Source organism: Sodalis sp. RH20 (assembly GCF_047324205.1).
GTDB lineage: Bacteria > Pseudomonadota > Gammaproteobacteria > Enterobacterales > Enterobacteriaceae > Acerihabitans.
Window position 1 is genome coordinate 3,168,874 of the sequence record NZ_CP178733.1, and the last position, 230,686, is coordinate 3,399,559.

Consider the following 230,686-nt stretch of genomic DNA (forward strand, 5'->3'; position numbering starts at 1 on the left):
CCACCGGCGGCAAAGGCGGCGGCGGCGCCACCCTGACGCGGTATGCGGAGCGGCTGCTGCAGCTTTACGACCTGTTGGGGCAAATCCAGCAAAAGGCCTTTGACGTGCTGCAGGACGACCCGTTACCGCTTGATAGCCTGTTGGCGGCCATTTCGCGCTTTTCGCTGCAGACCAGCGCCCGCAACCAATTTTTCGGCACCGTGCTCACGCGCAGCCATCAGCAGGTGCAGCAACACGTCGATATCCTGCTGGCGGATGGGCGCACACGGCTGGCGGTGGCCCTGACGCAGCAAAGCGCCGACCGGTTGCAGCTGGCGCCGGGGAAGGAAGTGCTGCTGCTTATCAAAGCGCCCTGGGTGTCGGTGCGCGCGGGCCATGTCGCCGTCCCCGGCGCCGATAATGTCCTGCACGGCACCCTGGCCCATCTGGAAGAAGGCGAGGAGAACGACGAGGCGCTGCTGAAGCTTGCCGGCGGGGAAATCGTCTGCGCCACCTTGCCAAAAAATGCGGCGGCCGAACAACATTTGTCGGCGGGACTGCCAATCACAGCATATTTTAACGCCGACCAGGTCATCATCGCCACGCTGTGCTGAAAGCGCGCCTGTGCATTGACTTTAGGCGGTAAAAAAAAGATGCTGACGACATAAGTTGCATAAAAAGGAACAATCAATGTCGTCATTGCATATTTCGCAAGGGTCGTTTCGTCTTAGCGATACACGCCGGTTAACTATCGGAGAATTGACGCTGCGCAGCGCAGAGCGCTGGGCCTTTGTCGGCGCCAACGGCAGCGGCAAGTCCGCCCTGGCCCGCGCCCTGGCCGGTGATTTGGCGGTGTTGTCCGGCCTGAGGCAAAGCGATTATCAACGCATCTCCCGGCTTTCACTGGAGCAGTTGCAAAAACTGGTCGAGCAGGAATGGCAACGCAACAATACCGATCTGCTGAGCGATGGCGAGGAGGACACCGGGCGTACCACCGCAGAAATCATTCAGCAGGATATCAGTGACGCGGCGTTATGCCATGAACTGGCCGGGCGGTTTGGCATAACGCATTTGCTATCGCGCCGCTTTAAATACCTGTCGACGGGTGAAACGCGTAAAACCCTGCTGTGCCAGGCGCTGATGGCCCGGCCGGACCTGTTGATCCTGGATGAGCCCTTCGACGGATTGGATGTCGCCTCCCGGGCGCAGCTCGGCGATATGCTGCGCGTCCTGGCGGACAGGTCCATGACCCTGGTGCTGGTGCTTAACCGGTTTGACGATATCCCCGACTATATCGATAACGTCGGCATCCTGGTGGATTGCGCCTTAACCTGTACCGGCGATCGCGCCACGCTTTTGGCCGAGGCGCTGGTGGCGCAGCTGGCGCACGCGGAATCCCTTTCCGGCATGCGCCTGCCGGAAACCGAAGCGCCCAGGCTAAACGTCGCCCTGCCCGCCGACCGGCCGCTGATCACCCTGCGCAACGGCGTGGTCTCCTACCAGGATCGGCCGATCCTGCATCATCTTGACTGGGAGGTATTGCCCGGCCAGCACTGGCAAATTGTCGGGCCGAACGGCGCCGGCAAATCAACCCTGCTCAGCCTGGTAACCGGCGATCATCCCCAGGGTTACAGCAATGACCTGACGCTGTTCGGCCGCCGCCGCGGCAGCGGCGAAACGATTTGGGATATTAAACGGCATATCGGCTATGTCAGCAGCAGCCTGCATCTGGATTACCGGGTCAGCGCCAGCGCGCGCAGCGTGATTTTATCCGGCTTTTTTGATTCCATCGGCGTCTACCAGGCGGTGTCCGACCGCCAGCAGCAGTTGACCGGCCAATGGCTGCGACTGCTGGGGCTGGAGGCGACGGCGGATGCGCCGTTTCACGGCTTATCCTGGGGACAGCAGCGCCTGACGCTTATCGCCCGCGCCCTGGTCAAGCACCCCGCCCTGCTGATTCTTGACGAGCCGCTGCAAGGGCTGGACCCCCTTAACCGGCAGCTGGTGCGCCGTTGGATCGACGTGCTGATCGGCGAAGGCGAAACGCAGCTGCTGTTTGTTTCCCATCACGCGGAAGATGCCCCGCACTGTATTACGCACCGGCTGACGTTCGTCCCCCAGGATGATGCCTATCGCTATCAGATCGATGACCTGCGCCGTTAGCGCTCCGGCGCGACGTTAACCCCGCATCGCCGCCCTGCCTGGCGGCGATGCGGATGATAGGCCGGTGGGAACGCTCTCCCCTTTTCCGGCCGGCCTTCCTCATTCCTACGTGATTATCCTGGCCAACCTCTGATTTTGCCTGAGGCATGGCGCGCGAAAATGCGCTAATATTGAGTGTAATCGATTTCATTTTTTATCGGTACGATCACCTTTTTTCGGTTTTAGCCATGCTAATTTACCGCGATGAAAGGTTACAGGAGTCATAAATGTCTATATTAGTCACGGGTGGTAGCGGTTACATTGGTAGTCATACCTGCCTGCAGTTGAGCGCTGCCGGTTTCAGCCCGGTCATTTTGGATAACCTGAGCAATAGCAAACGCAGCGTGCTTGAAACAATGGCGCGCCTCGGCAAGATAACACCCGCGTTTTACCACGGCGATGTCCGAGATAAGGCGTTATTGGCACGCATTTTTGCCGAGCATGCCATCGATGCCGTGATTCATTTCGCCGGTTTGAAAGCGGTGGGCGAATCGGTGCAAAAACCCATCGACTACTATGATAACAATGTCTGCGGCACCCTGACGCTGGTGGCCGCCATGCGCGAGGCGGGCGTCAGGAACCTGATCTTCAGCTCTTCGGCCACCGTATACGGCGATCAGCCCGTGGTCCCCTATGACGAAAGCCTTCCCACCGGCCAGCCTTCCAGCCCCTATGGCCGCAGCAAGCTGATGGTCGAGCAGATCCTGGCGGACGCGCAGCGCGCGCAGCCGGAGTGGAGCATGACATTATTACGCTATTTCAATCCGGCCGGCGCCCATCCCTCCGGCGATATGGGCGAAGACCCGCAGGGCATTCCCAACAACCTGATGCCGTTTATCGCCCAGGTTGCGGTGGGGCGCCGTCCATCACTGGCCATCTTCGGTAATGATTTCCCCACCCATGACGGCACCGGCGTACGCGACTATATTCATGTCATGGATCTGGCGGACGGCCATGTCGCGGCGCTGAAGGCGCTGCGGGATAAACCCGGCACCCATATTTATAATCTTGGCGCCGGCGTCGGGTACAGCGTGCTGGACGTGGTGAAAGCCTTTAGCAACGCCTGCGGCAAACCGGTGCCATATCATTTCGCGCCGCGCCGCGAAGGCGATCTGGCCGCCTATTGGGCCGCGCCGGATAAAGCCGCGCGTGATTTGCACTGGCGGGTCAGCCGCTCGCTGGAAGAGATGGCCGCCGATACCTGGCGCTGGCAGTCGCGCCACCCGAACGGTTATCCGGATTGAGTTTCAGGAGAAAGTATGCAACATTTTAACCCCGTCGATCATCCCCATCGGCGGTACAATCCGCTCAGCGGACAATGGGTTCTGGTCTCGCCGCACCGCGCCAAGCGCCCGTGGCAGGGCCAGCAGGAAACGCCGTCGGTGCAAACGTTGCCCCGGCACGACCCCGACTGTTTTCTCTGTCCGGGCAATACCCGCGTATCGGGCGATAAAAACCCCGACTACACCACCACCTACGTATTTACCAATGATTTTGCCGCGCTGATGACGGATACCCCGGACGCCCCGGCCGGCGATAATCCCCTGATGCGCTGTGAAAGCGCGCGCGGCACCAGTCGCGTTATCTGTTTTTCCCCCGATCACAGCAAAACCCTGCCGGAGTTATCTTTGCCGGCGCTGGAAGCCGTGATCAAGACCTGGCAGGAACAAAGCGCCGATCTGGGACAGCGCTATCCCTGGGTGCAGGTATTTGAAAATAAAGGCGCGGCCATGGGATGCTCTAACCCCCATCCGCACGGCCAGATCTGGGCCAACAGCTTTTTGCCCAACGAGGCCGAGCGCGAAGACCGGCTGCAGCGCGACTACTTCTTGCAGCAGCATTCCCCGCTGCTGATGGATTACCTGAAGCTGGAACTGGCGGACGGCGCGCGCACGGTGGTGGAAACCGAACACTGGCTGGCGGTGGTGCCCTACTGGGCGGCCTGGCCGTTTGAAACCCTGCTGCTGCCCAAGGCCCATGTGTTGCGTCTGGACGACCTGGACCCCGCGCAAAGCGCCGATCTGGCCGTGGCCATTAAAAAGCTGACCAGCCGTTACGATAATTTGTTCAACTGCTCCTTTCCTTATTCGATGGGCTGGCACGGCGCGCCCTATCTTGAGCAGGACAATAGCCACTGGCAGCTGCACGCACACTTTTATCCGCCGCTGTTACGTTCGGCAACGGTGCGGAAATTTATGGTTGGTTATGAAATGCTGGCGGAAACCCAGCGTGACCTGACCGCTGAACAAGCCAGCGATCGCCTGCGCGCGGTCAGCGATATTCATTTTCGGGAATCCGGAGTAGCACAATGACCTTAAAAAACACCACCGAAGCTGTTTTCCGCCAGACCTACGGCTATGACGCCACTCTCACGGTACAGGCTCCCGGGCGCGTTAATCTGATTGGCGAACACACCGACTATAATGACGGTTTTGTACTGCCGTGCGCCATTGACTACGCCACGGTTGTAAGCGCGGCAAAACGTGATGATCGTCAAATCCGGGTTATTGCCGTGGATTGTGACGGCGAGCAAGACATTTTTTCCCTGGATGAGCCAATTTTGTCTCATCCGACCCAGCAATGGTCCAATTATGTGCGCGGCGTGATCAAACATTTACAGCAACGCGACCCGCACTTCGGCGGCGCCGATCTGGTGCTGAGCGGCAACGTCCCGCAGGGCGCGGGCTTAAGCTCGTCGGCCTCGCTGGAAGTGGCGGTGGGCAAGGCGATACAAACGCTTTATCACCTGGCGCTGGATAACGTCGCCCTGGCGCTGAACGGCCAGGAAGCGGAGAACCAGTTTGTCGGCTGTAACTGCGGCATTATGGATCAGCTGATCTCCGCGCTGGGCAAGGATAACCACGCGCTGCTGATCGATTGCCGCACTCTGGGCACGCGCGCGGTGCCGATGCCGGATAACGTGGCGGTGGTGATTATCAATTCCAACGTCAAACGCGGTCTGGTGGACAGTGAATACAATGCCCGCCGCGAACAATGCGAAACCGGCGCGCGTTTTTTTACCGCCGATAAGCTGCGCGATGTGGAATTAAGCCAGTTCGCCGCCGTTGAGCATGAATTGGATCCGGTTGTCGCTAAGCGCGTGCGCCATGTCCTGACGGAAAACGCGCGCACGCTGGCGGCGGCGGATGCCCTGGCCGCGGGCGATTTGACCCTGATGGGCACCCTGATGGCGCAGTCCCATGCCTCGATGCGCGACGACTTTGAGATTACCGTGCCGCCCATCGATACCCTGGTGGACATCGTGAAGCGGGAAATCGGCGATCGGGGCGGCGTGCGCATGACCGGCGGTGGTTTTGGCGGATGCGTGGTGGCGCTGATGCCGACGGACCTCGTTGACGCGGTGCGCCAGGCGGTCGCCAGCCAGTATCAGCAAAAAACCGGCCTGAAAGAGGCGTTTTATGTATGTCACGCGAGTGAAGGAACAGCCATATGCTAAAAGAGTATGAATCAGGTATCGCCCCTGACGGCCAGCCATTCCAATGCGTCACCCTGGGAACCGAACAGGGGATGCAGATTACGCTGATGGATTGGGGCGCCACCTGGCTTTCGTGCCAGCTGCCGCTGAAATCCGGCAATAAGCGCGAGGTGCTCCTGGGCTGTCCGTCGCCGGAGGAATATACCCGCCAGACGGCCTACCTGGGTGCCACCGTCGGCCGCTATGCCAACCGTATCGCCAATGCCACCCTGACCCGTAGCGGCGGCACCTGGCCGCTCAGCGCCAATCAGGGCGCCCATCAGCTGCACGGCGGTCCGCAGGGATTCCACGCCCGCCGCTGGTTATGCGTCGAACATACCCAGACCTCAGTGCTGTTCCGGCTGCAATCCGCCGACGGCGATCAGGGGTTTCCGGGTAATCTGGTCGCCGAAGTGCGCTATACCGTTAACGACGACGGCCAGGTGGCCATTGACTATCGGGCGACGGTGGATAAAGCGTGCCCGGTAAACCTGACCAACCATGCTTATTTCCATCTGGACGGCGCCAATAGCGATGTGCGCCAGCAAAAACTGCAGATTTACGCCACGCAATACCTGCCGGTGGACAGCGAAGGCATTCCCTGCGCGCCGTTAACCGATGTGGAAAATACCGGCATGGATTTTCGCCAGCCCAAGACCATCGCCAGGGATTTCCTGCGCGATCGCGATCAGCAGCGCATGAAAGGCTATGATCACGCCTATCTGCTCTACCCCGCCTGCACTGACGGCGAGACGCCGGCCGCCCAGTTGTGGTCGGCGGATAATCAGGTCTTGCTGAAAGTGTATACCACCGCGCCGGCGCTACAGCTTTATACCGGCAATTTCCTGGCCGGCACGCCGGCGCGCCAGGGCGGCGATTATCAGAACTACAGCGGCGTGGCGCTGGAAAGCGAATTCCTGCCGGACAGCCCTAACCATCCGGAATGGCCACAGCCGGATTGTTGGCTAAAACCCGGTGAAACTTATCATTCATCAACCCGTTATCAGTTTGTCGCGCTCTGACTGCTATCGCTGAACCATTTATTTCGCTATGTTTGACCTTATGCGGTTGCCGCCCCACCCGGCCAGGCAATATAATGCTAATAGTATTCATAAAAATCTTTAGACTTTAAGGAGTCAAGCGATGGCTGTAACGAAACTGGTTCTGGTACGACACGGTGAAAGCCAGTGGAACAATGAAAATCGTTTCACCGGCTGGACGGACGTCGATCTGTCCGACAAAGGCCGTACTGAAGCGAAACAAGCGGGTAAGCAGCTGAAGGAAGAAGGTTTTATCTTCGATTTTGCTTATACTTCCGTCTTAAAGCGCGCCATCCATACTTTGTGGAACATCCTGGACGAACTGGATCAGGCCTGGCTGCCGGTGGAAAAATCCTGGCGCCTGAATGAACGCCATTACGGCGCGTTGCAGGGCCTGAACAAATCGGAAACCGCTGAAAAATACGGCGACGAACAGGTAAAGCAATGGCGTCGTGGTTTTGCCGTCACACCGCCGGAATTGAGCCGCGATGACGAACGTTTCCCCGGCCACGATCCCCGCTACGCAAAACTGACCGCGGAAGAGCTGCCGACCACTGAAAGCCTGGCGCTGACCATTGAGCGCGTCACCCCCTACTGGAACGATACAATTTTACCGCGCATGAAAAAAGGCGAGCGCGTTATTATCGCCGCGCACGGCAACTCAATCCGCGCCTTGGTGAAATTTCTGGATAATATGAGCGAAGAAGAGATTCTTGAGCTGAATATCCCGACCGGCGTACCGCTGGTGTATGAATTCGACGAAAACATGAAACCTGTGAAGCATTACTATCTGGGCAACGCCGCGGAAATCGCCGCCAAGGCCGCCGCGGTAGCCAACCAGGGTAAAGCGAAATAACCCTGTAAATCCTCCCGGCGCCCGCGCCGGGAGAATAAACGCCGCAAATCCGCGTTATTTGCCGGATAAGCATCATCCGGCAATATCCTTTCAAGCAGCAGGGTTAACGTCCCGGCCCGCCGCCAGACGCCGTGCCCGTACCGCCTGGGCCAATTGGTTTAACATCGCTTCGGTATCCGGCCAGCCTATGCAGGCATCGGTAATGCTTTTGCCATAAACCAGGGGTTCACCGCTCTCAAGGCTCTGGTTACCCTCCACCAGGTGGCTTTCCACCATGACGCCGATAATGCCCTTTTCGCCCGCCGTCAGCTGCGTGCAGACATCCTGCGCGACCTCCATTTGTTTTTTGTACTGCTTGCTGCTGTTAGCGTGGCTGCAATCTATCATCACCTGGGCGGGCAGGTTGGCCTTGGCCAGCCCCACTTTTACCGCGTTAACATGGTGAGCGCTGTAATTGGGCTCCCTGCCGCCGCGCAGAATAATATGGCAGTCGCTATTGCCGCTGGTGTTGACGATGGCGGAATGGCCCCACTTGGTCACCGACAAAAAACAATGGGCGGCGCCGGCGGCATTGATAGCGTCAATGGCGACCTTGATGGTGCCGTCGGTGCCGTTTTTAAAACCCACCGGACAGGAGAGGCCTGAGGCCAGCTCGCGATGCACCTGTGACTCGGTGGTGCGCGCGCCGATGGCGCCCCAGCTCATCAGGTCCGCGACATACTGCGGGGTGATCATATCCAGGAACTCGCCGGCCGCCGGCAGGCCGGTATCGTTAATATCCAGCAGGAGTTTACGGGCAATGCGCAGGCCCTGGTTAATCTGGAAGCTGTTATCCATTAACGGGTCATTGATAAGCCCTTTCCAGCCTACGGTGGTGCGCGGCTTCTCAAAATATACCCGCATCACTATTTCCAGATCGCCGCTCAGCTGCTGGCGCAAAGCAAGCAAACGCGCGGCATATTCTGTGGCCGCCGCGGTATCATGAATCGAGCAGGGGCCGATAACCACCAGCAGGCGGTCGTCGTTGCCCTTGAGGATCTTGTGAATTGCGGCGCGGGCGCTTGATACCGTCCTGGCGGCGCGCTCGGTGGCGGGGAATTTTTCCAGCAGCGCCACCGGCGGCAGTAACTCTTTAATATCTTTAATTCTTAGATCGTCGTTAAGGTAATTCATAGGGGGTCCGTTTTCTCTCCACGCGGCTGCGCTTATTCATAACATCTTGAATTTTTGCCGTTTAATCTCACTGGCGGGATTGATACTGTACACATGCTTTCAAGCCTTTCGCCAGTAAATTGCCTTGAAATTTGATAACTCCCGATTCTTGGCTATCCTTAAATAGTGATAAGCCAACGATAACGGGAACTTAAAAGCCCCGCTCTTTCGGCTTACCATTTCCTTGCGAGGCCATTGGGTGCGCCTCGGTGAGGTTTTGCGCCCGCTAAACATGTCAAAATGCGGGTTTGATAATCACCCCTGGCACGAAAGAGGGAAAATAATATGCAAACCACTACCACGAAGAAAATGGCAATGTTGTTTATTACCGCTGTAATGACCCTGGGCAGCGGTGCGGCCATGGCTGCAGATTCTACAGCAGCCGGCAGCACCAATTCCAATAATGGCCAGCAAAACCAATCTGGCGGTGCCGGTTCTAAAGAGAATACCGCGCCAAATGGCGTCAGCAACGACAAAATCAATACCGGCGGCACCGATACCTCCAAGACCGGCAGCACCGACGCCACCTCTGATTTAAACGCCTCCGAGGTACACAAAAATACCATGTGTAAAGACGGCCGTTGCCCGGACACCAATTCCAAAGTTGAAACCGGCCAAAGCGGCACTACCGAGGCCACTAAAACCGACGGCACCACCAATTAAAAACTGAACCGGCAGGCTTCCCCCTGCTTTATTATTCAGCTTTTTCAAGAGAAATCAGGTTACAGCCTGGTTTCTTTTTTTATGTATTATGGCTGCTGAGCGGCATTATCCAGCGCGTTTGTTATAAAGAATAGCATCAAGGCGCCAAACCGGCGCAACGTTCCGCCGCCCGCGGCATTTATTATTACCGCCGCCGTTACCATAATAACCTGAGAAATCCCTACGGCAACCCTTCGTTTCTCGGCTACTATCTTGGTAGACAGGTTGCGCTTTTACAGGAAAATGCATGGCATCGACACATAACCCTTCGCCATCCCATGCCCAGGAGCATGGGACGCAGGCGAACAACAATAATAAACGCCTGATGGCGGCCTTTGCCGTAACGGCTGTTTTTATGGCCGTGGAAGTGGCGGGCGGGCTGCTGTCGGGATCGCTGGCGCTGCTGGCCGATGCGGGGCATATGCTGACCGACGCCGCCGCGTTGTTGATGGCCTTGCTGGCGGTACGGTTCGCCCAACGTAAACCCAGCAGCAGCCATACCTTCGGCTACCTGAGATTGACCACCCTGGCGGCCTTCGTGAACGCGCTGGCCCTGCTGTTGATTACCGCGCTGATTGTCTGGGAGGCGATACGGCGTTTTTACCAACCCCATCCGGTGGCCGGCTGGACCATGATGATTATCGCCGTTGCCGGCCTGTTGGCCAACCTACTGTCTTTCGTGCTGCTGCATGGGGGAGAAGGTGAAAAAAACATCAACCTGCGCGCCGCCGCGCTGCATGTGCTGGGGGATTTATTGGGATCGGTCGGGGCGATTATCGCGGCGGTGGTGATATTGATGACCGGCTGGATGCCCATCGATCCGATCTTATCCATCCTGGTCTCGTGCCTGGTGCTGCGCAGCGGTTGGCGGCTGATGCGCGAAAGCCTCCATGAGCTGCTCGAGGGCACGCCCAGCCGCATAGATATCGAGAAACTGAAACGGGATCTGTCGCTGAATATTCCCGAGGTGCGCAATATCCATCATGTCCATATCTGGCAAGTGGGCGAAAAACCGGTGATGACCCTGCATGCGCAGGTGATTCCGCCCTATGATCATGATGCGCTGCTGCATCAAATCCAGCATTTTCTGCTGGACCATTATCACATCAGCCATGCCACCGTGCAGATGGAATACCGCAACTGCCCCGAGGACGATTGCGGTATCAACGACGGCGGCGGGCTGGCCCATGCCCACCATCATCATTAAGCGTTGCCGGTAACCCGTACCTTAAGCTCGGCGGCAAAAGCCAGCATGCGGTTTAACGGCACCAGCGCCTTGACACGCAATTCATCCGGCACATGGACCTCATGGGCAGCCCCGCCCTGTTCAAGGCCGTCAGCGACGGCTTTCAGGCCGTTCATGGCCATCCAGGGGCAATGGGCGCAGCTGCGGCAGGTGGCGCCATCACCGGCGGTGGGCGCCTCAAGCAGGGTTTTATCCGGACAGGCCTGCTGCATTTTATAAAATATGCCGCGATCGGTCGCGACGATCATTTGCTGCTGCGGCAGGGTTTTTGCCGCCTGGATCAGCTGGCTGGTCGACCCGACCGCATCGGCCATGGCGACAATGGCCTGGGGCGATTCAGGGTGTACCAGCACCGCCGCGTCCGGATAAAGCCGTTTCATATTGAGCAATGCCTGGGTCTTGAACTCGTCATGGACGATGCAGGCGCTCTGCCAGCATAAAATATCCGCGCCGGTCTGGCTTTGTACATACCTTCCGAGATGCCGGTCCGGCGCCCAGATGATTTTTTCCCCCAGGCTATCAAGATGCTCGATAAGATCAACGGCGATGCTGGAGGTGACAACCCAGTCGGCGCGCGCTTTAACCGCCGCCGAGGTATTGGCGTAGACCACCACGGTGCGGTCCGGATGGGCGGCGCAAAACGCGCTGAACTCCTCCACAGGGCATCCCAGGTCCAGCGAACATTCGGCCTTCAGGGTCGGCATCAGCACCGTTTTCTCGGGGCTGAGGATTTTCGCCGTTTCCCCCATAAACCGCACGCCGGCCACCAGGAGCGTGGTGGCGGGATGCGTGCTGCCAAACCGCGCCATTTCAAGCGAATCGGCTACGCAGCCGCCGGTCGCCTCCGCCAGCGCCTGGATTTCCGGGTCGGTATAATAATGGGCGACCATAACGGCGTTGCGCTGTTTCAGCAAGCGCGCGATCTTGGCGTAATAGAATTCTTTTTCATCCGCGTTCAGGGCGCGCGGTTTGGGTGGGAAAGGATAGATGGCCGCATTGACATCCAACACTTCGCTCATTGCTTATATCCTGCTGTGTTCCCGCGCATGGGCTGGGCGCCGTTAAAGGCGTTTGCACAGTCTATGCAGCGCGTGTGTTTTATATACTAAACAAAATAATCAATTTTTAACCAAATGTCCTGTTAATTTTGTATTTTTTTGTGTTTTTGTTTAGTTAATATGACTTTGGTATGCAGGCAGGCGCTGAAGGCAAAACATTAATGGATTTTACGGCGCCGCACCAGTCGATATGTGCGATACAGGGCGCAATGTCGCAAAATTCTTGTGAATAACGCTGTCTCGCTGCGCTCGGTTCGAACCTGCGCAGGTTCTCATCCGCACGACGAGTGCGCTATGTAAATACGGATAATGGCGACAAGCTTGGGGAATTTTATAATAATGGTGGGTCGTGCAGGATGACTCGGCCGTTGGCCTCGCCCTGCGGGTCGTTGCCGTACCGGCAACGCTGTCTCGCTGCGCTCGGCTCGAACCTGCGCAGGTTCTCATCCGCACGACGAGTGCGCTATGTAAATACGGATAATGGCGACAAGCTTGGGGAACTTTATAACAATGGTGGGTCGTGCAGGATGACTCGGCCTTTGGCCTCGCCCTGCGGGTCGTTGCCGTACCGGCAACGCTGTCTCGCTGCGCTCGGCTCGAACCTGCGCAGGTTCTCATCCGCACGACGAGTGCGCTATGTAAATACGTATAGTGGAGGCAAACCTGGGGAATTTTATAACAATGGTGGGTCGTGCAGGATGACTCGGCCGTTGGCCTCGCCCTGCGGGTCGTTGCCGTACCGGCAACGCTGTCTCGCTGCGCTCGGCTCGAACCTGCGCAGGTTCTCATCCGCACGACGAATGCGCTATGTAAATACGGATAATGGCGACAAGCTTGGGGAACTTTATAATAATGGTGGGTCGTGCAGGATTCGAACCTGCGACCAATTGATTAAAAGTCAACTGCTCTACCAACTGAGCTAACGACCCCTTGGCGGGATTTACTGTGTGGCGACCGGATAGTGGTGGGTCGTGCAGGATGACTCGGCCTTGGCCTCGCCCTCCGGGTCGTTGCCGTACCGGCAACGCTGTCTCGCTGCGCTCGGCTCGAACCTGCGCAGGCTCGAATCTGGCACAACTCCTGCGCTATACCACACTAGCGACGGTGTTCATAAAGCTTGATATCTGCAAAATTGGTGGGTCGTGCAGGATTCGAACCTGCGACCAATTGATTAAAAGTCAACTGCTCTACCAACTGAGCTAACGACCCTGATATCCGTTATTTTGCTGGCGCCCGGGATGTCACGCTTTCCCGTGGCAACGGCGGCATATATTACTTTCTAAAATTTTCTGCGCAACCTAAATTTGCACAATAGCGTTCAACTGCTTGATCTTCGAGCATCCAGGCCTGAATCCGGCGGGTAATACCCGCAAGAGGCCTGAATGGTTCAAAGACTGGACAGGCGTTTTTGCGCTTGTTTGGCAGAATCCGTGTTGGGATAAAGTTTGATAACCTGCTGGTAAACGGCCTTGGCTTTGTCGGTCTGGCCTTTTTCCTGCATGATTACCCCAACTTTAAACAGGGCTTCGGAGCTTTTGGGTGATTTGGGGTAATTTTTAACGACCAGGGCAAAATAATACGCCGCATCGTCCTTTTTACCTTTGTTGTAATTCAACTGACCCAACCAGTAGTTGGCATTGGGCTGGTAGGTTGAATCCGGATAACGTTTAACAAAATTCTGGAATGCCGTGATGCCCTGATCGTACTGTTTTTTCTCCAGTACCAAAGCCACCGCCGCGTTGTAATCGGTATTGGCGTCACCGGTGCTGCCGCCGGCCGAAGAGGCCGCAGGAGCCGCCGCATCGGCGCTGGCGCCAGTGGACGGGGTTGCCGCGCCGCTGTTGTCCGCACCGCTGTCAGGCGTGGCCGCAGCCGCATCCTGGCCGCCTTTGCTGCTCAGGCTGTCCATTTGCTGATAGATTTGTTTCTGGCGCTCCACCACTTGCGAAAGCTGGTACTGGCTTTCCTGGATTTGACCCCGCAAGGAATCGATATCGCGCTGAGTGTCGGAGAGTTGTTGCTGAAGTTGAGTTAATAGCTGACCGTGAGCGTTGGAAATACGCTCAAGTTGAGTGACCCGATCTTCCACCGAGCCGGAGCCGACATTACTGATTGGCGCTTGGGCGGTAGCGGCCCAAGGGGCCGCTACGCCAACCAGCAACGACAGACTTAACAGGTAATGTCTGAAGTTACCGCTCATGCAATTCTCTTAGTATACCAGTACGGCACGACGGTTTTTGGCATAAGCCGATTCGTCATGTCCCAGCACAGCCGGCTTCTCTTTACCGTAAGATACGATAGAGATCTGGTCGACAGAGACGCCTTTACCCTGAAGATACATCTTCACGGCATTGGCGCGACGTTCGCCCAGGGCGATGTTATATTCCGGCGTACCGCGTTCATCCGCATGACCTTCTACGGTCACTTTATAGGATGGGTTGCTGCGCAGGAAGTTAGCATGTGCGTCCAGCATCTGGGCGAAATCAGAACGGATATCGTACTTATCAAGATCGAAGTAAACGATATTGTTCCGTTGCAGTTCTTGCATCTGCAGACGCGCTTGTTCTTCGGAAGAAGAATTGGCACCGCTCGCATTGTCCATACCAGTGCCAGCGCCCATGGCAGAATCTGCGCCATTGTTAGCGCTTTTGTGGGAACTACACGCGGCGATAGCCAGTACAGGCACGGCCAGCATCAGCCCTTTTAGCACTTTGTTCAGTTGCATCTCATTTTCCTTTTATAGTTTGCCATACATATTTACACATGCATCACAGATTCGGAGACCAGGCAGGAAATTTGACCTGTCCATCAGTCGCCGGAAGACGCGCTTTGAAACGCCCATCAATCGAAACCAGCTGTAGCACGGAACCCATCCCTTGTGTAGAGCTGTAGATAACCATGGTGCCATTGGGTGCGAGGCTAGGTGTTTCATCCAGGAACGTGGCCGTTAAAACTTGCACGGCTCCCGTCGCCAGATCTTGTTTAGCGATATGCTGAGCGCCGCCGTTGCTGCTGACCATGACCAGGAACTTACCGTCCGCGCTCACGTCGGCGTCCTGGTTCTGGGAACCTTCCCAGGTCAGGCGCTGCGGGCTACCGCCGTTGATACCCACTTTATACACTTGCGGACGGCCGCCCTGGTCCGAGGTATACGCCAGGGTCTGGTTATCCGGGAACCAGGTCGGCTCCGTGTTGTTGCTGCGACCGTCGGTCACTTGCGTTATCTGGCCGGAGCCTAAATTCATCACATAAATATTTAAACTACCGGATTTCGACAGGGCGAAAGCCAGCTTGGAGCCGTCCGGCGAAAAAGCCGGCGCGCCGTTATGCTGCGGGAAGCTGGCAATCTGCCTTACCGTTTGTTTATAGACATCCTGCACCACCAGCGCCGAGCGTCCGCTTTCAAACGTCACATAGGCCACCTTGCTGCCGTCAGGCGACCAAGCCGGCGACATCAGCGGCTGGGGAGACCGGTGGACCACAAACTGGTTGAACCCGTCATAGTCGGCTATGCGCAGCTCATAAGGATACTGCCCGCCGTTGGTTTGCACCACATAAGCGATACGGGTGCGAAACGCGCCCTTGATCCCGGTCAATTTTTCAAAAACGCCGTCGCTGGCGGCATGGGCACCGTAACGCAGATCGGATTTTTTCACTTTAAACTGGTTTTGCTCCAATACCGCGCCGGGGTTGCCGGAGGTATCAACCAGTTGGTAGGAGATGACAAAATTACCGTCGGCGCTGGGTTGGATCTGCCCCACGACAACCGCGTCGATACCCAGGGCGGTCCATGCCGCCGGTGTGACTTCGGCGGCCGTACCGGGCTGCTGCGGCATACGCGCCACATCGATCGGGTTAAATTTACCGCTGTTGCGCAAATCCGCGCCGACAATGCCGCCGATGTCCTCGGGCGCGGCGCCCGGTCCCGCCCATTTAAACGGAATCACGCCAATCGGCCGCGCCGAGTCAACCCCTTGCGTGATCTCAATTCGCACTTCCGCATGCAGCACGGATGCCCATAAAATCATTAAACCTAGCGCTACTCGAAATGCCTGCTTCATTTCATCTCCCATACCGAGGCGATACGCCACGATAAATTAGCAGAATTTTAACTAAACCACGTAAACAAAACCATATACATCAGGTAGACAACATAGTCTAAATCTTAAACCATCACCGGTATATTTTGACTTCTTTACCCATTATTGCGGTTTAAAATCAATTGGCGCATTTTTGAATACTTCATAAACGGCCTGGCTTGGCGGTTTCGGTATTTTAGCCAGTTTCGCCGCCGAGACAGCCGCCTGGCATAAGGCCGGGTCGCCCCCTTCGGAAGAGACCGAGATGACCATGCCATCAGGAGCCAGCTTCAGGCGCAACACACATGTCTTGCCGGCGAATGAAGGATCGCTGTAAAACTTCGCTTCGATGGCCGCTTTAACCTGACCGGCGTAACTATTTATTTCCGCGCCCGACGCCCCGCTCTCCTTGCTCGCGCCCGTGCCTTTCGGCTTACTGCCCCCGGTTGGCCCGCCGCCGGCTTTGGGCGCGTTTTTCGAATCGGTCAAACCACCCAGTAAATCATCGACTTCATTAGACTCTTTTGCAGCGGCGGCGGCGGCGGCTTTTTTCGCATCCCCGGCCGCTTTTTTAGCGGCGGCGGCGGCGGCCTTGGCTTCAGCCGCGGCGGCGGCTTTATCCTTGGCGGCCTGTTCGGCCTTGGCCGCCGCGGCGGCGTCCGCTTTTTCCTTGGCCGCTTCGGCTTTGGCGGCGGCCGCTTTGGCCGCGTCGGCCTTGGCGGTGGCCGCCGCTTTTTCGGCGGCGGCGGCTTTGGCGGCTTCCGCCTTGGCGGCCGCCGCTTCCGCGGCCGCTTCTTTTTTCGCGTCTTCTACGGCTTTCGCCTTGGCGGCCTGCTCGGCCTTGGCCTGCGCTGCCGCGTCAGCCTGCTTTTTCGCCGCCGCAGCAGCCGCCGCGGCCTGTTTACTGGCCTCGGCTTCCGCCTGTTTTTTCGCTTCGGCGGCGGCTTTGGCCTGCTGCGCCGCCTCGGCCTTGGCCTGGGCTGCCGCGGCTTCCGCCTGTTTCTGCTGTTCGTTGGCCTGCTGGGTGGCGGCTTCCGCCTGCTGCTTTTGTTCCGCCGCCTGTTTAGCGGCTTCCGCGGCCTGTTTTTGCTGCTCCGCCTGCTGTTCTTTCTGCTGCTGCGCCGCTTCCTGCGCCGCCAGCCGATCTTTTTCCAATTCTTTCAGGCGCTGCTGCTCGGCGGCCTGCTTTTGCTGCAGCTCTTCCGCCTGCTGTTGCGCCTGTTTTTCCCGCAGCTGCGACGCGCGCTGAGCGTCCGTCTGCTGCTGCTGTTGACGGTTATACTGCTGCACCACGGCACCGGGATCGACCATAACCGCGTCGATGGACGAGCCGCCTCCGCCGCCGCCACTGGATTCGAGAGTCTGCGTGTAGGAACTCCAGACCAGTAACCCGATCAGGAGAATATGCAGAACAATCGAAATAATAATGGCGCGTTTGAGCTTATCGTTCTGTTCGGTTGCCTTTACCACAATCGATTCCCACAAACAGATTTGCCAGTTAAATCGCGCATGATCAGCATGCCGTTAAATGGGCTGGGTCATCAGGCCCACCGACTTCACGCCGGCCTGATGCAGCAAATTCAGCGCCTTGATAATCTCATCATAAGGCACGTCTTTCGCGCCGCCGATAAGGAATACCGCTTTGGGATTGGCCGTAATGCGCGAGCGCGCCTCGGCCACCACCTGCTCCGGCGGCAACTGTTCCATACGGTTGTGATCCACCACTAGGCTGTACTGGCCAACGCCCGATACTTCGACGATCACCGGCGGATTATCATCGCTGCTGACCGCTTTTGAATCCGTCGCGTCGGGCAAATCCACCTCGACGCTCTGGGTGATAATGGGCGCCGTCGCCATGAAAATCAACACCAGCACCAGCAGCACGTCAAGCAGTGGAACAATGTTAATTTCCGACTTAATTTGATTCCGACCACGTCTGCGGGCCATGTTCTCCCCTCCTTCTACTTAGCGCTATCGCTGCTGGCGAAGGCCTGGCGATGCAGGATGGCGATGAACTCTTCGGTAAAGTTGTCGTAGTTCTGGTCCAGCTTGTTCACGCGCTGGCTAAGGCGGTTATAGGCCATCACCGCCGGAATAGCGGCGAACAGGCCGATGGCCGTGGCGATCAGCGCTTCGGCGATACCGGGAGCAACCATTTGCAGGGTGGCCTGCTTAACCGCGCCCAGGCCGATAAAGGCATGCATGATGCCCCAGACGGTGCCGAACAAGCCGATATACGGGCTGATGGAGCCCACGGTGCCGAGGAAAGGAATATGGGTTTCCAGCGCTTCCAGCTCGCGGTTCATGGAAATCCGCATGGCGCGCGAGGCGCCTTCCACCACCGCTTCAGGCGCATGGCTGTTGGCGCGGTGCAAACGGGCGAATTCTTTAAAGCCGGAATAAAAAATCTGCTCGGATCCCGTCAGCACGTCGCGGCGGGTCTGGCTTTCCTGATATAAGCGGGACAATTCAATACCGGACCAGAATTTGTCCTCAAAGGCTTCCGCCTCGCGGGTAGCCGTGTTTAAAATACGGGTGCGCTGGATGATGATCGCCCAGGATGCAATGGAAAAGCACATTAAAATCAACATGATCAGTTTAACCAGAAAGCTTGCTTTCAGGAACAGATCAAAAATGTTCATGTCAGTCACTGCTTGAACTCCGCGACAATAGACTTAGGAAGCGCGACAGGCTTCATTTGGTGTAGATCAATACAGGCTATCAAAACATCCGCCTGGCTGAGAAGTTGCCCTTCAGCGTTCAGGATGCGTTGCGCAAAAGTCAGAGAGGCACCGCGCATTGAGACGATTTCACTTTCCACTTGCAGCAAATCGTCCAGACGCGCTGAGGCGAGATAGTCCACCGTGATGCGCCTTACCACAAACGCGATATTCTCGCTGAGGAAGGCATGCTGATGGAAATTATGCTGGCGCAGCATTTCGGTACGGGCCCTTTCGTAAAAAACCACGTAGCGTGCGTGATAAACCACACCCCCGGCGTCCGTATCTTCATAATAGACGCGTACCGGCCATCGGAATAACGTATTACTCACTGTACATCCCAGCAACGCAAAACAACGGTGCTTACTATACGCAAGAGCAACCCCGTTTGGAATGGATTACCTCGGATGAATGAAAATAATTATGGATAAAGCGGGCACCGGCGCCGCGTGGGGCGGGCAATGTAAAGAATATAGCGCAAGTGCTGACAAAAAGACCCGGCATTATACCCGTTGTGTTAATGAAATGCGGGAATAGTGAAATAACCTATTGCGGCGACGGGCTTTATTCGCAAAGGCTTTGCGGTGAAATGCGGTCGCTGAAACAACGCTAAAAAACAGCGTTGTTTCGATTGGCTGTTTAGAGAAATAAATAACCCAGCGCGATGGCCAGCACCACTATCGCCGCCAGCGGCAAAAACGCCAGCCGCCATCCCCATCGGCGCGCGCGAAAACCCACGCCGTGGATAACGCCTGCGCATACCGCCCAGACAATCAACAGATTATGCCAGGCGGTGAGCGAACTGGTGGTGGAGGCAAAACGCGCCGGCATCCAGAAGACGCAGCCGGCAAGCGCCAGCGCCATGATAAGCGACAGCAGCCGCAACGGGCTGCTGTCGGTCAGGCGGTAGAGGAAATCGGTAACGGACCTGATCACTTCAGGTCGTTCTCTACCCGCTCACCGTCGGACCCGACGACGCCCGGCTGGCTATCTTCATGATGCTCCAGCGCGAGGGCCGTAATAATACCGAAGGCGCAGGCAAGCAGCGTTCCTAATATCCAGGCAAAATACCACATTTTTCAGCTCCTTCCTCAGTACAGCGTATGCGCGTTTTGTTCGATATGCTCTTTGGTAATGCGGCCATACATCTTGTAATAACACCAGATGGTATACAGCAGCACAATCGGCACAAAGATAACGGCGACGATGGTCATGACCTTCAGCGTTAGCAGGCTCGAGGTGGCGTCCCATACCGTCAGGCTGGCTTCCGGCATGGTGCTCGACGGCATAATAAACGGAAACAGGGTAACCCCCGCCGTCAGGATGATGCACGCCACGGTCAGCGATGAGAAAATAAACGCCCATGCGCCTTTGCCGAGCCGGGAACACAGCAAGGTCAGCAGCGGCAATATTACGCCCAGCGCGGGAATCGCCCAGAGTAGCGGGAAGCTGTGATAATTCGCCAGCCACGCGCCGGCTTGGTGCGCGACGGTTTTATTCAGCGGATTGGACACGGCGTTGGTATCGATGACCGAAGTGATGGTAAAACCGTCGATGCCGTTAACCAGCCACACGCCGCCCAGCAGGAATGCCACCATGGATACCAGGCTGCTGATTTGCGCGACGGTACGCACCCGCACCAGCAGATCGCCGCTGACGCGCATTTGCAGATAGGTCGCCCCCATGCCGATAAACATCGCCAGGCTGACAATGCCCGCCAGCAAACCGAAGGGGTTCAGCAATTGAAAGAAATTGCCGGTATAAAACAGGCGCAGGTATTCATCCACGTGGAAAGGTACGCCCTGCAGCAGGTTGCCGAAGGCGACGCCGATCACCACCGGCGGCACGAAACTGCCGATAAAGATGCCCCAGTCCCACATGCCGCGCCAGCGCGGATCTTCTATCTTGGAACGGTAATCAAAACCCACCGGGCGGAAAAACAGCGAAGCCAGCACCAGGATCATGGCGATATAAAAGCCGGAAAACGCCGCGGCGTACACCATCGGCCAGGCGGCGAACAGCGCCCCCCCGGCGGTGACCAGCCAGACCTGGTTGCCTTCCCAGTGCGGGGCGATGGTATTGATCATCACCCGGCGTTCGTTATCCGTTCGGCCAAGGAGGGGCATCAGCATGCCGACGCCCATATCGAAACCGTCGGTTACGGCAAAGCCTATCAGCAGGACACCGATGAGCGCCCACCAGATTAAGCGTAATACTTCATAGTCAAACATGGCGTAGGCTCCTGTTAATAGACTTTCTGCGTGGCGAGCGTCGGCTGCTCGAAATGATAGCGGCCGGTATGCAGGCTGCTAGGCCCCAGGCGCGCATATTTGAACATCAAATACATTTCGGCCACCAGGAACAGGGTATAGAGTCCGCAGATAAGCCCCATGGAGAACAGGATATCGCCGGCGGTCAGGCTGGAATTGGCCACCGCGGTCGGCAGTATTTCGCCGATAGCCCAGGGCTGGCGGCCGTACTCCGCGACAAACCAGCCGGCTTCGATGGCGATCCAGGGAATGGGAATGCCGTACAGCGCGGCGCGGTGCAGCCACGGCCGTTGACCGATACGGTTACGCACCACGCTCCAAAAGGACATGGTGATGATAAGAAGCATCAGCACGCCGCCCAGCACCATGATGCGGAAGGAGAAGTACAGCGGCGCCACGCGCGGGATAGAGTCGTTGGTGGCGCTCTGGATCTGCTCTTCGGTCGCGTTGGGGATGTCATCCGTATAGCGTTTCAGCAGCAGGCCATAGCCCAGATCCTGTTTTATCGCGTTGAACTGGGCGCGCGCCGCCGGATCGGCATGGCCGCCGCGCAGCTGCTGCAACAGCTCATAGGCTTTCATGCCGTTGCGGATACGGATCTGATGCTGCACCATCAGATCCTTGATGCCGGTCACCTGGCGATCCGTCGAACGGGTCGCGATAATGCCCAGGGCAAAAGGGATCTGGATGGAGAAGTTATTGCGCTGGATGGACTGATCGGGAATGCCAAACAGGGTAAACGCGGCCGGTGCCGGCTGTGTTTCCCATTCCGCCTCGATGGCCGCCAGTTTGGTTTTTTGCACGTCGCCCATTTCATAGCCGGATTCATCACCCAGCACGATAACCGACAACACCGCCGCCATGCCGAACGCCGCCGCGATGGCGTAAGACCGTTTGGCGAAGGCGATATCCCGGCCTTTAAGCAGGTAATAGGAACTGATGCCAAGGACAAACATGGCGCCGGTACAGTAGCCCGCGGCCACGGTATGCACGAATTTTACCTGCGCCACCGGATTGAGCACCAGATCGGCGAAGCTGACCATTTCCATACGCATGGTTTCATAGTTGAAATCCGACGCGATAGGGTTTTGCATCCAGCCGTTGGCCACCAGTATCCACAGTGCGGACAGGTTGGAACCTAACGCCACCATCCAGGTAACCGTCAGATGCTGCGTTTTGCTCAGGCGATCCCAGCCGAAGAAGAACAGGCCGACAAAGGTGGACTCCAGGAAGAAGGCCATTAATCCTTCGATGGCCAGCGGAGCACCAAAAATGTCGCCGACGTAGTGGGAAAAATACGACCAGTTGGTTCCGAACTGGAACTCCATGGTCAGCCCGGTGGCTACCCCCAAGGCAAAGTTGATACCAAACAACTTGCCCCAGAATTTAGTCATATCTTTATAGATTTTTTTGCCGGACAGGACGTACACCGTTTCCATGATGGCTAATAAAAACGCCAGCCCCAGGGTGAGTGGGACAAACAGGAAATGGTACATCGCCGTTAGGGCAAACTGTAACCGTGACAGTTCGACGACATCAAACATGTTGACTCCTTGCTCCTCGCAGGATGGTTCCCACGTGCGGTAATCTGGCGCCCTGGCGAAACAAAGCGACGCAACAACCCGCGGTGAATAATAAAGAGTTTATAATTGTTCCCGACAATCGGTTCGGCCGGCCAAAAAACAACGCCCAGGCGTCTAAGCGGTAAACCGACGACGGATTTTAATGAAACGCACTAACCGGATTTAAACCAACCATATAGTACCCCTCTACTTACTCAGGATAAATACCTTTTTTCGTGATGCAGGTTAGGAAATCACCTCTCGATCAAATCCGGCCTTACCCGACATCGGCAGTAAAATTGCGCCAGCGCAAGTTATCCTGATTTGAACATAAAACGCCATCAAAAATCATTGATTTATCGCAATTTTTCACCACGTATGTTAAATATTGTTATTTATTTATTCTATAAAAGCGTTAATGTTAAAAAACTGTAATTAATAAGATCGCGAAATTAAGTTAAAAGAAAATAAAACCCAAGGGATATTTTTTATTTGTTACGTTAGCATTATTGGATGGCCTAATCATGCAATAGAAGCGCGCTATGATAATGATGAATTTAATTTGCAATAAATGTGATGAGGCGACGAATAAAAAAAGGAAGTGACAGATGCTTCGGGCGAGGGCGCCAATACGATGATACGGCTAATGCATCATGCTGCACGGCGGGCGGCGGGAAACGGCGAGGAGGTTGTGCACCTCGATCCGGCGATCGGGCATAAAAGCCGCCTACAATGTACGCAGCGCCTGCATAAACCGCCTTATTTTACAGTCGGTATCGGCAAACCCCCGTTGCAGGTTCTGCTCAATGCACAGACCCGAAAAAAATACCGACACCATTTCCGCCAGGATCTCCGCATCGGTGCGCGTCTCCTCCGCCCTGATATTCTCCACCAGCAGCGGGCGTATCGTTTCACGCAGTTGCGTAATGATGTCGATGGCGCCGGCCGGCAACAGCGCGAATTCACGCATGGAGTTAACCGCCAGACAACCTTGCGGGCAAACGCTATCCTGAGGCTCCGGGGAGCCGCAGGACAATCGCAAAAACGCCTCGATATTGCTCCAGCCCTGGGGGCGGGCGCTTAAGGCCGCATGCACGGCGCGCCGATCGATATAGTGGCGCAGACACGCCAGGAACAGGTCGTCCTTATCCCTGAACTCGGCGTAAAGGCCGGATTTATTCACCCCGCTCGCCTTTTCGAGATGCGCCAGGGTGGTACCGGCGAAGCCGTGCCGCCAGAAGACGGGGATCACCTTCTCCAGCACACCCTCACGACTGAATTTTTTTTGTCTGCCCATGGCGCCCATTATGCCTAACTGAACCGACCAGTTCAATTAGTTCCATAGCGCGCCAGGCCCGCCAACGCCGAGCCTAAAGCAGACGTGTTCAAGGGAGAGCGTGCCAATGGGGTCGAATCGGGCGTGGTGTTTCCGCCCGACCGAGCGCCCCATGGCACGGTATGCCCGCCAACATCGATCTCAATGCGGCGTGTTAAAGGGAGAGCGTGCCAATGGGGTCGAATCGGGCGTGGTGTTTCCGCCCGACCGAGCGCCCCATGGCACGGTATGCCCGCCAACATCGATCTCAACGCGGCGTGTTAAAGGGAGAGCGTGCCAATGGGGTCGAATCGGGCGTGCTTTTCCCGCCCGACCGAGCGCCCCATGGCACGGTATGCCCGCCAACATCGATCTCAATGCGGCGTGTTAAAGGGAGAGCGTGCCAATGGGGTCGAATCGGGCGTGGTGTTTCCGCCCGACCGGGCGCCCCATGGCATGCCAGGCCCGCCAACACCGATCCCAAACAAACGTGTCAACGGGCGTGGCGCACTTATGACAGCAGGGTTTTCAGCGCGGTACCAATCTCCGCCAGGCTGCGCACGGTTTTTACCCCGGCCGCTTCCAGCGCGGCGAATTTCTCGTCCGCCGTGCCCTTGCCGCCGGCGATAATCGCCCCGGCATGCCCCATACGCTTGCCTTTGGGCGCGGTAACGCCCGCAATATACCCCACCACCGGTTTAGTGACATGATCCTTGATATAGGCGGCGGCTTCTTCTTCCGCGCTGCCGCCGATTTCCCCGATCATCACAATCGCCTCGGTCTGCGGATCCTGTTCGAACAATTTCAGGATATCGATAAAGCTCGAGCCGGGGATCGGATCGCCGCCGATACCCACGCAGCTGGACTGCCCCAGCCCGGTATCGGTGGTCTGTTTCACCGCTTCATACGTCAGGGTGCCGGAACGCGACACAATACCGACCCGGCCCGGTTTATGGATATGGCCGGGCATAATACCAATCTTGCATGCGCCGGGGGTGATAACACCCGGGCAGTTCGGCCCAATCATCCGTGAGCCGCTCTGTTCCAGCTTGGCTTTCACCACCAGCATATCCAGGGTCGGAATACCCTCGGTAATGCAGATAATCAGCTCAATGCCGGCGTCCACCGCCTCGAGAATGGAATCTTTACAAAACGGCGCGGGCACATAGATAACCGAGGCGGTAGCGCCGGTTTTTTCCACGGCCTCACGCACGGTATTGAACACCGGCAGGCCCAAATGCTCCGTGCCGCCCTTGCCCGGCGTGACGCCGCCAACCATCTTGGTGCCGTAGGCCAGCGCCTGCTCGGAGTGAAACGTGCCCTGGCTGCCGGTAAATCCCTGGCAGATAACCTTGGTATTTTTATCGATTAAAATGGACATTATTTTCCCTCCACCGCGGCAACCGCTTGTTGTGCCGCGTCGGTCAGACTGGTGGCGGCAATGATATTCAGGCCGCTCTCGGCCAGGATTTTAGCACCCAGCTCGGCGTTGTTGCCTTCCAGACGCACCACCACCGGCACGTTGACGCCCACATCCGCCACCGCGCCGATAATGCCTTCGGCAATCAGATCGCAGCGCACGATGCCGCCGAAAATATTCACCAGCACCGCTTTGACGTTTTCATCCGACAAAATGATCTTAAAAGCCTCGGTAACGCGTTCCTTGGTGGCGCCGCCGCCTACATCCAGGAAGTTGGCCGGCGAACCGCCGTGCAGTTTAACAATATCCATGGTGCCCATGGCCAGGCCGGCCCCGTTCACCATACAGCCGATATTGCCGTCGAGCGCCACGTAGTTCAGTTCCCACTGCGCCGCCTGGGCCTCGCGGGCGTCTTCCTGGCTCTTATCGCGCATTTCCCGCAGCTCCGGCTGGCGGAACAGGGCATTGCCGTCGGCGCTCAGCTTGCCGTCCAGGCAGACCAGATTGCCTTCCTTGGTGATAACCAGCGGATTAATTTCCACCAGCGCCAGGTCCCGCTCCAGGAACAGCGCGGCCAGGCCCATGAAGATTTTGGTGAACTGCCCGACCTGCTTGCCCGACAAGCCCAGCTTAAACGCCAGCTCGCGGCCCTGGAACGGCTGGGGGCCGGTCAGGGGATCGAGGGAAACCTTATGAATCAGGTGCGGCGTCTCTTCCGCGACTTTTTCAATTTCCACGCCGCCTTCGGTGGAGGCCATAAAGACCACGCGCCGGGAACCGCGATCAACCACCGCGCCCAGGTAAAGTTCCTTATCGATATCGGTTGCCGCTTCCACCAGGATTTGGTGGACCGGCTGGCCCAGGGCGTCCGTTTGATAGGTCACCAGGCGTTTGCCCAGCCAGTGTTCGGCAAAAGCGCGGATTTCTTCCTTGCTGTTAACGACCTTGACGCCGCCGGACTTGCCGCGGCCGCCGGCGTGAACCTGGCATTTTACCACCCAGGGACCGGCGCCGATCTTGGAGGCGGATTCTTCCGCTTCCCGTGGCGTGGTGCACGCAAAACCCGTGGGGGCAGGCAGACCATACCGAGCAAACAGCTGTTTTGCCTGATATTCATGTAAGTTCATGATGTTGTTTCCATCTTCGTCTGGGAGTGTCGGCGGCGGCGCACTTCAGCCGCCCTCGAGTGGTGCTTTCCGTAGGCGCCTTGGCGCTACGTCCCGCAGGCAACCTGCCGGCCGCGGCCCGGGGTTTCCCGGCCCGCGGACGACGATTGCTATACATCAAGCAATAAGCGCGTCGGGTCTTCCAGCATCTCTTTGACCGTGACCAGGAAACTTACCGATTCCTTGCCGTCGATCAGACGGTGATCGTAGGACAGCGCCAGGTACATCATCGGCAGGATAACCACCTGGCCGCCCACCGCCATCGGCCGATCCTTGATGGCATGCATGCCGAGGATGGCGCTTTGCGGCGGGTTGATAATGGGCGTGGACATCAGCGAACCGAATACGCCGCCGTTGGTAATGGTAAAGTTGCCGCCGGTCAGCTCTTCCACTTTCAGCTTGCCGTCGCGCCCCTTAACCGCCAGTTCCTTTATGGCTTTTTCAATATCGCCCATGCCCAGCGCGTCCACGTCGCGCAATACCGGCGTGACCAGCCCGCGCGGAGTGGATACCGCGATGCTGACGTCAAAGTAGTTATGGTAGACCACGTCTTCGCCGTCGATGGACGCGTTAACTTCCGGGAAGCGCTTCAGGGCTTCCACCACCGCTTTAATATAGAAGGACATAAACCCGAGGCGGATGCCGTGGCGTTTTTCAAAGCCATCGCCGTACTGCTTGCGCAGATCCATAATCGGCTTCATGTTGACCTCATTAAAGGTAGTCAACATGGCGGTGCTGTTTTTGGCTTCCAGCAGCCGCTCGGCGACCCGTTTGCGCAAACGGGTCATCGGCACGCGTTTTTCGCTGCGGTTGCCCAATCCGGCAACCGCAGGCTCCGGTGCCGGCGCCTTGGCAACCGGCGCCGCGGCGGGAGCCGGTTCGGCTTTTTTGGCGACCAGGTGTTTGTCCACATCCTCGCGGGTGATGCGCCCGCCGACGCCGCTGCCTTTAATCTCTTCGGCTTTCAAATCATGTTCGGCGATCAGGCGGCGAATGGCCGGACTCAGCGCTTCGTTATTTTCTTCCTCCAGGCCGGCGGTGTAGCGCTGCGCCGGGGTGGATTCCTTGCTCTGCGCTTTTTCCGAGGTTTCCTGGCCGGAACTGTCGCCGGGACGCAGGCGTCCGAGCACCTGGCGGGAGGTGACGGTAGCGCCTTCATCCTCGAGCAGGGCATCCAGCACGCCCGCCTCGGGCGCGGGAACTTCCAGCACCACTTTGTCGGTTTCGATTTCCACCAGCACTTCGTCACGCTGGACGCTATCGCCGGGCTTTTTATGCCAGGTGGCGACGGTTGCATCGGCAACCGATTCAGGAAGATCGGGAACCAGAATATCTACGCTACTCATTATCTATCCTTATATTTAATTAACGTTCAGCGCGTCATTGACCAGATTTTTTTGTTGTGTCTGGTGCACGGACAAATACCCAACCGCCGGCGAGGCGGAAGCCGGGCGTCCCGCGTAACGTAGCGATGCACCCGGAGTAATCACCTCAAGGAAATGATGGTGGCTGCAATACCAGGCGCCCTGATTAAGCGGCTCTTCCTGGCACCAAATAAAGTCCTGGACATGGGCAAAAGGTTGCAGCGCATCCCGCACCGCCTGGTGCGGGAACGGGTATAGCTGCTCGATACGCACGATGGCCACATCCTGCTGCCCGTTCTTGCGCCGTTGCTCCAATAAATCATAATAAACTTTACCAGAACAGAGCACGACGCGCTTGACGCCCTGGGGAACCAGGTCGTCGATTTCGCCGATGGCGGGCAGGAAGCTGCCGTACGCCATATCCTCCAGCGAGGAGATGGCCAGAGGATGACGCAGCAGCGACTTCGGCGACATCACAATCAGCGGCCGACGCATATTACGCAGGGCCTGGCGCCGTAGCATATGATAAATCTGCGCCGGCGTGGAGGGGACGCAGACCTGCATATTCTGTTCGGCGCACAGCTGCAGATAGCGCTCCAGGCGGGCCGAGGAGTGCTCCGGCCCCTGCCCTTCATAGCCATGGGGCAGCAGCATCACCAGCCCGCACATCCGTCCCCATTTCTGCTCGCCGGAGCTGATGAATTGATCGATCACCACCTGGGCGCCGTTGGCGAAATCGCCGAACTGCGCTTCCCAGATCACCAGGGTGCGCGGCTCGGCGGTGGCATAACCGTACTCAAACGCCAGCACCGCTTCCTCCGACAGCACGGAGTCCCATACCCGGAAGGTGCCCTGGCCATTGTGCACATGCGCCAAAGGCGTATAGGTGGAGCCGTTTTTCTGGTTATGCACCACCGCGTGGCGATGGAAGAAGGTGCCGCGCGCGGTATCCTCGCCGGACAGGCGGATCGGCACGCCCTCATCGACCAAAGTGGCGTAAGCCAGGGTTTCGGCGCCGCCCCAGTCGAAAGGCTTGCTGCCGGCGGCCATCAGGGCGCGATCGCTATAGATTTTGGCCACCCGCGGCTGCATTTCCACGCCTTCCGGCACTTCACTGATTCGGCGGGCCAGCTCCTGCAGGCGTTTGGGCTCGACTTCGCTGGGATAGGCTTCGTCCCAGTCGTGATTGAGGAAGCGCTGCCAGGTAAAGGAGTGCATATTCATCGGCCGCCACTCTTTTACCACGCACTCGCCGCGGTCGAGCGCGTCGCGATAGAGATTCACCATCTCGGTCGCATCTTCCAGCGTGGCGACATGATCGCGTTCCAGGCGATCGGCATAAATCTTACGCGGCGTCGGGTGTTTCTTGATCTTATGGTACATCAGCGGCTGCGTGGCGCTGGGCTCGTCCGCCTCGTTATGGCCGTGGCGGCGATAGCACACCAGATCAATCATCACGTCGCGCTGAAAGGTATTGCGGAAATCCAGCGCCACGCGGGTCACAAACGCCACCGCTTCGGGATCGTCGGCGTTGACGTGGAAAATCGGCGCCTGGACCATCTTGGCGATATCGGTGCAATACTGGGTGGAACGGGCATCATGGGGATTGGACGTCGTGAAGCCGACCTGGTTGTTGACCACGATACGCACCGTGCCGCCAACGTCATAGCCACGCGCCTTGGACATGTTCAGGGTTTCCTGCACCACGCCCTGCCCGCTGATGGCCGCATCCCCGTGCAGGGTTATCGGCAGCACCATCTTGCTGCTTTGCTCGCCGAGCCGGTCGATACGCGCGCGCACCGAACCGCCCACCACCGGGCTGACGATTTCCAGATGCGACGGGTTGAATGCCAGGGCCAGATGGACGATGCCGCCCTCGGTCTCCATGTCGGAAGAAAACCCCTGGTGATATTTAACGTCGCCGGTGCCCAAATGCTCTTTATGCTTGCCGGCGAATTCGTCGAACAGGTCCTGCGGCTTTTTGCCGAGCACGTTGATCAGCACATTCAGCCGGCCGCGATGGGCCATGCCCAGCACCACTTCCCGGGTGCCGTTCTTGCCGGCATAACGGATCATTTCCTTCAGCATCGGGATCAGCGCGTCGCCGCCCTCAAGGGAAAAACGTTTGGCGCCGGGGAATTTGGCGCCCAGATAGCGCTCGATGCCTTCGGCCGCCGTCAGCTCGCTCAGGAACCGTTTCTTTTCGTCGCGATCGAAACTCGGCTGCCCCACCACCGATTCGATATGCTGTTGGATCCAGCGTTTCTCCTCGGTATTGGTAATATGCATATATTCGGCGCCGATGGAACCGCAATAGGTGCGTTTCAGCGCGTCATACAGGTCGGCCAGCTTCATGGTTTCCTTGCCGATGGCAAAGGAACCGACGTTGAAGGTTTCCTGGAAATCGGCTTCCGTCAGATTATGGAAAGCCGGATTTAAATCAGGCACCGTTTCCTGCTTCCATAATCCCAGCGGATCAAGGTTGGCATGCTGGTGGCCGCGGAAACGGAACGCATTGATAAGCTGCAGGACTTTAACCTGTTTGGAGTCATTGTCCGGGTCGTTGACCGAAGACGCATAACGGGTTGCGTCCTTAGCCAGGCGCCGGAAATAATCCCGGGTTTTGGAGTGAAGCTGATCGGGGCTGACGCCGGCGGTGGGCAGCTGTTTAAAAATCGAACTCCAGCTGTCGTCCACGGAGTCAGGATCCGTTAAAAAATCTTCATAGAGCTGCTCTATGTAGGACTGGTTCGCCCCCGCCAGGTAGGAGGAATCCAGCCAGGCCTTCATTGCGCCGTTCTGCATTATGATCCCTTAAGCTTGTTAGCTTCAGTTTTCGCCGTGGTTAACATGTAACGTATTTGCCTTTACTATCAGGCGCTATGCTGTACCAGCAAGCTCTTGATATGCCCGATGGCTTTGGTCGGGTTCAGTCCTTTGGGACATACGCTGACACAATTCATGATGCTGTGGCAGCGGAATACGCTGAAAGCATCGTTCAATTCATCCAGCCGCGCCGCCCTTTCGGTGTCGCGACTGTCAATCAGGAAACGGTAGGACGCCAGCAGGCCGGCCGGACCGATAAATTTATCCGGGTTCCACCAGTAGGAGGGACAAGAGGTCGAGCAACAGGCACAAAGAATACATTCGTATAATCCGTCCAGTTTTTCGCGCTCCTGCGGCGTTTGTAAATGCTCCCGGGCCGGTGGATTCCTGCCGTTATTCAACAGGTAAGGTTTAATCTTCTCATACTGGGCATAGAACTGGCCCATGTCCACCACCAAATCACGCACCACCGGCAACCCGGGCAGCGGACGGATGATCACTTTTTTATCGCCTTTGCGCAGGGCGGACAGCGGGGTGATGCAGGCCAGGCCGTTCTTGCCGTTCATGTTCACGCCGTCGGAGCCGCAGACGCCTTCGCGGCAGGAACGGCGAAACGCCAGGGTCGGATCCTGTTCCTTCAGCTGGATGAGCGCATCCAGCACCATCATGTCGTGGCCTTCGTCCACATCCAGCTGGTAGTCCTGCATGCGCGGCTTGTCGTCGACATCAGGATTATAGCGATAAACCGAAATTTCAACTTTCATTACGTAAGCCCTCTGCCTTTAGTAGGTACGCACTTTCGGCGGGAACGCCGGGCGTAATGTCGGCTGCATATTCACCTCGCGGCGGGTCATGGTGTCGCTTTCCGGCAAATACAGGCTGTGGCACAGCCAATGCTCGTCATCCCGATCCGGGAAATCGAAGCGGCTGTGGGCGCCACGGCTTTCCGTGCGGTAATTGGCGGCCACCGCCGTGGAATACGCGGTTTCCATCAGGTTGTCCAGCTCAAGGCATTCCACGCGTTGGGTATTGAATTCGGTGGAGGTATCGTCCAGGCGCGCGTCATTAAGCCGCTCGCGGATGGTTTTCAGCTCGGCCAGGCCCTTGGCCATGGCATCGCCTTCGCGGAACACCGAGAAATTATTCTGCATGCAGGCCTGCAGCGCCTTGCGGATATCCACCGGGTTCTCGCCGGTGCGATTGTTGTTCCAGCGGTTGTAGCGCGCAAGAGACGCGTCGATATCGTCGTCGCTGGCATCGCGAAACGCCCCCTGCTCCGCCAGGGATTCCTGCAGATGCATGCCCGCCGAACGGCCGAACACCACCAGATCCAGCAGGGAATTGCCGCCCAGGCGATTGGCGCCGTGTACCGATACGCAGGCAATTTCACCCACCGCGAACAGGCCGGGGATCACCACGTCGTTGCCCTGGGCGTCCACCGTTACCGCCTGTCCGGTGACTTTGGTGGGAATGCCGCCCATCATATAGTGGCAGGTGGGGATAACCGGGATCGGTTCTTTGATAGGATCGACGTGGGCAAAGGTACGGGATAACTCCAGAATACCCGGCAGGCGCGACTCCAGGACGTCCTTGCCCAGATGATCGAGCTTGAGCTTGACGTGCGGCCCCAGCGGGCCGTCACAGCCGCGTCCCTCGCGGATCTCGATCATAATGGAACGGGCGACCACGTCGCGGCCGGCCAAATCCTTGGCGTTCGGCGCATAACGTTCCATAAAGCGTTCGCCGTCCTTGTTGAGCAGGTAACCGCCCTCGCCCCGGCAGCCTTCGGTGACCAGTACCCCGGCGCCGGCGATGCCGGTGGGATGGAACTGCCACATTTCCATATCCTGCACCGGCACGCCGGCGCGAAGCGCCATGCCGATACCGTCGCCGGTATTGATATGGGCGTTGGTGGTGGATTGATAGATGCGTCCGGCGCCGCCGGTGGCCAGAATGGTGGCCTTGGCCTTGAAGTAGACCACTTCGCCGGTTTCAATGCACAGCGCGGTGCAGCCGACGAAGGCGCCGTCCTGGTTTTTCACCAGATCGAGCGCATACCATTCGGAAAAAATGGTGGTATGGTTTTTCAGGTTCTGCTGGTACAAGGTGTGCAGCAGCGCGTGGCCGGTGCGATCGGCGGCGGCGGCGGTACGCGCCGCTTGCCCGCCGCCATAGTTGAGCGACTGGCCGCCGAAGGGGCGCTGGTAGATGCGGCCGTCGTCCAGACGGGAAAACGGCAGCCCCATATGCTCCAGTTCCAGCACCGCTTCCGGGCCGGTCTTGCACATATATTCTATGGCATCCTGGTCGCCGATATAGTCGGAGCCCTTGACGGTATCATACATATGCCATTGCCAGTCGTCCTCATGGGTATTGCCGAGGGCGACGGTAATGCCGCCCTGGGCCGACACCGTATGGGAACGGGTGGGAAACACTTTGGAAACCAGGGCGCAGGAGAGGCCCATTTGGGAAATCTGCAGCGCGGCGCGCATGCCGGCTCCGCCGGCCCCGACGACTACAGCGTCAAATTCTCTTACTGGCAAACTCATTTACGCACCCCACACCACGACGGTTCCATAAAGTAAATACACCAACAATACGATCACAATCGCCAGTTGCAGCAACAGGCGCAGCGCCAATACTTTGATGTAATCCGTTAATACCTGCCACATGCCGATCCAGGTATGCACCAGGACGGAGAACAGGGTCAGCAGGGTAAAGACTTTCGTCATGGGTAAGGCGAAAAAACCGCGCCAGACATCGTAGGTCAGGCTGTCGGCGAAAACGACGAACCCAAGCAGGTAGATGATGTACAGGCAAATTACGATGGCGGAAGCGCGAACCAATAACCACTCATGAACTCCGTTACGTCCCAGTGCCGAAGCATTGCTTACCATACGAGTACTCCCGCCAGTATTGACAGCACAATTGTGATCACAAATGTAACATTTGCCGTTAATTTACCCATGGCAAATGTTTCGTCCAGATAGCCGAAATCCATCAGCATGTGGCGAATTCCGCCGATGACGTGATACGCCAGCGCGGTTAAAATGCCCCAAATAATGAATTTGACGAAGAAGCTATCCATGATGGCGGCGGCCTGGGCGAAACCTTCGGCGGAGGAAAGCGACAATCCGAGGATCCAGAGCAGAATGCCGACGGCCACAAACGTGATGACGCCACTGGCACGGTGGAGAATAGAAGCTATCGCAGTAACAGGAAACTGGATCGTTTGCAGATCCAGGTTGACAGGCCTTTGTTTTTTCACGGTTTTGCCCACACAGCTATTATTATTTTTCCTTCCTCCGGTCCTGGGTGGATTCAGACAGCGTTAAGGCTAACCATGACACGTCATGTGCTCAATAAACAAATCCCTTGTGCTTAAATGACGCGTTAAATAACGCTGGGTGCTCCTACAACAGGGACTTCCGGAGACCTTTGTGAAGTATATGGCTTTCACATAATGATTACAATTACCCTACAATTTGTTTGGTAACATTTAGGCTGTTTAGTGACCTGGGTCACGAATTTTACAATTACCTTAAATCTATATAACTGCATTGACAAAAAAGCAACAATTCAATTACAAATGGCGCGGCGGATATGCTATAACCGATGCAAGTAATGGCCGAGACGCTTTCGCCGCGACAAAGATTATGCAACAGTGTGAAGCGAGTCTTAAACTTCGCGGTTAAGACTTCCGTTAAACTAGCTAAAATTAATATCAGTAAATCTTCAACAACCGGGAACCGCCGTTCTTTCATCCTGAACGGGAATAACTTGCATCATCCTCACGCTCTGTGCCCTGCATTGCATTAAGTCGGAGCGACGGACTGACAATAAAAGCGCAAGGCCCCGCGGGCATGCCGGTATTCCACGGTGGGAGATTTATCATAAAAGCGCTAAGGAGATTGTAATGGCAGACAATAAAGCGACGCTGAACCTACCCGGTGAAGCGCCAATCGAACTGGACGTATTGACCGGAACCCTGGGTGCCAAAGAAATAGATATCCGCACCCTGGGCGGCAAAGGTTATTTTACCTTTGATCCCGGCTTTACCTCCACCGCATCCTGTGAATCTAAAATTACCTATATTGACGGTGACGAAGGCGTTTTATTGCATCGTGGCTATCCTATTGATCAACTGGCACTACACTCCAATTTTCTTGAAGTCTGCTACATCCTGCTGAACGGCGAAGCGCCGACCCGGGAGCAGTATGACGAATTCCGCGATATCGTCACCCGCCACACCATGGTGCATGAGCAGATTACCCGTCTGTTCAACGGTTTTCGCCGCGACTCGCATCCGATGGCGGTATTATGCGGCGTGACCGGCGCGCTGGCGGCTTTTTATCATGATTCGCTGGACGTTAATGTCGAGCGCCACCGCGAAATAGCGGCGTTCCGTTTATTGTCCAAGATGCCCACGGTTGCCGCGATGTGTTACAAATATTCCATCGGCCAGCCGTTTGTGTATCCGCGCAATGATCTTTCCTATGCCGGTAATTTCCTGCATATGATGTTCTCCACGCCGTGCGAGGAGTATGTGGTTAATCCCGTCCTGGAACGCGCGATGGACCGTATTTTGATCCTGCACGCGGATCACGAGCAAAACGCCTCCACCTCCACCGTGCGTACCGCCGGTTCGTCGGGCGCCAATCCGTTCGCCTGTATCGCCGCGGGTATCGCGTCGTTATGGGGCCCGGCTCATGGCGGCGCCAACGAGGCGACGCTGCGGATGCTGGAAGAGATTTCAAGCGTCGAGCATATTCCGGCGTTTATTGAACGCGCCAAGGATAAAAACGACTCTTTCCGTCTGATGGGCTTCGGTCACCGGGTTTACAAGAACTACGATCCGCGCGCCACCGTGATGCGCGAGACCTGTCATGAAGTGCTTAAGGAACTGAAGCTGTCTGACGATTTGCTGGCGGTGGCCATGGAGCTGGAGCATATTGCCCTGCATGATCCGTACTTTATCGAGAAGAAGCTGTATCCGAACGTGGACTTCTATTCGGGTATTATCCTGAAGGCTATGGGCATTCCGTCGACCATGTTTACCGTGATTTTCGCCATGGCGCGTACCGTGGGCTGGATTGCCCATTGGAAGGAAATGCATGACGACGGCGTTAAGATTGCGCGTCCGCGTCAGCTGTATACCGGGTATGATAAACGCGAATTTACATCGCAGATCAAATAAGTCTGGCGAGCCATGGGCGCTGGATCGGGCGGGAACACTACGCCCGGTTCGGTCCCACTGGCACGGTCTCCCTTGAACACGTCTGCTTTAAGCCCGGTGTTGGCGGGCCTACCGCGCCATGGGGCGCTCGGTCGGGCGGGAAAACCACGCCCGATTCGGCCCCATTGGCACGCTCTCCCTTTAACACGTCTGCATTGAGTCCGGTGTTGGCGGGCCTACCGCGCCATGGGGCGCTCGGTCGGGCGGGAAAACCACGCCCGAGTCGACCCCATTGGCACGCTCTCCCTTTAACACGCCTTGTGCAAGAACGGTGTTAGCGGGCCTACCGCGCCATGGGGCGCTCGGTCGGGCGGGTAAAGCACGCCCGATTCGACCCCATTGCCACGGTCTCCCTTGAACACGTCTGCTTTGAGCCCGGTGTTGGCGGGCCTACAATGCCATGGGGCGCTCGGTTTGGCGGAAGCACCACGCCCGATTCGACCCCATTGGCACGGTCTCCCTTGAACACGTCTGCTTTGAGCCCGGTGTTGGCGGGCCTACCGCGCCATGGGGCGCTCGGTCGGGCGGGAAAACCACGCCCGATTCGGCCCCATTGGCACGCTCTCCCTTTAACACGTCTGCATTGAGTCCGGTGTTGGCGGGCCTACCGCGCCATGGGGCTCGGTTTGGCGGGAAAACCACGCCCGATTCGGCCCCATTGACGCGGTCTCCCTTGAACACGTCTGCATTGAGTCCAGCGTTAGCGGGCCTACCGCGCCATGGGGCGCTCGGTCGGGCGGGAAAACCACGCCCGATTCGATCCCATTGGCACGGTCTCCCTTGAACACGTCTGCTTTGAGCCCGGTGTTGGCGGGCATACCGCGCCATGGGGCTCGGTTTGGCGGGAAAACCACGCCCGATTCGACCCCATTGGCACGCTCTCCCTTGAACACGTCTGCTTTGAGCTCGGTGTTGGCGGGCATACCGCGCCATGGGGCGCTCGGTCGGGCGGGAATACCACGCCCGATTCGACCCCATTGGCACGCTCTCCCTTTAACACGTCTGCATTGAGTCCAGCGTTAGCGGACCTGGCATGTCAGACGCCGCTTACGCGGCGTTTTTTTATGGTTTAGCTGAGCGCGCCGCCGCTAATCTTCGCATCTTGCTCGGTTTGCAGCGCGGTGCGGATGGCAATGTCCAATCCCATCGTTATGATATCCGCCGCCATGCTGGGCGCATCGGCCAGCGCCGCCGCCTGCTGCGGCAGGTAGGGCGTATGGATAAATCCTCCCCTGGCGCCATAGTCCAGTTGGGCCAGGCGATGCAGCAGGCCGTACATCACATGGTTGCAAACATAGGTGCCGGCGCTTTGCGATACCTCGGCCGGGACGCCCGCATCACGCATGGCCTGGACCATGGCTTTGATGGGTACGGTGGCGAAATAGGCCGCCGGTCCGCCGTTAATGATCGGCTCGTCGATGGGCTGCTGTCCGAGGTTATCGGCAATGCGCGCATCATCGATATTAATCGCCACACGCTCCACCGACAGGCGCGCCCTGCCGCCCGCCTGCCCCACCGCCAGGATAAGCGCGGGCCGGTGGCGATCAATAAGGTCGTTAAGCATTTGCACCGAGCGGCCATAGACACAGGGCAGTTGACAGGCGATGACGGTGGCGTCGCCAAGGCGACGTTGATGGAATTGTTTTACCACTTCCCATGAGGGATTGATCTGTTCGCCCCCAAAAGGCTCAAAACCGGTCAGCAGGACGGTTTTCATACTCCACTCCCTCGTATTGTCGACGACTATCAGCACCGCTATTTTCAACAAAGTGTTTTTTTATCGCGGTTTATCTTGTCATCTTTTCAGGGCCGGCGCTTAGCCCGTTACATCATAAAATAGAGCAGGAAAATATTGACCGCCAGTAGCGTTAAACCGGTGGGTATTTGTGCTCTGATCACCGCATAGCGGTCGGGTAATTCCAGCAGCGCCGCCGGCACCAGGTTGAAATTGGCCGCCATAGGCGTCATCAGAGACCCGCAGTAGCCGGAAAACATGCCGACCGCCGCCATCACCGCCGGGTTGCCGCCGTGCTCAAGCACCAGGATCGGGATACCGATGCCGGCGGCCACGATGGGAAACGCCGCGAAGGCATTGCCCATGATCATGGTCAGCGCCGCCATGCCCACCGCAAATACCGCCACCGCGATAAAACGGTTATTTACCGCCAGATAGGTTTCGGTGAGGTGCGCAATCGCGCTGCCGACGCCGGCGCTGGTGAACAGCAGCCCGAGGGTGGCGAGGATCTGCGGCAGGATAAAGGCCCAGCCGATGGAATCAAGCAGACGCCTGGCCTCCTGTACCGACTGGAGCGGCCGGTCGTGGGTATACCTCAGGGCAAGAAGCAGGCCGATGATACAGCCGCAGGTCATGGAAAACAGCGTCACCAGGGTGGCGTTATTGCCGGTGCCGAACAGCCCGTGCTGCAGCGCGGGAAGGTTATTGAACAACAGTACGCCAGCCACCGTCACCACCGGGATAACCAGCGCTGGAATAAACAGGCGATTGCCCAGGCGGCGGGCGCTTTCTTCACGCTCTTGCGCGCTGCGCCGATGATAGCCGCCCAGCCGTACCCCGCCGAAACCGGCAATCAGCGCCATCAGGATCACCAGCACGCCGACGCCGATATGCAGCGCGCGCTGCGCATCGGCTCCCGGCCCAAGAAACCGCGCCGTCAGCGCATAGCTCCAGTCGCCAACCAGGAACACCAGCCCGTAAAGCCCCCAGAAAACGCCCGTCAGCCAGCGCCGGGGGTTGGCTTTGTCGCGCAGCGACATCACCGAGACAATCAGCAGCACTACGCCCGCCAGCCAATAGAGATAGTTTTGTTGAAACGTCATTTTTCGCTCCCCGCCGACTGTAATGCGGCCTGGTTGAGCGCCGTGAGCTGTGCCGCCAGGCGCTGGTCCATGCGCCTGAGGCGAAACGCGTGGATCAGGAAGGCGAAGATGGCGGTGGGAATGCCATACAGGGCGATATGCAAGGGTTCGGTCTGGATGCCGGCCGATTCCAGCATAAAATTGTGCATGAAAATAATGGCGCCGAAGGCGACAAAAATATCCTCGCCAAAAAATAACCCGACGTTATCGGTGGCGGCCGCCATGGCGCGCAGGCGGTAGCGTACGTCCTGCGGCAAATCGCCATAGCGGTTTTCGCAGGCGCCTTCGGCCATCGGCGCCAGCAGCGGGCGCACCATTTGCGGATGACCGCCCAGGCTGGTCAGGCCCATGGCCGCCGTCAGTTCGCGCGCCAGTAAATACACGATCAGCAGCCGCCCGGCGGTGGCGCGCTTGATTTTGGCGATCCAGTGCTGCGCATGCTCCTTTAAGCCATGGCGCTCCAGCAAACCGATTACCGCCAGGGGGATCAATAAAATAAACGCCAGGTTACGGGTGGCTAAAAATCCCGAACCGAGTTTTTCCAGGATGGCGGTGATGGGCATATGCGCCGCAAGGCCGGTGATGACGCCGGCGATAATGACCACCAGCACAGCGTTCACGCGCAGCAAAAATCCTATGATAATCGCCAGGATGCCCAATAAAGGCCAAAGGTTTACCGCCTGTTGCATGATGAGATCCTCGAAGACGAATAAAAAGAATGAGTGGCACAACGGGCCCATGGGCGTCAGATTACCAATAAATCAGCGGCGCGGGAGATAGGGAATACCTATAGAAGACAAGAGGGTAATAACGCGGCGCCGCTGATCCGGCGGCCATGCCTGGTCAGCGGGGCAAGCGCGCGGTCATGACGCGGCGATGGGGATGCCCTGGTCGAGAAAACAGGCGTGTATGCGCCGGGCAAACGCCAGCGCGTGGGGGCCGTCGCCATGCAGGCAGACGGTATCCGCCCGCAGCCTGATCCACTCGCCCGCAGGCGTGCGGACCCGGTTCTGGCGTACCATCTCCAGCGTACGCGCCAGGGCCTGGTCCGCGTCGGTAATCAGCGCGTCCGGCTCGCCGCGGGGCACCAGGCTGCCATCCCGGCGGTAATGGCGATCGGCGAAGACCTCGTGCCTGACGGTAAGCCCCAGGCGCTCGCCGGCCTTGATCAGTTCGCTCCCCGCCAGGCCCACCAGGCGCAGGGACGGGTCGACGTCTTTGACCGCGCGGGCGATGGCCTGCGCCAGGGCCGGATCGCGCGCGGCCTGGTTATAGAGCATGCCATGCGGTTTGACATGGACCATACGCCCTCCCTGCGCACGGGTGATAGCCGCAAGCGCGCCCAGTTGATACACCACCTGGGCATAAACGGTTTCCGCCGGCAGCGCCATCGCGCTGCGGCCGAAGTTTTCGCGATCCGCAAAGCTTGGGTGGGCGCCGATGGCGACGCCATAGCGCAGCGCCCAGGTTACCGACTGGCGCATGGTGTCCGCATCGCCGGCATGAAATCCACAGGCAATATTGGCCGAGCTTATCAGCTGCAGCAACGCTTCATCGTGCGCGCCGCCTTCACCCAAATCGGCGTTGAGATCCATTAGTTCACCTTTGCGTGTGTTCCGGCCGGCGGCGTAGACGGTACCTCCTGCTGCCGGGTAAGTTCAAGCTGCCAGGCGATCTGCTCCAGGTAACGCTGCTGATCGAGCCAGGCCCCCTGGGCCTCTTCCAGCGTACACTGGATAAAATGGATCGGCTCGCCCAGGCGGATCTGCGCCAGATGGAACAGATCGGCGGCAATAACGCAGGCAATACGGGGGTAGCCGCCGGTCGTCTGGGCGTCAGCCATCAGCACGATAGGCTGGCCGCCGTGCGGTACCTGCACTACTCCCGGCAGCAAACCATGCGAAAACAGCTCGCGATCGGTATTGCGGATAAGCGTCGGGCCCTGCAGGCGATACCCCATGCGATTGCTTTGGGGGCTGAGCTGCCAGCTGGAACGCCAGAAGGCATCCTGGGAATCAGCGCTGAATTCACGGTATTCAGGGCCGGGCAACGCGCGCACCCGGTTGCCGAACAGCAGTTGCCTGATACCCATTTGCCGGGTCGGCTGATATCGCGGCTGGCCGGCGCGCAGTACATCGCCGTCGCCAATCATCCGGCCCTGGTGGCCGCCAAATCCCGCTTTCAAATCGGTGCTGCGTGAGTTAAGCACCACCGGCACGTCGAAGCCGCCGGACACCGCCAGATAGCTGCGCATGCCGTGTTTCGGCGTTCCCAGCTTCAATGTCTGGCCAGGTTGGACCTGGAAGCGCCAGCCGGTCCAGACCGGTTGGCCATCCAATTGCGCATGGCAATCCGCGCCGGTCAGGGCCACCCAGCCCGCGGCGGTAATATCGGCGCTGAATTGGCCAAGGGTAATTTCCAGCACGGCGGCTTGCGCGTCATTGCCCACCAGCAGATTGGCCATTTGCATGGCCGGCAGATCAAGCACCCCGCCCTGGCTGATGCCAAGGTTACGGTAGCCGGTGCGCCCCCCGTCCTGGACGGCGGTCATCATGCCGGCGTGTATAACCTTCAACATACGCCCTCCTTTTGCGGCACGAAGCGCACATTATCACCGGGCAGCAGCAGCGTCGGCGATGTGTTCAGCGGGTCAAACAGCTTAAGCGGCGTGCGGCCGATAATTTGCCAGCCGCCGGGTGTGGCCAGCGGATAAACCCCGGTCTGTTTACCACCGATGCCGACCGACCCCGCCGGTACGGACAAGCGCGGCTCGGCGCGGCGAGGGACGGCCAGGATCTCCGGCAATTCGCCCAGATAGGGAAATCCCGGCTGGAAACCCAGAAAATAGACGATATACGCCGCACCCGCATGGCGCTCCACCACCTGCCGCGGCGACAGGCCGGTTTGCTCAGCCACCCAGGCTAAATCCGGGCCGCTTTCGCCACCGTAAACCACCGGAATCTCCACCTCGCGCGCTTCGGGGGTGATGGCATCGCTCTCTTCCCACCACATTTGCAAACGCTCGATGGCATCCAGCGCCGACTGCTGGGGATGGGTCAGCAGCACGGTGAGATTATTCATGCCGGGAATGGCCTCGCGCACCTCGTCATGGTGCGCCAGACGTGCGGCCAGCCCCCAGATCCGCCGCTGGCTCGCCAGGGTAACCGGGGGTTCCAGCTCAAGCACCACGGCGCGCTCACCTAATAAATAACATCTAGCCCGTTGCAACCAGACCTCCTGAAGACCTGTTTCGGCGCCGGCTACGGTTTCGCTATGTACTTTTTAAGAAAATTATAAGCCGGTTAACCAAAGGTTTATTTGCAGGTACTGTAAAGCGTTTCCGGGCAAAATGTAATAGCCGCCGGTCAAGCCGGATTGGGAATATCGATAAACGTCACGTCAAAACCATGCGTTCGCGCCAGCCAGTCGCCCAGCGCCTTGATGCCGCCCCGTTCGGTGGCGTGATGGCCGGCGGCAAAAAAATGCAGGCCCATTTCCCGGGCGGTATGGATGGTTTGCTCCGACACTTCGCCGGTTATAAACGCATCCATCCCCGCGCGCGCCGCCTGTTCGATAAACCCCTGCCCGCCGCCGGTACACCAGGCCAGGCGCGCGATCAGCGCCGGCGCGTTATCGCCGCAGTGCAATACCTCGCGCTCAAGGCGCATTTCCAACCGGCGAAGGAGCTCCTGCGCGCTGACGGCGGGATTCAACTCACCCCACGGCACCAGCGGCTCCAGCTGTCCCTTGACGCTGATATCCAGCAAGGCGGCCAGTTGGGCGTTGTTGCCCAGCTCAGGATGGGCGTCCAGGGGCAGATGCCAGGCAAACAGATTGATATCGTGCGCCAGCAGGGTTTTCAGGCGCCGGCGTTTCATGCCGGTAACGACCGGCGGCTCATTCTTCCAGAAATAACCGTGATGCACCAGGATCGCATCGGCATGATGTTCCACCGCCGCGTCCAGCAGCGCCTGGCAGGCGGTAACGCCGGTGACGATACGTTGCACCTCGGCGCGTCCCTCTACCTGCAGGCCGTTGGGCGCATAGTCCTGAAAGGAAACGCTGTTGAGATGCCGATGGATAAGTTGTTCCAATTCATTGTTACGCATACTGAGAATACCTTCTGTCGCAAGAACCCCGACGTTTACCCCGTCCCGGAGCTCAGCCCCAGGTTTTTGGCGGCTTGATACGCCGCCAGGGTGGTTTGGCGTGCGCTGCCATGATCAACTATCGGCCGGGGATAATCCAGTCCGGCGTGGCCGGCCCCGGGCCAACGGTGAGGTTCATGCACATAGCTGTCCGGCACCGCCGCCAGCTCCGGCAGCCAGCGGCGGATAAACACGCCCTGTTCATCGAAGCGGCGTCCCTGGGTGGTGGGATTGAATATACGAAAATACGGCGCGGCGTCGGTGCCGGTGGAGGCGGCCCATTGCCAGCCGCCGTTATTGGCGGCAAGGTCACCGTCAATCAGCCGGGAGATAAAATACCGCTCGCCTTCGCGCCAGTCGATAAGCAGATCTTTTACCAGGAAGCTGGCGGTAATCATGCGCAGCCGGTTATGCATCCATCCGGTTTGGTTCATCTGGCGCATGGCGGCATCGACGATGGGGTAGCCGGTATTGCCCTGCTGCCAGGCGGCAAGCAGGACGTCATCCCGGTGCCACGCCACATGGCGGGTCCAGCCGATAAACGGCTGGTGCTTGCATAGGGCGGGATATGCCACGATCAGGTGACGATAAAAATCACGCCAGATCAGCTCATTGAGCCAGGTAAACGCGCCGCTGTCGGCATGTTCCAGCACCAGGGGATAAGCGCTGCGCAGGCGATTATAGCACTGGCGCGGGGAGAGTACGCCCAGCGCCAGATAGGCGGACAGCCTGCTGGTGGCGTCCTGGGAGGGAATATCGCGCATCTTGCGGTAGTCCTGCATTTGCTGATGGCAAAAGGTACGCAGCCGCGACAGCGCGACATCCTCGCCCGCGGGATACGCCTCCCCCGGCGCCTGCCGGGGATAATCAAACGGGGCCAGGCCGTCCGCCGACTCAGGCGCCGCGTTTATCCGGCGCGACGGCGCGGGCAGGCATTGCGGATCGGCCTCGGCCAGCTTGCGCAGAAAGGCGTTGCGAAACGGGGTAAACACTTTATACATGCCGCTGTCGCCGGTGCGCACGCTGCCGGGCGGCAGCAGCGTGCCGTCATCAAACCCCTGGCATATCACCCGGCCGTCCAGGGCCTGCTCCAGCGCCCGATCGCGCCGCTGCTCGTTAAATTCGTACTGGTAGTTGTAGAACAGCGCGCCGGCCTGTTGCCGCCGGCAGAAATCCGTGAGCCATGCCACCGAGGCATTAAAATCGGGACATTGATGGTAATGCAAAGCAATGCCGCGCGCCGTCAAGCCATGGCGCAGCGCCGCCAGATTATCCAGCAGGAAAGCCGCCTGGCGCGGCGCCATGCCGTGCAGGCGCCATTGCTCCGGCGTGGCGATATAGACCGCCAGCACCCTGGCGTCAGGATCACGGCAGGCGGCATAGAGCGCCGGGTTATCGTGGAGGCGTAAATCCGCGCGCAGCCAGACGAGATGTGTTTTCATGGGCTCTTCCTTGATAACGGTAAAGGGCGGTCAATGCCCGTAACGTAGCCGCAGGGCTTCCGGATAGGGTTCAAAATAGCGTTGCTGCGCCAGCCAGGCGTCAGGATATTCGGCCATATAATGCTTAAGCAGCGTAATCGGCGCCAGCAGGGGCTGCATGCCCTGCCGGTAGCTGTCGATGAGCGACGTCAGTTCCTGGCGCTGTTTTTGCGTCAGGTAACGATGGAAGTAGCCCTGCGCATGCATCAGGACATTGGTATGGTTCGGCCGTGTGGCGTTGTTCGACAGCAGCGCCATCAGTCGGTTACGGTATTCCAGGGCAAAACTTTCAAGCGTAGCAAAGCGATCCATGGCCGCGACAAACGGCCCTATCTGCCGGTATTGCGGCTGGGAATGAGCCAGCAGCAGCAATTTATAACGGCTGTGGAACGCCATGAGCCCGCCGCGCGTCAAGGGCTGTTGCAGCAGTTGATTAAACTCGTACAGCGTATAGACCCTGGCGACGAAATTCTCGCGCAGCTGCGCGTCGTGCAGCCGGCCGTCTTCCTCCACCGGCAGCCAAGGCAATTGCCGCATCAGCTCCCCGGTATACAGGCCGACGCCGTTTTTGCGCGCGCCGGCGCGATCGTAGACCCTGACCCGTTCCATTCCGCAACTGGGCGATTTGGCGCAGACGATGTATCCGCATAGATCGCCCAGCGTTTGCACCTGCTGCTCGGAAAACGACTGCATCGGCTGCGTCAGATCGTCGTCGTTTTGGTTTTTGCCGGTGCGCATGGCGATGCGGCCTTGCTCGTCCCTGACCAAGCGCAGCGCCGGCCGGGGGGTGGGCAAACCGATGGCCATTTCGGGGCAGATGGGCGCAAAACGCACGTAGGGAGCCAGTTCGTCCATGGCAAACGCGAAGCGGCGGTGTCCGCCGTCAAAACGGACTTTTTCTCCCATCAGGCAGGCGCTGATGCCGACGGGGATTTTATTGCCCATGCATGACTCCCACATATGATCGATCGTTAAGCAAAGCGTAGACGATTATCCTCCGGCCCGCGGCGGGTTTGCGACAAAAGTCCCGCAGGTTAAAGCGCGGGCCGCCGATGCCGGCGTAGCACGAAGAGTGCGCTTTTTTAGCCCATAAAGCGTCTTGTTTAGCGTAATTTTACGCGCCGCGCCGCACTCTTTGCGCGGTTGCGGCAATGTCCCCCGGCCGGCGCGGGATCGCATAGAGATAAAGATTCACCGCGCAGGGATATGCGCGGATAATACCCAGGCGAGCAGGCGCTTTTTTTATGTTACCCTGCCGCTGGACGCGCCCGCCCGCTATGACGCCACAGGAGGAAACGTGAGCACCCTGACTGCCAATATCCTGATAATCGAAGATGAGGACGCCATCCGCCGTTTTGTCCGCCAGGCGCTGGAACGCGAAGGCTACCGGGTATTTGAGGCGGCCACCATGGAGCGCGGCTTGCTCGAGGCGGCCAGCCGCAAACCGGATCTCATCATGCTCGATTTGGGGCTGCCGGACGGCAACGGCGTGGATTTTATCCGCGATTTACGCCTGTGGAGTTCAATCAGCGTCGTGGTGCTGTCGGCCAGAAGCGACGAACAGGATAAAATCGATGCTCTGGACGCCGGCGCGGAGGATTACCTGACCAAGCCCTTCGGCATCGGGGAACTGCTGGCGCGCGTACGCGTCGCGCTCCGGCGTCCGCTGCGCGGCGATGAAAAGCCCGCGACGGTGAATTTTGCGGCGGTGAGCGTGGATCTGGCCAACCGCCAGGTGACACGTGACGGCGAGCTGTTGCATTTAACGCCCATCGAATTCCGCCTGCTGGCCGTCCTGATTGCCCATCAGGGCAAGGTCCTCACCCAACGTTATCTGCTGGGAGAGGTCTGGGGGCCCAACGCGGTGGAACACAGCCATTATCTGCGCATTTACATGGGCCATCTGCGGCAAAAGCTGGAGCGGGATCCGGCCCAGCCCAACCACCTGCTGACCGAGACCGGCATCGGCTACCGTTTTATGCCCTAGGCGGCTGTATCAGCCTGGCGTTAACCCGCCGCGCCCGGTCCCTTCTTCAACAACTGCATAAAATCGCGAAACGGTTCACGCAGCGGCGCAAACAAGGGATGTTTGCGATGTTCCATCATCACCTCCGAGAACAGCTTGAGGCCGATGGCGAAAGACGCGGTTTTCTCAGGTCCGAAGGCCAAATCCTCCCGCCCCTGTAAGCGCGTCGCGATGCCCAGGATTTCATCGTGGTTTTCAACCTCGAACGACAGCGCGGGCATATCCAGCGGCTGGCCGTGTTTATCGGCGATGGGCGCCACGGTAATTTTGTATTTATATCCCGCCATGATTTTCCTCCGCCGGCGCCGCCAGCACCTGCGCTATAGTATTAACCGCCTCCAGCAAGGCGGTGTTTATCCGCTCGACCTGCGCCGGCGTCAGGTCGGCGCGCAGCATATTGCCGCGTAACAATCCCTTTAATTGCCGCATGCTGTCGGTTATGCCCGGGATCAGGCTGCCTTCCCCGCGTTTGCCTGCCTGGGCGAGCCGCTCGAACAGGGCGGTAATCGCCGCCTGATGCCCGGCCAGCTCTTCCTCGCCCGCCGGGGTAATCTGGTAGTTCTTACGGCTCTGGCCTTCGGCGGTGACCGACATCAGGAAGTCCTGATCCACCAGCAGGCTCAGGGTCGGGTAAATTACGCCTGGACTGGGAATGTACAACCCGGAAGAAGCCAGCTCGATTTCCTTGATCAGCTCATAGCCGTAGCTGGGTTTGCGGGCCACCAGCGCCAGCAGGATCATGCGCAGATCGCCATGGCCGAACAGACGCTGCGTCCTGTGTTCGCCGTCATGGTGCCCGTGGCGCTCATGGTGTCCCCTGCCGCCATGCATACCGCCACGGTCGTGCAAGGCATAATGATGATGATAAAGCATGGTTCTCTCCCGGTTATTTAGATATATCTAAATTAACGTATAACAAAAAAAAAGCAATAAAAGATATATCTAAATGAGGATTTTTTTATCTGCGCGCCAGTATCACCGGCTGCCTGGCGGCGCTGAAAGGCAAAAAAAGGCGCTGATAAATCAGCGCCTTGGATAATGAAAGCTCCCCCGTAACGGCGGGTATGGCGGCGGCGCGAGATGCGTCGACCGCCGGGCGGGCCTTATTGTGCCCCGGCCAGTACTTCGCCGACGATTTCCACCGCCTCGCGTTCGATTTGTTCCCGGTGCTTAGGCCCCAGGAAGCTTTCGCAATAAATTTTGTAGGCCTCCTCGGTGCCGGACGGCCGCGCGGCGAACCAGCCGTTTTTGGTCATCACCTTCAGGCCGCCGATGGACGCGCCGTTGCCGGGCGCCTCGGTCAAGCGCGCGGTGATGGGGTCGCCGGCCAGGGTGCTGGCAGAGACCATTTCAGGCGACAGCTTGGCCAAAACGGCCTTCTGCGCGTGGGTGGCCGACGCCTGGATGCGGTTATAGCTGGGCGCGCCGAAACGTTGCGCCAGTTCATCATAGTGCTGCTGGGGATTTTTACCGGTGACCGCGGTAATTTCCGCCGCCAGCAGGCACATAATGATACCGTCTTTATCCGTGGACCAGGGCTTGCCGTCAAAACGCAGGAACGAGGCGCCGGCGCTCTCTTCGCCGCCAAAACCCAGGGTGCCGTCGAACAGGCCGTCGACAAACCATTTAAACCCGACGGGCACTTCCACCAGACGGCGGCCCAGATCGGCCACCACCCGGTCAATCATTTCACTGGAGACCAGGGTTTTGCCCACCGCCACGTCGGCGCCCCACTGCGGACGGTGCTGGAACAGGTAGTTGATCGCCACCGCCAGGAAATGATTGGGGTTCATAAGACCCGCCGGGGTAACGATGCCGTGCCGATCGTAATCCGGATCGTTGGCCAGGGCCAGGTCGAACTTATCACGCAGCGACAGCAGGCCGGTCATGGCCCATTGCGACGAACAGTCCATGCGGATAATGCCGTCGTGGTCGAGATACATAAAGCGGAAGGTCTGGTCGATTTGCTCGTTCACCAGCGTCAAATCGAGTTGGTAATGCTCGGCGATGCGCTGCCAATAGGCAATGCCGGACCCGCCCAGCGGATCGACGCCCAGTTTCAGTCCCGCTTTTTTGATGGCCGCCATGTCCACGACCTCGGCCAGCCCCGCCACATAGGACTGCACCAGATCCTGCGCATGGATATGGCCGCTGTTCCAGGCCGCGTCCAGCGACTGGCGCTTAACGCCGCGCAAATCGTCCGCCAGCAGGGCATTGGCGCGCTCTTCGATCACTTTGGTCAGATTCGTGTCCGCCGGTCCGCCGTTAGGCGGATTGTATTTGATGCCGCCATCTTCCGGCGGATTATGGGACGGGGTGATGACAATGCCGTCGGCCTGGGCGCCGCCGGCGCGATTGTGCGTCAGGATGGCGTTGGACACCGCCGGCGTCGGGGTAAAGCCGTTGTCCTGCTGGACGATGATTTCCACGCCGTTGGCGCTGAGTACTTCCAATACCGAAATAAACGCCGGTTCGGACAGCGCATGGGTGTCCTTGCCCACATAACACGGGCCGGTAACGCCCTGCCTGGCGCGCTCTTCGGCAATGGCCTGGCTGATGGCCAGGATATGGGCTTCATTGAAACTGTGGCGCCCCGCGCTGCCGCGATGGCCTGAAGTACCGAATTTTACCGCATGCGCGGTGTTGCCCGGCTCCGGACGCAACACATAATACTGCGAGGTTAACTGCGCGACATTGATTAAATCGCTTTGCCGGGCGGGCTGCCCGGCGCGGGGGCTATTAGCCATCGGTGCTTCTCCCTTGCCTGCTGTTGATCAAATGGTACCGCAAACTTTATCGGTCAGTTCCACGGGGAACTGCATTGCCAGCATAATGTGTTCCACCATGCTCCGTTTACGATCGGTGTTGGTGTTGGTGATAACCCAGTAGGGCGTTTGCGCTACCTGCTTGGGTTTAGTATGGCTGCCATTTTGCAATAATGTCTGCTCATCAGCGGCAAAATAAGTACGGGTGCGGCCGTGCAGGATATCCGCCGCCTCGGTAAATTCGGCGGGCGACAGGCTATACAGGGTGGACAGCACCAGCATAAAACGATCAACCGCCTTGCGCTGCTCGGCGTAGCTGTCGGAAAGGAGGAGCTCACGCATGGCGCGCACGCGATCGCGGGTCGCCGACGCGGCCTCCGCCTTGAGGGGTGTTTCCGGGGGCGGCGCGCTGCGCGCTGCGGCGCTGGCCTGAGCATTAAATTTCAGCATCCGGCGTAAAATATCCGAGGCGCTTTCGCCGATATGCTGCGTATGGCTGGCGATATAGCGGTAAAGGTCTTCGTCGACTTCAATTGTTTTCATCTTTATCCGGGGCTTTCTTCTCATAAATCAATCAAAAGGATTATACAAGCTAAACCTGCCCCGCGAATAGCGCTAGTATCCGGCTTCGGTAAAAAGTCGGAATTTCCCCCGAGGGCCTTCCTGGCGCCGCCGGTTTTTTTACGGCCGCGGGACGGATAACTCATGATAGGCTATCAGGCTCTGTTATCGCCATGAGGATCAGGATGAAATTACACTATCGTCTGCAACCTGCCCGGCAGCCGGGTGAAGCACTGCCGGTGATATTGCTGCACGGGCTGTTCGGTAGCCTTGATAACCTGGGCGTGCTGGCCAGGCCGCTTGGGGAACACCACGCCACCCTGCAGATTGATCTGCGCAATCACGGCTTGTCCCCCCATGACCACGATGCCGGTTATGCCGCCATGAGCCGGGACGTGATCGAATTGCTTGATGCGTTGCATATCGACGCCGGTCACCTCATCGGCCATTCCATGGGCGGCAAGGTCGCCATGACCCTCGCCGCCCAGGCGCCCGGCCGCGTTGCGCGGCTGGCGGTTATCGATATGGCGCCGGTGGCCTACCCCACCCGCCACCATGACAACGTCTTCGCCGCGCTCAGGCGCGTCGAGGCGGCGGGCGTCACACAGCGCACGGAGGCGGCGGCGCTCATGCGCCATGACGCCCTTGATGAGGAAACCATCCAGTTTTTGCTGAAATCCTTTCACCAGGGCCGGTGGCGGTTTAACGTCGAGGCGCTGTGGGATAACTATCCGGCGCTTATCGGCTGGCGGGAGTCGGCGCCCTGGCTAGGGCCGGCGCTGTTTATCCGCGGTGAAAAATCGCCTTATCTGGATGACAGTTACCGCCAGGCGATCCAACGCCAGTTCCCCCGGGCGCGGGCGCATGTGGTCGCCGGCGCCGGTCATTGGGTTCATGCGGAAAAACCCGCGGCGGTCATGCGCGCCCTGGCCCGTTTCCTGGAAGAATAGACCGGGCCGCCGCCGGGATTAGCGCCCGCGAGTTTAATATTGTCGTTTGCTACCGGGCTGGGGTAACATGGCCCGCTGTGTTTTATGGCAGCCCCGGCGTACATAAAACATAACGTTACGGGCGATGCGCGTCCGACGGCGTAGCCAGCCACGCCGCCGGCCGGGGTTTGCCCGCCTGCTTCTTGATGCACAATCCCTTCATGACCTATGGCAAAAGAACAAACGGACCGCACCACCCTGGATTTATTTATCGATGAGCGGCGCCCGGGAAGACCGAAGACGAACCCCCTGTCCCGCGATGAGCAGTTGCGCATCAACAAGCGTAACCAGCTGCGCCGGGATAAAAAGCGCGGCCTGCGCCGGGTGGAGCTGAAAATCAACGCCGAGGCGGTGGATGCGTTAAATGAGCTGGCCTACCGGCAAAACCTGTCGCGCAGCGAGCTGATCGAATTGATTTTACTGGCCGAGCTTGAACGGCAACAAGGCGCGGATCCGCATCCGGAGTAAACTTGCCGGCCCGGTAAAGCGCCATCCCGTCCAGGGCCCAAGGCCGCGAACGGGGCAAATTTGCGACAAAACCCGGCCGGCGAGTTTCTCCCCGCATTAGGGTCTGCTATGATTGCCGCAGAGCATCGCTGATTCTGTTACGGAACATATCCATAATATTTAAGAGGTTTTCAAATTCATGGCAACTGTAGGCATTTTTTTTGGCAGTGACACCGGCAATACCGAAAATATTGCCAAAATGATTCAGAAGCAACTGGGTGCGGATGTTGCCGAAGTTCATGACATTGCCAAAAGCAGTAAAGAAGACCTGGCGCGGTTCGACACCCTGCTGCTCGGCATCCCGACCTGGTATTACGGCGAAGCGCAATGTGACTGGGATGATTTTTTCCCCACCCTGGAAGAAATAGATTTCTCCGGCAAAAAAGTGGCGCTGTTCGGCTGTGGCGATCAGGAGGATTACGCCGAATATTTCTGTGACGCCATGGGCACCATTCGCGACATTATCGAGCCCAACGGCGCGACCATCGTCGGTCACTGGCCCACCGCCGGCTACCATTTCGAAGCGTCGAAAGGACTGGCGGACGACAATCACTTCATCGGCCTGGCCATTGACGAAGACCGCCAGCCCGAGCTGACCAATGAACGCGTGGACGGCTGGGTGAAGCAAATCAGCGCTGAATTGCAGCTCAGCTAAAGTCAAGCCGTGCGGGAGGGTGCCGCCGCCGCGGCGCCCGGCAAGGGAATCGGTTGCCGTCATGGCGTCGGGACGGCGCCGCCAACCTCACTGATAACTAAATCCTTTCAAATTAATAGATACAAGTTTTTAACTTTTATCCACAACGCGGTACAATAGCGCAGCGGTTCCACCCTTTTTAGCAAAATGTTGCAGAATTCGCCCCCTGAAACGGGCTATAGTTGTTAACAAGGCGCGGTTTTCATTTTGGACAGGCAGTCTTATAATGAGACGGCGTCACATTTTTCGGGCCGACCGATGTTATAGGCTAAGTTAGCCTACAATCAGATTATCAAAGTAACAGGACTAAACCCGCATGACTGACAATAATATTGCATTGAAGAAGGCCGGCCTGAAAGTCACCCTTCCCAGACTGAAGATTCTGGAAGTGTTGCAAGATCCGGAATGCCATCACGTCAGTGCGGAAGATCTGTACAAAAAACTGATCGATATGGGTGAGGAAATCGGCCTGGCCACGGTATATCGCGTGCTAAACCAATTTGACGACGCCGGTATCGTAACCCGCCACAATTTTGAAGGCGGCAAATCCGTTTTTGAACTGACGCAACAGTATCATCATGACCACCTGATCTGTCTGGACTGCGGCAAGGTTATCGAATTTCGCGACGAGTTCATCGAAGCGCGCCAGCGTGATATTGCCAAAAGGCACAATATCAAGCTGACCAACCATAGCTTATATCTGTATGGGCATTGTGAAATCGGCAACTGCCGCGAAGACGAAACGCTGCACGATCACGCCGATATGCTCAACGGCGTAAAAGAATAACCGCGGCGCGGTCCGTTTCTCCAAAGCGGCTGTTATCGCGCCGCTTTCTCACCCTGCAACGATTTTTTTTCAATGAGGCTAAACGCCGCCCGTCCCCTTCCCTGGTAACGTTTCCTTCCCGAAGCGCGTCGACAAGCGTCGTATCCGCCAATCACCGCCGTGCTCACCGCCGGCAAACTCCAGAAAACTTCACAGAAAATAAAAATAAATAAAGAATAAATAGAGGCCCTGGGACGCTATTTTGGGCTAATTTGCGTAATCCATTGAAACGACAGCGTTTTTATTGCGATTTTTTCACCGGGTAAATTATTCTGTGAATCTGATGATAAAGCTATTTTTCGCTGTCAGCAGTAAGCGACAACAAAAGATACATTTTAATTATATGATTTTATTGAATTAATATAGCCAAAAATACCTTCCTGAAATTAACCCGGATCGATGACTCGATTTTTACACAAAAAGTTAATTTATAAATTAATAAAAAACGTGAAGTTCGCAGCAGATTTTAAACTTTCGCCATGGTGATATAGTGACAGGCAATGTTAATCACCAGAGATAGTCCAGATGAATGATGCGGAACTGCAAAACGATATGCCGCGCGGCATAGGCATTGCTCCTTATATTCGTATTAAACAAGAAGGCATGACTGAAAACGAAAGCCGGATAGTGGAGTGGTTTTTATCTCCCGGCAACCTCACCGACGTCTCGGGGATCAAAGAGGTGGCCCTGAGTCTGGGCCTGTCGGAAGCCATGATTGTCAAGGTGTCGAAAATTCTCGGTTTCAGCGGCTTTCGCCAGCTGCGCAGCGCCATCGTCGAGTATTTCGATCATGCCGACCATGATATCACCGCCGAACTCTCGCCCACCGACAGCCCGGAGGATGTGGTCAACAAAGTGTTTAACCTGACCGTACGCACCATTGTCGAAGGCCAGGCGATAGTCGACGCCAACGTCATCCAGCAGGCGGCCCAATGCTTTTTTGCCGGCCATCAGCGCGAGCTGTACGGCGTCGGCGGCTCTAATTCCATTTGCGCGGACGTGCAGCATAAATTCCTGAAAATCGGCTTGCGTTGCAATGCCTACCTGGACGCGCATTTGATGATGATGTCGGCCTCCCTGTTGCAACCGGGCGATGTGGCGTTGGTGGTATCCCATTCGGGCCGCACCAGCGATCTGAAACGGGTGGTGTCGATTGCCAAGGATAATGGGGCCAAGATCATTTGTATTACCCATAGCAGCAATTCCCCCATAGCCCAGCTGGCTGATTTTAATATTTGTTCACCGGCGCCGGAAACGCCGTTATTAGGCAGAAACGCTTCGGCCCGTATTTTGCAGCTTACGCTGCTGGATGCGTTTTATGTCTCGGTAGCGCGGCAGGATATCGAGCTGGCGAATAAAAACCTGGAAAAAACGAGTTCCATTACCAAGTACCTGAAGCGTGATTATAAATAATTCTCTTTTGGAGATAGAATAATGAATAAATTTCTTAAATTGGCCGGTGGCGCCGCCTGTGGACTGATGTTGTCCACCGTGGTCCACGCGGCAGCCGATTACGCCGTTGTTCTTAAAACATTATCCAACCCTTTCTGGGTAGAGATGAAACAAGGCATTGAGAAAAAGGCCCAGGATCTCGGCGTGACGGTGGATATATTCGCGTCACCGTCGGAAGGCGACTTCCAATCGCAATTACAATTATTCGAGGATTTAACCAATAAGAATTATAAAGGCATCGCCTTTGCGCCTTTATCGGCGGTGAATCTGGTGATTCCCGTCGCCAAGGCTTATCAGAAAGGGATTCACCTGGTTAACCTCGACGAAAAAATCGATTTAGCCAGCCTGGCCAAGGCCAAGGGCAACGTCGAAGCCTTTATCACCACCGATAATGTCGCGGTCGGCGCGAAAGGCGCCAAATTTATTATCGATAGCTTGGGCGCCCAGGGCGGCGAAGTGGCCATTATCGAAGGCAAGGCCGGCAACGCCTCGGGCGAGGCGCGGCGCAACGGCGCGACCGCGGAGTTCAAGGCCAACAGCCATATCAAGCTGGTGGCCAGCCAGCCGGCGGATTGGGATCGCATCAAGGCCCTGGACGTGGCGACCAATGTGCTGCAACGTCATCCCCAGTTGAAGGCCTTCTATTGCGCCAACGATACCATGGCGATGGGCGTGGCGCAGGCGGTGGCCAACGCGGGACAGACCGGCAAGATCCTGGTGGTCGGCACCGACGGTATTCCCGAGGCGCGCAAGATGGTCGCCCAGGGCATGATGACCGCCACCGTGGCCCAGAATCCGGCGGAAATCGGCGCCAACGGCCTGGCCATCCTGGTGAATACGGTGAAAGCGGGCAAGCTGATTGCGCTTGATGCCCAGCCGAAAATTGAAACCGTCGATTCTATATTAGTCACCAAATAGTCCAGGTGCCGCAAGACCGCCTATTCCCGCCGTCTTGTCATTAATCCGGAGAGTAATATGAGCACTCCATATATTAAAATGGAGGGGATCGCCAAATCCTTTGGTCCCGTCCAGGCGTTGCAATCAGTTGACCTGGAAATATACCCTAATGAGATACATGCTTTATTAGGTGAAAACGGCGCCGGCAAATCAACCTTGATGAAAATACTTTCCGGTATTTACGAACCGACTGCGGGGAAAATAATAATTAATAATGTTGAGTACGCGAAGCTTGATCATAAAGTCGCTGCCAGATTGGGCATTGGAATAATTTACCAGGAATTAAGCGTTATCGATGAATTAACCGTGTTGGAGAATTTATTTATCGGTCGTCTGCCGGTAAAAAAAGTGTTCGGCGTAAACGTGGTGGACTGGCACGACATGCGTACCAAAGCGGCTATTATGCTGCTGCGCGTGGGGCTGAAAATACGGCTTGACGAGAAGGTCGGCAACCTGTCCATCAGCCAAAAGCAAATGCTGGAAATCGCCAAGACCCTGATGCTGGACGCCAGGGTGATCATCATGGACGAGCCGACCTCTTCCCTGACCTATAACGAAGTGGATTACCTGTTCCTGATCATGAACCAGCTGCGCCAGGACGGCACGGCGATTGTCTATATTTCGCATAAGCTTAACGAAATACGCCGCATCTGCAACCGCTATACGGTGCTAAAGGACGGCAGCAGCGTCGCGTCCGGGCAGATGGGACAGGTGACCAACGATGATATTGTCCGGCTGATGGTCGGACGCGAGCTGCAAAACCGCTTTCGCTCCCTTAAGGAGAAGGTTGGCGGCGACACGGGGGACGCCGATATCATCTTTGCGGTGGAGAATATCACCAGCCGGGATAAACGCCGGGTCAAGCACGTCTCCTTCCAGGTAAAAAAGGGCGAAATCATGGGCTTTGCCGGACTGGTGGGGTCGGGACGCACCGAATTCATGAACTGCATCTTCGGCGTGGAACCGAAAAGCAGCGGCAAGGTGATGCTGCATAACGTCGATATCACGCCCTCTTCGCCGCTGGACGCCCTGAAGAAGGGCATGGGATATATCACCGAAAGTCGGCGTGAAAACGGCTTTTTTGATAATTTTTCCATTGCGCAGAATATCGCCATCAGCAAAAGCCTTAAGGATGGCGGCTATAAAGGTGCTCTGGGATTATTTAATCCGGATAAGGAAAGGCAGCTGGCGGAAACGCAGCGGCGGCTGCTATCGCTGAAATGCAGTTCGGTGGACCAAAATATCACTGAGTTATCCGGCGGCAACCAACAAAAGGTATTGATATCAAAATGGCTCTGCTGCGAGCCGGAGGTTATTATTTTTGACGAACCTACCCGCGGCATTGATGTCGGGGCCAAGGCGGAAATTTATAAGGTGATGCGCACATTGGCCGCCACGGGAAAAACCATATTGATGGTGTCATCCGAACTGCCGGAAATCATTACCGTATGCGACCGTATCGCAATATTTTGCGAAGGGACATTAGCCCATATTCTTGACAATAATGAGAGTATCGGGGAAGAAGATATTATGACGTGGGCTCTGCCACAAAGCTGAGGGAAATAAAAATGGAGAAGGCCACCTTTAACTTCCAAAAATTCTGGGATCAGTACGGCACGTTTTTTATCCTGGCGATTATTGTTGCCATATTCGGCTCTATATCCAGTGAATATTTTCTGAAAACCAACAATATTACCCAGATCCTGGTACAGAGTTCGGTAACGGTCTTGATCGGCATGGGCGAGTTTTTCGCCATCCTGGTGGCGGGCATCGACCTGTCGGTGGGGGCTATCCTGGCCTTGTCGGGCATGGTGACCGCCAAGCTGATGCTGGCGGGTCTTGACCCGGTCTCCGCCGCGCTGATTGGCGGGGTGGTGGTCGGCGGGCTATTGGGCGCCATCAACGGTTGCCTGGTTAACTGGACCGGCCTGCATCCCTTTATTATTACCCTCGGCACCAACGCTATTTTTCGCGGCATCACCCTGGTCATTTCCGATGCCAACTCGGTGTACGGCTTCTCATTCGGCTTTGTTAACTTCTTTGCCGGCAGCGTGCTGGGTATTCCGGTACCGGTGATTTTTGCTTTGATCATTGCGGTTATCCTGTGGTTTATTACCGCGCGCACCCGGCTTGGCAGAAATATTTACGCCCTGGGCGGCAACAAAAATTCGGCATTTTTTTCCGGTATCGACGTTAAATTCCATATGCTGGTAGTGTTTATTATTTCCGGCATCTGCGCCGGGCTCGCCGGCGTGGTATCCACCGCGCGCTTGGGCGCGGCCGAGCCTTTGGCCGGCATTGGCTTTGAGACCTATGCCATCGCCAGCGCCATTATCGGCGGCACCAGTTTTTTTGGCGGCAAGGGACGAATATTCTCGGTGGTAATTGGTGGTTTAATTATTGGCACGATTAACAATGGCCTTAATATTCTTCAGGTGCAAACGTATTACCAATTAGTTGTCATGGGGGGATTGATTATCGCCGCCGTGGCTTTAGATCGACTTATCAGTAAATAGGTAACCGATATGAAGATATCCCCTTCTTTAATGTGCATGGATTTATTAAAGTTTAAAGAGCAAATTGAATTTATCGATCGTCATGCGGATTATATCCATATCGATATCATGGACGGGCATTTTGTGCCCAATCTGACGCTGTCGCCGTTTTTTGTCGAGCAGGTCAAGCGCCTCGCCAGTAAGCCCCTGGATTGCCATTTAATGGTCACCCATCCGGAAGATTATATCGACAGCCTGGCGAAGGCGGGCGCCGGCATGATTACCCTTCATCCGGAAACCTTGTCCGGCCAGGCCTTTCGGCTTATTGAGAAGATCAGGTCCCTGGGATTGGGCGTGGGATTGATACTCAATCCTGAATCGTCGGTGGAGATGATGAAATATTATATCCATCTGGCGGACAAAATTACCGTCATGACCGTCGATCCCGGTTTTGCCGGCCAGCCGTTTATCACCGAAATGCTGGAAAAAATAGGCCAGCTCAAGGCATACCGCGAGAGCCACGGTTTGCGGTATGAAATTGAAATTGACGGTTCATGCAACCAGCGCACCTACCGTTCGCTGATCGCGGCGGGCGCGGATGTCTTTATCGTCGGTTCTTCCGGCCTGTTTAATAATGCGCCGGATATCCACCAGGCGTGGAAAATGATGACCGACCAAATCCAGGACGCGCGGAAAGAGGCCAGCTAAGATGAAAAACAGGCGGTTGGTGATAGTCGGCGTGGATATGGGCGCCACCCATATCCGCATCTGTTTGTTATCGCCCGATGGCCAGGTACTGGTCACGGCGAAAGAGCGCACTCTGCCGGTAGTGGAAAGCGGCCTGGCGGAAGGATTGTCGGCTTTTATCGGCCGCTTTCTCGTCCAGCGCGGCGCCGGGGTCGCCGCAGTGATGATTGGCTTTCCCGCGTCCATAGCCCGGGACAGGAAAACCATCATGTCCACGCCCAACCTGCCCTGCGCCACCCGCGAATTTGTGGATCTGGCGGCAGAACTGGAGCGGCGCCTGCAATGCCCGGTGGCCTTTGAGCGTGACGTAAACCTGCAGCTGTTTTATGACGTGAGCGAGCAGCGCCTGGGGGATAAGCTGGTGCTGGGATGTTATCTTGGCACCGGGTTCGGGTTTGCCATTTGGCTCAACGGCGCGCCTTATGTCGGCGCGCATGGCGTGGCCGGCGAACTGGGGCACATTCCCCTGGGCGATGACGGCGCGCGCTGCGGCTGCGGTAATACAGGCTGCCTGGAAACCGCCTGTTCAGGCGTGGCGCTGGCGCGATGGTATCACGGCGCGGCGCATGACTACGCGCTGTCCGATATTTTCACCTGCGCCCATGGCGATAGCTATATTACCGGCTTTATCGACACGGCGGCCAAGGCGATTGCCACCGGCGTAAACCTGTTTGATCCCGATCATATCCTGCTGGGGGGCGGCGTGATGGATATGGTGGATTTCCCCTACGATCGGCTGATTGCCAGGGCCGGCGACTTTATTCGCAAGCCGTTGCCCTATGAGGAAATCATTTTTGCCAAAGCGTCCTCGTCGGCGTTTAACGGCGCCATCGGCGCCGCCAGGCTGGGACTGCGGGTCGCGCAGGCGGCGTGCGCCGCCGGTTAGGCTACGCGTCGCACGCAGCGCCGCGGTCGATACCGCGGCGCCGGCGCGGCGTCAAACGGCGGTTTTGGTCCAGGTATCGCGCAGGCCTACGGTGCGGTTAAACACCGGTTTTTCCACGCTGAAATAGCGGCTGTCGGCGCAGAAATACCCTTCGCGTTCAAACTGGTAGGGCTTGCCCGGCAGCGCCTCAAGCGCGCTGGCCTCCACAAAGCCTTGTTTGATGACCAGCGACTCCGGGTTCAGCGTCGCGAGGAAATCATCCGCCGAGGCGGGGTTAGGGTCGCTGAACAGGCGATCGTATAAACGAAACTCGGCGGGGACACCGTGGGTCGCCGAGACCCAATGAATCACCCCTTTCACCTTGCGCCCATCCGCCGGGTCCTTGCTCAGGGTCTCCGGATCATAGGTGCAGTAAATGACGCTGATCTCGCCCTGCTCATCCTTGTCGATACGCTCCGCCTTGATCACATAGGCGTTGCGCAGGCGCACTTCCTTGCCCAACACCAGGCGCTTGTACTGTTTGTTGGCTTCCTCGCGAAAATCCGCCCGATCGATATAAATCTCGCGGCTAAAAGCCACCTGGCGCTCGCCCATCTCGGGTTTATTGGGATGCGTCGGCATGGTCACGGTTTCCTCGTGCCCGGCCGGCAGGTTTTCTATCACCAGTTTTACCGGATCGATCACCGCCATGGCGCGCGGCGCGGTTTCATTGAGATCTTCACGGATACAGGCTTCCAGCGCGGCGATTTCCACGTTGTTTTCCTGTTTGGTGACGCCGATGCGCCGGCAGAATTCACGAATGGACGCGGCGGTATAACCACGGCGCCGCAGGCCGGAGATGGTCGGCATGCGCGGGTCGTCCCAGCCCTCGACAATATTCTCCGCCACCAGTTGGGTCAGCTTGCGCTTGGACATAATGGCGTATTCAAGATTGAGGCGCGAAAATTCATACTGACGGGGATGGCAGTCGATAGTGATATTGTCCAGCACCCAGTCATATAAACGGCGGTTATCCTGGAACTCCAGGGTACACAGCGAATGGGTGATGCCTTCGAGGGCGTCGGAAATACAGTGGGTGAAGTCATACATCGGATAGATGCACCACTTCGAACCGGTCTGGTGGTGCTCGGCAAATTTAATGCGGTACAGCACCGGATCGCGCATCACCATAAACGGCGAGGCCATATCGATTTTAGCCCGCAGGCAGGCGCTGCCCTCGGGGAAACCGCCGTTGCGCATAATGGTAAACAGCGCCAGGTTGTCCTCGACCGAGCGATCGCGAAACGGACTGTTCCGGCCGGGCGTGGTGAGGTTGCCGCGGTATTCGCGAATGGCGTCGGGTGAAAGCTCATCCACATAAGCCAACCCTTTATTGATAAGCTCGATGGCATAGGCATGCAGCTGATCGAAATAATCGGAGGAGTAATGGATATTGCCGCTCCATTTAAAACCAAGCCACTGCACGTCTTCTTTGATTGAATCGACGAATTCGATATCTTCTTTCACCGGGTTGGTATCGTCGAAGCGCAGATTGCATTGGCCCTGGTAATCCTGGGCGATGCCGAAATTCAGGCAAATGGCCTTGGCATGGCCGATATGCAGATAGCCGTTAGGCTCCGGCGGAAAACGGGTATGCACCGAATGGTGCTTACCGGTTGCCAAATCTTCGTCAATTATTTGACGAATAAAATTAGTTGGGCGGGCTTCTGCCTCACTCATATTGCATTTCCTCTACGCGAACGCACGACATTCATTATGCTTATGTTCCAACAAGCCACGTCCCGACACAACCGTTAGTTGCAGAAATTCTTATGGCGCCGGGCGCGGTGCCGCGGCCGTCCTGTCGCCCTGACGGACAGGCTGGGTAACCGGGAGGCTATATTAGCATAGGCGCAACTGCGCCGGAGGGTAACCGGGAGGCTATATTAGCATAGGCGCAACTGCGCCGGAGGATAACCGGGAACAGAATCGGGGGAATAACGCCGTGTCGGGGAGAAACGGACTCCGGCGCGCGAACCGCGCCGGAGCCGGGTAACGAGGGCGGCCTTATTTGGCGGTAACATCCAGCAGCGGTGTTACCCCTGCGACCACCGCGCCGCTGGCGATAGCGGTAATGGCGCCAAACTCATCCATATTGCTTATCACCACCGGGCTTATCATCGAGCGGGCATTGGCATTGAGATAGTCCAGATCCAGCTCCAGTATCGGCTGCCCCTGGGTGACCTTGCTGCCCTCTTCCACCAGGGACGTAAAACCCTGGCCCTGCAGTCCGACGGTATCAATGCCGATATGCACAATCACTTCGGCGCCGGCGTCGGTTTCCAGGCAGAACGCGTGATGGGTGCCGAAGACCTTGACCAGGGTGCCGTTAGCCGGCGACAGCACCAGTTTCCCGGTCGGGCGGATGGCGACGCCGTCGCCCACCGCTTTGCTGGCGAAGGCTTCGTCCGGCACCTGATCCAAGGGTACGATATCACCGGTTATCGGCGACGTCAGGCTAACCACCACCGGGCGCGCCACCGGCTCATGAACCACCGCGGCCGGCTGCGCCGCCGCGGGTTGGGAAACGGAGCGCGACGCCGCGACCGGCCCTTCGGCCAGCACGGTACGCATGGCGCCGGCGATAATTTCGGCTCGGGTGCCGACAATCACCTGCACGCTTTCCTTATTAAGACGGATAACGCCCTGGGCGCCGAGATTTTTTGCCAGGGAATCGTTGACCAGCGACGAATCCTTCACGTTCAGCCGCAGACGAGTGATACAGGCGTCAATGCCGGTCAGGTTTTCCGAGCCGCCCACCGCGCTGATGTAACGGCGGGCCAGCGCCTGGGTTTCACCGGACTTGGTGGTGGCCATGGCCGGTTCGACATCGACGTTATAGCCGTCGCTTTCGTCGCCGGCGACCGCCAGTTCACGCCCAGGAGTCAGCAGGTTGAAGCGTTTGATGGTAAAACGGAACACCAGGTAGTAAATAACAAAGAACACCAGTCCCTGCGGGATCAGCATATACCAATGGACCGCCAGCGGATTGCGCGAGGAAAGCACCATATCCACCAGGCCGGCGCTGAAACCGAACCCCGCCATCCAATGCATTTGCGCGGCGATGAATACCGACAGCCCGGTTAACAGGGCATGCAGGAAATACAGTACCGGCGCCACGAACATAAAGGAAAATTCCAGCGGTTCGGTGATCCCGGTAAAAAAGGCGGCAAACGCGCCGGCAATCATGATCCCGGCCACCTTGCTTTTGTTTTCCGGACGGGCGCATTGATAAATGGCCAGGGCGGCGCCCGGCAGGCCGAACATCATGATCGGGAAGAATCCGGCCTGGTAACGCCCGGTAATACCGACGATGGCGGTGCCCGCGTCAATGGACTGCTGGCCGCCGAAAAATTTGGGTATGTCGTTGATGCCGGCCACGTCGAACCAGAACACCGAGTTCAGCGCGTGGTGTAATCCCACCGGGATTAACAGCCGGTTAAAGAAGGCGTAGATACCGGCACCCACCGAACCGAGCTGCTGGATATGCTCGCCGAACGATACCAGGGCGTTAAACACCAGCGGCCAAACGTACATCAGGATAAAGGCCACCAGGATCATGACGAAGGACACCAGGATCGGCACCAGCCGCCGTCCGCTGAAGAACGACAGCGCCTTGGTCAGCTCGACATGGCTGAAGCGGTTGTACAGCTCGGCGGAGATAATCCCCACCAGGATGCCGACAAACTGGTTATTGATTTTACCGAAGGCCGCGGGCACATCGGCCAGGGGAATATGCTGGATCATCGACACGGAAGCCGGCGCGCACAGCGTGGTGACCACCAGAAAGCCGACCAGGCCGGATAAGGCCGCCGCGCCGTCTTTGTCCTTGGACATGCCGTAGGCCACGCCGACGGCGAACAACACCGACATATTTTCTATAATCGCCGATCCGGCCTTGATAAAGAAGGCCGCCCAGGCGCTGCCGCCGCCCCAGCCCACCGGGTCGATCCAGTAACCGACGCCCATCAGGATGGCGGCGGCGGGCAACGTTGCCACCGGCACCATCAACGCGCGGCCTATTTTTTGAAGATAACTGAGTATATTCACCTTGATTCCCCTTTTGACCTTATCGATCAACCCACAATGTAGGCTGTCTAACCCTTGCCTGCGAAAAACCGCGCCTGACGAAGCTGCTCATACGCAGTGTAGAAAGTTTAATTTTCAACGCAAATTAATTACCGGTATTATGTGATTAGAATCACCTTTAACCGGTAAGATTTGTGACTTATTCTACTAAATATGTCAAACTTATTTTGCATCGCGAATAATCAGCTTATACTTTTGCCGTGCGGTCAGAGCGCCCTGGCTCCCGCTATGTAATGCCTGCGCGCTAACGTTATACTGTTAACACCGCTGCGGACACCCGTTTTTATCTATTAAAGAGGTCAGTCATGAGACTTATTCCGTTAGAAACCGCCGCCGACGTCGGCAAATGGGCCGCTCGTCATATCGTCGAGCGCATCAATGCCTTCAAGCCCACCGCCGCGCGCCCTTTTATCCTCGGACTGCCCACCGGCAGCACGCCGTTGGAAGCCTACAAATATCTTATTCAGATGCATAAAGCGGGCCAGGTCAGCTTCGAGCACGTGGTGACGTTTAACATGGATGAGTACGTCGGCCTGCCCGCCGCCCATCCGGAAAGCTATTACACCTTTATGCATCGCAATTTCTTCGATCACGTGAATATTCCGCGGGAAAACATCAATCTGCTCAACGGCAACGCCGATGATATCGACGCGGAATGTCGCCGCTATGAAGAAAAAATCAAGTCGTACGGCAAGATCCATCTGTTTATGGGCGGCGTCGGCAATGACGGGCATATCGCCTTTAACGAACCCGCCTCCTCCCTGGCGTCGCGCACCCGCGTCAAGACCCTGACGCTGGAAACCCGCCGGGCCAATTCCCGTTTCTTTGACAATGATATCGAGCAGGTGCCGCGTTTTGCCCTGACCGTCGGCGTCGGCACACTGCTGGACGCCGAAGAAGTGATGATCCTGGTCATCGGCCACAACAAAGCGCTGGCGCTGCAGGCGGCGGTGGAAGGCAACGTGAATCATATGTGGACAATAAGTTGCCTGCAGCTTCATGCTAAAGCGGTGATGGTGTGCGACGAACCCTCCACCATGGAGCTGAAAGTGAAGACGGTAAAATATTTCCGCGAACTGGAAGCCGCCAGTACCCTGAGCCTGAAAAACAGCTGATTGATAACCGGGAGCGAACGATGTACGCATTTACCAACGGCCGGATCTTTACCGGTCTCCAAGTCCTTGAACATCATGCGGTAATCATCAATGACGGGGCAATCGACGCGGTCTGCCCGCTGGATTCGCTGCCGGCGGATATTGAGCGGCGCGATCTCGACGGCGCCATCCTGGCCCCGGGATTTATCGACCTGCAGCTTAACGGCTGCGGCGGCGTGCAGTTCAATGATTCCCTGGACGCCCTGACGGTGGAAACGCTGGAAATCATGCAGCGCGCCAATGTCAAATCGGGCTGCACCAGCTTTTTACCCACCCTGATTACCAGCACCGATGCGTTTATGCGCCGCGCCGTCGAGGTGATGCGCGCATTCCTGGCGCAGCATAAGCACCAGGCATTGGGCCTGCACCTGGAAGGGCCTTACCTGAATCCGATAAAAAAAGGCACGCACGATCCGGCGCTGATGCGCAAGCCCTCGCCGGAAATGGTGGATTACCTGTGCGCCAACGCCGATGTCATCGCCCAGTTGACCCTGGCGCCGGAACAGGTCGACGCCGGGATTATCCGCCGGCTGAGCCAGGCGGGCATCATGGTGTCGGCCGGTCATTCCAACGCCACCTATGATGAGGCGAAAGCGGGTTTTGCCGCCGGCATCGGCTTCGCCACCCATCTGTTCAACGCCATGCCGCCCCTTACCGGACGCGAGCCCGGGCTTATCGGCGCAATTTACGACACGCCGTCGCTCTATTGCGGCATCATCGCCGACGGACTGCACGTCAACTACGCCAATATTCGCAACACCAAACGCATCAAGGGCGATAAACTGGTGCTGGTCACCGACGCCACCGCGCCCGCCGGCGCCGATAACCAGATTGATCGGTTCATTTTTGCCGGTAAAACAATATACTACCGGGACGGCCTGTGTCTGGATGAAAACGGCACCCTGAGCGGTTCGGCGCTGACGATGATTGAAGCGGTGCGCAACAGCGTGGAATTCGCCGGTATCGCGCTGGATGAAGCATTGCGCATGGCGACCCTTTACCCGGCCCAGGCCCTGGGCGTGGCGGCGCAGTTGGGTACCTTGCAGGCAGGCAAGGTGGCTAACCTGACGGCGTTCACCCGCGATTACCGGATAACCAGGACTATCGTTAATGGCGACGAAGTTCTCTGATGAGCGAGTAATAAACCGATGACCCCAGGCGGACACGCCCCGATAGGAAACGTTGACCTGGTCAAACAGCTCAACAGCGCTGCGGTGTACCGCCTGATCGATATGTCGGGGCCGATTTCGCGCATCCAGATTGCCGAACAAAGCCAGCTGGCGCCGGCCAGCATCACCAAAATCACCCGTCAGCTGCTGGAGCGGGGACTGATCCGCGAGGTGGACCAGCAGGCTTCCACCGGCGGCCGGCGCGCCATCTCCATCGTCGCCGAAACCCGCGCCTTCCAGGCGATTGGCGTGCGTCTCGGTCGCCATGACACCACCATCACCCTCTACGATCTGACCGGCAAATCACTGTACGAAGAATTCACCCCGCTGCCGGAAACCACGCAGCAGGCGCTGGAAGCGGCGCTGTTCAGCGCCATAGCGCGTTTCCTGGAGCAGATCCAGCGTAAATCCCGGGAGCTCATCGCCATTTCGGTGATCCTGCCGGGCCTGGTGGATCCGTATTCCGGGGTGGTGCGTTATATGCCGCATATCAGCGTGAGCGCCTGGCCGCTGGTGGAAAATTTGCAAAAACGCTTTCATCTTACCGCTTTTGTCGGCCACGATATTCGCAGTCTGGCGCTGGCGGAGCACTATTTTGGTGCAACACAGGACTGCGCGGATTCCATTTTGGTTCGTTTGCACCGCGGCACCGGCGCCGGGATCCTGGTCAACGGCCAGATTTTTCTCGGCAGCAACGGTAACGTGGGGGAAATCGGCCATATCCAGGTCGACCCGCTGGGCGAGCGCTGCCATTGCGGCAATTTCGGCTGCCTGGAAACCATCGCCGCCAACGGCGCCATTGAAAAGCGGGTGCGCCACCTGCTCGACCAGGGCTACCCCAGCAGGCTGACGCTGGATAATTGCCAGATCGGCGCCATTTGCAAAGCCGCCAATCGCGGCGATACGCTGGCCTGCGAGGTTATCGAGCAGGTGGGTCATCACCTGGGCAAAGCGGTGGCCATCGCCATTAACCTGTTCAATCCGCAAAAAGTGGTGCTGGCCGGTGAGATTACCGAAGCCCATAAGGTGTTGCTGCCGGCGGTGCAGCGCTGTATCGATAATCAGGTACTGAACGGTTTTCGCCAAAATCTGCCGGTGGTGATTTCCGCGCTGGATCACGGCTCCGCCATCGGCGCCTTTGCGCTGGTCAAGCGCGCGATGCTTAACGGCGTATTGCTCCAGCGCCTGCTGGAAAACAGCTGATTGCCGGGTCATCGGGTTTTATTGCATTTACGATCGGTCAAATTTGCCGGTGTTTTTCCTTCTTTTATTGATGATTATTGATAATTAGCCGCTTAAAAATGAATTATCACCAGCAGCATGGCTTTTTTCATTGATTGATCTTGAATAATGGTGTCATTTTAGTGCTAAATCGATGTCAACAGCAAAGCATTAGCCCCGAGACCGGCCTAAGGAAAAGAGAATGTGTTCTATTTTTGGTGTACTGGATTTGCAATCGGATCCGAGCGAACTGCGTAAAACCGCGCTGGAAATGTCGCGTCTGATGCGTCATCGCGGTCCCGACTGGTCGGGAGTGTTTGCCAGCGACCAGGCCATCCTGGCCCATGAACGCCTGTCCATCGTCGACGTCAATACCGGCGCGCAACCCTTATATAACGCCGCGCATACCCATGTGCTGGCGGTGAATGGCGAAATTTATAACCATCAGGCGCTGCGCCAGGAGCTGGGGGACCGCTATGCGTTCCAGACCGGTTCCGACTGCGAAGTGATCCTGGCCCTGTACCAGGAAAAAGGACCGGCCTTCCTCGACGATCTGCGCGGTATGTTCGCCTTCATTTTGTATGATACCGAGAAAGACGCCTACCTGATCGGCCGCGACCATATGGGCATTATCCCGCTATATATGGGGCATGATGAAAACGGCACGCTGTATGTGGCGTCGGAAATGAAGGCGCTGGTGCCGGTATGCCTGAGCATTAAGGAATTTCCCCCGGGAAGTTATCTGTGGAGCCAGGACGGAGAAATCCGCGAATATTACACCCGCGATTGGTTCTCTTATGACAACGTGAAGGACAACACTACCGATAAAGCGGCGCTGCGCGACGCGCTGGAAGAGTCGGTCAAAAGTCATTTGATGTCGGATGTGCCTTACGGCGTGCTGTTATCCGGCGGGCTGGATTCATCGGTTATTTCCGCCATCACCAAGAAGTATGCCGCCCGGCGGGTGGAAGACGGCGCGCGCAGCGAGGCCTGGTGGCCGCAGCTGCACTCTTTTGCCGTCGGCCTGGAAGGCTCGCCCGATCTGCGCGCCGCCAAGGAAGTGGCTACCCATCTGGGTACCGTGCATCATGAAGTGCATTTCACCGTGCAGGAAGGCCTGGATGCCATCCGCGACGTGATTTACCATATCGAGACCTATGATGTCACCACCATCCGCGCCTCGACGCCGATGTACCTGATGTCGAGGAAAATTAAGGCGATGGGCATCAAGATGGTGCTGTCTGGCGAGGGAGCCGACGAGGTTTTCGGCGGTTATCTCTATTTCCATAAGGCGCCGAACGCCAAAGAGTTTCATGAAGAGCTGGTGCGCAAGCTGCAGGCGCTGCATATGTATGACTGCGCGCGCGCCAATAAGGCGATGTCCGCCTGGGGCGTGGAGGCGCGCGTGCCGTTCCTGGATAAAAACTTCCTTGACGTGGCGATGCGTATTAACCCGCAGGATAAAATGTGCGGACACGGCAAAATTGAAAAGCATGTACTGCGCGAATGTTTTGCGTCCTACCTGCCGGAAAGCATTGCCTGGCGGCAGAAAGAGCAGTTTTCCGACGGTGTGGGCTATAGCTGGATCGACACGCTGAAGGAAATGGCCGGCAAGCAGATTACCGATCAGCAATTGGCTAACGCGCATTTCCGTTTCCCGTACAATACGCCGACGTCTAAAGAGGCTTATTTTTACCGGGAAATCTTCGCGGAGCTGTTCCCGTTGCCAAGCGCGGCGGAGTGTGTGCCGGGAGGTCCGTCGGTGGCCTGTTCCTCGGCGAAGGCCATCGAATGGGATGAGTCGTTTAAAAATATGGACGATCCGTCGGGACGGGCGGTGGGTGTGCATCAGTCCGCGTACTAAAGCTATCGGCACGCTCTCCCTTTAACATGTCTGCGTTAGGTCCGGTGTTGGCGGGCCTGGCATGCCATGAGGCACTCGGTCGGGCGGGAACACCACGCCCGATTCGACCCCATTGGCACGCTCTCCCGTGAACTCGTCTGGGTTGAGTTCAGCGTTGGCGGGCCTGGCATGCCATGGGGCGCTCGGTCGGGCGGGAACACCACGCCCGATTCGACCCCATTGGCACGCTCTCCCTTGAACACGGCTGCGTTAGGTCCGGTGTTGGCGGGCCTAGCGCACCATGGGGCGCTCGGTCGGGCGGGAACACCACGCCCGATTCGACCCCATTGGCACGCTCTCCCTTGAACACGGCTGCGTTAGGTCCGGTGTTGGCGGGCCTAGCGCACCATGGGGCGCTAGGTCGGGCGGGAAAACCACGCCCGATTCGACCCCATTGGCACGCTCTCCCTTGAACACGTCCGGGTTGAGTTCAGCGTTGGCGGGCCTGGCATGCCATGAGGCACTCGGTCGGGCGGGAAAACCACGCCCGATTCGACCCCATTGGCACGTTCTCCCTTGAACACGTCCGGGTTGAGTTCAGCGTTGGCGGGCCTGGCATGCCATGGGGCCTCGGTCGGGCGGGAACACCACGCCCGATTCGACCCCATTGGCACGCTCTCCCTTGAACTCGTCCGGGTTGAGTTCAGCGTTGGCGGGCCTGGCGCGCCATGGGCCGCGCGCCCTTTAACATGTCTGCTTTGAGCTTAGGGTTATTATCAAACTCACCGGGCCTTTACGGCCCGGTTTTTATTTGTTTGAATAGGAAAATCAGGCCTTATGCGGTTTTTATCATCAGGTTGCTCATAAGCCAGACAAACAGCATGCGCAAAGCCTGATTACCGAAAAAAGGTGTTGACTGGATTTCTGCAACTACGCATAATGCGCCCCGCAACGCCGAATGAAGGTCACGCGGAAAGATGGCTACGTAGCTCAGCTGGTTAGAGCACAGCACTCATAATGCTGGGGTCACAGGTTCGAATCCCGTCGTAGCCACCATACTTTGCGGGAGTGGCGAAATTGGTAGACGCACCAGATTTAGGTTCTGGCGCCGCAAGGTGTGCGAGTTCAAGTCTCGCCTCCCGCACCATGATTTCGGTTACGCAGCGGATGGGGTATAGCCAAGCGGTAAGGCAGCGGGTTTTGATCCCGCCACTCCCAGGTTCGAATCCTGGTACCCCAGCCATTAACCTCGCCCGGGCGAGGTTGCAAGCGGGAAAAGTTGCAAAAACGTTTGGATGATTGGGATATAGCCAAGCGGTAAGGCAGCGGGTTTTGATCCCGCCACCCCCAGGTTCGAATCCTGGTATCCCAGCCAAAAAAAAGTTGAAAAAGTTTTTAAAAAGTATTGTAAGTCCCGAATTTTTAAGTATAATTCGGCTACGTAGCTCAGCTGGTTAGAGCACAGCACTCATAATGCTGGGGTCACAGGTTCGATTCCCGTCGTAGCCACCACATTTTTGGGGTATCGCCAAGCGGTAAGGCAGCGGATTCTGATTCCGCCACCCCAGGTTCGAATCCTGGTACCCCAGCCATACAAAGACTGCGCAAGCAGCGAAAAGCGGGGCGATTGTCGAAAGACATCGCCCCGCTTTTTTTATGCGTGTCTTCTGCCCTTCCTTTCAGATCATCCTTGCAAAGGGTATCAGCCCGTCGCCGCGCGTTAGCAAAAAAATCAGGATTATCCTAATTATTTTGCAACTAAACGCGGCGCAAGTAATCCCAGATCATGGTATCGGCCATATTGTTAAGGGCACAATCACCGACGATTTCGCGCGGGAAACGGCATGTGGCCTTTCACAAAAAGATCGTTGCCCGAGCTAGTCGTTTAATTAAGCAGGTTTCAGGGAGCTGTTCTCGTCTTTGGTGGTGCGCTACATAAGGTAAATTCAAGCACGATCAAATGATAAATTGACCATTATTCATTGGGACTCAATGATGATTAACTTTAAAACAGCAAGTATTGAAGAGTTGAAAATAGAATATAAGCGCCTGGCCAAGCTGGTGGGCGATATGCCCTTCGGCACCAAAAAAGAGTTTTACCATCTTCCGGCGATCCTGGCCGACGATGAAAAACCGCTGGCGGTGGCAACGGGCCTGATGGGCGGCAATACCTGGCTGATTACCCTGACCAACTACCGGATTATTTTCCTGGATAAAGGCATGGTTTACGGTCTGAAGCAGGTTTTCGTCGATCTGGCGAGCGTGGTTTCCGTAAGCGGGCGCACCAAGATGATGACCGGCAGCATTACCCTGAGCACCACAGGTCAAAACTATACCATCGAGAATGTGATGAAAGGTGCGGTCACCCCGTTTACCAATATGGTGAATATCGCACGGGAAACGCTCAGCCAGCAGCCGCAGATGCGGCAGGCGGCGGGCACCCGTGCGCAATATGACGTGATCACCCAGTTGGAAAAACTGGCGGCGCTGAAAGAACGCGGCATTTTAAGCGATCAGGAATTCAGCGTGCAAAAAGAGAAAATCCTGGCGATGTAACGCCCACCTGCGCTTAGCGGGACATGCAGGGGAAAGCGCCATCCCGGCTGATTGTCCACGCCTCTATTATCGCTTAAGCGCAGGCGCAGGCGGTGTTTTCTGTGCCGTCCGGCATGAAAAGCCCACCGGATAAGATCGCCTAAGCGTCCTTTGGCCGATCTGGCAGCAGCGCGCGCATCAAATGCTGACTGCGCGGCAATAAGCCTATCTTAAGGCCAAGTGGCTTAAATACCCGGTTTAATATCGACAACGACTGGCTGCCCTGGTCTCGTTCGATATCGGATAGAGTACGACGGCTGATATTGATCTGGATTTTGGTCGTCATCCTGAAAAGTATCGATCCAGATTTCGTTGTTGGCGGAGCAACGTAATAATAGTTTTGGCGCCTCCCCACCAGCGCCAGTGGCGCCACCGCCCGCCGCGCCCATCTGTTGTGCGTATTCTAAAAAATCAGTATTCCGCTCGGCCACATCCTGTACGGTAAACCGAATTTGATTAATTTGTTTAACCGCGGGTAAATCGGTTAAGGATTCCTTAATGCGCATATTTCCCACGGGAGCAATAACGCCTGACCGCAACCGAGCGCTATCTTGTTGGGTTGACGGCAGGCCTTGATCGGTAGTTTTCCATGAGTACCGCAGGCAAATTGCTACTACAGGCATGCTCATCATCCCGTTCCATGAATTCCAGCGCATAATCAAACGCATAACCGAGTAACGTTAAACTCGCGCGTCCTTGGTCAGGTTCGGAAAATGTGATAGACGCGGCGTCCTGCCATCTTCCTTCGACAAAAATTTCAATAGTCAATTTCATGGACACCTTCAATGAGCAATGTTTTGCTCTTTTAGCGCTAACGTTTTTAAAATGGCAATTATTTTGCTCAAAAAAATCTTAAATGAAAAAAAATGAGCAATATATTGCTCATTTTTTGCTGACAACGCCCGACGCTACCGCCAGTCAGAGACCCAGGGCATATTTCAGCGCTCGGACTTTCAGCGGGCCGGCGCGCTGGGCCAGGAACAGGCCGAGGTTGCGCGCCAGCCGGACCGGCGGCAGCCGGTTGCTGAAGGCGCTATAGAAGAGATCCATGCCGCTTTGCATCAGCAGGTTGTCGCCGTAACGGCGATGCTGATAGCGCTTTAAGATGCGCAGCTCGTCCCAGGGTTCATCATGATCGCGCGCGCCAATCACCACCGCGGCCAGCGCTTCAGCGTCGCGAAAGCCCAGGTTTACGCCCTGCCCCGCCAGCGGATTTATGGTATGCGCCGCATCGCCGATCAGCGCCAGGCCCGGCCGGACATAGTCCCTGGCATGGCTGCGCACCAGCGCAAAAGCGCCCGCGGCGTGCACCTTCACCGCGCCCAGGCGGGTGGGAAAGGCGGCCAGCACCTCGCGCTCCAGGGCCGCCGGCGGCAGGGCCTGCAGTTGGCGGATACGCGCCGCGCTGTCATACCACACCAGCGACGCCCAGTTATCGTAGAGCGGTAAAAACGCCCGGGGACCGTCGGGGGTAAATTCCTGCCAGGTGACATCCTGCTGGCCGTACGGGCATGCGACGGTTATCAGCATACACGACTGGCGATATTGCCAACCGACGGTGCCGATGCCAGCCCATTGCCGTACGTTGGACCGGGCGCCGTCGGCGCCGATCAGGAGCCGGGCGCCAACCGTTTCGCCGTTATCAAGCGTCAGGCGCCAGTTGCCGCCGTCATAACGCATTTTCGCCAGGGCGGCCGGCGCGCGCAGCGTCAGATTGCCGCAGTCGGCGCAGGCCTGCCACAGCGCCCGCTGCAGCCGGATGTTTTCCACCATAAAGCCGAGTTCCGGCAAATGCAGCGCCGCGGCGTCGAAGGTGACCTGGGACTGCGCCCATTCCCAGGTTTCCAGGCGGCGGTAGGGTACGCGGACATGGGAATCGATACGGTCCCACGCGCCCACGCGGCGCAACAACGCCGCCGACGCGCAGCTGATAGCCGAAACGCGCAAATCAGGCGGGGCATCCGGCCGGGGCTCCGCCAGCCGGGCATGGTCCAGCACCAGCACCCGTATACCGCCCTGCGCCAGCATTAACGCCGCCAGGGCGCCGACCATGCCGCCCCCCGCCACCACCGCATCATAGGCTATTTCGTTTGTGTTCATCTCGGCTATGCTTGTGTCTGTGATTAAACATTTGCTTAGTGTACCGCAATTTTTCATTATGAAAGAGGAGCGAAGGCTCAGCCCTCTGGTCACAACCACGCCAAAGGATTACAATACGCGCCCTGCATGAGCCGAAGGGCTTTTTCGCACCCTAAAATAATGCATCAAGTAATGGCAAGCCGATGACAAAAAAACTGCATATCAAAACCTGGGGCTGTCAGATGAACGAGTACGATTCATCGAAGATGGCCGACTTGCTGGATAGCACCCACGGCTACCAGTTGACGGATAACGCCGAAGAAGCGGACGTGTTGCTGCTCAACACCTGTTCCATTCGTGAAAAGGCGCAGGAGAAGGTATTCCATCAACTGGGCCGCTGGCGGGCGCTGAAAGAAGCCAATCCGGATTTGATCATCGGCGTCGGCGGCTGCGTGGCCTCCCAGGAAGGCGCGCATATCCGCGAGCGCGCCCATTATGTCGATATTATCTTCGGGCCGCAGACCCTGCACCGCTTGCCGGAAATGATCAACCACGTGCGCGGCACGCGCAGCCCGGTGGTGGATATCAGCTTCCCCGAAATCGAAAAATTCGACCGGCTGCCGGAACCGCGCGCCGAGGGCCCCACCGCGTTTGTCTCCATCATGGAAGGCTGCAACAAGTACTGCTCGTTTTGCGTGGTGCCCTATACCCGCGGCGAGGAAGTCAGCCGTCCCTGCGACGATATCCTGTTCGAGATAGCCCAACTGGCGTCCCAGGGCGTGCGCGAGGTCAACCTGCTGGGGCAGAACGTCAACGCCTACCGCGGCGCCAGCTTCGAGGGCGATATCTGCACCTTTGCCGAACTGCTGCGCCTGGTGGCGGCCATCGACGGCATCGATCGCGTGCGTTTCACCACCAGCCACCCGATTGAATTCACCGACGATATCATCGACGTCTACCGCGACACGCCGGAGCTGGTCAGCTTTGTGCATTTGCCGGTGCAAAGCGGTTCCGATCGCATCCTGACCATGATGAAACGCGCCCATACGGCGCTGGAATATAAATCCATCATCCGCAAACTGCACAAAGCGCGTCCCGGCATCCAGGTGAGTTCCGATTTTATCATCGGTTTCCCCGGGGAAACCCAGGCCGACTTCGAGCAGACCATGAAGCTTATCGCCGATGTTAATTTCGATACCAGCTACAGTTTTATCTACTCCGCGCGTCCCGGCACGCCGGCGGCGGATATGGTGGACGATGTCGGCGAAGACGAGAAAAAGCAGCGGCTGCATATACTGCAGCAACGCATCATTCAGCAGGCGATGCAGTTCAGTCGCCAGATGATGGGCACGGTCCAGCGCATCCTGGTGGAGGGCACCTCGCGCAAAAGCGTGATGGAGTTGGCCGGCCGTACTGAAAATAACCGCGTGGTGAACTTTGAAGGCACGCCGGACATGATCGGCAAGTTTGTCGATGTCGAGATCGTCGATGTCAATCCGAACTCGCTGCGCGGCGTGGTCGTGCGCACCGAAGATCAAATGGGCCTGCGCGTGAGCGAAAGCCCGGCCTCGGTGATTGCGCGCACCCGCAAAGAGAATGAACTCGGCGTCGGGACCTTCCAGCCGTGATACCCTCCCTGCCCGTTAACGGGCGGCCTCCCCCGCCGCCCGGTTCTGCCTTTTCTCCCCCGGTTGCTTTTCACTTATCGTGCCCCAATATTAATTTAATGATCCGCGTCCTTGACGCTGGTGACGGTTTCCTTCATTTATGAACATGGTCAGCCATAATCTACTCCCTAACATGGCCTGAAAGGCCCAGAGGAAAAGTTTGAACGTCGACACTAAAGAAATCATGCTGGAGCCTGCGGACAATAAGCGCTTAATGAGCCTCTGCGGGCCGTTCGATGACAATATCAAACAACTTGAGCGCCGGTTGGGCATTGAAATCAATCGTCGCGACAACGTTTTCAAACTGGTCGGCAAACCGCTGTGCGTGGAAGCCGCCGCCAATATCCTGCTGACGCTGTACGTGGACACGGCTCCGGTGCGCGGTGTTGTCGCCGATATCGAGCCGGAAAAAATCCACCTGGCCATCAAAGAGAGCCGGGTGCTGGAGCAAACCGCCGAAAGCGTGCCGGACTTCGGCAAAGCGGTGCATATCCAGACCAAGCGGGGCGTTATCAAACCCCGTACGCCAAACCAGGCGCAGTATATCGCCCATATACTCGATCATGATATTACCTTTGGCGTCGGTCCGGCCGGTACGGGTAAAACCTACCTGGCGGTGGCCGCGGCGGTGGATGCGCTGGAGCGCCAGGAAATACGCCGCATCATGCTGACCCGCCCGGCGGTGGAGGCCGGTGAAAAACTCGGTTTCCTGCCCGGCGATCTCAGCCAGAAGGTCGACCCGTACCTGCGTCCGCTGTATGACGCGCTGTTCGAAATGCTGGGCTTCGAGCGGGTTGAGAAACTGATTGAACGCAACGTGATTGAAGTCGCTCCGCTGGCCTATATGCGCGGTCGTACCCTGAATGACGCCTTTATCATCCTGGATGAAAGCCAGAACACCACCATCGAGCAGATGAAGATGTTCCTGACGCGCATCGGTTTTAATTCCAAAGCGGTCATTACCGGCGATATCACCCAGATCGACCTGCCGCGCAATGCGAAATCAGGCCTGCGGCACGCCATCGAAGTGCTGGCCGACGTAAAGGAAATCAGCTTCAACTTCTTCCATAGCGAGGACGTGGTGCGCCATCCCGTGGTGGCGCGCATCGTGGTGGCGTATGAAGCCTGGGAAGCGGCCGATCAGAAGCGTAAAGACGCGTTGGGCGAACAGCGCCGGCGTGAAGCGCAGGCCGCTTACCACGGGAATATCCCGCCGGCCGCCGGCGATAACCAGGAGCCGGCCAAATGAGCGGCGTCATCCTTGATTTACAGGTCGCCTGCGCCGATCCGGCCGGTTTGCCCGATGAAGCAACCTTTATGCGCTGGCTGGAAGGCGTGCTGCCGCAGTTCCAGGACGAGGCCGAGGTCACCATCCGCCTGGTGGACGACGCGGAAAGCCACGAGCTGAACCTGACCTACCGCGGCATGGACAAGCCGACCAATGTACTGTCATTTCCCTTTGAAGCCCCGCCGCAGGTGGAGCTTCCCCTGCTCGGCGACCTGATCATCTGCCGCCAGGTGGTGGAACGGGAAGCCGGCGAACAGGACGTGCCGCTGGAGGCGCACTGGGCGCATATGGTTGTCCACGGCTGTCTGCATCTGCTAGGGTATGATCATATCCAGGATGAGGAAGCCGAGGAAATGGAGGCGCTGGAGGCCGACATCATGCAGGCGTTAGGTTATCCCGATCCCTATCTGAACGAAAAAGACGACTGATAAACGACGCCGGCCCCGGAGCGGGGCCGGTTTATACGATCCATTTATCCACTACGAGTGAAATTAACTAAACGCCATGAGCGACGACCATTCGCAAAGCAACGACAGCCCCAGTCCCAAAAAGGGCTTTTTTACGCTTATCCTTAATCAGCTGTTTCACGGCGAGCCAAAAAATCGCAATGATTTACTGGAGCTTATCCGTGATTCCGAACAAAACGAGCTGATTGATCCCGATACCCGCGATATGCTCGAAGGCGTTATGGATATCGCCGAGCAGCGCGTACGCGATATCATGATCCCGCGTTCCCAAATCGTGACCCTGAAAAACAACCAGTCGCTGGAAGAGTGCCTGGATGTGATCATTGAATCCGCGCATTCCCGTTTCCCGGTGATAAGCGAAGACAAGGATCACATCGAGGGGATCCTGATGGCCAAGGATCTGCTGCCGTTTATGCTCAGCGATTCGCAGCCGTTCAGTATGGATAAAGTGTTGCGCCCCGCCGTGGTGGTGCCGGAAAGTAAACGCGTCGATCGCATGCTGAAGGAGTTCCGGTCCCAGCGCTACCATATGGCCATTGTGATTGACGAGTTCGGCGGCGTTTCCGGCCTGGTCACCATTGAAGACATCCTGGAGCTGATCGTCGGCGAAATCGAGGATGAATATGATGACGAGGAAGACCGGGATATCCGCCAGCTTAACCGCCATACCTTCACCATCCGCGCGCTGACGCCGATTGAGGATTTTAACGAAACCTTCGGCACCCACTTCAGCGACGAAGAAGTGGACACCATCGGCGGGCTGGTGATGCAAGCCTTCGGCCATCTGCCGGCCCGTGGTGAAACCATTGAAATAGATGGTTATATTTTTAAGGTCGCCATGGCCGACAGTCGGCGTATCATCCAGGTTCATGTTAAAATCCCCGACGACTCACCCCAACCGATAATGGAAGAATAAACCTTACATGGCGAGCGCATTGCGACTTGAGCGCCAGTGGGTACGTGCGTTGCTGGCGTTATTGACCGGCGCCTGCGGTACCCTGGCGTTTTCACCTTATGACTTTTGGCCGGCGGCGTTAGTCTCGCTGGCCGGGTTGCTGGCGGTGACCCTTAACCGCACGGTGCGGCAGTCCGCCTGGCTCGGTTTTTTCTGGGGCTTTGGGCTGTTCGGCACCGGCATGCGCTGGATTTATGTCAGTATCGACCAGTTCGGCGGGCTGCCCGTCCCGGTGAATATCGGCCTGGTGGCCCTGCTGGCGGCGTACCTGGCGCTGTATCCGATGCTGTTTGGCGGCGTGCTGGCGCGCATCTGGCCGCGCACCTCGCTGTGGCGGCTGGCGGTTGGCGCCCCGGTGCTGTGGCAGGTGACGGAATTCCTGCGCGGCTGGGTGATGACCGGCCTGCCGTGGCTGCAGTTCGGCTATACGCAAATCGACGGTCCCCTGAAGGGGCTGGCGCCGCTGTTCGGCGTCGAGTCCATGACCTTTTTCCTGATGGCCGCGAGCGGCCTGGCGGTGGCCGCCGTGGCGCTGCGCGCCCCCCTGGCCGGCATTTGCGCGCTGGCGGTGCTGTTGCTGCCCTGGCCGCTGCGCGGACTGCACTGGTATGCCCCGCAGGATGCCAGGACGGTGGCTGTGGCCATGGTGCAAGGTAACATTGCCCAATCGCTGAAATGGGAACCCGACCAGGTACGGCCGACGCTTGACGTGTACCTAAGCCATACCCGTCCGTTCCTGGGCAAGGCGCAGATGGTGATTTGGCCGGAATCGGCCATACCGGATGACGAAACCGCCCAGGGGCCGTTCCTGACCGAGCTGGATGCGCTGTTGCGTGAAGAGCGCACCAGCCTGGTCACCGGCATTATCGACACCCGCAGGACAGCGTCGGGCTATAATTATTTTAACAGTATCCTGGTACTGGGGGAGCAAACGCCTTACCGCTACCCCAGCCCGAATCGTTATGCCAAGCATCATCTGGTGCCGTTCGGTGAATTTGTGCCGCTGGAAACCCTGCTGCGTCCCCTGGCGCCGCTGTTCAATCTGCCGATGTCGTCATTCAGCCGCGGCAATTATATCCAGCCGCAGCTGAGCGTTGCCGGCATGAAGCTGACTGCGGCCATTTGTTATGAAATCGTGCTCGGCTCGCAGGTGCGGGATAACTTTCGGCCGGATACCGATTTCCTGCTGACCATTTCCAATGACGCGTGGTTCGGTCATTCCATCGGCCCCTGGCAGCATTTCCAGATGGCGCGCATGCGCGCGCTGGAACTGGGGCGGCCATTGTTGCGCAGTACCAATAACGGTATTACCGCGGTGATCGGCGCCGATGGCGCCATCGAAGCGATGCTGCCGCAGTTTACCCGCGACGTGTTAAGCGCGCGCGTAACGCCGACAACCGGACTGACGCCTTATGCACGCTTTGGCGACTGGCCGTTGTGGGTGCTGACGCTGCTGCTGGGGTTTGCCGCCGTGGTCTTTGGCCGCCGGGCGCGTTAGTAGCCACGGTTTAGGTCGCCATGGTGAGGGCTTCGCTGGCGCTTGCGGGGAAGCGTATGTTGCCATGGTGAGAGTTTCGCCGGCGCTTGCGGGGAGGCTTATGTTGCCATGGTGAGAGTTTCGCTGGCGCTTGCGGGGAGGCTTATGTTGCCGCGGTGAGAGTTTCGCTGGCGCTTGCGGGGAGGCTTATGTTGCCGCGGTGAGAGTTTCGCTGGCGCTTGTGGGGAGGCTTATGTTGCCGCGGTGCGGGTTTCGCTTGCCGTGCGTTAGGTGTTCATATGTCTTGCCGGGTGCCGGCAAGCGACAAAGAGGCCGTACCGCGACGGCCTCCTTGACCTCCGCGCGCCCGGCAGGTCGCGCGTCGCTGCGCGATACCTTCCGCCGCCTGTGCCCCCGTTATGCACCGGCCCGTTATGCGCTCCCGGCGCAAACGGGCCTTTCGCCGCTCCCGGCGGCTCATGCCGGGGGCACAGGCGCCGTCAGCGCGCTTTATGCCGGTCAACATGTCGCTGTTCGTACTGCATGTTATGAAACGATAGCGGCGCTGTTGCTTAGGATGGGACTGGCGTCGGCTTAGGATCGACCGTGATGGGATGCAACAGGTATGGAATGCAGCTGGCACGACGAAAAGTTGGACATGCGGTCATGCAATAAGGCGTTCATCATTCATGCAACTTAAACCTTACGCTTTAAGTTTTAACAGTACGCATTACGCTTTCAGCCATCAGCCATCAGCCATCAGCCATCAGCCGTTATACTGCAGACTTCAGCCCAAAATAAATACTGCTATTTTTCCCGGTAATCACATACCGCGATGAACCCCAAAACGCTACATTGCTCACAGGCGATGGTGTTGACGTTGTGCCGGCATAGAGTGCGCCGGCAGCGCGCATCTTGGCTGGATGAGCCGCCGGGAGCGGCGAAAGCTAAGGGCCGCGCCGGGAGCGCGTCCCGTGCGGTCCCAAAGCCGGGATGGGCGATGCCGGGGACCGCGCAGCGGCGCACGATCTGCCGGACGCGCGGAGGTCAAGGAGGCCGTCGCGGTACGGCCTCTTTGTCGCTTGCCGGCACCGGACACGCCATATAACCACCGAACGCATGGCAAGCGAAACCTTCACCGCGACAACATAAGCCCAGCGAAACCCGCACCGTGGCAACATAAGCCTCCCCGCAAGCAAGCAAAGCCCCCACCGCGACAACATAAGCCTCTCCGCAAGCAAGCAAAGCCCCACCACGGCTGGCTGCTTCATATTTAAATTCAGGAGCAAAGGTTCATCTCTCTCTGTTATGGCGTGCTACATTCGCGGCAGCCCTATATCAAAAATGTGGCCCGCGCCCTCTTTAGCGCGTCCGCCTTGGGTCCGGCGCCGCAGCCCTAATGCGCGTGCTAATTATTGTTAATCAAACTCATTGCTGTTATCGTGCCACTTGTAACATCCTCGTGACATATTGACCAAAGAGCCTCTGAATGAATCCCGATTCCCGTTATCTGCTAACCGATCCCGCCCAGCTGCGCGAGCATTATGCCCAACCCAACAAAGCGGTGGTGCAAAAACAGATCGATCATCTTGATGCCTACGCCCGCCGGCTGATTGCCCTGTCGCCGTTCATGATCCTCGGCACGCAGGGCGCACGCGGCATTGACTGCTCGCCGAAAGGAGGCGAACCGGGGTTTGTCCAGGTAGAGGATGATAAAACGCTGCTGCTGCCGGATCGTTCCGGCAACAATCGCCTCGATGGCCTTAGCAATATCCTGCACAATCCCTTTGTCGGCATGCTGTTTCTCATCCCCGGCTGGCTGGAGGGATTCCGGGTCAACGGCCGCGCGCGGATTTCCGTCGACCCGGCGCTTTGCCTGCGTTTTGCCCACAACGGCCAGCCGGCGAAAAGCGTGATTATTATCAGGGTGGAAGAGGTCTTTATTCACTGCGGTCGGGCAATCAGCTTCGCCGGACTGTGGGATAACGCGAAACATGTCGACCCCGCTCTGCTGCCCGGCGCGCTGGAAATCTTTAAAGCCCATGTCGCCCTGTCGGCCGCCGGCGCGCAGCCGGCCTGATTCCGCCGCTGCTCCGTTCGGGGGCAAATAATTTGTCTGGCATGGATTTTGCTGTATAACGTTGCGAATGTCGTTAAAAACTGTTTTTTTATGAGTGATTTTCGCCATTCGTGCGCTGCAATGGTGCGTTTACCGCACTTAGAATGTGCAATGTGGCGTCATGCGCCACGCTTTGGTGCGTCTGAACTCACAAAACGAAAACTTTTTCATTTCAAAACATTTACATTCGGCTATTTTTTAACGGTAATCCGTTTTGATTTTACGCTTTAGGCTGGTTCCAAAGCTTAACGTGATACTCATGATTGCGGCGCGCTTACCCCTTGAGCGCCGTAGTGACAGCAAAGGAGTTGGAAAATGCAAATGCGCAAATTGGCTTTATCATTACTGGTACTGGGCATGGCCGGCAGTATGGCCCATGCGGAAGACCTGACGGGCACCCTGAAGAAAATCAAAGATAACGGCGTGATCGTGGTCGGCCATCGGGAATCGTCCGTTCCTTTTTCCTATTACGACAACCAGCAAAAAGTGGTGGGTTACTCCCAGGCTTATTCCGATGCCATCGTGGACGCGATTAAAAAGAAAATTGACGCGCCTTCCCTGCAGGTGAAGTACCTGCCTATTTCCTCGCAAAACCGTATTCCGTTGCTGCAAAACGGTACCTACGATTTCGAATGCGGTTCAACCACCAATAACCTGGAACGTCAAAAGCAGGTGGATTTCTCCAATACCCTGTTTGTGATCGGCACCCGTATCGCGGTGAAAAAGGGCAGCGCCATTAAAGACTTCCCCGACCTCGCCGGCAAGACCGTGGTGGTCACCGCGGGCACCACGTCCGAAATGCTGCTCAACAAGCTGAACGACGAAAAACAAATGAAGATGCGCATCATTTCCACCAAGGATCACGGCGATTCGTTCCGTACCCTGGAAACCGGGCGCGCGGAAGCCTTTATGCTGGATGACGCCCTGCTGGCGGGCGAACGCGCCAAGTCCAAGAACCCGGATCAGTGGGATATCGTCGGTACCCCGCAGTCCAAAGAAGCCTATGGCTGCATGATGCGCAAAGACGACCCGCAGTTTAAAAAGCTGGTGGACGACACTATTGTTTCCATCCAGACCTCCGGCCAAGCGGCAAAATGGTATGACACCTGGTTTAAACAGCCGATTCCGCCGAAAAACCTGAATATGAATTTCGATATGTCCGATGACGTCAAAGCGCTGTTCAAGGCCCCTAACGATAAAGCCGTAAACTAATAACGACAATAAGGGCGGGTGACTCCCCGCCCTCTCGATTGCAGGAGGCCAGGACAGACAGACGCAGCGCGGTCGTTCCCCGCGCTGCGGATATCAAGGTCTTCGTCAATCTTCAGGGTAGCGGTGCTACCCTTTTTTACCGGAGTTTTTTATGTCAATAGATTGGAACTGGGGCATTTTTTTTGAAGCGGCCCCTTTTGGCAACACCACCTACCTCGGCTGGCTGTGGGCGGGATTTAAAGTCACCATCGCCGTCTCGTTTTGCGCCTGGATTATCGCGTTGCTGGTCGGTTCGCTGTTCGGCATCCTGCGTACCGTTCCAAATCGTTTTCTTTCCGCTTTAGGAACCTGTTACGTCGAGTTATTCCGTAACATTCCTTTGATCGTGCAGTTCTTCATTTGGTATCTGGTGGTTCCCGAGCTGTTGCCGGTCAATATCGGCACGTGGTTTAAGTCGGGCCTGGACCCGAATGTCCAGTTTTTTGTCTCCTCCATGGTGTGCCTGGGATTGTTTACCGCCGCCCGCGTGTGCGAACAGGTACGCGCCGGCATCCAGTCGCTGGCCTCCGGACAGATGGCCGCCGGGCTGGCGATGGGCCTGACCCTGCCGCAAACCTATCGTTACGTGCTGCTGCCGAACGCTTATCGCGTGATTGTGCCGCCGATGACCTCGGAAATGCTTAACCTGGTGAAAAACTCCGCCGTGGCCTCCACCATCGGTCTGGTGGATATGGCGGCGCAGGCGGGTAAACTGCTGGATTATTCCGCCCATGCGTACGAGTCTTTTACCGCGATAACCCTCGGCTACCTGATTATTAACGCGGTGATCATGTTTGCCATGCATCTGGTGGAGAAAAAAGTACGTCTGCCCGGTCATATAGGAGGTAAATGATGTACCAATTTGACTGGAGTACCATCGTCCCCAGCCTGCCGTATATGCTGCAGGGCATGGCGCTGACGCTGAAAATCACCTTTACCGCCGTGTTCTTCGGCATTATCTGGGGCACCGTGCTGGCGGTCATGCGCCTGTCGCCGCTGTGGCCAGTCAGCTGGTTCGCCAAACTTTACGTTAATCTGTTTCGATCGGTACCGCTGTTGATGGTGCTGTTGTGGTTTTATCTCGTTGTGCCGAGCTTTTTGCAAAAGGTGCTGGGACTGTCGCCGCAAACCGATATCCGGCTGATTTCAGCCATGGTGGCCTTTTCGCTGTTTGAAGCCGCCTATTACTCGGAGATTATCCGCGCCGGCATTATCAGTATTTCACGCGGCCAGGCCTCCGCGGCGCTGGCGCTGGGCATGACGCCCTGGCAGTCCATGCAATTGGTGGTGCTGCCCCAGGCGTTTCGCGCCATGGTGCCGCTGCTGCTGACCCAGGGCATTGTCCTGTTCCAGGATACGTCGCTGGTGTATGTGCTAAGCCTGGCGGACTTTTTCCGCACCGCGTCGTCGGTGGGCGAGCGCGACGGCACGCAGGTGGAAATGATCCTGTTTGCCGGCGCGGTTTATTTTGTAATCAGCCTCAGCGCTTCCCTGCTGGTGAATTATTTGAAGAAAAGGACGGTTTGATGATTTCCCTGAAAAATATTTCTAAATGGTACGGTCATTTTCAGGTTCTGAACGATTGCTCAACCGAAGTGCAAACCGGCGAGGTCGTCGTGGTCTGCGGTCCGTCCGGGTCGGGTAAATCGACGCTGATCAAAACCGTCAACGGGCTGGAGCCAATCCAGCGCGGCCAGATTATGGTCAACGATATCGCCGTCAACGATAAGCGCACCAACCTGGCCCAACTGCGCGCCAAGGTGGGCATGGTGTTCCAGCATTTTGAACTGTTTCCGCACCTGTCGATCATCGACAATCTTACCCTGGCGCAGGTGAAGGTGCTGAAGCGCAACAAGGACGCCGCGCGCGAAAAAGGCCTGAAACTCCTGGAGCGGGTGGGATTGTCCGTGCAGGCCAATAAATTCCCCGGCCAGCTTTCCGGCGGCCAGCAGCAGCGGGTGGCCATTGCCCGCGCCCTGTGCATGGATCCGGTGGCGATGCTGTTTGACGAGCCGACGTCGGCGCTGGACCCGGAAATGATCAATGAAGTGCTGGACGTGATGGTGGAGCTGGCGCAGGAAGGCATGACCATGATGGTGGTGACCCATGAAATGGGCTTTGCCCGCAAAGTGGCCAACCGGGTGATTTTTATGGACGAAGGTAAAATCGTCGAGGATACGCACAAAGAAGCGTTCTTCCAGCATCCGCAAACCGATCGCGCCCGCGACTTCCTGGCGAAAATACTGCACTAGCCGCCCGCGGCGGCCTGTCGCCATGCTGCGGGCAGGCCGCGCCGCTATTGGAACGGACGGCGGTGGAACTGATCAAACCCGCATTCCGGGCAAAGCGGCAACGTTTCCGGCGTGTAAAACGCCAGCGAATGATGGCAACGTTCGCACACCAGGTTGCCCAGCCCCACCACTTCCCCGCTGTTGTAGACGCCGTGATGGCTGACGTCTTTAAACACTTCCTGCCACTCCAGCTGGGTTTTATCGGTGATGTCCGCCAGTTCCTGCCACAGGCTCTCCTTGATAACCCGCGTAAACACGCTGTCGTCATCCTGCGTGCGGCTCTCATCATAGCTGCGGGCGAACTCTTCCAGATCGCGGCGCACCGCCCGGGTAACGTTCTCCACTTCCGCCGGCGTCAAATCGCCGGTGGCCTGCAAACGCAGGCGCGCATCCTCGACCAGCGTATCGATATTCCTTTCGCCCTGCTCAAGCTGTTGACTCAGCGAGGCCAGCAATTCGCGGTAATATTGCGCCACCTTATCCATCGTCTTCTCCTGATTTCCGCCAGTATCACCCGAAATGGCCTTCTGGCCGGGACTAAATTGGTATCATGCTGATAATTTTAGCCTATAACGGTAAACTCATTCGGTATAAAGCATGGCGCAACGCAATAATTCGGCCGGATCCGGGCTTATGTGGCAGAAATACGCATCCGGGCGGCGCTGGGTGTTGTTGCCGCCGTTGCTTATCAGCTATGCTATGCGGATCTTTTGTTATCAACGCTCGGTAGACAACGCGAGCGTAGCTGTATTTTCACTATAGGACCACTGGCTGCCATGCAAGAGCAATATCGCCCGGAAGAGATAGAATCCCACGTCCAGCTTCACTGGCATGAACACCACACCTTCAAGGTTACCGAGGATACGGGCAAGGAAAAATATTACTGTCTTTCCATGCTGCCCTATCCCTCCGGCCGCCTGCATATGGGCCATGTGCGCAACTACACCATTGGCGATGTTATCGCGCGTTATCAGCGCATGCAGGGCAAGAACGTGCTGCAGCCCATCGGCTGGGACGCCTTCGGCCTGCCGGCGGAAGGCGCGGCGGTCAAGAACAATACGGCGCCGGCGCCCTGGACCTACGACAATATCGCGTATATGAAAACCCAGCTAAAACTGCTGGGCTTCGGTTATGACTGGGACCGGGAGGTCACCACCTGCCGGCCGGAATATTATCGCTGGGAGCAGTGGTTCTTTGCCCGCCTGTACGAAAAGGGCCTGGTCTATAAAAAGACCTCGGCGGTCAACTGGTGTCCCCATGACCAGACGGTGTTGGCCAACGAGCAGGTGATCGACGGCGGCTGCTGGCGCTGCGGCACCAAGGTCGAACGTAAGGAAATACCGCAGTGGTTCGTGAAAATCACCGCCTACGCCGATGAGCTGCTGTATGGCCTGGACAACCTGGAAAGCTGGCCCGAGCAGGTGAAAACCATGCAGCGCAACTGGATCGGCCGCTCCGAAGGGGTGGAAATCCGCTTCCAGGTGGCGCACAGCGAGGAAACGCTGTCGGTCTACACCACCCGTCCCGATACCTTTATGGGCGTGACCTACCTGGCCGTCGCCGCCGGGCATCCGCTGTCGCTGGCGGCCGCGGCCGCCAACCCGGCTCTGGCCGACTTCATCGCCGAATGCCGCAATACCAAAGTGGCCGAAGCCGACATGGCGACCATGGAGAAAAAAGGCATGGCGACCGGCCTGTTCGCCATTCATCCGCTAAGCGGCGAATCCGTGCCGGTATGGGTGGCCAACTTTGTCCTGATGGAATACGGCACCGGCGCGGTCATGGCGGTGCCCGGCCACGATCAGCGCGACTGGGAATTCGCCACGAAATACCACTTGCCGATTAAAGCGGTGATCCTGGACGCCGGCGGCGCCGAGCCGGATTTAAGCCAGCAGGCCATGACTGAAAAAGGCGTGCTGTTCAATTCCGGCGAATTCGACGGTCTCGACCATACCGCGGGCTTTAACGCCGTCGCCGATAAGCTGGTGGCGGCCGGCGTCGGCGAGCGTAAAGTCAATTACCGCCTGCGCGACTGGGGCGTTTCGCGCCAGCGCTACTGGGGCGCGCCTATTCCGATGGTCACCCTGGAAGACGGCACCGTCATCCCGACCCCGGACGATCAGCTGCCGGTGCTGCTACCGGAAGATGTGGTCATGGACGGGATATCCAGTCCGATAAAAGCCGACCCCGAATGGGCGAAAACCACCGTCAACGGCCGGCCGGCGCTGCGCGAAACCGATACCTTCGATACTTTTATGGAATCGAGCTGGTACTACGCGCGTTATACCTGCCCGCACTTCGACAGCGGCATGCTGGACCCCGCCGCCGCCAATTACTGGCTGCCGGTGGATCAATATGTCGGCGGCATCGAGCATGCCATCATGCATCTGATGTATTTCCGCTTTTATCATAAGCTGCTGCGCGACGCCGGCCTGGTGAGTTCCGACGAACCGGCCAAACGCCTGCTGTGCCAGGGCATGGTGCTGGCGGACGCGTTCTATTACCTGGGTAGCGGCGGCGAACAGATCTGGATCTCGCCGGCGGATGTCGAGGTGGAACGCGATGAAAAAGGCCGTATCGTCAAAGCCACCGATAAGGATGGCCGCGAGCTGGTCTATGCCGGCATGAGCAAGATGTCCAAATCGAAAAACAACGGCATCGATCCCCAGATCATGGTGGAAAAATACGGCGCCGATACCGTGCGTTTGTTTATGATGTTCGCCTCGCCGGCGGAAATGACGCTGGAATGGCAAGAGTCCGGCGTCGAAGGGGCCAACCGCTTTTTGAAGCGCGTGTGGAAACTGGTCTACGATCATACGCAGCTTGGCGCCGCCGGCCGGCTGGATGTGGCCGCCCTTGACGAGGCGCAGAAATATTTGCGCCGCGAACTGCATAAAACCATTGCCAAGGTCAACGACGATATCGGCCGCCGCCAGACGTTCAATACCGCCATCGCCGCTATTATGGAACTGATGAACAAGCTGGCGCGGGCGCCGCAGGACACCGCGCAGGATCGCGCCCTGCTGCAGGAATCGCTGCTGGCGGTGGTGCGCATGCTGTATCCGTTTACCCCTCACGCCAGCTTTGCGCTGTGGCAGGCGCTTGGCGGCGAAGGCGATATTGACAGCGCCCCATGGCCGGTTGCCGATGAAACGGCTATGGTAGAGGAAGCGAAGCTGGTGGTTATCCAGGTCAATGGTAAACTGCGCGGAAGAATTACCGTTCCCGCCGACGCCGACGAAGCGCTGGTGCGTGAACGCGCCGTCCAGGAACACCTGGTGGCGAAACACCTGGAAGGGTTCACGGTGCGTAAAGTGATTTACGTGCCTGGCAAACTGCTTAACCTGGTTGTGGGTTAAGACAAGGAGGCGTTGTGCGACATCGTACTATAGCGTTGTTGCTGGGGCTCGCGGTGCTGGTTACCGCGGGCTGCGGTTTTCATCTGCGCGGCACCACAAAAGTGCCAAATGAATTAAAGACCTTAACCTTTAGCAGCTACGATCCCTACGGACCGCTGACCCGGGCCGTACGCGCCCAGTTGCGGCTCAGCGACGTCACCATCGTCAAGGACAAGGATCCGCGGGCCAAAACCCTGCCGTCGTTGCGCCTTACCAGCTCGATGGAAGACCGTTCTACGGTATCGGTGTTCCAGGATGGTAAAGCCGCCGAATACCAGCTGGTGCTTGAGGTGGAGGCCCAGGTGCTGACGCCGGGTAAGGATATTTTCCCCATCCGCATCCGGGTATTCCGTTCGTTCTTTGACAACCCGCTCACCGCGCTTGCCAAGGACAATGAAAACGACATTATCCGCCAGGAACTGCGTGAACAGGCGGCGCAGCAGTTAGTGCGCAAACTGCTGGCGGTCCATGCCGCGGTTGAAGCCAACGACGCCGTGGACGCCACGCTGCAAAAAACGGCGCGGGCCAATGCCGTCACCGGCGCCAAGGGAACCACCGCTACCAACACGGACGGCGCCGCGGGCATTGAAGTCATTCAAACGCCGACCTCGGCCACGGAAGAGCAATGATCAGGCTTTACCCGGAACAGCTGGGCGCGCAGCTGAAGGAAACGCTGCGCCCCTGCTATTTGCTGTTCGGGAACGATCCGTTGCTGCTGCAGGAAAGTCAGGATGCGATTCGCCGCCAGGCGCAATCGCATCAGTTCAGTGAGCATTTCAGCATTACGCTCGACGCCGCCACCGACTGGGATGACATTTTCAGTCTTTGCCAGGCGATGAGCCTGTTCGCCAGCCGCCAGACCCTGCTGTTAATCCTGCCGGAAAACGGCGCCAGCGCTCCTATCGGCGAAAAATTATTACTGCTTTCCACCCTGCTCCACCCGGATTTGTTACTGATGCTGCGCGGCGCCCGCCTGACGCGCGCGCAGGAAAACAGCGCCTGGTTCAAGGCGCTGAGCAAGGATGCGGTATTCATCACGTGCGCCACGCCCGAGCAGGCGCAGTTGCCCCGCTGGGTGGCGACGCGCGCCAAAACCATGAACCTGACGCTGGACGATGCGGCCAGCCAGCTACTGTGCTACTGCTATGAAGGCAACCTGCTGGCGCTGTCTCAGGCCCTGGAGCGTTTATCGCTGGTCTATCCCGACGGCAGCCTTACCCTGCCGCGGGTGGAAACGGCGGTTAACGACGCGGCGCATTTTACCCCCTTCCATTGGGTGGACGCGCTGTTGGGCGGCAAGAGCAAACGGGCGGCGCACATCCTGCGGCAGTTACGCCAGGAAGCCAGCGAGCCGGTAATCCTATTGCGCAGCCTGCAACGGGAGGTATTAACGCTGCTGGCATTGCATCGTGATATGCAACGCATGCCGCTGCGCGCCCTGTTTGATCAGCATAAAGTCTGGCAAAATCGCCGGGCGCTGCTGACCCAGGCACTGCAGCGCCTGTCATCCCGCCAGCTGCATCAGGCGGTCGGCCTGATGGCCAGTATGGAAATCGCCCTGAAGCAGGATTACGGCTATCCGGTCTGGACCGATCTGGAAGCCCTTTCCCTGCTGCTGTGCGGCAAATCACTGCCCGAGACCCTGATAAATGTCTGATATCGCCGACACCACGCCCCGCGCCGCAGCGCAGGCCGGACGACTGACCGCTATTTTCGGCGGCACTTTTGACCCGATTCATTACGGCCATATCAAACCGGCCATCGCGCTCGCCAGGCTGGTGGGTCTTGAGCGCATCACCCTGCTGCCCAATAACGTGCCGCCCCACCGCCCGCAGCCTGAGGCCAGCGCGCAGCAGCGCCTGACCATGGTACAGTTGGCGATAGCCGACACCGCAGGCTCGCTGTTTGATATCGACGACCGCGAGCTGCGGCGCGACAATCCGTCCTGGACGGTGGAAACCTTCGAAACCCTGCGCCGCGAGCGCGGCGCCGACGCGCCGCTGGGTTTTATCATCGGCCAGGATTCCCTGCTGACCCTGCCGCAATGGCACCGGGGCCTCGAACTGCTCGATACCTGTCATCTGCTGGTTTGCGCCCGGCCGGGATATGGCGGTAAGATGGCGACACCGGCATTGCAAGCCTGGCTCGAGTCCCGGTTAACCGAGGATATCAGCCGATTGCACCGGCAGGCCGCCGGGCTTATCTATCTGGCGCCGACGCCGGAGCTGTCGATTTCCGCCTCATTGATTCGCGAACGCCGCCACGCCGGATTGCGCTGTAACGATATGCTCTCGCCATCGGTGCAACGTTATATTGATGAACAGGGCTTATATCGCTAGTGAGCGGCCCATGCTATACTGCGCGGCTTAATTCTTCGGCTGAAGCTTAGGCTTTCTCCCGCCCGCCGCCTATGGCGTGCCGGTCCCGGCCGTAAGATCCCGGTCAGTCAGTTCTGGCATATCCGCCAGGCAGCCAACCTCTACATTTGCGGTGTCCATCGCGACAACGCATGCAAAGCACACCGAAGGGGGAACCTTTGCAAGGTAACACGCTCAAAGATTTCGTCATTGATAAAATTGATGATTTGAAAGGCCAGGATATTATTTCCATCGACGTACGCGGTAAATCCAGTATTACCGACTGTATGGTGATCTGCACGGGCACGTCCAGCCGTCACGTGATGTCCATTGCCGATCATGTCGTACAGGAGTCCCGCACCGCCGGCCTGATGCCCCTGGGCGTCGAAGGCGAAAAGGTCGCCGATTGGATCGTGGTCGACCTGGGCGACGTGATTGTCCATGTCATGCAGGCGGAAAGCCGCAGTCTTTATGAACTGGAAAAGCTCTGGAGCTGACCGGTGAGACTCCAGCTGATCGCGGTAGGCACCAAAATGCCGGATTGGGTACAAACCGGTTTTACCGATTACATGCGCCGCTTCCCCAAGGACATGCCGTTCGAGCTGAATGAAATTCCGGCCGGCAAGCGGGGCAAGAATGCGGATATCGGCCGCATCCTGGAAAAAGAAGGCGAACTGATGCTGGCGGCCGTGGGCAAAGGAAACCGCATCGTGACGCTGGATATCCCGGGCGTCCCGTGGGAAACGCCGCTGCTGGCGCAACAACTGGAACGCTGGAAACAGGACGGCCGTGACGTCAGCCTGCTGATCGGCGGTCCCGAGGGGCTGGCGCCGGCGTGCAAGGCGGCCGCGGAGCAAAGCTGGTCGTTATCGCCGTTAACCTTGCCTCATCCGTTAGTTCGGGTGTTAGTCGCGGAGAGCCTGTATCGTGCCTGGAGCATTACCACCAACCATCCATATCACCGGGAATAAACCGGTGAAGATGTATAGAGTGAAATAACCCCGCGGAATGAAAATAGATCATAACCCCTTTCGCGACTATTCAGCTGAGTCGGCACTGTTTGTCCGCCGGGCGCTGGTGGCATTTCTCGGTATCCTGGCGTTAAGCGGGATATTGATCGCCAATCTCTATCACCTGCAAATCACCCGTTTTGAAGACTACCGCACCCGCTCCAATGAAAACCGCATCAAGCTGGTGCCTATCGCCCCCAGCCGCGGCATCATTTACGATCGCAACGGCATCCCGCTGGCGCTGAACCGTACCATTTATCAGTTGGAGCTGATGCCGGAAAAAATGGATGACCTGCAGGGGACCATTGATGCGCTCAGGCCGATCGTCGATCTGACCGACGACGATATCGCCAATTTCAAAAAAGAGCGCAGCCGTTCCCACCGCTTTACCTCCCTGCCGCTGAAAGTCGGCCTGACCGAGGTGCAGCAGGCGCGCTTTGCGGTAAACCAGTTTAATTTTCCGGGCGTGGAAGTCAAAGGCTACCAGCGGCGCTATTATCCTTACGGCTCGGCGCTGACCCATGTCATCGGCTATGTTTCCAAAATCAATGATAAAGATGTGGAACGGCTGGACAAGGACGGCATCCTGGCCAACTATGCCGCCACCAACGATATCGGCAAGCTGGGCATCGAGCGCTTTTACGAGAATACGCTGCACGGCAAGACCGGTTACGAAGAGGTGGAAGTCAACAACCGCGGCCGGGTTATCCGCCAATTGCATGAACAGCCGCCCCAGGCCGGGAAGGATATCTACCTGACCCTGGACCTGCACCTGCAAACCTATATTGAAAAACTGCTGGCGGGCAGCCGCGCGGCGGTCGTGGTGGCCGACCCGCGCGACGGCGGCATCCGCGCGCTGGTATCCAATCCCAGCTACGATCCCAACCTGTTTGTCGACGGCATCACCAGCAAGGATTACCGCAACCTGCTGCAGGATGAAAACCGTCCGCTGATCAACCGCGCCACCCAGGGGGTCTACCCGCCGGCCTCCACCGTCAAGCCCTATATCGCGGTCTCCGCCCTGACCCTGGGCACCATTAACCGCAGCTACTCCCTATTTGATCCGGGCTGGTGGCAATTGCCCGGCTCGGATAAACGCTATCGCGACTGGAAAAAATGGGGGCACGGCCGGCTTAACGTCACCAAGGCGCTGGAGGAATCGGCGGATACCTTTTTCTACCAGGTGGCCTATGATTTGGGCATCGACCGGCTATCGGAGTGGATGTCGAAGTTCGGCTACGGCTCCTATACCGGCATCGACCTGTCCGAGGAGCGCTCCGGCGTGATGCCGACCCGTGAATGGAAACTGAAACGCTTTAAGAAGCCCTGGTACCTGGGCGATACCATCCCGGTCGGCATCGGCCAGGGGTACTGGACCGCCACGCCGGTGCAAATGTCCAAGGCCCTGATGTCGCTGATTAACGACGGCGCGGTGCGCATCCCGCATTTGCTGTACAGTACCCGGGAAAACGGCCAGCTGGTCCCCTATAAGCAGCCGGAACATACCCAGATCGGCGACCCGCATTCCGGTTATTGGGAAGTGGCCAAGGACGGCATGTACGGCGTCGCCAACCGGCCCAACGGCACCGCGCGCAAAAGCTTTGCCGACGCGCCGTATAAAATAGCCGCCAAATCGGGTACCGCGCAGGTGTATGGCCTGAAGGCCAACGAAGTGTATAACGCCCACAAGATCGCCGAGCATCTGCGCGATCATAAGCTGATGACCGCGTTCGCCCCCTATGACAAGCCGACAGTGGCGGTGGTGGTGATCCTGGAGAACGGCGGTATCGGTCCGGCGGTGGGCACCATTACCCGCCAGATTCTGGACCATATCATGCTGGGCGACAATACGACGGATTTACCGGCCGAGCAGCCTGCTCCGCCCGGCACTGAAGGTGATTAGCCATGACCGATAACCAGCAAAACGGGGCGTTCTGGAATAAGCTCCATATCGATGTGCCTTTTCTATTCCTGATCACGCTGTTGCTGGCGTACAGCGCCATGGTCATGTGGAGCGCCAGCGGCCAGGATGTCGGCATGATGGAGCGCAAAATCGGCCAGATTTTCATGGGCCTGCTCGTGATGCTGGTATTGGCGCAGGTGCCGCCCCGGGTCTATGAGGCCTGGGCGCCATACCTTTACATTATCAGCGTGATCCTGCTGGTGGCGGTGGACGCCTTCGGCCAGATCAGTAAAGGCGCCCAGCGCTGGCTGGATTTGGGATTTGTGCGTTTCCAGCCCTCGGAAATCGCCAAGATCGCGGTGCCGCTGATGGTGGCGCGCTTTATCAACCGCGACAGCTGTCCGCCTTCGCTGAAAAATACCGCCATCGCGCTGGTGCTGATATTCCTGCCCACGCTGCTGGTGGCGGCGCAGCCCGACCTCGGCACCGCCATCCTTATCGCCGCCTCGGGGCTGTTCGTGCTGTTCCTGTCCGGCATGAGCTGGAAGCTGATCGGGGTGGCGGCGCTGCTGGTGGCGGCCTTTATTCCGATCCTGTGGTTCTTCCTGATGCATGACTACCAGCGCGATCGCGTCATGATGCTGCTCGATCCGGAAACCGACCCGCTGGGCGCCGGTTACCATATTATCCAGTCCAAAATCGCCATTGGCTCCGGCGGGCTGAGCGGCAAGGGCTGGCTGCACGGCACGCAGTCCCAGCTGGAATTCCTGCCGGAGCGCCATACCGATTTTATTTTCGCCGTATTGGGCGAGGAACTGGGACTGATTGGCGTTCTGGTGCTTTTAGCGTTATACCTGTGCGTAATCATGCGCGGGCTGGTGATCGCCGCCAAGGCGCAGACCACCTTCGGCCGGGTGATGGCCGGGGGTTTGATGCTGATTTTGTTCGTTTATGTATTCGTGAATATCGGCATGGTAAGTGGTATCTTACCGGTGGTCGGCGTTCCGCTGCCGCTGGTGAGCTACGGCGGCTCGGCATTAATCGTGCTGATGGCGGGGTTTGGTATCGTCATGTCGATACATACTCATCGGAAAATGTTGTCTAAAAACTTATAGAGGTGAGCAATGCGGAAGGAATGGCACTGGATCGGCGTGATGGGGTTATTGCTCACGGCCTGTAGCTCGACAGAGACGACGCAGCAGCAGCAGGCGCCCGCCGCGGCCTACAACGGGCCGGTGGTGGAGATAAGCGGCGTGGAGCCGCGCTATGAGCCGTATAACCCGGCCACCAACCAGGACTATGACGTCAACGGCAAGACTTACCATATTATCAAAAACCCGCAGAATTACAGCGAAACCGGCCTGGCCGCCTGGTATGACGCGGAATCCAGCGGCAGCAACGTCACCGCCACCGGCGAACAGTTCGATGCCGGCGCCCTGACCGCCGCGCATCCGACCCTGCCCATCCCAAGCTATGTGCGGGTGACCAATATCAGCAACGGCCGCCAGCTGGTGGTGCGGGTCAACGACCGGGGTCCCTACACGCCCGGCCGCATTATCGATTTGTCGCGCGCGGCGGGCGATCGGCTGAACATCTCCAATAACAGCAAGGTACGCGTGGACTTTATCCAGGTTGCGCCGGACGGCACGCTGTCCGGGCCCGGCACCGTCGGCACCGTGGTGGCTAAACAGAACTACGCGCTGCCGCCGCGGCCCGATCTGGGCACCGGCGCGATGGGTACCCCGGTCATGCAATCGTCCGCGCCCGAAGCCGATAGCGGCGCGGTCCGCCCGGTTGCCGATCCGGTGCCGGCAAACGCGCCGGCGGACGATGACGCCACCGGCGCCCCGGTAGCCGCCGGCGGTGGCGGCGGTGGCGGTTTTCTCGGCGCCCCGTCGGCACTGCCGCCCGGCGTGATTGAATCCAGCCAGCCCGAACCCACCGTCGCCGCGCCGGTGGCGTCGCAGCCGTCATCCTATTCCGCGGGCGCCTCGACACATAGCACGCCCGTCGTCGCCCCGCCGTACGTCACGCAGCCGCCGCCCGTTTCAGCGGGCGCCACGACGCATACCACGGCCGTCGTCGCGCCGGTGGCGTCGCCGGCCGCGTCTTCCGGCCGCTACGTGATCCAGGTCGGCGCTATTGGCGACCGCCAGCGCGCAATCAGTTGGCAGCAAAGCCTGAGCCAGAAATTCGGCGTGCCGGGCAAGGTCACCGCCAACGGCGCGCTGTACCGTGTGCAACTGGGGCCGTTCAGCTCCCGGCAGCAGGCCGCCGGGTTGCAGCAGCGCCTGGTCAGCGAAGCGCAGCAGCAATCGTTTATCACTACGGCGACGGAATAGCCGGGGCGCGGGCCGGCTGAAACATTCTTAAAAGGTTCTCCCCGCCAGGTTACGGATTGCCTGATGCCGGCCTTTTTTACTTCTGCTATAGTGTGGCACGATTTTAACTTACTCCCACGGATGCTGTTGTCCTGACATGAATAAAGTAATGAGCCATCTTTTATTCAGGCGCTTAGCCTTAAGCACCCTTATTGCGCTGATCCCTCTTTCCAATAGCTACGCCGACGATGTGAATCTGAAGACCATGATTCCCGGCGTGCCGCAAATTGATGCCGAAACCTATATCCTGATCGATTACAACTCCGGCAAGGTACTGGCGGAGCAAAATGCCGACACCCGTCGCGATCCGGCCAGCCTGACAAAAATGATGACCAGCTACGTCATCGGCCAGGCGATAAAATCGGGAAAGATCACCCCTAACGATATCATCACCGTCAATAAGGACGCCTGGGCGACCGGCAATCCGGTATTCAAGGGTTCGTCGCTGATGTTCCTTAAACCCGGCGATCGCGTGCCGGTATCGCAGCTTAACCGCGGCATTATCCTCCAGTCAGGCAACGATGCCTGCGTGGCCATGGCCGATTACGTCGCCGGCAGCCAGGACGCGTTTGTCGGCCTGATGAATAACTACGTGAAAGCGCTGGGCCTGCAAAATACCCAGTTCGAAACCGTACACGGCCTTGATGCCCCGGGCCAGTACAGCTCCGCCCGCGATATGGCGCTGATCGGCAAGGCCCTGATCCGCGATGTGCCGGAAGAATACGCCACTTATAAAGAAAAAGAATTTACCTTCAATAATATCAGGCAGATGAACCGTAACGGCCTGCTGTGGGATACCGGGTTGAACGTAGACGGCATCAAAACCGGCCACACCGACTCCGCCGGTTTTAACCTGGTCGCCTCGGCCACCGACGGTCCGATGCGGCTGATTTCAGCGGTGATGGGCGGCCATTCGCCCAAGGGCCGCGAAAGCGAAACCCGCAAGCTGCTGACCTGGGGCTTCCGTTTCTTTGAAACCGTGGCGCCGCTGAAGGCGGGCAAGGAATTTGCCGCCGAGCCGGTGTGGTTCGGCGATACCGACAGCGTCAAGCTGGGCGTGGATAGCGATGCTTACCTGACCATTCCCCGCGGCCGCATGAAAGATCTGAAAGCCAGCTATACTCTAAGCCAGAAGGAATTGCATGCACCGCTTGCCAAAGGCCAGCAGGTAGGCACCATCAACTTCCAGCTGGACGGCAAGACCATCGATCAGCATCCGCTGGTGGTCCTGAACCAGGTGCAGGAAGGCAATATTTTCAGCCGCATCGTGGATTATATCAAGCTGATGTTCCATCATTGGTTCGCTTAATGCCGCCACGGCTTGTCAGCGGCAAATCAGCCCCCATATAATAGTAATAGAGCACTCCCGCCCCGGCGGGAGTGAGTTTGATGGCCAGGCCGTGCCCACGGGCACGATGGGCAGGATCGTAAAGACGCCGTAAATCCCTTCCCGGCGCTGCGCGTTATTCTTCTTACCCATCCTACCCGCCGCAAATATCCGCCAGATGCAGTGGCAGTCACGCTACCGGAGTCCCAATGAAAACCAAACTGAATGAACTGCTTGAGTTCCCCTGCTCCTTTACCTATAAAGTGATGGGCACCGCGCGTCCGGAACTGGTCGATCGCGTGGTCGAAGTGGTACAGCGCCACGCGCCGGGCGATTATACCCCCCAGGTCAAGCCGAGCAGCAAAGGCAATTACCATGCGGTGTCCATTACCATTACCGCCACCCATATTGAGCAGGTCGAAGCGCTCTATGAGGAGTTGGGCAATATCGAACAGGTCCGCATGGTCCTGTAAACCGGGAGTCGCCTGTGCCACAGGAAACCATCATAATCCGCCAGCTTGGCCTGCAGCCCTATGACGTGGTGTCGCAGGCCATGCACGTCTTCACCGATCGCCGTGACGAATCCACGCCGGATGAAATCTGGCTGGTCCAGCATCCGCAGGTATTTACCCAGGGGCAGGCCGGCAAGGCAGAACATATTCTGGCGCCGGGCGCCATTCCGGTTATCCAGAGCGATCGCGGCGGCCAGGTCACGTTTCACGGCCCCGGCCAGCAAATCCTCTACGTCCTGCTTAATCTTAAACGCCGCAGGCTGGGCGTGCGCCAGTTGGTGACCCTGCTGGAAGAAACGGTGGTGGAGACCCTGGGGCGTTTTGCCATCGCGGCGCGCGCGCGCGCGGACGCGCCGGGCGTCTATGTGAATGATGATAAAATCTGCTCGCTGGGATTACGCATCCGCAAAGGCTGTTCGTTTCACGGACTGGCGCTGAACATCGCCATGGATCTCTCGCCCTTCCTGCGAATCAATCCCTGCGGCTACGCCGGACTGCGCATGACGCAGGTAAGCGATCTGGCGCCGGGCACCCGCGTGGACGACGTGGCGCCGGTGCTGACCGGGGTCTTCCTGCAACGGCTCGGCAATCCGCCGGCCCGCATGCTGCCCTGGTATCTGGAGGATTACCCTCCCCTTGCGGACGCAATCCAGCAATAATCGCTTTTTTGGGCTGAAAGCGAACGGTTAACCATGTTATAATTTTTGATGTTTTATCAAATTTAGTTGAACAATCACGTAACAGCGTGTGTGATAACCTGCATGCTGGCACATTCGGGACGGGACCTGCGAGATTATGAGTAAACCGATACAGATGGAACGCGGCGTTAAATACCGCGACGCCGATAAAATGGCCTTAATCCCGATTAAAACCGTGGCGGTCGAGCGTCAGGAGATGCTGCGCAAACCGGAATGGATGAAGATTAAACTGCCGTCGGACTCCACGCGTATCCAGGGTATTAAAGCCGCCATGCGCAAAAACGGCCTGCACTCCGTCTGCGAGGAAGCGTCGTGCCCCAACCTGTCCGAGTGTTTTAACCATGGCACCGCCACCTTTATGATCCTCGGCGCCATCTGCACCCGCCGCTGCCCGTTCTGCGACGTCGCCCATGGCCGTCCAACCCAGCCCGACGCCAATGAGCCGGAAAAACTGGGCCAGACCATCGCCGATATGGGGCTGCGCTACGTCGTCGTCACCTCGGTGGACCGCGACGACCTGCGCGACGGCGGCGCCCAGCATTTTGCCGATTGCATCACCGCCATCCGGGCGAAAAACCCCACCATCAAGATTGAAACGCTGGTGCCGGATTTCCGCGGCCGGATGGATCGGGCGCTGGAAATCCTCAACGCGGCGCCGCCGGATGTGTTTAACCACAATCTGGAAAATGTGCCCCGGCTATACCGCCAGGTGCGCCCGGGCGCCGACTATAACTGGTCGCTGAAACTGCTCGAGCGTTTCAAGGAAGCCAACCCCGACCTGCCGACCAAATCCGGACTGATGGTGGGGCTGGGCGAAACCAACGCGGAAATCGTTGACGTCATGCGCGATCTGCGCCGCCACGGCGTCACCATGTTGACCCTGGGCCAGTATCTGCAGCCCAGCCGTCATCACCTGGCGGTGAAGCGTTACGTCAGTCCGCAGGAATTCGACGAGATGAAAGCGGAAGCCATGGCCATGGGCTTTACCCATGCGGCGTGCGGTCCGTTCGTGCGCTCGTCCTACCATGCGGACCTGCAGGCCAAGGGCATTGAGGTAAAATAACCGGCGACATATCCGGTTACATTCTGACTGCGGCCAATAAAAAAGGATGGTTGCGATAACCATCCTTTTCCGCGCCAGGTTTACTCTTTACGTTCTGTAACCTGGGGCGCCACGGTATCATCAGCCTGCGTTTTCGGCGCGACCGCATCATCGCTACCCATCGCTTTCTTGAAACCTTTGATAGCCGCGCCCAGGTCGCCGCCCAGGCTGCGCAGCTTATTGGTGCCGAACAGCAGCACAATCAAGGCGCCGATGACTAATAATTTGGTAATACTTAAACCTTCCATACTCACCTTCTTGCTTAACGCTTGCTGATAAAACCAGCGATTGATACATGTTAATCGCTTTTTACCGCTATTACCCCTGCATTACAAGAGATATCTGTAACAGTTTTACATACCGGGGCGTTATTCCCGCTACGCCCCGCCCGGTTACAGGAACCGGCTGAGAAAAGCGCGGGTGCGCGGATGCTGCGGATTGACCAGCACATCCTGTGGCGGCCCCTCCTCCACCACCACGCCCTGATCCATAAACACCACCCGATCCGCCGCCTCGCGGGCAAAGCCAATCTCATGGGTGACCACGATCATCGTCAATCCCTGATCCGCCAGGCTGCGCATGGTGGCCAGCACCTCGCCCACCAGCTCCGGATCCAGCGCCGAAGTCGGCTCATCAAACAGCATCAGCTTAGGCCGGATGGCCAGCGCCCGGGCGATAGCCACCCGCTGTTGCTGGCCGCCGGAAAGATGGCGGGGATAGGCGTCGGCCTTTTCACTCAGTCCCACCGTTTGCAACAGCTCGCGCGCGTAACGCACGGCGTCGCGGCGGCTCTGTTTATGTACGCCGATCGGCGCTTCGATAATATTTTGCAGCACCGTCATGTGGGGATAAAGATTAAACTGCTGGAAAACCATACCGATTTCCTGGCGCTGGCGTGCAATGGCCCGCGGGGACAATTTATGCAACACGCCTTTGCGCAGCTCGTAGCCCACCTGGTGATCGCCGACGATAATCGAGCCCTGGTTCATATCTTCCAGATGGTTAATACAGCGCAAAAAGGTGGATTTCCCCGATCCGGACGGTCCCAGGATCACCACCACCTCGCCCGGCAACACGTCCAGGCTGATACCCTTAAGCACCTCATGATCGCCATAACTCTTGTGCACGTCCCGGGCGCGTACCAGCGGAACGGAAGTTTGCTGAACCATTATTTTTCTCCTGCCACGCTATCCGCCGGCGCGGCCTGGCGCCGCCGGGTCACCGTCTCGCTGCGGCGGGTGCCGCGGGCGTAATAACGCTCGATGGCGGACTGCGCCACGTTCAGCACCGAGGTAATGATCAGATACCAGATCACCGCCACCATCAGCATCGGCACCACTTCAAAGGTGCGGTTATAGACCGACTGTACCGAATAGAGCAAATCGCCCATGGCGATGACACTCACCAGCGACGTGGCTTTAATCATGCTGATCAGCTGGTTGCCGGTGGGGGGAATAATCGACCGCATGGCCTGGGGGATAATAATGCGCCGCAACGCCCGGCTGCGGCTCATGCCGAACGCCTGGGTGGTTTCCACTTGGCCGGTATCCACCGACAGCAGCCCGGCGCGAATAATCTCCGCCATATAGGCGGCCTCGTTGAGCGCCAGGCCGGCAATGGCGGCGGTAAGGGGAGTAATGAGATCGTTGGTGTTCCAGCTGGCGTATACCGGGCCGACAAACGGCAACCCGAGGGTCACATGCGGGAACAGCGTCGACATGTTGTACCAAAAAATCAGTTGCACCAGCAGCGGCGTGCCGCGGAAGAACCAAATATACAGGCCCGCCAGCCCGCGCAACAGCCGGTGATCGGACAGACGGGCCACCGCCAGCAGCAGCCCGAGCAGCACCCCGAGCACCATGGAGATCACCGTCAGGCCCAGGGTCACGCCCAGACCGCGCAGCACCGACGCCTCGGTAAACCAGGCCCTGACCACGTGCCATTCAAAGTTTTTGTTGTTGGCGACCACCCAGACCACATCGGCGGCAATCAACAACACCACTACCCATAACACTATATGGCCCAGCCGCCCCGGCGGACGCGCATAACGCACGTCGCGCTCGGTGTCCGCGGGCGTCGGCGTGGCATCGGTAGCACGTCCGGTCATGGTTTCGCACCTGGATTGCTGGCCAGGTTACGGCCCGGCGCCTTGAGCATATTGTCCTGTAGATGCCATTTTTTCATGATGGCGGCATAGGTGCCGTTGGCAAACAATTTTTGATAGGCTTCCAGCACCACCGCGCCGAACGGCGAATCCTTCGGCACTACCGACCCCTGGAACAGATCGCCAAAGCCATTGGCTTTACCCTGTCCGCTTAATTCCAACTGCCCGTTGGTTTGCGCCACAAAATAGGTCAGGGGCGCCTGGGAGGAGAAAAAGGCGTCGACCCGGCCGGAACGCACCGCCAGCACCGACGTGGGCTGATCGGTAAAGGAGGCGACGGTCACCGGCGCCTTGCCCGCCGCGACGCAGGTGGCGGACTGTTTGCGGATGACCTGCTCGGCTGAACCGGCCGCCATGACCGCGATGCGCTTGCCGCAGGTATCAATCAGGCCGTTGATGGTGGCCGGATTGCCCTTAGGCACGGCGAACACCACGAATTCCTGCACAAAATCGATAAAATCATTTTTCTGTTCCCGGTCGGGAAAATCGCCGACCGGGCCGATAGCCATCTGGTAGCGGCCGGAATTAATGCCGCTCAACACGCCGGACAGACCGCTGACCGACGCGTGTTCGATCTTAACGCCCAGCAGCTGCCCCAGCGCCTGGGCTAAATCGGCGCTGGCGCCGTCCAGGGAATGGGTGCTGGTGGCAATCTCATAGGGAGGGAACGATCCGTTATTAACGGATATAATCCGGCCCGACTGCTGGATATCCTGGGGTAACTTAGCGTGCAGCGCGGTATCCAGCGCCTGCACCGGCAGCGCGTCATCCGCCAGCGCGCCGCCCGACAGCGCCAGGCAGAACAGGGCAACCAGCCGTTTTTTCATTACATTCATTGCATTTCCCCTGATGTCGATAACCTATTGATGATTGCAGCTCGCGTCTTAGCGCTCGCGCAGCTGCGGCGCGGCGAAACAGCGGTTTTCCAGCACCGGCAATACCCGCCGCGCGTGGGCGACCCGCTCGGCATCCAGCTCGGCGAACACCAGCGCCGGCGCTTCGGCGGCATGGGCAATGGCAACGCCCAGCGGATCGACGACCATGCTGTTGCCGATGTTGCGCTCGCCGCATTCTCCCACCGCCACCATATAACAGGTGTTCTCCAATGCCCGCGCGGTGACCAGCACCTCCCAGTGCATTTCCTTCAGCGGCCCCTTGACCCAGGCGGCAGGCAGCACCAGCACCTGGGCGCCATCCAGCGCCAGCCGGCGCGCCAGTTCGGGAAAGCGCACGTCATAGCAGGTCATCAGCCCTACTTTCATGCCCGCCACGTCCACCAGCGGCGGCACCTCGCTGCCGGGCGTGACGTTTTTCGATTCCTGCACGGCAAACGCGTCGTAAAGATGCAGTTTGCGATAGCGGGCGATAATTTCGCCGTGGCGAATAGCGATCAGTACATTAAACGCATGCCCGTCGCCGGTGGGCGTGTGCACGCTCATCATGGTGGTAAGCTGGGTGCCCCGGCTGGCGGCGCACAACTTGCTGACAAACGGCCCGTCCAGCGGCTGGGCCGACTTGAGCACTAAATCCGGGTCGGCGATATCCCGCGCCAGGATGCCCTCGGGCAGCACCAGCAAATCCGCGCCGCCCGCCAGAGCGCGGTCCATCAGGTCGAGGCAGGTTGCTAAATTGGTTTCCCATTCCCGGCTCACTGCAAATTGTCCTAATGCGACTTTCATTGTCCGTCCTCCTGCAGATTATGATAATGGGTAAGGAAAGAGTTCCGTCGGCGTAAGGCAACGTGACGTCAGTCCCTGCTCAAAAAGCTCAGCGGCAAAGTCCGCCACCATCCGCTGGTTGGCGTCAAAACCGTTTCGATTCCAGTCCGCCGGCAGGTCGCGTGCGGTACGCGCCAGATCGTCCATCAGCCAGGGCGTGGTATCGGCATACTTGACCCGCTTGTCGTGCCACAGACGGGCCGACTGCGTAATGATATCGCTCAGCGCCTGGGGCAGCTCCGGATGGGCTTGCGCCAGCGCCGGCTTGATGCCCAGCACATGGATTCCCGGGATATACCCCACCGCGTTAAAATAATCGAGTTCCGCCTGGCGAAAATCCTCCTGCAACTGGCGCAGATCCGAGGCGGGGGAAAAAAATCCGTTCGGCATAAAGGGAGTGAATACCGCGTCCAGCTCCCCCGCCCGTAATAAGGTCAGCAGCGGCCGCTCCCCGGGCGCGGCCTCGATACGCCCCGTGCGGCCGAAGCCGGCCAGGCGGTCGACCACAGGATGATCGTCTGTCAAACGGCCCACATACCAGGTGGCGTCATCGATACCCACCCCTTCGCGCTTCAGCAGGGTACGGGTCCAGGTATTGCCGGAATCCTGCCAGCCGGTCAGCCCGATACGTTTGCCGCGCAGTTGTCCGAGGGTGGTCAGCGGGCTGGTCTTGGTGGTGATGATGCAGCGTTGCCGGAACCCGCGCATCAGGAAGTGCGGCAGCGCCAGCAGGGAATTATCGCCGCGGGCGACCGCCTGGGCATACCGGCTGAACGAGACTTCGCCTGCGTCAAAGTCGGCGCTGGTGGCGATGGAGTCCACCAGCGTGCCCACGCGATGGATTTCCAGGGAAAAACCTTGCGGCCTGAGATCGCCCAATGCCAGGGGAGTAAAATAATCCCAGTCCCTGACCGCCAGCCTGATAGTGTATGCCACGTTGTTCCCCCATGCCGGCGTGCTTTCTTTTACCGGACATTAACAGTTGTAGACCATTTTGGTTTCGATTGATTAATTTCGATACTAAAACCACTTTGTTCAATGTACAATGTTAACTTTGTTACTGTACAAAGTTTATTCTTATGGATAATGCTCTTGAGGCCGGCTGGCTGGCCGAACGCATCCAGGATCGGACGATTAAAGGTATTGCGCTGGCGACCGCGGCGCTTATCGGCAGCGGCGCCATTGCCGTAGGCGTACAGCTGCCGGCGGTGCGCGAACTGGCCGGCCTGCTGGATGTCAGCCCGGCAACCGTATCCGCCGCCTGGGGGCAGCTGCGGCGGCAAAAAGTCATCGCCGGCGCCGGGCGCAACGGCGTATGGGTGTGCGGCAATATCGTCACGCCGCGGCCGGTGCGGTTCGAGGCCATCGGCAATTTCGGCGACAATATCATGGCCGACCTGACCCTGGCCGCGCCCGATCCGGCCTATTTGCCGGATCTGCGCGAGGCGCTGCTGCGCGGCGGGAGGGCGATAAACCTCAACAGCTACCGGCGCGAACCGATAAGCCAGGTATTGCAACAGGCCATCGCGCCGCGCTGGCCCTATCCCGCCGAGGCCTACCTCGCGGCGGACGGCGGTTTTGACGCCATGTACCAAACATTGCAAACCCTGATTATGCCCGGCGCCACGGTGGCGATTGAAGATCCCACCGCCACGCGGTTGCTGGATATGCTGGATAATGTGGGCGCGGACATTATCGCCGTCCCCTGCGATGGGCAAGGCCCTACCCCCGCGGGGCTTGAGGCGGCGCTCAGGCGTAGTCCGGTAGCTTTTATCTACCAACCGCGCACCCATTCCACAACCGGCCATACGGTTAGCCGGCAGCGCGCCGACGATATGGCGCATTTACTGCGCGCCCGCGCGACGCTGATAATTGAGGATGACGGCATCGGCGAGCTGTCCGCGCATCCGGTCCACAGCCTGGGCAATATTTACCCGCAGCGTACCGTGCATGTACGTTCATTTTCCAAAGCCTATGGCCCGGATTTGCGGCTGGCGGTTATCTCCGCTTCCAGTGATATCATCCGGCGTATTCAGTCGGTACGTAACTTCGGCGCCAGCTGGACCAGCAGGATATTGCAGGAAGCGGTGGCCTGGATGATGGCAGATGGCATTACCCAGCAGACGCTTGCCGCCGCCCGGCATTGTTATGCCCAGCGCCGCCGGGCGCTGTTGCGCGCGCTGGCGCAGCGTGGGGTGGTGTTGCCGGATCGGGACGGGCTGAGCATCCAGATCCCGGTGCCGTCGGAGCAATATGCCCTGGTGACGCTGGCGGCTCACGGTATCGCGGTGATGCCCGGCAAACGGCATAGTATCGGACCCAGTCGCTTTATCCGGGTATCGACGTCCCTGCTGGAAGCCGATCGGGTCGAGCTGGTGGCCGATGCCATTCAGTTGGCCTGCCGCCATGGCGACGACAATACTGTTCAGTAAAGGAAAGTAATGTATAATCGCGCCAGGAGATGACATTCCTCCTTTAACCGCCGTTTTTGGCTGATGATGTCTACGTTTACCTGCTCGGGTTGGGGGACGTAGTCATTGTGTTCGCCCTGCTGAGTTTTTCATTCCTTAAATTAATTAAAAAGGTTCTTATGTTTACCCTTTTATCAGCCGTGTTTATTGGTGGGGGGATCGGCAGCGTATTGCGCTGGTGGCTCAGCCTGAAGCTCAGCGGCAGCGGTTTTGCCATTCCTGTCGGCACCTTGGCGGTTAACTTGGTCGGCGCCTTTATCATCGGCCTGTTTATGGCGTTGTTTCTCCGTCTCACTCATATCGACCCGTTCTGGAAACTGTTTATCACCACCGGCTTTTGCGGCGGCCTGACCACTTTTTCTACCTTTTCGGCGGAAGTGGTTACCCTGATGATGACCGGGCAGATGCTTTGGGCGGGGGTGAATATTCTGCTGAATCTGGTCGGTTCGCTTGCCATGACGTTGTTGGCGGTGGGATTGGTGAATCTGTTCGGCCCGCCGGTGCCGTTATAAGGTGGCACACTCTCCCTTTGACACGCTCGTTGCAGGATTTGTGTTAGCGGGCCTACCGGCGCCATGGGGCCTCGGTCGGGCGGGAAAACCACGCCCGATTCAACCCCATTGGCACGCTCTCCCTTGAACACGGCTGCATTGCGTTCTGTGTTGGCGGGCCTGCCGTGCCATGGGGCGCTCGGTCGGGCGAAAACCCCACGCCCGATTCGGCCCCATCGGCACGCTTTCCCTTTAACACGCCTGCATTGCGTTCGGTGTTGGCGGGCCTACCGTGCCATGGAGCGCTCGGTCGGGCGAAAACCCCACGCCCGATTCAACCCCATCGGCACGCTCTCCCTTGAACACGCCTGCATTGCGTTCGGTGTTGGCGGGCCTACCGTGCCATGGGCCGCTTTCCCTTTAACACCTTGTCGCTCAGTTCGGCGATTACGGGATTTCAGGCATAAAAAAAACCCGCATTAAGCGGGTTTTTCAGAATACTGGCTATCTTAAATAGCTGTAACGTCAGCAGCCGATGGGCCTTTGGCGCCGTTAGTGATTTCAAATTCAACGCGTTGGCCTTCGGCCAGCGTTTTGAAACCATTACTCTGGATGGCGGAGAAATGAACAAACACGTCTTTACTGCCATCTTCAGGAGTAATGAAACCGAATCCTTTAGATTCATTGAACCACTTAACGCTACCTTTAATCTTAGACATCAAACTTACCTTTCAATAAATGATAGACACAAACTCTGTGTCGGGTAGTAGTACAGCAAGTGGCAAGCCCTTTGTCCAGCTTAAGATCGCTAAAACGTGACAAGAAATAGTAAAATAAGATTTTAACCAGGCATCAGCCTGCTATTGCATATTATAAACCAGGGAAACCGCCGTCTTGGTATCGGTGTGTTTCGGCGCGCTATCCGGCGTGGTGCTGTTATAAGTGACATCATAGGTCATCTTCAACGCAAAATGGCTATTGATGGCCACGCTCAGCCCGGTTTCGGAATTCGCCGTGATATCCTCGTTACCAAGAATGGAAACGCCCTGGATAAATTGCGTGCTGTCGGTCAGCTGATAAGCATAAGATGCCGCACCGTAGGCCAATGCCTTGGTCTGGCGACCGCCGCCCTGGAATTCATCGTGCCTTACGCCGGGACCCGCTTCCAACCGCAGGTGGCTGACCGGTCCGTTCAAGACCTGCCGGCCATAACCCGCGGTCAGGGTTGAACGCGAGCGATAACCGTTGAAACGATCGCTTAACCAGCTGCCCTGCGTAAACAGGAAATTATCATCATCCAAATTATGACGCGCACGCGCACCGGCCTGATACTTTTCCGAAGAGCGTTCATCATCGGTTGAGTTATTTGCCGCTTCGGCCCAGATACTGTAGGCATTGGTCGGCTGGAACCAGGTCATGGTGCTGCTTGCCGCCAGTGAAGAACTGGTGGAGTTGCCGGACTGCGCGTTGTAGCCGGCTTGAAGATTGCCGTCGAAACTTTTTTTCGCAGTGGAAGGATCGTCCAGCGCGGTAAAGATATCCGTATCAGCAAAAGTCGAAAAACTAGCCAGGGACATTCCCAGGATAGTCAGAAGCCATACTGCCCGAGAGCGGCCATTGCGTAACATAATTTACCTATCAAATGATTTTGAGGTTTTTAAACCAGCGAGTAACGAAAGGCTGATAGTGTAACGAATCGACACGGCAGGTGTACTGGTAATTTTTTGTAATATTGGTAACAAAAATTAATACACCGCGGTTTTCTTATCACCCGCCTACGGGTCCCCAGCCGGGATAAACACAAAAAAACGAGTCTTTTCAGCGTACTTATAAAATAAATTTTAGTATTTTGGCACTGATTTCGCACTCTTGGCGCTTACAATGGATCCGGACTATATTTTAGGATTAATCCTAAAAGAAGCCATCTCACTGTCGCCGCAGCATATTGTCGTCAACACCGCCTTCTCGGCAACAATTATCGCTTTTGCTCTACAAAAATTAACTTTTAAGCAACAAATAAATTGCGCTTATCATCGTCATCCAGAATAGCGCGCTGAATAGGAAAACCATTGCCCAGGCCCTATAGTGCGTAATATGCATTTTCGCGGATCCATGAACTCATGATATTAAAGCCGCTAGTATAAGAACATCCGCAGGGCGCGATGGCAGGATAAAAGAGGTGAATTGGCGTTATTTCAAACGATCGGCCTGCGTCACCGGCCGGGAGGCAAAACTGACGCCGTGCCCGGCCACGCCGCACTTATATATAGAGGGACAATTCGCCCAACGGACGCGTCTTAAAGCGACGGTGCATCCAGAGGTATTGGTCAGGCGCGCGCATGATTTCCTGTTCGACGATTTTATTCATATAGCAGGTTGCGGCCATTTCATCGTCCAGCGGATAATTTTCCAGCTGCGGCTGGATCAGCAGACGGTACCCCTTACCGTTCTTTTTACGGATCAGCACCACCGGCACCAGCTTCGGCTGTGCCAGCCGGGCCAGCGTATAGGTGCCGCGGGTTGTAGCCGCCTGGTCAACCGCGAAGAAAGGGGCAAAAATACTGCCGCGCGGGCCATAATCCTGATCGGGAGCAAACCAGACCGTTTCGCCCTGCTTGAGCGAATGGACCATGCCGCGTAAATCCTTGCGGTCCAGCATCGCCTTGTTGGACCGCATCCTGCCCCAGGTTTGTACCAGTTCCATGGCTTTATTATTATGGGGACGGTACATGGCCATCATCGGCTGGCACAGCCCCATGGCGCGTCCGCCCAGCTCAAGGGACATAAAATGGATGCCGATGACCATAACCCCCTGGTTATGTTCGTTCGCCCGCTGCAGATTGTGCAGGCCGAAGACGTCAAACCAGCGTTTAACGCGGGCATCCGACCAGAACCAGGCCATGCCGGTTTCCATTAAGCCCATGCCGGCGGAGGTGAAATTATTGATGATAGTCCGCTCGAGCTTCTGCTTATCCATATTGGGAAAACAGAGTTCCAGGTTACGGCGCGTAATCGCGGCCCGGCGTTTTAGGAATGGCATCGATAAACGGCCAAGCCAGCCGCCCAGGGTATGCAACACCGGATAAGGCAGCTGCACCAACAGGAAAAGCACTCCCAGGCCGAACCAGGTCAGCCAGTAACGCGGGTGGAGGAGCGAAAGCGAAAATTTTTGCGGGTATGCCATTTCATTGATTCTTCATAAAGTTGTTGGGAACACCATTCAAGGCGCTCCATCAATCCTGGTCCTGATCGTTAAGCCAATAATCGCCGGATGCTATCAGCGCGAAGATCTCATGGTTTATTGCTAAAGGAGGCGAAGAGCGGCATTGACGGCGACCTTAAGCATCCCACCAAGCGCGCGGGCAAACCAAAACAGGTATTCTCAGTCATCAGACATCCGCACAGGAGGTAACGATAAAAGGCGCTTATTTTCTTAGGCTGCCCAGCCTAGCGATTCTGCAGATATATTACCATACGCCGGCGGCGGATTTACCAAAAATGACAATAGGTTATCTTCCCGTCCCGCCTGGCCGGACATAATTGATAACGATTACAGGCGAAAAACCGACATTCAGTCGCCACGGTTTTCCGCCTCAGACCGTCACGGCAAGCCCCCTGCCCCTACAGCGGTCCGCCTAAGATGGTGTCGGCCAGGCCGGTAAGAATATTTTCCCCGGTTTCATTTTCCAGATCTTGATACCAGCGGCGGGTGGCCTGGGGATCTTTGCCATGGGTAATATCGCACCGCTTGCGGGCTTTCAGCACCAGCGACCTGACCCGCTCCACCCGCTTTTCCTGGTAGCGCAGCAGGGCATCTTCAATGCCCAGAGAATGCGTGCGCAGCGCCAGCGCCAGCACCACGGCGTCTTCCATCGCCGCGCAGCCTCCCTGCCCGATGTCAGGCGTGGTGCTATGGGCCGCGTCGCCCAGCAGGGCCACCCGACCGCGCGTAAAGGTGCTGAACGGCTCGATATCATGGATTTCCACCCGGTTGACGCCCAAGGGATCCAGCTGCGTTATCAGCCGCTGCACTGGCGCGCACCAGCCGGCAAAATACTCGCGTAAAGCTTCCCGCGCCCGGCCGCGCTCCTGTTCCAGCCCTTTTGGCAGCGGCACGTCAAAAAAATAATAAAAGCGCCGGCCCGCCACCGGCATCAGCGATACCCGCTTGCCCTGGCCGACAAACGTGGTCCATTGGTTAGCCGGCGCGATGTCCTCGTCGACGGCTACCAGGCCGTTCCAGTTGACGTAGCCCGCATAGCGCCGCGCCACCCGGTGGCCCAGCACATAATCCCGCGCCAGAGAGTGGGTGCCATCAGCACCGATAAGCAGATCGCCGATAGCGGCGCTGCCGTCCGCAAACCATGCCGTTACCTGGGAGCCATTATCCTCAATGCGCGTCAGGCGTTTATTGAGAAAGACGCGCTCGCGGCCGAATTCATCCAATAACATGGCTTGCAGCTCGGCACGGGCGGTGGGATACGGGAACTCACCGACGCGCTCCACCAGCGGGCGCAGGGGAAAACGGGTCAGGATTCGCCCGGTACGATAATCCGCGTATGCCATAGTGGCCATATCGCCGCCAAGGGCTTTTATCTGTGGGCCAAGACCCAAAAAATTCAGACATTTAACACCATTAGGCCAAATGGAAATGGCCGCCCCCACCGGCTTGATATCCGTGACCGCTTCATAGATTTCGGTTTGATAGCCGACATTGCGCAGCGCGATGCCCGCGCTGGCGCCCCCCATCCCCGCACCAATGATAATCGCTTTCATCGTAATGTCCTTTTATTGGCAAGCCCTCCTTCGTGGAAGCAATTTGAATGCCATTATTATAATTTATTGACTTTAAATAATTTTATTCAAATTTAAATTTTAGCCACCTCGACACGGCCCTGGTTTGCACTATGGGAGACCGTTTACGGTTGCTGGCCAGAAACCCCGGCCGGGGTGATTTTTGCACGGGCCTTTATATATACTCAGTATTTATTTATACTGAGTATATAAAATACCGACAGAGAGGTGTAACCCGCGCGTCCGCCAGGGAATCACGCGCACGCCAGGCGACCGCACATTGCCAAAAGCGCCACAGACCTGCGTACGCAAATCCGTCTGGTGCTGCCAGGCTTTTTTACCGTCAACGCACATACCCAAGGCCGCGCCTTGCGTTTTTCCAGGGGAGTTTTCTATGAAAGCAGTGCAATTCAGCGCATACGGCGGTCCCGAAGTCCTGCAGGTGGCGGATATTAACGAACCCCACGCCGGTCCTGGCCAGGTGCGGATTGCCGTCCGGGCCGCCGGCGTCAACCCTTCGGACGGCATGAAGCTTCGGGCCGGCTGCTGGCGCGGCCGGCCTATTGCGCTGCCTTCGGGCATCGGTGTCGAGGGCGCGGGCGTGGTGGATGAAGTCGGCGAAGGCAGTACCGACGTTAGCCTTGGCGATGCCGTCTTCGGCTACGGCATTAACACGGCGGCGCAATACGCGGTTCTGACCCATTGGGCCCACAAGCCCGACGGCCTGCCGTTCGCGCAGGCGGGTGGTTTCCCGGTGGTGGTCGAAACCGCGACGCGCATTCTTGCGCAGATTGGCGTGAAGGCCGGCGAAACGCTGCTGGTAAACGGAGCGGCCGGTGGCGTTGGTTCCGCGGTAATCCAATTCGCGCGTTACCGCGGGATCATCGTCATTGGCACCGCGAGCGCCCCGAAGCATGAATACCTGCGCGGGCTCGGCGCCGTCCCGACAACCTATGGCCCGGGCCTGGTTGAAAGAATCGGCCACATCGCGCCGGCCGGCGTCAATGCCGCACTCGATCTGGCCGGCCCGGGCATCCTTCCCACGCTTCTCGCGCTGGTCGGCGATCCTTCCCGCGTTCTGTCCATTGTTGATGCCACCGCGCCGCTGCACGGGGCGCAGGGATCTTTCGCGCCACAGAACCATCCTGAACGGGTCTTGTCCGAAGCGGCGCGGCTGTATACGGAAGGCGTGTTCCGCATGCCTCTGGATAAGACGTTCCCGCTTGAAGAAGCCGCAGACGCATATAAACGCAGCGCCGCAGGACATGCCACGGGCAAGCTGGTGATCACCCTTGGTTGAATGGCCTTAAGGAAGATGGGATGCAAAAAGGGCCGGAACCGGCGGCGCGCCGGGGTGTTGAAGCAGTGGCATTAGGGCGTGCGGGTTAAGAACCCGCACGCCGGCTGCAGCATTAGCGCGCCATAACGCCTGCATCGGCGCTATGGGAAGCCATAGCCGCCGATGACTATTTTTGCCGTCTTTCCACGCCGCTGGCCTTCTTATGGGTCTTAGCCGGCTGCGGCTTGGCGACGGCCTCATCGGCAAAGGCATAGTCGCCATCGTGATAAACCACAAAGGCCTGGCATTCAACGGTCGGCTTTTGCACGCGATGCAGCGTTAAGCGGCTGAATTTCATGACGCCGTCGTTTACGGTCACCGTGCTGTACTCGTTCTTGACATTGACGTTGTACAGATTGTCGCCGCGCCAGGTCAGCTTGCCCCGCCGCGCGATGGTGCGCTGCCATTGACGGCAATCAAGGGTGTCGCCCGACCGGGTCACGATAAAAGTGGCGATGGCGGCCGGATCGGCCAGCTCCTTTTGCGGCCCGGTGGTCATCCACACGCCGGCCACGTCCGCAGGCGCGGCGGTTTTGGCCGCAGAGGGATAGTCGGTATAACCGGCGCACCCGCTCAGGGTCAATGCCAGCAGACCCCAGACACAATTTTTCGTCATACCCATATCCTTATTAAGTCGAAGCGGAATTTTAGCATTAAAATTCGCGAAGACATAAAAAAACCCCGACAGAGTCGGGGTTCGGAATCTTTGGGTTGGGTTAGGGTTACTTGACTGCTCCGGCCTGGGCCATCATCGCTATCGCAAGAACCTTACCACAGCCTCAGCTGTATATTACAGCGCAACGACGTTAGTTGCAGACGGGCCTTTCTGGCCTTGTTCGATGTTGAACTCGACCTGTTGGCCTTCGTCCAGGGTTTTGAAATCATTGCTCTGGATTGCAGAGAAGTGAACGAACACATCTTTGCTACCGTCAGCAGGGGTGATGAAACCAAAACCTTTACCAGCATCAAACCATTTTACTGAACCGGTCATTTTATTAGACATTGTTGTTTCCTTTTAATAGGGCCGCCATAAGGCGATTGTGGTCTGCTTGTCAGGATTTACTTATGGGAGCACTAGAGAAGGAAATTCCTCGGAGATACGGTATCTTGAAATATCGTCTTTACCGGAACAACTTTACTAAAATGACATTCATAAATAGGTCTGTACTACAAACCGATGACGCTATTTACACATAGTGCGATGGTGATAGCAAGCACTTTTTCTATTATTAATTTTTCAACCACTAAATGTTGCATAAATGAATATATATGCTAAATACACCGAAACGAAGCCGTGCAAATCATTAATAAGCAAGCTAAAAATAATTTATCGCACGCCACGGGATAACAGAACGCTCGTGGCCAAACGGCCTCTTTCGCTGTGGCGGTGAACACTTTTTTTAGTTGAAAGCCTGAAGGTTGCTGCAGGATAAACAAACGCAGTAGGGACAACAGCACTGACTACCAGACCTGAAGAAGTGCCCCCGAAGGGGTAGTTCATCAGACGGCGATAATTTGATCCGCGACGATGGAATAACCGCCGTTCCACTCCATGCGTCCGGTAATGGTCAGACGTTCCCCACGTAAATGCGCCATCAGTTCCAGCGCCATGATGTCGAAGCCGACCACGGTGAGGGGATACGAGCTGCGCTTATCGCTTTCCGCCAGGATGGTCGCTTTTACCATAGGGCGGCCGGTGTTGCCTTTGATACGGCTCGGGGACTTGGTAATGACGCCTGACAACGTTGTGGTGATGGGTTTGGTGTTGGTTTCGATAGGTTGCTGATTACTCGAATTCATGACAGGTATACCTCCGCATTTTCATTTTTCGCCTGAAACAACATTCTATTTTACCTGATTACACACCGTTTGTGTGAGTGATTGTGTAAGTATCGCGCAGAATTATGCCGATAAGGCGGCTGATCCGCCGCTGCAGGGGACAAGATGAAAGCATTTACCCGTCGCCTGCACTGTGCCTGCGCATGCTGTATCCCCGCCCGGGCTGGACTAACGGACGGGGCAGGATAATTATGCACGGTATTTTTCCAGTAAGGCCAGGGCAATGGCCTCGGTTTCAGCGTCCGCCCGACCGGAAAAATTTGCGGGGCGGAAATGCATCTGGAATGCGCTGATAACCCGGATGGTTTCCTCATCGGCCTTGCCATGGAGCGGCAGGCTGTAACCGTATTTAATTAAGGCGCGCTGGATGTTAGCCACCGGCGCGTCAGCTTCCGGCGCCCTGCCCGCCAGATATTTATCCACTACGTGTTTATCTGGCCAGGCGCCGATGCCGCGCTCGGCCAGTTGGGCCCAGGGGAACAGCGGGCCGGGATCGGTTTTCCTCAGCGGTGCGATATCGCTATGCCCCACCACGTTATCGGGGCGTATCTGGTAGCGCCGGATAATATCTTCAGCCAAACGCGCCACCAGCTCGACCTGTTCGGGGGCGTAGGGATACCAACGCTTCCCCGCGGCCGATTCGGTGAAACCCGGATTGACGATTTCGATACCGATAGAGGTATCGTTAAGATTGCTACGCCCGTTCCATTCGCTTATCCCTGCATGCCAGGCGCGCTTGTCCTCCGGCACCAGCTGCTGCGCCACCGCCTTGCCGTTGATCAGCGGGGGGGCGGACGAAACCAGATAATGCGCGCTTGCCGTGCCCCGGGTCAGCAAAGCCAGCGACGCCCCATCATCAACGGCGGTATAATGCATAACCAGATAGCGCACTCTCTCATCCTGGCTTGACGACGCGATAGACGTATCGACTCCATAACGGCCGCGATCGGTTATCCCCGCCCTGTCGGCGCAGCCGGAGAGCATCAACGCCACCGCCAGGGACCGGCCCGCGAAAGATTTTTTATTTATCACCTTGGTCTCACCTTAAAACAAAAATCTTAGCCTTCCCGTCCTTAACTCCGCCTAAACACTATTTGATATGGCCGGTTAATCCCGTTGCCAATCCCCTTGTTACTGAAGTCTCCACCCGATAAAAAAGAAGGGTGAAGCGATTATCATTGTGATAACCAATTGGGAATAAACTCCCGCAGATAGAGAAAAAATTTGACTTTATTCAGCATTAGCCACTGCCGATTTAACCTATCCACTACGGGAATATTAATTTTCACCTTGCCGCCTTTTCCTGTGAAATGTTATTAACGTTATCCCCGGCATGTTTTTTCGCACTATCCGTAACCAGCGATGGCAACGTCTTTATTATTCCAGCATAGAATGATTTTCATCATTGGCATCTTCACTTAAAAGTCATTTAAATCATAATATTACACTTTTTGGCATAGATTAAATTTCCTATGGCAGCGATAAGAAGGCGCGACAGGACTTTATGATTTGATTATTTGACTTAAGTTAATTTTTTTATTTATTCTTTATACGCTATCGCCATCATTTTTTATGACGCCAATATAAAAAAATAATAATTACGATTTTCAGGCTAAAGAATTCTCACCTTAAGCCGTTAATCCTACTGGCAAGACATATTAGCCAGGCTTGATCAATTCGCCGATCAATTTTATCACCAGAACAATGATGAAGCGGCAACGATGAAAATTAACATTCTTTTTACTTTATTTCCTTTGTTGTTATCGGCATGTACCGGTGTCGGCCATTACAAAGTTGATCAGACCGCGGAAAATAAAGCGGACTTCCATTTTATCGGCATTCCCGTCCTGGCGGGAGCCATCGGCTCCAGCTTTCCCCTCACCGCGAAGTACAGCCTGACCGCCGGACATGTAGCGAAGATGATGATGGTCAAGGTAAAGGCTTACAACCCTCTGTGTGATGTGGCCATTATCTACCACGATAATACCGGACGCGCCTTGCCCAAGCTTGAGACGGCGGGCAAAGGCGATAAACTCAGACTCTATGGGTACAACGCCTATACCGCGATGCCAACCTCTTCAAGCGGCGTGTTAAAGGAATTCGGCTGGTGGGATAAACCCGGCACCAGTTGCCTGGTCGGCCTGAGCGACGCCGGCGGCGTGCCGGGAATGAGCGGCGGTCCGGTTTATGCACAGGATGGCGCGATAGTCGGGGTTTTCACCGCGACGCATCCCAAGCGGAATCAGACGATGTTCGTTCCCTACCAGGAAATTGCCGGCTGGGTCACCCGGGAAACCAAAAGTTAACGGCTATCATCGATTGCGCCACCGTACTGACACAGGCGGCGCCCCATCATTCTCCCGCCGTCTGACGCCCTTTCCTCGTTAGCGCCTACCGCCGTTATGGCCGGGAAGGGTTGCTCATTATTTAACAAAGCATTCTCACTAATTTCATAACATTTGATATGAAAAGCCTTGACGTGCACATTCCCACCCTTTAATTTCGTAACGTTAATTACGAAATTAAAGTATCTCCTTATACGGAACCACAACCGGGATTTTCCCTTAACTTACAACCAAGGTGACAGCATGAGTCAATCACTCCAAGGTAAGATAGCGTTGGTCACGGGCGGCAGCACCGGAATCGGACTGGGCATTGCCAGGCAGTTTATCAATGAAGGCGCGTTTGTCTTTATCACCGCGCGCCGCCAGGCGCAGCTGGATGACGCCTTGGCCGAACTGGGTTCTAACGCCTTCGGCATCCAGGCCGACGTCGCCGACCTCGGCGCGCTTGATAACCTTTTCGCCCGCATCAAGGAACACAAGGGACACTTGGATATCGTGGTCGCTAACGCCGGCGGCGGTGAGCTACTCGGGCTGGCCGATATTACCGAAGAACACTACGATCGCACGTTCAATATCAACGTGAAAGGGGTGCTATTTACCGTACAAAAATCGTTGCCCCTGCTGGCAAAAGGCGCGTCGGTGATCCTTACCGGCTCAACCACCTCTGCTATCGGTGGGAAAAACTTTAGCGTCTATAGCGCGACAAAAGCCGCCATCCGTAATTTTGCCCGCAGCTGGATACAGGATCTGGAAGGACAGGATATCCGCGTTAACGTCTTAAGTCCCGGTCCGGTCAAAACACCGGGATTGCTGGGCCTGGTGGAGTCCGATCAGCAGCAGGCACTGGTGGACAGCTTCGCGGCGCTGGTGCCCCTGGGAAGAGTGGGCCACCCGGATGAAATCGGCAAGGCGGCAGTATTCCTCGCCTCGGATGCGGCAAGTTTCGTCAATGGCGCCGAACTGTTCGTCGACGGCGGCCAGGCGCAAATCTGACACCCGCCAACACCGAACGCAATGCAAACGTGTTAAAGGGAGAGCGTGCCGATGGGGTCGAATCGGGCGTGGGGTTTTCGCCCGACCGAACGTCCCATGGCGCGCTAGGCCCGCCAACACCGAACTCAACTCAGACGTGTTCAAGGGAGAGCGTGCCGATGGGGTCGAATCGGGCGTGGGGTTTTCGCCCGACCGAGCGCCCCATGGCGCGCTAGGCCCGCCAACGCCGAACGCAATGCAAACGTGTTCAAGGGAGAGCGTGCCGATGGGGTCGAATCGGGCGTGGGGTTTTCGCCCGACCGAGCGCCCCGTGGCGCGCTAGGCCCGCCAACGCCGAACTCAACTCAGACGTGTTAAAGGGAGAGCGTGCCGATGGGGTCGAATCGGGCGTGGGGTTTTCGCCCGACCGAGCGCCCCATGGCGCGCTAGGCCCGCCAACACCGAACTCAACTCAGACGTGTTCAAGGGAGAGCGTGCCGATGGGGTCGAATCGGGCGTGGGGTTTTCGCCCGACCGAGCGCCCCGTGGCGCGCTAGGCCCGCCAACGCCGAACTCAACTCAGACGTGTTAAAGGGAGAGCGTGCCGATGGGGTCGAATCGGGCGTGGGGTTTTCGCCCGACCGAGCGCCCCATGGCGCGCTAGGCCCGCCAACACCGAACTCAACTCAGACGTGTTCAAGGGAGAGCGTGCCGATGGGGTCGAATCGGGCGTGGGGTTTTCGCCCGACCGAGCGCCCCATGGCGCGCTAGGCCCGCCAACACCGAACTCAACTCAGACGTGTTCAAGGGAGAGCGTGCCGATGGGGTCGAATCGGGCGTGGGGTTTTCGCCCGACCTAGCGCCCCATGGCGCGCTAGGCCCGCCAACACCGAACGCAATGCAAAGTTGTTAAAGGGAGCGCGGGTTTGCCGGCCATGCCCGCATGGCGGTATCCACCACGGCGCGAGCTTCATGCGCCGAAATACCCTCCTTGGCCTTAATGGACAAACCATACAGCACCGTGGCAAAAAAGCCGGCCAATGCGCCGGCATCTGTCTGCGCCGGGACGTCGCCCTCGGCGATACCCTGCGCGATGCGCCGGCACAGCGCGCGCTCCGTCTCCTGTCGGGCCTCGTTAACGATTTTCCGCACCGGCTCCGACGCAGCGGAACAGTTGATAACCGAGAGGGCCAGCATGCATCCCGGCGGCGTACTGGTATCGGCAATACTCTCAACCGCCTGGCTCAATATGCGTTCAACCGCCGCCCGCGCGGTCTTTTCCTTCAACGCCTCGGCCTGATACCGGGCCGGACCATCGATATAACGTGCGATAGCCTCCAGGAACAGATGCTCTTTATCGCCGAAAGCACTATAAACACTGGGCGTGGTAACCTGCATGACCTTCAGCAGCTCGGCCATGGAAGTGGACTCATATCCGCGCAGCCAGAACAGACGCATCGCCCGATCCAATACCGCCTCGCGATCAAAAGAGCGCGGCCGGCCGCGCGGCTTGCCTGCAGAGGGTTTTAAGGTTTTCATAACGATCGATTCTAAATTATCGCCGCCGCCACGGCAAGCGACAGATAACACCCGGCCCCGCGTTTAAACGCTAAGGACAGCGGCATATTCGCCGCCCGTCTCCCCGGCGCCGACCGAGGCAAAATAGTGCGGCATCTCACCCGCTATTATGATCAATATCTCACAACCGTGTAATAAATAATGCTTATATAGTGGCAAGCGCGAGTATTACTCGCCGACAACAATAATTACATAATCCTATTTATTAATTAATCTGATGCATACACAGCCATATTATCATCCTTTGTCATGGACGGGGGGCTGGCTTTTTTCGCCGTTGCCGGAACATTTTATATTAGGAATAGCACCGCAGGCGCCTGGCCATCATGACTAAAGCCAACGTCTATTATGGATAACCTATACGACGCGTGCTTTATTAAAACTATTTAATATGAATATAACCCTACGCATAATTTCGCCTATGCCGTATAAAGTCAAAAATAACAGAGGTGCATAATGACCAGAATATCACTCATCATTGCCGTCTCCCTGGCGGTCCTGAGCGGATGCGCCGCCAACCGCACCTCATCCGGCGATACCTTCACCGCCGCGCAGGCCAGGCAGATCCATACCGTCACCTACGGCACATTAATTTCCGTACGCCCCATCACGATACAGGGCGGTAATGGCGAAAACGCTGCCGGCACCATCGGCGGCGGCGTTATCGGCGGCTTTTTAGGCAACACCATCGGCGGCGGATCGGGCCGCGGCCTGGCCACCGCCGCGGGTGCCGTAGGCGGAGCGGCGGCAGGCTCGGGGATACAAAGCGCCGCCAATCGCAGCGCGGGCGTAGAGCTTGAAATCCGCCGCGACGACGGTTCGACGATTATTGTCGCCCAGGCACAGGGCCCCAGCCAGTTTTTTGTCGGACAGCGTGTCGCCATTGCCTCGGGCGGCGGCAGGGTCACGGTTTCACCACGCTAACCCGGCCACTGCCCCACTGCCGGGGCGATGTCGTTTTATAGGGAGTTATCATTATGCTTTTGCGCATGTTCCGCCGATGGATGGTCCGTTTGCTCATGGTTGCGGTTATTCTCGGTCTCGCTGCGTTTGCCATCAGGATCTATGAGACCGAACGCGGTCCGGAACTCCAGCTGTGGCACACGTACGTGCCACAGGATATGCACGCCGATGAGATTGATAAGGCGACCTGGGCCGATTATATCGCCGCCGAGAATAAACTCTTCCAGTCCGTGCGGGAAAATGTAACGGATAAACTGGATATCAGCCAGCAGACACCCTTAAACCGCTATTTTTCCGGCAGCCCGATTTTCCCCGATCGGTTTGCCACTAACTGGAACCGTTCTTATATATTGATGCCGGAGGGAACGCCCAAGGGGGCGGTGGTATTGCTGCACGGCCTGACCGACACGCCTTATAGCCTGCGCCATATCGCGGAAAGCTACCGCCGGCAGGGTTTTGTGGCCATCGGCATCCGTATGCCCGCGCACGGCACGGTGCCCGGCGCGCTGACCGATGTGCGATGGGAAGACTGGATGGCGGCTACCCGCCTGGCGGTACGCCAGGCCAGGGTGCTAGGCGGCGATGCGCCGTTACATATCGTCGGGTTTTCCAACGGCGGAGCGCTGGCCATGAAATACGCGCTCGACGCGCTGGAGAATCCGCACCTGACGAAACCAACACGGATCATTTTGCTATCGCCCATGATAGGCGTAACCCGTTTTGCCCGCTTCGCCGGCGTGGCGGGGTGGCCGGCCCTGTTCCCCGCGTTCGCCAAGGCGGCCTGGCTGGGTATCGTGCCCGAATTTAACCCGTTTAAATATAACTCTTTTCCGGTCAATGGCGGCCGGCAATCCTTTGAGCTGACACGCGCGCTACAGCAGCAGATCACCCAGGACGCCGCGAATAACCGCCTGGACGCCTTGCCGCCTATCTTGGCTTTCCAGTCGGTAATGGATTCTACCGTCAGCACCCGCGCCGTGATTACCGCGCTGTTTGAGCATCTGCCCGCGAACGGCAGCGAAGTGGTGCTGTTCGATTTGAACCAGGCAGAAAGCTTCGGTCCATTGCTCCGCACCTCCTCCTACCTGGCGCTGTCGCGCCTGTTACCGCCGCCGCCGCGCCGCTATACCACCACCATCGTCACCAATGTCTCCTCCGATAGCCTTGATACGCTGGCGCGCACTACGCTCGCCGGCCAGACGGAAGAGTCGACCGAGCTGTTGGGCATTCAGTATCCGGCGGATATTTTTTCCCTCTCGCACGTGGCGCTGCCCTTCCCGATGAACGATTCGCTCTACGGGCGCTTTCCGCAGCCGAAGGATCAATATGGCATCAGTCTGGGCGCGTTTGCCGCCCGCGGCGAAAGGGCGGTGCTGGTAGTAGGTTTGGACTCCTTAATGCGGCTCGCGTCCAATCCCTTTTATCCCTATATGTTGAAAAGGATTAACGCCAAAATTGTTATGGACGCGCAATAAAACCGATTAGCGCGAAGCTTATTCCCTTTTACCTGATCGGCGCCCGCGGCAGGCGAACAGTTTTTATTGGTAATAACGGTAAGCCGGCGTTTATTTATCGGTAAGTTTAACGTTCTCTTTATAACCAGTGTAATGAAATAGTGAAGTGTGAATAGCATCTCGATTTCCAAAAATATAACTTATGAATTAATGAGTGTGGAAATAATGTCAAATAAACAATATGTGGTGTTGTTTAATATCGCTGCGTTTCTGTCCACCGCCATGACGATATTGCCGTTATCGGCCGCGCCGCCTCCGGCTGTTACCATCGCGATTATTGAGCAACGGGCGCCGCAGCGCGTCCATTATTACCTGGGGCGCATCGAGGCCATCCAAGCGGTGGATGTGTTGACCCGCACCGAAGGGTTTATCGCCCGCAGGGAGTTCGCCGACGGACAATTGGTCACGGCTGGCGAAGTCTTATTCGAGATCGATCCCGCCCTGCACCAGGCCTCGGTCGCGCAGGCCCAGGCCCAAGTGGACAGCGCCAATGCCGGCGCGCGGCACGCCCAGGTCAATCTGACGCGGATACAGCGCCTGGGGGAACAGCGATCCGTAAGCCGCGCGGATGTTGATGCGGCGGTGGCGCAGCGGGACACCGCCAACGCGGCGCTGTCACAGGCGCAGGCTACCCTGCGCCTGCAGGAACTGCAGCTCGGTTTTACCCGCATCCTTGCGCCCATCGGCGGGCGCATCGGCCACAGTCATTTCAATACCGGCAGCCTCATCAACCCGGCGAGCGGTGCGCTGGCGCATATCGTCCAGCTTGACCCCATTCGGGTGGCGGTGGCCATCAATGAACGTGACTATATCACCGTTGCCTACCGGCATACCGGCGACGCCGAAGATCTGTCCGCCAGCGGTTATACCCCCCGCCTGCAATTGGCCAATGGCCAGGAGTATGCGGAACCCGGGGTTTTTGAATCGGTGGATAACCAGATTGACAGCCAGACCGGCACCATCACCGTGCGGGCGCGTTTTGCCAATCCCCGTCATCTGCTGCTGCCCGGGGGCGTGGTCAACGTCGCGCTGGTGGCCGGCCCCGCGCAGCCGGTGGTCATGGCGCCTATCGCCGCGCTACAGCAGGACCGGGAGGGTTTTTTTGTCCTGGTGGTCGACGGCCGCCAGCGGGTGGAAGTGCGTAGGGTGGTTACCGGCAGCCAGTTTGAGCAGGAATATGAGATTAAAGAAGGATTGACCGCCGGTGAACGGGTTATCGTCGACGGCTTGCAGCGCGTACGGCCTGGCATGGAGGTCGACGCCACCCTTGCCGCCCCATCAATCGATACCTCAAGGTAAGGGACGCGCCATGCTGCATTTTTTCATCCGGCGACCGAAGTTCGCTATTGTTATCGCGGTGGTGACCGCAATTGTCGGGCTAACCGCCTTAACCGTCATACCGGTAGAACAATTTCCCACTATCGCGCCGCCGGTGGTCTCGGTCAGCGCCACTTATCCCGGCGCCAGCGCCCGGGATGTGGCCGAAGCCGTGGCCTCCCCCATCGAGGCCCAGGTCAATGGCGTCAGCCATATGCTCTATATGGAATCCAACAGCGCGAATAGCGGCGGCTACCAGCTCAATATCACTTTCGCCACCGGCACCGATCCCGACATGGCGGCGGTGGAGGTGCAAAACCGCATTGCCCAGGTCAGCGCGCAGCTGCCCGCCGAAGTGAATAATAACGGCGTGACGGTACGTAAGCGCTCCTCGAATATTTTGCTGGGCGTGAACGTATTTTCGCCTAAGCATAGCCATGACAATCTGTTCGTCAGTAATTTTACCAGCCTGCGTATCCGTGATGCCATCGCCCGTATCAACGGCGTCGGCGACGTGCAAATCTTCGGCGCGCGCGATTACAGTATGCGCATCTGGCTGGATCCGCAGCGCATGGAGGCGCTTAACGTCAGCGTACAGGATATCATCCAGGCCTTGCGCGATCAGAATATCCAGGCCGCCGCGGGTCAAATCGGCTCGCCGCCCATCAGCTCCGGCCAGCAGCGTACCCTGACCATCAGCGGCCAGGGACGTCTGCTGGGCGCGGCGCAGTTTGCCCAGGTCATTATCCGCACCAATTCCCAAGGCGGCATGGTGCGGCTTAGCGATGTGGCGCGGGTGGACCTGGGCGCGCAGAATTACCAGGTTAACTCAGCGCTGAACTCAACGGACGCGGCCTTTATGGGCGTGTACGCCGCGCCGGGCTCCAACGCGCTGAATGTGGCCAATGCGGTCAGGACGGAAATGGCGCGGCTGGCGCACACCTTCCCGCCGGACCTGGTCTATGAAATTAAATATGACTCCACCGTCACGGTCACCGCCACCCTCGATGAAATCGTGATCTCGCTAGGACTGACGCTGGTGGTAGTGCTGGCGGTGGTTTTTTTATTCCTGCAAAGCCTGCGTGCGACCTTTATCGTGGCGCTGACGATACCGGTGTCCTTGCTGGGCACTTTTGCCGTGCTGTTTATCTTCGGTTACTCCGCCAACACCCTCAGTTTGTTCGCCATTATCCTGGCGCTGACGGTAGTGGTGGATGACGCTATTGTGGTGGTGGAAAACGTGGAGCGCCTGATGTCGCAGGATGAAACGCTGACGCCGTCGACGGCAACCGGCCAGGCAATGATACAAATCGCCGGTCCCATCATCGCCACCACGTTGGTACTGCTGGCGGTATTTGTGCCTATCGCCGTCCTGCCCGGCATTACCGGGGAGCTATACCGGCAATTCGCCATTACGCTGTCCGCTGCAGTCATCTTGTCGAGCATCAACGCCCTCACCCTCACCCCGGCACTGTGCGCCGTCTTGCTATCACGGCGCGAACCGCCGGTAACCGGCATATTTGGCGGTTTTAATCGCGGCCTGAACGCCATTCGCGACGGTTATGTCCGCCTCGCCCGGATGACCGGGCGACACGCCGCGATCAGCGTGGTGATATTACTGACGGTGGGCGCGCTCACCTGGTTCGGCTATAGCCGCTTGCCCAGCGCTTTCCTGCCTGATGAAGACCAGGGATTTTTCTTTGTTAACGTACAGCTTCCGGACGGGGCCTCGTTGTCCCGTACGCAGCGGGTCATGGACCAGGCATATCAATTGATACGAGCGAATCCCGCCGTCGCGGATGTCATTAAAATTACCGGCTACAGCCTGCTTAGCGGCGGCGGCGCGCCCAATACCGCTTTCGCCTTCGTCTTGCTGAAACCCTGGGGCGAACGCGCGCATGTCGACCAGGTGTTGCCGACAATCCAGGCCCAGCTATCCACCCTACCCCAGGCGATGATCATGGCGTTTAATCCGCCGGCCATCAGCGGCCTGGGCAGCGCCTCCGGCTTCGATTTGCGCATCCAGGCGCTGGAAGGCCAATCACCGCAGGCGCTGGCACAGGTGGCCGGCGCCGTGATCCTGGCCGCCAACGAGGATCCCCGGCTAAGCCGGGTATTTACCACCTTCAGCGCCTCGGTGCCTGAGGTAGGCCTGAGTATAGACCGCGAGCGGGCCGCCCTGCTGCAAGTGCCGGTGAGCCGCATTTTCACCACGCTGCAAAGCGCGATGGGCGGAGTGAACGTAGGCGATTTTCCCCATAACGGCCGTATGTTTAACGTACAGTTGCAAAACGACATGGATTTTCGCCAGCGGCAGGAACAAATCGGGCAGATCAGCGTGCGCAGCGATAGCGGCGCCTTAGTGAGGCTGGCAAATCTGGTCCGTCTGAGTCCGGTACTGGGCGCGCCGTTTATCGCCAATTTTAACCAGTTTCCGGCGGTGACGGTCAACGGCTCGGCCGCGCAGGGCATAAGCTCGGGCCAGGCGATGAACGTCATGGAAAAGATTGTGCGGCAAACGCTGCCCGCGGGTTATGGCTATGCCTGGAGCGGCATGTCCTGGCAGGAACAGTATGCCGGCGGGCAGGCGGTATTTATCTACGCCGCCGCACTGGTTTTTGCCTATCTATTCTTGGTGGCGCAGTATGAAAGTTGGAGTATTCCGCTGGTAGTGATGTTATCAGTGCTGTTTGCCATGGCCGGCGCGGTGGCGGGGCTTTTTGCCATGGGCTTTGCCAACGATGTCTACGCCCAGATCGGTCTGGTGCTTTTGATCGGGCTGGCGGCGAAAAACGCCATACTGATCGTTGAGTTTTCCAAAGCCCGGCGGGAAGAAGGCGCCAGCATTTCCGACGCGGCCCTGGACGGCGCCCGCCAACGTTTTCGCGCGGTAATGATGACGGCCATTTCATTTATATTCGGCGTCATGCCGTTGGTGCTGGCAACCGGCGCCGGCGCGATGAGCCGGCGCATTATCGGGGTAACGGTTTTTAGCGGCATGCTGTTGGCCACCGCCCTCGGCATCATTATCATCCCCGCGCTCTATTGGCACATCCAACGGCTGCGCGAGTGGGTGAAAAGATAACGCAGTCTCCGGCACGCGCTTCTTTATACTAAGGTGCTTGTATGCAGCTTATCCAAAAGGTTATCTACTATTTTTTTATAAACCGGATTAAACTCCCCGGTCTCATCCTCCCTCACATCCACATTCACTTCACCAATGGTTTGATCGGTGAAAAAGAAAAAAAACTTATCATTTCGCTTCAAAAACTTGCAAGCAAAATAATAATAAGAGTTGTTGCTTTTATCATTGGTGTCTTCTAATGCGATGCGTATGGTAAAAGCGATAGACAACTCTTTCGACTTGTTTAATTCTTGGGCGTCCTTGACTAAGAACTCCTTGTTTATCCCCTCGCCGATGGCGATATAACTTCCTTCAGACCCATCAGGAAGATAAAAAAGGTTTGTTTCAATACCTAAATAGTCGAGGAATCCCGGGACAAAACCGCGTAAAGCGCCATGGAGATGGTCCCAATAATGTGTGCGCGAAATGATATAGTCTTCATAGGCCTTTTGTATTAGTGCATAATTGTTCATGGCTGTGTCCAAAGTAAAAAGAGTCGTGCTACCAGTATAATCATCTTTATTGTCGCTGCACCGCTGGCTGGCTGGCATGCCGAAAATCATTTACAGACCGCCGTTAAAAACCTATGGCCGGTAGTGAAGCACAGCCGCCACAGCCCTGCGCAGTGGTTTCGCCAAACGGGCTAAAAGCCTAAAGGTTTTTCAGTATTATCAAGCAACATCCGACGATATTACCCACAAAATCCTGTACTGCCTACCATCAAAACCATGGCATTATAGACGATGTCTTCGCCGGCGGCACGCGATGGTGCATCTGCCGCCAGACGTTACCGGCAACGCAGTTTTCTGTAGAAGGTTAACCTATTGCAAACGTGATGTTGCCGTTGCGTATAGGATGCGTTTTGAACTCGGCAACCCGATGGGCAAAGAGGAAAACCTATGTGGGTGGTGAAAGGAGACAGCGTCTGCCTCGAGCACGGCAAACGCCTTATTCTTTGGCTTAACATTGTCGCCTATTTATTGTAAAGGATCTTATTCAGCCTCTTCCGCTACGTTATTTCCGTAGAGACGCTTTTGCCTTTCTTAATTAGGCTATTCCGTCGCATCGACATTTTCCAATAAAAAAACGCGGCTGTAGCCGCCAGTCATAATAGTCGCTGGAATGGACACCCTGCACAAGACAAAGCAGGTGAACCCGCCTGCCTTGGCCGTTGTCGACGGAAAAAACGGACCTCAGGCGGGAGCCCTGGTTATTAAACATCTTGGGATACGATGGACAGCGCATGAACACCTCCGCATCATTTTGAATGACGCGGAGATGTCGACCAAACCTGCGCGATAAACATCACGATTAGAATCTTAACTGTAGGCTCATGATAACAATACCAGGCAGAAGAATCCCCGACCTTACACTGACATGGCTATTCACATCATACTTAACGCCATGATATATATAGGGAGCGAAGCCTATACCCGTTGCCCGTTTAATATCCTGGTAGAACCCATCATCGCCACAACGCTCAAAGGGCGTAAATACAAACTCCCCCGCGTAGGCGTATAGCCCTTCAAAGCTCCACTGGTTGCGCCTTACCCAGTTTTTTCCCATACCCAGCAATACGCATCTATTACTTTCACTATTGATAAAAGTACCAGCAAAAAAACTGTAATCCGAATTTTTATGCACTTTTCTTTCTATGGCAACCAGTTGGTTCTTAAAGTACTGGTTATCCCCCTCCTTCGGGGCATAAATGTGATACGCAAAGGAGGCGGTATCTAATGAATAGAGATCCAAATCGTTCGCAAATGCTTGTGAAAAGCAAGACATCAGGCACATAAAACATATGAATTTTATCCACCGGGATTTACCAGACAATTTTACCTCCCTATTCCAGAGACTGGCATATTGCTTTTACTGTTCCTAACAAACCCGCGTTGATACCCCATTTTTTAGTTTCTGCGCCGAAGAAAACCCGTCCCTAAACGCAGTACCGCTGACCTAAAAATACATTTATATCAAATGATTATATCCATAAGCTCACCTATAAATGGATAACACTCATGTCTTTTTGTTTAATAAAATATTACAACATGATGTTTTTAGATGTTTTTTACAAAAAAATCAAGCCATCGGAATGCAGGCTTCAAGCATAAGCGTTACTTTAGCGGCAGGACGGGATAATCCCGATATCATGCAAGAAGCTGAAAGTTTGATGTGGGCTGACTGCCTGTAATTTTTATACATTGCCACGGTGTGGCATTGGCTGGATTTAGTCTTGCCGTTATTAATGGGGAGAATCAATGGCGCAAAATAGCGGTACGGGTTCTGGCACTGTGATTTCATTGAACCGCGGGGCAGTATCGGGGGTGGCTCGCGGGGATGCGGAAACCTATAAGGGTCAACCGCTACCAGGTATAAAGCAAAATTTATGGTGGCGGCACGCACCCGTATTGTCCATTGATTCGCAGCGTGTTTCGTATCACAGCAGACAATTTGAATCCAAATGGTACGCCCTACTGGATTCGAACCAGTGACCTACGGCTTAGAAGGCCGTTGCTCTATCCGACTGAGCTAAGGGCGCACTGCGGGAAGTTGCTGGATAACGCGGATTGGATTATACGGAGCGGACCGGTCGAGTCAATGGCTTTTATGACAACGGGTGGTTCGCTGAACAAAAGGATTTCATTCAGTGCCTGACAGCGGGCCACGCTTCTGCCAAAATACCCCCCATCTCAGCATGATTAAACTGATGGATTGCCGATTCTGATGGTCGCTAAACTTATTGATGGTAAAACTATTGCTCAGCAGGTCAGGGATGAAGTGGCCGTGCGGGTGCGGCAACGCCTGAGCGTCGGGAAACGCGCGCCGGGACTGGCGGTGGTATTGGTCGGGGAAAATCCGGCATCGCAGATCTACGTCGCCAATAAGCGCAAAGCCTGCGAGGATGTCGGTTTTGTCTCCCGCTCCTATGAATTGCCGAGCACGGTCAGCGAGGCCGAACTGCTGGCGCTTATCGATACGCTTAATGCCGATAAGACGATTGATGGTATCCTGGTGCAACTGCCGCTGCCTCCGGGCATGGATAATATCAACGTGCTGGAGCGCATTGCGCCGGATAAGGATGTGGACGGATTCCACCCTTATAATGTCGGCCGCCTGTGCCAGCGGGCGCCATTGCTGCGGCCCTGCACCCCACGCGGCATCATCACCCTGCTGGAACGTTATCAGATCGAGACCTTCGGGGTGAATGCCGTAGTGGTGGGCGCGTCCAACATCGTCGGGCGGCCGATGAGCCTGGAACTGCTGCTGGCCGGCTGCACCGTCACCGTCACCCACCGGTTTACCAGGGACCTCCAGCGTCATATCGAATATGCCGACTTGCTGGTGGTGGCGGTGGGCAAACCCGGATTTATTCCCGGCGAATGGATTAAACCCGGTGCCGTGGTGCTGGATGTCGGCATCAGCCGTCTTGCCAACGGCAAGGTGGCGGGCGACGTGGCCTTCGAGGCGGCTTCGCAGCGCGCATCCTATATTACGCCGGTACCCGGCGGCGTCGGTCCTATGACGGTCGCGACCCTTATTCAAAACACTTTGCAGGCATGTGAAGACTTTCACGATACAGCATCTTAACGGCGGAACACGATGGAAACTTTCTCACTTGACGGCCATCCGTACATTGAACTGTGCGATTTACTGAAGATTCAGGGTTGGTGTCACAGCGGCGCGGCGGCTAAAACCGCCATTTATGGTCAGCAGGTCAAGGTCAACGGTGCGATGGAAACCCGCAAGCGATGCAAGATCGTCACCGGGCAGCAGGTGGAATTTTTAGGACAGGTGGTGAAAGTCGTCGAATAAACCGCTATCGGCCCGGCGCAGGATATCCGTATGCCGCCGGGGCGTGAGGCGCTATAAACGACAAGGGCGCGGAAGAACCGCGCCCTTGCCGTATCCACAGCCGTAAGACACAACGCTTGTAGCCGGCGCATGCCGCGGCGCAAACCCGCCTTCAGCCCCGGCAACGCGGCGCTATTATCCACGCCGCCAGATAGTGCCGCCGGCGCCGTCTTCCAATACGATGCCCAGTTCGGTCAGTTTTGCGCGGGCCTCGTCCGCCAGTTGCCACTGTTTATTGTTGCGCGCATCGTTACGTTGCTTGATCAGCGCCTCGATCTGTTCGGTTTCACTGATATCCACCCGGGCGCCGTTTTGCAGGAACTGCTCGGGATCTTGTTCCAGCAAGCCCAGGACATTCGCCAACCGGCGCAGCGCCGCCGCCAGCCCGAGCGACGCAGGCGGGTTTTCCACTTTCAGGCGATTGACTTCGCGGGCCATCTCGAACAACACCGAATACGCTTCCGGCGTATTAAAATCATCATCCATGGCGGCGGTAAACTGGTCGACAAACGACTCGCCGCCGGCGGGCACGGCCGCTGTATCAGTACCGCGCAGGGCGATGTAAAGCCGCTCAAGGGAGGATCTGGCCTGTTTGAGATTATCTTCACTGTAATTCAGCTGGCTGCGGTAATGGCCGGACATCAGGAAATACCGCACCGTTTCCGCATCGTAATATTTCAGCACGTCGCGCACGGTAAAAAAGTTATCCAGCGATTTGGACATTTTTTCCCGATCGACCATCACCATGCCGGAATGCATCCAATAATTGACATAAGGCCCTTCGTGGGCGCAGCTCGACTGGGCGATTTCGTTTTCGTGGTGGGGAAACATCAGGTCCGAACCGCCGCCGTGAATATCGAAATGATTGCCCAAATGCTTGCAGTTCATGGCCGAGCATTCCACATGCCAGCCCGGACGCCCCGGTCCCCATGGCGACGGCCAACTGGGCTCGCCTTCCTTGGACATTTTCCACAAGACGAAATCCATCGGGTTGCGTTTGACATCGTCGATATCCACCCGGGCGCCGGCCTGCAACTGCTCGAGATCCTGACGCGATAACACGCCATAGGTGGGGTCGGAGTCCACAGCGAACATGACATCGCCGTTGGCGGCCTGGTAGGCATGGTTTTTTTGCAGCAAGACCGCCACGATGTCGATGATATCGGCCATGTGCAGGGTCGCGCGTGGTTCTTCATCCGGACGCAGAATATTCAGGCTGTCGAAGTCCCGGTGCATTTCAGCGATCATACGGCCGGTAAGCGTATCGATGCTTTCATCGTTGGCATGGGCCCGTTTGATGATCTTGTCGTCAATATCGGTGATGTTACGCACATACTTCACCTCATAACCTTTAAAACGCAGGTACCGGGTAACGACGTCGAAGGCGACAAACGTCCGGCCGTGGCCGATATGACAAAGGTCATAAACGGTGATGCCGCACACGTACATACCGACTTTACCGGCATGAATGGGTTGGAAATCCTCTTTTTGACGTGTCAGGGTATTATAAATCTTCAGCATCGACATTCATTCCATGGTGTTAACGGGTACGTGTGTATAGCGACAAGTTGAGACAGGGTATTTTCCAACAGCGTATTGAACCCTGAAGGCGTCGGTAATGCAAGGACGGGGCCCTGGTTTTCAAACGGCGGGTTATCCCCGGCCAACAGCACGGCCTGGCTTGCCAGAATAACAGAAATGGTCATCCGCTGCGGTGAATGCTGACTCCATGGCAGACTTATGTTATAAATCCAGTCTGCTTGATCACTTCGTGTGAGCAACTCTTTTACCGACTCGTAGGACAACTATTTATGGTCACTCTTCATACCAATCACGGCGATATCGTTATTAAGACCTTCGCCGACAAAGCGCCGTTAACCGTTGAGAACTTCCTGACCTATTGCCGTGACGGCTTTTATGATAATACCATTTTCCATCGCGTTATTAATGGTTTCATGATCCAGGGCGGCGGTTTTGAACCCGGCATGACGCAGAAAAAAACCCGCGCCACCGTGAAAAACGAAGCCAACAATGGCCTGAAGAACAATCGCGGCACCCTGGCCATGGCCCGCACCAACGATCCGCATTCCGCCACCGCGCAATTCTTTATTAACCTGGTGGATAACGACTTCCTGAACTTCCGTTCCGAACGCCCGGACGGTTGGGGATATTGCGTTTTCGCCGAAGTAACCGACGGTATGGATGTCGTCGATAAGATTAAAAACGTGGCGACCGGCAACAGCGGCCCGCATCAGGATGTACCGAAAGAAGATGTGATCATAACCGGCGTGACCGTAGACGAATAAATCGTTGCCATGGCAACCCTGTTTGTTGCGGATATTCATCTTAGCGTCCAGGAACCGGCGATTACCGCCGGTTTTCTGCATTTTTTGCAACGGCAGGCCGTCCACGCCGACGCGCTCTATATCCTGGGCGATTTGTTCGAAGCCTGGATTGGCGATGACGACCCTTCCCCGCTGCACGGTGAGATAGCCGCGGCGCTGAATGCGCTGGCGCTTCGGGGAATACCCTGTTTTTTTATTCACGGCAACCGGGATTTCCTGCTGGGCCGGGATTTTGCCGCCGCCAGCGGCATGACGCTGCTGCCGGAAGAACAACTGCTTACCCTGTACGGCCGGTCGGTGCTGGTCCTGCACGGCGATACGCTGTGTACCGATGATCAGGCTTATCAACGCTACCGCCGGCGGATCAATCAACGTTGGCTGCAGCGCCTGTTCCTGGCGCTGCCGCTGAGATGGCGCCTGCGCATTGCCGGACGGATGCGGGCCAGCAGCCAGCGCGCCAATATGACGAAATCCCAGACGATTATGGACGTCAGCCAAGAGGCGGTTACCGCCGCGCTTGCGCGACATGGGACCGATTGGATGATCCATGGCCATACCCACCGGCCGGCGATCCATGCCGTGCAGACCGCGGCGGGCATCGCCCATCGTGCGGTACTGGGCGCCTGGCATCTTCAGGGGTCGATGATCCGGGTCACCGGGACCAGCGTCGAGCTGATTGAGTTCCCCTTCGATTAAGCGGCGCAATTTATAGCGCCGGCGGCCACGCAACCGTTTTCCTCTCCAGGCGCACATGATATGCTCTACGCCCTCTTCTTTCTGATAGCCTGCGCGGACGCATTGCGGCGCAGGCTGTGGGAGAGCGGTCGGCAACATTTACAGGAGCACCACGCGCATGCAATCCAATCTTGCCCCGGCAAAAATCGCCATCGTCATGGGGTCCAAAAGCGACTGGGCCACGATGCAATTCGCCGCTGACATTCTCGCCACGCTGCAGCTTGCCTGTCATGTGGAGATCGTCTCGGCGCATCGCACCCCCGACAAGCTCTTCCGCTTTGCTGAACAGGCATCCGCCGCCGGGTTTGAAGTGATTATCGCCGGCGCGGGCGGTGCCGCCCATCTGCCCGGCATGCTGGCGGCAAAAACGCTGGTGCCGGTACTTGGCGTGCCGGTGCAGAGCGCGGCATTAAGCGGCGTCGACAGCCTCTATTCCATTGTCCAGATGCCGCGCGGCGTGCCGGTGGGTACCCTGGCGATCGGCAAGGCCGGCGCGGCCAACGCCGCACTGCTGGCGGCGCAGATCCTGGCGTTGCACGATCGGGAATTATCCGCCCGGCTGGCGGCCTGGCGTGTGGCGCAGACTGACGAGGTGCTGGCGCATCCCGATCCGCGGGAGGAAGCATGAAACCGGTTTGTATCCTGGGCAACGGCCAGCTTGGGCGCATGCTGCGCCAGGCCGGCGAGCCGCTGGGCATTGCGGTCTTCCCGGTGGGGCTTGACGCCGATCCCGGCTCGGTGCCGGTGGCGCAAAGCGTGATTACCGCTGAGATCGAGCGCTGGCCGCAGACCCCCCTTACCCGCGAGCTGGCCCAGCATAATGCCTTTGTTAACCGTGATATTTTTCCGCGGCTTGCCGACCGGCTGACGCAAAAACAGCTGCTGGACAGCCTGAGGCTTGCCACCGCGCCCTGGGAAGAACTGACCGCGGCGGCGCAATGGCCGCAGGTGTTTGCCTCCTTTGGCGACCTGGCCATCGTCAAGCGGCGCGTGGGCGGCTATGACGGGCGCGGCCAATGGCGTCTCGTACCCGGCGAAGAGGCGGCGCTGCCCCAGGAGTGCTACGGCAGTTGTATCGTTGAGCGCGGTATCGCCTTTTCCGGCGAAGTTTCGCTGATCGGCGCCCGCGGGCATAACGGCGACAGGGTGTTTTATCCGCTGACGCATAACCTGCATCAGGAGGGCATCCTGCGCACCAGCGTGGTTTTTGCCCGACCGGACGACAGATTGCAGCGCCGGGCCGAGAGCATGCTCTCGGCAATAATGCATGAACTAAAATATGTCGGCGTGATGGCGATGGAATGTTTTATCGACGGCGATGATCTGTTGATTAACGAGCTGGCGCCACGGGTGCACAACAGTGGGCACTGGACGCAAAACGGCGCGTCCATCAGCCAGTTCGAGCTGCACCTGCGCGCCATCCTCGGCCTGCCGATGCCTAAACCCGCCGTCACGGCACCGTCGGTGATGGTTAATCTTATCGGCACCGACTGCAACACCGAATGGCTGGCCGAACCGCTGGTCCATCTGCATTGGTATGAAAAAGAGGTGAGGCCGGGACGTAAGGTCGGCCACCTGAATCTTAACCATAGCGATCCCGCCGCGCTGAGCCTGGCGTTGGAACATCTCGCTCCAATGCTACCAGTGGAGTATTACAGCGGGCTGGAATGGGCGCGGCAAAAACTGGCCGAATTGGGCTGAAAGATCGCGGAGAGACTCACTTAAAAAGGCCCCGGCGGGGGCGGTGAAGTTCATGCCAGGCCGGTGGGGTTTCCGCCGGCCATGCATCGAGCGCCCCCTGTATTGCCCGGCGCAGGCAATACAGGGAGACACCTAAGCCTTGCACATGAAATAGTTGCCCAGGCGGCATGCATCACACCGCCGGCAAAATTGTCCCCCAAATAACATCACGCTTTGCGCATCAGACCATAAAATCTTTCAGCGCGCCATTAAGCGTGGCGCTTGGGCACATGGCCCGGCTGGCCAATTCCGGCGACGGATGATAATACCCGCCGATATCAACCGCCTTGCCCTGCACCTGGTTTAACTCGGCGACAATCTGGCCTTCGTGTTCGGCAAGGGTTTTCGCCAAGGGGGCAAACTGATCGCGCAGCTCGGCATCCTCATCCTGCCCCGCCAGCGCCTGCGCCCAATACAGCGCCAGGTAGAAATGGCTGCCGCGATTGTCCAGCTCGCCGGTTTTACGCGAAGGCGATTTGTTGGTATCCAGGAATTTACCGTTGGCCTGATCGAGCGTTTTCGCCAAAATTTTCGCCTTGGCGTTGGCGCGGGTGCTGCCCACATGGTCCAGGGACGCCGCCAGCGCCAGGAACTCGCCCAGGGAATCCCAGCGCAGGTGGTTTTCCTGCAGGAACTGCTGGACATGTTTTGGCGCCGAGCCGCCGGCGCCGGTTTCAAACAGGCCGCCACCGCTCATCAGCGGCACGATGGACAGCATCTTGGCGCTGGTGCCCAATTCCATGATCGGGAACAGATCGGTCAGGTAGTCGCGCAGCACGTTGCCGGTCACCGAGATGGTGTCCTTGCCCTGGCGGATGCGATCGATGGAGAACTGGGTCGCTTCTTCCGGCGACATAATGCGAATATCCAGCCCGCTGACATCGTGATCCTTCAGGTAACGCTCCACCTTGCGGATCATTTGCGCGTCATGGGCGCGGGCCGGGTCAAGCCAGAAGATGGCCGGAGTATTGGATTCACGGGCGCGGTTAACCGCCAGTTTCACCCAATCCTGGATAGGCAGATCCTTGGCCTGGCACATGCGCCAGATATCGCCGGCCTCGACGGATTGTTCCAGCAGCACGTTGCCCTGCTCGTCGGTAACCTTGACTACACCGTCCTGTTTGATCTGGAAAGTTTTATCATGCGAGCCGTATTCCTCGGCCTTTTGCGCCATCAGGCCCACGTTGGGCACGCTGCCCATGGTGGTCGGATCGAAGGCGCCGTGCCGTTTGCAATCGTCGATCACCACCTGGTATACGCCTGCGTAGCAGCGATCCGGGATCACCGCCTTGGTATCATGCAGCTTGCCGTCGGCGCCCCACATCTTGCCGGAGTCGCGGATCATCGCCGGCATCGAGGCGTCGACAATGACATCGCTCGGCACATGCAGATTGGTGATGCCTTTGTCGGAATTGACCATGGCCAACTGCGGCCGCACCTGGTACAACGCCTGGATGGCCTGTTCGATTTCCTGCTGGCGGTCGGCGGGCAGCGCCTTGATCTTGGCGTACAGATCGCCGATGCCGTTATTGACATCAATGCCCAGCGGTTTGAGTTCGTCCGCGTAGCGCTCCAGCACATCCTGGTAATACTCAGCGACAAACTGGCCGAAGATGATGGGGTCGGAGACTTTCATCATGGTGGCTTTCAGATGCACCGACAGCAGCACGCCCTGTTTTTTGGCATCCTCAAGCTGTTCGGCGATAAAGCGGCGCAGCGCCTTTTTACTCATCACCGACGCGTCGATAATCTCACCGGCATTCACGGCGGTTTTGGCTTTCAGTACCTGTACCGCGCCGTCTTTGCCCACCAGCTCGATTTTTACGCTGCCGTTATCGGCAATCAGTGCGGATTTTTCGCTGCCGTAAAAATCGCCGTCGCTCATATGGGCAACGTGGGATTTTGAGTCGGCGGACCAGGCGCCCATCCGGTGCGGATGCTTGCGGGCATAATTTTTCACCGACAGCGGCGCGCGGCGATCGGAGTTACCTTCGCGCAGCACTGGGTTTACCGCGCTGCCTTTGATTTTATCGTAACGGGCATTGGCTTCTTTTTCGGCGTCCGTGGCGGGTTCATCCACATAGTCCGGCACCTTGTAGCCCTGCTGTTGCAGTTCCTTGATGGCCGCTTTCAGCTGCGGCAGCGAAGCGCTGATATTGGGTAATTTTATAATATTGGCTTCGGGGGTGACGGCCAGTTGGCCAAGCTCGGCCAGGTGATCGGCGATTTTTTGATTTTCGTTAAGGTATTCCGGGAAGTTGGCGATGATGCGCCCGGCCAGCGAGATATCGCGCGTTTCCACCGCGATGCCCAGGGATTGGGTGAACGCCCTGATGATCGGCAGCAGGGAATAGGTGGCCAGGGCCGGGGCTTCATCAGTAAGCGTATAGACGATCTTCGAGGTTGTGGACATTTATTACGTTAACTCCTCTATATCATAGCGATTGCAACTATCTTGAAGAGTGCGGGACCGTTGCGTTCACCGTCGGCACCATCCGGGAGCATAGGCGGAAAAAAACGATTTCCGGGAAACACTTCCAGGTGCTTCAGTTGGGCAGAGTGGGTCTGCGGAATGATGGTGTACCAGGCCGTTACTGTGCAGTAGACGGCCGGTAACTGTCAACCGGGTTGTCACTCTGTTGAACATCAATTGTTTCATTAATGTTCACATATTGTAAAAATTAGCCCTGATATTGCCGGTGAGCGCCTTTTTTCCCCAGCAGGCGCTGCCCCAGCACGGTGCCGCAGGCGGAAAGCAAGAGCGCGCCGCACAGCGGAACCATCCACCACAGGCGATAATCCGGCTCCCAGGGAAAATCGAACACTTTACGCTGCAACAGCCCCAGGGCCACCTCCGCGCCCGCCGCCGCCACCACGCCGGATACCAGTCCCAATAATGCAAACTCATACCACAGCGTGGCCCGCAGCAGCGTTTTCCCGGCGCCAAGCGTGCGATAGACCACCAATTCCTGCTGGCGCTGGCGCATGCCGACCTGTACCTGCGCCAACAGCAGCAGCCCGCCGCACAGTAATACCAGTATCACCATGATTTCCAGCGCCCGGCTGACCTGTTGCAGAACCTGGCCGATCTGTCCCAGAATGGCACCGATATCCAGCAGGCTGAGCGTGGGAAACTGGCGGTTTAGCTGTGCCGGAAAAGCCGCGGGGCCCTGATAACGGAAACTGGTCAGCCAGGTTTGCGGCTGGCCGTCCAGGGCGCCCGGAGGAAAAATAAAGAAAAAATTCGGCCGCAGGCTTTCCCAGTCCACCTTGCGCAGGCTGGTGATCCGGGCGCTGAAGGATTGGGTATCGCCGGTAAAGGTGAGCGTATCGCCAAGCTTGAGCTTGAGCTGGTCGGCTACCTGCTGTTCCATGGAGACTTCCCCCGGCCCCGGCGGCCAAACGCCCGCCACCAGCAGGTTGTGATCGGGCTTTTGCTCCAGCCAGGTCAGGTTCAGCTCGCGGTTTACCGTCCGTCCGCCCGCATCGTTCTCATGGATCAGGTCGGTGGCTTTTTGGTGATTAATTTCCGTCAGCCGGGCGCGGATGATCGGGTAAAAGGTGCCTGGCGCTACCCCGTTGCGCTGCAGAAAGTCCCTGACCTGCGGCACCTGATCGCCGGTCATGTTCAGCAAAAAATAATTAGGGCTTTCCGGCGGCAACTGCTGCCGCCAGCGATCGAGCAAATCTCCGCGCATCACCAGCAGCAGCGCCAGCAGCATAAACGACAGCGAGAACGCCGCCAGTTGGGTCAGCGTTATCCAGGGCTGGCGCAGCAGGCGATTCAGCGCCAGGCGCAGCGCCAAACGCCGGACCACCAGGCGACGCAACAGCCATAACGCGCCCCATCCCACCGCTGCCAGCAGCAGGGACAGGACGCCCATGCCGCCGGCCAGCGACCATAACAGGCCGTTGGCGCCGACGGTGAGCAGCAGCAGGGCCAGCACGATAATCAGCATTACCGGCAGATAGATACGCAGCGGCCAGAAGGTTTGGGTAGCGTCGCGCCTGAGCACGCGCAGGGGGCGGGTTGCCAGCAACTGACGATAAGGACGCAGCCCCACCAGCAGAGAAATCACCACCAGCGCCCCCAGGGACCATAACCACGGCCAGCCGCCGGCGGGCGGCAGTTCGGCAGGCAGGACCGGCGCCAGCATCCGCATCAGGGCCGCTTCAAATAATAAACCGATCACACTGCCGCTGACGCCGGCGAAGACCAGCAGCGAGAGCCATTGGCCGACCACCAGTTTCATCAGCGCGCGCCTGCCGGCGCCCAGGGTTTTCAGCACCGCCACCAGATCGCCGCGGCTGCGGCAGTAATGCCCCATGGCCACCGCCACCGCCGCCACCGACAGCAACAGCGTCAGCAGCGCCGACAGCACCAGGAAGGACCGCGATCGTTCCAGGGATGAATTCAGCGCGCCGCTGGAATCATCCATGCTGTACCAGCGCTGGGAAGCGTCGAGCTTCGGCGTCAGGTAGCGTTCGAAACGCTCAAGCGCGGGCGGATCGCCGGCAAACAGATAGCGCCAACTGACCCGCCCGCCCGGCTGTACCGCGCCGGTGGCGGCCACATCCGCCAGGTTGATGACGATGGCCGGCGCGGTCTGGAAGGGATTAAAACCGCTGTCCGGCTGCTGGATAAGCTCGCCGGCGATGCGCAACGTCGCATCGCCCACATCGAGCGGATCGCCGATTTTCAGCCCCAGCAGGGCCATCAGCCGCGGCGCCACCAGGACGGTCCCCGGTTGCGAACGCAGGCCGGCCGGGCGGGTCGTCAGCGTGCCGTACAGCGGATAGAGGGCGTCGGTGGCCGTGACATCGGCCAGTTGCGCATTATCGCCAGCGAAAGTCATGGTCATAAAGCGGATCTGCCGGCTTACGGCCAGGCCGCCATTCGCGGCCTGCTGCAGCCAGCCCTCGGCCACCGGACCCGACGCGCGTAATACCCGGTCGGCGGCCAGGAATTCGCGGCTTTGCTCGCCGAGCCCTTTTTGCATGCGGTCGCTGATATTGCCCAGCGCCAGCACGCAGGCAACGGACAACGTCATGGCCAGCCAGACAATCAGCAGCGACGGTGAACGCCATTCACGCCAGAACCAGCGACCGATCATGCCACCTCCAGCAATTGACCGTCCTGCAGGCGCAGGCGTCGTTCACAGCGCGCCGCCAGCTGCGTATCATGCGTGACCAGGATAAGCGTGGTGGCGTTGTCCCGGTTAAGCGAGAACAGCAGATCGGCAATACGATCGCCGGTTTTACGATCCAGGTTGCCCGTCGGCTCATCGGCAAACAGCACCTGCGGGCGGCCGCTGAACGCGCGGGCCAGCGCCACGCGCTGCTGCTCGCCGCCGGAAAGCTGGGCGGGCAGGTGTCCCAGGCGCCGCGCCAGGCCAAGCTTATCCAACAGTTCCAGCGCTTGCTCCCGGCTTTGACGTTCGTTTTCGCCGCGCAGCAGGGCGGGCAGTTGCACATTTTCCAACGCGGTCAGGGTGGGCACCAGCATAAACGACTGGAAGACAAAACCGATGCTTTTGGCCCGTAGCCTGGCGCGTGCCTCTTCGTCGAGCGACGCCAGTGGTTGCCCCAATAAACGCACCTCCCCTTCACTGCCGTCGTCCAAGCCGGCCAGAATGCCGAGCAAGGTCGACTTGCCGGATCCGGATTCGCCGATCAGGGCAATTGTCTGGGCGGGTTTGACAAGCAGCTCAACTCCGGTAAGGATGGAGATCTGGTTTTCTCCCTGACCGACGTGTTTATTAAGATGATGAACTTCAAGAACGTTTTCCGCGGGCATTTTCTCTTCCTTTTCCTGATGGCGTTATTGAGTGTACGTGCAAACGCCGCAGACACCTTATTGATTTTGGGCGATAGTCTTAGTGCCGGCTACCGGATGCCGGCGACGCAGGCCTGGCCGTCCCTGCTTAACGATCGCTGGCGCAAGGAGTCGGACAATATCCGCGTCGTCAACGGCAGCATCAGCGGCGACACCGCGACACAAGGACTGGCGCGCCTGCCGGGCCTGCTGGCGCTGCACAAGCCGCGCTGGGTCGTGATTGAGCTGGGCGGTAACGATGGCCTGCGCGGCTTCCCGCCGCCGTCAATCGCCGGCGATCTCGCCAAGGCCATATCACAGGTTAAATCGGCGGGCGCGCAGCCCCTGCTGATGCAAATCCGGCTGCCATCCAATTACGGCCGGCGCTATACCGAGTCGTTCAGCGCCATCTATCCGGCGCTGGCGCAGCAATATAACGTGCCGTTATTGCCTTTTTTTATGGAACAGGTGTACCTGAAGCCACAATGGATGCAGGATGACGCCATTCATCCCAACGCGGATGCGCAGCCTTTTATTGCCGAATGGATGTCCGCCAGGCTGCTGCCCCTACTTAAACATGATTTCGCCTCCGGCGGAGCGGCCAATGGGTAAAGTTATGCAAAAAACCGTCGTTATCACCGGCTGTTCCAGCGGCATCGGCTGGGTGGCGGCGCAGGACCTGCGCCGGCGCGGCTATCGGGTGCTGGCGACCTGCCGTAAACCGGCGGATGTCGCCCGCCTGGCCGCCGCCGGGTTTGAAACGCTGGCGCTTGATCTTGACGACGAGCGCAGCGTCGACGACGCGTCGGCGCGCATCCTGGACCTCTGCGGCAAGCGGCTGTACGGTTTATTCAACAATGCCGGATGCGGGGTATACGGACCGCTGGCAAGCCTTTCCCGCCGCCAGTTGGAACAGCAGTTCGCCAGCAATCTTTTCGGCACCCATCAGTTGACGCAGCGGCTATTGCCGGCCATGCTGCCCCACGGCGAGGGGCGCATCATCCAGACCAGTTCGGTAATGGGGCTGGTAAGCACCCCGGGACGGGGCGCCTACGCCGCCAGTAAATTTGCCCTGGAAGCCTGGTCGGATACGCTGCGCATGGAACTGCACGGCACCGGTCTGTGCGTGAGCCTGATTGAGCCGGGGCCGCTCAGCACCGCCTTTACCCGCAATGTAAACCAGTCGCAGGCGGATAAACCGGTGACCAATCCCGGCATCGCCTCACGATTTACATTGCCGCCAGAGGCTATACTGCCCAAACTACGTCATGCTTTGGAGCATCCACGCCCCCGATTGCGTTATCCGGTGACCCTGGTCGCCAGCGGTTTGTCCCTGCTGCGCCGTTGGCTGCCGGGCCGTTGCCTGGATATGATTTTACGCGCCAGCCATTGAGGCGGGGAAAGATGCCCCAATATAGTGCTAAAACGGGAGAGAGAATTTCATGTTAGCTCAAGCCACCATTATTGATATTAACGAAGCAAACCTACAGCAGACGCTCGAACTGTCCATGTCGCAGCCGGTGCTGTTCTATTTCTGGTCGGAACGCAGCCCGCATTGCCAGCAGATGACCCCGGTTATCGATAAACTGGCGCAGGAATTCGCCGGGCAGTTCGTCCTGGCCAAAGTGGATTGCGACGCCCAGCAGGCGCTCGCCGCCCAGTTCGGCTTGCGCGCCATCCCGACGCTCTATCTGTTCAAAGACGGGCAGCCGCTGGATGGTTTTCAGGGACCGCAGCCCGAAGAGGCGATTCGCGAACTGCTGCTGCGCGCCCTGCCCGATCCGGCTCAGCTGAAAATGACCGAGGCCAGCGACCTGATGCAGCAAGGACAGTATGCCGAAGCGCTGCCCCTGCTCAAGGAAGCCTGGCAGCTGAGTGACAAATCCAGCGAGGCGGGCCTGCTGTTGGCGGAAACCTATATTCAGCTCAAGCGCACCGAGGATGCCGAAGCCGTGTTGGCGGTTTTTCCGCTGCAGGATAAGGACACGCGCTACCAGGGCCTGATGGCGCAAATCGAACTGATGAAGCAGGCGGCGGATACGCCGGAAATACAGTTGCTGCAACAGCAGGTGCAAAACGCCCCGGCGGACGCGGGGCTAGCGGTGCAACTGGCGCTGCAATTACACCAGGTCGGCCGCAATGAAGAAGCGCTGGAACTGCTCATCGGCCATTTGCGTAAAGATCTTGCCGCCGCCAACGGCGATGCGCGCAAGACCCTGATGGATATCCTGGCCGCGCTCGGCACCGGCGATGCCTTAGCCGCCAAATACCGCCGCCAGCTTTATTCCCTGCTCTACTAAGGGTTCCCCGGGCCAATGGCGCCCGGCTACACTCTGCTTATGCCGCCGGGCGCGCATGAAATGCGTGCCTGTGTCACTGATTCCCCCCGCTTGGCGCGTCTTTGCCCCGGCAAAAGCGTACTATTACATTAGTGTTGAAAAGAGTGTGTCATGCTAAATACGTGTGAAGAAGATGTCGCACCGGCCGCGCTAGATGGCGTTATTATTTTCTCTCATGAAATGGAGATTTCACCATGGAGATTTCACCCATGCTGACGGTAATCCCAATTATTATTGTCCTGGCCCTGATCATCGTCTGGGCGGGGATAAAAATTGTCCCTCAGGGATACCAATGGACGGTTGAGCGTTTCGGCCGCTATACCCTTACCTTAAAACCCGGGCTGAACCTGGTGGTGCCGTTTATGGACCGGGTAGGCCGCAAGATTAATATGATGGAACAGGTGCTGGATATTCCCTCGCAGGAAATCATCTCCAAGGATAACGCCAACGTGACCATCGACGCCGTGTGTTTTATCCAGGTGGTCGATCCGGCGCGCGCGGCCTATGAAGTCAGCAACCTCGAGCAGGCCATCCTTAACCTGACCATGACCAACATCCGTACGGTGCTCGGTTCCATGGAGCTGGACGAAATGCTGTCGCAGCGCGACGGCATCAATACCCGTCTGCTGCATATTGTCGATGAAGCCACCAGTCCCTGGGGGATTAAGGTCACCCGTATCGAAATCCGCGATGTGCGCCCGCCCGTCGAGATGATCGCCGCGATGAACGCCCAGATGAGGGCCGAGCGAACCAAACGCGCCAATATCCTGGAAGCGGAAGGCGTGCGCCAGGCGGCCATTTTACGCGCCGAGGGTGAAAAACAGTCCCAGATCCTCAACGCCGAAGGCGAACGACAGGCGGCATTTTTGCAGGCGGAAGCCCGCGAACGCGCCGCCGAGGCGGAAGCCAGGGCCACTAAAATGGTGTCCGAGGCCATCGCCGCGGGCAATATCCAGGCCATTAACTACTTTGTGGCGCAGAAATACACCGATGCCCTAAAGCATATCGGCTCCGCCAACAACAGCAAGGTTATCATGATGCCGCTTGAGGCCAGCAATCTGATGGGCGCCATCGGCGGCATCGCCGAACTGCTTGGCGAGAGCAAAACCGGCCGGGGTAAATAACCATGCTTGCCGCGCTGGTCGTCCATCCGCACTGGTTTTGGATTTCGCTCGGCGGTCTGCTGCTGGCCGCGGAAATGTTGGGCGCCAGCGGATATTTATTGTGGAGCGGCGTCGCCGCCGTACTGGTGGGGCTGGTGGTATGGGCCGTGCCGCTAGGCTGGGAGTGGCAGGGCGTGGCCTTCGCATTGCTGACTATCTGCGCGGCGCTGGGATGGTGGTACTGGCTGCGCTCGCGCACCAAAGCGTATCCGGCATCGCTGCTGAACCGGCGCGGAGAACAGCTGGTCGGCGTCAAGACCACCCTTGCGGAACCCCTGGTGAACGGGGTGGGCCGGGTACGCATTGGCGACAGCACCTGGCGCGCGCGCTGCGATACGGATCTGGCCATGGGCGCCACGGTCGAGGTGATCGCGGTGGAAGGCATTACCCTGCGGGTGCGTCCTTATCATGAACACGCATGAGGCCGCCCGCCGTGGCCCGCGGCAGGTAGCAGGGTCGTTATTCCCGGCGGGCGCCGGCGGCGCAGCAACCCGACAGGTTATTGATAATCGGGCATTCGGCGCTATCGTCGCCGGGGCAACTTTCCGCCAGGATCAATAAATGACGGCGCATGGCCTCCAGTTCCTCAATGTGGCGCTCAATGTCTTTGACCTTACGCAGGGTGCGTTCCTTGACATCGGCGCTGTGGCGCAGCGGGTCGTTAAACAACGCCACCAGCTCGCGGCACTCATCCAGGTTAAATCCCACCAGCCGCGCCTGGCGCAGCAGCGTTAGCTCCTCCACATGGCGCGCGTTATAGCTGCGATAACCGTTATCCCGGCGCACCGGCGGCGTTACCAGCGCCTTATCCTCATAAAAACGGATCGCTTTACGGGTTAAACCGGTTTTTTTCGCCACATCGCTGATATTCATGGTTCCCCCTTGACCTTCCCCTTGCGGCAAGGTTTAAGCTCTATTACAACGACTTTTCCACGGCGCAGTCAATCAGTTCGGCACCCTTATTACCGCCGGTAACGACCCGCCGCCTTTTCCACCAAGGAGTTTTCAATGTCACAGACCATTGTGCTCGCCCTGCAGGGACTCTCCTGCGAACATTGTATCAAACGGGTCCGGGAAGCCCTGGAATCACGCGATGACGTGGAAAGCGCCCAGGTGGCGCTGGATTATGCCACGGTCACCGGCGCCGCGACGGCGGCGGAGCTTATCGCCAGCGTCAAACAAGCCGGCTACGAGGCCGCGCCCGCGGGCCGGCCCGATACCGAACTCCAGCTTTCCGGCCTGAGCTGCGGCCATTGTGTAGCTACTACCCGTAAAGCGCTGGCCGCCGTGCCGGGCGTCAACGCCGCCGAGGTCACGTTGGATCACGCCGGCGTTTATGGCGCGGCCGATCCGGCGGCGCTTATCCGGGCGGTGGAGCAGGCTGGCTATCAGGCTATCCTTGCGGGGGATATCGCCCACCCAAAAACTGAGCCGCTGACAGGCAACACTTCAGCGCCGGATATTCTGGCAGCGGCGACATTACCTCCGGCAACGGCTCCGGCAAGTACCGATACCGATGACAGCCTGCATCTGCTTATCAGCGGCATGAGCTGCGCCAGCTGCGTCCTGCGCGTTGAACGGGCCTTACAGCAGGTGCCTGGCGTTGGGCAGGCGCGGGTCAACCTGGCGGAGCGTAGCGCCCTGGTGCTGGGAGCGCCCGACGGCGACGCGTTGATTGCCGCCGTGGCGCGCGCCGGCTACGGCGCGGAAATTATCCAGGATGACGCCCTGCGGCGGGAGCGCCAGCAGCAGACGGCGCTCCAGGCGACGCGTCGTTTCCGCTGGCAATCGGCGCTGGCCCTGGCGCTGGGCGTGCCGCTGATGGCGTGGGGACTGTTCGGCGGCAGTATGACGCTGACGCCGGAAAGCCGTCCGCTGTGGCTGGTCATCGGCGTTGCTACGCTTGTGGTGATGGCGATCGCCGGCGGTCATTTTTACCGCAGCGCCTGGAAGAGCCTGCGAACCGGCAGCGCCACCATGGATACCCTGGTGGCGTTGGGCACCGGCGCCGCCTGGCTTTATTCCATCAGCGTCGCGCTGTGGCCGGACGTGTTTCCGATGATGGCGCGGCACCTCTATTTCGAGGCCAGCGCGATGATCATCGGGCTGATTAACCTGGGCCACGCCCTGGAGCAGCGCGCGCGCCAGCGCTCGTCCCAGGCGCTGGAACGCCTGCTGGATCTGACGCCGCCCATGGCCCGGGTGGTCGAGGCCGACGGCGAACGCGCCCTGCCGCTGGCCGAGGTGCGCCTTGGCATGATCCTGCGCCTGACCACCGGCGACCGGGTGCCGGTGGACGGCGAGATTACCCAGGGCGAGATCTGGCTGGATGAGTCCATGCTGACCGGCGAGCCGGCGGCACGGCATAAATCCGCCGGCGAAAAGATCCATGCCGGTACCGTGGCGCAGGACGGCAGCGTGCTGTTCCGGGCCGACGCCATCGGCAGCCAGACGACGCTGGCGCGGATTATCCGTTTAGTACGCCAGGCGCAGAGCAGCAAACCGGCCATCGGCCAATTGGCGGATCGCATTTCGGCCATCTTTGTTCCCGCCGTGGTGGCGATAGCCGTGATCAGCGCGGCCATTTGGTATCTGGTGGGCCCGCAGCCGCAGATGGTCTACACCCTAGTGATCGCCACCACGGTGCTGATTATCGCCTGTCCCTGCGCCCTGGGGCTGGCCACGCCCATGTCTATTATCGCGGGGATCGGTCGCGCGGCGGAGTTCGGCGTGCTGGTGCGCGACGCCGACGCGCTGCAGCATGCCACCACCCTTGATACCCTGGTATTCGATAAAACCGGCACGCTGACGGAGGGGCGGCCGCGGGTGGTGGCGGCCGAACCGGCGGCCGGTTTTGTCCTGGAGGATGTTGTGGCGATCGCCGCCGCGCTGGAGCAAGGCTCCAGCCATCCCCTGGCGCACGCCCTGGTGGCCTATGCCGGCACGCGGGCGCTGGCCGGGGTTGGTGATTTCCGCACCCTGCGCGGCCTGGGCGTCAGCGGCGACGTCGCGGGGAAGCGGGCGTTGCTTGGCAACAGCGCGCTGCTGCAACAACAGCAGGTCGATATCGCCGGCCTTGCCGCGCGGGTCGCCTTTTGGTCTGAGCAGGGCGCCACGCCGGTATTGCTGGCGCTGGACGGCAAGGCGGCGGCGCTGTTCGCCATCCGCGATCCGCTGCGCGACGACAGCGTGGCCGCGCTGCGCCGGCTGCATGGCCTGGGTTATTCCCTGGTGATGCTGACCGGCGATAACCCGGCTACCGCCGGCGCGGTGGCCAGGGAAGCCGGCATCGACCGGGTGATCGCCGGCGTCCTGCCGGACGGCAAGGCGGAGGCGATTAAAACGCTGCAACGCCACGGACACCGGGTGGCCATGATTGGCGACGGCATCAATGACGCCCCGGCGCTGGCTCAGGCGGAAGTCGGCATCGCCATGGGCGGCGGCAGCGACGTGGCGATTGAAACCGCTGCCATTACCCTGATGCGCCATAGCCTGCACGGGGTAGCCGATGCGCTGGCGATAGCCAACGCCACGCTGCGCAATATGAAGCAAAACCTGCTTGGCGCATTTATCTATAATGCCCTGGGTATTCCCATCGCCGCCGGCGTCCTCTATCCCTTTACCGGCACGTTGCTCAGCCCGGTGGTGGCCGGCGCGGCCATGGCCTTATCGTCCATTACCGTGGTCAGCAACGCCAACCGCCTGATACGCTTTAAGCCCAAAGCGTAACGCCTTACACGGGCGATGATGTTAACGTTAAGGACTTGTCACGCAACGGGAGTGGTATGCAATGAGGAGCTTATTACGGCGCATGGCGACCCTGCTGGGTTTTTTGCCCGCGGAGCAGTACGCCTGGCCCGGCATGGACGTCAGCCTGTCCGATCACCGCCGGCTGCATATGGTGGGCAGCATCCATATGGGCACCCGTGATATGGCGCCGCTGCCCGCGCGCCTGCTATCCCTACTGCGCCAGGCCACGGCGCTGGTGGTGGAAGCGGATATCACCGCCGGCTCGCCGTTGACGTCGGTGCCGCCGGTGGCTACCCCGCTCAGGGATCGTCTGTCCGCAGACCACTATCGCATTTTCAGCGACCTGTGCGCCGAATATCAGCTGGACGGGGAGGCGCTGTCGGCGTTGCCCGCCTGGCAGATCGCCCTGATGCTGCAGGCGCGCCAGGCCGAGCGGCTGGGGCTGCGCGCGGACTACGGCATCGATTATCAGCTGATCCAGGCGGCCAGGGACATGGGCAAGCCGGTCATTGAACTGGAAGGGCCGCAGGAACAGCTGGACCTGCTGCTGCAGCTTCCGGATCAGGGGAACGCCCTGCTGGAGGATACCCTGCGCCATTGGCATACCAATGCGCGCCTGTTGCAGACCATGATCGGCTGGTGGCTCGACAGCAGGCCGGTCAACCTGGATAAAGCCTTTCCCGCCACCTTCAGCGCGGATCTGTATCATTATCTGATGACCGAACGCAACCTGCGCTGGAAACAGCAGTTGCAGGACCTTCCCGCCGGCGGCTATGTGGTGGCGGTGGGCGCCCTGCATTTGTACGGCGCCCAAAGCCTGCCCTCGCTGCTGCGGCGTTGAGTTTTTGTCCGGCGGGGCATTTACCCCTTGCCGCGACTACGTTAACCTGAATTATTATTTATTCATTAAGTATCTTATTGGTATTCGGGACGATGTTATGACGCCTGCGGTTAATATATTGGAAAAAAACCATATTGCATTCACGCTCCATCCTTACCAGCATGATAGCGATGAAACCCATTTTGGCGCGGAAGCGGTCAGCAAGCTGGGACTTGACGCGGCCCAGGTTTATAAAACCCTGTTGGTGGCCCTGAACGGCGAGGCCAGGCAGTTGGCGGTGGCGGTGACGCCGGTGGCACTGCAGCTGGATTTGAAAAAAGTCGCCAAAGCGCTGGGCGCGAAAAAAGCCGAAATGGCCGACCCCCTGCTGGCGCAAAAGACCACCGGCTATCTGGTCGGCGGCATCAGCCCGCTGGGACAGAAGAAACGCCTGCCGACGGTCATTGACGCGCCGGCGCAGGCATTTGCCACGATATTCGTCTCAGGCGGCAAACGCGGCCTGGATATTGAACTCAGCCCGGCTGATTTGCGCCAGCTGCTGTCGGCGACATTTGCCGATATCGCTAAACGCGACGGCCAGGATAAGGGTGCGCCACTCGCATGACGTTACGCGCCACCGATTCGCTGTCTGCGCATACGGGGGGACGGCGCACGCTGTTCCCGGTCCTGGCTGCCATCAGCGTCGCCCATCTGCTCAACGATATGGTGCAATCGCTGATCCTGGCGATTTACCCGCTGCTGCAGGCGTCGTTTGCGCTCAGTTTTACCCAGGTCGGTATGATTACCCTCACCTACCAGATTACCGCCTCGCTGCTGCAGCCGCTTATCGGCGGCTTTACCGATAAATATCCGCAGCCCTACTCGCTGCCCATCGGCATGGGTTTTAGCTTATGCGGCATCCTGATGATGGCGGCGGCGACCAGCTTTCCAATGGTGCTGGTCGCCTCGGCCCTGGTCGGCACCGGCTCGTCGGTTTTTCATCCGGAATCGTCCCGGGTGGCGCGCATGGCGTCCGGTGGGCGCCATGGCCTGGCCCAGTCGCTGTTCCAGGTCGGCGGCAATTTCGGCGCCTCGCTCGGTCCGCTGCTGGCGGCGGTATTTATAGCGCCTTATGGCAAGGGGCATCTGGCCTGGTTTGCGCTGGCGTCGCTGTTGGGCACCATCATCTTGCTGCAGGTGGGCAAATGGTACCGCGGCGCCATCCGGACGCCCGCGCCGCAACGCGCCCAGGCGGCCAGCGCATCGCCGCTGCCGTCCCGGCGGGTAGCCTGCGCCATTGCCGTGCTGCTGGTGCTGATCTTCTCCAAATATTTTTATCTCACCAGCATCAGCAGTTATTACACTTTCTACCTGATCCATAAGTTCGGCCTGTCGGTACAGGCGGCGCAGATGCATCTGTTCGCGTTTCTGTTTGCGGTGGCGGTCGGCACCGTTATCGGCGGGCCGGTGGGCGATCGCATCGGCCGGAAATACGTGATTTGGGGTTCGATCCTCGGCGTCACGCCGTTTACCCTGATGCTGCCTTATGCCTCCCTGGCGGTAACCGGCGTGCTGACCCTGTTTATCGGCGTCATCATCGCCTCGGCCTTTTCCGCCATACTGGTGTATGCCCAGGAACTGCTGCCGGGCAGGATCGGCATGGTATCGGGGCTGTTTTTCGGCTTCGCCTTCGGCATGGGCGGGCTTGGCGCTGCGGTGCTTGGCCATATCGCCGATAGCACCAGCATTGAATATGTCTACCAAATCTGCTCGTATTTGCCTTTATTAGGCATTCTGACCGCTTTTCTGCCTGATAATAGCTAAAAGTGTTTTTTGTTTCCCACGAAACTGTTTCGCTGGGAAACCACAGGCCTTGCCCCGCACGGTAATAGCGTAAAAAAGTGATGAAACTTTCGTCTTGACCCTTTTTTCGTCGCAAAAGCTTTTTTTCGCCTCTTTGCTATAAATTCCTACACAAAGCCCCATCGAATACCATAAACTCAATATGTAAAACTTTGTTTCTAACCCCCCTTAATGAAGGAGTTGGGATGCATCATGCCACACCGCTCATTAATACCATCGTGGGAGGACTGGTCCTGGCTTTCCTGCTGGGCATCCTGGCTAACCGCTTTCGCATTTCACCCCTGGTAGGCTACCTGGCGGCCGGCGTGCTGGTCGGTCCGCATACCCCCGGTTTCGTCGCCGATACGTCGCTGGCCCCCGAACTGGCCGAGCTGGGCGTGATTTTGCTGATGTTCGGCGTGGGGCTGCATTTTTCGCTGAAAGACCTGATGGCGGTGAAATCCATCGCCATTCCCGGCGCCATCGCCCAAATTGCGGTGGCAACGCTCCTGGGCATGACCTTTTCCCTGGTCATGGACTGGACCCTGGCCAATGGGCTGGTGTTCGGGCTATGCCTGTCCACCGCCAGCACCGTGGTGCTGCTGCGCGCGCTGGAGGAGCGGCAGCTTATCGATAGCCGGCGTGGCCAAATCGCCATCGGCTGGCTGATTGTCGAAGATCTGGTCATGGTGCTGACGCTGGTCTTGCTGCCGGCCTATGGCAAGCTGCTCGGCGGCGAAAGCGAAACGATGCGGCAGGTGTGGCTGGATCTCGCGCTGACGCTTGGCAAAGTGGCGGCCTTTATTACTTTGATGATCGTGGTGGGGCGGCGGATTGTGCCGTGGGTACTGGCGAAAAGCGCCAGTACCGGCTCCCGTGAGCTGTTCACGCTGTCGGTGCTGGCCATGGCGCTGGGCATCGCCTTCGGCGCGGTGGAATTGTTCGGCGTCTCGTTTGCGCTGGGCGCGTTTTTCGCCGGCGTGGTGTTGAATGAATCGGAGCTAAGCCATCGCGCCGCCCATGACACATTGCCGCTGCGGGACGCGTTTGCCGTGTTGTTTTTTGTCTCGGTGGGTATGCTGTTCGACCCGCTGATCGTTATCCACGAGCCGCTGGCGGTGCTGGCCACCCTGGCCATTATCCTGGTCGGGAAATCGGCGGCGGCGTTTGCGCTGGTAAAAATCTTTGGTCACTCCAGTCGTACCGCCATGACCATTTCAGTCAGCCTGGCGCAAATAGGCGAGTTCGCTTTTATTCTGGCGGGACTCGGCATTTCACTTGGCATGTTATCGCCGCAGGGGCAGAACCTGGTGCTGGCCGGGGCGATTTTGTCGATTATGATCAACCCGCTGATGTTTGCCCTGCTTGAGCGCTATCTGGCACGGCATGATAGCGAGGACGAAAAAACCGCCGAAAGGCAGGCCGGGGAGGAGATCCAGCAGCCGATGGAAGTGTGTCATCACGCGCTGCTGGTCGGTTACGGCCGGGTCGGCAGCCTGATCGGGGCGAAACTGGCCGAGGCGGGCATGCCGATGGTGGTGATTGAACATAACCGGGCGCGTGTGGATACGCTGCGCGGCCAGGGAATCAATGTCGTGCTGGGCAATGCCGCCAAGCCGGAAATCCTGTCCCTCGCGCGCCTGGACTGCGCCAGCTGGCTGTTGCTGACCATCCCAAATGGGTTCGAGGCCGGGGAAATCGTCGCCCTGGCGCGGGAAAAACGCCCTGATCTGCGCATTATCGTGCGCGCGCATTATGACGACGAGGTGGCGTATATTACCGAACGCGGCGCCACCCGGGTGGTGATGGGCGAGCGGGAAATCGCATCCAGCATGATTGCCCTGCTCCAGTTGGACGCCGCCAAAATCCCCTACTGATCCTTAGCGCAACTGCTCGCTGACCAGTTGGCGCATCATGTCGATGTGGGCGGGGTCGTCATTCAGCGCCGGGATATAGTGGAAGGCGTCGCCGCCGGCGTGGGTGAAAATTTCACGATTCTGTTCCTTGATTTCTTCCAGCGTCTCAAGGCAGTCGGAGGAGAATCCCGGGCATATCACCTGGATATGCCGGATGCCCTGCGCCGGCAGGTCTTTGAGTGTCAAATCGGTCGCCGGCGTCAGCCAGGGATCGCGGCCAAAGCGCGATTGGAAGGTCATCATCACCTTTTCCGGCGGAAAATCGAGCGCGGCCACCAGCGCGCGACGGGTGTCCTCGCAGCGCAGCGGGTAGTCGTCCCCTTCGCGGGCGTAGCGTTGCGGGATGCCGTGAAACGAGATCACCAGGCGATCCGGTTCGCCGTGTTCGGCGAAAGACCGGCGGACGCTTTGCGCCAGCGCGGCGATATAGGCCGGATGCTCGGCGTAGTCGCGGATAAAGCTGATGGACGGCAGGGACCGGTAGCGGCCAAGGATGCGCGCCACTGCATCCCAGATGGACGCGCTGGTGGAACTGGAGTACTGCGGGTAGAGCGGCAGGATCACCAGTTTGGTGATACCGGCCCCCAGCAGGCGTTCGAGCGCCGCCGGCAGCGACGGACTGCCATAACTCATCGCCAGCTCCACCTGCGCGTCCGGCAATACGGCGGCCAGTGCCGCCTGCTGGCGCCGGCAAAATACCATCAGCGGCGATCCTTGTTCCATCCAGATGCTTTTATACAATTTGGCTACCCGGGGTGAGCGCAGCGGCAGTATGACGCCGCGCAGCAACGGCCACCACAGGATACGCGGGGTATCCACCACGCGCCGGTCGCTGAGAAATTCGGCCAGGTAACGCCTTACGGCCTGGGGTGTCGGCGCCTCCGGCGTGCCCAGGTTTACCATCAGCACGCCATATTTTTCCTGTTTCATTCCCTGCCCTTCCTTATATGGTCAATAAGCCAATTCCCTGTATTTAAAAGGGATTAACCGGCGGTTATCGCCAAGTTATTGTAGCGCAAAAGTGGCGGCCGGAAATTGTTATCGGCGCCGGGGATGCAAATCATTACGATAGGCGGCAGGGCGATGATCGTGGGGAGAGAGGCATTGGCGGAGGCGCGGCGGACAAGAGGCGCCAGGCGTAGATACCGCCTGGCGTATAATGCGCGGTAATCAGCCCAGGATCGCGGCCAGTTCTTTGCTGACGGCGGCGACCGGTTGGGTGCCGTCGATTTTACGGTACTGGGTGTGGCCGGCTTCAGCTTCTTTCAGGTAATAGCCAATCAGCGGCGCGGTTTGCTGATGGTATTCCACCAGGCGTTTGCGCACGGTTTCTTCCTGATCGTCTTTGCGGGTGGTGAGCGGCTCGCCGGTGACGTCATCCTTGCCTTCGTGTTTTGGCGGATTGAATTTGACGTGATAGACGCGCCCCGACGGCGCATGGACACGGCGGCCGACGATGCGATCGATAATCAGTTCATCCGGCACGGCGAATTCCAGGACATAGTCGACGTTGATGCCGGCGTCCTTCATGGCGTCCGCCTGCGGAATGGTGCGCGGAAAACCGTCGAGCAGGAAGCCGTTGCGACAGTCGTCCTGTTTGATGCGTTCTTTGACCAGCGCAATCACCAGTTCGTCGGTGACCAGTTTGCCGGCGTCCATGATAGCTTTGGCTTTTTTACCCAGTTCGGATTGCGCTTTTACCGCGGCGCGCAGCATGTCGCCGGTGGAAATCTGCGGTATGCCGTACTTTTCCATAATGAATTGTGCTTGAGTGCCCTTACCAGCGCCCGGAGCGCCCAGCAGAATGATACGCATTGCGTAAATCCCCTTGCTAACAAATGTAAAAAAATAAGAAAACGCTAAACCTTACCACTACTGGGTATGTTTCCTCAAGGAAAGGGCGCAGGGAGAGACGGTTTAACGGCGCTTTCAGAATCCACCCCATTGGCACGCTCTCCCTTGAACACGTCTGCATTAACCGCAGTGTTGGCGGGCATACTGCGCCATGGGGCGCTTTCCCTTGAACACGTCTGCTTTAAACCCGGTGTTGGCGGGCATATCGCGCCATGGGGCCTCGGTCGGGCGGGAACACCACGCCCGATTCGACCCCATTGGCACGCTCTCCCTTCAACACGTCTGCTTTAAGCCCGGTGTTGGCGGGCATATCGCGCCATGGGGCGCTCGGTCGGGCGGTAACACCACGCCCGATTCGACCCCATCGGCACGGTCTCCCTTAAACACGTCTGCTTTGAGCCCGGTGTTGGCGGGCCTACCATGCCATGGGGCGCTCGGTCGGGCGGGAACACCACGCCCGATTCGACCCCATTGGCACGGTCTCCCTTGAACACGTCTGCTTTAAGCCCGGTGTTGGCGGGCATACCGCGCCATGGGGCGCTCGGTCGGGCGGTAACACCACGCCCGATGCGACCCCATTGGCACGCTCTCCCTTGAACACGTCTGCTTTAAGCCCGGTGTTGGCGGGCATACCGCGCCATGGGGCCTCGGTCGGGCGGGAACACCACGCCCGATTCGACCCCATTGGCACGGTCTCCCTTGAACACGTCTGCTGTAAGCTCGGTGTTGGCGGGCATACCGCGCCATGGCGCGCTCGGTCGGGCGGGAACACACGCCCGATTCGACCCCATCGGCACGCCCTCCCTTGAACAGATCTGCGTTGAGTTCGGTTTGGCGCATGTTTTTCCATAGTATAAGGGCCAGGTTAACCTGGCCCTTAGTGTGCTGGTAAATATACCCGCGCGGCGTTATGCGCTCAGCAGTTGGTTCATGCGGCGGATAAACTGGTTAGGATCGTCCAGGGTGCCGCGTTCCGCCAGCAGCGCCTGATCGAACAGCAGCTCAATCCATTCGTTGAAGTGGCTCTCTTCGTTAATGTCGGCGGCGCGTTTGACCAGCGCATGATCCGGATTGAGTTCAAATATGTATTTGATCTCGGGCGCGGCCTGGCCGGCGGCGGCAAACAGCTTCGCCATTTGGGTGGTCATATCGTCGGCCGCGGTGGTGACGATGGCCGGGGTATCGGTCAGGCGGTGCGTGAGACGCACGTCCTTGACGCGATCGCCCAGGAAAGTCTTGACGCGCGTGACAAACGGCTCAAGCGCTTTTTCCGCGTCTTTTTGTTCCTCGGCGGTCTCTTCGTCGGCCAGCTTGTCGAGCGTGGCGTCGGTTTTGCTTACCGACTGGAATGGTTTACCTTCAAACTCGGTCAGGTAGCTCATCATCCATTCGTCAATGCGGTCGGAAAGCAGCAGGACTTCGATGCCCTTTTTGCGCAGCAGTTCCAGATGAGGGCTGCTCTTGGCGGCCGCGTAACTGTCGGCGGTGATGTAATAGATCTTTTCCTGGCCTTCCACCATGCGTCCCAGATAATCCTGCAGCGATACGGTTTGCGCCGAGCTGTCGGTATGGGTGGACGCAAAGCGCAGCAGCTTGGCGATGCTTTCGGCGTTGGCGGTATCCTCGCCCGGGCCTTCTTTCAGCACCAGGCCGAACTGCTGCCAGAATTTCTGGTAGCTTTCGGCATCGTCCTTGGACAGCTTATCCAGCATCTGCAGCACGCGCTTGGTCAGCGCGCTTTTCAGGTTCTGGGTAACGCGGTTATCCTGGAGGATTTCACGGGAGACGTTCAGCGGCAGATCGTTGGAGTCGATCAGGCCTTTGACGAAGCGCAGGTAGTTAGGCATAAACTGCTCGGCGTCGTCCATGATAAAGACGCGCTGGACATAGAGCTTCAGGCCATGTTTATGATCGCGGTTCCACATATCCCACGGCGCCTGGCCCGGTATATACAGCAGGCTGGTATATTCCTGCTTGCCTTCGACGCGATTATGGCTCCAGATCAGGGGATCGCTGAAGTCGTGGGAGAGGTGTTTGTAGAATTCTTTGTATTCCTCGTCGCTGATTTCGCCCTTGCTGCGCGTCCACAGCGCCTGGGCTTTATTAATCTTTTCCCAGGTGACGGTGGCTTCTTTTTCTTCTTTAGCGGCATCGGCATCGGCATCAGCGGCTTCATCGTCCACGGCCTCCGCCTGGGCGCGGGTTTCGATCTCGACAGGCAGGGCGATATGATCCGAATATTTGCTGATGATGCTGCGTAAACGCCAGTCATCGAGGAATTCGTCTTCGCCTTCGCGCAGATGCAGGGTGATTTCGGTGCCGCGTTCGGGTTTGGTGATATCGGCAATGGTGTAATCGCCTTCACCGGCTGATTCCCAGAAAACCCCTTCATCGGCGGAAGCGCCGGCGGCGCGGGTGCGCACCGTGACTTTATCGGCCACGATAAAAGCGGAATAGAACCCGACGCCGAACTGGCCGATCAGCTGGCTGTCCTTGACCTGATCCGAACCCATGGACTCAAGGAAAGCCTTGGTGCCGGATTTGGCGATCGTACCCAGATTGTCGATAACCTCTTCGCGCGTCATGCCGATGCCGTTGTCGCTCAGAGTCAGGGTGCGTGCTTCTTTGTTGCTTGACAGGCGTACCCGTAGCTCGCCGTCCCCCTCATAGAGCTCCGGCTGGGATAAAGCGCGAAAACGCAGTTTATCCGCCGCATCCGAAGCGTTGGAGATCAGTTCGCGTATAAAAATTTCTTTATTGGAATAAAGTGAGTGGATCATCAGTTGAAGCAATTGTTTAACTTCAGATTGGAATCCGCGGGTTTCTTGTCCTTTCATATTTATACTTACCTCAATCCAAATAGCTATCAATCAGGCGGGTGTAGATACTGCAATGATGAACAGATGGGGATTGCGGCGCAGGAATTCAAGCACAAAAGGTAAAAAAAGGGGCGGAAAAGACGGCGCGGACGCGCCGCCGATTTAAAATTTAATCGGGTGGCGTCCCGCCAGCGAATGGGACAGCGTGGTACCATCGACCATTTCCAGCTCACCGCCCACCGGCACGCCGTGGGCGATACGGGTAGCCAGGACTTCAAAATGGGCGCACATCTCGGCAATGTAATTGGCGGTGGCGTCGCCTTCCACCGTGGGATTAGTGGCCAGGATCACCTCGGCGATATCCTCGCTTTCCAGGCGCTCCTGCAGGCGATCCAGGCCGATATCGTCCGGACCGATGCCGTCCAGCGGGGACAGATGCCCCATCAGCACAAAGTAGCGGCCGGCGAATTGCCCGGTCTGCTCGATGGCATGAATATCCGCCGGGCTTTCCACTACGCAGATCTGCCGGGTTTGCCTGCGCCTGGGATTGGCGCAGATGGTGCAGATGTCCTGCTCGGTAAACGTCCGGCAATCGGCGCAGTGGCCGATCTCAGACATGGCGCGGGTGAGCGCCTGCGCCAGACGCATACCGCCGCTGCGATCCCGCTGCAGAAGCTGGAAGACCATGCGCTGGGCCGATTTCGGCCCGACGCCGGGCAAGCAGCGCAAGGCTTCGGTTAACGCCTCTAGCAATGGACTGGTTTGCATCAGAACGGCATTTTAAAACCAGGAGGAAGCTGCATGCCGCTGGAGACGGTAGCCATCTTTTCCTTCTGGGTTTCGGCAATACGGCGCGCCGCGTCGTTAAAAGCCGCCGCGATCAGATCCTCGAGCATATCCTTGTCGTCGTCCAGCAGGCTGGGATCGACTTCAACACGACGGCAGTTATGCGCGCCGTTGATGGTAACCTTGACCAGGCCTGCCCCAGATTCGCCGGTAACTTCCAGTTGGGCGATCTCTTCCTGCATCTGCTGCATTTTTTCCTGCATCTGCTGGGCCTGCTTCATCAGATTGCCCATTCCGCCTTTACCAAACATACATTTCCCTCTCTCGTAGCGTCGAACCGCAGGCGGCATCTCTCTACGCGCCGTGCGGCAGTTAAACAGGACGGATGCTATCTTCATCCAATTCGGCATCAAAAAAACGCTGAAGCGTCTGGATATTATTATCCGCGATAATCGCCTGGCGCGCCTGCATCAATTTTTCTTCATATATGGCCTGTCGCCATTCCAGCGGGGTACGTATCGCCGGATTATCATCTGTCACCACGGTTAATTCAACCGGAGCGCCGAGTTCTGTGCTTAGGGCCTCGGCCAGCGTTCCCTGGGAAATGGGGGAATTAAGGTGCTGCTGCGCGGAACGCAGGTGCAGGCAGACCTTGCCCGGCGCCAGATCTTCCCGGAAGGCGTTTAACGCCAGTTGCTGTACCAGCTTGGGGATCTTTAGCCTGTCCACCAGCGCCGCCCAAGGATCGCGCACGATGGATTCCTCGGCCAGGCGGGCCGCCAGCTCAGGCGTTTTTTCATGCTCCAGCGCCGTGCGCAGGGCCTTGGGCGTCGCCACCGGATCGCTGTCCTGCGTGGTCTGAATACTGGCCTTCCAGCGATAGGCCTCCGGTTTGACGGCTTTGGCGGTCCCTGGCTCCTTGCCGCCGGCGGCCTGCCGCTGCTGGGCCTGTTCGCTGACCGTGGCCAGGCGCTCCAGGGCGCTGTTCGCGGGCCGTGGCCTGGCCGGCGATGTATCGTTCTTTTTTACGTTTTGGTTGCCGTGGCGTTGTAATAACGCGGTGCGCGCCAATAGCAATTGCGCGGTACTGTCCGGCAGCGACGCCGGCGCCGCAGGCCGATCCGCGGAGGCCGGCGCGGGAACATGCCCGGCCGCGTCATCCGCCTGATAAGCGTACCTATCATCACCGGCATCGTCGGATGCCGGGTCGCCGGCCATATTCGCGTACTGCTCGGCGGCGCTGACCCAGTCATCCGGCATATCGGCGCCGGCATCGTCCCGCATTTGGGGCGTGGGGATGGAAACCGCCTGCCCGGCATGGCCCGGCGACGGCGCGCCATGTTCCAGGCGCGGCGGCCTGGCCTGATCCGACGGTGGCGCGGCGTTTACCTGAGGGGTCGGTCTGGCCTGATCCGACGGCGGCGCGGCGTTGACCTGAGGGGTCGGCCTGGCGTGATCCGACGGCGGCGCGGTGTGTACCTCAGGGGTCGGCCTGACCTGATCCGACGGCGGCGCGTCGTTATGCGGCGTCATTTGCCGGCCACGACCAGGCGCGGGAACCGCGTTATCGGGCGCCGGCTGCCGGTTATTTGTACGTTCCGGAGCTAGAGCGACGGATTCAGCCGTTTTTTTTTCCGTGTTCTCCCCCGCCTGCGGGGTGAGATCAATGATGCGCGGGTGGAACGCCAGCGCGCGCAGCAGGGTCATTTCGACCCCCATGCGGCGATCGGGGGCAAACGGCAGCTCTTTGCGTCCCACCAGCAGCGTTTGGTAATAAAGCTGCAAATCCGCCGGGGGAACGATCCGCGCCAGCTCACGCAGCCGGGGCGCGATGGCGGCGTCATCCTCGTCATCCAGGGCATCCGCAACCAGTTGACCCATGGCGATATGGTGCAGCAGCTGGAGCATATCCACCAGCAGGGTTTCCCAGTCCACGCCGCGGGAGGCGCACTGGGCCAGCTGCGCCATCATGGCGTTGCCGTCCGCCGCCGCCAGAGCCTCTATCAGCGCCAGGGGTTGTTCAGTGTTAAGGGTACCCAGCATGTCGCCCACGGTCTGGGTGGTGACCTGCCCCATACCCATGGCGATTGCCTGATCGGTCAGGCTCAGGGCGTCGCGCAGGCTGCCGTCGGCGGCGCGGGCCAGTAGCTGGAGGGCGCGCGGCTCGCTGTCGATATTCTCTTCACGCAGGATATGCTCTAACTGCGCGCGAATCTGGCCGATATCCAGCGCCTTGAGATGAAACTGCAGGCAGCGGGACAGGATGGTTACCGGCAGCTTTTGCGGGTCGGTGGTCGCCAGCAGGAATTTCACATGGGACGGCGGTTCTTCCAGCGTTTTCAGCAACGCGTTGAAGCTATGCCGGGAGAGCATGTGCACTTCATCGATCAAATAGACCTTGAAGCGGCCGCGCGCCGGCGCATATTGCACATTGTCCAGCAGATCCCGGGTGTCCTCCACCTTGGTGCGCGAGGCGGCGTCGATTTCAATCAGATCGACAAACCTGCCCTGCTCGATTTCACGACAGTTGGCGCATTGACCGCAAGGGCTGGCGGTGATGCCGGTTTCGCAATTAAGCCCCTTGGCCAGCAGGCGGGCGATAGTGGTCTTGCCGACGCCGCGGGTACCAGAAAACAAGTAGGCGTGATGGACCCTGCCCAGTGAAAGGCCATTGGTCAGCGCCGTCAGAACATGTTCCTGACCTACTACATCTGAAAACGTCTGCGGACGCCATTTACGGGCAAGAACCTGATAGCTCATGGGTCGCGAAATATGTCGGTGGACAGGGAGGTCATGCTAACACAGCCTCGCACCGGAGCGCGAGGCTGATATGATCAGTGCCCGGCGAAACCCACCAGGCTGTAACTATTGACGGCCAGGCGCTGCAGGCGCGCTTCGCCGCCGAGATCGGCCAGGTTGATAATAAACGCCGCGTCCTTGACCTCACCGCCCAGCCGGCGGATTAATTTTATCGTAGCCTCGATAGTACCGCCGGTGGCAAGCAGGTCGTCGACCACCAGTACCCGATCCCCTGGCGCGATGGCGTCCTGATGGATTTCCAGCTTATCGACGCCGTATTCCAGCTCGTAGCTTTCGCTCAGCACCGCGCGCGGCAGCTTGCCAGGCTTGCGCACCGGCACGAATCCCAGCCCCAGCGCCAGCGCCACCGGCGCGCCGAACAGGAAACCGCGCGCTTCGGTGCCCACCACCTTGGTCAAGCCGTGGCCGCGATAGTGATTCACCAGCAGTTCGATACTGGCGGCATAGGCCTGGGGATTTTCCAGCAGGCTGGTGATATCCCGGAAAAAAATACCCGGTTTGGGGTAATCGGGAATCGTTTTGATACTGTTTTTGATCAATGCTAGCTGTTCGGCCATCGCGGTCATAATGTATGCGCCTGAAACGAAAGAAATCATAATCCGCGCGGACGCGTTATCCTGAACAACCACGGTACATCGCGTTTTAACATGGGCTGGCAGGACCGACCGCGCACGAAAGCGCTCAAATCTATGCAAACTGGCGGAAAAATGCAACCACCGAGGGCGACTCATTTAGCCTTTTGTTGCGTAAAGTCAACCATGGACGCACGGCGTGATTTCCGGCCTATTCCGTACCGGTTTTGCATCCCTGTTAACATACCGCGGCCCCGGAATATTTTCATCTTTCTTTGCCCGCCGGCGCGCTGTTCAGGACAGGCGCGAACGCGGTATCATGGCGGCGACAGGTTAATATCTTTTTTTTCGCGGTTTTTACTCAGGAGAAGGGCGTGCATTCATCCAAGCTCCTCGTCACGTTAAGCGACCAGTTCAACACGCTGGCCGGGCGGATCGAGGCGGCCGGACAGGAGACGGTGTCCCAGTCCCGCTTTGACCACCAGCTTTTCCAGAGCCGGGGAACCCGCCTTGACGACTATCTGGCCGAAAGCCGCCAGACATTGCAGCGCCTGACGCTGACCGTCGAGCAGGGTTACACCGAGCGGGTGGCCTGGCTGGCGCAGCGGCTTATCGATCAAATGAACGCCCTGGCGCGGGAACTGGCCACACAGGACTTGCGGCGCGGCCAGCCTGCCAAGGCCGCGCCGGTGGATTATTACGCCCGGCTGAATGAACATCAGGACTATGAGCGCCGGCTGCTGTCCATGATCCGCGACCGGGACAGCCTGCGGCAAAGCACGGGCGATTATGCCCGTACCCAGCAGTTGCAACAGGAAATCGCCGCCCTTGAAGGCCGGCTGGCCCGCTGCCGGCAGGCGTTGGCGCGCATTGAGCGTCTGATCGAGCGCAGGGAGAATGGACTGGAAAAGGGTTGATAGCACGTGCTGTCACATTTTGTTTATTCGCTCATTATAAATTGCTTCATGTTTTCATCTATACTGGTAGTTTTCGTCTACTCGACAACGCATTCAGGAGAGACCTGTGGCGCTGGAAGATGAATCCCCCGAGATTAAACTGGCGGTCGATTTGATTATGCTGCTGGAGAGTAACGATATGGAGCCGGAGCTGGTGTTGGCGGCCCTGGAAATTGTGAAAAACGATTATGTCATCAAGGCGCGCCGCGGGGAAGAATAACCCTGCCCCAGCCGGGCGGCTACTGCGGCAGCGCCGCCGGGTCGTGACGCAGGTTAGGGCTTAGCCGCAGCATATCCATAAAGGCGGCGATCAGGATGCGGGAGCCGCCAGCCAGATCAAAGGTGCCGGGCACGAACAGCCAGTTTTCCATCAACCCGGTCATATAGGCGCGCAGCAGGATGGCGGCGCGGCGGCAGTGCAGACCGGCCGGCAGTTGACCGCATTCTATGCACCGGTTGAGCGTCTCTTCAATGCGTTCATAACATTCGGCGTATAATCCTTTGCGGACTTCCTGGAACAGTTCCATTTCTCCGACAAATTCACATTTATGAAAAACAATTTCCATTAAGGCGCGCCATTCGGTATTGGATACGGTGGACTGCAGAATGTAAATCAATGTCTCGGTTAAGACATGTAGTGGATCGTCGGGAAATTTTGCCTGATACTCTAGCTCTAATGCCAATATCCTAGCTTCAGCGGCATGCCAGATCTCATTAAATAACTCGACTTTATTCTTGAAATGCCAATAAATAGCACCACGGGTTACCCCTGCCACCGTTGCGATATCGGTGAGCGACGTTGCGGAAACCCCGCGCATTGAGAATTCCTGGACTGCGGCATCCAGAATATGCTGGCGCGTTTCCTGGGCCTGCTGTTTGGTTTTTCGTGCCATAGCGCTTTTTTTGGTTGTCTTTAGATTTACATACATTCGCGAATGTATGTACCATAGCATAAGGCTAATTGTTACGCAGCAATGGGTTTGTAGGCTTGTGATCAATTGATCAATTTTTTCAAATCGGACTCTTGAGGTTTATCTATGAACAAAAACAGAGGGATTTTGCCTCTGGCAGCCGTTCTGATGCTTTCAGGCAGCTTTATTCTCATTGGATGTGACAATAAAGACGCTAAACAGGCAGGAAATCAGCAACAGGCCCCGGAAGTTAGTGTGGTGACGGTAAAAAAACAATCATTGAATGTCACAACTGATCTGCCTGGTCGTACCGCCGCTTTCCGTGTTGCCGAAGTCCGGCCCCAGGTTAATGGCATTATCTTAAAACGCAATTTTGTCGAAGGCAGCGACGTGCAGGCCGGCGTCTCCCTCTATCAAATTGATCCGGCAACCTATAAAGCGGCGTATGACAGCGCCAACGGCGACTTAGCCCAGGCGCAGGCCAATGCCAATATCGCCCGTGTCACCGTCAACCGTTATAAAAAACTGATCGCCACCAACTTTGTCAGCCGTCAGGACTACGATACGGCGGTCGCCACCATGCAGCAGAACGACGCCGCGGTGCTTGCCGCCAAAGCGTCGCTGGAAAGCGCGCGCATCAACCTGGCTTACACCAAGGTCACCTCGCCTATCAGCGGCCGCATCGGTAAATCCGCCTATACCGAAGGCGCCCTGGTCACCAATGGCCAGACCACCGCCATGGCCACCGTTCAGCAGTTGGATCCGCTCTATGTGGACGTAACCCAGTCCAGCAACGATTTCCTGCGCTTAAAACAGGAACTCGACAGCGGCGCCCTCAAACAGAAGGACGGAAAAGCGGCCGTGCGGCTGCTGATGGAAGACGGCAGCGAATACCCGCAGCCCGGCACCCTGGAATTCTCCGATGTCAGCGTGGATGAAACCACCGGCTCCATCACCCTGCGCGCCATTTTCCCCAACCCGCAGCATAGCCTGCTGCCCGGTATGTTTGTCCGCGCCCGTCTGGAAGAAGGGACCAACGACAATGCGTTACTGGTGCCGCAGCAGGGCATAACCCGCAATCCCCGAGGCGAAGCGACCGCAATGGTGGTGGGTCCTGACAATAAGGTTGCCGTACGCCAAATCACCGCCCAACAGGCGATCGGCGATAAATGGCTGGTCACCGCCGGCTTACAGGAAGGCGACCGCGTGATTGTCAGCGGCCTGCAGAAAGTCAAGCCGGGTGTGCAGGTCACGGCCAAGGAAGCGACTGATGAACCGGCACAACCGCAGCCTGACGCCGCCAAAAAGTCTTAATAGGAACGGGTAAACGATATGGCTAAGTTTTTTATCGATCGCCCCATTTTTGCATGGGTGATTGCCATCATTATTATGCTCGCGGGCCTGCTGTCTATCTTGCAGCTGCCCATCGAGCAGTATCCGGCCATCGCGCCGCCGACCATCCGGGTCACCGCTACCTATCCGGGCGCCGACGCGACGACCCTGCAGGACAGCGTAACCCAGATTATCGAACAGAATATGAACGGTATCGATCATCTGCTGTATATGTCGTCCAGCAGCGATTCATCCGGTACCGCCACCATATCGCTGACATTCGATTCCAGCGCCAATCCGGATATCGCCCAGGTGCAGGTGCAGAACAAACTGCAGTTGGCCATGCCGCTGCTGCCCCAGGCCGTGCAGAGCCAGGGGGTGCAGGTACAGAAGTCCAGCGCCAGCTTCCTGATGGTGGCCGGGTTTATCAGCGACGATAAAAATGCCACCCAGCAGGATATCGGCGATTATGTCGGCTCCAAAATCAAGGATCCGATAAGCCGTACGCAGGGCGTGGGCGAAGTGCAGCTATTCGGCGCCCAATATGCCATGCGTGTTTGGATGGACCCCAATAAACTGAACAACTTCCAGCTTACCCCGGTGGATGTGGTCAGCGCATTGACGGTTCAGAACAACCAGATTGCCGCCGGACAGCTAGGCGGAGCGCCGGCGATTAAAGGCCAGCAGTTGAACGCCTCGATCATTGTGCAAAGCCGCCTGACCAACGCCGAGGAGTTCGGCAAAATCCTGCTCAAGGTCAACGCCGACGGCTCGCAGGTACGCCTGAAGGACGTGGCCAAGGTTGAACTGGCCGGGGAAAACTACGACGTTATCGCGCGCTTCAACGGCCAACCGGCCGCCGGGCTCGGGGTTAAACTGGCCACCGGCGCCAACGCCCTTGATACCGCCGACGCGGTTAAAGCGGAGCTGGCCCGGCTGCAGGCGGATTTCCCGACGGGATTAAAAGTCGTTTATCCGTACGACACCACCCCGTTTGTGAAAATCTCCATCCAGGAAGTGGTGAAGACCCTGGTGGAAGCGATCATCCTGGTGTTCCTGGTCATGTATCTGTTCCTGCAGAACTTCCGCGCCACGCTTATCCCGACCATTGCGGTGCCGGTCGTCTTGCTGGGCACCTTCGCCATACTGAGCGCGTTCGGCTATACCATTAATACCCTGACCATGTTCGCCATGGTGCTGGCGATAGGGCTCCTGGTGGATGACGCCATCGTGGTGGTGGAAAACGTCGAACGCGTCATGGGCGAGGAAGGCCTTAGTCCCAAGGAGGCGACGCGCAAATCCATGGGCCAGATCCAGGGCGCCCTGGTGGGCATCGCGCTGGTCTTGTCGGCGGTATTTGTGCCGATGGCCTTCTTCGGCGGGTCGACCGGCGCCATCTACCGCCAGTTCTCCATTACCATCGTCTCGGCGATGGTACTGTCGGTGCTGGTGGCCATGATCCTGACCCCGGCGCTGTGCGCCACCATATTAAAACCGGTCAAAAAAGGCGATCACGGCACCACCAAAGGCTTCTTCGGCTGGTTTAATAAAAAGTTCGATCAAAGCACCAATCATTATACCGACAGTATCGGCCATATCCTTAACAGCACCGGACGCTACCTGATCATCTATCTGCTGATTGTGGTCGGCATGGCGCTGCTGTTTATTCGCCTGCCCTCCTCCTTCCTGCCGTCGGAGGATCAGGGGGTTTTCCTGAATATGGCGCAGTTGCCGGCCGGGGCCACCCAGGAACGCACCCAGAAAGTACTGGACCAGATGACCCAGTATTACCTGACGAAAGAAAAGGATAACGTCAACTCGGTCTTTACCGTTAACGGCTTCGGTTTTGCCGGGCGCGGCCAGAACTCCGGCATCGCGTTCGTCAGCCTGAAAAGCTGGGATGAGCGTAAAGGGGCGGAAAATAAGGTCCCGGCGATCATTGCCCGGGCCAATGGGGAATTCTCTCAGATAAAGGACGGTATCGCCCTGGCGTTTAACCTGCCGGCCATCGTTGAGCTGGGTAATGCTACCGGCTTCGACTTCGAGTTAATCGATGAGAACAACCTGGGGCATGCCAAGCTTACCGAGGCGCGTAACCAGCTGTTCGGTATGATTGCGCAGCATCCCGATACCTTAGTGGGCGTGCGGCCAAATGGCCTGGAGGATACGCCGCAGTTCAAGCTGGATGTGGATCAGGAGAAGGCTTCGGCGTTGGGCGTCTCGCTGGATGATATCAACACCACTCTGGGCGCGGCCCTGGGCGGTAACTATATCAATGACTTTACCGATCGCGGCCGAACCAAAAAGGTCTATGTGCAGGGCGACGCGCAGTACCGTATGCTGCCGCAGGACATAGGCAACTGGTTTGTGCGCGGCACCAATGGACAGATGGTGCCGTTATCGGCGGTGTCCACCTCGCACTGGCAGTATGGCTCGCCGCGCCTGGAGCGTTATAACGGCTTGCCCTCGATGGAAATCCAGGGTGAGGCGGCGCCGGGCAAGAGTACCGGTGAAGCCATGGCGCTGATGGAGGAACTGGTGGCTAAGCTGCCCGCCGGCGTAGGCTACGATTGGACGGGGATGTCCTATCAGGAACGGCTATCCGGCAACCAGGCCCCGGCGCTGTACGCCATCTCGCTGATCGTGGTGTTCCTGTGCCTGGCGGCGTTGTATGAAAGCTGGTCCATCCCCTTCGCGGTGATGCTGGTGGTGCCGTTGGGCGTGGTCGGGGCGCTGCTGGCCGCCACTTTCCGCGGTATGAATAACGACGTCTATTTTGTGGTGGGGCTGCTGACCACCATCGGGCTGTCGGCGAAAAACGCCATTCTTATCGTCGAGTTCGCCAAGGACTTGATGGACAAGGAAGGCAAGGGATTGGTTGAGGCGACATTAGAGGCGGTGCGCATGCGTTTGCGTCCCATCCTGATGACGTCGCTGGCCTTTATCCTCGGCGTATTGCCGCTGGCCATCAGCACCGGCGCGGGGTCGGGCTCGCAAAACGCCGTCGGCACCGGGGTAATCGGCGGTATGATCACCGCCACCTTGCTGGCAATATTTTTCGTACCGGTGTTTTTTGTCGTGGTTCGCCGCCGCTTCGGTAACAAAAGCGACGAACAGCGGGAACAGGATCGCCCGGTGAATAATCCTCAGTTGGATAATCCGCACCGTTAAGCACCGTTTAACCATCGGGCCGTTGACGCGGCCTGATGGTTCAGTCAAGTCCCGAGCCGCGCAAGCGGCTTTTTTTATGTCTGGCTTAGGCCGACGGCTTGAGGGGGCTTGACCCGATGGAGAAAAAGAGGATAATAGTTATGATATAACATAACGAAATGAGGTGAGATATGAAACCTGGCATCCATCCCGACTACCGTACCGTGGTGTTTCACGACACCAGCGCGGATGCGTATTTTAAAGTGGGTTCGACCATCAAGACCGACCGTACCGTGGAGCTGGACGGGAAAACATTCCCCTACATCACGGTGGAGGTGTCATCCGAATCCCATCCCTATTACACCGGCAAGCAGCGGATCGTGGATAAAGAAGGCAGCACCGCGCGCTTTAACCAACGCTTCGGCCGTTTTTTCACCAAGTAGTCACTATTAGAAGAGGCGTGGTTATCATGCAGGTATTAAGCTCGTTGCGTTCCGCCAAGACGCGTCATCCGGATTGTAAAGTCGTTCGCCGTCGCGGCCGCATTTACGTCATCTGCAAATCCAATCCCCGCTTCAAGGCGGTCCAGGGCGGGAAAAAGAAAAAATAACCGGCGCCGGTTACTCAGCCGGTCAAAGGCCTCCGCTGGAGGCCTTTTGTTTGCCGCCGGCGCGGCCGGCGATGGCGGCACGCAGGTTATTTTTTTGCCTTGCCGGCAGTGAAATAATGCCGGCGCAAAATCATGGTGAAACTGCCGCGCGGTCCTAACAGTACCGAAATAAAAAAGATCAGGCTGGCGGTAAGCACAATGGCCGGGCCCGCCGGAATCGAGGCGTAGAACGACCACAGCAGCCCTACCCAGGCGCTAAGCAGGCCAATCAACAACGCTATCAGCAGCGTGCCCGGCAGATGCCCGGACCAACAGCGGGCGGCCACCGCCGGCAGCATCATGAGTCCCACCGACATCAGGGTGCCGAGAATTTGAAAACCCGCCACCAGGTTAAGCACCACCAGCGCCAGGAATAAGGCATGGATCAGGCGGGGATAACCGCGAACGTTTATGCGCAGGAACGCCGCGTCGAAGGCCTCAATAATCAGCGCGCGATACATCAGCGCCAGGCAAAGCAGCGTAACGGTGGCAATCAGGCCGACAAACAGAATGGCCTGGCTATCGACCGCCAATACGGTGCCAAATAACAGATGAAGCAAATCGACGCTGGACCCGCGCAGGGATACCAAGGTCACGCCCAGGGCCAGCGATCCCAGATAAAAACCGGCAAAGCTGGCGTCTTCCTTCAGGACGGTGAGCGAGGTCACCCAGCCGGACAGCACCGCGACCAGTAATCCGGCGATAAATCCGCCGATGCCCATGGCCATCAGCGACATGCCCGACAGCAGATAACCGATGGCGACGCCGGGCAATATCGCGTGTGATAAGGCATCCCCCACCAGGCTCATCCTGCGTAGCGACAGGAAAACCCCCAGCGGAGTGGAACTGAGCGAAAGGGCAAAACAGGCCACCAGCGCACGCCGCATAAATCCAAGCGAGAGAAAGGGGTCGAATAAGAGGTGAAGGATCATGATGCGGCCTGATGGAAGCAACGATCGGTGGACCAGGCGGCCCGGGGAGAAAACGCGTCCGCGAGGATCGCGTCTGTCGCCCCCCAGCGCGTGTGCCGGCCGGACAGCAGCAGGGTTTGTGGAAAACGACGGACTACCAGGGCGTCGTCGTGCAGTACCACGATAATGGTGTGGCCGGCCTTATGAAGCTGGTCGATGACATCCATCAATAATGCGCAGGTTGGACTGTCAATCCCGCTGAAAGGCTCATCCAGCAATATCAGCGGCGCCTGCTGCACCAGAAGGCGGGCGAACAGCATACGCTGGAACTGGCCGCCTGATAGTATTTCAATCGGGCTCGTTGCCATTGATCCCAGACCGACGCGATCCAGGGCGTCATGGATGCGCGCCATGGCCGTCTTGTTAATACGCCGCAGCAATCCGATGGCCGGCCAACAGCCCATAGCGACCACTTCAAACACCCGCAACGGAAACTGACGGTCCAGCTCTGACTGCTGTGGTAAATAGGCGATACGGGGTTTTTGCCCTGCCGAGAACGAAAGGCTGCCGCCGATAGCCGGCAAAAGTCCGGCAATGGTTTTCAACAGGGTCGATTTACCGGTGCCGTTGGCGCCGATAACCGCGGTCAGGCTGCCGGCCTCGAATTTGCCGTCCAGGGCGTCGATAATAGCGTGCCCGTGGTAGCCGATACATAACTGTTCAAATGTCATCATGGCAGTAAGGATGCCCAAAAGATACCCAGCCAGAGGACACACAGCAGGGCCAGGCCAAATCCTATGCGCCGTAACCCGGAGGCGCACATCAGATTGTCAGGCGTGGGGTCGGTGGTTTTGCTGATAGAGGATCGCATGAAAACATGCCTTCATAAAATGTTATACTATAACATATCACGTACTGGGAGGCTTGCCAACATCCCTCCGGCGTTTAACTGTTAAGGAACCGCCGGGTTTGAACGGTTTAGCAACGTATTGTCATAATTTTATGGCAATAAGGGATGAGTATTGCGACAAGAAATGGTAAAAATAAATATAATAAATACCATAGCGGCGGAAATGAGTGTTTACCCGTTGCTTGCTGTGTGCAAATAGCTGCTTTATCACCACCACGTTGACTGCTGGTAACCATCGTCGCCCACAGGCTTTCACCGTTTGTGCAATTAGTGTTAATGAAATTGCAATAGGATATGACGGTAAGATAATGTAAGCTGATAGTGCCAAACTGCATAAAATCTTCTATCTTTAAATAGGGCGCGGGAACGCCGATGATACGTGGGCGTGCCTCAATCCCATCTTAAAGATGACGGTAATTTGTTTAGCGTTAGGAGGGCTGATATGGATGAGTATTCACCCAAACGACATGATATAGCACAGCTTAAATACCTCTGTGGCAATCTGTATGATGAGGGCATTGCCAGTTTGGGCGATAGCTACCATGGGTGGGTTAATGACCCGGCATCGGCGATTAATTTACAGATGAATGAATTAATCGACCATATTGCATCTTATGTGGTCATTTTTAAGCTTAAACATCATAATGAAAGCGATTTGGTCGATCATGTAGAAACCTTCCTGGACGATACTTTTACCTTATTTAGCAGCTACGGTATCAATAATCTGGATGTGCAACGGTGGCGCAAAAGCCGTTCACGGCTATTCGGAACTTTCTCAGAGACTGAACTCTGTATTTCCTGAAATAGTAAATGATATTTTAACATATGAGAGAACCCAAAAGGCCAATATGAACAAGATCGATTATTTAATGCGGTTACGCAAATGCAGAACCCTGGAGACGCTGGAGCGGGTGATAGAGAAAAACAAATATGAACTGTCCGACGACGAACTGGAGATATTCAACTCTGCGGCCGACCATCGTCTCGCGGAACTGACCATGGACAAACTCTATGATAAAGTTCCGGTGTCGGTCTGGAAGTATGTTCGTTAAACAGCCATTAAGTGATACTTAATATCAACATTAATAAAAATTTATGTTCATATAGGTGTATTTATCACTCCTTTTTTATCACCGGCTATTCCGTGTTGTGACGCAGATTATCGCGCTCCCCAAGTGTAAACGTGCGCTCTTATGCGTGTTGACGCGCCCCGGGCATGTCCTGGATTGGTAATAAAAACACGAATAAATATGCCATAGCAGCTATCACGGCGTAATGCCGGATAGCCAGTGCTTTATTTTAATAGACGCTATTATGCAAGGTATTCCATCCTTTAATTTTTCCCGGCAATATATCAACGGACGTTATTTCATCGACAAGCGCCATAGAACATCCTATTGGCCCGGGCTATCGACTAATTAATAACGGCGGCTGGTTGAAAAAACAGCGGACCTGGCATCCATAAAGAAGCATTGATGAAAAATGGGAGAATAATGGTGGGGCGTTTGATTGGGTGGAGGCCCCGCCAGCAACATCCCGGCACACACGTCGCCTGCTACGGCTGCTTCCTTCCGGACCTGACCGAGTTCACAAGTTAGTGTTGCGGGAGCACCAACGGGGCCTCCATTGACGGCTCGTTTTTCCCGAGCGCGGGGCATTATCAATGATGCCCCGCGCAATTGCAAGCCGATACGCGCCAAGCGCTGTTTTCTTGGGCAATCGCCATCCGCGCCGTGGCCCTGTCCTATTTTAAATCCTTTTTGACCCTGCCGGGTTATGCCAATATGCTGCCTTGGGCTTAATGAATTCTGTGCAATACGATGAATGAACCAATTGATACGTTTCGCCAGCGGGTATTCCAGATTGTCGCCGCCATTCCTTCCGGCCACATTGCCACCTATGGCGATGTGGCCCGGCTGGCGGGATCTCCGCGCGCCGCCAGGCAGGTCGGGGGCATACTGAGCCGGTTGCCCGCGGGTAGCCGCCTGCCATGGCATCGGGTGGTCAACCGGCACGGCGGCATTTCACTGGCGGGCGAAGATTATGAACGGCAGAGAACCGCCCTGGAAGCGGAGGGCGTGGAATTCGGGCGCGGCGGTAATATCGACTTGTCCCGCTATCGCTGGGTCTTGTAAAACGCCGGCCAGGCTGGAACAGCGGGCCAGGGAGAGGAGAGGCCGCGACACGTTAAATACCTTAGTCTTGGCGGGGATGATGATTTGTCACCATGGCGCTAGGGCGTGAGCGCGTCTCACCTCCCTGTGAGACACTCAACCTATCGCCACCAGAGGCGTTGTTCAGTGTTGTTCAGTAACGTCTCAAGCCGTTGTGCCCAGGCACGCGACGCTTTAGCCGGCATAAACGCCGCCAACACCGCGGCGTTTAGCACCATCCCAAGAGACCTTACAACTGGTTAGGCGCGGGAACACTGCTGGCCGGCGCCACCTGGGTGGGAGAGGTCAGCGGCACGGTAGATGCCGCCGCGGCGCGTGTCGGCATGGCCACGGCTTCCACCGGCACCAGCGTCAGATCCTGTTTGGTGCCGCCGTTGTTGATAACCGTCTTCACCTGCTCGGTAATAAACATTAACCGGCCATCGACGGTAATCGCCGCGCTTAGCAGGATGCGCGCATTGGGCTGTATTTGCGCCGGATTAAACGGCAACACAAAGCTGAACGGCGCCTGCTTACCTTCCGTGCGTACCACACGTTGCGCAATGACGGTAGACGGCGTATCGCTTATCGAGGCATCGGACAGCGTTACGGTCAATACCGCGTCGGGAGGCAATGCGATCCGTTGCCTGATCCAAACGGTGCCGGAAACGCTGGGTTGCCTTAACGCTTCGGCTTGTTCAGCGGTGCCCGGGGTTTTGAACGCCGGGGTAGCCACCTGATGGCCTTTATCAGCGCATCCCGCCAAGGTGACCGCTAGCGCAGCGCCACCTACTACTTGCCAGAGTTTCATGATTTATCTCTCCTTCTTATTATTAGCTCATCATTTCACCGATACCAAGCGGCGGTGAAGTCTTGGTGGCTGAACCACCTAATGATTTAATCATGGCACAGAATCCTGATATTTTCCTGTCGGTTGCATTCGCACCGGACACGTTTGCGGTTATGCTCATTAAAGCGGGCTGTCATGGCCGGCCTGGGAGGTTCGGCGCCCCGACGCTATGCCGGCACCCGTCATGCGTTTACCCGCAGTGAAGACCCTGGTTACTGGAGCGTAGTTATGACCCGTAAAATCGATCATCTATTGAATCTGATCACCCTGGAAAAGCTGGAGGAAGGCCTTTTTCGCGGTCAAAGCGAGGATTTGGGCCTGCCGCGGGTCTTCGGCGGGCAGGTGGTGGCCCAGGCTTTGTACGCCGCGCGGCAGACGGTCCCCCCGGCGCGGCATGTCCATTCCTTTCACAGCTATTTTTTACGCCCCGGCGACGTCAGCTTGCCCATTGTCTATCAGGTGGCCGAGCTGCGCGATGGCAACAGTTTCAGCGCCCGTCATGTCAGCGCCATTCAGCAGGGCCTGCCGATATTTTACCTGACGGCCTCGTTTCAGGCGGAAGAAACGGGCTTTGAGCACCAAAGCCCGATGCCCCAGGTGCCCGCCCCCGAGGGGTTGCCCTCGGAGCGGGATATCGCGCTGCCGCTGGCCGCCGGCCTGCCCGAGCCGCTGCGGCGAAAACTGACCGGTGAAAAGCCGATAGAAATGCGTCCGGTTGTTTTCCATAACCCGTTTAAAGGCGCCGTGGAAAAACCCGTGCGTTATGTTTGGCTGCGGGCTGCGGGCACACTGCCGGATGACCGTGAATGCCATCAATTCCTGCTGGGCTACGCGTCCGATTTTAACTTCCTGCCCACAGCGCTCCAGCCGCATGGCGTGGGGTTTCTTGAGCCCGGGGTGCAAATCGCCACCATTGATCATTCGATGTGGTTCCATCGCCCTTTTCGTTTTGACGATTGGCTGTTATATGCGATAGAAAGCCCTTCGGCGTCCGGCGCGCGGGGATTTGTGCGCGGACAGATTTTCCGCCGCGACGGGGTGCTGGTAGCCTCGACGGCGCAGGAAGGCGTGATGCGGCACCATGGGGTGTGAACCCACCCGGCCCGCCCGGCGCTTTGCGCAAATGAAAACAGGGGCGATAAATCGCCCCTGCTGATTTTCCATGGCCGGTTATCGTGCCCCGGCGCTGCATAGAAAATTATTCGTTATAGGCATTTTCGCCATGGCTGTTGACGTCCAGGCCTTCGCGTTCCTGTTCTTCGGACACACGCAGCCCCACCACCATATCGGCAATCTTGAAGCCGATAAAGGCCACGACGCCGGACCAGACCAGACAGACGATCACGCTGAACAGCTGAACCCAGAGCTGGTGCCCCATGGTAACACCCTGAGCGTAACCCACGCCGCCGAGCGAGGCGGAAGTGAATACGCCGGTCAGCAGGCAGCCTACGATACCGCACACGCCGTGCACGCCGAATACGTCGCAGACATCATCCACCCGCAGCCATTTTTTCAGGGCAACCACACCCCAAAGCCCGGCTACGCCGCCCACCAGGCCAATGACCAGTGCGCCACCGACGCCGACGGTGCCGGCGGCAGGAGTGATGGCGACCAGACCGGCGATACAACCGGAGCAGGCGCCCAGCAAGGAAGGCTTGCCGCGCAGCATCCACTCAACAAACACCCAGGACAGGATGGCGCCGGCGGTAGCCATGACGGTATTGAGGAAAGCCAGTGCGGCAATTTCGTTGGCGGCGCTGGCGGAACCGGCGTTGAAGCCGAACCAGCCGACATACAGGATCGCGGTACCGGTAAAGACCATCGGCAGGTTATGCGGCTTAAACGCTTCCTTGCCGAAACCTGAGCGTTTGCCCAGCATATAGGCACCCACCAAACCGGCACTCGCCGCATTGATATGAACGACAGTACCCCCGGCGAAGTCCAGCGCGCCCTGCGCCGCCAGATAACCGCCTGCCCAAACCATATGCGCCATCGGCAGGTAGGAAAAGGTCAGCCATACCAGCACAAAAATCAGCACCGCGGAGAAACGAATACGTTCCGCCAGGGCGCCGACAATCAGACCGACGGTAATACAGGCAAACGAACATTGAAACGCGACGTGGATCAGTTGATAGAACGTACCGGTCAGCGCCGTCAGCTCAATATTCTTCAACATGGTCCAACCGAACCCGCCGAAAAACGGATTGCCCTCGCTAAAGGCCAGGGAGTAACCGTAAATCAGCCACAGCACGCAGACCATGGCGAAGGTGACCGCAACCTGGGTCAACATCGACAGCACGTTTTTGGCGCGCAGCAGGCCGCCGTAAAACAAGGCAATCCCCGGTAAAGTCATAAACAGCACCAAAGCGGTGCTTATCATCATAAAAGCGTTATCGGCCTTGTCAGCAACAGGCGCTGCGGCCATGGCCCATGTCGGCAACAATGCTACTGCGCCGAGGCTGGTCAATGAGACAAGTTTCTTCATTTTCATTCATCCCTATCCACAAAATTCGCGCGTGTGTGTCGTTAAAGTGCTGCTTCGTCGGTCTCTCCGGTACGAATCCGGATGACCCGTTGTAGCTCAGCAACAAAAATCTTGCCGTCGCCGATCTTTCCGGTATACGCCGCTTTACTGATGACATCGATAACTTCATCTAGCTGATCGTCGGCAATGGCGATATCAATTTTTACCTTGGGCAGGAAATTAACGCTGTATTCGGCCCCGCGATACAGCTCTGCATGGCCCTTTTGCCGTCCAAAGCCTTTGACCTCGGTGACCGTCAGCCCTTGAATGCCCACAGCAGAAAGCGCTTCTCGCACGTCTTCTAATTTAAATGGTTTAATCACCACGGTTACCAGCTTCATATGTTCCCCCTCAAGAATTTGGATCTGAACTCGCGATCGCTACGCCTGAGTAAAGCAAAGCATGTGCCACAAATGTTTTGAAATAGAAATTTACCGTTGGACGCCCGCTGATACAGCAAAACCCGCCTCAGGCGCAGCATTGGCTCCGACGACGCGCAAAAATACACCAGCGAGGCGCACTGTATTAGTGCGCTACGCCAGATTACGGTGCAGAAGGGGGAATATCGGCGCCGGGATGCTCAATCCCGGTGCGCGCTGCGCTTAAGCGCCCAGCATGCTTATCCGGGGCTACCCACGGGCGGCACATCCGTCGCACATCGTCAACCGTGCCCCGCGCCGGCCACCCTGACGTCGGCGGCGAGCGCCCTGCCGGCCTGCTGCAGTTGATACATCTGGAAATAGCGGCCCTGCTGCGTTAACAACGCCTCGTGGGAGCCCCGCTCCACCGCTTCGCCACGGTGTAGCACCAGAATTTCGTCAGCCTCGACGATGGTGGATAAGCGGTGCGCGATAACCACCAGGGTGGTCTGGTGGCGGATAGCCGCCAGCGCCCGCTGGATCGCCTGCTCGGTGCCGGAGTCGATATTGGCGGTGGCCTCGTCGAGGATCAGGATTTGCGGAGTGAGGACCAGAACCCTGGCCATGGCCAGCAGCTGTTTTTGCCCGACCGACAGGGTATTGCCCTGCTCGCCGAGGCCGGCGTGGATGCCGCCCGGCATGGATCTGACCAGTTCCGCCAGTTGCACCTGTTCCAGGGCATGCCAGGCCCTGGATTCGCTGATATCACGCCCCAGGGTAATATTGGTGAATACAGTGTCCGCCATGACCACCGGGTCCTGCTGGACGATGGCGACGCCTTGTCTGAGCACCCGGTGCGACAGGCTGGCGATGGGCCGGCCGTCAAGCAATAGCGCGCCCTCGCTGATGGGATAATAGCCCATCATTAAATTAGCCAGGGTGCTTTTACCGCTACCGGTATGCCCCACCAGCGCGATAAAGCGCCGGGATGGCACCGACAGGGAAATATGCCGCAATACCGGCGTGGCATCGCGGTAGGAAAAGCTGAGGTCGCGAATATCAATACGTCCGCTGCTCAAGGGCCGGTCGTCGTCGCCGTACTGCTGCCGGTCGCCGTCCATCAGTTCAAAGATGCGCTCGCCCGCCACCACGGCCTGCTGCAGCATCGATTGCTGGGTGGTCAGTTCAATCAGCGGCTCATTTAAGCGGCCGAGATAATTGATAAAGGCATACAGTACCCCGACCCCGACGGTGCCCGCCGGGCTGAAGCTAAACAGCATCAGCAGCCCGCATAATACCAACGCCGACAGCAGGCTCAGGAGCGGGCGCAGCAAAAAGCCCTCAAGCCTCAGGGTCTGCATCCGCGCCAGGTAATGGGCGTGGCTGGCTTGCGCCAGCCGTTGGCCGAAACGCCCCTGCTGGCGAAACTGCTGGATGACGCTCATGCCGCTTATCGCTTCATTAAAGCCATTGTTGATATCCGCCAGATAGGCGCGCAGGCGACGCACGATCGGGGTGCTGAAATGCTGATACACCGTCATTACCAGCGCCACCACGGGGAAGATCACCATCGAAATGGCGGCCATGCGCCAGTCCAGCATAAACATCGCAATAAGCATGGCGCCCACCAGGGCGATACAGCGCAGCACCGTCGCCATCACCGTGACGTAAAGATCCTTGACCACCTCGGTATCATTGGTCACCCGCGAGATAAGCTGGCCCACCGGCTGGGTATCAAAGGCGCTCAGCGGCTGGCGCAGCGCGGCGTCCATTACCTCGGTGCGCAGTTGCTGCACCACGTCGAGCGCCGTTTGGTTGAACAGCAGCGCTTGGTAGTAGCGCAGGGACGCGGACACCATCTGCAGGGCGATATAACCCAGCGCCAGCCCGGTCACCAGCAGCGGCGGAAAGGTTTTCAGCGGTACGACCCGGTCGATAAAAAAGCTGATCACCACCGGGCCGGCGACTTCCGCGCCGGCCGCCAGCCACAGCATGACCACCGCCAGCGTCAGCGGTTTGCGGTAAGGCCGGCTGTAGGCCAGCAGCCGTTTCAGCGTCGGCCACAGGGTTTGCCATTTACGCATCGGCCGCCTCCTGCCCGTCCGGATCGGCGCTGAGCGCTGCTTCCAACTGCTGGTAGCGGAACATATCCCGATACCAGCCCTCTTCCTGCAGCAGATGCTGATGTTCGCCCCGCTGGGCAAGGGTGCCGTGGCGCAGCACGACGATTTCATCGGCCGCATTCAGCGCCGACAGCCGGTGGGCGGTAATGATCAGGGTACGTCCCTCGCCCCACTGCCTGAGATTGCGCAAGATGGTATGTTCGGTACGCCCGTCCACGGCGGAGAGCGCGTCGTCGAATATCAGGATTTCCGCCTCCAGCAGCAGGGCGCGGGCAATGGACAGACGCTGTTTTTGCCCGCCGGACAGCATCACGCCCCGCTCGCCCACTTCGGTTTCATAGCCCTGCGGCAGCCGCAGGATATCCTCATGCACGCAGGCAAGGGTCGCCGCCCGCTCGATTTGCTCCCGGGTGGCGTCCGGCCGGCCGAGGGCGATATTACGCGCCACGCTATCGGAAAATAAAAACGGCGTCTGGCTGACCACCGCCAGGCGGCTATGCCACTGATCAAGGGAGACATCGGCAAGGGACATACCGTGGAAACGGATCTCGCCCCGGGTCACGTCAAAATGCCGCTGCAGCAGCGATAACAGCGTGCTTTTACCGGCGCCGGTCGGGCCGCAGATACCCAGCACCCGTCCCGGCGCCAGCCGCAAATGGATATTATTCAATGTCGGCTGCGGCGTGTGCGGATAGCTGAAGCTGTCGACGTCAACCTCAAGGACGCCGCGTCCGGGGGGAAGCATTTCCTTACCGTCCCTGACCTGAGGAGCCTCGTCCAGCGTTTGGCGGATCCGGCTATAGGCGGCGCTGCCCCGCTCGACAATATTAAACATCCAGGCTAATGCCAGCATCGGCCAAATCATCAGGCCCAGATACATAATAAAGCTGGTTAACTGCCCAAGCGTCAGCAGATCGTTCATCACCATCCAACTGCCGCCCCCGATGGCCAGCAGGTTAGAAAAGCCGACGGTCAGGTAAATGGTCGGATCGAAACGCGCGTCAATGCGCGCCACGCGCATATTTTTTGCGCCGGCGTCGGCGGCCACCTGCACAAACCGCTCCGACTGGTATCCCTCCAGACCGAAGGCCTTGATCATGCGGATGCCGGTAAGGCTTTCCTGCGTTTGGTTATTGAGCGACGAAAACGCCGCCTGGGCGGTTTTAAACCGCCGGTGCAGCTCATCGCCGTTGTGTTTAATCAGCAGCGCCATGACCGGCATCGGCAGCAGCGACAGCAGGGTAAGCTGCCAGCTTATCTGCACGCTCATCACCACCAGCACCGACAGGCCCATCACCAGCGAGTCCACCAGGGTCAGCACCCCTTCCCCGGCGGCGAATACCACCCGGTCCACGTCGTTGGTGGCGCGCGCCATCAGATCGCCGGTGCGGTGGCGCAGATAAAAACCCGGCAGTTGATGGCTGAGCAAATGATAAAACCGGGCGCGCAGCTCCACCGCCAGCTTATAAGAGGCGCCGAACAGCAGCACACGCCATACGTAGCGCAGCAGGTATACCAGCACGGCGGTAAACGCCATGACGCCCAGCCACATCATGATCATCCGCGTGGAGGCCCGATGCCCCGTCACGCCGTCCACGATAACCCCGACCAGTCTGGGCGGGATCAGTTGCAGTATGGCGATAATGATCAACAATAAGACCGACCCCAGATAACGTCGCCATTCGCGGCGAAAATACCAACCTAATTGTGCAAATAATCTCACGCAGTTTTATTCCAAACCTATTGAAAGTGACCCGCCGCAGCGAAAGATAAAATTATAACGGCAATACGGTGGTATTTTTGATTTGTTCCATGGCAAAACTCGAGGTCACATCGATGAGGCCAGGCACGCCATTCACCAGCCGCTTATAAAAGTTGTCGTAGCTCTTCATATCGCTCGCCACCACCTGCATCAGGTAATCATACTCGCCGGCCATGCGATAAAAGGCCAGCACTTCCGGCATTCCTTTAACCTGCGCCACAAAGGCCTGATACCAGTCGCTATTATGCTGCTGTGTTTTAATCAGCACAAAGGCGGTCAAGGCCAACCCCAGCTTTTCATTATCCAGCAGCGCCACCTTAGCGCGCACGATACCGGTTTCCTCAAGACGTTTAAGACGTTTCCAGCATGGCGTAGAGGTCAGGTTGACCGCATCCGCCAGCGTCTGGAGCGAAAGCGTACAGTCTTGCTGCAGCAATGAGAGTAATGTGCGGTCAGTTTTATCTAGCATAAGCATCTTTTGGAGAAAATATTTCTCTTATCACACGTTAATAGAGTGAAAAAGGCAACTTATTTTTTCTTCATCCCCGCTATGCTGTGAACCCCCTTCCTCATTAAGGATAATTATTATGACCGCGCCTTGGGTGAAACAGGCCATCAGCGAAATCCAGTCTGATTTCCAGCGCTCCGCCGATACGCATTTAATACGGTTTCAGCTGCCGGCGTTTCCGGGCATTTTTTTCTATCTGAAAGATGAAAGCACCCATCCCTCGGGCAGCCTAAAACATCGGCTGGCCCGCTCGCTGTTTTTATACGGCTTGTGCAACGGCTGGATAAAGCAGGGCACCACCATTATCGAGGCCTCGTCAGGCAGCACGGCGGTTTCGGAGGCCTATTTCGCCCGGTTGCTCGGCTTGCCTTTTATTGCCGTCATGCCGGAATGCACGGCTAAACGTAAAATTGAACAGATTACTTTTTACGGCGGCCGCTGCCATTTTGTCGGGCATAGCGCCATGATCTATGACGAAGCCAAAGCCCTGGCCCACGAGTTAAACGGCCATTATATGGATCAGTTTACCTACGCGGAGCGCGCCACCGACTGGCGCGGCAACAATAATATTGCGGAAAGCATTTTTCGCCAGATGGCGCAGGAGCCCTGCGCCGAACCCGATTATATCGTTATGAGCGCCGGCACCGGCGGCACGTCGGCCACCCTCGGGCGCTATATTCGCTACCAGGGTCATAACACCCGGCTGGTGGTGGTCGATCCGGAGAATTCCGTCTTTGCTGAATATTTTCATCACCGGGACGCCGCGCTCACCGCAAGCATAGCCAGCCGGATCGAAGGCATCGGCCGGCCGCGCGTGGAGCCGTCGTTTATTGCCGATGTGATTGATGAAATGATCCAGGTACCCGACGCCGCCACCATCGCCACCCTTTACTGGCTCGAGCCTATCCTCGGCCGCCGGGTGGGGGCGTCCACCGGTACCAATATGTGGGGCGCGCTGCAACTGGCCGTCAGGATGCGCGCCGAAGGAAGGCAAGGCGCCATCGTTACGATATTGTGCGACGGCGGGGAACGCTACCATGACACCTATTATCAGATGGAGTGGGTACGTGAACATATCGGCGACCTGAGTCCCTGGCAGGATACATTGACGGCCCTCTAAGTGCGGGAAAGATGCCAAATGGCCACGGAGGCGTTACCATAAGGGCCGTGGCTCCTTAAATTGAGTAATACAATGACACAAGCGGTGGTGGTTTTTAGCGGCGGGCAGGATTCAACCACCTGCCTGATACAGGCCTTAACGCACTATGACGAGGTGCACTGCGTTACGTTTGATTACGGCCAGCGGCACCGGGCTGAAATCGACATAGCGCGCGCCCTGGCGCTCAAGCTGGGCGCCCGCGCGCACAAAGTCATCGACGCCGGTTTGTTAAATGATCTGGCGGTCAGCAGCCTGACCCGGGAGAATATTCCGGTGCCCGCGTTTGACCCTGGCGCCGGCGGCGACGCTTTGCCCAGTACCTTTGTACCGGGCCGTAATATTCTGTTCCTCACCCTGGCGGCCATTTATGCCTATCAGGTGGGGGCGCAAACGGTCATTACCGGCGTGTGTGAAACGGATTTTTCCGGTTATCCCGACTGCCGCGATGAGTTCGTCAAGGCGCTGAACAATGCCGTCATCCTGGGCATGGCCCGCGACATCCGCTTCGCCACCCCGCTGATGTGGCTGAATAAAGCCGAAACCTGGGCGCTGGCCGATTATTACCGGCAATTGGATTTGGTGCGTCAGGAAACGCTGACCTGCTATAACGGCATCAAAGGGGATGGTTGCGGCACCTGCGCGGCGTGCCATCTGCGCGCCAAGGGCCTGGCGGACTATCAGCAGCATCGGGAAAGGGTCATGGCGACGATGAAAGCCAAAACGTCGCTGCCATAATCATGCTACCCGCGCGCCCAGTCTTTGCCGTCGTTAGCGGCTGTGGCGCCATGGTGCGGGAACAAGGTGAGGTGGGCAGACTGATGGATTGAAGACAGGCGTTGGTATCAGAGGGTATATCTTCCCCTCTGATTCACAAATAACGTTATGTTATGACCGCAGTTAACTCGACGGCCCGGTCAAATGGCCTCTGGCTATTTTTTCTTTGATTTTTTTTTAGTGTTGGCATTCAGTAACGCGCGCAGCTTTTTTACTTCACCGGTGGTAAAAGGCTGCTCGATAAGTTCTTCGGTATGTTGATTATCAACATCGGCGGCGACATGCTCTTTGTGTACCGCGTTTTTAGCGTGGCGCTTTGCCTCGACCCCGCCTTCAACGTCATCCTCAATCGTGCCGTCCAGGCTGCGCTCTAGCCTTGCGCTGATTTCCGCACTCATGGAAACGCTTTTACTCGCGGCCAAGGACTTCAATTTTTCCTTTAGCTCGAGAGGCAATTTAATCGTTAAATTAGCTGTCTCACTCATAGTGCTTTCCTATTGATAGAAGAGTCACTAACTTAGGAAAGATACGGCCCGATGTCCACACTGTCATAAAAATTTAATATTGGCGCATCGCCTGTGGCCGGGGGTCGGCGCTGGAAAACATTTTCCCCTGGCGCTGAAACCCGGCCGGCATGTCAGTATTGATCCCCTGTTTTATTCCACGATGATTAACTCTTTGATTTGCGAGAACGTGGATGGGCCGATGCCTTTGACTTCTTTCAACTGGTCGGTATGGGTAAAGGGTCCCTTAGCCTCGCGGTAGTCGATAATGGCCTGCGCCTTTTTAGGCCCGATGCCTTTCAGCGCGCTCACCATGTCCTCAGCCGACGCGGTATTGATATTGATTTTTTCATCGCCGAAGTCATCCGTTTGGGTGCTTTTATCTTCGGTATCCGACGCCGTTTGCGTCGCGTCCTGGCCTGCGGCCGGTTCGGCGGCGTCTTCTTTGGCCGCTTCGCCGGATACGGGCGGCGTGGTCGCCGCTGCGGACAGGGTGGTGGCCGCGCTGTCGCCCTCACTGCCGCTGTCGCTGGTGTCGCCGTGCTCCGTGGCGCCGATGACCTTGATGATGCCGTCGCTGGCACCGCCGCCGTCCGCCGGAACCTTAGCGGCTTTTTCCCCTGCGCCGTCATGGCTGACGACAACGACATCGCCGGATTTATCCCCGTCCGCCACCGAACACCAGGCGATGCCCGAAAGGGCGAACAGGCTGGTCAGTAACACCAGGCTCAGAGTACGTTTCATTGGAGTTTTCATAACATGACGTCCTTGTGATTGCTTGCCTTGGGTCGTGGATAACCACACGTTATGCCGTGAGATACCGGCACGGCAGGCAGGTTGCCTTAAGGGTATTACCACGGCAACCAGGGAAATTGAACCATGCAAAAGGCCGCGAAAGCGGCCTTTGGTCATTACACTATGTTCAGTATTTTTATGAGCGTTATTGCATTTGCGCGCCGGTGCCCATCTTGATCTTGGCTTCGGTACGCAGGTTATTGAGCAGCGCGTCGAACGTCACGCCGGTCATGCCCTGGCTAAGCTGGCTGACCACCTGGCCGCGCTGCTGCTCATCAAGCTGGCGCGGCGCGACCTTATCGAGCGCCACCAGGACGATATTGCCCTGTTCATCCTCCGACATGCCGTAGGAGGAGGCGTTCGGCTGCGGATGCGGCAACGTGAAGATAGCCTGGGTCAAACGATCGTTCTGCCGCGTCGAGTCAAAGGTTTTCACCTCGCCGAAGCTCAGGCCGGCGGCTTTCATCGCCTCGGCGCCCTTACCCTGCTTGAGCGCCGCCAGAATTTTTTCGGCGTCGATGCGGGCCTGTTGCAGCGCCTTTTGGCGTTTCACCTGGTTTTCCACCTGGGCGCGCACCGCGTCCAGAGGCTTGGTGCTTTCCGGTTTATGCTCGGCCAGGCGCAGGACGAAAGCCCGGTCGCCGTCGACGGTGATCACATCGGAATTGTTGCCGGGAGCGCCGTTGACGCCCAGCAGCGAACCGCCGAAAAGCACCTGTTTCACGGCATCGGCGTTCAACGCTTCCGGTACGCTGTCGCGGGTAAACCAGTCGGTCTGCACCGCCTTGACGCCCGCGGCCGTTTCGGCCGACGCCAGTGATTCGTTATCGTTGCTGGCCGCGTCGCTGACCTTTTGCTGCAAGGCGTAATACGCGTCGATGGCTTTTTCCTGTTTCACTTTCGCCGCCACGCCGTCGTGCACCTCGGCCAGCGGCTTCACCTGCTCCGGCTGGATATCGGTCAGTTTCGCCACCAGGAAGCCCACCGAGGAGGTGATCACGCCGGACAATTGGCCCTTATCGGTCAGGTTGGCCTGTTTGAGCTCGTCCACCGTGGCGTCAGCGTCCATCCAGCCGATATCACCGCCGTTTTTCGCGGAAATAATGTCGGTGGAGCGTTGTTTGGCCAGGGCGGCGAAATCGGCGCCTTTTTGCAGTTGCGCCAGGATAGCCTGGGCGTCAGCATCGGTTTTGCTCTGGATTATGGCGTAACGTTTACGCGCCGGCTGTGAGAACTGGTCTTTATGCTGGTCGTAGTAGGCCTGGATTTCCGGTTCGCTCACCGTGGTTTTCGCCTGCATCGAGGCGGCATCCAGGGCGATATAGGACACTTTGAACGACTCGGGCTGGACATAGGTGTTTTTATTCAGGTTATAGTGGTTCTGGATCTCTTCCGGGGAAGCGGTTTGCCCGGCGAGCAGCGCGTTGATATCGAGCGTCGCCAGGCGCGCCTGACGCTCCTGGATGGCCAGCGCCATCAGCCGGTTGGTCTCTTCCGGCAGCAGGAAACCGGTGCCGCCGAGCCCCTGGATCAGCTGCTGCGTCAATAGCTGCTTGCGCATCAGCTGCGCATACTGATCCGGCGTCAATCCCATGCTGGCGATGATTGAGCGGTATTTTTCATTGTCGAAATTGTTGTTGGTGCGAAACGCCGGGATGGCGAAAATCGCCTCCTTGACCTGTTGATCGCTAACGGCAAGCCCCAGGGTTTGCGCATATTGGTCCAGCAGGGTCTCATCAATCAGCTGCGACAGCACCTGGCGGCGCATCTGGAGCATGTAGCCTTCGTTGGCGGCCAGGGCCGAGAAACTGTCCCCCAGCGACTCCTGCTGGCGGTTGCGCTCGTTTTGCACCGCCTGTTCCAGCTGGGCACGGCTGATTTGCTGGCCGTTCACCTTCGCGGCGTAATCCCCGCCGCCGCCAATCAGATAGTTGCCTACCCCGGTCAGCACGAATGAAATGGCGACAATGGCCAGAATAATTTTGAGCACGACGTGATTGGCGGCCGCGCGTAAATTGTCCATCATAGTGTGACAACACTCCGCTGTAATATGAATGAAACCTTTGCGCCGGCAGTAAGATCCGCCTTCATGCCGTAGCTCCGAGAGCTGCTGCGCGCTAAAGCTATTCCTCTGACAACCGAAATGCGCAACTGTCAGGGAAAAATAAAAACAAAAAAGGCACATCAAAAAAGATGCGCCTTGTATTCTACCCTACCCGTTCCCCTGCGTCAGGTAATAGTTTGACGCGAAAAACAGCGGTGCAACAATCAGTTGACAGCGTCTTTCAATCCTTTGCCGGCACGGAAACCGGGTACTTTGGCAGCCGGGATACTTATTTCTTTACCGGTTTGAGGATTACGGCCGGTACGGGCGGCACGCGCTCGCACCGTAAAGGTGCCGAAACCCACCAGCGCAACGTCATCTCCCTGTTGCAGCGTTTCGGTAACGGAACCAATAATGGCATCCAATGCACGTCCGGCAGCCGCTTTGGAAATATCAGCACCTGCGGCAATCTTGTCGATCAGTTGTGACTTATTCACTCTTTCATCCCCTCTTGAATTCTCTCGTCGCGGCGGAATTTTCCTTAAACGCGACAGCGCAGCTGTTATATCAAGCCTGTTATAGCATGGCAAGCCAAAGCCGGATACCGACCAGAGCCGCCAGCTACCTAACTTAACGGTACAAAAAAAGGCTGGCAAGTGGGATTTCACCTGCCAGCCCGTTTTTTAGCGGTATATGTTACTTTACGCGCTTATTTTGCCGCCGCGGTGGCGATCTCCATGCCAAAAGGCGCATTCTGCAAGGCCAGGGTCAAGACCTCGTCAATCCGTTGCACGGGGTGGATATCCATATCGTTGATCACATTTGCCGGCATATCTTCCAGATCGCGTTTATTCTCGTAAGGGATTAACACGGTCTTGATGCCGCCGCGATGCGCCGCCAGCAGTTTTTCCTTCAATCCGCCGATCGGCAATACCAGCCCGCGCAGGGTGATTTCGCCGGTCATGGCCACATTGGCTTTCACCGGATTGCCGGTCAGGCAGGACACCAGGGCGGTACACATGGCGATACCGGCGCTGGGGCCGTCTTTCGGCGTTGCGCCTTCCGGCACATGGACATGAATATCGCGTTTCTCGTAGAAATCGTTATTAATGCCCAGCTTATCCGCCCTTGAGCGCACCACGGTCAGCGCCGCCTGGATGGACTCCTGCATCACTTCGCCAAGCGATCCGGTATAGGTTAATTTCCCCTTTCCCGGCACGCACGCGGTTTCTATGGTCAGCAGTTCGCCGCCCACTTCGGTCCAGGCCAGGCCGGTAACCTGTCCCACCCGATTCTCGCCCTCGGCGCGGCCGTAGTCGAAGCGTTGGACGCCCAGGTAATCCTTAAGGTTGTCGCCGTCGATATGGATGTGCTTGACGCTTTTATCCATTAACAGCGTCTTAACCGCTTTACGGCATAACTTGGAGATTTCACGTTCCAGGTTACGCACGCCCGCTTCACGGGTGTAATAGCGGATAATGCCCACCAGGGCGCTGTCGTCGATGGTTAATTCGCCTGCCTTCAACGCGTTGCGATCGAGCTGTTTTTGCAGCAGGTGTTCGCGGGCGATATTCAGCTTTTCATCCTCGGTATAGCCGGACAGCCGGATCACTTCCATACGATCGAGCAGCGGCGCCGGGATATTCATCGAGTTGGACGTCGCGACGAACATCACATCGGAGAGATCGTAATCCACTTCCAGATAGTGATCGTTGAACGCCACGTTTTGCTCGGGATCCAGCACCTCCAGCAGGGCGGAAGCCGGATCGCCGCGCATATCCGACGACATCTTGTCGATTTCGTCGAGCAGGAACAGCGGATTTTTTACGCCGACCTTGGACATTTTCTGGATAAGCTTACCCGGCATGGAGCCGATATAGGTGCGACGGTGACCGCGAATTTCCGCTTCATCGCGCACGCCGCCCAATGCCATGCGCACGTACTCGCGCCCTGTGGCCTTGGCAATCGACTGTCCGAGCGAGGTCTTACCCACCCCCGGCGGTCCCACCAGGCACAGGATCGGCCCTTTTATCTTGCTGACCCGGCTTTGCACCGCCAAATATTCGAGAATGCGGTCCTTGACCCGTTCAAGGCCATAATGATCCTTATCCAGCACTTCCTGTGCCTTGACCAGATCTTTCTTGACCTTGGTGCGGGTATGCCAGGGCACCGACAGCATCCAGTCGATATAACCGCGCACCACCGTGGCCTCGGCGGACATCGGCGACATCATTTTCAATTTTTGCAGCTCGGCTTCGGTTTTTTCCCGCGCCTCTTTCGGCATTTTTGCCGCTTCAATCTTGCGTTTCAGCGCTTCGTTTTCATCCGGCGCGTCGTCCATTTCGCCCAGCTCTTTCTGGATGGCTTTCATTTGCTCATTCAGATAGTACTCGCGCTGGCTTTTTTCCATCTGTTTCTTGACGCGATTGCGGATACGTTTTTCGACCTGCAGGAGATCGATTTCCGATTCCATCATCGCCATCAGGTATTCCAGCCGCTCGGTAACGTCCGCCATTTCCAGCACCGACTGCTTGTCGCTTAATTTGAGCGGCATATGGGCGGCGATGGTATCGGCCAGGCGCGCGGCGTCATCGATGCTGTTCAACGATGTCAGCACCTCGGGCGGAATTTTTTTATTCAGCTTGATATAGCCTTCAAACTGATTAATCGCGGTGCGCACCAGGACTTCCTGTTCGCGCTCATCGATTTCGGGCGTGGCAAAATATTCAGCCTGGGCGGCAAAATGCTCGCCGCTATCGGACAAAGTGGTTATGCGGGCGCGCTGCAACCCCTCGACCAGTACTTTAACCGTACCGTCGGGTAGCTTCAGCATCTGGAGAATCGAAGAGACGGTCCCGACTGAAAAGAGATCGTTGATACCCGGTTCATCCGTAGAGGCTTCCTTCTGCGCCACCAGCATGATTTTTTTGTCGCTATCCATGGCTGCTTCAAGGCACCGAATCGATTTCTCCCGCCCGACAAACAACGGGATGACCATATGCGGATAGACCACCACATCGCGCAGAGGCAATACGGGGATTTCTATGCGTTCGGAACGCTCAGCATTCATAGAGCTCTCTCTTAGTTTAGCTTCCGCCAGGTTTAGGGGATTCGCAAAACTCGGCCGTTGCCAGTTTCAACAAATAGGTAATTGAGTATATGGGGGCGAATCTTTTACATTCAACAGCCGGGATAACGGAAAAACAAATGGGGGACGGAATCCCCCACTTTTTTACTTTTTGCCGAATATCATCATGCAACTGATGGATTATTCACCGGACGCCTGCTGGGTTTCATGTTTACCATAAATCAGCAAGGGTTCCGACTGGCCTTCAATTACCGCTTCGTCGATCACCACTTTCTCGACGCTGTCCTGCGAAGGCAGTTCATACATCGTTTCAAGCAGCGCGCCTTCCACGATGGAACGCAGGCCGCGGGCGCCGGTTTTGCGCGCCATGGCTTTCCTGGCGATAGCCGTTAGGGCTTCGTCGCGGAATTCCAGCTCCACGCCTTCCAGATTGAACAACGCCTGGTATTGCTTGGTCAGGGCGTTCTTCGGCTCTTTCAGGATTTGGATCAGCGCGTCCTCGCTCAGTTCATTCAGCGTGGCCAGCACCGGCAGACGGCCGATAAACTCAGGAATCAAACCGAATTTAATCAGATCTTCCGGCTCGACCTTCGTCAACAACTGGCCTTCGGACGCCTTCTGGGCGCTGCCTTTAACCGTGGCGCTAAAACCAATGCCGCGCCCGGTATCCACACGCTGCTCAATCACCTTGTCCAGGCCGGCGAACGCGCCGCCGCAGATAAACAGGATCTTGGACGTATCCACCTGCAGGAATTCCTGCTGCGGATGCTTGCGTCCGCCCTGGGGCGGAACGGCGGCGATGGTGCCTTCGATCAGTTTCAGCAGCGCCTGTTGCACGCCCTCGCCGGACACGTCGCGCGTAATCGACGGATTGTCCGATTTGCGTGAGATCTTATCGATTTCATCAATATAGACGATACCGCGCTGCGCCTTCTGCACATCGTAATCGCATTTTTGCAGCAGTTTCTGGATGATGTTCTCCACGTCCTCGCCGACATAACCCGCTTCGGTCAGGGTGGTGGCATCCGCCATGGTAAAGGGCACATCCAGGAAGCGCGCCAGCGTCTCCGCCAGCAGCGTTTTGCCGCTGCCGGTGGGGCCAATCAACAGGATATTGCTCTTGCCGAGCTCAATGCCATTAGTGGTATCACCGTTACGCAGGCGTTTGTAGTGGTTGTACACCGCCACCGCCAACACTTTTTTGGCTTTTTCCTGGCCGATAACGTAATCGTCCAGATGATGGCGAATTTCATGGGGCGTCGGCAGAGCGCTGCGTTCGCGATGCGGAGCCACCTCTTTGATCTCTTCGCGAATAATGTCATTGCATAAATCGACACATTCGTCGCAGATATACACTGACGGCCCTGCGATCAGCTTACGCACCTCATGCTGGCTTTTACCGCAGAAAGAGCAATACAGCAGCTTTCCTGAACCGTCTTTGCGCTTATCTGTCATCAGTAAACCTCTTTCTCTAGTCTTTGTCCCGCAGGCCAACCACGGCGGCAACGCGACTGCTTAACGTAAAACCGGCGTTTGAGTGGTGTTAGTCTACTCGAATGACTCAATACTGTAACTATAGTCTATCGGTATTCAGAATTACGCCGTCAAATCGCGTTTGCTTAATATGGAATCAACCAAACCGTAGTCTACCGCCTCTTCGGCGGAGAGGAAACGATCGCGTTCCGTATCTTTTTCTATCGATTCAAGAGAGCGACCGGTATGTTTGGCCATCAGTTCGTTCATGCGCGCCTTGACCTTGAGGATCTCCCGGGCATGAATCTCGATATCCGTGGCCTGGCCCTGGAAACCGCCCAACGGCTGATGGATCATCACCCGCGAGTTCGGCATGCAGAAACGTTTGCCCTTGGCGCCCGCGGTCAGCAAAAACGCGCCCATGGACGCGGCCTGTCCCATACAGAACGTGCTGACGTCCGGTTTGATAAACTGCATGGTGTCGTAAATCGACATACCGGCGGTAATCACGCCGCCCGGTGAATTGATATACAGATAAATGTCTTTTTCCGGGTTTTCCGCTTCCAGGAACAGCATCTGCGCCACGATCAGATTGGCCATATGATCTTCAACCTGGCCGGTCATGAAAATGATGCGTTCTTTCAGCAGGCGGGAAAAGATATCGTATGAACGTTCACCGCGTGAAGTCTGCTCAACCACCATCGGCACCAGGGCCATATGGGGTGCTTGTTGTTCTGTTTCGCCACTGTATGACATTATCGTCTCCTAGATAAAATTCGCTCGGCGTCTTTATATTTTCCGATTCTACTTGAGATGAAGCGCGATCGCCATGCTCAAGCCGTCGGGCCGCCTTGGTGTCGGACGGATGTAATCAGCCAGGGACGTATCATTGTCTGGGCTTTATAATCCCATCTATATAGCTAATTGGGGTATGAAACGTCCCTTTTCAAGCGCCCGCCGCATTTTCTTTAACGGTTTTCGTTATTGTCTTGCCGGCGCGGCGCGGCGCCAATCCAGTTTTAGCATCGCATCCTCTTTTAATATAGCGTTAATTACTGAAAGTTATCATCGTGAAGCACAAACCAACAAAAAGCCCGCCATCGGTTGATGGCGGGCTTTTAATGACAAACACATCGACCGGCCGGGAATACGTTGGGCCGGTCGTTTATCAGGCCGCGGTCGGCTGATTCATCAGTTCGGTGAACGTGGTGGGTTTTTCAACCACTTTGGCCTTGGCCAGCAGGGCTTCAACCGCCTGTTCTTCCAAAGCGACGTTACGCATATTATTCATCATTTCCTGATTTTTTGCGTAAAACTCAATCACTTCGCGCGGGTCTTCATAAGCGGAGGCCATTTCCTCTATCAGGGTTTTCACCCGTGAATCGTCCGCCTTCAGCTCATTGGTCTGGATAACCTCGCCCAACAGCAAGCCTACGCGCACGCGGCGTTTCGCCTGTTCTTCAAACAATTCGCGCGGCAGCTCCAGCGCCTGCTTTTCATTACCGCCGAAGCGCTGTGCCGCCTGGCGGCGCAGCACGTCGATTTCGCCGTCGATAAGCTTGGCCGGCACATCGATTTCGTTAGCGTTGATAAGGCCGTCGATCACCTGGTTCTTCACGCGGTTGCGCACGGCGTTTTTCAGTTCGCGTTCCATGTTCTTACGCACTTCCGCGCGCAGGCCTTCGATCGAACCGTCGGCTACGCCGAAACGTTTAATAAATTCTTCGGTCAGTTCAGGCAGCTCGCGCACTTCGACTTTTTTCAATACTATCGAGAATTTGGCCGCTTTGCCTTTCAGATTTTCCGCGTGGTAATCTTCCGGGAAATTGACGTCGATATCAAAAGACTCGCCGGCTTTATGGCCGACAACGCCCTCTTCAAAGCCGGGAATCATGCGGCCCTGTCCCATTGCCAGGACAAAATCGCTGGCCTTGCCGCCGTCGAATTCTTCACCGTCGATGGTACCGGAGAAATCAACGGTGACGCGATCTTCCGCTGTTGCGGCGGCATCGCTTTCTTTCCAATCCGCCTGCTGCTTGCGCAGGGTTTCCAGCATCTGGTCGACGTCGGCGTCGTTAACTTCCACGATCGGCTTTTCGACTTCAATGGCGTCCAGGCCTTTCAGCTCCACTTCCGGATAGACTTCAAACTCTACGCTGAAGGTGAAATCTTCGCCGGCCTTGTACTCGCCGGGTATATAGCTGGGCGCGCCAACCGGATTGATCTTTTCCTGGATAATGGCATCGACGAAGTTGCGCTGCATAACATCGCCGAGTACGTCCTGACGTACCGACATGCCGTAACGCTGCGCAACGATGTTCATGGGGACTTTACCTTTACGGAAGCCGTCGATGCGAACTTTCTTGGCGACATTCACCAATTCGCTTTTTACCGCTTGCTCTATGCTGTCGGCGGCAACGGTAATTGTTACACGACGCCCCAGGCCTTCAGTGGTCTCAACAGAAACTTGCATCTTGTTACCTCAAAAAATCACAGTGCTCGGTCAACGCCAGAAGCCGTTTTCAAAGAAGCGGTCATCCAGGTCCACTGACGTGAAAATGGCCTCTGAGAACCGGGAGGTCTGAGTGAACAGATACCTGTTCCCCGTCGTCGTCAGAAGCATCCCGAATACATTCCGGAAATATAAGACGCGGCATTATAGCGGCATAGAGTTTATGAGTCGAGAACAGTGCGAAAATTGCCGCATACAGAGCGCCATGGCGCACAAAATTCAAAAAAACCGGGCGTCGCGGCATGCTAGGCCCGCCGACACCGCAGCGAATCACGGCGTGTTCAAGGGAGAGCATGCCGATGGGGTCGAATCGGGCGTGGTGTTCCCGCCCGACCGAGCGCCCCATGGCGCGGTATGCCCGCCAACACCGTTCCTAAAGCAGACGTGTTCAAGGGAGACCGTGCCAATGGGGTCGAATCGGGCGTGGTGTTCCCGCCCGACCGAGCGCCCCATGGCGCGGTATGCCCGCCAACACCGCGCTCAAAGCAGACGTGTTAAGGGAGACCGTGCCGATGGGGTCGAATCGGGCGTGGTGTTCCCGCCCGACCGAGTGCCCCACGGCATGCCAGGCCCGCCGACACCGCAGCGAATCACGGCGTGTTTGAGGGAGAGCATGCCGATGGGGTCGAATCGGGCGTGGTGTTCCCGCCCGACCGAGTGCCCCACGGCATGCCAGGCCCGCCGACACCGCAGCGAATCACGGCGTGTTTAAGGGAGAGGATGCCCGCCAACGGCGGACGCAAATAAAAGGTAATCAGTTCAGGCGATAAGCCGGGTGCCCCGGCACGGCGGCGACGCGGGAACCGCGTTCTGCAGGCTGGTCCACTCTTTCAGGGTATAGGCATGCAGCGCAAGCGCATGAACCGGGCCGGCCAGTTCTTCCGCCAACACGGCATACAGGGAACGATGGCGGGTTAAGATGCGCTCGCCAGTAAAGTTTTCGCTCACCACGATCACTTTAAAATGGCTTTCCGCACCCGCCGGCACATTATGCCGGTAGCTCTCATCCACGACTTCCAGGAAAATCGGATCAAACGCCGCCCTTATTTTTGCTTCAATCTGCTCGCGAAACATTTCATTCTCCTTACTGCGTAGGCCGCGTGCCCTGCACCGTCAATTAAACTTTAGCTGACTTTTTATTAACTCATAGCACTATTATCATAAATTTTTGTCTTAAAAAGCCGAAACTTCAGCCTGGTTTAACAGTATATGGAGTGACGAAACGGTTAAAAAGACATTTTTTTGCCGAGCCCCCGCCCACAGCGGGAAAATCGGACATGACGCAATTTAGCGTGATTCAGATCTTCCCCCGGCCAGCGGCGATGATATGATGAGAGCAATATCTCTCACCCCTAATGCATCTTAATGATTGAGAAGGCGATTATGCTTAAAAAATTGTTTTTCCCCTTATTGGCCGCGCTGTTGCTCGCCGGCTGCGCCGGCAAGAGCAACACCCTCGACATCACGCCTAAAATCGAGTTGCCGCAACAGGATCCGATGATTCGCGGCGCCACCGTCAGCGTCAACGGCGCCGATCAGCGCACCGACCAGGCGCTAGCCAAGGTGAACCGCGACGGCGAACTGGTCGTCCTCACCCCGTCGCGCGACCTGCGCTTCCTGCTGCAGGAAGTGCTGGAAAAACAGATGACCGCCCGCGGCTATATGGTTGGGCCGAACGGCGGCGTCGACCTGCAAATCATCGTCAACAAACTGTATGCGGATGTATCCCAAGGCAATGTGCGCTATAACATCACCACCAGCGCGGATATCTCGATAATTGCCCAGGCGAAAAACGGCAATAAACAGATAAAACATTACCAGTCCACCTACAATGTCCAGGGCGCGTTTGTCGCCAGCAATCAAAAAATCACCAATGCGGTGAACAGCGTGCTGGGGGATGTCATCAGCGATATGGCGCAGGACACCAGTATCACCAACTTTATTAAACAAAACGCCCAGTAATTTTTGCCTTATCCTGCCCGCGTTCAGGCGGGCAGCCGCCGGTCCCGCAACGCAAATGAGACAGCAGAAAGCCGCCCATGCCTAATCACCAGCTCAGCCTCGCCACCCTCGCCCAGCCGCGATCCCTCATGTTATTGTGCCTGGGCTTCGCCTCGGGGCTGCCGCTCGCGCTCACATCAGGCACGCTCCAGGCCTGGATGACGGTGGCCGATGTCGATTTAAAGACCATCGGATTCTTTTCGCTGGTGGGGCAGGCGTACGTGTTTAAGTTTCTCTGGTCGCCGCTGATGGACAGATACCAGCCGCCGCTGCTGGGCCGGCGGCGCGGCTGGCTGGTGATAACCCAACTGTTGCTGATGGCCGGGCTTATCGCCATGGGCACCCGGGATCCGTCGCGCGATCTCATGCTGATGGCCCTGCTGGCGGTATGGGTGGCGTTTTGCTCCGCTTCGCAGGATATCGTGTTCGATGCCTATAAAACCGATCTCCTGGCGCCGCAGGATCGCGGCACCGGCGCGGCGGTGTCGGTGCTGGGCTATCGCGTCGGCATGCTGGTATCCGGCGGGCTGGCCCTGTGGCTGGCGGATCGGCTGCTGGGCTGGCAGGCCACCTACTGGCTGATGGCTGGACTGATGCTGATCGGCGTGATCGTCGCCCTGCTGGCGCCGGAGCCGGACGACGCGGTTCCCGCGCCGCCGACCCTTGAACAGGCGGTGGTGGCGCCGCTGAAGGATTTTTTCGGCCGCAATAACGCGTGGCTTATCCTGATGCTGATTGTCTTTTATAAGCTTGGCGACGCCTTTGCCGGCAGCCTTAGCACCACGTTCCTTATTCGCGGCGTCGGTTTTGCCGCCGGGGAAGTGGGGGTGGTCAACAAAACCCTCGGCCTGCTGGCCACCGTGGTGGGCACCCTGGCAGGCGGCCTGCTGATGCAGCGCCTGTCGCTGTTTCGCGCCCTGATGCTGTTCGGCCTGCTGCAGGCGGTCTCCAACGCCGGTTACTGGCTGCTGGCGGTTACGGATCGGCATATCCTGACCATGGGCGCGGCCATTTTTGTCGAGAATCTTTGCGGCGGCATGGGAACCGCAGCCTTCGTGGCGTTGTTGATGACTTTATGCAACAAGTCCTTTTCCGCCACGCAGTTTGCCCTGCTGTCCGCGCTGTCGGCGGTGGGCCGGGTCTATGTCGGCCCCATCGCCGGCTGGTTCGTGGAGCTCCATGGCTGGGCCTGGTTCTATGTCTTTTCCATCATCGCCGCGTTTCCCGGCCTGCTCCTGCTGCTGTTATGCCGTGAAACCCTGCGGTTTACCCAGGAAACCGACAGTTTCCTGCGGCGCGACGGTTTTATCGGTCCCTATCGCTGGGCGCTGCGGCTGCTGATGCTGGGCGCGGCGCTGCTGGCCATAAGCCTGCTGCTGCTGGCGCTGCAGGCCCTGGGATGGCTGGCGTCCGGGTCCATTACAGGTTTTTTGTGGGAATCAGGGGCGATGTTGCTGGCTTTGGGTATACTAAGCGGGTGCTGGTGCGATTTTATATCAATGCGGCGCGCCAAAAACGCCGTTTGAGTCGATTAAAAAATAAGCGTTGTGTTGCCGACGCAATAACTGGCGAAAAAATAGCCCGGATAGCGGGGACATATTTTTTGTATCGGAATACGATATTTTTTTATGCCAGTAATGTGACAATTTAGTCAATCTACTATTTTCAAGCGGTCATATTTGCCGGCTTGTAGTTTATTTGTCTAAAAATGCTACCGCATTGTTAATGCAATGATACTAAAACTGCGGTGTTATTCTTTCTAAGGCGGAGAAAGCGGCGGTTTGGTTTATTTCTCTCTAAGCCTTTGTGGGTATTCATGTTTTGTTATAATTTCGGTTGCCAAAGATTTCATTTGCAAAAAGCGGAAACATGTTTCTGACAAAAGCTTAAGCGTGTTTACAGTACTGCAACCTTCCCGTAAAATGCCCACACACAAGAAACGACATTAAAGCCCTTTTTTTTATTGAGGTCGTTAGATGAGACTCAGGAAATACAATAAAAGTTTAGGGATTCTGTCATTGTTTTGCGCCTCCGCCCTGCTGAGCGGTTGCGATATGGCGTTAATGAATCCCAAAGGACAGATTGGACTGGAGCAACGTTCACTCATACTCACCGCCCTTGGGCTGATGTTATTAGTGGTTGTACCTGCAATCGTCATGGCAGTGGTTTTTGCCATCAAATATCGCGCGTCCAATACCCAGGCGACGTACAGCCCCAACTGGTCCCACTCCAGCAAAGTGGAACTGGTGGTGTGGACTGTCCCGATCCTGATCATTATTTTCCTGGCGCTCCTTACCTGGAAATCAACCCATGCGCTGGACCCCAGCAAGCCGATTGCCTCCGACGCCAAGCCCATCACCATCCAGGTGGTCGCCATGGACTGGAAGTGGCTGTTCATTTATCCTGAGCAGGGCATCGCCACCGTCAACCAGATAGCCTTCCCCACCAACGTGCCGGTCAGGTTCGAAATCACCTCCAACTCGGTGATGAATTCGTTCTTTATCCCGCGCCTGGGCGGCCAGATCTACGCCATGGCGGGCATGAACGCCACGCTGCATCTGATTGCCAACGAATCCGGCTCCTATGACGGCATCTCGTCGAACTTCAGCGGCAGGGGGTTCTCCGGCATGAAGTTCAAGGCGATTGCCACGCCGGACCAGCAAGGGTTTGATGATTGGGTGGCCAAAGTTAAAGCCTCGCCGGAAACGCTCACCACCATGGATGCCTACGAACAGTTGGCCGCGCCCAGCGAATTCAATCCGGTTGAGTATTTCTCCAGCGTTAAGCCTGACTTGTACCATGCGGTGATTGATAAATTCATGGGCAAGGGCAAGAGCATGGACATGACCCAGGACAAGGACATGGACATGAGCATGAGTGAGCACTCTCACGCGGGAACCGAGGAATAACTACGATGTTGGGAAAATTAACGCTGGATTCGGTTCCGTACCACGAACCGATCATTATGATCACCGTCGCCGCCATTATCGTCATCGGCGCGGCGCTGGTGGCAGGCATTACGTATTTCGGTAAATGGGAATATCTCTGGAAAGAGTGGTTCACCACCGTCGATCATAAAAAAATCGGCGTCATGTATATGATCGTGGCGTTCGTCATGCTGCTGCGCGGCTTCGCCGACGCCATCATGATGCGTTCGCAGCAGGCGCTGGCCTCGGCCGGCGAGGCCGGCTTCCTGCCGCCGCACCATTACGACCAGGTGGTGACCGCCCACGGCGTCATCATGATCATCTTCATGGCCACCCCGTTCGTGGTCGGGCTGATGAACCTGGCGGTGCCGCTGCAAATCGGCGCGCGCGACGTGGCCTTCCCGTTCCTGAACTCACTGAGCTTCTGGTTCTTCGTGGTGGGCGTGATCTTGATTAACGTCTCGCTGGGCATCGGCGAATTTGCCCAGACCGGCTGGGTCGCCTATCCGCCGCTGGCCGGCAAGGAGTACAGTCCCGGCGTCGGGGTCGACTACTGGATCTGGAGTATCCAGATAGCCGGTATCGGCACCACCCTCACCGGCGTTAACTTCTTCGCCACCATCATGCGCATGCGCGCGCCTAACATGCCGATGATGAAAATGCCGGTCTTTACCTGGGCCTCGCTGTGCACCAACGTGCTGATTATCGCCGCCTTCCCGATCCTGACCGTGACCATCGTGCTGCTGACCCTGGACCGCTACCTCGGCACCCATTTCTTTACCAACGACATGGGGGGCAACATGATGATGTATGTCAACCTGTTCTGGGCCTGGGGCCATCCGGAAGTGTATATCCTGGTGCTGCCGGTGTTCGGCGTGTTCTCGGAAGTGGTGGCCACCTTCTCCAAGAAGCGGCTGTTCGGGTATACGTCCCTGGTATGGGCCACCATCGCCATTACCATCCTGTCGTTCTGCGTGTGGCTGCATCACTTCTTCACCATGGGCTCCGGGGCCAATGTCAACGCCTTCTTCGGTATCATGACGATGATTATCGCCATTCCGACCGGGGTTAAGATCTTCAACTGGCTGTTTACCATGTACCAGGGCCGCATCGTCTTTAACTCGGCCATGCTTTGGACCGTCGGCTTTATCATCACCTTCTCCATCGGCGGCATGACCGGGGTGCTGCTGGCGGTGCCGGGCGCCGACTTCGTGCTGCACAACAGCCTGTTCCTGATTGCCCACTTTCATAACGTCATCATCGGCGGCGTGGTGTTCGGCTGCTTTGCCGGCATGACCTACTGGTGGCCGAAGGCCTTCGGCTACACCCTGAATGAAAAATGGGGTAAACGCGCGTTCTGGTTTTGGATCGTCGGCTTCTATGTCGCCTTTATGCCGCTGTACGCCCTGGGCTTCATGGGCATGACCCGTCGCCTGAGCCAGCAGATTGACCCGCAGTTCCATGCCTTGCTGCTGGTTGCCGCCGGCGGGGCGGCGTTAATCGCGCTCGGTATCCTGTGCCAGGTCATCCAGATTGTGCTGAGCGTTATCCAGCGCGATCAGAACCGCGATTTGACCGGCGACCCGTGGGGCGGACGCACCCTGGAATGGTCCACCTCCTCGCCGCCGCCGTTCTATAACTTTGCCGTGGTGCCGGATGTCCAGGATCACCGCGACGCCTTCTGGCAGATGAAGGAAGACGGCACCGCTTACCAGAAACCGGCGTCCTACGAGCCGATCCATATGCCGAAAAACACCGGCGCGGGCGTGGTGATCGCGGCGTTCAGCCTGTTCTTCGGGTTTGCCATGATCTGGCATATCTGGTGGCTGGCGATTATCGGCTTCGCCGGCATGATCGTTACCTGGATTGTGCACAGCTTCAAGGAAGACGTGGACTACTACGTGCCCGTCGCGGAAGTGGAACGCATCGAAAACCGTCATTTTGAACAAATCAGCGAAGCGGGCCTGAATAATGTCAACTGAGATCTTACATAATCACGATCATGTAGACGCCCATGCCGGCCATGGGCACCACGACGCCGGGGCGATTAAGGTCTTCGGCTTCTGGATTTACCTGATGAGCGACTGTATTTTATTCGCCACGCTGTTCGCCACCTATGCCGTACTGGTTAACAGCACCGCGGGCGGTCCGTCGGGTAAGGAAATCTTTGAACTGCCGTTTGTGCTGGTGGAAACCTTCTGCCTGCTGTTCAGCAGCATTACCTACGGCATGGCGATACTTGCCATGAACCAGGGCAATAAAAGCCGGGTTAACGCCTGGCTGGGCCTGACGTTCCTGTTCGGACTGGCGTTTATCGGCATGGAGCTGTATGAATTCCATCACCTGATTGCCGAAGGCAACGGCCCGGACCGCAGCGGCTTCCTCTCGGGGTTCTTTACCCTGGTGGCGACGCACGGTCTGCACGTGACCTCGGGACTGATCTGGATGGCGGTAATGATGGTACAGGTGGCGAAACGCGGCCTCACCGCCACCAACCAGACCCGGTTGATGTGCCTGAGCCTGTTTTGGCATTTCCTTGACGTAATCTGGATATGCGTCTTTACCGTGGTGTACTTGATGGGGGCCATGTAATGAGTAGTCATGCAACAACCGGGCACGGCGGCGCCAGCCACGGCAGCCTGAAGTCGTATCTCATCGGTTTTGTCCTGTCGATCATCCTGACCGTCATTCCTTTTGTCATGGTGATGAACGGCTCGGCGACCAAGACCACACTGATTGCCGTACTGGCGCTGTGCGCCGTGGTGCAGATCATGGTCCACCTGGTGTATTTCCTGCATCTGGATCGCTCCTCCGAGCAGCGGTGGAACGTGGTGGCGCTGGTCTTCGCCGTACTCATCATCGCCATTCTGGTTGTCGGTTCCCTGTGGGTCATGCTGCATCTGAACTACAACCTGATGAGCCATTAACCGAGCGTAATCCTGATGATTAAGCAATACCTGCAAGTAACAAAACCAGGAATTATTTTCGGTAATTTAATTTCTGTCATCGGCGGATTTTTGCTGGCCTCCAAAGGCCAAATTGACCATGCCTTATTTTTCGCCACCTTAATCGGTGTCTCGCTGGTGGTCGCCTCGGGTTGTGTTTTCAACAACTTTATCGACCGGGACATTGATAAGAAAATGGAAAGGACCAAGAACCGGGTCCTGGTGAAAGGACTTATCTCCCCGCAAGTGACCCTGGTTTACGCGACTGTGTTGGGTATCGCCGGTTTTGTGCTGCTGTACGTGGCGGCCAACCCGCTGGCCATGTGGCTGGCGGTGGCGGGCTTTATTGTCTATGTGGGCGTTTATAGCCTGTATATGAAGCGCAAGTCAGTTTATGGCACCCTTATCGGCAGTTTGTCCGGCGCGGCGCCGCCGGTTATCGGCTACTGCGCCGTCAGCGGCCGGTTCGATATGGGCGCGTTGATTCTGCTGCTGATTTTCAGTCTCTGGCAAATGCCGCATTCTTACGCCATCGCCATTTACCGTTTCAAGGACTACCAGGCGGCGTCAATCCCGGTGCTGCCGGTAAAACGCGGCATATCGGTGACCAAAAACCATATTACCCTGTATATTATCGGGTTTATGGTGGCGACGCTGATGCTGACCCTGGGCGGTTACGCCGGCTATAAATATTTTATCGTCGCGGCCGCGGTCAGCGTCTGGTGGCTGGGCATGGCGTTGCAGGGCTATAAATCGGCCAACGACGACAAGGTCTGGGCGCGCAAGCTGTTTATTTTCTCCATCGTGGCGATCACCTCATTGAGCGTGATGATGTCCGTGGACTTTATGGTCCCGGCCAGCAACAGCCTGTTATCGTACGTCTGGTAAAATCCGCATTGACCTATGGCTGGCAAAGCCCCGGTTTTGCCAGCCCCCTGCCCCGCCATCGACACCCTTTCGCCGCCATCTGTTACATCTGTTAAAAGACGTTCCGTTTACCCGGTTCGCACGGCGCATTAAAATGATGTGGGTAGCTCTCTTGAGGTAGTAATGAACGATACTAAAATGACCGGCAGCGAACTGCGCGCCACCTGGGGCTTGGGTACGGTGTTCTCGTTACGCATGCTGGGCATGTTTATGGTGCTACCGGTACTGACCACTTACGGTATGGCATTACAAGGCGCCAGCGAAGCCCTGATTGGGCTGGCCATCGGCATCTATGGCCTGGCGCAGGCGCTATTCCAGGTACCTTTCGGCCTGATCTCCGACCGGGTCGGCCGCAAGCCGCTGATTATCGGCGGGCTGCTGGTGTTTGCCCTGGGCAGCGTTATCGCCGCCCTCACCGATTCGATCTGGGGCGTCATTTTAGGGCGTGCGCTGCAGGGATCGGGGGCCATCGCCGCCGCCGTTATGGCGCTGCTGTCCGATTTAACCCGCGAGCAGAACCGCACCAAAGCCATGGCATTTATCGGCGTCAGCTTCGGCGTCACCTTTGCCATCGCCATGGTGCTGGGGCCGATAATAACCCATGCCCTGGGCCTGCATGCGCTGTTTTGGGGTATCGCCCTGCTGGCGCTGGCGGGCATCATCATCACCCTGGCCATCGTACCGGCGGCGGATAGCCATATGCTTAACCGCGAGTCCGGCATCGTCAGAGGAAGCTTTAGCAAGGTGCTGGCCAACGGCCAGCTGGTTAAGCTCAATATCGGCATTTTTTGCCTGCATGCGCTGCTGATGTCGAGTTTCGTCGCCCTGCCGCCGATGATGGCCAAGGCCGGCCTGGCGCCCGCCGATCATTGGAAAGTCTATCTTATTACCATGCTGGTATCCTTTGCCGCGGTAGTGCCATTTATCATCTACGCCGAGGTTAAGCGGCGGATGAAGCGGGTATTTATGATCTGCATTACCCTGTTGCTGCTGGCGGAAATCGTGCTGCTGGCCGCGGGGCAGCATTTGTGGACGATATTTGCCGGCATCCAGATTTTTTTTCTGGCGTTTAATGTGATGGAGGCCATCCTGCCCTCGCTTATCAGTAAAGAAGCACCGGCCGGGTATAAAGGCACCGCCATGGGCGTCTATTCCACCAGCCAGTTTCTCGGCGTGGCGGCCGGCGGTAGCCTGGGGGGATTATTGTATCAATGGCAGGGGGCGTGGCTGGTATTTACCTTTGGCGCGGCGCTGGCGGCGATGTGGTGGGTTATCAGCATTTCGCTTAAGGAACCGCCTTATGTCAGCAGCCTGCGCATTACCTTGTCGGAACTGGCGGTTAAGGATGGCGCGCTGGCGGAAAGACTGAAAGCGCAGCCTGGGGTTACCGAGGTGGTGGTGGTGGCGGAAGAACGGAGCGCCTATATCAAAATTGATACCAAGCAAACCAGCCGATTAGAACTCGAACGGTTGATAAGCTTGGTATAAACCAAATTTATTAGGGTCTCTACTTAGGTCTTGGATTGAATAAATCCCAGGCGCTGTCCGATAATGAAAGCATATGAGTATAGGGTTCAAAAGTGTATAGCATCATCTGCGGCAGCCCAAAAATAACGCCATGGATTCAATCGGCAAAAGACGCCATCAATATATTGATAACGAAGACCCGCCTTACCTAGCTCACTGAAAAGGCTATTTAAGTTGGCAAATTTATAATCAATTACGCCTCTGGCGGGGAACACGACGTCCACATTATACCGTTGAGATAGATGGAATAGCGTCTCATATGCTTGTTCTTCGATTTCCAAGCTGTCTTCAATTGGATATTGCATAAGATTATAATTAATTACATAAGCCCCAGGAAGAACAATATTCCTTGATTGATAGCTACTATCCATAATGCCAACCAACCCAGGATCATTAAGAAATCGCCCTTCGCGCCCAAAAAAACGGACAGCGGTGCCATCAGAAACCTCAATACGTTCACCACTAAAAAATGGTTGAGCCCCATGGGCGTCAATGATTAATCGATCGGAATATTGCGAGCCTCTGAATATAATAAAATCTTCGCCTAACATTTCCCCACCCGCAGCCAATGCAGCCCTATTAGCAGCGAGTACCGACAACTTCGCACCCGCCGCCGCCGCACCCAAGGCTCCTAATCCACCGAGGCCTGTCCCTAATGAAACCCAACCGAGAATAGCTGATGTACGCGGATTCGATCCTTCTAAAGCAGCCGAAGCAATTCCGGTCGCGGCGGAGGTGAGCTCAAGTAAACCTGCCACCCCATATAAGGCCATCACGCCCGCGGTGGCTGCCGCCAATGAGTAGCCGAAGGTAGGTATGGCTAACACTAACCCTATCACACTAAATAAAACGGTAAATGCTAATCTTCTGCTTAAGTGACCATCCAAATCAATGCCGTTTATTGGATCATTGTTGCAATAGACGTAGGGGTTTATGCCCCCCGCACCAAATGGGCTGAGGCTGTCGGGGCTGTTAAAGCGCATTAAAATCGGGTTGTATGAACGGTAGCCATTGCCCAATGGGTAAGCGCCGGTAATAGCATCGCGCAGCTCACCCTTAAATCCCGGCAAGGCTGGATCCTCCGTTTGACGGTAACCCCATGGGGTGTACAAATGGAGTTCGGTATTAAAGGTGGCAGTAACGTCAAAACTTACGCGGCCGGTTAAAACTACATTTAGCAATCTATCTCTCGCCATTTCTGCCATGTCTTCAAAAAAGCCGTTGGCTCTTGATATCTTTAACCATTTAGCAACCCAGGCAGTATCATTGGCATCAGCATCACGTTTCAACTGTGGTGTATTATGCTCGTATATAATGTTACTCACCGGCTGATGATCAATTTCTTCTTTTGCCAGGCGATCCATGCCATCATAATCATAATTACCTGAATGCTCAGGTGAATGGGCTTTTACTAGCCGCCCGAGAATATCGTACTGCAATGTACGCCCCGCCTCGTCCACATCCATTCTCCCATTAGCATCATAGTGGAGTGAAATTAACGGGGGATAGACTGGAGCACTGTGTGAGACCGAGGTCAATTGAGTAGGATCATCCGGATTGTCATAATGAAACTCCGCATAATCATCTCCATAAAAAAAATGCGTGTGACAGCGGGTCATATTATTCAATGCATCGTAGGAAAAATTCTGTTCATCAAATTGTTGACCATAAGCATCCGTGGCAAACTCCTGGCTTTCACTTTTCATATGAATAAGCCGGTTACACTCGTCATATTCGTATAATTCATGGTTTACAAGTTTTTCATCCAAAGTGATCTTTTTATCAAGAATATTCCCATTTCGTTCATAAAAATATTCTATTGTTAGTTTCGTTTCCTTGAAATTGGTTTGAAAATCCGCTCCCATAACAATTTCACGTTTATACTCACGACTGAACTCATCATAGGAAAATTTGGTATTAACGTAAAAATCAACATAACCATCGGTATGGTTTAACTCGGCCACGCGGCCAAAATCATCGTAATCCGTTTTAGTGTAAGAATTAATATTTTGACCTAATATTTGTTGACCTGTTTGTTTAGAGTACCAAAAAGAACGTTCATAAGTGAATGATGGATTATCCCCTGACAGACTACCTTTTTTTTCAGCGCCCAACAATGTCCAATCGAATCTAATACTAGCGTTGATGTCAGAAGAAAAATCTTCTTGCCCAAGTTGCCCAGAAGGTGAATAAAACCAGCGTTGCATAATCCGCCCCCGGCCTACCGGATAGTCAACATTTTCACTTGTCGAAGCTTGTATTTTCCCGGCCAGGGTATTCCAGGAATATACTTTGTATAGACTTCGATCGGCTACTAAACTGACCACATTGCCCAATTCTGGAATATATTGATATTCAAGTGATTGTCCCGCCGGGGTGGTTACTACGCTAGGTTTAGGATTAGCACCAATATATTCATAAGTATATCTGCGCCCGCCAGAAACGGACTCCTTCAAACGTCCCAAACTATCGAATGCCTGAGTGCCTAATATCGTCACGTTTTCCTGTATATCTTGTACACTAACTTCGGTTACGCAGGGTTTATCAGTATGGACGGCATACTTTCGTAAAGTTGCATTTTTATCAGGCAAACCTACCATAACTTGCCTATGAAACGCATCATATTCGTAATGGGTGACATAGCCTTTTTCGTCTTTGTACTCACGCAGCAAGCTGTAGCCATCATATCTTGAGCTAGTTTCAGAATAAACGCTGCCATCAAGACTAATACATGATTTTTTTAGCGGTTGCATCCCTATATTAAAATCGATCCTGATATCGCCAAGTTTTTTATTAGGATCGGTGGAACTGTATTTTTTCAAGGTTGCCTGAAGTTTAATCGGATCAAACTGTATTTCCTCATGGGTTCCGTCACTGCGTCTTATCACGCTGACATTTCCCCAAGGTTCATATTCCATGGTAGCTGTAATACTTACGCTTTCTTCTATTTCATCAGGTGTGGGAACAAAGTGGTCAGTCAGGGTATTAGATAAAACCTGGCTAATAGCATTATATTCCTTACTTTCGATCTCAAACCATTCATCGCTTTCGGCGCGATCAATATTATTGGATGCCTTTTTAACTGGCCTTCCTAGACCATCAAACCAGCTGCGTATCTTATTGCCGGAAGCATCGGTGGTGGTTGTCACCCCAAAATTACCGTCACAGTTTCTCTCTATGTAGTAATCTAGTGTGCTTATACGTTGATAGGCGGTGCCGGGATTTTGCGTGTGCCGGATTAAACGGCCCAACAAATCATAGTCATAATTGTGTTGACTGTTTTGCGCATCGACTTCTGACAGCACGCGTCCGGTGCAAGAAGAGGTTCTGCTGGCGGTGGCATAGGCTAGGCCATCATAGCCGGTGTCATCCCTGGATATGACTAAAATAACACCCGACAAGAAATAGGTAAATTGTGTGGTGGCGGGATAGCTGTGATCGCCATCGATAAACGTTTTGACCCTCCGTTCTAGCCTGCCATGCATTGGGTTGTTGTTAAGAGGGCTGCTTATATAGAATAGTTCCTCGCTGGTGATAAGTACCTCTTCTGATTTCACCGATTCATGGGCATAAAAGTGGCTTTTTTTCGGAACAATGGACCAGGCGGCCGGTGCATTATCTATTGAGGGAAAACTTTCATATTCATGTACTGTCACTGTATATTCAGTAATAAATTCCCGACTAGAAGGTTTGATGGTTTGTTTATATAAATAGCGTACAAACCCCCAGGGATCTAATGTCTCTGGATGCTCCTTATTATTCTGATAATATTCATTTTCGATAATCATACCATCGGGATTTTGCTGCCAAACTAGGTTGCCGCCTTCGTCGTAGCGCGTTTCGGTAGTTTCCACCCTGGTGATTTTATCCGGAGATATGTAGGTTATTTTTTGAGTGGACGCCAGCTGATATTGACTGGGCTGGGCATCAAAAGGCTCTGTCAAATTAGAATTAAACACAGTTTCTTTTTTAGTGACATAGCTTTTTGAGTCACGCGTTACCGTTTTTATCACTTCTATATCATTATGCAATACATCAAATACATATCGAATACTAATGGTATCAGCACCGTTTGTATATTCTTCATGTTGATAGTATTGATAATCAAAAAGATACTGACTATGCTCAAGCAGATAGTCACGATAGTGTACCCAAAATTGTTCAGGGGAGTGACCGCCAAGAAAATTGGATAAAGAGTAGGTGTAGTTGCTGGTGATGAGGGGAGTTTTACCGCCGATGCTTGTTACCTTTTTCGATACTCTCGGTAATGCCGGTAAATACGCGCTAGTAGGGAAGACCGTTGCGCTATCTTCATAGGTTATTTCATACGTAATATCAGGATCGGCATGCATTTTTGTAAGTAAGCGGTAATGAAGAAAATTAGTATATTCAAATTCGGAACTCGCCAATATTTCGTTTTCGCTTAAGGTCAACACTTCGCTAAGACTATTATGGTCATCAAATCGTAATGCGAACGAAATAGATTCTTGGGTGCCCGGCCAGGCAGTTATTAAAGTAAGCCGATCTTCGGGGAGACCACTTTGATTGAAATAATCAATTCTTAAGGTCCCAAAATCATTGTCGACTATGGAAGTCAACTTAGGCATCGTATTGGAGTCGACAATATCCCATTGAAACATCAACATTAAACCAAAGGGGTTGTAAATCCTCAGGACAACTTTGAACGTGTCCATCTTTTGCGGGCTGCCTAATTCTTCCACTATGCCATTTTTCCATATAATCCGATAACCGTTTTCTGTTCTAACAAAATGGAAGTTAGTCAGTTTTTTTTGTATCACCTCAATGCCTTGTGGGGTTTCGATGACACTATATTGTTCACCTGAACTCAGTACTAAAATCCCATAGGCAGTATCATAATAAGAATAGCCAAGATGAAATCCTAAGCCAAAACCATAATTAAAGCTACCAAACCCATTATAGCTGAGCGCGACCTGGAAAACGGGCCCTAATCCCGCATTGCCCACCAAGTTCACTAAGGGCAAATAAACATTAAACATGCCGGTACGCGGATTGACCGTGGTTTGATTGGCATCGCTATAATTAAATGCCTGGGATGAAAATTGTCTACTCATGATGACACCTCACCTACTGTTGCTATTATGACAAATTTTTCACAGTGAGTAACAAACGGTATAAGTACTTTTCGCGTAATGTGAGAAAGGTATAATCATTTATTCCCGCGTGAAAAAATTTATAGAAATTAAGAAATAAGGCTTAAAGCATATAAATACTGTCGACTCGCTAACTCTTGGGGAAAGCATTATGATGCCCACGCCAAAACGACATTAAGCCTTGGCGTTAGACTTCACACATTAATGCCACCAATCGTTTAAATAATTTTCTGTTAAGTTAAAAACGCTAAAGAAGATCACTGTAAAATCAATGCATACATTTATGTTATATAAACAGATATGTTATAAATTTTACATAGAGTGACTTTTTAATTAATATTACTCGTTCCTCTACAAAGATATCTATTCCCCATAGTGATAGCAAACAGAGGGATTCATTTCAATAGGCATGCATTGATTATGCAAAAAAGGGTATTCAGGCGGCATTTTTTGATACGCTAAAACTAAAAACCGCGCCCGCTCTATTTAATAACAGACGCCTATCTTATTAAGTTATATAGATTAAAATGGGCAAGTCGCCCTGCCGTCAGCCCAGCACTTAATCGCGAAAATTAGTAAACTGAAACGGCTGGCCCAGCTCTCCGCCTTTGACCAGCGCCATGGCGCCCTGCAAATCATCGCGGGATTTGCCGGTAACCCGTACCTGCTCGCCCTGGATTTGCACCTGTACCTTCAGCTTGCTGTCTTTGATCAGTTTCACCAGCTTCTTGGCCAGGGTGGATTCGATGCCTTGCTTGAGCTTGGCCTCGACGCTATAGGTTTTGCCGCTGCGCGCCATCTCGTCCGGCAGCTCTATCGCCCCGCCCTCAATACCGCGTTTGGCCAATTTTTCCCGCAGGATCTCGACCAGTTGCTGCACCTGGAAATCGGATTCGCTGGTGGCGGTGATGCTTTGGTTTTTTTCATTGAGCTCAAAACTTGCCGGTACGTTGCGAAAATCCCAGCGGGTGGTGAGCTCGCGGCTGGCATTCTCCACCGCGTTGCGAACTTCCTGCATATCTATTTCTGAAACGATGTCAAATGAGGGCATAATGTGTCTCCGGCTGCCATTCTTTGGTTAGCATCATACCCGCTTGGTTTGCCAGATACAAAATACTGTCCGCGGCGTCGGCAAAAAAATGAATAGGCCTAAAACGGCCCTTGATAGGCAGCGAATATGTCTATAATCAGAGCAATCTACGCGCAGGCAGGCGCTGGTTGGCTTAATGCATAGCAAAGGTTAAAACATGAATATTACCGTTCTCGGGTGTGGCGCCATCGGCCAGTTGTGGCTGGCCGGACTGGTGAGCCAGGGGCACAACGTCCAGGGATGGCTGCGCGTGCCGCAGTCGTCTTGTACGGTGGATGTGGTGACGCCCCTGGGGGAGAACGTGCGGCATCAGTTGCCCGCCAACAACGCCGCGCTTTTGTCCGGGAGTGATCTCTTGCTGGTGACGCTGAAAGCCTGGCAGGTTTCCGGCGCCATCCGCACGCTGTTGCCGCAGCTCAGGGCGGACTGCGCCATTTTATTGCTGCATAACGGCCTGGGCACCCGCGAAGAGCTGCCTGCGCTTACCCAGCCGTTGTTGCAGGGCATCACCACCCACGCGGCTTATCGCAGCGAGAGCGGCAGCATTATCCATGTCTATAACGGTACCACCCGTATCGGCCCGCTGACGGAAAACGCGCAGTCCATCAGCCACCTGGCGGAAAAGCTGCACGAGGCGTTGCCGGATGTGGCCTGGCATAACAATATCGCCGCTTCCTGCTGGCTTAAACTGGCCGCCAACTGTGTCATCAACCCGCTGACGGCGGCCTATGAGTGCCGTAACGGCGAGATAGAACAGTATATCGATCAGATCGAAGCGCTGTGCCGCGAAGTGGCGATGGTCATGGATCGCGAGGGATACCATACTTCTTATGAAAGCCTGCTGTTTTACGTTGGGCAAACCATTAAAAGCACCGCGGGCAATACGTCGTCGATGCTGCAGGATATTCGCGCCCAGCGTCATACCGAGATTGACTATATTAATGGTTACCTGGTGCGGCGGGCGCGGGTACATGGCCTGAGCGTACCGGAAAACCAGCGCTTGTATGAGCTGATCAAACAGAAGGAGGACCACTATGGGCGTCTCGGCGATGGTATGTCTGGCGACTGGGAGTGAAGAAACCGAAGCGGTGACCGTGATCGATCTGCTGGTCAGGGCCGGCATTGAGGTGACGGTGACGGGCGTGGGCGTGGGCAACGCGAGCCATGGGATTGTCTGCTCGCGCGGAGTACGGCTGCTGGCCGATGCCCCGCTGGCGACGGTGGCCGGCCGGGCGTTCGACGTTATCGTCCTGCCGGGCGGCGTCAAGGGCGCCGAGGCCCTGCGCGACAGCGCGGCGCTGATTGATTGCCTGCGTCTGGCAAGTCGCGCCGGCAGACTGATTGCCGCCATCTGCGCGGCGCCGGCGTTGGTGCTGGTACATCATCGCCTGTTTCCTGATGCCGCGTTAACGGGGTTCCCGGCGTTGAAAGACCGGATCCCGGCGTCGCAATGGCGGGACGAGCGGGTTGTTTACGATAAAACGGCGAACCTGCTGACCAGCCAGGGTCCGGGTACGGCGATGGAGTTTGCCTTGCATATTATCGGGCTGCTACTGGGCGGAAGCAAAGCGGCGGAAGTGGCGGCGCAGCTGGTGCTGCCTGCGGGCATACGGGATTTCGCCGGGTAACTCACGCCGGGATCCCGGCCGGCGATGGCGAACACGCTTGCCGTTTGCCGTATTTAGCGTACGGCAAACGGCCGGGACGCGGCTTTAAGGCCGGTAAACCTTGACGTTGTGAAAGCCCTGCTCGCGCAGGTACAGCGCCTGCAGCCGGCTCATGACGCCCCGCTCGCAGTACAGGAGATAGGACTTGCTCTGGTCAAGCGTGCCGAACTGGGTGCCGAGCTTATAGAACGGCAGCGCCTGGACCACGATGTTGTCCATCAGCAGCGGCTGGCTTTCCTGCTCGTCCACCGGACGGATATCCAGCACGATATCATTGCCGCCGACGTCGGCCGCGGTTTCCACTTCCTCCACATCCTGGCGGGTCTGCTCGATGATTTCGCGGATATCGATGCTGCTGGCCTCCGCCACCGCCCGTTCGAGCACGCTGAAGTCAAAATGCGCTTCTTCCTGCTCGATACGATGCTTTACGGCCCTGACCGTCGGACTTTTAGAAATTACGCCGCAATATTCCGGCATGGTTTTGGCGAATTCCTCGGTGCCGATGGCGCGCGCCATATTGATGATCTGCTCTTTATCATGGGAAATCAGCGGCCGCAGCACCAGCGTATCGGAGACGTTATCGATCAGGCGCAGGTTGGTGAGGGTCTGGCTGGAGACCTGCCCCAGGGCTTCACCGGTCACCAGCGCCTGGATGCCGAAGCGTTCCGCCATTTCCGATGCCGCGCGGATCATCATGCGCTTGAGCACCACGCCCATTTGGCCGTCATCGACTTTTTCCAGGATTTCGCCCACCACGGCGGCAAAATCAATGGCGATAAACCGCACCCGGTGGGAACTGCCGTAGCGGTTCCAGAGATGATGCGCCACCTGGCGCACGCCGATTTCATGCGCCGCGCCGCCCAGGTTAAAGAAGCAGTAATGCACCCGGCAGCCGCGGCGCATCAGCATATAGCTGGAAACGCCGGAATCGAAACCGCCGGAAATCAGCGACAGCACATCTTCCTGGGTACCGATAGGGAATCCGCCAATGCCTTCATAGCGCGCGGTGATAAGCAGCAGGCGATCGTCTTCGATTTCCAGGTGGATGGTTTCTTCGGGATGGTTGAGCCGCACGCGGGTGCCGGATACGTTCTGGTTCAGGCCGCCGCCGACGTAGCGTTCCACATCCTGCGAAGTAAATTCATGGGTGCCGCGGCGTTTTACGCGCACGCAAAATGTTTTATCCACCAGCCGGTCGTGGTACTGCGCCAGCGTCTGCACATAAATGTCGTGCATATCCGTATAGGTGTGTTCTTCCACCGCCAGGATATGATGGATGCCGGGAATACGGGTCAGCGCCTCGCAGATAACCGGGCGCTTGCTCTCGTCCTTGGCGCGTACGATGATATGATCCCAATGACGCACCACCGTCAGGGACTCGTCATAATGTTTCATGACGTTGCGGATATTGCTGGCGAGAATTTTAATAAAGCGCAGCCGTACCGACTGGCTTTTTATCGTAATTTCCGGAAACAGTTTGATGATAAACTTCATGGCGATAGTCGTTATGTGATCAGAAGAAAAAGGTAACGTAGCGGAACACGTCATATAATAAGATAGGGATAATCCGGCGCAGTACGCCTGGATATTACCCTTAGCATCCGAGGCGCGCAGTATATCACTTTACGCCGCGGCATTGAGCCCAATTTGCTTATCATCGCACTCTGGGCTAACGTTGTCTGTTTTCATATGCCATGCCCTTTACGTTGGTGAAAAAATCGTTATGCCGAAAAAAACCGAACAGCCCGCCAGTTTTGAAACTGCACTAAAAGAATTGGAACAGATTGTCACCCGCCTGGAATCAGGCGAGCTTCCGCTGGAAGAGGCGCTGAACGCATTTGAACAGGGCGTGCAGCTGGCGCGCCACGGCCAGCAGACCTTGCAGCAGGCGGAGCAGCGGGTGCAGATATTGCTTAGCGACGAGAACACTGCGCCGCTGACGCCGTTTACCCCGGACGCGGAATAAACCATGGAGTTCGCGCTGCAGCTAAAGGCCTGCCATCTGCGGGTCGACGGGGCGCTGGACCGGTTTTTCGCTTCCCTGGATCCCCGGGAACCGCTGACCCAGGCCATGCGCCACGGCGCGTTACTGGGCGGCAAGCGCCTGCGGCCGTTCCTGGTTTACCGTACCGGCCAGCTGTTCGGCCTGCCTTTGGCGGACCTGGACGCGCCGGCGGCGGCGGTGGAATGCATCCACGCGTATTCCCTCATCCATGACGACCTGCCGGCAATGGACGACGACGACCTGCGGCGCGGTCAACCGACCTGCCATATTAAATTTGGTGAAACCACCGCCATCCTGGCCGGGGACGCGCTGCAAGCCCTGGCGTTTTCCATTCTGGCCGACGCGCCGATGCCGTCGGTGGCGACGCGGGATCGCCTGGCGATGATCTCGGCGCTGGCCCAGGCCAGCGGCGCGGCCGGCATGTGCCTCGGCCAGGCGCAGGATTTGGCGGCGGAAGTGACGCCGGTCAACCTGGCGGATCTCGAGACCATTCACCGTTATAAGACCGGCGCGCTGATCCGCTCGGCGGTAACCATGGGCGCGCTGGCGGCCGGGGAACCGGGCCGTGCGGCCCTGTCCTTCCTCGATCGTTATGCCGCCGCCATCGGCCTGGCGTTCCAGGTCCAGGACGATATTCTCGACGTGGTGGGCGATACCGCGACGCTTGGTAAACGCCAGGGCGCGGATCAACAGCTGGGCAAAAGCACCTACCCGGCGCTGCTGGGGCTTGATAACGCGCGCGCCAAGGCACATGATCTGATCCAGGAGTCATTGGCGGCTTTAACGCATGTCGAAAGCCTGGGTTATGATACGTCGGCCCTGAACGCGCTGGCACGGTTTGTCATTGAACGCGATAAGTAAAAAAAAGCGTCTTTTTCCATCCCAGATATGAGTATCCGATGAGTATTGATCTGACGAAGTACCCGACGTTGGCCTTAGCCGAAGTACCCGCCGAGCTGCGGCTGCTGCCGAAAGAGAGTTTAGTGAGGCTCTGCGACGAGCTGAGGCGGTTCCTGCTGGACAGCGTCAGCCGCTCAAGCGGCCATTTCGCCTCGGGTCTGGGTACCGTGGAACTTACCGTTGCGCTGCATTATGTCTATAACACCCCGTTTGATCATGTGGTGTGGGATGTCGGCCACCAGGCCTATCCGCACAAAATCCTGACCGGACGCCGCGACCAGATCGGCACCATTCGCCAGAAAGACGGCCTGCATCCTTTTCCCTGGCGCGGCGAAAGCGACTATGACGTGCTGTCGGTCGGCCACTCCTCCACCTCCATCAGCGCCGGGCTCGGCATGGCGGTGGCCGCCGGACATGAAGGCAAAGGGCGCCGTACCGTGTGCGTCATCGGCGACGGCGCCATTACCGCCGGCATGGCGTTCGAGGCGATGAACCATGCGGGGGATATCAAGTCGGACCTGCTGGTGATCCTCAATGATAACGAAATGTCGATCTCCGAAAACGTCGGCGCGCTGAACAACCATCTGGCGCAGATTCTTTCCGGCAAGCTGTACTCTACCCTGCGCGAGGGAGGCAAGCGGGTGCTGTCCGGCATTCCGCCCATTAAGGAGCTGGTCAAGCGCACCGAGGAACATATCAAGGGCATGGTGGTGCCCGGTACGCTGTTCGAGGAACTGGGATTCAACTATATCGGCCCGGTGGACGGGCACGATGTGCTGGGACTGGTGCATACGCTGAAAAACATGCGCGCCATGAAAGGCCCGCAGTTCCTGCATATCATGACCAAAAAGGGCAAGGGGTACGCCCCGGCGGAGAAAGATCCCATCAGCTGGCATGCGGTGCCGAAATTTGATCCCGAGACCGGTACCCTGCCCAAAAGCGCCGGCGGGCTGCCCACCTATTCGGCGATTTTCGGCAACTGGCTGTGCGAGACGGCGGCGACTGACGATAAACTGATGGCAATCACCCCCGCCATGCGCGAAGGCTCGGGCATGGTGCGCTTTTCGCGGCAGTACCCCGGCCAGTATTTCGACGTGGCCATTGCGGAACAACATGCCGTGACCTTCGCCGCGGGCCTGGCCATCGGCGGTTATAAACCGGTAGTGGCCATTTACTCCACCTTTTTACAGCGCGCCTACGATCAGCTGATCCATGACGTGGCCATCCAGCGTTTGCCGGTATTGTTCGCCATCGATCGCTGCGGCATCGTCGGCGCCGACGGGCCGACCCACCAGGGCGCGTTTGATTTATCCTTCCTGCGCTGCGTGCCCCACATGGTTATCATGACGCCGAGCGATGAAAACGAATGCCGGCTGATGCTGCATACCGGTTATCACTATCAGGACGGGCCGTCGGCGGTGCGTTATCCACGCGGCAGCGGTACCGGCGCGGCGCTGGCGCCACTGGCGCCGCTGGCCATCGGCAAGGGGATCATCCGCCGCCAGGGCGAAAAGATCGCCATCCTTAACTTCGGCACCCTGCTGGCCGACGCGCGCGTCGTCGCCGACGCGCTAAACGCCACCCTGGTGGACATGCGTTTTGTTAAACCGCTGGATGAAAGTCTTATCGAGGAACTGGCCGCCAGCCACGAAGCGCTGGTGACGCTGGAGGAGAACGCCGTCATGGGCGGCGCCGGCAGCGGCGTGAATGAATTCCTGATGCACCAGCGGCTGCTGGTGCCGGTCTTGAATATCGGCCTGCCCGATCGGTTTATCCCGCAGGGCAGCCAGGAGGAAATGCGCGCCGCGCTCGGGCTGGACAGCGCCGGGATCCAAGCCCGGATTGAGCGCTGGCTGGCCTGAGGGTTTGGCGCGGCGCCTTAGGTAAGCCCGGTGCCGGCGGGCCTACCGTGCCATGGGGCGCTCGGTCGGGCGAAAAAACCACGCCCGATTCGACCCCATCGGCATGCTCTCCCTTGAACACGTCTGCTTTAAGCGCGGTGGTGGCGGGCATACCGCGCCATGGGGCGCTCGGTCGGGCGAAAAAACCACGCCCGATTCGACCCCATCGGCATGCTCTCCCTTGAACACGTCTGCTTTAAGCGCGGTGGTGGCGGGCATACCGCGCCATGGGGCGCTCGGTCGGGCGGGAAAATTACGCCCGATTCGACCCCATCGGCGCGCTCTCCCTTGAACACGTCTGCTTTAAGCGCGGTGGTGGCGGGCATACCGCGCCATGGGGCGCTCGGTCGGGCGGGAAAATCACGCCCGATTCGACCCCATTGGCACGCTCTCCCTTGAACACGTCTGCTTTAAGCGCGGTGGTGGCGGGCTATTTTTCAGTGATTTTCCTGCCATTCGCCCGATGCTTCAGGCTCCGTTTCCGGACGCGACAGCATGGCGGTGGCGATACCGTTGCCCAGGACGTTGATGCCTGAGCGTCCCATATCCAGCACATGGTCGATACCCATCAACAGCAGGATACCCGCCACCGGGATATTAAAACTTGGAATGGTGGCCGCCAGCACCACCAGCGCCGAGCGCGGCACGCCGGCAATGCCTTTGGACGCCAGCATCAGGGTCAGCATCAGCATGGTGATTTCCGCGCCGGTGAGCCGGATGTTATAGGCTTGGGCGATAAACATGGCGGCAAACGAGCAGTAGATCATCGACCCCACCAGATTAAACGAATACCCCAGCGGCAGCACAAACGAGGCGATATTGTTCGGGCAGCCGAAACGCCGCAGCTGCTCGAGGGTCTTGGGATAGGCGGCCTCGGAGCTGCTGGTGGTGAACGCCAGGATCACCGGCTCTTTCAGCATGCTCAGCAGGCGAAACGTGGCGGATTTCAACACCAGGTAACAGAACCCTATCATCAGCACGCAGCACAGCGCGATGGCCAGGTAATAGCCGCCGATAAACGACGCGTAGCTTTTCAGGATGCCCAACCCTTCGTTGGCGATAACCGACGACACGGCGGCAAAGATGGCGAGCGGCGCCATATACATCACATAGCCCGTCACCTTCAGCATGATATGGGAGACCACGTTCAGTCCGTCCGCCAGCGGTTTATTGAATTTCTCCCCCAGCGACGCCCCGGCGATGCCGAAGAATAACGAAAACACCACGATTTGCAGAATTTCGTTATGCCCCATGGCGTCAACGATGCTGGTGGGGAAGGTATGGGCAATAAAGGTCTTGAACGACATGCCGCTGGCGGCAAGGCCGGTATCCACCGCCTGGGCGGGGATTTGCAGGTTAAGGCCGGCGCCGGGCTGCATGAGGGTGACCACCGTCAGCCCGAGCAAAATGGACACCACGGAGGACGAGATAAACCAGAGAAAGGCTTTGCCGCCCAGGGCGCCGATGGCCGAAGTATCGCCCATATTCATGATGCCTACCGTCAGCGTGGTAAATACCAGCGGCGCAATGACCATCTTAATCAGGCGCAGAAAGATGTCGGTTAATAATGCAATATTGTCCGCATAGGCGTGCGCATTCTCCGCGCTGGCAAACTGGTGCACCAGGGCGCCCATGACGATGCCCAGCAGCATAAAGGCCAGGATAAAGGTGGTTAACTTATTAGATTTAGACATAATTTCCCGGTGTTCAATGTACTACGCGTTTATAGTGACGAGGGGTTGAGAGTAAGTCGCACAATCATCCTTAATGAAGAGGTAAGATTCCATGCAATGGGTCAAGGAAAACCGCATTAATGGGTTTGCCAGCCCGGGGGCTGGATGGCAATCACCCCGCCGCCCATAACAATCTGACTATAATGTAATGATTAACATCACCCTCAGGAGAAAAACATGCAGTTTACCACGCTTGGCAAGACCGATCTTCGCGTATCCCGCCTGTGCCTGGGTTGTATGACCTTTGGCGAACCCACAAGGGGCAAGCATGCCTGGACCCTGCCCGAGGAAAGCTCACGGCTGTTGATAAAGCAGGCGCTGGAGCTGGGTATTAATTTCTTCGATACCGCCAACAGCTATTCGGACGGCAGCAGCGAGGAAATCGTCGGGCGGGCGTTAAACGATTTCGCGCGGCGCGAGGACATCGTTCTCGCCACCAAGGTCTTTTTCCCCATGAGCAATCTGTCGGGCGGCCTGTCGCGCGCCAATATCCTGCAATCCATCGACGACAGTCTCTCCCGCCTCGGCACCGACTATGTCGATCTGCTGCAGATCCACCGTTGGGACTACGACACGCCGCTGGAGGAGACGCTGGAGGCGCTGCACGACGTGGTGCAATCCGGCAAGGCGCGGTTTATCGGCGCGTCGTCGATGTACGCCTGGCAGTTTGCCCGCGCCTTGTATACCGCCGATTTGCATGGCTGGACCCGTTTTGTCAGCATGCAGGATCAATACAACCTGATCCAGCGCGAGGAGGAGCGTGAAATGCACCCCCTGTGCCGGGCCGAGGGGATCGCGGTGCTACCCTGGAGCCCCCTGGCGCGCGGCAGGCTGACCCGCCCCTGGGGCGAAACCACCGCGCGGGAAGCGTCGGACCTGGTCAGCAAGGCGCTCTATGATAACAGCGCCGACGCCGACGCCCGCATAGCCGAACGCGTGGCGGCCATCGCCGACAGCAAGGGCGTGTCGCGGGCGCAGGTGGCGCTGGCGTGGGTGCTGAGCAAACCGGCGGTTACCGCGCCGATCGTCGGCGCGTCACGCGCCGAACAGCTTGACGACCTGGTCGGCGCCCTGGACGTTATCCTGGATGAGCAGGACATTGCCGAGCTGGAAACCGCCTACGCCCCGCATTATCCGGTCGGTTTTCAATGATCCGCCGCCGGTGGGCTAACAGCGGCCAACCCCGCCCGCCATGGGCGGGGTACCGTCCTGATGCCGCCCGGCGGATTCGCCGCCCCATGCCGGTAGCCTCCACCGACGTATCGGGTTCATGCCGGCGCCAGGCGTACCGATACATCAGGTCAGGAACAGCGGCCAGTAATGGCCCACGGCGAAAATTATGCCGGCGCCGATAATACCGGCCACGATGTCATCAATCATGATCCCCATGCCGCCATGCACCTCCCGATCGAACCAGCGGATCGGCCAGGGTTTCCAGATGTCCAGCACGCGAAACAGCACAAAGGCCGCCGCTACCCAACGCCAGTCGTTGACCGGCAAGGCCATCAGCGTAATCCACATGCCGACGAATTCATCCCAGACCAGGCAGCCGTGATCGTGCACGCGCATATCCCTGGCGGTCTGGTGACAGGCATAAACGCCCAGGCAGATGCTTAACATGACCACCAGGGAGTAGAGCTGCCAGGGAAGCTGGATTATCAGGCACCATAAGGGGATTGCCGCCAGGGAGCCGGCGGTGCCGGGCATCCAGGGAAACAATCCGCTGCCGAATCCGGTGGCCAGCAGGTGCCAGGGATTGCGCAGCCTTACCCGCCCTTTGGCAAGGGCCATTTCCATGGTCATGGCTTACTCCTGATTAAAATGGTCAAAACCTTGCCAATCGAACGTGACCGGCTGATTATCGCGCAATAATTGCAGGCCTTCGCTACGCGGCCCAATCTGGCCGATGCAGGTAAAATCGGCGCCGGTATGGCCTAAGGCGACATCGAGCGCGCCGCGGTTTATTTCGGGCACGGTAAAGCAGAGTTCGTAATCTTCGCCGCCGCCCAGGGCCCAGCGCAACGCCTGCTCCGGCGTGGCGTGGCGTCGCAGGGCGGTGGAATAAGGCAGATCGTCCAAATGGATGCGCGCGCCGCATTCGCTCCTGTCGAGGATATGCCGCAGGTCGGAGACGAGGCCGTCGGAGATATCGATCGCCGAACTGGCCAGATCGCGCAGCGCCTGCCCTTGCAGGATGCGCGGCTGGGGACGCAGGTGGCGCCCCAGCAGGTATTGGCGGTCCCGCGGCGAATCGACATCAAGCCGGTTTTGCAGGATAGCCAGGCCGGCGGCGCTGTCGCCCAGGGTACCGGTGACGTAGATCCAATCGCCGATGCGCGCGCCCGAACGGGTGATGGCGCGCCCCGCGGGGATCAGCCCATGGATGGTCAGCGTCAGGCTGAGCGGACCGCGCGTGGTATCGCCGCCGATCAGCTGCATGCCGTAATAATCCAGCTGTTCATACAGGCTGTCGCTATAGGCGGCCAGCCAGGATTCATCAACGTCGGGCAAGGTGAGGGCGAGCGACAGCCAGGCGGGATCGGCGCCCATGGCGGCCAGGTCGCTGAGATTTACCGCCAGGGATTTATAACCTAGGTCGGCGGGAGAGATATCCGGCAAAAAGTGAATACCCGCCACCAGGGTATCGGTGCTGACCGCTATCAGTCGTTTTTCATCAACCGACAGCAGTGCACAATCATCGCCGATGCCCAGTACCACATCGCGCCGAACGCTTCTTACGCGATTGAAATAGCGGGCAATAAGGTCAAATTCGCCACAGGCCATAACCTATCCAAATAGTGTTGTCTATGTTATTGCGGAAAAGGGCCGCGGCCGGAGAACCGGCCGGAAAAACGTTACTTCCTGTTGGGACGGATATGCGGGGCCGCTTTGTCCAGCACGCCGTTGACAAACTTATGGCTTTCTTCCGCGCCGAAGGTCTTGGCCAGCTCAATCGCCTCATTGATGGCCACTTTATACGGCACGTCCAGGCGCTTGCTTAATTCATACAGCGCCAGGCGCAAAATGGCGCGCTCCACATGGCCCAACTCGTCAAGCTGACGTGAAAGGTAGGGTGCCATAAGCTGATCCAGCTCCGCTGCATGCGTCGCCGTACCGGTATACAGCTCGCGAAAATAAGCGATATCCACATCCTTGACATCCTGCTCCGCGAGGAACTGGACTTCAATATCCGCGATATCGTTATGAGATAACTGCCATGAGTAAAGCGCCTGAACGACACATTCACGGGCACGGCGACGAGCAGCAGGTTTCACGAATTTCCCCTTTACTTACGCTTTGATAGCTTTCAGTACGTTAATCATTTCCAGTGCGGTCAACGCTGCTTCCGCACCTTTGTTGCCGGCTTTGGTGCCGGCCCGTTCTATTGCCTGTTCAATGCTTTCCGTCGTCAGCACGCCGAAGGCCACGGGCAGCTCACTGCTCATGGCGACGTCTGATAAACCGGAGCTGCACTCGCCGGCGACATATTCAAAATGCGCGGTGCCGCCACGGATTACCGTGCCAAGCGCCACCACGGCGTCAAATTTTTTACTATTGGCCAATGCGCGGGTTGCCAGCGGCAGCTCGTAGGCGCCCGGTACCCAGACTACGGTGATATTGTCGTCTTTCACCTGGCCGATACGCTTGAGGGCATCAATAGCGCCTTCCAGCAGGCTGTCATTGATGAAGTGGTTAAAGCGCGCAATCGCAATCGCTATGCGGGCATCCGGAGTGGCGACAACACCTTCAATAACGTTCATGGCTTTCCTTCAATTGACAAATGGCGGTAATTGCCCACAAGGGGGCGGATTCTAACATATTCTTTTGCCCGCTGCTCGGGCCAATTACTGCCCGTGGCGCGGTTTAAGCCGCAGGCGGATATCCGGCCCGACCTGGCACAGGTCGGTAAAGTCAAACGCCGGCGCCTGCGCCAATGTCTCCAGTCCCGGCAGGTCGCATAACCCGCGCGCGCCGGCGCCGAGCAGCCTGGGCGCCAGGTAGACGATCAGTTCATCCACCACCCCGGCGTCAAGCAAGGCGCCGGCAAGCGAAGCGCCGGCCTCGACCCACAGGCTGTTTACCTGGCGCCGGGCCAGCAACATCAGCAGCGCCACGATATCGATATGCGCCGTTCCGCCCGGCGCGCCTGCGGCGGCGGGCACCGTCAGCTGTTCGACGTCCTGTGGCCATGGCTGCGAATCGGGCCGCAGACGGGCGAGCACGGTCTGTCCGGCCTGGGCCACCAGACGATGCCGGGGCGTAACCCGATTCCGGCTATCGATAACCACCCGTAACGGCTGGCGCAGCGATGCCTGGGGATACATCTCGCGAATGCTCGGCGGCAGTGAGTCCCAACGCACCGTGAGGGCGGGATCGTCGGCCAATACCGTGGCGGCGCTGGATAAAATGGCGCCGGCCTGGGCGCGGAAAACCTGCACATCCCGGCGGGCCTGGGGCGAGGTTATCCACTGGCTTTCACCCGAGGCCATGGCGGTACGGCCGTCAAGGGAGGCGGCAAGCTTGAGCTGCACATAGGGAAAACCGGTGCGCATGCGTTTGAGAAACCCCGGATTCAGCGCCTCGGCATCCTTCATCATCAGACCGTGCTCAACCGATACGCCGGCCTGGCGCAGGAGATACATGCCGCGCCCGGCAACCTGGGGATTGGGATCTTGCATCGCCACCACCACCCGCGCCACCCCGGCCGCCACCAGCGCGTCGGCGCAAGGCGGCGTGCGGCCGTGATGGCTGCAGGGCTCAAGGGTAACGTAGGCGGTGGCGCCGCGCGCCGCGTCGCCCGCCATGCGCAGGGCATGGACTTCGGCATGGGGCTCGCCGGCGCGCAGATGGTAGCCCTCGCCGACAATATGCCCGTCGCGCGCAATGACGCAGCCGACGTTGGGATTGGGCGCGGTGGTAAAGCGGCCGCGCCGCGCCAGCTCCAGCGCGCGCGCCATGTAGAGTTCATCAAGCGGCATAGCGTGGTCCTTAATCCTGGAGGCGGGCGATTTCTTCGCCAAATTCGCGTACATCCTCAAAACTGCGGTATACCGAGGCAAAACGGATATACGCCACTTTGTCGAGTTTTTTCAGGGCGTCCATCACCAGGTTGCCGACCATTTTACTCGGGACTTCCCGTTCCCCGGTCGCGCGCAGCTGGGATTTGATATGGTTGATGGCCATTTCGACGTCGTCGGAATTTACCGGCCTCTTTTCCAACGCTTTCAGGAATCCGCCGCGCAGCTTGTCTTCATTAAAGGGCTCGCGGATCTCGTTACTCTTGATAACCCGGGGCAGGACCAGCTCCGCCACCTCAAAGGTGGTAAAGCGCTCATTGCAGACCAGGCACTGGCGCCGGCGCCGGACCTGGGAGCCTTCACCCACCAGGCGGGAATCAATGACCTTGGTATCGACTGCGGAACAAAAGGGACAATGCATAAGGCGTCCTGCGCGGCTGAAACGGATAAGGTAGTTTAGCGCGAACCGCGCCGACAACAAAGAGGGCCGCCGCCGGTAACCGCGGGATTCGGTATCCCCGCCTGCTAACATTTCATGACTTTCCGCGTGTTCCGGGCTAAGCTGTATTTAACTGACAGAAAAAGGAAACTGTTGCTATGACAATCAGTTATCGTTCGCTTTACGCCACCCTCGCCCTGCTGTCCCTTGCGGGTTGCGCGCAACAACCGAACCCTAAAATCCCCGAATTGAAAAAGGAAATCGGCCAGCTTAACCAGCGCCTGCAATACCTCAACGATCAGGCCTCGGCGCTGATGCAGCAAAACGCGCTCAATGAGCAGTCCACCAGCGGCGTTTATCTCTATCCGGCGGCGCAGGCCGCGGCGCAGGTGGACAGCGCTATCGGCAGGCTGCAGGTCAGCCTGGGCGCGGTGGAAACCGAGGCCAACGGGTCGCGGGCGCTGCTGAGCATCCGCACCGCGGACGGTTCGGCGCTGCCCCCGTTCCATGCGGTGGTCGATTGGGGCCAGGTGGATCCCGCCTCCGGCAAGCCGCTGACCGCCGATACGCTTAGCCAGCCGATCGTGGTGCCGGCTTCCCTGCTGCCGAAACCGGAAGCCACGCTTGAGCTGCGGCTCAGCGGCCTGACGCCGGAACAGGTGGGCTTTGTCCGCCTGCGCGATATCATCCGCAACGCCCCCGAGACACCGCCCGCCCCCGATGCGGTAAAACCACTGTCGCGGCAGTAGCCGCGCCCGCCCGCCGGTAAACGGCCATAAAAAAACCCCGCTGCTGCGGGGTTCCTGAATGTCATGCCGGCAGCGCCTTTTATGGCAGCAGCGAAGGCTGATCGGCGCCCTCTTTCTCGACTTTCTGCTGCATCATGTGTTCGCGCTTCATTCCCAGCTTCAGCGCCAGGGCGGAAGCCACATAGATGGAGGAAACCGTACCGATGGAAACGCCGATAAGCATGGTCAGCGAGAAGCCTTCCAATATCGGACCGCCAAAGATAAACAGCATCAGCACCACCATCAGCGTGGTGGCCGACGTCATGATGGTCCGGCTTAAGGTCTGGGTCAGGGACACGTTGATGATTTCATAAGAACTGCCGCGGCGGATCTTGCGGAAGTTTTCACGAATACGATCCGAGACCACGATGCTGTCGTTAAGCGAATAACCGATGACCGACATCAGCGAGGCGATAATGGTCAGGTCGATTTCCACGTGGAACAGCGACAGCACCCCCATGGTGATCACCACGTCATGGGCCAGCGCCAGCACCGCCCCCAGCGCCAGGCGCCATTCGAAGCGGATGCCGACGTAAATCAGGATGGAGATCAGCGCCACCAGCAGCGCCATGCCGCCGGCCTGCGCCAGATCGTTGCCCACGCTCGGCCCGACGAATTCGATGCGTTTGACTACGGCGTTCTGCTCGAAGGTCTGGTTGATCACGCCGAGCACTTTATTGCCCAGTTCCTGACCCGCGCCATCCTGCACCGGCGGCATGCGCACCATCACATCGCGGCTGCTGCCGAAGTTTTGGATCAGCGGCTCCTTGAAACCGGCTTTCTCCAGCGCGTCGCGCATGGCGTCCAGATCGACGGTTTTCTCCAGGTTCAGTTCAATCACCGTACCGCCGGTGAAATCCAGGCCCCAGTTAAACCCCCTGACCGACATGATGGCGATCGAGATGACCAGCAGCGTAATCGAGATACTGAACGCCACATAATCCCAGCGCATAAAGTCATAGACTCTACGGCCGTAATTCAAATCTTCAACACTATGTTGCTGAGCCACAGCCCACTCCTAAATTGACAGCTTGTTGATGCGTTTACCGCCGTAAAGCAGGTTAACGATGGCACGCGTGCCGACAATCGCCGTAAACATCGAGGTGGCAACCCCAATCGCTGTGGTAATGGCAAAGCCCTTGATAGAGCCGGTGCCGACCGCATACAGGATAATGGCGGTAATCAGCGTGGTGACGTTGGCGTCAACGATGCTGGAGAATGCGCCGCGATAGCCTTCATGGATTGCCTGCTGGACCGATCGTCCGTTTTTCAGCTCTTCCTTGATGCGCTCGTTGATCAGCACGTTGGCATCCACCGCCACCGCAAGCGTCAGCACGATCCCGGCGATACCCGGCATGGTCAGCGTCGCCCCCGGCAGCAGGGACATGATGCCCACGATCATCACCAGGTTGGCCACCAGCGCGGTGGTGGCAATCAGGCCGAATTTACGATACCACACCACCATAAAGACAATGGACGCCACCAGTCCCCACAGGCAGGCTTGCAGCCCCTGGGTAATATTCTGCATGCCGAGGGTCGGACCGATGGTACGCTCCTCGACAATCTGGATCGGCGCAATCAAAGCCCCGGCGCGCAGCAGCAGCGAGAGCTGGCGCGCTTCATTCGGATTATCGATGCCGGTAATGCGGAAGCTGTTGCCCAGGCGCGACTGGATGGTCGCGACGTTGATAACCTCTTCCTGTTTCACCAGGATCGAGCGGCCGTTGGCGTCTTTTTTACCACTGTCCTTATATTCCACGAACAGCGTCGCCATCGGCTTGCCGATATTGTCCTTGGTGAAGTTGGACATATTGGTGCCGCCGGTGCTGTCCAGCGAGATATTGACCTGCGGGCGGTTATATTCATCGGCGCTGGAGGTGGAGTCGGTAATATGATCGCCGGTGAGGATAACGCGTTTGTAGAGGACGACCGGCTGGCCGTCACGGGTGGATTTCACTTCGGAATCCCCCGGTACCCGGCCGCTGGCGGCCGCGGTGCGGTCTACCGTGCTATTGACCAGGCGGAACTCCAGGGTGGCGGTGGCGCCGAGGATTTCCTTGGCGCGCGCGGTGTCCTGGATGCCCGGCAGTTCAACCACGATACGGTCGGCGCCCTGGCGCTGCACCAGCGGTTCGGCCACGCCGAGCTGGTTGACGCGGTTACGCAGGATGGTGATGTTCTGCTGTACCGCGTATTCCCGCGCCTCGCGCAGGCGGGTATCCGCCATGACGGCGCGCAGGCCGGTGTCGCCGACGCTGCTGAACACCAGATCGCGATGGCGCGGGGTCAGGTAGGAAACCGCCTGGTCGCGGGCCGCCGCGTCGCGAAAGCCCACTTCGGTGCCATTGTTGTCGGTTTTACGCACGGTGGCGTAGGGGATCCCTTTTTCACGCAAATCGGTGCGCAGGGTATCCATGGTCTGCTCCTGGAGTTTGCCCAGGGCAGTATCCATATCCACTTCCATCAGGAAATGGACGCCGCCACGCAGATCCAGGCCCAGTTTCATCGGTTCGGCGCCCAGCACCGATAACCACGGCGGGGTGGCCGGGGCCAGGTTAAGCGCAACGATATAATTTTCGCCAAGCGCGTTTAACAACGCCTCGCGGGCGCGCAACTGCACGTCCGGATTGCTGAAGCGCGCCAGGATGGCGCCATTTTCCAACGCAATAGACTTGCTGGTGATATTTTGTTCTTTTAACACATTCTGGATCTGGACCAGCGTCGTCTCACTGGCGGCGGCACCGCGCGCGCCAGTGATTTGTACGGCCGGATCCTCACCATATAGGTTTGGAAGCGCATACAGCAGCCCGACGACCAGCGCCAGGATCAGCATGATGTACTTCCATAAAGGATAACGGTTTAACACGGCAGTTCCCTTCGGGAAAATCGTTAATTACAGCGCTTTCATCGTACCTTTCGGCAGAACGGCGGCCACGAAATCACGTTTGATGACCACTTCGTTGGTATCGTTGAGCGCGATGGCGATATAGCCCGTGTCCGCGACTTTGGTCACGCGTCCGACCAGGCCGCCGGTGGTCAGCACTTCATCACCCTTGCCGATGGAATCCATCAGCTTTTTATGATCTTTGGCGCGTTTTTGCTGCGGACGCAGGATCATAAAATAGAAAATCAAACCAAACACCACCAGCATGATCACCAGAGAGTAAGGACTTCCCTGGGACGGGCCGGTGGCTGCGCCGGCGGCGTCAGAACTGAAAAAGCTCATTTAAATTCCCTCATTGTTATATAACTCAACGGCTAACGGCGGAACGGGTAACCCCCTCCGACCATAAAATTCTTCCACGAAACGCCCTAATTTACTCTCATCGATGGCCTGGCGTAAACCTGCCATCAGACGCTGATAATACCGCAGGTTGTGGATGGTGTTCAGACGGGCACCCAGTATTTCGTTGCAACGGTCGAGATGATGCAAGTACGCGCGGCTATAATTGCGACAGGTGTAGCAATCACAATGCTCATCCAGGACCGATGTATCGCTTTTATGGCTGGCGTTGCGGATCTTCACCACGCCGCCGGTGACGAATAAGTGGCCGTTGCGCGCGTTGCGGGTTGGCATGACGCAATCGAACATGTCGATACCGCGCCGCACCCCTTCCACCAGATCCTCCGGTTTGCCCACGCCCATCAGGTAACGCGGTTTATCCGCCGGGAGCTGCGGGCAGACGTGCTCCAGGATGCGATGCATGTCCGCTTTCGGCTCGCCCACAGCCAGGCCGCCCACAGCGTAACCATCAAAGCCTATCTCTACCAGTCTTTTTACCGATACATCTCGTAAATCTTCGTAAATACCGCCCTGGATTATGCCGAACAGCGCATTTTTGTTTTGCAGTTGATCAAAACGCTCGCGCGAGCGGGCCGCCCAGCGCAGCGACATTTCCATCGATTTTTTCGCGTAGTCGTGCTCGGCCGGGAAAGGCGTGCATTCATCGAAGATCATGACGATATCGGAGCCGAGATCGTATTGGATCTCCATCGATTTTTCCGGACTCAGGAAAATCGCGTCGCCGTTAATCGGATTGCGAAAATGCACGCCCTCTTCGGTGATCTTGCGGATATCCCCCAGGCTGAAGACCTGGAAGCCGCCGGAATCGGTTAGGATCGGGCCGTGCCACTGCATAAAATCATGCAGGTCGCCGTGCAGTTTCATAATTTCCTGCCCCGGCCGCAGCCAGAGATGAAAGGTATTGCCCAGCAGGATCTGCGCGCCGGTTTCGGCCACTTCCTCAGGCGTCATGCCTTTTACCGTGCCGTAGGTGCCCACGGGCATGAACGCCGGGGTTTCCACCGTGCCGCGCTCGAATGTCAGGCGCCCGCGGCGCGCCAGGCCGTCAGTGTTGATTAATTGATACTTCACTCGTCCTCCGGCACCGGATAAACAGTCCGATGCGGTCATTGCCGGCACCCTATTGTCCCGGCAAAAAAAAGCCCGGCGGATAGCCCCGCCCGGCCGGTTATGCTTCCCCGATGCTTTCCTGCGCCGCCCGGGGATTGGCGGTGATGAACATGGCGTCGCCATAGCTGAAGAAACGGTAGCGTTCGTTAACCGCCGCCTGGTAAGCCGCCATAGTATGCCGGTAACCGGCGAAAGCGGATACCAACATAATCAGGGTTGACTCAGGTAAATGAAAATTGGTTACCAGCACGTCGATAACGCGAAAGCGGTAACCGGGGTAAATAAAGATATCGGTGTCGCCGAAAAATGGCGCCAGGGGTCCATCGCCGGCGGCCCTGGCGGCGCTTTCCAGCGATCGCACCGAGGTGGTGCCCACCGCCACCACCCGGTTGCCGCGCGCTTTGCAGGCCAGTACCGCGTCCACCACCTGCTGCGGCACTTCGGCGTATTCAGTGTGCATGACGTGTTCTTCAAGCTGGGCGACGCGCACCGGCTGGAAGGTGCCGGCACCGATATGGAGCGTGACAAATGCCATTTCGACGCCTTTGCCGCGCAGCGCGTCCAGCAGGGGCGCATCGAAATGCAGGCCGGCGGTGGGCGCCGCCACCGCGCCGGGACGTGCGCTGTAGACCGTCTGGTACAGCTCGCGATCGGCGGCTTCGTCCGGGCGGTCGATGTAGGGCGGCAGGGGGATATGCCCGGCATCGTTCAACAGCGTCAAGACGTCCCGTTCTTCGTTGAAACGCAGCTCGAACAGGGTATCGTGGCGGGCCACCATGGTGGCGCTAATGCTCTCATCGTCGCCCAGCTGCAGCGCGCTTCCGGGCTTGGGCGCCTTGGAGGCGCGCACATGGGCCAGTACGCGGTGTTCGTCCAGCACCCGTTCCACCAGCACTTCGATCTTGCCGCCGCTGGCCTTGCGGCCGAACAGCCGCGCCGGAATCACCCGCGTATTGTTGAATACCAGCAAATCGCCGGGGCGCAGCTTATCCAGCAGATCGGTAAATACACCATGGCTTATCCCGCCCGTCGGTCCGTCGAGGGAGAGCAGGCGGCAGGCGCTGCGCTCCGGCTGGGGATAATGGGCAATCAGGTTTTCAGGAAGATCAAATGAGAAATCGGCCACTCGCATTTCGGTTCACTTTACGCAAAAAACAGGCGGCTTAGTCTAGGGCTATGCGGCGGCGCCTGCAAGAAATAAGCGGATGCCAACCTTTTTTAACCTATACTCATGGCATGAATTTTCTTGCCCATCTTCATCTCGCCTCCCTGGCGCAAAGCTCATTACTGGGCAACCTGATGGCGGACTTTGTCCGCGGCAATCCCGACGGCCAGTTTCCGGAGCCTGTGGCGGCTGGCATTCGTATGCATCGCAGGATTGATGTCATTACCGATAGCCATCCCGAAGTGAAGGCCGCCAAGGCATTGTTCAGCCCCGATTACCGGCGGGTGGCGCCGATTGCGCTGGATGTGGTGTGGGATCATTTCCTGGCGCGTCATTGGCGGCGGGTCGAGCCTGAAGTGTCGCTGCGGCGTTTCGTGCAGCGGGTTGAAGGCGAAATAAAGCCCGCCCTGCCGGGGACGCCGGAGTCCTTTCAAGCGCTGAATGACTATTTGTGGCGCGAGCGCTGGCTGGAGCGTTATGCCGAGCTGGGTTTTCTGGCGCCGGTCTTTAACGGTATGGCCAGCCGCCGCCCCAGGCTTGTGGCGCTAAGCGGCATCTTTCCGGAAATCGAACTGCATTACACGGCGCTGGAAGCCTGCTTCTGGCGTTTATATCCGGATTTAATGCAAATGGCGGGCCGGGGAGCCGGGAGTTTGTAAGTTTCGTTTGCGCTTCATCGTTAGCGATTTTGCCCTTTCACCGGAAGGGGTTATTTTGTATTATAAATGTTGAATTATAAGCGCTTCAATTGGTCAAAGCTATCTCACCGATTGGCGCCATGGCCTTTTACACCCGGGCGCGAGACCTTATACTGGCCCTCGTTTTGTTTCTTTTGTTAGCAACTCACTTAACCGCTTTTTACAGGAGTACTCATGGTACTGGTAACCCGTCAAGCCCCAGACTTTACCGCCGCAGCTGTATTGGGCAGCGGTGAAATCGTTGAAAATTTCAATCTGAAAAGCCATATCAAAGGCAAACCCGCCGTTATCTTCTTTTGGCCGATGGATTTTACGTTCGTGTGTCCGTCCGAGCTGATCGCTTTTGACAAGCGTTATGCTGAATTCCAGAAACGCGGCGTGGAAATCATCGGCGTGTCCTTTGACTCCGAGTTCGTTCATAACGCCTGGCGTAAAACCCCGGTGAACGAAGGCGGCATCGGCGAAGTGCAGTATCCGATGGTGGCCGACGTTAAGCATGAAATCATCCGGGCCTATGGTATCGAACATCCGGAAGCCGGCGTTGCGTTGCGCGGTTCGTTCCTGATCGATAAAGAGGGCGTGGTGCGTCATCAGGTGGTCAACGATTTGCCGCTTGGCCGTAACATTGATGAAAT

205 protein-coding genes, 9 tRNA genes, 5 other RNA genes, 2 pseudogenes and 1 riboswitch (2 of these 222 running past the window's edge) are annotated in these 230,686 nt (G+C 57.4%); of the genes and pseudogenes, 111 read left to right on the forward strand and 110 right to left on the reverse strand.

Going from position 1 to position 230,686, the window contains the following annotated elements; all coding sequences use genetic code 11:
* The 7 genes from modE to gpmA all read left to right on the forward strand — a co-directional run.
* Positions 1-593: the 3' portion of a molybdenum-dependent transcriptional regulator gene (gene modE / locus ACL2XM_RS14615; protein WP_410016022.1), read on the forward strand. It extends 199 nt beyond the left edge of the window; the window shows 593 of its 792 coding nt (coding positions 200-792); the start codon falls outside the window, past its left edge; it ends in the stop codon at positions 591-593.
* 76 nt (positions 594-669) lie between these two features.
* Positions 670-2,142, forward strand: a complete 1,473-nt coding sequence (modF, locus tag ACL2XM_RS14620) for a molybdate ABC transporter ATP-binding protein ModF (RefSeq protein WP_410016023.1) — start codon at positions 670-672, stop codon at positions 2,140-2,142.
* Positions 2,143-2,408: 266 nt separating this feature from the next.
* Positions 2,409-3,425, forward strand: a complete 1,017-nt coding sequence (gene galE / locus ACL2XM_RS14625) for a UDP-glucose 4-epimerase GalE (protein ID WP_413722324.1) — start codon at positions 2,409-2,411, stop codon at positions 3,423-3,425.
* 15 nt (positions 3,426-3,440) lie between these two features.
* Positions 3,441-4,493: a galactose-1-phosphate uridylyltransferase gene (galT, locus tag ACL2XM_RS14630; protein WP_410016025.1), complete on the forward strand. Its 1,053-nt coding sequence runs from the start codon at positions 3,441-3,443 to the stop codon at positions 4,491-4,493.
* Entirely contained in the window at positions 4,490-5,638 is a 1,149-nt protein-coding gene (gene galK, locus ACL2XM_RS14635; RefSeq protein WP_413730748.1) for a galactokinase, read from the forward strand. The genes galT and galK overlap by 4 nt, the downstream gene beginning before the upstream one ends.
* On the forward strand, positions 5,632-6,678 hold the full coding sequence (gene galM / locus ACL2XM_RS14640; protein ID WP_410016027.1) for a galactose-1-epimerase: 1,047 nt from the start codon (positions 5,632-5,634) through the stop codon (positions 6,676-6,678). The genes galK and galM overlap by 7 nt, the downstream gene beginning before the upstream one ends.
* A 121-nt stretch (positions 6,679-6,799) precedes the next feature.
* Positions 6,800-7,552 (forward strand): 2,3-diphosphoglycerate-dependent phosphoglycerate mutase, encoded by a 753-nt coding sequence (gene gpmA, locus ACL2XM_RS14645; protein ID WP_410016028.1) that lies wholly within the window; start codon positions 6,800-6,802, stop codon positions 7,550-7,552.
* A 90-nt stretch (positions 7,553-7,642) separates the two neighbouring features.
* On the opposite strand, the gene aroG is transcribed toward gpmA, so the two are convergent.
* The gene (gene aroG / locus ACL2XM_RS14650; protein WP_413722323.1) at positions 7,643-8,725 is read right to left on the reverse strand and encodes a 3-deoxy-7-phosphoheptulonate synthase AroG; all 1,083 of its coding nucleotides are present in this window, start codon (positions 8,723-8,725) and stop codon (positions 7,643-7,645) included.
* Between the two features lie 324 nt (positions 8,726-9,049).
* Here aroG and ACL2XM_RS14655 point away from each other — a divergent pair, with 324 nt between their 5' ends.
* Together ACL2XM_RS14655 and zitB are read left to right on the forward strand one after the other, a co-directional pair.
* Positions 9,050-9,427 carry a protein YbgS gene (locus tag ACL2XM_RS14655; protein ID WP_410016030.1) on the forward strand — a complete coding sequence of 126 codons (378 nt, stop codon included), beginning with the start codon at positions 9,050-9,052 and terminating at the stop codon, positions 9,425-9,427.
* Positions 9,428-9,713: 286 nt separating this feature from the next.
* Positions 9,714-10,673, forward strand: a complete 960-nt coding sequence (zitB, locus tag ACL2XM_RS14660; RefSeq protein ID WP_413722322.1) for a CDF family zinc transporter ZitB — start codon at positions 9,714-9,716, stop codon at positions 10,671-10,673.
* Here the strand turns inward: zitB and nadA are convergent.
* The 27 genes and pseudogenes from nadA to sdhC form a co-directional block, all read right to left on the reverse strand.
* The gene (gene nadA, locus ACL2XM_RS14665; protein WP_413731164.1) at positions 10,670-11,731 is read right to left on the reverse strand and encodes a quinolinate synthase NadA; all 1,062 of its coding nucleotides are present in this window, start codon (positions 11,729-11,731) and stop codon (positions 10,670-10,672) included. The genes zitB and nadA overlap by 4 nt on opposite strands.
* Before the next feature lie 379 nt (positions 11,732-12,110).
* Positions 12,111-12,237, reverse strand: a non-coding RNA gene (locus tag ACL2XM_RS14670) — RtT sRNA.
* 44 nt (positions 12,238-12,281) lie between these two features.
* Positions 12,282-12,408: non-coding RNA, RtT sRNA (locus tag ACL2XM_RS14675), on the reverse strand.
* A 44-nt stretch (positions 12,409-12,452) separates the two neighbouring features.
* A non-coding RNA gene (locus ACL2XM_RS14680) (RtT sRNA) lies at positions 12,453-12,579 on the reverse strand.
* Positions 12,580-12,623: 44 nt separating this feature from the next.
* Positions 12,624-12,699 (reverse strand) — tRNA-Lys (locus ACL2XM_RS14685).
* A gap of 33 nt (positions 12,700-12,732) precedes the next feature.
* A non-coding RNA gene (locus ACL2XM_RS14690) (RtT sRNA) lies at positions 12,733-12,859 on the reverse strand.
* A 44-nt stretch (positions 12,860-12,903) separates the two neighbouring features.
* Positions 12,904-12,979: transfer RNA gene (locus ACL2XM_RS14695), tRNA-Lys, on the reverse strand.
* A gap of 178 nt (positions 12,980-13,157) precedes the next feature.
* The gene (gene cpoB / locus ACL2XM_RS14700) at positions 13,158-13,970 is read right to left on the reverse strand and encodes a cell division protein CpoB (RefSeq protein WP_413722320.1); all 813 of its coding nucleotides are present in this window, start codon (positions 13,968-13,970) and stop codon (positions 13,158-13,160) included.
* Positions 13,971-13,979: 9 nt separating this feature from the next.
* Positions 13,980-14,495 (reverse strand): peptidoglycan-associated lipoprotein Pal, encoded by a 516-nt coding sequence (pal, locus tag ACL2XM_RS14705; RefSeq protein ID WP_410016034.1) that lies wholly within the window; start codon positions 14,493-14,495, stop codon positions 13,980-13,982.
* 43 nt (positions 14,496-14,538) lie between these two features.
* Positions 14,539-15,831 carry a Tol-Pal system beta propeller repeat protein TolB gene (gene tolB, locus ACL2XM_RS14710; RefSeq protein WP_410016035.1) on the reverse strand — a complete coding sequence of 431 codons (1,293 nt, stop codon included), beginning with the start codon at positions 15,829-15,831 and terminating at the stop codon, positions 14,539-14,541.
* A gap of 141 nt (positions 15,832-15,972) precedes the next feature.
* Positions 15,973-17,319 (reverse strand): cell envelope integrity protein TolA, encoded by a 1,347-nt coding sequence (gene tolA / locus ACL2XM_RS14715; RefSeq protein WP_413731165.1) that lies wholly within the window; start codon positions 17,317-17,319, stop codon positions 15,973-15,975.
* Between the two features lie 54 nt (positions 17,320-17,373).
* Positions 17,374-17,796: a colicin uptake protein TolR gene (gene tolR, locus ACL2XM_RS14720; protein ID WP_410016037.1), complete on the reverse strand. Its 423-nt coding sequence runs from the start codon at positions 17,794-17,796 to the stop codon at positions 17,374-17,376.
* Positions 17,797-17,810: 14 nt separating this feature from the next.
* Complete coding sequence (gene tolQ, locus ACL2XM_RS14725) at positions 17,811-18,500, reverse strand: Tol-Pal system protein TolQ (RefSeq protein ID WP_331121173.1); 690 nt, start codon at positions 18,498-18,500, stop codon at positions 17,811-17,813.
* Positions 18,497-18,901 (reverse strand): tol-pal system-associated acyl-CoA thioesterase, encoded by a 405-nt coding sequence (ybgC, locus tag ACL2XM_RS14730; protein ID WP_410016038.1) that lies wholly within the window; start codon positions 18,899-18,901, stop codon positions 18,497-18,499. Before ybgC ends, tolQ begins: the two co-directional genes overlap by 4 nt.
* Before the next feature lie 307 nt (positions 18,902-19,208).
* A complete protein-coding gene (gene ybgE, locus ACL2XM_RS14735; RefSeq protein WP_410016598.1) occupies positions 19,209-19,502 on the reverse strand; it encodes a cyd operon protein YbgE in 294 nt (97 codons plus the stop codon).
* A 44-nt stretch (positions 19,503-19,546) separates the two neighbouring features.
* Positions 19,547-19,645: pseudogene (gene cydX / locus ACL2XM_RS14740) on the reverse strand (cytochrome bd-I oxidase subunit CydX); the annotation flags it as partial.
* Positions 19,646-19,660: 15 nt separating this feature from the next.
* Complete coding sequence (cydB, locus tag ACL2XM_RS14745) at positions 19,661-20,800, reverse strand: cytochrome d ubiquinol oxidase subunit II (RefSeq protein WP_413731166.1); 1,140 nt, start codon at positions 20,798-20,800, stop codon at positions 19,661-19,663.
* Positions 20,801-20,814: 14 nt separating this feature from the next.
* Positions 20,815-22,383 (reverse strand): cytochrome ubiquinol oxidase subunit I, encoded by a 1,569-nt coding sequence (gene cydA, locus ACL2XM_RS14750; RefSeq protein WP_413727044.1) that lies wholly within the window; start codon positions 22,381-22,383, stop codon positions 20,815-20,817.
* A gap of 745 nt (positions 22,384-23,128) precedes the next feature.
* Positions 23,129-23,698: a TetR/AcrR family transcriptional regulator gene (locus tag ACL2XM_RS14755; RefSeq protein WP_413731167.1), complete on the reverse strand. Its 570-nt coding sequence runs from the start codon at positions 23,696-23,698 to the stop codon at positions 23,129-23,131.
* 529 nt (positions 23,699-24,227) lie between these two features.
* Entirely contained in the window at positions 24,228-25,097 is an 870-nt protein-coding gene (gene sucD / locus ACL2XM_RS14760; RefSeq protein WP_410016042.1) for a succinate--CoA ligase subunit alpha, read from the reverse strand.
* The gene (gene sucC / locus ACL2XM_RS14765; protein WP_410016043.1) at positions 25,097-26,263 is read right to left on the reverse strand and encodes an ADP-forming succinate--CoA ligase subunit beta; all 1,167 of its coding nucleotides are present in this window, start codon (positions 26,261-26,263) and stop codon (positions 25,097-25,099) included. Before sucC ends, sucD begins: the two co-directional genes overlap by 1 nt.
* A 149-nt stretch (positions 26,264-26,412) precedes the next feature.
* Positions 26,413-27,648: a 2-oxoglutarate dehydrogenase complex dihydrolipoyllysine-residue succinyltransferase gene (odhB, locus tag ACL2XM_RS14770; protein WP_413722314.1), complete on the reverse strand. Its 1,236-nt coding sequence runs from the start codon at positions 27,646-27,648 to the stop codon at positions 26,413-26,415.
* A 15-nt stretch (positions 27,649-27,663) separates the two neighbouring features.
* Complete coding sequence (sucA, locus tag ACL2XM_RS14775) at positions 27,664-30,471, reverse strand: 2-oxoglutarate dehydrogenase E1 component (protein WP_413731168.1); 2,808 nt, start codon at positions 30,469-30,471, stop codon at positions 27,664-27,666.
* 68 nt (positions 30,472-30,539) lie between these two features.
* Positions 30,540-31,256 (reverse strand): succinate dehydrogenase iron-sulfur subunit, encoded by a 717-nt coding sequence (locus tag ACL2XM_RS14780; protein WP_410016046.1) that lies wholly within the window; start codon positions 31,254-31,256, stop codon positions 30,540-30,542.
* Positions 31,257-31,274: 18 nt separating this feature from the next.
* Positions 31,275-33,041: a succinate dehydrogenase flavoprotein subunit gene (sdhA, locus tag ACL2XM_RS14785; protein ID WP_410016047.1), complete on the reverse strand. Its 1,767-nt coding sequence runs from the start codon at positions 33,039-33,041 to the stop codon at positions 31,275-31,277.
* The gene (gene sdhD, locus ACL2XM_RS14790; protein ID WP_410016048.1) at positions 33,042-33,389 is read right to left on the reverse strand and encodes a succinate dehydrogenase membrane anchor subunit; all 348 of its coding nucleotides are present in this window, start codon (positions 33,387-33,389) and stop codon (positions 33,042-33,044) included.
* Positions 33,383-33,772: a succinate dehydrogenase cytochrome b556 subunit gene (gene sdhC, locus ACL2XM_RS14795; RefSeq protein ID WP_413722312.1), complete on the reverse strand. Its 390-nt coding sequence runs from the start codon at positions 33,770-33,772 to the stop codon at positions 33,383-33,385. The genes sdhD and sdhC overlap by 7 nt, the downstream gene beginning before the upstream one ends.
* Positions 33,773-34,408: 636 nt before the next feature.
* Between sdhC and ACL2XM_RS14800 the strand changes: the two genes are divergently transcribed.
* Positions 34,409-35,689 (forward strand): citrate synthase, encoded by a 1,281-nt coding sequence (locus ACL2XM_RS14800; RefSeq protein ID WP_410016050.1) that lies wholly within the window; start codon positions 34,409-34,411, stop codon positions 35,687-35,689.
* Between the two features lie 1,108 nt (positions 35,690-36,797).
* Here the strand turns inward: ACL2XM_RS14800 and pcp are convergent.
* From pcp to ACL2XM_RS14845, 9 genes are all read right to left on the reverse strand, one after another.
* The gene (gene pcp / locus ACL2XM_RS14805) at positions 36,798-37,445 is read right to left on the reverse strand and encodes a pyroglutamyl-peptidase I (protein WP_413731169.1); all 648 of its coding nucleotides are present in this window, start codon (positions 37,443-37,445) and stop codon (positions 36,798-36,800) included.
* A gap of 107 nt (positions 37,446-37,552) precedes the next feature.
* A complete protein-coding gene (locus tag ACL2XM_RS14810) occupies positions 37,553-38,566 on the reverse strand; it encodes a DUF979 domain-containing protein (RefSeq protein ID WP_413731170.1) in 1,014 nt (337 codons plus the stop codon).
* A complete protein-coding gene (locus tag ACL2XM_RS14815; protein ID WP_413731171.1) occupies positions 38,563-39,294 on the reverse strand; it encodes a DUF969 domain-containing protein in 732 nt (243 codons plus the stop codon). Before ACL2XM_RS14815 ends, ACL2XM_RS14810 begins: the two co-directional genes overlap by 4 nt.
* Before the next feature lie 174 nt (positions 39,295-39,468).
* Positions 39,469-40,200: a 5-oxoprolinase subunit PxpA gene (pxpA, locus tag ACL2XM_RS14820; protein ID WP_413722308.1), complete on the reverse strand. Its 732-nt coding sequence runs from the start codon at positions 40,198-40,200 to the stop codon at positions 39,469-39,471.
* The gene (gene pxpC, locus ACL2XM_RS14825; protein WP_410016055.1) at positions 40,200-41,183 is read right to left on the reverse strand and encodes a 5-oxoprolinase subunit PxpC; all 984 of its coding nucleotides are present in this window, start codon (positions 41,181-41,183) and stop codon (positions 40,200-40,202) included. The genes pxpA and pxpC overlap by 1 nt, the downstream gene beginning before the upstream one ends.
* Complete coding sequence (gene pxpB / locus ACL2XM_RS14830) at positions 41,177-41,833, reverse strand: 5-oxoprolinase subunit PxpB (RefSeq protein ID WP_410016056.1); 657 nt, start codon at positions 41,831-41,833, stop codon at positions 41,177-41,179. The genes pxpC and pxpB overlap by 7 nt, the downstream gene beginning before the upstream one ends.
* A gap of 137 nt (positions 41,834-41,970) precedes the next feature.
* Entirely contained in the window at positions 41,971-42,714 is a 744-nt protein-coding gene (locus ACL2XM_RS14835; RefSeq protein WP_410016057.1) for a type 2 GTP cyclohydrolase I, read from the reverse strand.
* Positions 42,715-42,749: 35 nt separating this feature from the next.
* The gene (phrB, locus tag ACL2XM_RS14840) at positions 42,750-44,195 is read right to left on the reverse strand and encodes a deoxyribodipyrimidine photo-lyase (RefSeq protein WP_413731172.1); all 1,446 of its coding nucleotides are present in this window, start codon (positions 44,193-44,195) and stop codon (positions 42,750-42,752) included.
* Between the two features lie 30 nt (positions 44,196-44,225).
* The gene (locus tag ACL2XM_RS14845; protein WP_410016059.1) at positions 44,226-45,179 is read right to left on the reverse strand and encodes a YbgA family protein; all 954 of its coding nucleotides are present in this window, start codon (positions 45,177-45,179) and stop codon (positions 44,226-44,228) included.
* 361 nt (positions 45,180-45,540) lie between these two features.
* Here ACL2XM_RS14845 and kdpE point away from each other — a divergent pair, with 361 nt between their 5' ends.
* Entirely contained in the window at positions 45,541-46,221 is a 681-nt protein-coding gene (gene kdpE, locus ACL2XM_RS14850) for a two-component system response regulator KdpE (protein ID WP_410016599.1), read from the forward strand.
* A gap of 20 nt (positions 46,222-46,241) precedes the next feature.
* Here the strand turns inward: kdpE and ACL2XM_RS14855 are convergent, their stop codons facing one another.
* From ACL2XM_RS14855 to seqA, 4 genes are all read right to left on the reverse strand, one after another.
* Positions 46,242-46,547, reverse strand: coding sequence for a DUF3861 domain-containing protein (locus ACL2XM_RS14855; RefSeq protein ID WP_410016060.1), 306 nt, complete (start codon positions 46,545-46,547; stop codon positions 46,242-46,244).
* The gene (locus tag ACL2XM_RS14860; RefSeq protein ID WP_410016061.1) at positions 46,534-47,133 is read right to left on the reverse strand and encodes a PadR family transcriptional regulator; all 600 of its coding nucleotides are present in this window, start codon (positions 47,131-47,133) and stop codon (positions 46,534-46,536) included. Before ACL2XM_RS14860 ends, ACL2XM_RS14855 begins: the two co-directional genes overlap by 14 nt.
* Positions 47,134-47,363: 230 nt before the next feature.
* A complete protein-coding gene (gene pgm / locus ACL2XM_RS14865; RefSeq protein WP_410016062.1) occupies positions 47,364-49,007 on the reverse strand; it encodes a phosphoglucomutase (alpha-D-glucose-1,6-bisphosphate-dependent) in 1,644 nt (547 codons plus the stop codon).
* A gap of 27 nt (positions 49,008-49,034) precedes the next feature.
* Positions 49,035-49,568 carry a replication initiation negative regulator SeqA gene (gene seqA / locus ACL2XM_RS14870; RefSeq protein WP_413727053.1) on the reverse strand — a complete coding sequence of 178 codons (534 nt, stop codon included), beginning with the start codon at positions 49,566-49,568 and terminating at the stop codon, positions 49,035-49,037.
* 203 nt (positions 49,569-49,771) lie between these two features.
* Here seqA and ACL2XM_RS14875 point away from each other — a divergent pair, with 203 nt between their 5' ends.
* The 10 genes from ACL2XM_RS14875 to alsK all read left to right on the forward strand — a co-directional run bounded on the left by ACL2XM_RS14875 (position 49,772) and on the right by alsK (position 59,139).
* A complete protein-coding gene (locus tag ACL2XM_RS14875) occupies positions 49,772-50,536 on the forward strand; it encodes an alpha/beta fold hydrolase (RefSeq protein WP_413730757.1) in 765 nt (254 codons plus the stop codon).
* 207 nt (positions 50,537-50,743) lie between these two features.
* Positions 50,744-51,043, forward strand: a complete 300-nt coding sequence (ybfE, locus tag ACL2XM_RS14880; protein ID WP_410016065.1) for a LexA regulated protein — start codon at positions 50,744-50,746, stop codon at positions 51,041-51,043.
* A 178-nt stretch (positions 51,044-51,221) separates the two neighbouring features.
* A complete protein-coding gene (gene fldA / locus ACL2XM_RS14885) occupies positions 51,222-51,737 on the forward strand; it encodes a flavodoxin FldA (protein WP_410016066.1) in 516 nt (171 codons plus the stop codon).
* Positions 51,738-52,092: 355 nt separating this feature from the next.
* Positions 52,093-52,563 (forward strand): ferric iron uptake transcriptional regulator, encoded by a 471-nt coding sequence (gene fur / locus ACL2XM_RS14890; protein WP_410016067.1) that lies wholly within the window; start codon positions 52,093-52,095, stop codon positions 52,561-52,563.
* Between the two features lie 564 nt (positions 52,564-53,127).
* Positions 53,128-54,015, forward strand: coding sequence for a transcriptional repressor AlsR (gene alsR, locus ACL2XM_RS14895; RefSeq protein WP_410016068.1), 888 nt, complete (start codon positions 53,128-53,130; stop codon positions 54,013-54,015).
* Positions 54,016-54,036: 21 nt separating this feature from the next.
* Positions 54,037-54,972, forward strand: a complete 936-nt coding sequence (gene alsB, locus ACL2XM_RS14900; RefSeq protein WP_410016069.1) for a D-allose transporter substrate-binding protein — start codon at positions 54,037-54,039, stop codon at positions 54,970-54,972.
* A gap of 57 nt (positions 54,973-55,029) precedes the next feature.
* Positions 55,030-56,568 carry a D-allose ABC transporter ATP-binding protein AlsA gene (gene alsA, locus ACL2XM_RS14905; protein ID WP_413722302.1) on the forward strand — a complete coding sequence of 513 codons (1,539 nt, stop codon included), beginning with the start codon at positions 55,030-55,032 and terminating at the stop codon, positions 56,566-56,568.
* A gap of 11 nt (positions 56,569-56,579) precedes the next feature.
* Positions 56,580-57,527, forward strand: coding sequence for a D-allose ABC transporter permease (alsC, locus tag ACL2XM_RS14910; RefSeq protein WP_410016071.1), 948 nt, complete (start codon positions 56,580-56,582; stop codon positions 57,525-57,527).
* A gap of 9 nt (positions 57,528-57,536) precedes the next feature.
* Positions 57,537-58,214: a D-allulose 6-phosphate 3-epimerase gene (alsE, locus tag ACL2XM_RS14915; protein ID WP_410016072.1), complete on the forward strand. Its 678-nt coding sequence runs from the start codon at positions 57,537-57,539 to the stop codon at positions 58,212-58,214.
* A gap of 1 nt (position 58,215) precedes the next feature.
* Positions 58,216-59,139: an allose kinase gene (gene alsK / locus ACL2XM_RS14920; protein ID WP_413730758.1), complete on the forward strand. Its 924-nt coding sequence runs from the start codon at positions 58,216-58,218 to the stop codon at positions 59,137-59,139.
* Positions 59,140-59,190: 51 nt separating this feature from the next.
* Here the strand turns inward: alsK and glnS are convergent, their stop codons facing one another.
* Together glnS and nagE are read right to left on the reverse strand one after the other, a co-directional pair.
* Positions 59,191-60,858, reverse strand: a complete 1,668-nt coding sequence (gene glnS, locus ACL2XM_RS14925) for a glutamine--tRNA ligase (protein ID WP_410016074.1) — start codon at positions 60,856-60,858, stop codon at positions 59,191-59,193.
* Between the two features lie 327 nt (positions 60,859-61,185).
* Positions 61,186-63,228 (reverse strand): N-acetylglucosamine-specific PTS transporter subunit IIBC, encoded by a 2,043-nt coding sequence (gene nagE, locus ACL2XM_RS14930; protein ID WP_413722300.1) that lies wholly within the window; start codon positions 63,226-63,228, stop codon positions 61,186-61,188.
* 344 nt (positions 63,229-63,572) lie between these two features.
* Here nagE and nagB point away from each other — a divergent pair, with 344 nt between their 5' ends.
* The 11 genes from nagB (at position 63,573) to ACL2XM_RS14985 (ending at position 71,210) form a co-directional block, all read left to right on the forward strand.
* Positions 63,573-64,382: a glucosamine-6-phosphate deaminase gene (gene nagB / locus ACL2XM_RS14935; RefSeq protein WP_413722299.1), complete on the forward strand. Its 810-nt coding sequence runs from the start codon at positions 63,573-63,575 to the stop codon at positions 64,380-64,382.
* Positions 64,383-64,402: 20 nt separating this feature from the next.
* On the forward strand, positions 64,403-65,551 hold the full coding sequence (gene nagA, locus ACL2XM_RS14940) for an N-acetylglucosamine-6-phosphate deacetylase (protein WP_413722298.1): 1,149 nt from the start codon (positions 64,403-64,405) through the stop codon (positions 65,549-65,551).
* 18 nt (positions 65,552-65,569) lie between these two features.
* Positions 65,570-66,793, forward strand: coding sequence for a DNA-binding transcriptional regulator NagC (gene nagC / locus ACL2XM_RS14945; protein ID WP_410016078.1), 1,224 nt, complete (start codon positions 65,570-65,572; stop codon positions 66,791-66,793).
* A 220-nt stretch (positions 66,794-67,013) separates the two neighbouring features.
* Positions 67,014-68,675 carry an asparagine synthase B gene (gene asnB, locus ACL2XM_RS14950; protein ID WP_410016079.1) on the forward strand — a complete coding sequence of 554 codons (1,662 nt, stop codon included), beginning with the start codon at positions 67,014-67,016 and terminating at the stop codon, positions 68,673-68,675.
* A 958-nt stretch (positions 68,676-69,633) separates the two neighbouring features.
* Positions 69,634-69,710, forward strand: a tRNA-Met gene (locus ACL2XM_RS14955).
* Between the two features lie 6 nt (positions 69,711-69,716).
* A tRNA-Leu gene (locus tag ACL2XM_RS14960) sits at positions 69,717-69,801 on the forward strand.
* A 21-nt stretch (positions 69,802-69,822) separates the two neighbouring features.
* A tRNA-Gln gene (locus ACL2XM_RS14965) sits at positions 69,823-69,897 on the forward strand.
* Between the two features lie 57 nt (positions 69,898-69,954).
* Positions 69,955-70,029, forward strand: a tRNA-Gln gene (locus ACL2XM_RS14970).
* Between the two features lie 60 nt (positions 70,030-70,089).
* Positions 70,090-70,166: transfer RNA gene (locus tag ACL2XM_RS14975), tRNA-Met, on the forward strand.
* 6 nt (positions 70,167-70,172) lie between these two features.
* Positions 70,173-70,246, forward strand: a tRNA-Gln gene (locus tag ACL2XM_RS14980).
* A 400-nt stretch (positions 70,247-70,646) separates the two neighbouring features.
* Complete coding sequence (locus ACL2XM_RS14985; RefSeq protein WP_410016080.1) at positions 70,647-71,210, forward strand: PH domain-containing protein; 564 nt, start codon at positions 70,647-70,649, stop codon at positions 71,208-71,210.
* 224 nt (positions 71,211-71,434) lie between these two features.
* Here ACL2XM_RS14985 and ACL2XM_RS14990 read toward each other — a convergent pair whose 3' ends face one another.
* Both ACL2XM_RS14990 and ubiF read right to left on the reverse strand, forming a co-directional pair.
* Entirely contained in the window at positions 71,435-71,872 is a 438-nt protein-coding gene (locus ACL2XM_RS14990; RefSeq protein WP_413731173.1) for a hypothetical protein, read from the reverse strand.
* Positions 71,873-72,167: 295 nt separating this feature from the next.
* Positions 72,168-73,349: a 3-demethoxyubiquinol 3-hydroxylase gene (ubiF, locus tag ACL2XM_RS14995; protein ID WP_410016083.1), complete on the reverse strand. Its 1,182-nt coding sequence runs from the start codon at positions 73,347-73,349 to the stop codon at positions 72,168-72,170.
* Between the two features lie 182 nt (positions 73,350-73,531).
* Here ubiF and miaB point away from each other — a divergent pair, with 182 nt between their 5' ends.
* From miaB to ACL2XM_RS15045, 10 genes are all read left to right on the forward strand, one after another.
* Positions 73,532-74,956 (forward strand): tRNA (N6-isopentenyl adenosine(37)-C2)-methylthiotransferase MiaB, encoded by a 1,425-nt coding sequence (gene miaB, locus ACL2XM_RS15000; protein WP_410016084.1) that lies wholly within the window; start codon positions 73,532-73,534, stop codon positions 74,954-74,956.
* 199 nt (positions 74,957-75,155) lie between these two features.
* Positions 75,156-76,244 (forward strand): PhoH family protein, encoded by a 1,089-nt coding sequence (locus ACL2XM_RS15005; protein ID WP_413722295.1) that lies wholly within the window; start codon positions 75,156-75,158, stop codon positions 76,242-76,244.
* Complete coding sequence (ybeY, locus tag ACL2XM_RS15010; RefSeq protein ID WP_410016086.1) at positions 76,241-76,711, forward strand: rRNA maturation RNase YbeY; 471 nt, start codon at positions 76,241-76,243, stop codon at positions 76,709-76,711. Before ACL2XM_RS15005 ends, ybeY begins: the two co-directional genes overlap by 4 nt.
* A 76-nt stretch (positions 76,712-76,787) precedes the next feature.
* Positions 76,788-77,666, forward strand: coding sequence for a CNNM family magnesium/cobalt transport protein CorC (gene corC / locus ACL2XM_RS15015; RefSeq protein ID WP_410016087.1), 879 nt, complete (start codon positions 76,788-76,790; stop codon positions 77,664-77,666).
* A 7-nt stretch (positions 77,667-77,673) separates the two neighbouring features.
* Positions 77,674-79,203 carry an apolipoprotein N-acyltransferase gene (gene lnt / locus ACL2XM_RS15020; protein WP_413722294.1) on the forward strand — a complete coding sequence of 510 codons (1,530 nt, stop codon included), beginning with the start codon at positions 77,674-77,676 and terminating at the stop codon, positions 79,201-79,203.
* Between the two features lie 1,468 nt (positions 79,204-80,671).
* Complete coding sequence (locus ACL2XM_RS15025) at positions 80,672-81,262, forward strand: MSMEG_1061 family FMN-dependent PPOX-type flavoprotein (protein WP_410016089.1); 591 nt, start codon at positions 80,672-80,674, stop codon at positions 81,260-81,262.
* A gap of 354 nt (positions 81,263-81,616) precedes the next feature.
* Positions 81,617-82,513 (forward strand): amino acid ABC transporter substrate-binding protein, encoded by an 897-nt coding sequence (locus ACL2XM_RS15030; protein WP_410016090.1) that lies wholly within the window; start codon positions 81,617-81,619, stop codon positions 82,511-82,513.
* Between the two features lie 151 nt (positions 82,514-82,664).
* Positions 82,665-83,405 carry an amino acid ABC transporter permease gene (locus ACL2XM_RS15035; protein WP_410016091.1) on the forward strand — a complete coding sequence of 247 codons (741 nt, stop codon included), beginning with the start codon at positions 82,665-82,667 and terminating at the stop codon, positions 83,403-83,405.
* Complete coding sequence (gene gltK / locus ACL2XM_RS15040; protein WP_410016600.1) at positions 83,405-84,079, forward strand: glutamate/aspartate ABC transporter permease GltK; 675 nt, start codon at positions 83,405-83,407, stop codon at positions 84,077-84,079. Before ACL2XM_RS15035 ends, gltK begins: the two co-directional genes overlap by 1 nt.
* Positions 84,079-84,804, forward strand: a complete 726-nt coding sequence (locus ACL2XM_RS15045) for an amino acid ABC transporter ATP-binding protein (RefSeq protein ID WP_410016092.1) — start codon at positions 84,079-84,081, stop codon at positions 84,802-84,804. The genes gltK and ACL2XM_RS15045 overlap by 1 nt, the downstream gene beginning before the upstream one ends.
* Before the next feature lie 44 nt (positions 84,805-84,848).
* Here the strand turns inward: ACL2XM_RS15045 and ACL2XM_RS15050 are convergent, their stop codons facing one another.
* The gene (locus ACL2XM_RS15050; RefSeq protein ID WP_413722293.1) at positions 84,849-85,328 is read right to left on the reverse strand and encodes a zinc ribbon-containing protein; all 480 of its coding nucleotides are present in this window, start codon (positions 85,326-85,328) and stop codon (positions 84,849-84,851) included.
* Positions 85,329-85,619: 291 nt separating this feature from the next.
* Between ACL2XM_RS15050 and leuS the strand changes: the two genes are divergently transcribed.
* From leuS to lipA, 13 genes are all read left to right on the forward strand, one after another.
* On the forward strand, positions 85,620-88,202 hold the full coding sequence (gene leuS, locus ACL2XM_RS15055; protein ID WP_413731174.1) for a leucine--tRNA ligase: 2,583 nt from the start codon (positions 85,620-85,622) through the stop codon (positions 88,200-88,202).
* A 14-nt stretch (positions 88,203-88,216) separates the two neighbouring features.
* Positions 88,217-88,870 carry an LPS assembly lipoprotein LptE gene (gene lptE, locus ACL2XM_RS15060; RefSeq protein WP_413722292.1) on the forward strand — a complete coding sequence of 218 codons (654 nt, stop codon included), beginning with the start codon at positions 88,217-88,219 and terminating at the stop codon, positions 88,868-88,870.
* Positions 88,867-89,898, forward strand: a complete 1,032-nt coding sequence (holA, locus tag ACL2XM_RS15065; protein ID WP_410016096.1) for a DNA polymerase III subunit delta — start codon at positions 88,867-88,869, stop codon at positions 89,896-89,898. The genes lptE and holA overlap by 4 nt, the downstream gene beginning before the upstream one ends.
* Positions 89,891-90,580: a nicotinate-nucleotide adenylyltransferase gene (nadD, locus tag ACL2XM_RS15070; protein WP_410016097.1), complete on the forward strand. Its 690-nt coding sequence runs from the start codon at positions 89,891-89,893 to the stop codon at positions 90,578-90,580. Before holA ends, nadD begins: the two co-directional genes overlap by 8 nt.
* 197 nt (positions 90,581-90,777) lie before the next feature.
* Complete coding sequence (rsfS, locus tag ACL2XM_RS15075; RefSeq protein WP_410016098.1) at positions 90,778-91,095, forward strand: ribosome silencing factor; 318 nt, start codon at positions 90,778-90,780, stop codon at positions 91,093-91,095.
* A gap of 3 nt (positions 91,096-91,098) precedes the next feature.
* Positions 91,099-91,569, forward strand: coding sequence for a 23S rRNA (pseudouridine(1915)-N(3))-methyltransferase RlmH (rlmH, locus tag ACL2XM_RS15080; protein ID WP_410016099.1), 471 nt, complete (start codon positions 91,099-91,101; stop codon positions 91,567-91,569).
* 37 nt (positions 91,570-91,606) lie between these two features.
* Positions 91,607-93,511 carry a peptidoglycan DD-transpeptidase MrdA gene (gene mrdA, locus ACL2XM_RS15085; protein WP_410016100.1) on the forward strand — a complete coding sequence of 635 codons (1,905 nt, stop codon included), beginning with the start codon at positions 91,607-91,609 and terminating at the stop codon, positions 93,509-93,511.
* 2 nt (positions 93,512-93,513) lie between these two features.
* The gene (gene mrdB / locus ACL2XM_RS15090; RefSeq protein WP_410016101.1) at positions 93,514-94,626 is read left to right on the forward strand and encodes a peptidoglycan glycosyltransferase MrdB; all 1,113 of its coding nucleotides are present in this window, start codon (positions 93,514-93,516) and stop codon (positions 94,624-94,626) included.
* Between the two features lie 9 nt (positions 94,627-94,635).
* Positions 94,636-95,853 carry an endolytic peptidoglycan transglycosylase RlpA gene (rlpA, locus tag ACL2XM_RS15095; protein WP_413731175.1) on the forward strand — a complete coding sequence of 406 codons (1,218 nt, stop codon included), beginning with the start codon at positions 94,636-94,638 and terminating at the stop codon, positions 95,851-95,853.
* A 136-nt stretch (positions 95,854-95,989) separates the two neighbouring features.
* Complete coding sequence (gene dacA, locus ACL2XM_RS15100) at positions 95,990-97,201, forward strand: D-alanyl-D-alanine carboxypeptidase DacA (RefSeq protein WP_410016103.1); 1,212 nt, start codon at positions 95,990-95,992, stop codon at positions 97,199-97,201.
* A 227-nt stretch (positions 97,202-97,428) separates the two neighbouring features.
* Positions 97,429-97,692 carry a DUF493 family protein YbeD gene (ybeD, locus tag ACL2XM_RS15105; RefSeq protein WP_410016104.1) on the forward strand — a complete coding sequence of 88 codons (264 nt, stop codon included), beginning with the start codon at positions 97,429-97,431 and terminating at the stop codon, positions 97,690-97,692.
* A 14-nt stretch (positions 97,693-97,706) separates the two neighbouring features.
* The gene (gene lipB, locus ACL2XM_RS15110) at positions 97,707-98,390 is read left to right on the forward strand and encodes a lipoyl(octanoyl) transferase LipB (RefSeq protein WP_413722290.1); all 684 of its coding nucleotides are present in this window, start codon (positions 97,707-97,709) and stop codon (positions 98,388-98,390) included.
* Positions 98,391-98,526: 136 nt separating this feature from the next.
* Positions 98,527-99,492 (forward strand): lipoyl synthase, encoded by a 966-nt coding sequence (gene lipA, locus ACL2XM_RS15115; RefSeq protein WP_410016106.1) that lies wholly within the window; start codon positions 98,527-98,529, stop codon positions 99,490-99,492.
* 80 nt (positions 99,493-99,572) lie between these two features.
* Here lipA and tatE read toward each other — a convergent pair whose 3' ends face one another.
* The 6 genes from tatE to ACL2XM_RS15145 all read right to left on the reverse strand — a co-directional run bounded on the left by tatE (position 99,573) and on the right by ACL2XM_RS15145 (position 104,349).
* Positions 99,573-99,779 carry a twin-arginine translocase subunit TatE gene (tatE, locus tag ACL2XM_RS15120; protein ID WP_413722288.1) on the reverse strand — a complete coding sequence of 69 codons (207 nt, stop codon included), beginning with the start codon at positions 99,777-99,779 and terminating at the stop codon, positions 99,573-99,575.
* A 144-nt stretch (positions 99,780-99,923) separates the two neighbouring features.
* On the reverse strand, positions 99,924-100,700 hold the full coding sequence (locus ACL2XM_RS15125; RefSeq protein ID WP_413722287.1) for an amino acid ABC transporter ATP-binding protein: 777 nt from the start codon (positions 100,698-100,700) through the stop codon (positions 99,924-99,926).
* The gene (locus tag ACL2XM_RS15130) at positions 100,700-101,638 is read right to left on the reverse strand and encodes an amino acid ABC transporter permease (protein WP_410016109.1); all 939 of its coding nucleotides are present in this window, start codon (positions 101,636-101,638) and stop codon (positions 100,700-100,702) included. Before ACL2XM_RS15130 ends, ACL2XM_RS15125 begins: the two co-directional genes overlap by 1 nt.
* The gene (locus ACL2XM_RS15135) at positions 101,635-102,522 is read right to left on the reverse strand and encodes an ABC transporter substrate-binding protein (RefSeq protein ID WP_413723409.1); all 888 of its coding nucleotides are present in this window, start codon (positions 102,520-102,522) and stop codon (positions 101,635-101,637) included. Before ACL2XM_RS15135 ends, ACL2XM_RS15130 begins: the two co-directional genes overlap by 4 nt.
* Before the next feature lie 57 nt (positions 102,523-102,579).
* Positions 102,580-103,374 carry a deaminated glutathione amidase gene (locus ACL2XM_RS15140; protein WP_413731176.1) on the reverse strand — a complete coding sequence of 265 codons (795 nt, stop codon included), beginning with the start codon at positions 103,372-103,374 and terminating at the stop codon, positions 102,580-102,582.
* An 18-nt stretch (positions 103,375-103,392) separates the two neighbouring features.
* A complete protein-coding gene (locus ACL2XM_RS15145; RefSeq protein ID WP_413722285.1) occupies positions 103,393-104,349 on the reverse strand; it encodes a nitrate ABC transporter substrate-binding protein in 957 nt (318 codons plus the stop codon).
* 143 nt (positions 104,350-104,492) lie between these two features.
* Between ACL2XM_RS15145 and ACL2XM_RS15150 the strand changes: the two genes are divergently transcribed.
* Together ACL2XM_RS15150 and crcB are read left to right on the forward strand one after the other, a co-directional pair.
* Positions 104,493-105,845 carry an aminotransferase class I/II-fold pyridoxal phosphate-dependent enzyme gene (locus tag ACL2XM_RS15150; RefSeq protein ID WP_413731177.1) on the forward strand — a complete coding sequence of 451 codons (1,353 nt, stop codon included), beginning with the start codon at positions 104,493-104,495 and terminating at the stop codon, positions 105,843-105,845.
* Between the two features lie 16 nt (positions 105,846-105,861).
* Positions 105,862-105,925, forward strand: a riboswitch (Fluoride riboswitch).
* A gap of 78 nt (positions 105,926-106,003) precedes the next feature.
* Entirely contained in the window at positions 106,004-106,396 is a 393-nt protein-coding gene (gene crcB / locus ACL2XM_RS15155) for a fluoride efflux transporter CrcB (RefSeq protein ID WP_410016113.1), read from the forward strand.
* Between the two features lie 488 nt (positions 106,397-106,884).
* On the opposite strand, the gene cspE is transcribed toward crcB, so the two are convergent.
* Positions 106,885-107,094 carry a transcription antiterminator/RNA stability regulator CspE gene (cspE, locus tag ACL2XM_RS15160; RefSeq protein ID WP_331118480.1) on the reverse strand — a complete coding sequence of 70 codons (210 nt, stop codon included), beginning with the start codon at positions 107,092-107,094 and terminating at the stop codon, positions 106,885-106,887.
* Positions 107,095-107,235: 141 nt separating this feature from the next.
* On the reverse strand, positions 107,236-108,003 hold the full coding sequence (locus ACL2XM_RS15165; protein ID WP_410016114.1) for a YdiY family protein: 768 nt from the start codon (positions 108,001-108,003) through the stop codon (positions 107,236-107,238).
* Positions 108,004-108,256: 253 nt separating this feature from the next.
* On the opposite strand from ACL2XM_RS15165, the gene ACL2XM_RS15170 reads away from it, so the two are divergent.
* Positions 108,257-108,424: a hypothetical protein gene (locus tag ACL2XM_RS15170; RefSeq protein WP_413731178.1), complete on the forward strand. Its 168-nt coding sequence runs from the start codon at positions 108,257-108,259 to the stop codon at positions 108,422-108,424.
* A 211-nt stretch (positions 108,425-108,635) separates the two neighbouring features.
* Here the strand turns inward: ACL2XM_RS15170 and lpxP are convergent, their stop codons facing one another.
* Both lpxP and hpxO read right to left on the reverse strand, forming a co-directional pair.
* Positions 108,636-109,559: a kdo(2)-lipid IV(A) palmitoleoyltransferase gene (gene lpxP / locus ACL2XM_RS15175; RefSeq protein WP_410016115.1), complete on the reverse strand. Its 924-nt coding sequence runs from the start codon at positions 109,557-109,559 to the stop codon at positions 108,636-108,638.
* Positions 109,560-109,996: 437 nt separating this feature from the next.
* Positions 109,997-111,151 carry an FAD-dependent urate hydroxylase HpxO gene (hpxO, locus tag ACL2XM_RS15180; RefSeq protein WP_413731180.1) on the reverse strand — a complete coding sequence of 385 codons (1,155 nt, stop codon included), beginning with the start codon at positions 111,149-111,151 and terminating at the stop codon, positions 109,997-109,999.
* Between the two features lie 412 nt (positions 111,152-111,563).
* Between hpxO and ACL2XM_RS15185 the strand changes: the two genes are divergently transcribed.
* Positions 111,564-112,469 carry an NADP-dependent oxidoreductase gene (locus ACL2XM_RS15185; RefSeq protein ID WP_413731181.1) on the forward strand — a complete coding sequence of 302 codons (906 nt, stop codon included), beginning with the start codon at positions 111,564-111,566 and terminating at the stop codon, positions 112,467-112,469.
* A 166-nt stretch (positions 112,470-112,635) separates the two neighbouring features.
* On the opposite strand, the gene ACL2XM_RS15190 is transcribed toward ACL2XM_RS15185, so the two are convergent.
* The 4 genes from ACL2XM_RS15190 to ACL2XM_RS15205 all read right to left on the reverse strand — a co-directional run bounded on the left by ACL2XM_RS15190 (position 112,636) and on the right by ACL2XM_RS15205 (position 115,331).
* A complete protein-coding gene (locus ACL2XM_RS15190; RefSeq protein WP_410016118.1) occupies positions 112,636-113,124 on the reverse strand; it encodes a hypothetical protein in 489 nt (162 codons plus the stop codon).
* Between the two features lie 174 nt (positions 113,125-113,298).
* Complete coding sequence (gene cspA, locus ACL2XM_RS15195; RefSeq protein WP_131864725.1) at positions 113,299-113,511, reverse strand: RNA chaperone/antiterminator CspA; 213 nt, start codon at positions 113,509-113,511, stop codon at positions 113,299-113,301.
* A gap of 497 nt (positions 113,512-114,008) precedes the next feature.
* The gene (locus ACL2XM_RS15200; RefSeq protein ID WP_410016119.1) at positions 114,009-114,308 is read right to left on the reverse strand and encodes a hypothetical protein; all 300 of its coding nucleotides are present in this window, start codon (positions 114,306-114,308) and stop codon (positions 114,009-114,011) included.
* Between the two features lie 228 nt (positions 114,309-114,536).
* Positions 114,537-115,331, reverse strand: a complete 795-nt coding sequence (locus tag ACL2XM_RS15205; protein ID WP_413733227.1) for an N-acetylmuramoyl-L-alanine amidase — start codon at positions 115,329-115,331, stop codon at positions 114,537-114,539.
* 737 nt (positions 115,332-116,068) lie between these two features.
* Here ACL2XM_RS15205 and ACL2XM_RS15210 point away from each other — a divergent pair.
* Together ACL2XM_RS15210 and ACL2XM_RS15215 are read left to right on the forward strand one after the other, a co-directional pair.
* On the forward strand, positions 116,069-116,653 hold the full coding sequence (locus tag ACL2XM_RS15210) for a trypsin-like peptidase domain-containing protein (protein WP_413722280.1): 585 nt from the start codon (positions 116,069-116,071) through the stop codon (positions 116,651-116,653).
* A gap of 282 nt (positions 116,654-116,935) precedes the next feature.
* Positions 116,936-117,685 carry an SDR family oxidoreductase gene (locus ACL2XM_RS15215; protein ID WP_413722279.1) on the forward strand — a complete coding sequence of 250 codons (750 nt, stop codon included), beginning with the start codon at positions 116,936-116,938 and terminating at the stop codon, positions 117,683-117,685.
* An 888-nt stretch (positions 117,686-118,573) separates the two neighbouring features.
* Here the strand turns inward: ACL2XM_RS15215 and ACL2XM_RS15220 are convergent.
* On the reverse strand, positions 118,574-119,203 hold the full coding sequence (locus tag ACL2XM_RS15220; RefSeq protein ID WP_410016122.1) for a TetR/AcrR family transcriptional regulator: 630 nt from the start codon (positions 119,201-119,203) through the stop codon (positions 118,574-118,576).
* A gap of 495 nt (positions 119,204-119,698) precedes the next feature.
* Here ACL2XM_RS15220 and ACL2XM_RS15225 point away from each other — a divergent pair, with 495 nt between their 5' ends.
* The 4 genes from ACL2XM_RS15225 to ACL2XM_RS15240 all read left to right on the forward strand — a co-directional run bounded on the left by ACL2XM_RS15225 (position 119,699) and on the right by ACL2XM_RS15240 (position 126,121).
* Complete coding sequence (locus ACL2XM_RS15225) at positions 119,699-120,166, forward strand: glycine zipper 2TM domain-containing protein (protein WP_413727064.1); 468 nt, start codon at positions 119,699-119,701, stop codon at positions 120,164-120,166.
* An 80-nt stretch (positions 120,167-120,246) separates the two neighbouring features.
* Positions 120,247-121,680 carry an alpha/beta hydrolase gene (locus tag ACL2XM_RS15230; RefSeq protein ID WP_413723407.1) on the forward strand — a complete coding sequence of 478 codons (1,434 nt, stop codon included), beginning with the start codon at positions 120,247-120,249 and terminating at the stop codon, positions 121,678-121,680.
* Positions 121,681-121,941: 261 nt separating this feature from the next.
* Positions 121,942-123,018 (forward strand): efflux RND transporter periplasmic adaptor subunit, encoded by a 1,077-nt coding sequence (locus tag ACL2XM_RS15235; protein WP_413723406.1) that lies wholly within the window; start codon positions 121,942-121,944, stop codon positions 123,016-123,018.
* 10 nt (positions 123,019-123,028) lie between these two features.
* Positions 123,029-126,121, forward strand: a complete 3,093-nt coding sequence (locus ACL2XM_RS15240; RefSeq protein ID WP_413722277.1) for an efflux RND transporter permease subunit — start codon at positions 123,029-123,031, stop codon at positions 126,119-126,121.
* Positions 126,122-126,144: 23 nt separating this feature from the next.
* Here the strand turns inward: ACL2XM_RS15240 and ACL2XM_RS15245 are convergent, their stop codons facing one another.
* Together ACL2XM_RS15245 and ACL2XM_RS15250 are read right to left on the reverse strand one after the other, a co-directional pair.
* On the reverse strand, positions 126,145-126,711 hold the full coding sequence (locus ACL2XM_RS15245) for a hypothetical protein (RefSeq protein WP_413723590.1): 567 nt from the start codon (positions 126,709-126,711) through the stop codon (positions 126,145-126,147).
* 760 nt (positions 126,712-127,471) lie between these two features.
* The gene (locus ACL2XM_RS15250; RefSeq protein WP_413722275.1) at positions 127,472-127,993 is read right to left on the reverse strand and encodes a hypothetical protein; all 522 of its coding nucleotides are present in this window, start codon (positions 127,991-127,993) and stop codon (positions 127,472-127,474) included.
* A 172-nt stretch (positions 127,994-128,165) separates the two neighbouring features.
* Between ACL2XM_RS15250 and ACL2XM_RS15255 the strand changes: the two genes are divergently transcribed.
* The gene (locus tag ACL2XM_RS15255) at positions 128,166-128,351 is read left to right on the forward strand and encodes a hypothetical protein (protein ID WP_413722274.1); all 186 of its coding nucleotides are present in this window, start codon (positions 128,166-128,168) and stop codon (positions 128,349-128,351) included.
* Positions 128,352-128,622: 271 nt separating this feature from the next.
* Here the strand turns inward: ACL2XM_RS15255 and ACL2XM_RS15260 are convergent.
* A tRNA-Arg gene (locus ACL2XM_RS15260) sits at positions 128,623-128,699 on the reverse strand.
* A gap of 185 nt (positions 128,700-128,884) precedes the next feature.
* On the opposite strand from ACL2XM_RS15260, the gene folD reads away from it, so the two are divergent.
* Together folD and ybcJ are read left to right on the forward strand one after the other, a co-directional pair.
* On the forward strand, positions 128,885-129,748 hold the full coding sequence (gene folD, locus ACL2XM_RS15265; protein ID WP_410016140.1) for a bifunctional methylenetetrahydrofolate dehydrogenase/methenyltetrahydrofolate cyclohydrolase FolD: 864 nt from the start codon (positions 128,885-128,887) through the stop codon (positions 129,746-129,748).
* A gap of 12 nt (positions 129,749-129,760) precedes the next feature.
* Positions 129,761-129,973 carry a ribosome-associated protein YbcJ gene (gene ybcJ / locus ACL2XM_RS15270; protein WP_410016141.1) on the forward strand — a complete coding sequence of 71 codons (213 nt, stop codon included), beginning with the start codon at positions 129,761-129,763 and terminating at the stop codon, positions 129,971-129,973.
* Between the two features lie 174 nt (positions 129,974-130,147).
* On the opposite strand, the gene cysS is transcribed toward ybcJ, so the two are convergent.
* Entirely contained in the window at positions 130,148-131,533 is a 1,386-nt protein-coding gene (gene cysS, locus ACL2XM_RS15275; RefSeq protein WP_413731182.1) for a cysteine--tRNA ligase, read from the reverse strand.
* A 290-nt stretch (positions 131,534-131,823) separates the two neighbouring features.
* Between cysS and ppiB the strand changes: the two genes are divergently transcribed.
* The 4 genes from ppiB (at position 131,824) to purK (ending at position 134,793) form a co-directional block, all read left to right on the forward strand.
* A complete protein-coding gene (gene ppiB / locus ACL2XM_RS15280; RefSeq protein ID WP_410016143.1) occupies positions 131,824-132,318 on the forward strand; it encodes a peptidylprolyl isomerase B in 495 nt (164 codons plus the stop codon).
* A gap of 9 nt (positions 132,319-132,327) precedes the next feature.
* Positions 132,328-133,053 carry a UDP-2,3-diacylglucosamine diphosphatase gene (locus tag ACL2XM_RS15285; RefSeq protein WP_413731183.1) on the forward strand — a complete coding sequence of 242 codons (726 nt, stop codon included), beginning with the start codon at positions 132,328-132,330 and terminating at the stop codon, positions 133,051-133,053.
* Between the two features lie 157 nt (positions 133,054-133,210).
* Positions 133,211-133,720 carry a 5-(carboxyamino)imidazole ribonucleotide mutase gene (gene purE / locus ACL2XM_RS15290; protein WP_413722273.1) on the forward strand — a complete coding sequence of 170 codons (510 nt, stop codon included), beginning with the start codon at positions 133,211-133,213 and terminating at the stop codon, positions 133,718-133,720.
* Complete coding sequence (gene purK, locus ACL2XM_RS15295) at positions 133,717-134,793, forward strand: 5-(carboxyamino)imidazole ribonucleotide synthase (protein WP_413731184.1); 1,077 nt, start codon at positions 133,717-133,719, stop codon at positions 134,791-134,793. The genes purE and purK overlap by 4 nt, the downstream gene beginning before the upstream one ends.
* Positions 134,794-135,013: 220 nt before the next feature.
* On the opposite strand, the gene ACL2XM_RS15300 is transcribed toward purK, so the two are convergent.
* The 3 genes from ACL2XM_RS15300 to ybbA form a co-directional block, all read right to left on the reverse strand.
* Positions 135,014-137,245, reverse strand: coding sequence for an NADP-dependent isocitrate dehydrogenase (locus ACL2XM_RS15300; protein ID WP_410016147.1), 2,232 nt, complete (start codon positions 137,243-137,245; stop codon positions 135,014-135,016).
* Between the two features lie 268 nt (positions 137,246-137,513).
* Positions 137,514-139,946, reverse strand: a complete 2,433-nt coding sequence (gene ybbP / locus ACL2XM_RS15305) for a putative ABC transporter permease subunit YbbP (RefSeq protein WP_413731185.1) — start codon at positions 139,944-139,946, stop codon at positions 137,514-137,516.
* Complete coding sequence (gene ybbA / locus ACL2XM_RS15310) at positions 139,943-140,629, reverse strand: putative ABC transporter ATP-binding protein YbbA (protein ID WP_410016149.1); 687 nt, start codon at positions 140,627-140,629, stop codon at positions 139,943-139,945. Before ybbA ends, ybbP begins: the two co-directional genes overlap by 4 nt.
* Between ybbA and tesA the strand changes: the two genes are divergently transcribed.
* From tesA to ACL2XM_RS15335, 5 genes are all read left to right on the forward strand, one after another.
* Positions 140,597-141,259, forward strand: coding sequence for a multifunctional acyl-CoA thioesterase I/protease I/lysophospholipase L1 (tesA, locus tag ACL2XM_RS15315; protein WP_410016150.1), 663 nt, complete (start codon positions 140,597-140,599; stop codon positions 141,257-141,259). The genes ybbA and tesA overlap by 33 nt on opposite strands.
* Positions 141,260-141,263: 4 nt before the next feature.
* The gene (locus ACL2XM_RS15320; protein ID WP_410016605.1) at positions 141,264-142,040 is read left to right on the forward strand and encodes an SDR family oxidoreductase; all 777 of its coding nucleotides are present in this window, start codon (positions 141,264-141,266) and stop codon (positions 142,038-142,040) included.
* Positions 142,041-142,089: 49 nt separating this feature from the next.
* Entirely contained in the window at positions 142,090-142,947 is an 858-nt protein-coding gene (locus ACL2XM_RS15325) for a tetratricopeptide repeat protein (RefSeq protein WP_410016151.1), read from the forward strand.
* A gap of 248 nt (positions 142,948-143,195) precedes the next feature.
* Positions 143,196-144,110 (forward strand): SPFH domain-containing protein, encoded by a 915-nt coding sequence (locus ACL2XM_RS15330; protein WP_410016606.1) that lies wholly within the window; start codon positions 143,196-143,198, stop codon positions 144,108-144,110.
* A gap of 2 nt (positions 144,111-144,112) precedes the next feature.
* The gene (locus tag ACL2XM_RS15335) at positions 144,113-144,571 is read left to right on the forward strand and encodes an NfeD family protein (RefSeq protein ID WP_410016152.1); all 459 of its coding nucleotides are present in this window, start codon (positions 144,113-144,115) and stop codon (positions 144,569-144,571) included.
* Positions 144,572-144,608: 37 nt separating this feature from the next.
* Here ACL2XM_RS15335 and cueR read toward each other — a convergent pair whose 3' ends face one another.
* Positions 144,609-145,022: a Cu(I)-responsive transcriptional regulator gene (gene cueR / locus ACL2XM_RS15340; RefSeq protein WP_413730856.1), complete on the reverse strand. Its 414-nt coding sequence runs from the start codon at positions 145,020-145,022 to the stop codon at positions 144,609-144,611.
* Between the two features lie 135 nt (positions 145,023-145,157).
* On the opposite strand from cueR, the gene copA reads away from it, so the two are divergent.
* From copA to ybaL, 5 genes and pseudogenes are all read left to right on the forward strand, one after another.
* The gene (gene copA / locus ACL2XM_RS15345; protein ID WP_413730857.1) at positions 145,158-147,878 is read left to right on the forward strand and encodes a copper-exporting P-type ATPase CopA; all 2,721 of its coding nucleotides are present in this window, start codon (positions 145,158-145,160) and stop codon (positions 147,876-147,878) included.
* A gap of 61 nt (positions 147,879-147,939) precedes the next feature.
* Positions 147,940-148,740 (forward strand): TraB/GumN family protein, encoded by an 801-nt coding sequence (locus ACL2XM_RS15350; RefSeq protein ID WP_413730858.1) that lies wholly within the window; start codon positions 147,940-147,942, stop codon positions 148,738-148,740.
* Positions 148,741-148,837: 97 nt separating this feature from the next.
* Positions 148,838-149,344 (forward strand): Cys-tRNA(Pro)/Cys-tRNA(Cys) deacylase YbaK, encoded by a 507-nt coding sequence (ybaK, locus tag ACL2XM_RS15355; protein WP_410016156.1) that lies wholly within the window; start codon positions 148,838-148,840, stop codon positions 149,342-149,344.
* A 53-nt stretch (positions 149,345-149,397) separates the two neighbouring features.
* A pseudogene (locus ACL2XM_RS15360) lies at positions 149,398-150,543 on the forward strand (MFS transporter); the annotation flags it as partial.
* Between the two features lie 224 nt (positions 150,544-150,767).
* On the forward strand, positions 150,768-152,438 hold the full coding sequence (ybaL, locus tag ACL2XM_RS15365) for a YbaL family putative K(+) efflux transporter (protein WP_413722268.1): 1,671 nt from the start codon (positions 150,768-150,770) through the stop codon (positions 152,436-152,438).
* Positions 152,439-152,441: 3 nt separating this feature from the next.
* Here the strand turns inward: ybaL and hemH are convergent, their stop codons facing one another.
* The 7 genes from hemH to apt all read right to left on the reverse strand — a co-directional run bounded on the left by hemH (position 152,442) and on the right by apt (position 161,322).
* Complete coding sequence (gene hemH / locus ACL2XM_RS15370; protein WP_410016158.1) at positions 152,442-153,407, reverse strand: ferrochelatase; 966 nt, start codon at positions 153,405-153,407, stop codon at positions 152,442-152,444.
* Positions 153,408-153,647: 240 nt separating this feature from the next.
* Positions 153,648-154,292, reverse strand: coding sequence for an adenylate kinase (adk, locus tag ACL2XM_RS15375; protein ID WP_413722267.1), 645 nt, complete (start codon positions 154,290-154,292; stop codon positions 153,648-153,650).
* Positions 154,293-155,239: 947 nt separating this feature from the next.
* The gene (gene htpG, locus ACL2XM_RS15380) at positions 155,240-157,168 is read right to left on the reverse strand and encodes a molecular chaperone HtpG (protein ID WP_413730859.1); all 1,929 of its coding nucleotides are present in this window, start codon (positions 157,166-157,168) and stop codon (positions 155,240-155,242) included.
* 144 nt (positions 157,169-157,312) lie between these two features.
* Positions 157,313-157,918, reverse strand: coding sequence for a recombination mediator RecR (gene recR / locus ACL2XM_RS15385; protein WP_410016161.1), 606 nt, complete (start codon positions 157,916-157,918; stop codon positions 157,313-157,315).
* On the reverse strand, positions 157,918-158,247 hold the full coding sequence (locus tag ACL2XM_RS15390) for a YbaB/EbfC family nucleoid-associated protein (RefSeq protein ID WP_410016162.1): 330 nt from the start codon (positions 158,245-158,247) through the stop codon (positions 157,918-157,920). Before ACL2XM_RS15390 ends, recR begins: the two co-directional genes overlap by 1 nt.
* 61 nt (positions 158,248-158,308) lie before the next feature.
* Complete coding sequence (gene dnaX, locus ACL2XM_RS15395; RefSeq protein ID WP_413722266.1) at positions 158,309-160,696, reverse strand: DNA polymerase III subunit gamma/tau; 2,388 nt, start codon at positions 160,694-160,696, stop codon at positions 158,309-158,311.
* 74 nt (positions 160,697-160,770) lie between these two features.
* Positions 160,771-161,322, reverse strand: a complete 552-nt coding sequence (gene apt, locus ACL2XM_RS15400) for an adenine phosphoribosyltransferase (RefSeq protein WP_410016164.1) — start codon at positions 161,320-161,322, stop codon at positions 160,771-160,773.
* A gap of 380 nt (positions 161,323-161,702) precedes the next feature.
* Here apt and priC point away from each other — a divergent pair, with 380 nt between their 5' ends.
* The gene (gene priC, locus ACL2XM_RS15405; protein WP_413731186.1) at positions 161,703-162,245 is read left to right on the forward strand and encodes a primosomal replication protein PriC; all 543 of its coding nucleotides are present in this window, start codon (positions 161,703-161,705) and stop codon (positions 162,243-162,245) included.
* Positions 162,246-162,351: 106 nt separating this feature from the next.
* Positions 162,352-162,504 (forward strand): DUF2496 domain-containing protein, encoded by a 153-nt coding sequence (locus tag ACL2XM_RS15410; RefSeq protein WP_410016166.1) that lies wholly within the window; start codon positions 162,352-162,354, stop codon positions 162,502-162,504.
* A gap of 19 nt (positions 162,505-162,523) precedes the next feature.
* On the opposite strand, the gene acrR is transcribed toward ACL2XM_RS15410, so the two are convergent.
* Entirely contained in the window at positions 162,524-163,177 is a 654-nt protein-coding gene (acrR, locus tag ACL2XM_RS15415) for a multidrug efflux transporter transcriptional repressor AcrR (protein WP_410016167.1), read from the reverse strand.
* Between the two features lie 144 nt (positions 163,178-163,321).
* On the opposite strand from acrR, the gene ACL2XM_RS15420 reads away from it, so the two are divergent.
* The 4 genes from ACL2XM_RS15420 to ykgO all read left to right on the forward strand — a co-directional run bounded on the left by ACL2XM_RS15420 (position 163,322) and on the right by ykgO (position 168,287).
* Entirely contained in the window at positions 163,322-164,509 is a 1,188-nt protein-coding gene (locus ACL2XM_RS15420; protein WP_410016168.1) for an efflux RND transporter periplasmic adaptor subunit, read from the forward strand.
* A gap of 18 nt (positions 164,510-164,527) precedes the next feature.
* Entirely contained in the window at positions 164,528-167,698 is a 3,171-nt protein-coding gene (locus tag ACL2XM_RS15425; protein WP_410016169.1) for an efflux RND transporter permease subunit, read from the forward strand.
* 170 nt (positions 167,699-167,868) lie between these two features.
* A complete protein-coding gene (locus ACL2XM_RS15430; RefSeq protein WP_410016170.1) occupies positions 167,869-168,120 on the forward strand; it encodes a type B 50S ribosomal protein L31 in 252 nt (83 codons plus the stop codon).
* Between the two features lie 26 nt (positions 168,121-168,146).
* Positions 168,147-168,287 carry a type B 50S ribosomal protein L36 gene (ykgO, locus tag ACL2XM_RS15435; protein WP_410016171.1) on the forward strand — a complete coding sequence of 47 codons (141 nt, stop codon included), beginning with the start codon at positions 168,147-168,149 and terminating at the stop codon, positions 168,285-168,287.
* A gap of 86 nt (positions 168,288-168,373) precedes the next feature.
* Here ykgO and ACL2XM_RS15440 read toward each other — a convergent pair whose 3' ends face one another.
* Positions 168,374-169,261: a metal ABC transporter permease gene (locus ACL2XM_RS15440; protein WP_410016607.1), complete on the reverse strand. Its 888-nt coding sequence runs from the start codon at positions 169,259-169,261 to the stop codon at positions 168,374-168,376.
* A complete protein-coding gene (locus ACL2XM_RS15445) occupies positions 169,255-169,971 on the reverse strand; it encodes a metal ABC transporter ATP-binding protein (RefSeq protein WP_413722265.1) in 717 nt (238 codons plus the stop codon). The genes ACL2XM_RS15440 and ACL2XM_RS15445 overlap by 7 nt, the downstream gene beginning before the upstream one ends.
* Before the next feature lie 618 nt (positions 169,972-170,589).
* On the opposite strand from ACL2XM_RS15445, the gene tomB reads away from it, so the two are divergent.
* Together tomB and ACL2XM_RS15455 are read left to right on the forward strand one after the other, a co-directional pair.
* Positions 170,590-170,949 carry an Hha toxicity modulator TomB gene (gene tomB, locus ACL2XM_RS15450; protein WP_162367726.1) on the forward strand — a complete coding sequence of 120 codons (360 nt, stop codon included), beginning with the start codon at positions 170,590-170,592 and terminating at the stop codon, positions 170,947-170,949.
* 46 nt (positions 170,950-170,995) lie between these two features.
* A complete protein-coding gene (locus tag ACL2XM_RS15455; RefSeq protein WP_162367725.1) occupies positions 170,996-171,199 on the forward strand; it encodes an HHA domain-containing protein in 204 nt (67 codons plus the stop codon).
* Between the two features lie 468 nt (positions 171,200-171,667).
* On the opposite strand, the gene ffs is transcribed toward ACL2XM_RS15455, so the two are convergent.
* Positions 171,668-171,764, reverse strand: an RNA gene (gene ffs / locus ACL2XM_RS15460) — signal recognition particle sRNA small type.
* Positions 171,765-171,967: 203 nt separating this feature from the next.
* Here ffs and ACL2XM_RS15465 point away from each other — a divergent pair.
* The gene (locus ACL2XM_RS15465) at positions 171,968-172,282 is read left to right on the forward strand and encodes an MGMT family protein (RefSeq protein WP_410016173.1); all 315 of its coding nucleotides are present in this window, start codon (positions 171,968-171,970) and stop codon (positions 172,280-172,282) included.
* Positions 172,283-172,550: 268 nt separating this feature from the next.
* On the opposite strand, the gene ACL2XM_RS15470 is transcribed toward ACL2XM_RS15465, so the two are convergent.
* A complete protein-coding gene (locus ACL2XM_RS15470; protein WP_410016174.1) occupies positions 172,551-173,111 on the reverse strand; it encodes a YbaY family lipoprotein in 561 nt (186 codons plus the stop codon).
* Positions 173,112-173,378: 267 nt separating this feature from the next.
* On the opposite strand from ACL2XM_RS15470, the gene tesB reads away from it, so the two are divergent.
* Positions 173,379-174,242, forward strand: a complete 864-nt coding sequence (tesB, locus tag ACL2XM_RS15475; RefSeq protein ID WP_410016175.1) for an acyl-CoA thioesterase II — start codon at positions 173,379-173,381, stop codon at positions 174,240-174,242.
* Positions 174,243-174,348: 106 nt separating this feature from the next.
* Here tesB and amtB read toward each other — a convergent pair whose 3' ends face one another.
* The 5 genes from amtB to ACL2XM_RS15500 form a co-directional block, all read right to left on the reverse strand.
* On the reverse strand, positions 174,349-175,635 hold the full coding sequence (gene amtB, locus ACL2XM_RS15480) for an ammonium transporter AmtB (protein WP_410016176.1): 1,287 nt from the start codon (positions 175,633-175,635) through the stop codon (positions 174,349-174,351).
* A 41-nt stretch (positions 175,636-175,676) separates the two neighbouring features.
* On the reverse strand, positions 175,677-176,015 hold the full coding sequence (glnK, locus tag ACL2XM_RS15485) for a P-II family nitrogen regulator (protein ID WP_009639071.1): 339 nt from the start codon (positions 176,013-176,015) through the stop codon (positions 175,677-175,679).
* 320 nt (positions 176,016-176,335) lie between these two features.
* Positions 176,336-178,117: a SmdB family multidrug efflux ABC transporter permease/ATP-binding protein gene (locus ACL2XM_RS15490; protein ID WP_410016177.1), complete on the reverse strand. Its 1,782-nt coding sequence runs from the start codon at positions 178,115-178,117 to the stop codon at positions 176,336-176,338.
* Positions 178,110-179,879 (reverse strand): SmdA family multidrug ABC transporter permease/ATP-binding protein, encoded by a 1,770-nt coding sequence (locus ACL2XM_RS15495; RefSeq protein ID WP_410016178.1) that lies wholly within the window; start codon positions 179,877-179,879, stop codon positions 178,110-178,112. The genes ACL2XM_RS15490 and ACL2XM_RS15495 overlap by 8 nt, the downstream gene beginning before the upstream one ends.
* 52 nt (positions 179,880-179,931) lie before the next feature.
* Positions 179,932-180,387 (reverse strand): Lrp/AsnC family transcriptional regulator, encoded by a 456-nt coding sequence (locus ACL2XM_RS15500; RefSeq protein ID WP_413722261.1) that lies wholly within the window; start codon positions 180,385-180,387, stop codon positions 179,932-179,934.
* 118 nt (positions 180,388-180,505) lie between these two features.
* Between ACL2XM_RS15500 and ACL2XM_RS15505 the strand changes: the two genes are divergently transcribed.
* A complete protein-coding gene (locus tag ACL2XM_RS15505; RefSeq protein WP_413731189.1) occupies positions 180,506-181,546 on the forward strand; it encodes a PLP-dependent cysteine synthase family protein in 1,041 nt (346 codons plus the stop codon).
* A 72-nt stretch (positions 181,547-181,618) separates the two neighbouring features.
* A complete protein-coding gene (gene queC / locus ACL2XM_RS15510) occupies positions 181,619-182,320 on the forward strand; it encodes a 7-cyano-7-deazaguanine synthase QueC (protein WP_413731191.1) in 702 nt (233 codons plus the stop codon).
* Between the two features lie 194 nt (positions 182,321-182,514).
* Here queC and ACL2XM_RS15515 read toward each other — a convergent pair whose 3' ends face one another.
* From ACL2XM_RS15515 to bolA, 9 genes are all read right to left on the reverse strand, one after another.
* The gene (locus tag ACL2XM_RS15515; protein ID WP_410016182.1) at positions 182,515-182,844 is read right to left on the reverse strand and encodes an Arc family DNA-binding protein; all 330 of its coding nucleotides are present in this window, start codon (positions 182,842-182,844) and stop codon (positions 182,515-182,517) included.
* A 171-nt stretch (positions 182,845-183,015) separates the two neighbouring features.
* Positions 183,016-183,606: a ComEA family DNA-binding protein gene (locus ACL2XM_RS15520; protein ID WP_410016183.1), complete on the reverse strand. Its 591-nt coding sequence runs from the start codon at positions 183,604-183,606 to the stop codon at positions 183,016-183,018.
* A 196-nt stretch (positions 183,607-183,802) separates the two neighbouring features.
* Complete coding sequence (ppiD, locus tag ACL2XM_RS15525) at positions 183,803-185,683, reverse strand: peptidylprolyl isomerase (RefSeq protein ID WP_410016184.1); 1,881 nt, start codon at positions 185,681-185,683, stop codon at positions 183,803-183,805.
* A 242-nt stretch (positions 185,684-185,925) separates the two neighbouring features.
* Positions 185,926-186,198: a nucleoid-associated protein HU-beta gene (gene hupB / locus ACL2XM_RS15530; protein ID WP_162367713.1), complete on the reverse strand. Its 273-nt coding sequence runs from the start codon at positions 186,196-186,198 to the stop codon at positions 185,926-185,928.
* A gap of 212 nt (positions 186,199-186,410) precedes the next feature.
* The gene (gene lon / locus ACL2XM_RS15535; RefSeq protein WP_410016185.1) at positions 186,411-188,771 is read right to left on the reverse strand and encodes an endopeptidase La; all 2,361 of its coding nucleotides are present in this window, start codon (positions 188,769-188,771) and stop codon (positions 186,411-186,413) included.
* 198 nt (positions 188,772-188,969) lie between these two features.
* On the reverse strand, positions 188,970-190,244 hold the full coding sequence (clpX, locus tag ACL2XM_RS15540; RefSeq protein ID WP_410016186.1) for an ATP-dependent protease ATP-binding subunit ClpX: 1,275 nt from the start codon (positions 190,242-190,244) through the stop codon (positions 188,970-188,972).
* 141 nt (positions 190,245-190,385) lie between these two features.
* Positions 190,386-191,018, reverse strand: a complete 633-nt coding sequence (gene clpP, locus ACL2XM_RS15545; RefSeq protein ID WP_410016187.1) for an ATP-dependent Clp endopeptidase proteolytic subunit ClpP — start codon at positions 191,016-191,018, stop codon at positions 190,386-190,388.
* A 412-nt stretch (positions 191,019-191,430) separates the two neighbouring features.
* Positions 191,431-192,735 carry a trigger factor gene (tig, locus tag ACL2XM_RS15550; protein WP_410016188.1) on the reverse strand — a complete coding sequence of 435 codons (1,305 nt, stop codon included), beginning with the start codon at positions 192,733-192,735 and terminating at the stop codon, positions 191,431-191,433.
* A 798-nt stretch (positions 192,736-193,533) separates the two neighbouring features.
* Positions 193,534-193,848 (reverse strand): transcriptional regulator BolA, encoded by a 315-nt coding sequence (bolA, locus tag ACL2XM_RS15555; protein ID WP_410016189.1) that lies wholly within the window; start codon positions 193,846-193,848, stop codon positions 193,534-193,536.
* A 309-nt stretch (positions 193,849-194,157) separates the two neighbouring features.
* On the opposite strand from bolA, the gene ACL2XM_RS15560 reads away from it, so the two are divergent.
* The 8 genes from ACL2XM_RS15560 (at position 194,158) to ACL2XM_RS15595 (ending at position 203,062) form a co-directional block, all read left to right on the forward strand.
* On the forward strand, positions 194,158-194,736 hold the full coding sequence (locus tag ACL2XM_RS15560; protein WP_410016190.1) for a lipoprotein: 579 nt from the start codon (positions 194,158-194,160) through the stop codon (positions 194,734-194,736).
* Positions 194,737-194,813: 77 nt separating this feature from the next.
* Entirely contained in the window at positions 194,814-196,301 is a 1,488-nt protein-coding gene (gene ampG, locus ACL2XM_RS15565; protein ID WP_410016191.1) for a muropeptide MFS transporter AmpG, read from the forward strand.
* Positions 196,302-196,751: 450 nt separating this feature from the next.
* Positions 196,752-197,684 (forward strand): cytochrome o ubiquinol oxidase subunit II, encoded by a 933-nt coding sequence (gene cyoA / locus ACL2XM_RS15570; RefSeq protein WP_410016192.1) that lies wholly within the window; start codon positions 196,752-196,754, stop codon positions 197,682-197,684.
* A gap of 5 nt (positions 197,685-197,689) precedes the next feature.
* The gene (cyoB, locus tag ACL2XM_RS15575; protein ID WP_410016194.1) at positions 197,690-199,684 is read left to right on the forward strand and encodes a cytochrome o ubiquinol oxidase subunit I; all 1,995 of its coding nucleotides are present in this window, start codon (positions 197,690-197,692) and stop codon (positions 199,682-199,684) included.
* A complete protein-coding gene (locus tag ACL2XM_RS15580; RefSeq protein WP_410016195.1) occupies positions 199,674-200,294 on the forward strand; it encodes a cytochrome o ubiquinol oxidase subunit III in 621 nt (206 codons plus the stop codon). Before cyoB ends, ACL2XM_RS15580 begins: the two co-directional genes overlap by 11 nt.
* Positions 200,294-200,629 carry a cytochrome o ubiquinol oxidase subunit IV gene (locus ACL2XM_RS15585; protein ID WP_410016196.1) on the forward strand — a complete coding sequence of 112 codons (336 nt, stop codon included), beginning with the start codon at positions 200,294-200,296 and terminating at the stop codon, positions 200,627-200,629. The genes ACL2XM_RS15580 and ACL2XM_RS15585 overlap by 1 nt, the downstream gene beginning before the upstream one ends.
* A gap of 15 nt (positions 200,630-200,644) precedes the next feature.
* Positions 200,645-201,535 (forward strand): heme o synthase, encoded by an 891-nt coding sequence (gene cyoE / locus ACL2XM_RS15590; RefSeq protein WP_410016197.1) that lies wholly within the window; start codon positions 200,645-200,647, stop codon positions 201,533-201,535.
* A gap of 162 nt (positions 201,536-201,697) precedes the next feature.
* Positions 201,698-203,062, forward strand: a complete 1,365-nt coding sequence (locus ACL2XM_RS15595; RefSeq protein ID WP_410016198.1) for an MFS transporter — start codon at positions 201,698-201,700, stop codon at positions 203,060-203,062.
* An 86-nt stretch (positions 203,063-203,148) separates the two neighbouring features.
* On the opposite strand, the gene ACL2XM_RS15600 is transcribed toward ACL2XM_RS15595, so the two are convergent.
* A complete protein-coding gene (locus tag ACL2XM_RS15600) occupies positions 203,149-208,194 on the reverse strand; it encodes an RHS repeat-associated core domain-containing protein (protein ID WP_413731193.1) in 5,046 nt (1,681 codons plus the stop codon).
* A 598-nt stretch (positions 208,195-208,792) separates the two neighbouring features.
* Positions 208,793-209,284 (reverse strand): YajQ family cyclic di-GMP-binding protein, encoded by a 492-nt coding sequence (locus ACL2XM_RS15605; protein ID WP_331122703.1) that lies wholly within the window; start codon positions 209,282-209,284, stop codon positions 208,793-208,795.
* A gap of 196 nt (positions 209,285-209,480) precedes the next feature.
* Between ACL2XM_RS15605 and panE the strand changes: the two genes are divergently transcribed.
* Both panE and yajL read left to right on the forward strand, forming a co-directional pair.
* Positions 209,481-210,398, forward strand: a complete 918-nt coding sequence (gene panE / locus ACL2XM_RS15610) for a 2-dehydropantoate 2-reductase (RefSeq protein WP_410016200.1) — start codon at positions 209,481-209,483, stop codon at positions 210,396-210,398.
* Positions 210,358-210,951: a protein deglycase YajL gene (gene yajL / locus ACL2XM_RS15615; protein WP_410016201.1), complete on the forward strand. Its 594-nt coding sequence runs from the start codon at positions 210,358-210,360 to the stop codon at positions 210,949-210,951. Before panE ends, yajL begins: the two co-directional genes overlap by 41 nt.
* Positions 210,952-211,035: 84 nt before the next feature.
* Here yajL and thiI read toward each other — a convergent pair whose 3' ends face one another.
* Positions 211,036-212,484 carry a tRNA uracil 4-sulfurtransferase ThiI gene (thiI, locus tag ACL2XM_RS15620; protein WP_413731195.1) on the reverse strand — a complete coding sequence of 483 codons (1,449 nt, stop codon included), beginning with the start codon at positions 212,482-212,484 and terminating at the stop codon, positions 211,036-211,038.
* Between the two features lie 229 nt (positions 212,485-212,713).
* On the opposite strand from thiI, the gene xseB reads away from it, so the two are divergent.
* From xseB to dxs, 3 genes are read left to right on the forward strand one after another with little or no spacing between them, the layout of a single operon-like run.
* Positions 212,714-212,956: an exodeoxyribonuclease VII small subunit gene (xseB, locus tag ACL2XM_RS15625; protein WP_410016203.1), complete on the forward strand. Its 243-nt coding sequence runs from the start codon at positions 212,714-212,716 to the stop codon at positions 212,954-212,956.
* A 3-nt stretch (positions 212,957-212,959) separates the two neighbouring features.
* A complete protein-coding gene (ispA, locus tag ACL2XM_RS15630) occupies positions 212,960-213,856 on the forward strand; it encodes a (2E,6E)-farnesyl diphosphate synthase (RefSeq protein ID WP_413722252.1) in 897 nt (298 codons plus the stop codon).
* 38 nt (positions 213,857-213,894) lie between these two features.
* Positions 213,895-215,757: a 1-deoxy-D-xylulose-5-phosphate synthase gene (gene dxs / locus ACL2XM_RS15635; RefSeq protein WP_410016205.1), complete on the forward strand. Its 1,863-nt coding sequence runs from the start codon at positions 213,895-213,897 to the stop codon at positions 215,755-215,757.
* A gap of 476 nt (positions 215,758-216,233) precedes the next feature.
* On the opposite strand, the gene ACL2XM_RS15640 is transcribed toward dxs, so the two are convergent.
* Entirely contained in the window at positions 216,234-217,490 is a 1,257-nt protein-coding gene (locus ACL2XM_RS15640) for a dicarboxylate/amino acid:cation symporter (RefSeq protein ID WP_413722251.1), read from the reverse strand.
* A 216-nt stretch (positions 217,491-217,706) separates the two neighbouring features.
* On the opposite strand from ACL2XM_RS15640, the gene ACL2XM_RS15645 reads away from it, so the two are divergent.
* Positions 217,707-218,681 (forward strand): aldo/keto reductase, encoded by a 975-nt coding sequence (locus ACL2XM_RS15645; RefSeq protein ID WP_413722250.1) that lies wholly within the window; start codon positions 217,707-217,709, stop codon positions 218,679-218,681.
* A 144-nt stretch (positions 218,682-218,825) separates the two neighbouring features.
* On the opposite strand, the gene pgpA is transcribed toward ACL2XM_RS15645, so the two are convergent.
* From pgpA to nrdR, 6 genes are all read right to left on the reverse strand, one after another.
* Positions 218,826-219,320: a phosphatidylglycerophosphatase A gene (gene pgpA / locus ACL2XM_RS15650; RefSeq protein WP_410016608.1), complete on the reverse strand. Its 495-nt coding sequence runs from the start codon at positions 219,318-219,320 to the stop codon at positions 218,826-218,828.
* Positions 219,321-219,335: 15 nt separating this feature from the next.
* The gene (gene thiL / locus ACL2XM_RS15655) at positions 219,336-220,313 is read right to left on the reverse strand and encodes a thiamine-phosphate kinase (protein WP_413722249.1); all 978 of its coding nucleotides are present in this window, start codon (positions 220,311-220,313) and stop codon (positions 219,336-219,338) included.
* A 71-nt stretch (positions 220,314-220,384) separates the two neighbouring features.
* A complete protein-coding gene (gene nusB, locus ACL2XM_RS15660) occupies positions 220,385-220,804 on the reverse strand; it encodes a transcription antitermination factor NusB (RefSeq protein ID WP_162367690.1) in 420 nt (139 codons plus the stop codon).
* 15 nt (positions 220,805-220,819) lie between these two features.
* Positions 220,820-221,290 (reverse strand): 6,7-dimethyl-8-ribityllumazine synthase, encoded by a 471-nt coding sequence (gene ribE, locus ACL2XM_RS15665; RefSeq protein ID WP_413730863.1) that lies wholly within the window; start codon positions 221,288-221,290, stop codon positions 220,820-220,822.
* A gap of 84 nt (positions 221,291-221,374) precedes the next feature.
* On the reverse strand, positions 221,375-222,508 hold the full coding sequence (ribD, locus tag ACL2XM_RS15670; RefSeq protein WP_413731197.1) for a bifunctional diaminohydroxyphosphoribosylaminopyrimidine deaminase/5-amino-6-(5-phosphoribosylamino)uracil reductase RibD: 1,134 nt from the start codon (positions 222,506-222,508) through the stop codon (positions 221,375-221,377).
* Between the two features lie 10 nt (positions 222,509-222,518).
* Complete coding sequence (gene nrdR, locus ACL2XM_RS15675) at positions 222,519-222,968, reverse strand: transcriptional regulator NrdR (protein ID WP_410016211.1); 450 nt, start codon at positions 222,966-222,968, stop codon at positions 222,519-222,521.
* Positions 222,969-223,144: 176 nt separating this feature from the next.
* Here nrdR and ACL2XM_RS15680 point away from each other — a divergent pair, with 176 nt between their 5' ends.
* A complete protein-coding gene (locus ACL2XM_RS15680) occupies positions 223,145-223,735 on the forward strand; it encodes a DUF3251 domain-containing protein (protein ID WP_410016212.1) in 591 nt (196 codons plus the stop codon).
* A gap of 79 nt (positions 223,736-223,814) precedes the next feature.
* Here the strand turns inward: ACL2XM_RS15680 and secF are convergent, their stop codons facing one another.
* The 5 genes from secF to queA form a co-directional block, all read right to left on the reverse strand.
* On the reverse strand, positions 223,815-224,783 hold the full coding sequence (gene secF / locus ACL2XM_RS15685; RefSeq protein WP_410016213.1) for a protein translocase subunit SecF: 969 nt from the start codon (positions 224,781-224,783) through the stop codon (positions 223,815-223,817).
* A 9-nt stretch (positions 224,784-224,792) separates the two neighbouring features.
* Entirely contained in the window at positions 224,793-226,640 is a 1,848-nt protein-coding gene (gene secD, locus ACL2XM_RS15690) for a protein translocase subunit SecD (RefSeq protein WP_410016214.1), read from the reverse strand.
* Positions 226,641-226,667: 27 nt separating this feature from the next.
* A complete protein-coding gene (gene yajC, locus ACL2XM_RS15695; RefSeq protein WP_162367683.1) occupies positions 226,668-227,000 on the reverse strand; it encodes a preprotein translocase subunit YajC in 333 nt (110 codons plus the stop codon).
* On the reverse strand, positions 227,001-228,149 hold the full coding sequence (gene tgt, locus ACL2XM_RS15700; protein ID WP_410016215.1) for a tRNA guanosine(34) transglycosylase Tgt: 1,149 nt from the start codon (positions 228,147-228,149) through the stop codon (positions 227,001-227,003).
* 97 nt (positions 228,150-228,246) lie between these two features.
* Positions 228,247-229,320, reverse strand: coding sequence for a tRNA preQ1(34) S-adenosylmethionine ribosyltransferase-isomerase QueA (gene queA, locus ACL2XM_RS15705; protein ID WP_413731199.1), 1,074 nt, complete (start codon positions 229,318-229,320; stop codon positions 228,247-228,249).
* Positions 229,321-229,424: 104 nt separating this feature from the next.
* On the opposite strand from queA, the gene ACL2XM_RS15710 reads away from it, so the two are divergent.
* Together ACL2XM_RS15710 and ACL2XM_RS15715 are read left to right on the forward strand one after the other, a co-directional pair.
* A complete protein-coding gene (locus ACL2XM_RS15710) occupies positions 229,425-230,012 on the forward strand; it encodes an ACP phosphodiesterase (protein WP_410016217.1) in 588 nt (195 codons plus the stop codon).
* 213 nt (positions 230,013-230,225) lie between these two features.
* Positions 230,226-230,686: the 5' portion of a peroxiredoxin C gene (locus tag ACL2XM_RS15715; RefSeq protein WP_331122721.1), read on the forward strand. 142 nt of this gene lie beyond the right edge of the window; 461 of the gene's 603 nt are visible here — the first part of the coding sequence; it begins with the start codon at positions 230,226-230,228; the stop codon falls past the right edge of the window.

Bases quoted from the DNA above. Each gene is read 5' to 3' on its own strand.
- modF (WP_410016023.1), top strand. From the start codon at position 670: ATGTCGTCATTGCATATTTCGCAAGGGTCGTTTCGTCTTAGCGATACA.
- galE (WP_413722324.1), top strand. From the start codon at position 2,409: ATGTCTATATTAGTCACGGGTGGTAGCGGTTACATTGGTAGTCATACC.
- galT (WP_410016025.1), top strand. From the start codon at position 3,441: ATGCAACATTTTAACCCCGTCGATCATCCCCATCGGCGGTACAATCCG.
- galK (WP_413730748.1), top strand. From the start codon at position 4,490: ATGACCTTAAAAAACACCACCGAAGCTGTTTTCCGCCAGACCTACGGC.
- galM (WP_410016027.1), top strand. From the start codon at position 5,632: ATGCTAAAAGAGTATGAATCAGGTATCGCCCCTGACGGCCAGCCATTC.
- gpmA (WP_410016028.1), top strand. From the start codon at position 6,800: ATGGCTGTAACGAAACTGGTTCTGGTACGACACGGTGAAAGCCAGTGG.
- aroG (WP_413722323.1), bottom strand. From the start codon at position 8,725: ATGAATTACCTTAACGACGATCTAAGAATTAAAGATATTAAAGAGTTA.
- ACL2XM_RS14655 (WP_410016030.1), top strand. From the start codon at position 9,050: ATGCAAACCACTACCACGAAGAAAATGGCAATGTTGTTTATTACCGCT.
- zitB (WP_413722322.1), top strand. From the start codon at position 9,714: ATGGCATCGACACATAACCCTTCGCCATCCCATGCCCAGGAGCATGGG.
- nadA (WP_413731164.1), bottom strand. From the start codon at position 11,731: ATGAGCGAAGTGTTGGATGTCAATGCGGCCATCTATCCTTTCCCACCC.
- cpoB (WP_413722320.1), bottom strand. From the start codon at position 13,970: ATGAGCGGTAACTTCAGACATTACCTGTTAAGTCTGTCGTTGCTGGTT.
- pal (WP_410016034.1), bottom strand. From the start codon at position 14,495: ATGCAACTGAACAAAGTGCTAAAAGGGCTGATGCTGGCCGTGCCTGTA.
- tolB (WP_410016035.1), bottom strand. From the start codon at position 15,831: ATGAAGCAGGCATTTCGAGTAGCGCTAGGTTTAATGATTTTATGGGCA.
- tolR (WP_410016037.1), bottom strand. From the start codon at position 17,796: ATGGCCCGCAGACGTGGTCGGAATCAAATTAAGTCGGAAATTAACATT.
- cydB (WP_413731166.1), bottom strand. From the start codon at position 20,800: ATGTTTGACTATGAAGTATTACGCTTAATCTGGTGGGCGCTCATCGGT.
- cydA (WP_413727044.1), bottom strand. From the start codon at position 22,383: ATGTTTGATGTCGTCGAACTGTCACGGTTACAGTTTGCCCTAACGGCG.
- ACL2XM_RS14755 (WP_413731167.1), bottom strand. From the start codon at position 23,698: ATGGGCAGACAAAAAAAATTCAGTCGTGAGGGTGTGCTGGAGAAGGTG.
- sucD (WP_410016042.1), bottom strand. From the start codon at position 25,097: ATGTCCATTTTAATCGATAAAAATACCAAGGTTATCTGCCAGGGATTT.
- sucC (WP_410016043.1), bottom strand. From the start codon at position 26,263: ATGAACTTACATGAATATCAGGCAAAACAGCTGTTTGCTCGGTATGGT.
- odhB (WP_413722314.1), bottom strand. From the start codon at position 27,648: ATGAGTAGCGTAGATATTCTGGTTCCCGATCTTCCTGAATCGGTTGCC.
- sucA (WP_413731168.1), bottom strand. From the start codon at position 30,471: ATGCAGAACGGCGCAATGAAGGCCTGGCTGGATTCCTCCTACCTGGCG.
- ACL2XM_RS14780 (WP_410016046.1), bottom strand. From the start codon at position 31,256: ATGAAAGTTGAAATTTCGGTTTATCGCTATAATCCTGATGTCGACGAC.
- sdhA (WP_410016047.1), bottom strand. From the start codon at position 33,041: ATGAGTTTGCCAGTAAGAGAATTTGACGCTGTAGTCGTCGGGGCCGGC.
- sdhD (WP_410016048.1), bottom strand. From the start codon at position 33,389: ATGGTAAGCAATGCTTCGGCACTGGGACGTAACGGAGTTCATGAGTGG.
- ACL2XM_RS14800 (WP_410016050.1), top strand. From the start codon at position 34,409: ATGGCAGACAATAAAGCGACGCTGAACCTACCCGGTGAAGCGCCAATC.
- pcp (WP_413731169.1), bottom strand. From the start codon at position 37,445: ATGAAAACCGTCCTGCTGACCGGTTTTGAGCCTTTTGGGGGCGAACAG.
- ACL2XM_RS14810 (WP_413731170.1), bottom strand. From the start codon at position 38,566: ATGACGTTTCAACAAAACTATCTCTATTGGCTGGCGGGCGTAGTGCTG.
- ACL2XM_RS14815 (WP_413731171.1), bottom strand. From the start codon at position 39,294: ATGCAACAGGCGGTAAACCTTTGGCCTTTATTGGGCATCCTGGCGATT.
- pxpA (WP_413722308.1), bottom strand. From the start codon at position 40,200: ATGGATCTCAACGCCGATTTGGGTGAAGGCGGCGCGCACGATGAAGCG.
- pxpC (WP_410016055.1), bottom strand. From the start codon at position 41,183: ATGTTGAAGGTTATACACGCCGGCATGATGACCGCCGTCCAGGACGGG.
- ACL2XM_RS14835 (WP_410016057.1), bottom strand. From the start codon at position 42,714: ATGCGTAACAATGAATTGGAACAACTTATCCATCGGCATCTCAACAGC.
- phrB (WP_413731172.1), bottom strand. From the start codon at position 44,195: ATGAAAACACATCTCGTCTGGCTGCGCGCGGATTTACGCCTCCACGAT.
- ACL2XM_RS14845 (WP_410016059.1), bottom strand. From the start codon at position 45,179: ATGGGCAATAAAATCCCCGTCGGCATCAGCGCCTGCCTGATGGGAGAA.
- ACL2XM_RS14855 (WP_410016060.1), bottom strand. From the start codon at position 46,547: ATGGCGGGATATAAATACAAAATTACCGTGGCGCCCATCGCCGATAAA.
- ACL2XM_RS14860 (WP_410016061.1), bottom strand. From the start codon at position 47,133: ATGCTTTATCATCATCATTATGCCTTGCACGACCGTGGCGGTATGCAT.
- pgm (WP_410016062.1), bottom strand. From the start codon at position 49,007: ATGGCTAATAGCCCCCGCGCCGGGCAGCCCGCCCGGCAAAGCGATTTA.
- seqA (WP_413727053.1), bottom strand. From the start codon at position 49,568: ATGAAAACAATTGAAGTCGACGAAGACCTTTACCGCTATATCGCCAGC.
- ACL2XM_RS14875 (WP_413730757.1), top strand. From the start codon at position 49,772: ATGAAATTACACTATCGTCTGCAACCTGCCCGGCAGCCGGGTGAAGCA.
- ybfE (WP_410016065.1), top strand. From the start codon at position 50,744: ATGGCAAAAGAACAAACGGACCGCACCACCCTGGATTTATTTATCGAT.
- fldA (WP_410016066.1), top strand. From the start codon at position 51,222: ATGGCAACTGTAGGCATTTTTTTTGGCAGTGACACCGGCAATACCGAA.
- fur (WP_410016067.1), top strand. From the start codon at position 52,093: ATGACTGACAATAATATTGCATTGAAGAAGGCCGGCCTGAAAGTCACC.
- alsR (WP_410016068.1), top strand. From the start codon at position 53,128: ATGAATGATGCGGAACTGCAAAACGATATGCCGCGCGGCATAGGCATT.
- alsB (WP_410016069.1), top strand. From the start codon at position 54,037: ATGAATAAATTTCTTAAATTGGCCGGTGGCGCCGCCTGTGGACTGATG.
- alsA (WP_413722302.1), top strand. From the start codon at position 55,030: ATGAGCACTCCATATATTAAAATGGAGGGGATCGCCAAATCCTTTGGT.
- alsC (WP_410016071.1), top strand. From the start codon at position 56,580: ATGGAGAAGGCCACCTTTAACTTCCAAAAATTCTGGGATCAGTACGGC.
- alsE (WP_410016072.1), top strand. From the start codon at position 57,537: ATGAAGATATCCCCTTCTTTAATGTGCATGGATTTATTAAAGTTTAAA.
- alsK (WP_413730758.1), top strand. From the start codon at position 58,216: ATGAAAAACAGGCGGTTGGTGATAGTCGGCGTGGATATGGGCGCCACC.
- glnS (WP_410016074.1), bottom strand. From the start codon at position 60,858: ATGAGTGAGGCAGAAGCCCGCCCAACTAATTTTATTCGTCAAATAATT.
- nagB (WP_413722299.1), top strand. From the start codon at position 63,573: ATGAGACTTATTCCGTTAGAAACCGCCGCCGACGTCGGCAAATGGGCC.
- nagA (WP_413722298.1), top strand. From the start codon at position 64,403: ATGTACGCATTTACCAACGGCCGGATCTTTACCGGTCTCCAAGTCCTT.
- nagC (WP_410016078.1), top strand. From the start codon at position 65,570: ATGACCCCAGGCGGACACGCCCCGATAGGAAACGTTGACCTGGTCAAA.
- asnB (WP_410016079.1), top strand. From the start codon at position 67,014: ATGTGTTCTATTTTTGGTGTACTGGATTTGCAATCGGATCCGAGCGAA.
- ACL2XM_RS14985 (WP_410016080.1), top strand. From the start codon at position 70,647: ATGATGATTAACTTTAAAACAGCAAGTATTGAAGAGTTGAAAATAGAA.
- ACL2XM_RS14990 (WP_413731173.1), bottom strand. From the start codon at position 71,872: ATGCCTGTAGTAGCAATTTGCCTGCGGTACTCATGGAAAACTACCGAT.
- ubiF (WP_410016083.1), bottom strand. From the start codon at position 73,349: ATGAACACAAACGAAATAGCCTATGATGCGGTGGTGGCGGGGGGCGGC.
- miaB (WP_410016084.1), top strand. From the start codon at position 73,532: ATGACAAAAAAACTGCATATCAAAACCTGGGGCTGTCAGATGAACGAG.
- ybeY (WP_410016086.1), top strand. From the start codon at position 76,241: ATGAGCGGCGTCATCCTTGATTTACAGGTCGCCTGCGCCGATCCGGCC.
- corC (WP_410016087.1), top strand. From the start codon at position 76,788: ATGAGCGACGACCATTCGCAAAGCAACGACAGCCCCAGTCCCAAAAAG.
- lnt (WP_413722294.1), top strand. From the start codon at position 77,674: ATGGCGAGCGCATTGCGACTTGAGCGCCAGTGGGTACGTGCGTTGCTG.
- ACL2XM_RS15025 (WP_410016089.1), top strand. From the start codon at position 80,672: ATGAATCCCGATTCCCGTTATCTGCTAACCGATCCCGCCCAGCTGCGC.
- ACL2XM_RS15030 (WP_410016090.1), top strand. From the start codon at position 81,617: ATGCAAATGCGCAAATTGGCTTTATCATTACTGGTACTGGGCATGGCC.
- ACL2XM_RS15035 (WP_410016091.1), top strand. From the start codon at position 82,665: ATGTCAATAGATTGGAACTGGGGCATTTTTTTTGAAGCGGCCCCTTTT.
- gltK (WP_410016600.1), top strand. From the start codon at position 83,405: ATGTACCAATTTGACTGGAGTACCATCGTCCCCAGCCTGCCGTATATG.
- ACL2XM_RS15045 (WP_410016092.1), top strand. From the start codon at position 84,079: ATGATTTCCCTGAAAAATATTTCTAAATGGTACGGTCATTTTCAGGTT.
- ACL2XM_RS15050 (WP_413722293.1), bottom strand. From the start codon at position 85,328: ATGGATAAGGTGGCGCAATATTACCGCGAATTGCTGGCCTCGCTGAGT.
- leuS (WP_413731174.1), top strand. From the start codon at position 85,620: ATGCAAGAGCAATATCGCCCGGAAGAGATAGAATCCCACGTCCAGCTT.
- holA (WP_410016096.1), top strand. From the start codon at position 88,867: ATGATCAGGCTTTACCCGGAACAGCTGGGCGCGCAGCTGAAGGAAACG.
- nadD (WP_410016097.1), top strand. From the start codon at position 89,891: ATGTCTGATATCGCCGACACCACGCCCCGCGCCGCAGCGCAGGCCGGA.
- mrdA (WP_410016100.1), top strand. From the start codon at position 91,607: ATGAAAATAGATCATAACCCCTTTCGCGACTATTCAGCTGAGTCGGCA.
- mrdB (WP_410016101.1), top strand. From the start codon at position 93,514: ATGACCGATAACCAGCAAAACGGGGCGTTCTGGAATAAGCTCCATATC.
- rlpA (WP_413731175.1), top strand. From the start codon at position 94,636: ATGCGGAAGGAATGGCACTGGATCGGCGTGATGGGGTTATTGCTCACG.
- dacA (WP_410016103.1), top strand. From the start codon at position 95,990: ATGAATAAAGTAATGAGCCATCTTTTATTCAGGCGCTTAGCCTTAAGC.
- ybeD (WP_410016104.1), top strand. From the start codon at position 97,429: ATGAAAACCAAACTGAATGAACTGCTTGAGTTCCCCTGCTCCTTTACC.
- lipA (WP_410016106.1), top strand. From the start codon at position 98,527: ATGAGTAAACCGATACAGATGGAACGCGGCGTTAAATACCGCGACGCC.
- tatE (WP_413722288.1), bottom strand. From the start codon at position 99,779: ATGGAAGGTTTAAGTATTACCAAATTATTAGTCATCGGCGCCTTGATT.
- ACL2XM_RS15125 (WP_413722287.1), bottom strand. From the start codon at position 100,700: ATGGTTCAGCAAACTTCCGTTCCGCTGGTACGCGCCCGGGACGTGCAC.
- ACL2XM_RS15130 (WP_410016109.1), bottom strand. From the start codon at position 101,638: ATGACCGGACGTGCTACCGATGCCACGCCGACGCCCGCGGACACCGAG.
- ACL2XM_RS15135 (WP_413723409.1), bottom strand. From the start codon at position 102,522: ATGAAAAAACGGCTGGTTGCCCTGTTCTGCCTGGCGCTGTCGGGCGGC.
- ACL2XM_RS15140 (WP_413731176.1), bottom strand. From the start codon at position 103,374: ATGAAAGTCGCATTAGGACAATTTGCAGTGAGCCGGGAATGGGAAACC.
- ACL2XM_RS15150 (WP_413731177.1), top strand. From the start codon at position 104,493: ATGGATAATGCTCTTGAGGCCGGCTGGCTGGCCGAACGCATCCAGGAT.
- crcB (WP_410016113.1), top strand. From the start codon at position 106,004: ATGTTTACCCTTTTATCAGCCGTGTTTATTGGTGGGGGGATCGGCAGC.
- cspE (WP_331118480.1), bottom strand. From the start codon at position 107,094: ATGTCTAAGATTAAAGGTAGCGTTAAGTGGTTCAATGAATCTAAAGGA.
- ACL2XM_RS15165 (WP_410016114.1), bottom strand. From the start codon at position 108,003: ATGTTACGCAATGGCCGCTCTCGGGCAGTATGGCTTCTGACTATCCTG.
- ACL2XM_RS15170 (WP_413731178.1), top strand. From the start codon at position 108,257: ATGGATCCGGACTATATTTTAGGATTAATCCTAAAAGAAGCCATCTCA.
- lpxP (WP_410016115.1), bottom strand. From the start codon at position 109,559: ATGGCATACCCGCAAAAATTTTCGCTTTCGCTCCTCCACCCGCGTTAC.
- hpxO (WP_413731180.1), bottom strand. From the start codon at position 111,151: ATGAAAGCGATTATCATTGGTGCGGGGATGGGGGGCGCCAGCGCGGGC.
- ACL2XM_RS15185 (WP_413731181.1), top strand. From the start codon at position 111,564: ATGAAAGCAGTGCAATTCAGCGCATACGGCGGTCCCGAAGTCCTGCAG.
- ACL2XM_RS15190 (WP_410016118.1), bottom strand. From the start codon at position 113,124: ATGACGAAAAATTGTGTCTGGGGTCTGCTGGCATTGACCCTGAGCGGG.
- cspA (WP_131864725.1), bottom strand. From the start codon at position 113,511: ATGTCTAATAAAATGACCGGTTCAGTAAAATGGTTTGATGCTGGTAAA.
- ACL2XM_RS15200 (WP_410016119.1), bottom strand. From the start codon at position 114,308: ATGAATTCGAGTAATCAGCAACCTATCGAAACCAACACCAAACCCATC.
- ACL2XM_RS15205 (WP_413733227.1), bottom strand. From the start codon at position 115,331: ATGCTCTCCGGCTGCGCCGACAGGGCGGGGATAACCGATCGCGGCCGT.
- ACL2XM_RS15210 (WP_413722280.1), top strand. From the start codon at position 116,069: ATGAAAATTAACATTCTTTTTACTTTATTTCCTTTGTTGTTATCGGCA.
- ACL2XM_RS15215 (WP_413722279.1), top strand. From the start codon at position 116,936: ATGAGTCAATCACTCCAAGGTAAGATAGCGTTGGTCACGGGCGGCAGC.
- ACL2XM_RS15220 (WP_410016122.1), bottom strand. From the start codon at position 119,203: ATGAAAACCTTAAAACCCTCTGCAGGCAAGCCGCGCGGCCGGCCGCGC.
- ACL2XM_RS15225 (WP_413727064.1), top strand. From the start codon at position 119,699: ATGACCAGAATATCACTCATCATTGCCGTCTCCCTGGCGGTCCTGAGC.
- ACL2XM_RS15230 (WP_413723407.1), top strand. From the start codon at position 120,247: ATGGTCCGTTTGCTCATGGTTGCGGTTATTCTCGGTCTCGCTGCGTTT.
- ACL2XM_RS15235 (WP_413723406.1), top strand. From the start codon at position 121,942: ATGACGATATTGCCGTTATCGGCCGCGCCGCCTCCGGCTGTTACCATC.
- ACL2XM_RS15240 (WP_413722277.1), top strand. From the start codon at position 123,029: ATGCTGCATTTTTTCATCCGGCGACCGAAGTTCGCTATTGTTATCGCG.
- ACL2XM_RS15245 (WP_413723590.1), bottom strand. From the start codon at position 126,711: ATGCCAGCCAGCCAGCGGTGCAGCGACAATAAAGATGATTATACTGGT.
- ACL2XM_RS15255 (WP_413722274.1), top strand. From the start codon at position 128,166: ATGGATAACACTCATGTCTTTTTGTTTAATAAAATATTACAACATGAT.
- folD (WP_410016140.1), top strand. From the start codon at position 128,885: ATGGTCGCTAAACTTATTGATGGTAAAACTATTGCTCAGCAGGTCAGG.
- ybcJ (WP_410016141.1), top strand. From the start codon at position 129,761: ATGGAAACTTTCTCACTTGACGGCCATCCGTACATTGAACTGTGCGAT.
- cysS (WP_413731182.1), bottom strand. From the start codon at position 131,533: ATGCTGAAGATTTATAATACCCTGACACGTCAAAAAGAGGATTTCCAA.
- ppiB (WP_410016143.1), top strand. From the start codon at position 131,824: ATGGTCACTCTTCATACCAATCACGGCGATATCGTTATTAAGACCTTC.
- ACL2XM_RS15285 (WP_413731183.1), top strand. From the start codon at position 132,328: ATGGCAACCCTGTTTGTTGCGGATATTCATCTTAGCGTCCAGGAACCG.
- purE (WP_413722273.1), top strand. From the start codon at position 133,211: ATGCAATCCAATCTTGCCCCGGCAAAAATCGCCATCGTCATGGGGTCC.
- purK (WP_413731184.1), top strand. From the start codon at position 133,717: ATGAAACCGGTTTGTATCCTGGGCAACGGCCAGCTTGGGCGCATGCTG.
- ACL2XM_RS15300 (WP_410016147.1), bottom strand. From the start codon at position 137,245: ATGTCCACAACCTCGAAGATCGTCTATACGCTTACTGATGAAGCCCCG.
- ybbP (WP_413731185.1), bottom strand. From the start codon at position 139,946: ATGATCGGTCGCTGGTTCTGGCGTGAATGGCGTTCACCGTCGCTGCTG.
- tesA (WP_410016150.1), top strand. From the start codon at position 140,597: ATGATGAACTTCAAGAACGTTTTCCGCGGGCATTTTCTCTTCCTTTTC.
- ybbA (WP_410016149.1), bottom strand. From the start codon at position 140,629: ATGCCCGCGGAAAACGTTCTTGAAGTTCATCATCTTAATAAACACGTC.
- ACL2XM_RS15320 (WP_410016605.1), top strand. From the start codon at position 141,264: ATGCAAAAAACCGTCGTTATCACCGGCTGTTCCAGCGGCATCGGCTGG.
- ACL2XM_RS15325 (WP_410016151.1), top strand. From the start codon at position 142,090: ATGTTAGCTCAAGCCACCATTATTGATATTAACGAAGCAAACCTACAG.
- ACL2XM_RS15330 (WP_410016606.1), top strand. From the start codon at position 143,196: ATGCTGACGGTAATCCCAATTATTATTGTCCTGGCCCTGATCATCGTC.
- ACL2XM_RS15335 (WP_410016152.1), top strand. From the start codon at position 144,113: ATGCTTGCCGCGCTGGTCGTCCATCCGCACTGGTTTTGGATTTCGCTC.
- cueR (WP_413730856.1), bottom strand. From the start codon at position 145,022: ATGAATATCAGCGATGTGGCGAAAAAAACCGGTTTAACCCGTAAAGCG.
- copA (WP_413730857.1), top strand. From the start codon at position 145,158: ATGTCACAGACCATTGTGCTCGCCCTGCAGGGACTCTCCTGCGAACAT.
- ACL2XM_RS15350 (WP_413730858.1), top strand. From the start codon at position 147,940: ATGAGGAGCTTATTACGGCGCATGGCGACCCTGCTGGGTTTTTTGCCC.
- ybaK (WP_410016156.1), top strand. From the start codon at position 148,838: ATGACGCCTGCGGTTAATATATTGGAAAAAAACCATATTGCATTCACG.
- ybaL (WP_413722268.1), top strand. From the start codon at position 150,768: ATGCATCATGCCACACCGCTCATTAATACCATCGTGGGAGGACTGGTC.
- hemH (WP_410016158.1), bottom strand. From the start codon at position 153,407: ATGAAACAGGAAAAATATGGCGTGCTGATGGTAAACCTGGGCACGCCG.
- adk (WP_413722267.1), bottom strand. From the start codon at position 154,292: ATGCGTATCATTCTGCTGGGCGCTCCGGGCGCTGGTAAGGGCACTCAA.
- htpG (WP_413730859.1), bottom strand. From the start codon at position 157,168: ATGAAAGGACAAGAAACCCGCGGATTCCAATCTGAAGTTAAACAATTG.
- recR (WP_410016161.1), bottom strand. From the start codon at position 157,918: ATGCAAACCAGTCCATTGCTAGAGGCGTTAACCGAAGCCTTGCGCTGC.
- ACL2XM_RS15390 (WP_410016162.1), bottom strand. From the start codon at position 158,247: ATGTTTGGTAAAGGCGGAATGGGCAATCTGATGAAGCAGGCCCAGCAG.
- dnaX (WP_413722266.1), bottom strand. From the start codon at position 160,696: ATGAGCTATCAGGTTCTTGCCCGTAAATGGCGTCCGCAGACGTTTTCA.
- apt (WP_410016164.1), bottom strand. From the start codon at position 161,322: ATGACCGCGATGGCCGAACAGCTAGCATTGATCAAAAACAGTATCAAA.
- acrR (WP_410016167.1), bottom strand. From the start codon at position 163,177: ATGGCACGAAAAACCAAACAGCAGGCCCAGGAAACGCGCCAGCATATT.
- ACL2XM_RS15420 (WP_410016168.1), top strand. From the start codon at position 163,322: ATGAACAAAAACAGAGGGATTTTGCCTCTGGCAGCCGTTCTGATGCTT.
- ACL2XM_RS15425 (WP_410016169.1), top strand. From the start codon at position 164,528: ATGGCTAAGTTTTTTATCGATCGCCCCATTTTTGCATGGGTGATTGCC.
- ACL2XM_RS15430 (WP_410016170.1), top strand. From the start codon at position 167,869: ATGAAACCTGGCATCCATCCCGACTACCGTACCGTGGTGTTTCACGAC.
- ykgO (WP_410016171.1), top strand. From the start codon at position 168,147: ATGCAGGTATTAAGCTCGTTGCGTTCCGCCAAGACGCGTCATCCGGAT.
- ACL2XM_RS15445 (WP_413722265.1), bottom strand. From the start codon at position 169,971: ATGATGACATTTGAACAGTTATGTATCGGCTACCACGGGCACGCTATT.
- tomB (WP_162367726.1), top strand. From the start codon at position 170,590: ATGGATGAGTATTCACCCAAACGACATGATATAGCACAGCTTAAATAC.
- ACL2XM_RS15455 (WP_162367725.1), top strand. From the start codon at position 170,996: ATGAACAAGATCGATTATTTAATGCGGTTACGCAAATGCAGAACCCTG.
- ACL2XM_RS15465 (WP_410016173.1), top strand. From the start codon at position 171,968: ATGAATGAACCAATTGATACGTTTCGCCAGCGGGTATTCCAGATTGTC.
- ACL2XM_RS15470 (WP_410016174.1), bottom strand. From the start codon at position 173,111: ATGAAACTCTGGCAAGTAGTAGGTGGCGCTGCGCTAGCGGTCACCTTG.
- tesB (WP_410016175.1), top strand. From the start codon at position 173,379: ATGACCCGTAAAATCGATCATCTATTGAATCTGATCACCCTGGAAAAG.
- amtB (WP_410016176.1), bottom strand. From the start codon at position 175,635: ATGAAGAAACTTGTCTCATTGACCAGCCTCGGCGCAGTAGCATTGTTG.
- glnK (WP_009639071.1), bottom strand. From the start codon at position 176,015: ATGAAGCTGGTAACCGTGGTGATTAAACCATTTAAATTAGAAGACGTG.
- ACL2XM_RS15490 (WP_410016177.1), bottom strand. From the start codon at position 178,117: ATGCGTAAATGGCAAACCCTGTGGCCGACGCTGAAACGGCTGCTGGCC.
- ACL2XM_RS15500 (WP_413722261.1), bottom strand. From the start codon at position 180,387: ATGCTAGATAAAACTGACCGCACATTACTCTCATTGCTGCAGCAAGAC.
- ACL2XM_RS15505 (WP_413731189.1), top strand. From the start codon at position 180,506: ATGACCGCGCCTTGGGTGAAACAGGCCATCAGCGAAATCCAGTCTGAT.
- queC (WP_413731191.1), top strand. From the start codon at position 181,619: ATGACACAAGCGGTGGTGGTTTTTAGCGGCGGGCAGGATTCAACCACC.
- ACL2XM_RS15515 (WP_410016182.1), bottom strand. From the start codon at position 182,844: ATGAGTGAGACAGCTAATTTAACGATTAAATTGCCTCTCGAGCTAAAG.
- ACL2XM_RS15520 (WP_410016183.1), bottom strand. From the start codon at position 183,606: ATGAAACGTACTCTGAGCCTGGTGTTACTGACCAGCCTGTTCGCCCTT.
- ppiD (WP_410016184.1), bottom strand. From the start codon at position 185,683: ATGATGGACAATTTACGCGCGGCCGCCAATCACGTCGTGCTCAAAATT.
- lon (WP_410016185.1), bottom strand. From the start codon at position 188,771: ATGAATGCTGAGCGTTCCGAACGCATAGAAATCCCCGTATTGCCTCTG.
- clpX (WP_410016186.1), bottom strand. From the start codon at position 190,244: ATGACAGATAAGCGCAAAGACGGTTCAGGAAAGCTGCTGTATTGCTCT.
- clpP (WP_410016187.1), bottom strand. From the start codon at position 191,018: ATGTCATACAGTGGCGAAACAGAACAACAAGCACCCCATATGGCCCTG.
- tig (WP_410016188.1), bottom strand. From the start codon at position 192,735: ATGCAAGTTTCTGTTGAGACCACTGAAGGCCTGGGGCGTCGTGTAACA.
- bolA (WP_410016189.1), bottom strand. From the start codon at position 193,848: ATGTTTCGCGAGCAGATTGAAGCAAAAATAAGGGCGGCGTTTGATCCG.
- ACL2XM_RS15560 (WP_410016190.1), top strand. From the start codon at position 194,158: ATGCTTAAAAAATTGTTTTTCCCCTTATTGGCCGCGCTGTTGCTCGCC.
- ampG (WP_410016191.1), top strand. From the start codon at position 194,814: ATGCCTAATCACCAGCTCAGCCTCGCCACCCTCGCCCAGCCGCGATCC.
- cyoA (WP_410016192.1), top strand. From the start codon at position 196,752: ATGAGACTCAGGAAATACAATAAAAGTTTAGGGATTCTGTCATTGTTT.
- cyoB (WP_410016194.1), top strand. From the start codon at position 197,690: ATGTTGGGAAAATTAACGCTGGATTCGGTTCCGTACCACGAACCGATC.
- ACL2XM_RS15580 (WP_410016195.1), top strand. From the start codon at position 199,674: ATGTCAACTGAGATCTTACATAATCACGATCATGTAGACGCCCATGCC.
- ACL2XM_RS15585 (WP_410016196.1), top strand. From the start codon at position 200,294: ATGAGTAGTCATGCAACAACCGGGCACGGCGGCGCCAGCCACGGCAGC.
- cyoE (WP_410016197.1), top strand. From the start codon at position 200,645: ATGATTAAGCAATACCTGCAAGTAACAAAACCAGGAATTATTTTCGGT.
- ACL2XM_RS15595 (WP_410016198.1), top strand. From the start codon at position 201,698: ATGAACGATACTAAAATGACCGGCAGCGAACTGCGCGCCACCTGGGGC.
- ACL2XM_RS15600 (WP_413731193.1), bottom strand. From the start codon at position 208,194: ATGAGTAGACAATTTTCATCCCAGGCATTTAATTATAGCGATGCCAAT.
- ACL2XM_RS15605 (WP_331122703.1), bottom strand. From the start codon at position 209,284: ATGCCCTCATTTGACATCGTTTCAGAAATAGATATGCAGGAAGTTCGC.
- panE (WP_410016200.1), top strand. From the start codon at position 209,481: ATGAATATTACCGTTCTCGGGTGTGGCGCCATCGGCCAGTTGTGGCTG.
- yajL (WP_410016201.1), top strand. From the start codon at position 210,358: ATGGGCGTCTCGGCGATGGTATGTCTGGCGACTGGGAGTGAAGAAACC.
- thiI (WP_413731195.1), bottom strand. From the start codon at position 212,484: ATGAAGTTTATCATCAAACTGTTTCCGGAAATTACGATAAAAAGCCAG.
- xseB (WP_410016203.1), top strand. From the start codon at position 212,714: ATGCCGAAAAAAACCGAACAGCCCGCCAGTTTTGAAACTGCACTAAAA.
- ispA (WP_413722252.1), top strand. From the start codon at position 212,960: ATGGAGTTCGCGCTGCAGCTAAAGGCCTGCCATCTGCGGGTCGACGGG.
- dxs (WP_410016205.1), top strand. From the start codon at position 213,895: ATGAGTATTGATCTGACGAAGTACCCGACGTTGGCCTTAGCCGAAGTA.
- ACL2XM_RS15640 (WP_413722251.1), bottom strand. From the start codon at position 217,490: ATGTCTAAATCTAATAAGTTAACCACCTTTATCCTGGCCTTTATGCTG.
- ACL2XM_RS15645 (WP_413722250.1), top strand. From the start codon at position 217,707: ATGCAGTTTACCACGCTTGGCAAGACCGATCTTCGCGTATCCCGCCTG.
- pgpA (WP_410016608.1), bottom strand. From the start codon at position 219,320: ATGGCCCTTGCCAAAGGGCGGGTAAGGCTGCGCAATCCCTGGCACCTG.
- thiL (WP_413722249.1), bottom strand. From the start codon at position 220,313: ATGGCCTGTGGCGAATTTGACCTTATTGCCCGCTATTTCAATCGCGTA.
- ribE (WP_413730863.1), bottom strand. From the start codon at position 221,290: ATGAACGTTATTGAAGGTGTTGTCGCCACTCCGGATGCCCGCATAGCG.
- ribD (WP_413731197.1), bottom strand. From the start codon at position 222,508: ATGCCGCTTGATGAACTCTACATGGCGCGCGCGCTGGAGCTGGCGCGG.
- nrdR (WP_410016211.1), bottom strand. From the start codon at position 222,968: ATGCATTGTCCCTTTTGTTCCGCAGTCGATACCAAGGTCATTGATTCC.
- ACL2XM_RS15680 (WP_410016212.1), top strand. From the start codon at position 223,145: ATGACAATCAGTTATCGTTCGCTTTACGCCACCCTCGCCCTGCTGTCC.
- yajC (WP_162367683.1), bottom strand. From the start codon at position 227,000: ATGAGCTTTTTCAGTTCTGACGCCGCCGGCGCAGCCACCGGCCCGTCC.
- queA (WP_413731199.1), bottom strand. From the start codon at position 229,320: ATGCGAGTGGCCGATTTCTCATTTGATCTTCCTGAAAACCTGATTGCC.
- ACL2XM_RS15710 (WP_410016217.1), top strand. From the start codon at position 229,425: ATGAATTTTCTTGCCCATCTTCATCTCGCCTCCCTGGCGCAAAGCTCA.